Annotated in this window: 203 protein-coding genes, 1 tRNA gene and 1 rRNA gene (1 of these 205 cut by a window edge); 107 read left to right on the plus strand and 98 right to left on the minus strand. The window is 51.4% G+C overall.

Features of this window, described 5'->3' with window-relative positions; all coding sequences use genetic code 11:
• Nucleotides 1–76, plus strand: a 5S ribosomal RNA gene (gene rrf, locus BUB06_RS22500); the annotation flags it as partial.
• Between the two features lie 187 nt (nucleotides 77–263).
• On the opposite strand, the gene mobB is transcribed toward rrf, so the two are convergent.
• Together mobB and mobA are read right to left on the minus strand one after the other, a co-directional pair.
• A complete protein-coding gene (mobB, locus tag BUB06_RS16795) occupies nucleotides 264–785 on the minus strand; it encodes a molybdopterin-guanine dinucleotide biosynthesis protein MobB (RefSeq protein WP_039474349.1) in 522 nt (173 codons plus the stop codon).
• Nucleotides 775–1,353: a molybdenum cofactor guanylyltransferase MobA gene (gene mobA / locus BUB06_RS16800; protein ID WP_039474351.1), complete on the minus strand. Its 579-nt coding sequence runs from the start codon at nucleotides 1,351–1,353 to the stop codon at nucleotides 775–777. Before mobA ends, mobB begins: the two co-directional genes overlap by 11 nt.
• Nucleotides 1,354–1,566: 213 nt before the next feature.
• Here mobA and BUB06_RS16805 point away from each other — a divergent pair, with 213 nt between their 5' ends.
• The 5 genes from BUB06_RS16805 (at nucleotide 1,567) to spfP (ending at nucleotide 6,927) form a co-directional block, all read left to right on the plus strand.
• Nucleotides 1,567–1,836 (plus strand): YihD family protein, encoded by a 270-nt coding sequence (locus BUB06_RS16805; protein ID WP_005968263.1) that lies wholly within the window; start codon nucleotides 1,567–1,569, stop codon nucleotides 1,834–1,836.
• A gap of 78 nt (nucleotides 1,837–1,914) precedes the next feature.
• The gene (locus tag BUB06_RS16810; RefSeq protein ID WP_039474675.1) at nucleotides 1,915–2,901 is read left to right on the plus strand and encodes a serine/threonine protein kinase; all 987 of its coding nucleotides are present in this window, start codon (nucleotides 1,915–1,917) and stop codon (nucleotides 2,899–2,901) included.
• A gap of 24 nt (nucleotides 2,902–2,925) precedes the next feature.
• A complete protein-coding gene (dsbA, locus tag BUB06_RS16815; RefSeq protein ID WP_010298113.1) occupies nucleotides 2,926–3,549 on the plus strand; it encodes a thiol:disulfide interchange protein DsbA in 624 nt (207 codons plus the stop codon).
• A gap of 378 nt (nucleotides 3,550–3,927) precedes the next feature.
• The gene (polA, locus tag BUB06_RS16820) at nucleotides 3,928–6,717 is read left to right on the plus strand and encodes a DNA polymerase I (protein WP_039474353.1); all 2,790 of its coding nucleotides are present in this window, start codon (nucleotides 3,928–3,930) and stop codon (nucleotides 6,715–6,717) included.
• A 162-nt stretch (nucleotides 6,718–6,879) separates the two neighbouring features.
• Nucleotides 6,880–6,927 (plus strand): small protein SpfP, encoded by a 48-nt coding sequence (gene spfP / locus BUB06_RS22505; protein WP_071892919.1) that lies wholly within the window; start codon nucleotides 6,880–6,882, stop codon nucleotides 6,925–6,927.
• 206 nt (nucleotides 6,928–7,133) lie between these two features.
• Here the strand turns inward: spfP and yihA are convergent, their stop codons facing one another.
• Nucleotides 7,134–7,769 carry a ribosome biogenesis GTP-binding protein YihA/YsxC gene (gene yihA / locus BUB06_RS16825; RefSeq protein WP_029367904.1) on the minus strand — a complete coding sequence of 212 codons (636 nt, stop codon included), beginning with the start codon at nucleotides 7,767–7,769 and terminating at the stop codon, nucleotides 7,134–7,136.
• A 203-nt stretch (nucleotides 7,770–7,972) separates the two neighbouring features.
• Between yihA and yihI the strand changes: the two genes are divergently transcribed.
• The 4 genes from yihI to BUB06_RS16845 all read left to right on the plus strand — a co-directional run bounded on the left by yihI (nucleotide 7,973) and on the right by BUB06_RS16845 (nucleotide 10,530).
• Nucleotides 7,973–8,527 carry a Der GTPase-activating protein YihI gene (gene yihI, locus BUB06_RS16835; protein ID WP_039474355.1) on the plus strand — a complete coding sequence of 185 codons (555 nt, stop codon included), beginning with the start codon at nucleotides 7,973–7,975 and terminating at the stop codon, nucleotides 8,525–8,527.
• Between the two features lie 3 nt (nucleotides 8,528–8,530).
• Nucleotides 8,531–8,701 (plus strand): hypothetical protein, encoded by a 171-nt coding sequence (locus tag BUB06_RS22160; RefSeq protein WP_010298124.1) that lies wholly within the window; start codon nucleotides 8,531–8,533, stop codon nucleotides 8,699–8,701.
• Between the two features lie 147 nt (nucleotides 8,702–8,848).
• A complete protein-coding gene (hemN, locus tag BUB06_RS16840) occupies nucleotides 8,849–10,222 on the plus strand; it encodes an oxygen-independent coproporphyrinogen III oxidase (RefSeq protein ID WP_039474357.1) in 1,374 nt (457 codons plus the stop codon).
• 59 nt (nucleotides 10,223–10,281) lie between these two features.
• A complete protein-coding gene (locus BUB06_RS16845) occupies nucleotides 10,282–10,530 on the plus strand; it encodes a hypothetical protein (RefSeq protein WP_039474360.1) in 249 nt (82 codons plus the stop codon).
• Between the two features lie 180 nt (nucleotides 10,531–10,710).
• Here the strand turns inward: BUB06_RS16845 and BUB06_RS21995 are convergent, their stop codons facing one another.
• From BUB06_RS21995 to glnA, 4 genes are all read right to left on the minus strand, one after another.
• On the minus strand, nucleotides 10,711–10,833 hold the full coding sequence (locus BUB06_RS21995) for a YshB family small membrane protein (RefSeq protein WP_010298130.1): 123 nt from the start codon (nucleotides 10,831–10,833) through the stop codon (nucleotides 10,711–10,713).
• A gap of 143 nt (nucleotides 10,834–10,976) precedes the next feature.
• Entirely contained in the window at nucleotides 10,977–12,389 is a 1,413-nt protein-coding gene (gene glnG / locus BUB06_RS16855) for a nitrogen regulation protein NR(I) (protein WP_010298133.1), read from the minus strand.
• A gap of 7 nt (nucleotides 12,390–12,396) precedes the next feature.
• Complete coding sequence (gene glnL / locus BUB06_RS16860) at nucleotides 12,397–13,446, minus strand: nitrogen regulation protein NR(II) (protein ID WP_010298136.1); 1,050 nt, start codon at nucleotides 13,444–13,446, stop codon at nucleotides 12,397–12,399.
• A 292-nt stretch (nucleotides 13,447–13,738) separates the two neighbouring features.
• Entirely contained in the window at nucleotides 13,739–15,148 is a 1,410-nt protein-coding gene (glnA, locus tag BUB06_RS16865) for a glutamate--ammonia ligase (RefSeq protein ID WP_010298142.1), read from the minus strand.
• Nucleotides 15,149–15,517: 369 nt separating this feature from the next.
• On the opposite strand from glnA, the gene typA reads away from it, so the two are divergent.
• The 4 genes from typA to fabY all read left to right on the plus strand — a co-directional run bounded on the left by typA (nucleotide 15,518) and on the right by fabY (nucleotide 19,697).
• The gene (gene typA / locus BUB06_RS16870) at nucleotides 15,518–17,341 is read left to right on the plus strand and encodes a ribosome-dependent GTPase TypA (RefSeq protein WP_010298147.1); all 1,824 of its coding nucleotides are present in this window, start codon (nucleotides 15,518–15,520) and stop codon (nucleotides 17,339–17,341) included.
• Between the two features lie 162 nt (nucleotides 17,342–17,503).
• A complete protein-coding gene (yihX, locus tag BUB06_RS16875; protein WP_039474364.1) occupies nucleotides 17,504–18,115 on the plus strand; it encodes a glucose-1-phosphatase in 612 nt (203 codons plus the stop codon).
• Nucleotides 18,116–18,179: 64 nt separating this feature from the next.
• The gene (gene dtd, locus BUB06_RS16880) at nucleotides 18,180–18,617 is read left to right on the plus strand and encodes a D-aminoacyl-tRNA deacylase (protein ID WP_010281657.1); all 438 of its coding nucleotides are present in this window, start codon (nucleotides 18,180–18,182) and stop codon (nucleotides 18,615–18,617) included.
• A 138-nt stretch (nucleotides 18,618–18,755) separates the two neighbouring features.
• Nucleotides 18,756–19,697: a fatty acid biosynthesis protein FabY gene (fabY, locus tag BUB06_RS16885; protein ID WP_039474366.1), complete on the plus strand. Its 942-nt coding sequence runs from the start codon at nucleotides 18,756–18,758 to the stop codon at nucleotides 19,695–19,697.
• Between the two features lie 195 nt (nucleotides 19,698–19,892).
• Here the strand turns inward: fabY and BUB06_RS16890 are convergent, their stop codons facing one another.
• From BUB06_RS16890 to gmk, 7 genes are all read right to left on the minus strand, one after another.
• On the minus strand, nucleotides 19,893–21,584 hold the full coding sequence (locus BUB06_RS16890) for an AsmA family protein (RefSeq protein ID WP_039474369.1): 1,692 nt from the start codon (nucleotides 21,582–21,584) through the stop codon (nucleotides 19,893–19,895).
• A 157-nt stretch (nucleotides 21,585–21,741) separates the two neighbouring features.
• A complete protein-coding gene (locus BUB06_RS16895; protein ID WP_039474372.1) occupies nucleotides 21,742–23,130 on the minus strand; it encodes a nucleobase:cation symporter-2 family protein in 1,389 nt (462 codons plus the stop codon).
• 165 nt (nucleotides 23,131–23,295) lie between these two features.
• On the minus strand, nucleotides 23,296–25,377 hold the full coding sequence (gene recG / locus BUB06_RS16900) for an ATP-dependent DNA helicase RecG (protein ID WP_039474375.1): 2,082 nt from the start codon (nucleotides 25,375–25,377) through the stop codon (nucleotides 23,296–23,298).
• Complete coding sequence (trmH, locus tag BUB06_RS16905; protein WP_010298173.1) at nucleotides 25,377–26,069, minus strand: tRNA (guanosine(18)-2'-O)-methyltransferase TrmH; 693 nt, start codon at nucleotides 26,067–26,069, stop codon at nucleotides 25,377–25,379. Before trmH ends, recG begins: the two co-directional genes overlap by 1 nt.
• 5 nt (nucleotides 26,070–26,074) lie before the next feature.
• Nucleotides 26,075–28,174: a bifunctional GTP diphosphokinase/guanosine-3',5'-bis pyrophosphate 3'-pyrophosphohydrolase gene (gene spoT / locus BUB06_RS16910; RefSeq protein WP_010281663.1), complete on the minus strand. Its 2,100-nt coding sequence runs from the start codon at nucleotides 28,172–28,174 to the stop codon at nucleotides 26,075–26,077.
• A gap of 18 nt (nucleotides 28,175–28,192) precedes the next feature.
• Nucleotides 28,193–28,468: a DNA-directed RNA polymerase subunit omega gene (rpoZ, locus tag BUB06_RS16915; protein ID WP_005968230.1), complete on the minus strand. Its 276-nt coding sequence runs from the start codon at nucleotides 28,466–28,468 to the stop codon at nucleotides 28,193–28,195.
• Between the two features lie 53 nt (nucleotides 28,469–28,521).
• Complete coding sequence (gmk, locus tag BUB06_RS16920) at nucleotides 28,522–29,145, minus strand: guanylate kinase (protein ID WP_039474377.1); 624 nt, start codon at nucleotides 29,143–29,145, stop codon at nucleotides 28,522–28,524.
• Nucleotides 29,146–29,466: 321 nt separating this feature from the next.
• Here gmk and ligB point away from each other — a divergent pair, with 321 nt between their 5' ends.
• From ligB to BUB06_RS16940, 4 genes are all read left to right on the plus strand, one after another.
• A complete protein-coding gene (ligB, locus tag BUB06_RS16925) occupies nucleotides 29,467–31,158 on the plus strand; it encodes an NAD-dependent DNA ligase LigB (protein WP_039474380.1) in 1,692 nt (563 codons plus the stop codon).
• 255 nt (nucleotides 31,159–31,413) lie between these two features.
• Nucleotides 31,414–33,093, plus strand: a complete 1,680-nt coding sequence (gene eptB / locus BUB06_RS16930; protein ID WP_039474383.1) for a kdo(2)-lipid A phosphoethanolamine 7''-transferase — start codon at nucleotides 31,414–31,416, stop codon at nucleotides 33,091–33,093.
• Nucleotides 33,094–33,224: 131 nt separating this feature from the next.
• Nucleotides 33,225–33,301: transfer RNA gene (locus tag BUB06_RS16935), tRNA-Pro, on the plus strand.
• A 435-nt stretch (nucleotides 33,302–33,736) separates the two neighbouring features.
• Nucleotides 33,737–34,267 (plus strand): Ail/Lom family outer membrane beta-barrel protein, encoded by a 531-nt coding sequence (locus BUB06_RS16940; RefSeq protein ID WP_039474384.1) that lies wholly within the window; start codon nucleotides 33,737–33,739, stop codon nucleotides 34,265–34,267.
• Nucleotides 34,268–34,310: 43 nt separating this feature from the next.
• Here the strand turns inward: BUB06_RS16940 and BUB06_RS16945 are convergent, their stop codons facing one another.
• From BUB06_RS16945 to BUB06_RS16955, 3 genes are all read right to left on the minus strand, one after another.
• Nucleotides 34,311–35,915 carry an EAL domain-containing protein gene (locus BUB06_RS16945; protein WP_051982110.1) on the minus strand — a complete coding sequence of 535 codons (1,605 nt, stop codon included), beginning with the start codon at nucleotides 35,913–35,915 and terminating at the stop codon, nucleotides 34,311–34,313.
• A 181-nt stretch (nucleotides 35,916–36,096) separates the two neighbouring features.
• Nucleotides 36,097–37,053 carry an AraC family transcriptional regulator gene (locus BUB06_RS16950; protein WP_080726797.1) on the minus strand — a complete coding sequence of 319 codons (957 nt, stop codon included), beginning with the start codon at nucleotides 37,051–37,053 and terminating at the stop codon, nucleotides 36,097–36,099.
• 221 nt (nucleotides 37,054–37,274) lie between these two features.
• Nucleotides 37,275–38,477, minus strand: a complete 1,203-nt coding sequence (locus BUB06_RS16955) for a BaiN/RdsA family NAD(P)/FAD-dependent oxidoreductase (RefSeq protein WP_039474390.1) — start codon at nucleotides 38,475–38,477, stop codon at nucleotides 37,275–37,277.
• Between the two features lie 277 nt (nucleotides 38,478–38,754).
• Between BUB06_RS16955 and pitA the strand changes: the two genes are divergently transcribed.
• Complete coding sequence (gene pitA, locus BUB06_RS16960) at nucleotides 38,755–40,260, plus strand: inorganic phosphate transporter PitA (RefSeq protein ID WP_010298192.1); 1,506 nt, start codon at nucleotides 38,755–38,757, stop codon at nucleotides 40,258–40,260.
• Nucleotides 40,261–40,388: 128 nt separating this feature from the next.
• Here pitA and uspB read toward each other — a convergent pair whose 3' ends face one another.
• On the minus strand, nucleotides 40,389–40,724 hold the full coding sequence (gene uspB, locus BUB06_RS16965; protein WP_010281678.1) for a universal stress protein UspB: 336 nt from the start codon (nucleotides 40,722–40,724) through the stop codon (nucleotides 40,389–40,391).
• A gap of 553 nt (nucleotides 40,725–41,277) precedes the next feature.
• Between uspB and uspA the strand changes: the two genes are divergently transcribed.
• From uspA to BUB06_RS16980, 3 genes are all read left to right on the plus strand, one after another.
• Nucleotides 41,278–41,715: a universal stress protein UspA gene (gene uspA, locus BUB06_RS16970; RefSeq protein ID WP_039474394.1), complete on the plus strand. Its 438-nt coding sequence runs from the start codon at nucleotides 41,278–41,280 to the stop codon at nucleotides 41,713–41,715.
• A 291-nt stretch (nucleotides 41,716–42,006) separates the two neighbouring features.
• Complete coding sequence (gdhA, locus tag BUB06_RS16975) at nucleotides 42,007–43,350, plus strand: NADP-specific glutamate dehydrogenase (RefSeq protein ID WP_039474396.1); 1,344 nt, start codon at nucleotides 42,007–42,009, stop codon at nucleotides 43,348–43,350.
• 174 nt (nucleotides 43,351–43,524) lie between these two features.
• Complete coding sequence (locus BUB06_RS16980) at nucleotides 43,525–44,838, plus strand: NAD(P)/FAD-dependent oxidoreductase (RefSeq protein ID WP_010298204.1); 1,314 nt, start codon at nucleotides 43,525–43,527, stop codon at nucleotides 44,836–44,838.
• Nucleotides 44,839–44,844: 6 nt separating this feature from the next.
• Here BUB06_RS16980 and BUB06_RS16985 read toward each other — a convergent pair whose 3' ends face one another.
• The 3 genes from BUB06_RS16985 to prlC form a co-directional block, all read right to left on the minus strand.
• Nucleotides 44,845–46,740: a bifunctional metallophosphatase/5'-nucleotidase gene (locus tag BUB06_RS16985; RefSeq protein WP_039474398.1), complete on the minus strand. Its 1,896-nt coding sequence runs from the start codon at nucleotides 46,738–46,740 to the stop codon at nucleotides 44,845–44,847.
• A 152-nt stretch (nucleotides 46,741–46,892) separates the two neighbouring features.
• Nucleotides 46,893–47,639: a 16S rRNA (guanine(1516)-N(2))-methyltransferase RsmJ gene (gene rsmJ / locus BUB06_RS16990; protein ID WP_010296507.1), complete on the minus strand. Its 747-nt coding sequence runs from the start codon at nucleotides 47,637–47,639 to the stop codon at nucleotides 46,893–46,895.
• A complete protein-coding gene (gene prlC, locus BUB06_RS16995; RefSeq protein ID WP_039474401.1) occupies nucleotides 47,636–49,678 on the minus strand; it encodes an oligopeptidase A in 2,043 nt (680 codons plus the stop codon). The genes rsmJ and prlC overlap by 4 nt, the downstream gene beginning before the upstream one ends.
• Before the next feature lie 323 nt (nucleotides 49,679–50,001).
• On the opposite strand from prlC, the gene BUB06_RS17000 reads away from it, so the two are divergent.
• The 4 genes from BUB06_RS17000 to BUB06_RS17015 all read left to right on the plus strand — a co-directional run bounded on the left by BUB06_RS17000 (nucleotide 50,002) and on the right by BUB06_RS17015 (nucleotide 55,256).
• Complete coding sequence (locus BUB06_RS17000) at nucleotides 50,002–52,551, plus strand: TonB-dependent hemoglobin/transferrin/lactoferrin family receptor (protein WP_039474403.1); 2,550 nt, start codon at nucleotides 50,002–50,004, stop codon at nucleotides 52,549–52,551.
• Nucleotides 52,552–52,732: 181 nt separating this feature from the next.
• Complete coding sequence (locus BUB06_RS17005) at nucleotides 52,733–53,245, plus strand: sigma-70 family RNA polymerase sigma factor (RefSeq protein ID WP_010296516.1); 513 nt, start codon at nucleotides 52,733–52,735, stop codon at nucleotides 53,243–53,245.
• Complete coding sequence (locus tag BUB06_RS17010; RefSeq protein WP_039474406.1) at nucleotides 53,242–54,231, plus strand: FecR domain-containing protein; 990 nt, start codon at nucleotides 53,242–53,244, stop codon at nucleotides 54,229–54,231. Before BUB06_RS17005 ends, BUB06_RS17010 begins: the two co-directional genes overlap by 4 nt.
• Nucleotides 54,232–54,434: 203 nt before the next feature.
• Nucleotides 54,435–55,256, plus strand: a complete 822-nt coding sequence (locus BUB06_RS17015) for an energy transducer TonB family protein (protein WP_039474409.1) — start codon at nucleotides 54,435–54,437, stop codon at nucleotides 55,254–55,256.
• A 10-nt stretch (nucleotides 55,257–55,266) separates the two neighbouring features.
• Here the strand turns inward: BUB06_RS17015 and BUB06_RS17020 are convergent, their stop codons facing one another.
• Nucleotides 55,267–55,560 (minus strand): DUF2623 domain-containing protein, encoded by a 294-nt coding sequence (locus BUB06_RS17020; protein ID WP_005968196.1) that lies wholly within the window; start codon nucleotides 55,558–55,560, stop codon nucleotides 55,267–55,269.
• A gap of 219 nt (nucleotides 55,561–55,779) precedes the next feature.
• Between BUB06_RS17020 and BUB06_RS17025 the strand changes: the two genes are divergently transcribed.
• On the plus strand, nucleotides 55,780–57,471 hold the full coding sequence (locus BUB06_RS17025; protein ID WP_039474412.1) for a molecular chaperone HscC: 1,692 nt from the start codon (nucleotides 55,780–55,782) through the stop codon (nucleotides 57,469–57,471).
• Between the two features lie 44 nt (nucleotides 57,472–57,515).
• On the opposite strand, the gene BUB06_RS17030 is transcribed toward BUB06_RS17025, so the two are convergent.
• On the minus strand, nucleotides 57,516–60,245 hold the full coding sequence (locus BUB06_RS17030; protein WP_039474414.1) for a J domain-containing protein: 2,730 nt from the start codon (nucleotides 60,243–60,245) through the stop codon (nucleotides 57,516–57,518).
• Complete coding sequence (locus BUB06_RS17035) at nucleotides 60,245–60,973, minus strand: DUF1266 domain-containing protein (protein WP_039474417.1); 729 nt, start codon at nucleotides 60,971–60,973, stop codon at nucleotides 60,245–60,247. The genes BUB06_RS17030 and BUB06_RS17035 overlap by 1 nt, the downstream gene beginning before the upstream one ends.
• Before the next feature lie 383 nt (nucleotides 60,974–61,356).
• Here BUB06_RS17035 and BUB06_RS17040 point away from each other — a divergent pair, with 383 nt between their 5' ends.
• The 4 genes from BUB06_RS17040 (at nucleotide 61,357) to gorA (ending at nucleotide 65,822) form a co-directional block, all read left to right on the plus strand.
• The gene (locus BUB06_RS17040; RefSeq protein WP_139294548.1) at nucleotides 61,357–62,712 is read left to right on the plus strand and encodes an alkyl/aryl-sulfatase; all 1,356 of its coding nucleotides are present in this window, start codon (nucleotides 61,357–61,359) and stop codon (nucleotides 62,710–62,712) included.
• 122 nt (nucleotides 62,713–62,834) lie between these two features.
• Nucleotides 62,835–63,218, plus strand: a complete 384-nt coding sequence (locus BUB06_RS17045) for a TfoX/Sxy family protein (RefSeq protein ID WP_039474423.1) — start codon at nucleotides 62,835–62,837, stop codon at nucleotides 63,216–63,218.
• A gap of 280 nt (nucleotides 63,219–63,498) precedes the next feature.
• A complete protein-coding gene (locus tag BUB06_RS17050) occupies nucleotides 63,499–64,341 on the plus strand; it encodes a 23S rRNA (adenine(2030)-N(6))-methyltransferase RlmJ (protein ID WP_039474426.1) in 843 nt (280 codons plus the stop codon).
• A gap of 128 nt (nucleotides 64,342–64,469) precedes the next feature.
• The gene (gorA, locus tag BUB06_RS17055; RefSeq protein ID WP_039474428.1) at nucleotides 64,470–65,822 is read left to right on the plus strand and encodes a glutathione-disulfide reductase; all 1,353 of its coding nucleotides are present in this window, start codon (nucleotides 64,470–64,472) and stop codon (nucleotides 65,820–65,822) included.
• Between the two features lie 95 nt (nucleotides 65,823–65,917).
• On the opposite strand, the gene BUB06_RS17060 is transcribed toward gorA, so the two are convergent.
• Together BUB06_RS17060 and BUB06_RS17065 are read right to left on the minus strand one after the other, a co-directional pair.
• Nucleotides 65,918–66,205 carry a type II toxin-antitoxin system RelE family toxin gene (locus tag BUB06_RS17060; RefSeq protein ID WP_039474431.1) on the minus strand — a complete coding sequence of 96 codons (288 nt, stop codon included), beginning with the start codon at nucleotides 66,203–66,205 and terminating at the stop codon, nucleotides 65,918–65,920.
• Nucleotides 66,202–66,453 carry a type II toxin-antitoxin system Phd/YefM family antitoxin gene (locus BUB06_RS17065; RefSeq protein ID WP_010281712.1) on the minus strand — a complete coding sequence of 84 codons (252 nt, stop codon included), beginning with the start codon at nucleotides 66,451–66,453 and terminating at the stop codon, nucleotides 66,202–66,204. The genes BUB06_RS17060 and BUB06_RS17065 overlap by 4 nt, the downstream gene beginning before the upstream one ends.
• Before the next feature lie 257 nt (nucleotides 66,454–66,710).
• On the opposite strand from BUB06_RS17065, the gene BUB06_RS17070 reads away from it, so the two are divergent.
• Nucleotides 66,711–67,616: a siderophore-interacting protein gene (locus BUB06_RS17070; protein WP_039474433.1), complete on the plus strand. Its 906-nt coding sequence runs from the start codon at nucleotides 66,711–66,713 to the stop codon at nucleotides 67,614–67,616.
• 34 nt (nucleotides 67,617–67,650) lie between these two features.
• On the opposite strand, the gene dsbG is transcribed toward BUB06_RS17070, so the two are convergent.
• Nucleotides 67,651–68,406, minus strand: a complete 756-nt coding sequence (gene dsbG / locus BUB06_RS17075) for a thiol:disulfide interchange protein DsbG (protein ID WP_039474436.1) — start codon at nucleotides 68,404–68,406, stop codon at nucleotides 67,651–67,653.
• Between the two features lie 278 nt (nucleotides 68,407–68,684).
• Here dsbG and BUB06_RS17080 point away from each other — a divergent pair, with 278 nt between their 5' ends.
• On the plus strand, nucleotides 68,685–69,308 hold the full coding sequence (locus BUB06_RS17080; RefSeq protein ID WP_039474438.1) for a LysE family translocator: 624 nt from the start codon (nucleotides 68,685–68,687) through the stop codon (nucleotides 69,306–69,308).
• Nucleotides 69,309–69,368: 60 nt separating this feature from the next.
• Here BUB06_RS17080 and BUB06_RS17085 read toward each other — a convergent pair whose 3' ends face one another.
• The 10 genes from BUB06_RS17085 to ghrB form a co-directional block, all read right to left on the minus strand.
• Complete coding sequence (locus BUB06_RS17085; RefSeq protein ID WP_039474441.1) at nucleotides 69,369–70,409, minus strand: type II toxin-antitoxin system HipA family toxin; 1,041 nt, start codon at nucleotides 70,407–70,409, stop codon at nucleotides 69,369–69,371.
• Nucleotides 70,406–70,720, minus strand: coding sequence for a HipA N-terminal domain-containing protein (locus tag BUB06_RS17090; RefSeq protein WP_039474444.1), 315 nt, complete (start codon nucleotides 70,718–70,720; stop codon nucleotides 70,406–70,408). The genes BUB06_RS17085 and BUB06_RS17090 overlap by 4 nt, the downstream gene beginning before the upstream one ends.
• Nucleotides 70,705–71,031, minus strand: coding sequence for a helix-turn-helix domain-containing protein (locus BUB06_RS17095; RefSeq protein WP_039474447.1), 327 nt, complete (start codon nucleotides 71,029–71,031; stop codon nucleotides 70,705–70,707). Before BUB06_RS17095 ends, BUB06_RS17090 begins: the two co-directional genes overlap by 16 nt.
• Nucleotides 71,032–71,218: 187 nt before the next feature.
• Nucleotides 71,219–72,352, minus strand: coding sequence for an alkylhydroperoxidase domain protein (locus BUB06_RS17100; protein WP_039474449.1), 1,134 nt, complete (start codon nucleotides 72,350–72,352; stop codon nucleotides 71,219–71,221).
• The gene (locus BUB06_RS17105) at nucleotides 72,349–73,383 is read right to left on the minus strand and encodes a putative FMN-dependent luciferase-like monooxygenase (protein WP_039474452.1); all 1,035 of its coding nucleotides are present in this window, start codon (nucleotides 73,381–73,383) and stop codon (nucleotides 72,349–72,351) included. Before BUB06_RS17105 ends, BUB06_RS17100 begins: the two co-directional genes overlap by 4 nt.
• 1 nt (nucleotide 73,384) lies before the next feature.
• Nucleotides 73,385–75,088 carry a dipeptide ABC transporter ATP-binding protein gene (locus BUB06_RS17110; protein WP_039474455.1) on the minus strand — a complete coding sequence of 568 codons (1,704 nt, stop codon included), beginning with the start codon at nucleotides 75,086–75,088 and terminating at the stop codon, nucleotides 73,385–73,387.
• Nucleotides 75,085–75,945: an ABC transporter permease gene (locus BUB06_RS17115; RefSeq protein ID WP_039474457.1), complete on the minus strand. Its 861-nt coding sequence runs from the start codon at nucleotides 75,943–75,945 to the stop codon at nucleotides 75,085–75,087. The genes BUB06_RS17110 and BUB06_RS17115 overlap by 4 nt, the downstream gene beginning before the upstream one ends.
• Entirely contained in the window at nucleotides 75,942–76,886 is a 945-nt protein-coding gene (locus tag BUB06_RS17120; RefSeq protein ID WP_039474460.1) for an ABC transporter permease, read from the minus strand. Before BUB06_RS17120 ends, BUB06_RS17115 begins: the two co-directional genes overlap by 4 nt.
• 27 nt (nucleotides 76,887–76,913) lie before the next feature.
• Nucleotides 76,914–78,551 carry a TIGR04028 family ABC transporter substrate-binding protein gene (locus BUB06_RS17125; RefSeq protein ID WP_010296560.1) on the minus strand — a complete coding sequence of 546 codons (1,638 nt, stop codon included), beginning with the start codon at nucleotides 78,549–78,551 and terminating at the stop codon, nucleotides 76,914–76,916.
• A gap of 303 nt (nucleotides 78,552–78,854) precedes the next feature.
• A complete protein-coding gene (ghrB, locus tag BUB06_RS17130; protein ID WP_010296561.1) occupies nucleotides 78,855–79,817 on the minus strand; it encodes a glyoxylate/hydroxypyruvate reductase GhrB in 963 nt (320 codons plus the stop codon).
• A 359-nt stretch (nucleotides 79,818–80,176) separates the two neighbouring features.
• Between ghrB and BUB06_RS17135 the strand changes: the two genes are divergently transcribed.
• Nucleotides 80,177–82,138, plus strand: coding sequence for a methyl-accepting chemotaxis protein (locus BUB06_RS17135; RefSeq protein ID WP_039474462.1), 1,962 nt, complete (start codon nucleotides 80,177–80,179; stop codon nucleotides 82,136–82,138).
• 67 nt (nucleotides 82,139–82,205) lie between these two features.
• Here BUB06_RS17135 and BUB06_RS17140 read toward each other — a convergent pair whose 3' ends face one another.
• Nucleotides 82,206–82,634, minus strand: a complete 429-nt coding sequence (locus tag BUB06_RS17140; protein ID WP_010296570.1) for an N-acetyltransferase — start codon at nucleotides 82,632–82,634, stop codon at nucleotides 82,206–82,208.
• The gene (locus BUB06_RS17145; RefSeq protein ID WP_010296571.1) at nucleotides 82,631–83,194 is read right to left on the minus strand and encodes a DNA-3-methyladenine glycosylase I; all 564 of its coding nucleotides are present in this window, start codon (nucleotides 83,192–83,194) and stop codon (nucleotides 82,631–82,633) included. The genes BUB06_RS17140 and BUB06_RS17145 overlap by 4 nt, the downstream gene beginning before the upstream one ends.
• A 296-nt stretch (nucleotides 83,195–83,490) precedes the next feature.
• Here BUB06_RS17145 and BUB06_RS17150 point away from each other — a divergent pair, with 296 nt between their 5' ends.
• From BUB06_RS17150 to glyS, 3 genes are all read left to right on the plus strand, one after another.
• On the plus strand, nucleotides 83,491–84,297 hold the full coding sequence (locus BUB06_RS17150) for a sulfite exporter TauE/SafE family protein (protein WP_039474467.1): 807 nt from the start codon (nucleotides 83,491–83,493) through the stop codon (nucleotides 84,295–84,297).
• A gap of 127 nt (nucleotides 84,298–84,424) precedes the next feature.
• Entirely contained in the window at nucleotides 84,425–85,339 is a 915-nt protein-coding gene (gene glyQ, locus BUB06_RS17155) for a glycine--tRNA ligase subunit alpha (protein ID WP_010296573.1), read from the plus strand.
• A 9-nt stretch (nucleotides 85,340–85,348) separates the two neighbouring features.
• Complete coding sequence (gene glyS / locus BUB06_RS17160; RefSeq protein WP_039474470.1) at nucleotides 85,349–87,418, plus strand: glycine--tRNA ligase subunit beta; 2,070 nt, start codon at nucleotides 85,349–85,351, stop codon at nucleotides 87,416–87,418.
• A gap of 58 nt (nucleotides 87,419–87,476) precedes the next feature.
• Here the strand turns inward: glyS and BUB06_RS17165 are convergent, their stop codons facing one another.
• From BUB06_RS17165 to BUB06_RS17175, 3 genes are all read right to left on the minus strand, one after another.
• Nucleotides 87,477–88,280: a hypothetical protein gene (locus BUB06_RS17165; protein ID WP_139294549.1), complete on the minus strand. Its 804-nt coding sequence runs from the start codon at nucleotides 88,278–88,280 to the stop codon at nucleotides 87,477–87,479.
• Nucleotides 88,281–88,351: 71 nt separating this feature from the next.
• A complete protein-coding gene (locus tag BUB06_RS17170) occupies nucleotides 88,352–89,086 on the minus strand; it encodes an OmpA/MotB family protein (protein WP_039463480.1) in 735 nt (244 codons plus the stop codon).
• Between the two features lie 3 nt (nucleotides 89,087–89,089).
• Entirely contained in the window at nucleotides 89,090–90,469 is a 1,380-nt protein-coding gene (locus BUB06_RS17175) for a hypothetical protein (protein ID WP_039474474.1), read from the minus strand.
• A gap of 414 nt (nucleotides 90,470–90,883) precedes the next feature.
• Here BUB06_RS17175 and BUB06_RS17180 point away from each other — a divergent pair, with 414 nt between their 5' ends.
• The 5 genes from BUB06_RS17180 (at nucleotide 90,884) to BUB06_RS17200 (ending at nucleotide 96,315) form a co-directional block, all read left to right on the plus strand.
• On the plus strand, nucleotides 90,884–91,588 hold the full coding sequence (locus BUB06_RS17180; protein ID WP_080726798.1) for a DUF3053 domain-containing protein: 705 nt from the start codon (nucleotides 90,884–90,886) through the stop codon (nucleotides 91,586–91,588).
• 436 nt (nucleotides 91,589–92,024) lie between these two features.
• Nucleotides 92,025–93,932 carry a PTS mannitol transporter subunit IICBA gene (locus BUB06_RS17185; RefSeq protein WP_039474479.1) on the plus strand — a complete coding sequence of 636 codons (1,908 nt, stop codon included), beginning with the start codon at nucleotides 92,025–92,027 and terminating at the stop codon, nucleotides 93,930–93,932.
• Between the two features lie 61 nt (nucleotides 93,933–93,993).
• A complete protein-coding gene (locus BUB06_RS17190) occupies nucleotides 93,994–95,142 on the plus strand; it encodes a mannitol-1-phosphate 5-dehydrogenase (protein ID WP_039474482.1) in 1,149 nt (382 codons plus the stop codon).
• A 99-nt stretch (nucleotides 95,143–95,241) separates the two neighbouring features.
• Nucleotides 95,242–95,826 carry an MltR family transcriptional regulator gene (locus BUB06_RS17195; protein WP_164498048.1) on the plus strand — a complete coding sequence of 195 codons (585 nt, stop codon included), beginning with the start codon at nucleotides 95,242–95,244 and terminating at the stop codon, nucleotides 95,824–95,826.
• A gap of 126 nt (nucleotides 95,827–95,952) precedes the next feature.
• Complete coding sequence (locus BUB06_RS17200; RefSeq protein ID WP_010296588.1) at nucleotides 95,953–96,315, plus strand: YibL family ribosome-associated protein; 363 nt, start codon at nucleotides 95,953–95,955, stop codon at nucleotides 96,313–96,315.
• Between the two features lie 99 nt (nucleotides 96,316–96,414).
• Here the strand turns inward: BUB06_RS17200 and BUB06_RS17205 are convergent, their stop codons facing one another.
• From BUB06_RS17205 to fdhD, 3 genes are all read right to left on the minus strand, one after another.
• Nucleotides 96,415–98,307, minus strand: a complete 1,893-nt coding sequence (locus BUB06_RS17205) for a methyl-accepting chemotaxis protein (protein WP_039474489.1) — start codon at nucleotides 98,305–98,307, stop codon at nucleotides 96,415–96,417.
• Nucleotides 98,308–98,606: 299 nt separating this feature from the next.
• Complete coding sequence (sodA, locus tag BUB06_RS17210; protein ID WP_010284182.1) at nucleotides 98,607–99,233, minus strand: superoxide dismutase [Mn]; 627 nt, start codon at nucleotides 99,231–99,233, stop codon at nucleotides 98,607–98,609.
• 235 nt (nucleotides 99,234–99,468) lie between these two features.
• Nucleotides 99,469–100,302 (minus strand): formate dehydrogenase accessory sulfurtransferase FdhD, encoded by an 834-nt coding sequence (gene fdhD / locus BUB06_RS17215; RefSeq protein WP_039474491.1) that lies wholly within the window; start codon nucleotides 100,300–100,302, stop codon nucleotides 99,469–99,471.
• Between the two features lie 220 nt (nucleotides 100,303–100,522).
• Here fdhD and exaC point away from each other — a divergent pair, with 220 nt between their 5' ends.
• Both exaC and BUB06_RS17225 read left to right on the plus strand, forming a co-directional pair.
• Nucleotides 100,523–102,058 carry an acetaldehyde dehydrogenase ExaC gene (gene exaC, locus BUB06_RS17220; protein ID WP_010296591.1) on the plus strand — a complete coding sequence of 512 codons (1,536 nt, stop codon included), beginning with the start codon at nucleotides 100,523–100,525 and terminating at the stop codon, nucleotides 102,056–102,058.
• Nucleotides 102,059–102,270: 212 nt separating this feature from the next.
• The gene (locus tag BUB06_RS17225) at nucleotides 102,271–103,263 is read left to right on the plus strand and encodes an acyltransferase (RefSeq protein ID WP_010296592.1); all 993 of its coding nucleotides are present in this window, start codon (nucleotides 102,271–102,273) and stop codon (nucleotides 103,261–103,263) included.
• 14 nt (nucleotides 103,264–103,277) lie between these two features.
• On the opposite strand, the gene xylB is transcribed toward BUB06_RS17225, so the two are convergent.
• Both xylB and xylA read right to left on the minus strand, forming a co-directional pair.
• Nucleotides 103,278–104,735 (minus strand): xylulokinase, encoded by a 1,458-nt coding sequence (xylB, locus tag BUB06_RS17230; RefSeq protein WP_039474493.1) that lies wholly within the window; start codon nucleotides 104,733–104,735, stop codon nucleotides 103,278–103,280.
• Nucleotides 104,736–104,807: 72 nt separating this feature from the next.
• Nucleotides 104,808–106,127 (minus strand): xylose isomerase, encoded by a 1,320-nt coding sequence (xylA, locus tag BUB06_RS17235; protein WP_039474499.1) that lies wholly within the window; start codon nucleotides 106,125–106,127, stop codon nucleotides 104,808–104,810.
• A 474-nt stretch (nucleotides 106,128–106,601) separates the two neighbouring features.
• Here xylA and xylF point away from each other — a divergent pair, with 474 nt between their 5' ends.
• From xylF to xylR, 4 genes are all read left to right on the plus strand, one after another.
• Nucleotides 106,602–107,597, plus strand: coding sequence for a D-xylose ABC transporter substrate-binding protein (gene xylF, locus BUB06_RS17240; RefSeq protein WP_010284189.1), 996 nt, complete (start codon nucleotides 106,602–106,604; stop codon nucleotides 107,595–107,597).
• A 116-nt stretch (nucleotides 107,598–107,713) separates the two neighbouring features.
• Nucleotides 107,714–109,255, plus strand: a complete 1,542-nt coding sequence (locus tag BUB06_RS17245) for a xylose ABC transporter ATP-binding protein (RefSeq protein WP_039474501.1) — start codon at nucleotides 107,714–107,716, stop codon at nucleotides 109,253–109,255.
• 28 nt (nucleotides 109,256–109,283) lie between these two features.
• Complete coding sequence (gene xylH / locus BUB06_RS17250; protein ID WP_236689846.1) at nucleotides 109,284–110,414, plus strand: xylose ABC transporter permease XylH; 1,131 nt, start codon at nucleotides 109,284–109,286, stop codon at nucleotides 110,412–110,414.
• Between the two features lie 136 nt (nucleotides 110,415–110,550).
• Entirely contained in the window at nucleotides 110,551–111,729 is a 1,179-nt protein-coding gene (gene xylR, locus BUB06_RS17255; RefSeq protein ID WP_039474506.1) for a D-xylose utilization transcriptional activator XylR, read from the plus strand.
• A gap of 66 nt (nucleotides 111,730–111,795) precedes the next feature.
• Here xylR and BUB06_RS17260 read toward each other — a convergent pair whose 3' ends face one another.
• Complete coding sequence (locus BUB06_RS17260) at nucleotides 111,796–112,371, minus strand: DJ-1/PfpI family protein (protein WP_010300597.1); 576 nt, start codon at nucleotides 112,369–112,371, stop codon at nucleotides 111,796–111,798.
• Nucleotides 112,372–112,783: 412 nt separating this feature from the next.
• Here BUB06_RS17260 and argG point away from each other — a divergent pair, with 412 nt between their 5' ends.
• Both argG and carI read left to right on the plus strand, forming a co-directional pair.
• A complete protein-coding gene (gene argG, locus BUB06_RS17265; RefSeq protein ID WP_005968056.1) occupies nucleotides 112,784–114,130 on the plus strand; it encodes an argininosuccinate synthase in 1,347 nt (448 codons plus the stop codon).
• A 269-nt stretch (nucleotides 114,131–114,399) separates the two neighbouring features.
• Complete coding sequence (gene carI, locus BUB06_RS17270; protein WP_010300609.1) at nucleotides 114,400–115,050, plus strand: acyl-homoserine-lactone synthase CarI; 651 nt, start codon at nucleotides 114,400–114,402, stop codon at nucleotides 115,048–115,050.
• Here carI and BUB06_RS17275 read toward each other — a convergent pair.
• The 3 genes from BUB06_RS17275 to ftrA all read right to left on the minus strand — a co-directional run bounded on the left by BUB06_RS17275 (nucleotide 115,034) and on the right by ftrA (nucleotide 118,314).
• The gene (locus BUB06_RS17275; RefSeq protein ID WP_039474510.1) at nucleotides 115,034–115,762 is read right to left on the minus strand and encodes a helix-turn-helix transcriptional regulator; all 729 of its coding nucleotides are present in this window, start codon (nucleotides 115,760–115,762) and stop codon (nucleotides 115,034–115,036) included. The genes carI and BUB06_RS17275 overlap by 17 nt on opposite strands.
• A gap of 349 nt (nucleotides 115,763–116,111) precedes the next feature.
• Entirely contained in the window at nucleotides 116,112–117,314 is a 1,203-nt protein-coding gene (gene pemB / locus BUB06_RS17280; RefSeq protein ID WP_039474512.1) for a pectinesterase PemB, read from the minus strand.
• 4 nt (nucleotides 117,315–117,318) lie between these two features.
• The gene (ftrA, locus tag BUB06_RS17285; protein WP_039474515.1) at nucleotides 117,319–118,314 is read right to left on the minus strand and encodes a transcriptional regulator FtrA; all 996 of its coding nucleotides are present in this window, start codon (nucleotides 118,312–118,314) and stop codon (nucleotides 117,319–117,321) included.
• A gap of 119 nt (nucleotides 118,315–118,433) precedes the next feature.
• On the opposite strand from ftrA, the gene BUB06_RS17290 reads away from it, so the two are divergent.
• A complete protein-coding gene (locus BUB06_RS17290) occupies nucleotides 118,434–118,823 on the plus strand; it encodes a rhodanese-like domain-containing protein (RefSeq protein WP_039474519.1) in 390 nt (129 codons plus the stop codon).
• A gap of 44 nt (nucleotides 118,824–118,867) precedes the next feature.
• Here BUB06_RS17290 and BUB06_RS17295 read toward each other — a convergent pair whose 3' ends face one another.
• Nucleotides 118,868–119,209: a GlpM family protein gene (locus BUB06_RS17295; protein WP_010300624.1), complete on the minus strand. Its 342-nt coding sequence runs from the start codon at nucleotides 119,207–119,209 to the stop codon at nucleotides 118,868–118,870.
• A gap of 463 nt (nucleotides 119,210–119,672) precedes the next feature.
• Here BUB06_RS17295 and BUB06_RS17300 point away from each other — a divergent pair, with 463 nt between their 5' ends.
• The 12 genes from BUB06_RS17300 to BUB06_RS17355 all read left to right on the plus strand — a co-directional run bounded on the left by BUB06_RS17300 (nucleotide 119,673) and on the right by BUB06_RS17355 (nucleotide 133,233).
• Nucleotides 119,673–120,689 carry a 3-oxoacyl-[acyl-carrier-protein] synthase III C-terminal domain-containing protein gene (locus BUB06_RS17300; RefSeq protein WP_048329102.1) on the plus strand — a complete coding sequence of 339 codons (1,017 nt, stop codon included), beginning with the start codon at nucleotides 119,673–119,675 and terminating at the stop codon, nucleotides 120,687–120,689.
• A complete protein-coding gene (locus tag BUB06_RS17305) occupies nucleotides 120,686–121,714 on the plus strand; it encodes an NAD-dependent epimerase/dehydratase family protein (protein ID WP_039474523.1) in 1,029 nt (342 codons plus the stop codon). Before BUB06_RS17300 ends, BUB06_RS17305 begins: the two co-directional genes overlap by 4 nt.
• A complete protein-coding gene (locus BUB06_RS17310; RefSeq protein WP_039474525.1) occupies nucleotides 121,707–122,513 on the plus strand; it encodes an MBL fold metallo-hydrolase in 807 nt (268 codons plus the stop codon). The genes BUB06_RS17305 and BUB06_RS17310 overlap by 8 nt, the downstream gene beginning before the upstream one ends.
• Nucleotides 122,510–123,796 (plus strand): F390 synthetase-related protein, encoded by a 1,287-nt coding sequence (locus tag BUB06_RS17315; protein ID WP_039474528.1) that lies wholly within the window; start codon nucleotides 122,510–122,512, stop codon nucleotides 123,794–123,796. The genes BUB06_RS17310 and BUB06_RS17315 overlap by 4 nt, the downstream gene beginning before the upstream one ends.
• Nucleotides 123,796–124,449, plus strand: coding sequence for a phosphatase PAP2 family protein (locus tag BUB06_RS17320; RefSeq protein ID WP_039474686.1), 654 nt, complete (start codon nucleotides 123,796–123,798; stop codon nucleotides 124,447–124,449). Before BUB06_RS17315 ends, BUB06_RS17320 begins: the two co-directional genes overlap by 1 nt.
• Before the next feature lie 4 nt (nucleotides 124,450–124,453).
• Nucleotides 124,454–125,578: a sterol desaturase family protein gene (locus tag BUB06_RS17325; RefSeq protein WP_039474531.1), complete on the plus strand. Its 1,125-nt coding sequence runs from the start codon at nucleotides 124,454–124,456 to the stop codon at nucleotides 125,576–125,578.
• The gene (locus BUB06_RS17330; protein ID WP_039474534.1) at nucleotides 125,571–126,698 is read left to right on the plus strand and encodes a fatty acid desaturase family protein; all 1,128 of its coding nucleotides are present in this window, start codon (nucleotides 125,571–125,573) and stop codon (nucleotides 126,696–126,698) included. The genes BUB06_RS17325 and BUB06_RS17330 overlap by 8 nt, the downstream gene beginning before the upstream one ends.
• The gene (locus BUB06_RS17335) at nucleotides 126,698–127,795 is read left to right on the plus strand and encodes an acyl-CoA desaturase (RefSeq protein WP_039474536.1); all 1,098 of its coding nucleotides are present in this window, start codon (nucleotides 126,698–126,700) and stop codon (nucleotides 127,793–127,795) included. The genes BUB06_RS17330 and BUB06_RS17335 overlap by 1 nt, the downstream gene beginning before the upstream one ends.
• A gap of 60 nt (nucleotides 127,796–127,855) precedes the next feature.
• Nucleotides 127,856–128,785 (plus strand): lysozyme inhibitor LprI family protein, encoded by a 930-nt coding sequence (locus BUB06_RS17340; RefSeq protein WP_039474538.1) that lies wholly within the window; start codon nucleotides 127,856–127,858, stop codon nucleotides 128,783–128,785.
• A 289-nt stretch (nucleotides 128,786–129,074) separates the two neighbouring features.
• On the plus strand, nucleotides 129,075–130,514 hold the full coding sequence (gene aldA, locus BUB06_RS17345) for an aldehyde dehydrogenase (RefSeq protein WP_010300658.1): 1,440 nt from the start codon (nucleotides 129,075–129,077) through the stop codon (nucleotides 130,512–130,514).
• 199 nt (nucleotides 130,515–130,713) lie between these two features.
• Entirely contained in the window at nucleotides 130,714–131,874 is a 1,161-nt protein-coding gene (lldD, locus tag BUB06_RS17350; protein WP_039474539.1) for an FMN-dependent L-lactate dehydrogenase LldD, read from the plus strand.
• 144 nt (nucleotides 131,875–132,018) lie between these two features.
• Nucleotides 132,019–133,233: an AI-2E family transporter gene (locus BUB06_RS17355; protein WP_039474541.1), complete on the plus strand. Its 1,215-nt coding sequence runs from the start codon at nucleotides 132,019–132,021 to the stop codon at nucleotides 133,231–133,233.
• Nucleotides 133,234–133,243: 10 nt separating this feature from the next.
• On the opposite strand, the gene BUB06_RS17360 is transcribed toward BUB06_RS17355, so the two are convergent.
• Together BUB06_RS17360 and BUB06_RS17365 are read right to left on the minus strand one after the other, a co-directional pair.
• On the minus strand, nucleotides 133,244–133,606 hold the full coding sequence (locus BUB06_RS17360) for a DUF596 domain-containing protein (protein ID WP_039474547.1): 363 nt from the start codon (nucleotides 133,604–133,606) through the stop codon (nucleotides 133,244–133,246).
• A 41-nt stretch (nucleotides 133,607–133,647) separates the two neighbouring features.
• Entirely contained in the window at nucleotides 133,648–134,034 is a 387-nt protein-coding gene (locus tag BUB06_RS17365; protein ID WP_174435958.1) for a hypothetical protein, read from the minus strand.
• Nucleotides 134,035–134,147: 113 nt separating this feature from the next.
• Here BUB06_RS17365 and BUB06_RS17370 point away from each other — a divergent pair, with 113 nt between their 5' ends.
• Entirely contained in the window at nucleotides 134,148–134,693 is a 546-nt protein-coding gene (locus tag BUB06_RS17370) for a hypothetical protein (protein WP_175552174.1), read from the plus strand.
• Nucleotides 134,694–134,740: 47 nt separating this feature from the next.
• Here the strand turns inward: BUB06_RS17370 and BUB06_RS17375 are convergent, their stop codons facing one another.
• Complete coding sequence (locus BUB06_RS17375; protein WP_010300674.1) at nucleotides 134,741–135,298, minus strand: hypothetical protein; 558 nt, start codon at nucleotides 135,296–135,298, stop codon at nucleotides 134,741–134,743.
• 318 nt (nucleotides 135,299–135,616) lie between these two features.
• Between BUB06_RS17375 and BUB06_RS17380 the strand changes: the two genes are divergently transcribed.
• Nucleotides 135,617–135,925 (plus strand): hypothetical protein, encoded by a 309-nt coding sequence (locus BUB06_RS17380; protein WP_039474553.1) that lies wholly within the window; start codon nucleotides 135,617–135,619, stop codon nucleotides 135,923–135,925.
• On the plus strand, nucleotides 135,922–137,172 hold the full coding sequence (locus tag BUB06_RS17385; protein ID WP_039474555.1) for a type II toxin-antitoxin system HipA family toxin: 1,251 nt from the start codon (nucleotides 135,922–135,924) through the stop codon (nucleotides 137,170–137,172). The genes BUB06_RS17380 and BUB06_RS17385 overlap by 4 nt, the downstream gene beginning before the upstream one ends.
• Before the next feature lie 142 nt (nucleotides 137,173–137,314).
• Here the strand turns inward: BUB06_RS17385 and BUB06_RS17390 are convergent, their stop codons facing one another.
• Complete coding sequence (locus tag BUB06_RS17390; RefSeq protein WP_039474557.1) at nucleotides 137,315–137,617, minus strand: hypothetical protein; 303 nt, start codon at nucleotides 137,615–137,617, stop codon at nucleotides 137,315–137,317.
• A 332-nt stretch (nucleotides 137,618–137,949) separates the two neighbouring features.
• Here BUB06_RS17390 and BUB06_RS17395 point away from each other — a divergent pair, with 332 nt between their 5' ends.
• From BUB06_RS17395 to BUB06_RS17410, 4 genes are all read left to right on the plus strand, one after another.
• Nucleotides 137,950–139,794: an MrcB family domain-containing protein gene (locus BUB06_RS17395; RefSeq protein WP_039474559.1), complete on the plus strand. Its 1,845-nt coding sequence runs from the start codon at nucleotides 137,950–137,952 to the stop codon at nucleotides 139,792–139,794.
• Nucleotides 139,795–139,812: 18 nt separating this feature from the next.
• Entirely contained in the window at nucleotides 139,813–142,293 is a 2,481-nt protein-coding gene (locus BUB06_RS17400) for a restriction endonuclease-like protein (RefSeq protein WP_048329104.1), read from the plus strand.
• Nucleotides 142,294–142,612: 319 nt separating this feature from the next.
• Complete coding sequence (gene abiEi / locus BUB06_RS17405; RefSeq protein WP_039474562.1) at nucleotides 142,613–143,137, plus strand: type IV toxin-antitoxin system AbiEi family antitoxin; 525 nt, start codon at nucleotides 142,613–142,615, stop codon at nucleotides 143,135–143,137.
• A 29-nt stretch (nucleotides 143,138–143,166) separates the two neighbouring features.
• Nucleotides 143,167–144,054: a nucleotidyl transferase AbiEii/AbiGii toxin family protein gene (locus BUB06_RS17410; protein WP_039474564.1), complete on the plus strand. Its 888-nt coding sequence runs from the start codon at nucleotides 143,167–143,169 to the stop codon at nucleotides 144,052–144,054.
• Nucleotides 144,055–144,147: 93 nt separating this feature from the next.
• Here BUB06_RS17410 and BUB06_RS17415 read toward each other — a convergent pair whose 3' ends face one another.
• From BUB06_RS17415 to ycjG, 10 genes are all read right to left on the minus strand, one after another.
• Nucleotides 144,148–145,011, minus strand: a complete 864-nt coding sequence (locus tag BUB06_RS17415; RefSeq protein ID WP_039474565.1) for a YicC/YloC family endoribonuclease — start codon at nucleotides 145,009–145,011, stop codon at nucleotides 144,148–144,150.
• Nucleotides 145,012–145,109: 98 nt separating this feature from the next.
• Nucleotides 145,110–146,018 carry a LysR family transcriptional regulator gene (locus BUB06_RS17420; protein ID WP_039474568.1) on the minus strand — a complete coding sequence of 303 codons (909 nt, stop codon included), beginning with the start codon at nucleotides 146,016–146,018 and terminating at the stop codon, nucleotides 145,110–145,112.
• A 396-nt stretch (nucleotides 146,019–146,414) separates the two neighbouring features.
• A complete protein-coding gene (locus BUB06_RS17425) occupies nucleotides 146,415–147,362 on the minus strand; it encodes an isoaspartyl peptidase/L-asparaginase family protein (protein WP_039474570.1) in 948 nt (315 codons plus the stop codon).
• Between the two features lie 60 nt (nucleotides 147,363–147,422).
• Nucleotides 147,423–148,244 (minus strand): M55 family metallopeptidase, encoded by an 822-nt coding sequence (locus BUB06_RS17430; RefSeq protein ID WP_039474571.1) that lies wholly within the window; start codon nucleotides 148,242–148,244, stop codon nucleotides 147,423–147,425.
• Nucleotides 148,245–148,270: 26 nt separating this feature from the next.
• Nucleotides 148,271–149,347: a DmpA family aminopeptidase gene (locus BUB06_RS17435; protein ID WP_370529545.1), complete on the minus strand. Its 1,077-nt coding sequence runs from the start codon at nucleotides 149,345–149,347 to the stop codon at nucleotides 148,271–148,273.
• An 8-nt stretch (nucleotides 149,348–149,355) separates the two neighbouring features.
• Nucleotides 149,356–150,255: an ABC transporter permease subunit gene (locus BUB06_RS17440; protein ID WP_010300708.1), complete on the minus strand. Its 900-nt coding sequence runs from the start codon at nucleotides 150,253–150,255 to the stop codon at nucleotides 149,356–149,358.
• A gap of 8 nt (nucleotides 150,256–150,263) precedes the next feature.
• On the minus strand, nucleotides 150,264–151,184 hold the full coding sequence (locus BUB06_RS17445) for an ABC transporter permease (protein ID WP_014913740.1): 921 nt from the start codon (nucleotides 151,182–151,184) through the stop codon (nucleotides 150,264–150,266).
• Between the two features lie 18 nt (nucleotides 151,185–151,202).
• Entirely contained in the window at nucleotides 151,203–152,744 is a 1,542-nt protein-coding gene (locus tag BUB06_RS17450; RefSeq protein ID WP_039474573.1) for a glutathione ABC transporter substrate-binding protein, read from the minus strand.
• 88 nt (nucleotides 152,745–152,832) lie between these two features.
• Entirely contained in the window at nucleotides 152,833–154,704 is a 1,872-nt protein-coding gene (locus tag BUB06_RS17455) for an ABC transporter ATP-binding protein (protein WP_039474696.1), read from the minus strand.
• 44 nt (nucleotides 154,705–154,748) lie between these two features.
• The gene (gene ycjG, locus BUB06_RS17460; RefSeq protein WP_010300724.1) at nucleotides 154,749–155,714 is read right to left on the minus strand and encodes an L-Ala-D/L-Glu epimerase; all 966 of its coding nucleotides are present in this window, start codon (nucleotides 155,712–155,714) and stop codon (nucleotides 154,749–154,751) included.
• A gap of 204 nt (nucleotides 155,715–155,918) precedes the next feature.
• Between ycjG and rph the strand changes: the two genes are divergently transcribed.
• Complete coding sequence (gene rph, locus BUB06_RS17465; RefSeq protein WP_039364080.1) at nucleotides 155,919–156,635, plus strand: ribonuclease PH; 717 nt, start codon at nucleotides 155,919–155,921, stop codon at nucleotides 156,633–156,635.
• 57 nt (nucleotides 156,636–156,692) lie between these two features.
• Nucleotides 156,693–157,334 (plus strand): orotate phosphoribosyltransferase, encoded by a 642-nt coding sequence (gene pyrE, locus BUB06_RS17470; RefSeq protein WP_039474577.1) that lies wholly within the window; start codon nucleotides 156,693–156,695, stop codon nucleotides 157,332–157,334.
• Nucleotides 157,335–157,397: 63 nt separating this feature from the next.
• Here pyrE and slmA read toward each other — a convergent pair whose 3' ends face one another.
• From slmA to coaBC, 3 genes are all read right to left on the minus strand, one after another.
• The gene (gene slmA, locus BUB06_RS17475; protein WP_005967978.1) at nucleotides 157,398–157,994 is read right to left on the minus strand and encodes a nucleoid occlusion factor SlmA; all 597 of its coding nucleotides are present in this window, start codon (nucleotides 157,992–157,994) and stop codon (nucleotides 157,398–157,400) included.
• 128 nt (nucleotides 157,995–158,122) lie between these two features.
• Entirely contained in the window at nucleotides 158,123–158,581 is a 459-nt protein-coding gene (dut, locus tag BUB06_RS17480) for a dUTP diphosphatase (protein WP_010285710.1), read from the minus strand.
• The gene (gene coaBC, locus BUB06_RS17485; RefSeq protein WP_010300739.1) at nucleotides 158,559–159,836 is read right to left on the minus strand and encodes a bifunctional phosphopantothenoylcysteine decarboxylase/phosphopantothenate--cysteine ligase CoaBC; all 1,278 of its coding nucleotides are present in this window, start codon (nucleotides 159,834–159,836) and stop codon (nucleotides 158,559–158,561) included. The genes dut and coaBC overlap by 23 nt, the downstream gene beginning before the upstream one ends.
• A 153-nt stretch (nucleotides 159,837–159,989) precedes the next feature.
• On the opposite strand from coaBC, the gene radC reads away from it, so the two are divergent.
• From radC to BUB06_RS17510, 5 genes are all read left to right on the plus strand, one after another.
• On the plus strand, nucleotides 159,990–160,655 hold the full coding sequence (gene radC / locus BUB06_RS17490) for a RadC family protein (RefSeq protein WP_039474579.1): 666 nt from the start codon (nucleotides 159,990–159,992) through the stop codon (nucleotides 160,653–160,655).
• A 237-nt stretch (nucleotides 160,656–160,892) separates the two neighbouring features.
• Nucleotides 160,893–161,129: a 50S ribosomal protein L28 gene (gene rpmB / locus BUB06_RS17495; RefSeq protein WP_005967968.1), complete on the plus strand. Its 237-nt coding sequence runs from the start codon at nucleotides 160,893–160,895 to the stop codon at nucleotides 161,127–161,129.
• A gap of 11 nt (nucleotides 161,130–161,140) precedes the next feature.
• Complete coding sequence (gene rpmG / locus BUB06_RS17500; protein WP_002208990.1) at nucleotides 161,141–161,308, plus strand: 50S ribosomal protein L33; 168 nt, start codon at nucleotides 161,141–161,143, stop codon at nucleotides 161,306–161,308.
• A gap of 233 nt (nucleotides 161,309–161,541) precedes the next feature.
• Entirely contained in the window at nucleotides 161,542–162,351 is an 810-nt protein-coding gene (mutM, locus tag BUB06_RS17505; RefSeq protein WP_039474581.1) for a bifunctional DNA-formamidopyrimidine glycosylase/DNA-(apurinic or apyrimidinic site) lyase, read from the plus strand.
• A 57-nt stretch (nucleotides 162,352–162,408) separates the two neighbouring features.
• On the plus strand, nucleotides 162,409–163,398 hold the full coding sequence (locus BUB06_RS17510; protein ID WP_039474583.1) for a glycosyltransferase: 990 nt from the start codon (nucleotides 162,409–162,411) through the stop codon (nucleotides 163,396–163,398).
• A gap of 5 nt (nucleotides 163,399–163,403) precedes the next feature.
• Here the strand turns inward: BUB06_RS17510 and coaD are convergent, their stop codons facing one another.
• From coaD to BUB06_RS17530, 4 genes are all read right to left on the minus strand, one after another.
• Entirely contained in the window at nucleotides 163,404–163,892 is a 489-nt protein-coding gene (gene coaD / locus BUB06_RS17515; RefSeq protein ID WP_039474584.1) for a pantetheine-phosphate adenylyltransferase, read from the minus strand.
• 38 nt (nucleotides 163,893–163,930) lie between these two features.
• Nucleotides 163,931–165,208 carry a lipid IV(A) 3-deoxy-D-manno-octulosonic acid transferase gene (waaA, locus tag BUB06_RS17520; protein WP_014913749.1) on the minus strand — a complete coding sequence of 426 codons (1,278 nt, stop codon included), beginning with the start codon at nucleotides 165,206–165,208 and terminating at the stop codon, nucleotides 163,931–163,933.
• Nucleotides 165,209–165,434: 226 nt separating this feature from the next.
• Nucleotides 165,435–166,295, minus strand: coding sequence for a glycosyltransferase family 32 protein (locus BUB06_RS17525; protein WP_039474586.1), 861 nt, complete (start codon nucleotides 166,293–166,295; stop codon nucleotides 165,435–165,437).
• A 159-nt stretch (nucleotides 166,296–166,454) separates the two neighbouring features.
• Nucleotides 166,455–167,129, minus strand: coding sequence for a DUF1919 domain-containing protein (locus BUB06_RS17530; protein ID WP_053075355.1), 675 nt, complete (start codon nucleotides 167,127–167,129; stop codon nucleotides 166,455–166,457).
• A 148-nt stretch (nucleotides 167,130–167,277) separates the two neighbouring features.
• Here BUB06_RS17530 and BUB06_RS22485 point away from each other — a divergent pair, with 148 nt between their 5' ends.
• Nucleotides 167,278–167,424 (plus strand): IS1-like element transposase, encoded by a 147-nt coding sequence (locus BUB06_RS22485; RefSeq protein WP_080726799.1) that lies wholly within the window; start codon nucleotides 167,278–167,280, stop codon nucleotides 167,422–167,424.
• A 217-nt stretch (nucleotides 167,425–167,641) separates the two neighbouring features.
• Here BUB06_RS22485 and BUB06_RS17540 read toward each other — a convergent pair whose 3' ends face one another.
• The 14 genes from BUB06_RS17540 to rfaD all read right to left on the minus strand — a co-directional run bounded on the left by BUB06_RS17540 (nucleotide 167,642) and on the right by rfaD (nucleotide 182,633).
• On the minus strand, nucleotides 167,642–168,754 hold the full coding sequence (locus BUB06_RS17540) for a DegT/DnrJ/EryC1/StrS family aminotransferase (RefSeq protein ID WP_039474588.1): 1,113 nt from the start codon (nucleotides 168,752–168,754) through the stop codon (nucleotides 167,642–167,644).
• A 33-nt stretch (nucleotides 168,755–168,787) separates the two neighbouring features.
• On the minus strand, nucleotides 168,788–169,318 hold the full coding sequence (locus BUB06_RS17545) for a GNAT family N-acetyltransferase (protein ID WP_039474589.1): 531 nt from the start codon (nucleotides 169,316–169,318) through the stop codon (nucleotides 168,788–168,790).
• Nucleotides 169,311–169,718, minus strand: coding sequence for a sugar 3,4-ketoisomerase (locus BUB06_RS17550; protein WP_039474591.1), 408 nt, complete (start codon nucleotides 169,716–169,718; stop codon nucleotides 169,311–169,313). Before BUB06_RS17550 ends, BUB06_RS17545 begins: the two co-directional genes overlap by 8 nt.
• 50 nt (nucleotides 169,719–169,768) lie before the next feature.
• Nucleotides 169,769–171,241 (minus strand): hypothetical protein, encoded by a 1,473-nt coding sequence (locus BUB06_RS17555; RefSeq protein WP_039474592.1) that lies wholly within the window; start codon nucleotides 171,239–171,241, stop codon nucleotides 169,769–169,771.
• A gap of 654 nt (nucleotides 171,242–171,895) precedes the next feature.
• Nucleotides 171,896–172,798, minus strand: a complete 903-nt coding sequence (locus tag BUB06_RS17560) for a glycosyltransferase family protein (protein ID WP_039474594.1) — start codon at nucleotides 172,796–172,798, stop codon at nucleotides 171,896–171,898.
• Nucleotides 172,799–172,883: 85 nt separating this feature from the next.
• Nucleotides 172,884–173,675: a glycosyltransferase family 2 protein gene (locus BUB06_RS17565; protein ID WP_161797660.1), complete on the minus strand. Its 792-nt coding sequence runs from the start codon at nucleotides 173,673–173,675 to the stop codon at nucleotides 172,884–172,886.
• 100 nt (nucleotides 173,676–173,775) lie between these two features.
• The gene (locus BUB06_RS17570; RefSeq protein ID WP_039474597.1) at nucleotides 173,776–174,798 is read right to left on the minus strand and encodes a glycosyltransferase family 8 protein; all 1,023 of its coding nucleotides are present in this window, start codon (nucleotides 174,796–174,798) and stop codon (nucleotides 173,776–173,778) included.
• 52 nt (nucleotides 174,799–174,850) lie between these two features.
• Nucleotides 174,851–175,861 carry a lipopolysaccharide 3-alpha-galactosyltransferase gene (gene waaO / locus BUB06_RS17575; RefSeq protein WP_039474599.1) on the minus strand — a complete coding sequence of 337 codons (1,011 nt, stop codon included), beginning with the start codon at nucleotides 175,859–175,861 and terminating at the stop codon, nucleotides 174,851–174,853.
• A 77-nt stretch (nucleotides 175,862–175,938) separates the two neighbouring features.
• Nucleotides 175,939–177,054, minus strand: coding sequence for a glycosyltransferase family 4 protein (locus BUB06_RS17580; RefSeq protein ID WP_039474601.1), 1,116 nt, complete (start codon nucleotides 177,052–177,054; stop codon nucleotides 175,939–175,941).
• Nucleotides 177,051–178,121, minus strand: a complete 1,071-nt coding sequence (gene rfaQ / locus BUB06_RS17585; RefSeq protein WP_039474603.1) for a lipopolysaccharide core heptosyltransferase RfaQ — start codon at nucleotides 178,119–178,121, stop codon at nucleotides 177,051–177,053. The genes BUB06_RS17580 and rfaQ overlap by 4 nt, the downstream gene beginning before the upstream one ends.
• Nucleotides 178,122–178,313: 192 nt before the next feature.
• Entirely contained in the window at nucleotides 178,314–179,567 is a 1,254-nt protein-coding gene (locus BUB06_RS17590; RefSeq protein ID WP_214648972.1) for an O-antigen ligase family protein, read from the minus strand.
• A 26-nt stretch (nucleotides 179,568–179,593) separates the two neighbouring features.
• Nucleotides 179,594–180,577: a lipopolysaccharide heptosyltransferase RfaC gene (gene rfaC, locus BUB06_RS17595; protein WP_039474606.1), complete on the minus strand. Its 984-nt coding sequence runs from the start codon at nucleotides 180,575–180,577 to the stop codon at nucleotides 179,594–179,596.
• A complete protein-coding gene (gene rfaF, locus BUB06_RS17600; RefSeq protein WP_039474608.1) occupies nucleotides 180,574–181,677 on the minus strand; it encodes an ADP-heptose--LPS heptosyltransferase RfaF in 1,104 nt (367 codons plus the stop codon). The genes rfaC and rfaF overlap by 4 nt, the downstream gene beginning before the upstream one ends.
• A 23-nt stretch (nucleotides 181,678–181,700) precedes the next feature.
• On the minus strand, nucleotides 181,701–182,633 hold the full coding sequence (rfaD, locus tag BUB06_RS17605) for an ADP-glyceromanno-heptose 6-epimerase (RefSeq protein WP_039474610.1): 933 nt from the start codon (nucleotides 182,631–182,633) through the stop codon (nucleotides 181,701–181,703).
• Nucleotides 182,634–182,875: 242 nt separating this feature from the next.
• On the opposite strand from rfaD, the gene BUB06_RS17610 reads away from it, so the two are divergent.
• Entirely contained in the window at nucleotides 182,876–184,072 is a 1,197-nt protein-coding gene (locus BUB06_RS17610) for a glycine C-acetyltransferase (RefSeq protein WP_039474611.1), read from the plus strand.
• Nucleotides 184,073–184,082: 10 nt separating this feature from the next.
• Nucleotides 184,083–185,114: an L-threonine 3-dehydrogenase gene (gene tdh, locus BUB06_RS17615; protein ID WP_039474613.1), complete on the plus strand. Its 1,032-nt coding sequence runs from the start codon at nucleotides 184,083–184,085 to the stop codon at nucleotides 185,112–185,114.
• A 51-nt stretch (nucleotides 185,115–185,165) separates the two neighbouring features.
• On the opposite strand, the gene BUB06_RS17620 is transcribed toward tdh, so the two are convergent.
• Nucleotides 185,166–186,113, minus strand: a complete 948-nt coding sequence (locus tag BUB06_RS17620; RefSeq protein ID WP_039474616.1) for a divergent polysaccharide deacetylase family protein — start codon at nucleotides 186,111–186,113, stop codon at nucleotides 185,166–185,168.
• A gap of 2 nt (nucleotides 186,114–186,115) precedes the next feature.
• The gene (envC, locus tag BUB06_RS17625; protein WP_039474619.1) at nucleotides 186,116–187,417 is read right to left on the minus strand and encodes a murein hydrolase activator EnvC; all 1,302 of its coding nucleotides are present in this window, start codon (nucleotides 187,415–187,417) and stop codon (nucleotides 186,116–186,118) included.
• Between the two features lie 245 nt (nucleotides 187,418–187,662).
• On the opposite strand from envC, the gene BUB06_RS17630 reads away from it, so the two are divergent.
• The 6 genes from BUB06_RS17630 (at nucleotide 187,663) to BUB06_RS17655 (ending at nucleotide 192,875) form a co-directional block, all read left to right on the plus strand.
• A complete protein-coding gene (locus BUB06_RS17630) occupies nucleotides 187,663–188,094 on the plus strand; it encodes a rhodanese-like domain-containing protein (protein WP_010300789.1) in 432 nt (143 codons plus the stop codon).
• Nucleotides 188,095–188,313: 219 nt separating this feature from the next.
• Nucleotides 188,314–188,784, plus strand: a complete 471-nt coding sequence (secB, locus tag BUB06_RS17635) for a protein-export chaperone SecB (protein ID WP_010283737.1) — start codon at nucleotides 188,314–188,316, stop codon at nucleotides 188,782–188,784.
• Nucleotides 188,784–189,803 carry an NAD(P)H-dependent glycerol-3-phosphate dehydrogenase gene (gene gpsA / locus BUB06_RS17640; RefSeq protein WP_010300792.1) on the plus strand — a complete coding sequence of 340 codons (1,020 nt, stop codon included), beginning with the start codon at nucleotides 188,784–188,786 and terminating at the stop codon, nucleotides 189,801–189,803. The genes secB and gpsA overlap by 1 nt, the downstream gene beginning before the upstream one ends.
• Nucleotides 189,804–189,945: 142 nt before the next feature.
• Complete coding sequence (gene cysE, locus BUB06_RS17645; protein ID WP_010283739.1) at nucleotides 189,946–190,767, plus strand: serine O-acetyltransferase; 822 nt, start codon at nucleotides 189,946–189,948, stop codon at nucleotides 190,765–190,767.
• Nucleotides 190,768–191,073: 306 nt separating this feature from the next.
• On the plus strand, nucleotides 191,074–191,727 hold the full coding sequence (pagP, locus tag BUB06_RS17650; protein WP_039474622.1) for a lipid IV(A) palmitoyltransferase PagP: 654 nt from the start codon (nucleotides 191,074–191,076) through the stop codon (nucleotides 191,725–191,727).
• Between the two features lie 248 nt (nucleotides 191,728–191,975).
• The gene (locus BUB06_RS17655) at nucleotides 191,976–192,875 is read left to right on the plus strand and encodes a carboxylate/amino acid/amine transporter (protein ID WP_039474625.1); all 900 of its coding nucleotides are present in this window, start codon (nucleotides 191,976–191,978) and stop codon (nucleotides 192,873–192,875) included.
• Here the strand turns inward: BUB06_RS17655 and metR are convergent.
• Nucleotides 192,781–193,716, minus strand: a complete 936-nt coding sequence (gene metR, locus BUB06_RS17660) for an HTH-type transcriptional regulator MetR (RefSeq protein ID WP_039474627.1) — start codon at nucleotides 193,714–193,716, stop codon at nucleotides 192,781–192,783. The two genes, BUB06_RS17655 and metR, sit on opposite strands and share 95 nt — an antisense overlap.
• A 104-nt stretch (nucleotides 193,717–193,820) precedes the next feature.
• Here metR and metE point away from each other — a divergent pair, with 104 nt between their 5' ends.
• The 3 genes from metE (at nucleotide 193,821) to BUB06_RS17675 (ending at nucleotide 200,858) form a co-directional block, all read left to right on the plus strand.
• Nucleotides 193,821–196,085: a 5-methyltetrahydropteroyltriglutamate--homocysteine S-methyltransferase gene (gene metE, locus BUB06_RS17665; RefSeq protein WP_039474630.1), complete on the plus strand. Its 2,265-nt coding sequence runs from the start codon at nucleotides 193,821–193,823 to the stop codon at nucleotides 196,083–196,085.
• A gap of 801 nt (nucleotides 196,086–196,886) precedes the next feature.
• Nucleotides 196,887–198,509, plus strand: coding sequence for a methyl-accepting chemotaxis protein (locus BUB06_RS17670; protein ID WP_010298616.1), 1,623 nt, complete (start codon nucleotides 196,887–196,889; stop codon nucleotides 198,507–198,509).
• A gap of 687 nt (nucleotides 198,510–199,196) precedes the next feature.
• Nucleotides 199,197–200,858, plus strand: coding sequence for a methyl-accepting chemotaxis protein (locus tag BUB06_RS17675; RefSeq protein WP_039474634.1), 1,662 nt, complete (start codon nucleotides 199,197–199,199; stop codon nucleotides 200,856–200,858).
• Nucleotides 200,859–200,960: 102 nt separating this feature from the next.
• Here BUB06_RS17675 and BUB06_RS17680 read toward each other — a convergent pair whose 3' ends face one another.
• Nucleotides 200,961–201,788: a dienelactone hydrolase family protein gene (locus BUB06_RS17680; RefSeq protein ID WP_039474637.1), complete on the minus strand. Its 828-nt coding sequence runs from the start codon at nucleotides 201,786–201,788 to the stop codon at nucleotides 200,961–200,963.
• Between the two features lie 331 nt (nucleotides 201,789–202,119).
• Between BUB06_RS17680 and udp the strand changes: the two genes are divergently transcribed.
• A complete protein-coding gene (gene udp, locus BUB06_RS17685; RefSeq protein ID WP_010283777.1) occupies nucleotides 202,120–202,890 on the plus strand; it encodes a uridine phosphorylase in 771 nt (256 codons plus the stop codon).
• Between the two features lie 149 nt (nucleotides 202,891–203,039).
• Nucleotides 203,040–203,822, plus strand: coding sequence for a tyrosine-protein phosphatase (locus tag BUB06_RS17690; RefSeq protein WP_010298623.1), 783 nt, complete (start codon nucleotides 203,040–203,042; stop codon nucleotides 203,820–203,822).
• 141 nt (nucleotides 203,823–203,963) lie between these two features.
• Here BUB06_RS17690 and ppc read toward each other — a convergent pair whose 3' ends face one another.
• Complete coding sequence (gene ppc, locus BUB06_RS17695) at nucleotides 203,964–206,603, minus strand: phosphoenolpyruvate carboxylase (RefSeq protein WP_039474639.1); 2,640 nt, start codon at nucleotides 206,601–206,603, stop codon at nucleotides 203,964–203,966.
• Between the two features lie 243 nt (nucleotides 206,604–206,846).
• Nucleotides 206,847–208,235, minus strand: coding sequence for a PTS transporter subunit EIIC (locus BUB06_RS17700; protein WP_010298627.1), 1,389 nt, complete (start codon nucleotides 208,233–208,235; stop codon nucleotides 206,847–206,849).
• A 321-nt stretch (nucleotides 208,236–208,556) separates the two neighbouring features.
• On the opposite strand from BUB06_RS17700, the gene BUB06_RS17705 reads away from it, so the two are divergent.
• Nucleotides 208,557–209,756, plus strand: coding sequence for a starvation-sensing protein RspA (locus BUB06_RS17705; protein WP_039474640.1), 1,200 nt, complete (start codon nucleotides 208,557–208,559; stop codon nucleotides 209,754–209,756).
• 8 nt (nucleotides 209,757–209,764) lie between these two features.
• Here the strand turns inward: BUB06_RS17705 and BUB06_RS17710 are convergent, their stop codons facing one another.
• Together BUB06_RS17710 and argE are read right to left on the minus strand one after the other, a co-directional pair.
• Entirely contained in the window at nucleotides 209,765–210,478 is a 714-nt protein-coding gene (locus tag BUB06_RS17710) for a GntR family transcriptional regulator (protein WP_039474643.1), read from the minus strand.
• Between the two features lie 54 nt (nucleotides 210,479–210,532).
• Nucleotides 210,533–211,684 (minus strand): acetylornithine deacetylase, encoded by a 1,152-nt coding sequence (gene argE / locus BUB06_RS17715; protein WP_029367983.1) that lies wholly within the window; start codon nucleotides 211,682–211,684, stop codon nucleotides 210,533–210,535.
• A 202-nt stretch (nucleotides 211,685–211,886) separates the two neighbouring features.
• On the opposite strand from argE, the gene argC reads away from it, so the two are divergent.
• The 12 genes from argC to hemB all read left to right on the plus strand — a co-directional run bounded on the left by argC (nucleotide 211,887) and on the right by hemB (nucleotide 223,882).
• Nucleotides 211,887–212,891, plus strand: a complete 1,005-nt coding sequence (gene argC, locus BUB06_RS17720; RefSeq protein ID WP_039474645.1) for an N-acetyl-gamma-glutamyl-phosphate reductase — start codon at nucleotides 211,887–211,889, stop codon at nucleotides 212,889–212,891.
• A 37-nt stretch (nucleotides 212,892–212,928) separates the two neighbouring features.
• Nucleotides 212,929–213,702, plus strand: a complete 774-nt coding sequence (gene argB / locus BUB06_RS17725) for an acetylglutamate kinase (RefSeq protein WP_005973420.1) — start codon at nucleotides 212,929–212,931, stop codon at nucleotides 213,700–213,702.
• 62 nt (nucleotides 213,703–213,764) lie between these two features.
• Nucleotides 213,765–215,138, plus strand: coding sequence for an argininosuccinate lyase (argH, locus tag BUB06_RS17730; RefSeq protein ID WP_039474646.1), 1,374 nt, complete (start codon nucleotides 213,765–213,767; stop codon nucleotides 215,136–215,138).
• 221 nt (nucleotides 215,139–215,359) lie between these two features.
• Complete coding sequence (gene rmuC, locus BUB06_RS17735) at nucleotides 215,360–216,919, plus strand: DNA recombination protein RmuC (protein WP_039474648.1); 1,560 nt, start codon at nucleotides 215,360–215,362, stop codon at nucleotides 216,917–216,919.
• Nucleotides 216,920–217,238: 319 nt separating this feature from the next.
• Entirely contained in the window at nucleotides 217,239–217,994 is a 756-nt protein-coding gene (gene ubiE / locus BUB06_RS17740; RefSeq protein ID WP_010298645.1) for a bifunctional demethylmenaquinone methyltransferase/2-methoxy-6-polyprenyl-1,4-benzoquinol methylase UbiE, read from the plus strand.
• A gap of 12 nt (nucleotides 217,995–218,006) precedes the next feature.
• Nucleotides 218,007–218,630 (plus strand): ubiquinone biosynthesis protein UbiJ, encoded by a 624-nt coding sequence (gene ubiJ / locus BUB06_RS17745; RefSeq protein ID WP_039474649.1) that lies wholly within the window; start codon nucleotides 218,007–218,009, stop codon nucleotides 218,628–218,630.
• Entirely contained in the window at nucleotides 218,627–220,267 is a 1,641-nt protein-coding gene (ubiB, locus tag BUB06_RS17750) for a ubiquinone biosynthesis regulatory protein kinase UbiB (RefSeq protein WP_010298649.1), read from the plus strand. Before ubiJ ends, ubiB begins: the two co-directional genes overlap by 4 nt.
• 82 nt (nucleotides 220,268–220,349) lie before the next feature.
• On the plus strand, nucleotides 220,350–220,610 hold the full coding sequence (tatA, locus tag BUB06_RS17755) for a Sec-independent protein translocase subunit TatA (RefSeq protein WP_010298651.1): 261 nt from the start codon (nucleotides 220,350–220,352) through the stop codon (nucleotides 220,608–220,610).
• A gap of 3 nt (nucleotides 220,611–220,613) precedes the next feature.
• Nucleotides 220,614–221,225: a Sec-independent protein translocase protein TatB gene (tatB, locus tag BUB06_RS17760; protein ID WP_010298653.1), complete on the plus strand. Its 612-nt coding sequence runs from the start codon at nucleotides 220,614–220,616 to the stop codon at nucleotides 221,223–221,225.
• 3 nt (nucleotides 221,226–221,228) lie between these two features.
• Entirely contained in the window at nucleotides 221,229–221,981 is a 753-nt protein-coding gene (tatC, locus tag BUB06_RS17765; protein ID WP_010298656.1) for a Sec-independent protein translocase subunit TatC, read from the plus strand.
• A gap of 78 nt (nucleotides 221,982–222,059) precedes the next feature.
• The gene (tatD, locus tag BUB06_RS17770) at nucleotides 222,060–222,842 is read left to right on the plus strand and encodes a 3'-5' ssDNA/RNA exonuclease TatD (RefSeq protein WP_039474651.1); all 783 of its coding nucleotides are present in this window, start codon (nucleotides 222,060–222,062) and stop codon (nucleotides 222,840–222,842) included.
• Nucleotides 222,843–222,859: 17 nt separating this feature from the next.
• Nucleotides 222,860–223,882: a porphobilinogen synthase gene (hemB, locus tag BUB06_RS17775; protein WP_010298659.1), complete on the plus strand. Its 1,023-nt coding sequence runs from the start codon at nucleotides 222,860–222,862 to the stop codon at nucleotides 223,880–223,882.
• A 111-nt stretch (nucleotides 223,883–223,993) separates the two neighbouring features.
• Here hemB and rfaH read toward each other — a convergent pair whose 3' ends face one another.
• Entirely contained in the window at nucleotides 223,994–224,482 is a 489-nt protein-coding gene (rfaH, locus tag BUB06_RS17780; RefSeq protein WP_039474653.1) for a transcription/translation regulatory transformer protein RfaH, read from the minus strand.
• A gap of 200 nt (nucleotides 224,483–224,682) precedes the next feature.
• On the opposite strand from rfaH, the gene ubiD reads away from it, so the two are divergent.
• Together ubiD and fre are read left to right on the plus strand one after the other, a co-directional pair.
• Nucleotides 224,683–226,179 (plus strand): 4-hydroxy-3-polyprenylbenzoate decarboxylase, encoded by a 1,497-nt coding sequence (gene ubiD, locus BUB06_RS17785; RefSeq protein WP_039474657.1) that lies wholly within the window; start codon nucleotides 224,683–224,685, stop codon nucleotides 226,177–226,179.
• A 52-nt stretch (nucleotides 226,180–226,231) separates the two neighbouring features.
• The gene (fre, locus tag BUB06_RS17790; RefSeq protein ID WP_039474660.1) at nucleotides 226,232–226,933 is read left to right on the plus strand and encodes an NAD(P)H-flavin reductase; all 702 of its coding nucleotides are present in this window, start codon (nucleotides 226,232–226,234) and stop codon (nucleotides 226,931–226,933) included.
• A gap of 90 nt (nucleotides 226,934–227,023) precedes the next feature.
• Here fre and fadA read toward each other — a convergent pair whose 3' ends face one another.
• Together fadA and fadB are read right to left on the minus strand one after the other, a co-directional pair.
• Complete coding sequence (gene fadA, locus BUB06_RS17795; RefSeq protein WP_039474662.1) at nucleotides 227,024–228,187, minus strand: acetyl-CoA C-acyltransferase FadA; 1,164 nt, start codon at nucleotides 228,185–228,187, stop codon at nucleotides 227,024–227,026.
• A gap of 11 nt (nucleotides 228,188–228,198) precedes the next feature.
• Nucleotides 228,199–230,388, minus strand: coding sequence for a fatty acid oxidation complex subunit alpha FadB (gene fadB / locus BUB06_RS17800; protein ID WP_039474665.1), 2,190 nt, complete (start codon nucleotides 230,386–230,388; stop codon nucleotides 228,199–228,201).
• Nucleotides 230,389–230,573: 185 nt separating this feature from the next.
• Here fadB and pepQ point away from each other — a divergent pair, with 185 nt between their 5' ends.
• Nucleotides 230,574–230,686, plus strand: the 5' end (the start) of a protein-coding gene (pepQ, locus tag BUB06_RS17805; protein WP_039474668.1) for a Xaa-Pro dipeptidase. The gene runs 1,219 nt beyond the window's last position; 113 of the gene's 1,332 nt are visible here — the first part of the coding sequence; its start codon is at nucleotides 230,574–230,576; the stop codon falls past the right edge of the window.

Here is a 230,686-nt window from a genome sequence, read left to right on the forward strand (position 1 = left end):
CGAACTCAGAAGTGAAACGCCGTAGCGCCGATGGTAGTGTGGGGCTTCCCCATGTGAGAGTAGGGAACTGCCAGGCATCAACTACGTGGAAAGCCTCTGTCGAAAGACAGGGGCTTTTTGCTATGGAAAATTAGGTGGATTTACAAAAACCTGCAGATAACATGCTGGATACAGCGCATGGGAGGGTTTGGTTTTTTGGGTTCAGAAGCCCATTTTCTGCCAGACATTACCCAATTCCAGTGTTAACGGTTGTCTATTCTGCACTACAGATTATTATTTTTGAGCCATTGTCGGATAAAAGCAGCAACCTGTTCTGGTTGATTGATATCAAGCACCGGAAGTCGGGTGTTTATATCAATATCCGCTGCAATCGCGATGACATATTCATCGATCAAATCACTTAATTCCTTATCCAATGATTGGCGAAATAAGGCTATTTTAGCGATCTTCTCGTGTTTAAAACCCTCAACCAGTACTAGATCGAGAGTTGATGCATCCATTTTCCCAGCTAGATCGTAAATATTTGGTTCTTCCTGATCAGGGGTCTCCGTCATCAGCGCCCATCTTTGGCTGCTGGCAACAATGGTTTGTGCTGCGCCTGCCTTACGTAGCTCATAGCTATCTTTACCTGGCGTATCAATATCCATTTGATGATGTGTATGTTTAATAAGTCCGACTCGAACACCATGATGAGTCAGCAGCGGGATGACGTGTTTAAGTAATGTCGTTTTACCTGTACCGCTATAAGCAGTAATAGCGAGCAAGGGGACACGATTAGAATTCACGGTGTTGCTCCTGCCAATTGGATAAATCTTCAGGCGAATTCATATTGCGAAAAGCTTCAGGCTGATCGCTAAATGAAACGGCGTTTGCTCCAACCTGTTCCATAAATAACATCAGCTTACGGTTTCCGAGATGCAGATAGGTCTCGAGTGATTCAATAAGGTTTTTATTGATTAAGAGTAATGTGGGATGTGGCTGTTCTCCATCAGTGGCATAAGCCGCATTGGCTTCCCCACGTGCTTCCCACAATCGGTGAACCAGATCGAGGGGGAGAGCAGGGACATCGCAAGGGACGAATGCGACCCATTCGGATGAAGAGGCATGTAATCCACTCAGAATACCCGCCAACGGGCCTGGAAAGCTTGTATCAACGTCACTAATAATGCGGCAGCCACTTTGTGCATACACGGCCTGATTGCGATTAGCGCTGATCATGACTTCATTGACCTGTGCCTTAAGCCGAGACAGAACATGCAGATATAGCGGCACACCGTTCAGTGCTATCAGACCTTTATCGTGCCCGCCCATACGTGTTGCCCGTCCGCCTGCGAGAATAACGCCTGTAATCATTTCACTTTCCAATTATTGATGCCCACTTTCCTCTGTATCGAAAGTTTGTGGGGGATAAACCATGCGTTATTCTCTGAAAACTTTCGTAGAAGACCAAGTTCTTTCCTCATGTGCGCAAGGCTGTTATTTTTATCGCTATATACTCAATATCGCTCAAGTCGCTTCCTGCATATTGAAATTTATTGAGTACAAATCGTTTTTAAGGAGAAAAAAATGAAATGTCATCGCGTTAATGAGCTTATTGAACTGTTGCACCCAGCCTGGCAAAAAGAACCCGATTTAAATCTGGTGCAATTTTTACAAAACCTTGCACAGGAGGCGGGGTTCGAGGGGCAGTTAAATGAACTGACTGATGATATCCTTATTTACCATCTAAAAATGCGTGATGCAGATAAAGAACAAGTCATCCCCGGTTTGAAGAAGGACTACGAAGAAGATTTTAAGACAGCTTTGCTTCGTGCCCGGGGAGTTATTAAAGACTAGTGGAAAGGATTAACACGTTCATGATGCTAACTATTGCACGCATATCTCTTACATCGCCTCTAACCATTTGTGGCCGTGATGAATAGTTCGATATTTAATTTTCAGACGCTATTCCCAGATCTGATCGTGGATGCTTTGCTGGATGTTGGGCTGCGCGTTGATTCTGGTTTAACGGCATTAAACAGTTATGAGAATCGGGTGTACCAGTTTGCGGATGAAGATCGTAAACGATTCGTGGTGAAATTTTATCGCCCGGAACGGTGGAGCACTGCGCAGATTCAGGAAGAGCATATTTTTGCCCAGCAATTGGCACAAGATGAAGTTCCTATTGTTGCTCCCATCTTGCTTAATGGGCAAACGCTGAATGTCTACGAAGGATTTCAGTTTGCCGTATTCCCCAGCGTGGGCGGGCGGCAGTATGAAATGGATAATGAAGACCAGCTAGAGTGGGTCGGTCGTTTTCTCGGCCGGATTCACCAGACGGGACAGAAATCGTTATTCACCGAGCGTCCGACGATTGGGGTAAATGAATATCTGCATGAACCTTATCGGCTGTTGGAGACATGTCCGCTAATACCGAAAATACATCGACATGATTTTTTACAGGCGACCCGTCAACTGATTGATACAGTTGAAACTTATTGGCATAACGACTGGCGGCCACTGCGTCTGCATGGGGATTGTCATCCAGGCAATATTTTGTGGCGTGATGGCCCGCTATTTGTGGATTTGGATGATGCCCGCAATGGTCCGGCAATACAGGATTTATGGATGCTGTTGCATGGCGACCGTCGTGAACAACGTATTCAACTGGATATCTTGTTAGAAGCCTATAGCGAATTTGCGGAATTTCAGGAGAAAGAGCTCGCGCTGATTGAGCCTCTTCGTGCGATGCGGCAGGTTTATTATCTGGCCTGGGTTGCCCGTCGCTGGGAAGACCCTGCTTTTCCGAAAAATTTCCCCTGGATGACGGATGCTGATTTCTGGTTGAAGCAAACGGCAATATTTATTGGGCAAACTCAGCTGTTGCAGGAACCTCCTCTACAGCTAATGCCAATGTACTGAAATTAAATGGAGAGAGTGAAATTTATGAAAAAATTATGGTTTGCGCTGATTGGCGTTGTTCTGGCATTTAGTGCTTCTGCTGCAGAGTTTTCCGACGGCAAGCAATATGTAGAATTAGATAAACCTGCAACCCAAGAGCCTCAGGTTCTAGAGTTCTTCTCATTCTATTGCCCGCACTGCTATCAATTTGAACAGGTTTACCACGTTCCAGATGCAGTAAAAAAAGCGTTGCCAGAGGGTACGAAGATGACACGTTATCACGTGGACTTCTTGGGCCCATTGGGTAAAAACCTGACGCAGGCATGGGCTGTCGCTATGGCGCTGGGCGTCGAAGATAAAATTACCCCGCTGATGTTTGATGCGGTTCAGAAAACACAGACTGTACAAAAACCGGAAGATATTCGCGAAGTCTTTGTGAAAGCTGGAGTGAGTGCGGAAGAATTTGATGGTGCTCTGAATAGCTTTGTTGTGAAATCTCTGGTTGCCCAGCAGGAAAAAGCGGCTGCCGATTTACAATTACGCGGCGTTCCAGCCATGTTCGTTAACGGTAAATATATGATCAAGAATGATGGTCTTGATACCAGTTCAATGGATGGGTATGTAAAACAGTACGCTGACGTGGTGAAGTTCCTCATTACCAAGAAGTAATTATTTAATAAGTCATGCGGGTAAAACCGCATGACCTTATACCTTCCCACGATTCATCTTCTTATCTTTTATATCTCATCAGCTCGCAATATCTATTTATCTTTTTGTTTATATCCACAAATTGGATGACGGTTTATTACGCCTTAAAAATAATCAGACTATATTATAACTTCATGAAATTAATGGGTATAAAAAAATAACTTAAGATAATATGGGAAATTAGCAATTAAGCGGATAAAACTATTCACAAAGTTATCCACAGGAAAATCTTGCGAGGATCCATGCAAAATCAGCCAATATCTCACGTTAAGGATCGTCTCTTTCCCTGACCTATGGCATGCTTAGCGCTATGACAGACCACAACGATCATGGCAGGCTATGGCTCAGATTGCAGAAAATCCTTTAATACTGGTAGACGGTTCATCCTATTTGTATCGTGCTTATCACGCTTTCCCACCGTTAACAAACAGCGCGGGAGAAGCCACCGGTGCAATGTATGGCGTACTGAATATGCTACGCAGTTTGCTGTTGCAATATCAGCCCAGCCACGTTGCCGTCGTTTTTGATGCGAAAGGGAAAACGTTTCGCGATGAACTGTTCGAAAATTATAAGGCTCACCGCCCACCGATGCCGGAGGATCTACGCGAGCAAATAGAGCCTCTGCATAAGATGGTGAAAGCGATGGGGCTGCCGCTTCTGGCGGTATCCGGCGTAGAAGCGGACGATGTGATTGGTACGCTCGCCGTTCAGGCGGAAAAAGCGGGTAAGTCGGTGCTGATTAGTACTGGCGATAAAGATATGGCGCAGCTGGTGACGCCGAGTGTGACGCTCATCAATACCATGAATAACTCGATTCTTGGCCCACAGGAAGTGTGTGATAAGTACGGTATCCCTCCTGAGCTGATTATCGATTTCCTCGCGCTGATGGGCGATGCATCGGATAACATTCCTGGTGTACCTGGCGTGGGTGAAAAAACGGCTCAGGCACTATTGCAAGGGCTCGGTGGGCTGGACTCGCTGTATGCCAATCTTGATAAAATTGCCGGGCTTTCCTTCCGTGGTGCGAAAACCATGGCGCCGAAGCTGGAACAGCACAAAGAAGTGGCCTACCTCTCTTATCAGCTGGCCACCATTAAAACGGATGTCGAGCTGGAGCTCAGTTGCGATCAGCTCACCGTTAACGAGCTGGATGTGGATGAGCTACATCGTCTTTTTTCCCGTTATGAATTTAAACGCTGGTTATCAGATGTTGAATCAGGCACTTGGATGCAAGGTAAAAAAAGCAGCCAGCCAGTTCAGGCGGTGAGTAACGCGGTGGTTGAGCAAGTTGTTGAAGAAGATAACGCGCCCACGCTTTCTGCCGACGGTTATGTCACGATTCTTGATGAGAAAACGCTGCTCGATTGGGTTGAACGTTTAAAACAGGCTGAGGTTTTCGCTTTTGATACGGAAACCGACGGGCTGGATACGCTCACCGCCAATCTGATTGGTCTGTCATTTGCGATTAAGCCAGGTGAAGCGGCTTATTTGCCGCTGGCGCATGACTATCTGGATGCGCCAGAACAGTTGGATCGTACCAAGGTGTTGGCCTTGTTCAAACCGCTGCTGGAAGATGAGAAGCTGTTTAAGATTGGTCAGAATCTCAAATTTGATAAAGGCGTGATGCAGCGGTATGACATCGATTTACGCGGCATCGCGTTTGATACCATGCTGGAATCTTATGTGCTCGACAGCGTGGCGGGCCGCCACGATATGGATAGCCTGGCCGAACGCTATCTGAGCCACAAAACCATTACTTTTGAAGAGATCGCGGGTAAGGGAAAAAATCAGCTGACGTTTAATCAGATTGCACTGGAACAGGCTGGGCCTTATGCGGCCGAGGATGCGGACGTTACGCTGCATCTGCACCAGAAGCTCTGGGGGAAACTCCAGCCGCATACCGATCTGTGCCAGGTTTTCCAGACTATTGATATGCCGCTGGTACCGGTTTTATCCCGCATCGAGCGTACGGGCGTGCTGATCGATCCCGCTATTCTGGCAGAACACTCAAAAGAGCTCACAATTCGTTTGGCGGAGCTGGAAACACAAGCGTATGAGCTGGCGGGTGAAGAGTTCAATCTCTCATCGACCAAGCAGCTACAGGGCATTCTGTATGAAAAGCAAAAGCTGCCGATTCTGAAGAAAACGCCAAAAGGCGCGCCGTCAACCAATGAAGAAGTGTTGGCTGAACTGGCGCTGGATTACCCTCTGCCGAAGCTGATCCTGGAATATCGTGGTTTGGCCAAGCTGAAATCTACTTACACCGATAAGCTGCCGCTGATGATCAATCCGGCGACGAAGCGTGTGCATACGTCTTATCATCAGGCGGTTACTGCGACCGGGCGTTTGTCTTCCAGCGATCCGAACCTGCAAAACATCCCGGTGCGTAATGACGAAGGACGCCGTATTCGTCAGGCGTTCATTGCGCCTAAGGGCTACAGCATTGTTGCGGCGGACTACTCGCAGATCGAACTGCGTATCATGGCACACTTATCGGGTGATAAAGGGCTGTTGAACGCGTTTGCGAACGGGTTGGATATCCACCGGGCAACGGCGTCAGAAGTGTTTGGCATTGCACTCGATAAGGTGACATCGGAACAGCGTCGTAGTGCGAAAGCGATCAACTTCGGTCTGATCTACGGCATGAGCGCGTTTGGCTTGTCGCGTCAGTTGAATATTCCCCGTAGCGAATCGCAGAAATACATGAACCTGTATTTTGAGCGTTATCCCGGTGTGCAGGATTACATGGAGCGTACACGCCAACAGGCCGCGGAACATGGCTATGTGTCCACGCTTGACGGTCGCCGTCTCTATCTGCCTGATATCCATTCTCGTAATGCGATGGCGCGTAAAGGAGCAGAACGTGCGGCAATTAACGCCCCAATGCAGGGCACCGCTGCTGATATTATTAAGAAAGCGATGATCGCGATTGACGATTGGCTACAGAAAGACACGCCGAAGGTGAAGATGATCATGCAGGTTCACGATGAATTGGTTTTCGAGATTCATGATTCGGTTATTGAAGAATCTATTAGTAAAATCAAAGTATTAATGGAAGGTTGTATGCAATTGAATGTTCCATTACAGGTAGACATCGGTACGGGCATTAACTGGGATGAAGCACATTAATGGCCGATTCTTGCGCTATTTCTGTAATTAAATAACAGTATTGTGTGACCTGGTTTAACTTTGTGTAATCGATAACCATTTTCTATGAAAGTAAACAACAAAAAAGCCTTTGTTCCCGTGAAAAAATAGGGTAGAGTTAAAGACGTAGGGTACAGAGGTAAGATGTTCTATCTTTCAGACCTTTTACTTCACGTAATCGGATTTGGCTGAATATTAGCCGCCCCGCTCAGTTTTGAGCGGGGCGTTTTTTATGGGCTTTATCCAGGATTTTTTGCCCTCACAACGCCAGTAACTGCCTGATAGGCTGCTGCGGGTTAGCACGGTTTTGCGTGTGAAAAGAACATCTCGGGTGGGCGATCGTTGCGGGAAAGTGGGGGCGTGATGCGAGTGATGATACTCTGCACCACGCGAAAGGATTACTCTGCTTCTTGTTCTTCTTCAGCGTGTTCCAGCGTGCTGAACCAGTTATCCAGTTTCTGTCGTAGTTTATCGACACCGAGCTTTTTCAGTGACGAAAATGCTTCGACCTGAATATCACCCATAAATGGCAAGACAGCCTCGCGAACCATGTTCAACTGTGTCTTACGTGCGCCTGAAGCCAACTTATCGGCTTTGGTCAGCAGCACTAAGACTGGAAGCTGGACATCAACAGCCCACTGAATCATTTGCTGATCGAGATCTTTCAGCGGATGGCGAATATCCATCAGTACAACCAGCCCCTTAAGGCTGTTACGCTTTTGCAGGTATTCACCGAGCGCACGTTGCCATTTGATCTTCATTTGCTCCGGCACTTCGGCATAACCATAGCCGGGAAGGTCGACCAAACGCACGCCGTCTACCACCTGGAACAGGTTAATCAACTGAGTACGGCCCGGCGTTTTACTGGTTCGTGCCAGATTTTTCTGGTTGGTCAGCGTGTTAAGCGCGCTGGATTTTCCGGCATTAGAGCGCCCAGCAAAGGCCACTTCAATACCGCTATCTGTTGCCAGATGGCGAATATCCGGGGCGCTGATGATAAAACGCGTCATGTGGTAGTTATATTGCTGGGTCACGATGGTTATCTCTATCTGGATCTCTGTCTGGTTGGGGATTATACCTGTAACTGACAATAAAGGCGGTTTTATCTGTCTCGAAATGCAGCAGACTGATGCGAAAAGAAAAGCCCAGCTGTCTGATGTGGACGCTTTTTTATTATCGGGCTTTCTGCTAGATTCCGCCGCACTTCCCTTATATCTGTGTACCTGAGAACAATATTATGAACCGACCTGTCAAAGGGGCTGCCGATAAGGCAGGGAAACCCAAAGTAAAAAGAAAGACCCGCGAAGAATTAGAGCGCGAAGCGCGTGAGCGGAAAAAAGATAAAAAGCATCGTGGCAACGCGTCGGGTAGCCGAACTCAGGAAAAAGCGTCTACCGATCAGCGTTCTGGTCAGCGTAAAGTCGCCGATCCGCGTATTGGCAGCAAAAAGCCTGTACAGCTTGGCGTGTTAGACAGCGCTGTGTCTAAACCGAAACCTAAGTTGAAGCCTTCTGAGCCTGTGGAGAAAGCCGTTGTTGCCAAGCCGACAATGTCACCGGAAGAAGAGCTGGAAATGTTAGAAAACGATGCGCGTCTGGATGCCTTGTTGGATCGTCTGGATAGCGGCGAGACGCTGAGTGCCAAAGATCAGTCATGGGTTGATGAAACGCTGGATCGTATCGATATCCTGATGGAAGAGCTTGGAATCGAGCTGGGTGATGATGACGAAGAAGAGCAGCAGGAAGATATGTTGCAGCTTTTGAAGCGTAATAACCCGAAAGACACGTTCTAATCAATGAAATGGCTGTTTCTGTTCCTGATATTGCTGGTTGCGTTTTATCTGCTCTGTCTGTTCAGTAAACTATGGCTATTGTCGAAGCGTAAGCATCGGTTGCATCGCGCCCTGTTTAACGGGCGCATGAATCAGGTGCGACGCCCAAGACAAAAACGCCGGGAGCGTTTTTGAACGTCACAGCGTGACGGCCCTTTAGGGCGAGTCTCAGGGATGAGACGAGTAGCAAAACGCCGGGAGCGTTTTTGAACGCCATTTTTTGGTGATCTGAAGGAGGGGAAGGATAACCCACCGAGTAAAAACTGGAAGGAGTGAGCGAATATGTCGATACCGTCCGTTGACTGGGATCTGGCCCTGATTCAAAAATATAACTATTCTGGGCCGCGTTATACGTCTTATCCCACAGCGTTAGAATTCAGTGAAGCTTACGATGAGCCGGCGTTTCAGCAGGCCATCGCCCGTTATCCGCAGCGACCGCTGTCGTTGTATATCCACATCCCTTTTTGCCATCGGCTGTGCTATTTCTGCGGCTGTAATAAGCTGGTTACGCGTCAGCAGCATAAAGCGGATGAATACCTTGATGTGTTGGAGCTGGAAATTCGCCAGCGTGCGCCGCTATTCGTCGGACGAACAGTGACGCAATTGCATTGGGGCGGCGGTACACCAACCTACCTGAATAAAGTACAAATCAGCCGACTGATGTCGCTGCTGCGTGAGCTGTTCTCTTTTTCCGATCAGGCTGAGCTATCGCTTGAAGTTGATCCGCGAGAAATTGAGCTGGACGTCCTCGATCATCTGCGTGCCGAAGGGTTTAACCGCCTGAGTATGGGCGTGCAGGATTTTAATAAAGACGTTCAGAAGCTGGTCAATCGCGAGCAGGATGAAGACTTTATTTTTGCCCTTATTGAGCGGGCAAAGGCGCTTGGCTTCACCTCAACCAATATCGATTTGATTTACGGCCTGCCGAAACAAACGCCGGAAAGCTTCGCTTTTACGCTACAGCGCGTTGCGGAATTAAACCCGCACCGGCTTAGCGTCTTTAACTATGCGCATTTACCCAGCCTGTTCGCCGCGCAGCGTAAGATTAAAGAAGCGGATTTACCGAGCGCGGAGCAAAAGCTGGATATTCTGCAACAGACGATTGGGTCGCTGACGGAATCGGGCTATCAGTTTATCGGTATGGATCACTTTGCTCGTCCAGATGATGAGCTGGCGGTGGCGCAGCGCGAAGGGAAGCTGCATCGCAATTTCCAGGGCTATACGACGCAGGGCGATAGCGATCTTCTCGGTATGGGCGTTTCGGCGATTAGTATGATCGGTGATAGCTATGCTCAGAACCAGAAAGAGCTGAAGCAGTATTATGCGCAGGTCAAAGATAAAGGAAATGGTTTGTGGCGTGGGTTACAGCTGACGCGTGATGACTGTCTCCGCCGCGATGTGATTAAGACGCTCATTTGTAATTTCCAGCTTAGCTATGCACCCATTGAAGCGGAATATGCTATCGATTTTAAAACCTACTTTGAGCAGGATTTAGCGCTGCTGGCTCCGCTGGTGGCCGATGGGTTGGTTGATAGTCAGGAAGACGGGCTGGTGGTGACGCCGAAAGGGCGTTTGCTGATTCGCAATATCTGTATGTGCTTTGATGTCTATCTACGTAACAAGCTCAGAACACAGCAATTTTCCCGCGTGATTTAACTGCTCGGAGAAGGTGGCTACCCTGAGAGGAGAAAAGACTTTAATGACAAGGAGAGCCCATGTTTTCAGATAAAGAGATTGCCAGAGAATATCGGGATAAGGCACTTAACCTCGTGAACCTCATGTACAACGAGGTAAAAACATTACAGGGGAAAGTGCCTGAAGACGAGCACAAGAAATTTCGTGGAGTTGTTGGGAATGGCATTGTGGACGTATTCGATAAGCTGATTAAAGAGATTGAAGCGATGCATCCTGACCTGAAAGTGGCTGACATGCCGGCCTATGCGGACGCTGAAAAACGTAAATAAAAAAACAGCCAGTCGATGTTAGTACCGACTGGCTGTTCTCAAACGTTTTATACCCGTCATACTTCAAGTTGCAGGTGTGTTGGCTGCGTTCACTCACCCGAATCACTTACCTGAGTAAGCTCATCGGGATTCCTTCTCTTGCCGCCTTCCTGAAACTCGAATTATTTAGGGTATATTGGATTAACTAAAGAAGTTAATCAGTGCGGCACACAAAACGGCGGCAATAGCAGCCTGCGGCGAATGGCTTGCCGCAGAGCCAATTTCAGCGCCGTGTGTAGCAGCGGAAATTAATGAGTCCAGCATGGTGTTCCTCCCGAATCAGCGACACGATCATACTGCTGACCCGAGGCAAGTAAAGTACAAATTAATGACAATTTCGTGCGCCAGATTGTATTTTTTATCACCAATTTGTTTGTTAACAATTGAGCAATAAAAAAGCAATCTTGCTACTCCATTCCCAGCTCTTTTAATTTACGCGTCAGGGTATTTCTGCCCCATCCCAGCAATCTTGCTGCTTCCTGTTTATGCCCCTGCGTATGCCGTAATGCTGTCGTAAGCAGCGTTCTTTCCATTTCCGGCTGTGCTTCCGCTAGCAGATTTTGATGACCGGAACGCAGCGCGCGATCGGCCCATTGTGCCAACAGCGTGGCCCAACTGTCCGGCAGAATATGCACGGTGGAATCCGGTGCGGTGGTCTCGAACAGTTCAGGAGGCAGATCCTGAATGAGTACTTCCTGACCTGCGGCCATCACGGTCAACCAGCGACAGGTGTTTTCCAATTGGCGCACGTTGCCAGGCCACGGTAAACGAGTTAGCGCGGTTTCCGCTTCTGGATGCAGATTCTTCGGTTCAACGCCCAGCTCTTTGGCCGTAGCCTGCAAGAAATAACGCGCCAGGCGGGGGATATCTTCCCGACGTTCGCGCAGCGGCGGCAGATGAACGCGGATCACATTCAGGCGGTGGAACAGATCCTCACGGAACTTGCCTTCCTGCACGCGTTGTTCAAGATTTTGGTGCGTTGCCGCGATGATGCGGACATCCACTTTCACTGCGGCATAGCCACCAACGCGATAAAACTGCCCGTCTGCCAATACGCGCAATAGACGTGTTTGTACGTCTAGCGGCATATCGCCGATTTCATCCAGAAACAGCGTACCGCCATCGGCTTGCTCAAAGCGGCCCTGACGAATCTGGTTTGCCCCCGTAAACGCGCCTTTTTCATGGCCGAACAGTTCTGATTCGATCAGATCCTTGGGAATGGCAGCCATATTCAGCGCGATAAAAGGGGCTTTAGTTCGCGGACTGTGGCGATGCAGAGCGTGCGCTACCAGCTCTTTACCCGTCCCTGATTCGCCATTAATCAGCACGCTGATCGACGAGCGAGACAGGCGGCCGATGATGCGGAAGACATCCTGCATCGCGGGGGCTTCGCCGATAATGTCCGTTGTCGGACCGTTGATCGGTTGGTTACGTACCGGCTGCTGCTGTTCCAGATAATGGCTGATCGCGCGCTCAACCAGCGCAACGGCTTCATCAATATCGAATGGCTTCGGCAAATAGTCGAACGCACCCTGTTGATAAGCGCTAACGGCGGCATCCAAATCGGAATGTGCCGTCATAATGATGACCGGGAGCATCGGGTGGCGCTGTTTGATTTGCTGTAAGAGCGCTAATCCATCCATCCCTGGCATACGGATGTCGGACAGCAGAACGTCGGGCGTTTGTGTCGCCAGCGCATGCAGTACCTGATTTCCGTTCTCAAACGTTGCACAGGTTAAACCCGCACCAGCAAGCGCGCGCTCAAGCACCCAACGGATGGAGCTATCGTCATCGACAATCCAGACTATCCCTCGTTGCATTGTAACCTCACTGGCGAATAGGCAGATAAACCGAGAATTCGGTGTGTCCTGGCCAACTGTTAAATTCAATTTTACCGGAGTGCTGGTCGATAAGACTGCGGGCGATGGAAAGCCCTAAACCGGTGCCTCCTTCGCGTCCGCTCACCATCGGGTAAAACAGTGTGTCCTGTAGTTGAGCGGGTACGCCGGGGCCGTCATCTTCCACGTCAATACGAGCGGCGAGACGATAGCGCACACCGTGTAGCGTGAGCTGAAAAGCCGTGCGGGTACGTATCGTAATCGTCCCGCCTTCCTCGCCCAGCGCCTGTAGCGCATTGCGGGTAATATTCAGCAGTACCTGTTCAATCTGATCGGGGTCGTGCGTCAGTTCCGGCAGGCTGGGGTCATAGTCTTTCACCAGCGTCACGTTATCGGGCTTTTCCAGAGAGACAAGCTGGCAAACGCGTTCAGCAACCTGATGGATGCTTTGGGTGACGTGCAGGCCGGGCTGCTGTGGCCCGAGCAGGCGATCAACCAGATTACGCAGGCGATCCGCCTGTTCGATAATGACCTTGGTGTATTCCGTCAACGCCGGATCGGGCAATGCTTTGGCAAGCAACTGTGCGGCACCGCGCAATCCGCCAAGCGGATTTTTTATCTCATGCGCCAGGCCTCGGACCAAATCACGTGCGGCCTGCTGCTGCGCATGTTGAAGCTGTTCCTGACTGAGACGGCGCTGGTTATCCATCGGCGCCATTTCCAGTAGGATAAAATCGTTTTGTACCCGCTGAGCGGTGAGCGACATGATGTGCGCTTTGCCATCTACGACGATGGTGACTTCGTTATCCGTAAAACCTTGTCCTGAATCCAGACTTTCACGCAGTAAATCGATATTCAGAGAAAAGTATCCCAGCAAATCGGGCAGCGGCGTGCCGGATAATTTACGCGAACTTTGTGCCAGTAATTGCTGTGCTGCCGGGTTGGAATAGTGAATCGCCAGATCGTTATCCAGCAATAAGATGCTGTTTATCAGGGAATTTAGGATCTGCCCAGCATCGGGCAGCGTGCCTGTTGCCATAACGCAGACTCCCGCACCGTCGTGGTGCATTGTAGTGTGGATGATGGATGTTACGTCGCAACGGCCAATGCCGGTGGTGAAAAAAGCCCATCCGAAGATGGGCTGAAGCGTTTCCACGGCAACAAAAAATTTTCAGGAAAAATTTTTGACGTCGCTCTGCGACGGCCCCTACAGGGGTGATGGGCATGGATAGCCCATCACAAAAAAACTTCTTAGTATTCTGTTGTTTACCGGTCATGGTCGGGCATCAGCACACCCAACCACGCCGAGGTAGAAATTAGACGCTTAGTTATTAGACGCTGTAGTACAGTTCGAACTCAACTGGGTGCGGCGTCATACGAACGCGGTCAATCTCAGGCTTACGCAGTTCGATGTACGCGTCGATAGCGTCGTCGGTGAACACGCCACCACGAGTCAGGAACTCGCGGTCTTCGTTCAGTGCAGCCAGGGCCTCATCCAGAGAACCTGCAACTTTTGGAATCTCTGCTTCTTCTTCTGGCGGCAGGTCGTACAGATTTTTGTCCATCGCATCGCCAGGGTGGATTTTGTTGATGATGCCGTCGAGGCCAGCCATCAGCAGTGCAGCGAAGCACAGGTATGGGTTAGCTGCTGGATCCGGGAAGCGTGCTTCGATACGACGTGCTTTCGGGCTAGCAACCACTGGGATACGGATTGAAGCAGAACGGTTACGGGCAGAGTAAGCCAGCATAACAGGTGCTTCGTAGCCAGGAACCAGACGCTTGTATGAGTTGGTGGTCGGGTTCGCCAGGGCATTGATGGCTTTAGCGTGCTTGATAACACCGCCGATGTAGAACAGCGCCAATTCAGACAGGCCGCCGTATTTGTCGCCAGCGAACAGGTTAGTGCCGTCTTTAGACAGAGACATGTGGCAGTGCATACCTGAACCGTTATCACCGAACATGGGTTTTGGCATGAAGGTCGCGGTTTTACCGTAGGCGTGAGCCACGTTATGCACGACATATTTGTAGATCTGAATTTCGTCAGCTTTTTTGGTCATGGTGTTGAAGCGGGTAGCCACTTCGTTCTGACCAGCGGTAGCCACTTCGTGGTGGTGAGCTTCAACAACCAGACCCATTTGCTCCATGGTCAGACACATAGCAGAACGGATGTCCTGTGATGAATCGACTGGTGGAACTGGGAAGTAGCCGCCTTTCAGACCTGGACGGTGACCTTTGTTACCGCCTTCGTATGCTTTACCGGAGTTCCAGTAAGCTTCGATGTCGTCGATAGCAACGTGAGAACCGGACGTGCTGCTGCCGAAACGGATGTCATCGAACAGGAAGAATTCTGGCTCTGGCCCGAACAGTACGGTATCGGCAATGCCGGAAGAACGCAGGAAATCTTCCGCACGTTTCGCGATAGAACGCGGGTCGCGGTCATAGCCTTGCATCGTGCCTGGCTCAAGGATGTCACAACGAATGATCAGTGTAGAATCTTCGAAGAACGGATCGATCATCGCCGTGCTGGCATCGGGCATCAGAACCATGTCTGACTCGTTAATACCTTTCCAGCCGCCAATCGAAGAACCATCAAACATTTTACCTTCTTCGAAGAAGTCGGCATTGACTTGATGAGCCGGAATGGTGACGTGCTGCTCTTTACCTTTAGTATCAGTGAAGCGTAAATCAACAAACTTCACTTCGTGCTCATTCAGCATCGTCAAAACATGTTCTGCGGACATACTTGGTTCTCCCGATTGGTCATTTATCGTCGTGGAACGAATATCGTTGTGGATTGATGTTGTTGCCGTGAGTAGACTAAAGCTAAAAGTGTGCCAACTTTTTAAATGTGTGCAATGTGTTGCTCCTTGGGGCTTTCTCACGGAAATCCACTGCACCATTATAGTCTAAAGCACCAAAATGGTGCTCCATATGTGAATTATTGCACTTATTTAGTGCATTCATGTTCGCTTGTAGCGCTTTTGCACCGTGAAAGGGATCACAAAGCAGGCAGCTCTAGGTTGTTTATCATAGATGCTTGTGATCTTGTTTAGTCCCTCGATTAATACGTGTACAATAGCGCGCTATTTCTAAATGCCTGAGGCAAAGCTGTGATCGAAAATTTGCGTAACATCGCCATTATTGCGCACGTTGACCATGGGAAAACCACCCTGGTTGACAAGCTGTTGCAACAATCCGGAACGTTCGGTGAACGTGTCGAAGCAACCGAGCGTGTAATGGACTCCAACGATTTGGAGAAAGAGCGTGGAATTACCATCCTCGCAAAAAATACCGCCATTAATTGGAAAGACTACCGTATTAACATCGTAGATACCCCGGGACACGCCGACTTCGGCGGCGAGGTTGAGCGTGTAATGTCGATGGTTGACTCGGTACTGCTGGTTGTTGATGCGATGGATGGCCCGATGCCGCAAACGCGTTTCGTGACCAAAAAAGCATTTGCCAACGGTCTGAAGCCAATTGTGGTTATCAACAAAGTTGACCGTCCTGGTGCGCGTCCTGACTGGGTTGTCGATCAGGTATTCGACCTGTTCGTGAACCTGGATGCGACTGACGAGCAGCTGGATTTCCCGATCATTTATGCTTCTGCGCTGAATGGTATCGCGGGTCTTGACCATACCGACATGGCGGAAGATATGACTCCGCTGTATCAGGCGATTGTCGATCACGTTTCTCCGCCTCAGGTTGAGATGGATGCGCCGTTCCAGATGCAGATCTCTCAGCTGGACTACAACAACTATGTTGGCGTTATCGGTATCGGCCGTATCAAGCGCGGTAAAGTTAAGCCTAACCAACAAGTCACTATTGTTGATAGCGAAGGCAAAACCCGTAACGGTAAAGTCGGTAAAGTTCTGACTCACCTGGGTCTGGAGCGTATCGACGCGACTGAAGCGGAAGCGGGCGATATCATCGCGATCACTGGTCTGGGCGAGCTGAACATTTCCGACACCATCTGCGATCCGCAGAATGTCGAAGCGCTGCCAGCACTGAGCGTCGATGAACCTACCGTTACCATGTTCTTCAACGTCAATACTTCACCATTCTGCGGTAAAGAAGGTAAGTATGTCACGTCGCGCCAGATTCTGGAGCGTCTGAACAAAGAGCTGGTGCACAACGTTGCCCTGCGCGTTGACGAAACCGAAGACGCTGATGCGTTCCGCGTTTCTGGCCGTGGTGAATTGCACCTGTCAGTTCTGATCGAAAACATGCGTCGTGAAGGTTTTGAACTGGCCGTATCACGTCCGAAAGTTATCAACCGCGTTATCGACGGTCGTAACCAAGAGCCGTTTGAAAACGTGACGCTGGACATCGAAGAACAGCACCAGGGTTCTGTCATGCAAGCCATGGGTGAACGTAAAGGTGATGTGAAAGACATGATCCCAGATGGCAAAGGTCGTATCCGTCTGGATTACCTGATCCCAGCTCGCGGTCTGATCGGTTTCCGTACCGAATTCATGACCATGACGTCTGGTACTGGTCTGCTGTACTCCACGTTCAGCCACTACGATGACGTGCGTCCAGGTGAAATCGGCCAGCGTCAGAACGGCGTACTGATCTCTAACGGTCAGGGTAAAGCCGTCGCGTTTGCACTGTTCAGCCTGCAAGATCGCGGTAAGCTGTTCCTCGGACACGGCGCAGAAGTGTATGAAGGCCAGATCATCGGTATTCACTCACGTTCTAACGATCTGACAGTAAACTGTCTGACCGGTAAGAAACTGACCAACATGCGTGCATCGGGTACCGATGAAGCAACTACGCTGGTTCCGGCGATCAAAATGTCTCTGGAACAAGCGCTGGAGTTCATCGATGACGACGAACTGGTTGAAGTTACGCCGCAGTCTATCCGTATTCGTAAGCGTCACCTGACCGAAAACGATCGTAAACGCGCCAGCCGCGGCAGCAAAGACGTCTAATTTCAGACGGATTTGTCTTGTTACGCAACAGGGCACCTTCGGGTGCCCTGAATTTTATGCGCTTTCTTCCACTTTAACCTTTCCTTTAGATTTCCTCCCTGTTCAGTTTCTTCATTTCCCGCTACAGTGAAAATCCTACGATTACGTCAGGAGGTCACTGCCATGCTGTATATCTTTGATTTAGGTAATGTCGTCATAGATATTGATTTCAATAGAGTATTGGGTGTCTGGAGTAATCTGAGCAGCGCGCCGCTCGCAACGTTGCAAGAGCGTTTTGTCATGGGCGAAGCGTTTGAACAGCATGAGCGGGGTGAGATCAGCGACGAGGAGTTTGCCACCAGACTGTGCCAGGAAATGGGCATCGCCCTGAGCTTCGAACAATTCACCGCTGGCTGGCAGGCTATTTTTGTCGCGTTGCGTCCCGAAGTTATCGACATCATGCAGCGTCTGCGTCAGGAAGGGCATCGTGTGGTGATTCTGTCGAATACCAATCGCCTCCACTGTTCACACTGGCCTGCGCTATTCCCAGAAGTGGCGACGGCAGCCGACAGGATCTATCTGTCGCAAGATATTGGATTACGTAAGCCGGAATTGGCGATTTATCAATATGTCCTGACAGAGGAAGGCGTTCCTCCTGCGCAAGCCGTCTTTCTTGACGATAATGCCGCGAATGTCGATGCTGCACAAAGTCTGGGTATTCACAGCATTCTGGTGACCGATCGTCAGGTGGTGCCGGATTTTTTCGCCATGCAGGCGACGATGACCAAAGCATGATTTATATCGCAGGGGCGGACACAGCCCCTATTGGGAATGATAACATCAGGAGTAGTTGGGTTTTATGATTGCGCTAATTCAGCGAGTCTCCAGCGCCAGCGTTACGGTAGAAGGTAGTGTGGTTGGGGAAATCGATAAAGGTTTACTGATCTTGCTGGGCGTTGAGCAAGGCGATGACGAACAAAAAGCCACGCGACTCTGCGAACGCGTATTGGGTTACCGCATATTCGGTGACGATGACGGGAAAATGAATCTCAATGTTCGCCAGGCTGGCGGCAATGTGCTGGTGGTTTCGCAGTTTACGCTGGTGGCTGATACGCAGCGTGGCATGCGCCCAGGGTTTTCTCGCGGTGCGCATCCCTCAGAGGCCGATCGCCTCTACCAATATTTTGTCGGACAGTGCCGTGAGCAAGGCGTTCACACGGAAACGGGGCAGTTTGCGGCGGATATGAAAGTGGCATTGGTGAATGACGGCCCGGTGACGTTCTGGCTACAGACATAGGGCTGTAACGTCATAGCGCTGCGATGTCATGGTGTTGTAACGTGCTATTACCGTTGCCGTTTCGCGTATAAATTTGCTTCAACAGTCTGATTTCATGAACCCTGATGCAATGAGGCATCTCGGTATAGAGGAAGCGTTATGTATCATTTGAGAGTACCTGAAAGCGCGGAAGAACTGGATGCGTACTATCAATTTCGCTGGGAAATGCTGCGTAAACCTCTACGCCAGCCGCTGGGCTCCGAGCGTGATGCCTATGATGCTCTGGCACATCACCAAACTGTGGTGGATGAACAGGGAAGGCTGGTTGCGATTGGGCGTCTTTCTATCAATGCGGATAATGAAGCGGCAATCCGTTTTTTAGCTGTTCACCCCGACGTCCGAGGGAAAGGGTTAGGTACGCTGCTTGCGATTACTCTGGAGTCAGTCGCGCGTCAGGAAAGCGTCAAGCGCGTGGTCTGTAGCGCCCGAGAAGACGCAATGGATTTCTTCTCCAAACTGGGCTTTGTTAATCAGGGAGAGATCACTGCGCCACAAACCACACCCGTGCGGCACTTCCTGATGATTAAACCGGTGGCGACACTGGATGACATTTTGCATCGTCCTGACTGGTGCGGACAGTTGCAGCAGGCGTGGTATGAGCACATTCCCCTGAGTGAAAAAATGGGTGTGCGGATAAGCCAGTACACCGGAAAGCAATTTATTACCACCATGCCTGAAACAGGCAACCAGAACCCGCATCACACGCTTTTTGCTGGCAGCATGTTTTCTCTCGCTACGCTCACCGGGTGGGGATTAATCTGGCTGTTGCTGCGTGAACGACACCTCGGTGGAACGATCATTCTGGCGGATGCGCACATTCGTTACAGTGCGCCAGTAAGTGGCCGACCGAACGCTATTGCTGATTTAGGGTCGCTGAGTGGCGATCTGGATCGCCTTGCGCGCGGTCGCAAGGCGCGTGTGCAGCTCAATGTTGAACTTTTCGGTGATGACAATAAAGGGGCGTTGTTCGAAGGGGTTTATATCGTGCTGCCTGCTCAACCGGATGCGCCACTGGAAGAGGGCGGGTCAGTCGTGGATTAACCCGAAGCCAAGCATTATCACAGCCAAGTGTTATGACGTTCTTCCCATTAGTACATTACGCTAGCCAGCAGTATCTCGTAATAGCAAACCCCCATGACAGTCATACCCCGTGATTTTCACGGGGTTCACCCGGTTGTTTCAGCATGCGACGACGTTGCAGATGTTTTGAACGTCCGTATTTTGAAAACGTAATAATTACGGCGTTTCTGTCACGGTTCCCTGATGCATTTGCTGTCTGATTGGGTGGTCGTTACTATCCACACCTTGCAGCGTACCGCTTAGCGTCGGCTTAAGTGGTGTATCAGCGGCAAGTCGCCCATTCAACTGCAGTTGCAGATTCGTGTTGCCTGTCGGTGCGGTTGCCGGTTCTGGCCATCCCCAACGCGTCAGAACATCCAGCGGTACGGCGCGTCCTGTCAGCGACAGGGAGAAATTACGTGCCGGTTGCTGGTGGATCATTGCCTTGGCATCCAGCATGCCATTTTGCGTAAATGCGCTGAGTTCGTTAATGGCGATCTGATTATCGTCGGCTACCAGTGCCATTGAAGGACGGCGCACATCGACTTTATTGAACGTCGCATCGCTGGCATTAATATTCAACGAACCTGTCCACATTCCCCACTGGTGGTTGCGAGCCAGCAGCAAATCGCTGCCGTAGCCATCCAATGCGGTTAGCTGGAAGGGGAAATCCGGGTTGATATCGATCAGCAGATTGCGGTTCGCCGTGAATTTTCGCACATTCACTTCTGCCAGCCATGATGGCAATGTTGCTTGCCAGCGCTGACGCCAGTCGCCGGGGAGCGTGTATTCCATTCCTGCGACAACAAACTCATTCAGCTGTAAACGGTGGTTACTACGCTGCCAGTTGCCGTTGGTTCGCAGCAGACCCCCTTCCCAGCGCGTAGAAAACTGCTTGATGTTAACACCCGCCGGTGACAAATCCAGATTCACGATAGGGTCGATAAGGTGCATGTTTCCGTTCACAATGTCGGTCGCATTGAATGACAGTGTTCCCCCTTCGCTCTGCCAGTCATTCTGCTTAAACGTGACATTTTGCAGGGCAACATCAAGGTCAATAAACGCCCATCCCGGCCCTTCAATACGGGCATCAATCAGATCAAAGCGGTCAACCGTAACAGAAGGCAGTTCAGTAACGGGTTGCCAGAAGGCCTCCGGCGTTCTCTGCGTTTGCAAACGAACATTACTGAGCCGTAGGCTACCGATCTGCCAGCTGCCGTCTTCTGCGCGGCTGGCGTTACCCGTTAGCTGCCCTTGAGCGACATCCGCGCCGAAGTTGCTCAGAATCAGCTGATTGTGGTTGATTTCGCCCTGAACCAAGACCTGACTGGCAGGGATATCGTTGAGTTCGAGTGAGCGGGCGCTGAGCTGGAACTGCCCCTGTTTACCCAGCAGATAGCCTGCCTCGGGTTGCCACGGCATTATTCCGCCGTTGATCTGTTGACCATTCAGACGCCAATCGCCGTCCTTTGCCTGCAACGCCATCGCACGCAGCTGTAGCACATCGGCTTCGATAGGGAGTGTGGCGGCCTGTGAGGAAAGGTTTAGCGTACCGCCTTCTAGTTCCAGACTGGCGAAGTGGCGCGGATCGGTAATTTGACGGGCGCTAAACCCGGCTGAAACCTGCTTTGCAGTGAGTGTCGGCGGCTGATTTTTCTGGCCAAAACTGACATCGGTGAGTTGGATATGATCGGCTGTTGACCAGTCATGATTAATTTTGCCCAGTGACAACTGGTAGTCGGTATTCTGGTTTACCCAATTACTTACCCAGCCTGCTGCCCAACTGGTTTGCAGTAATACATATACGACTACCAGCGCTAAAAAGGCCAGCAGCAGTAGGGTCAGCAATAATTTCCCGATAAATTTCATCGTGTCAGTCCATGCCAATCGTCAGGGAGAACTGTTCTTATGCCGCAATTTCCCTGAAGGCTCAATAGGTAATGCTGTTACAGACAGTAAAAAGCGAGCGGTGTTGCATCACCGCTCGCTTTTACATGAACTGAACTGAAATTATTGCGGGCTGGCGCTATTTTTCTTCGTGTGGGAAGACGATATTCAGCACGATTGCCGTAATCCCGCCAGCGGCGATACCAGAAGACAGTAATGTTTTAATCCAATCCGGCGCGAACTGCAGAATCAGCGGCTGCTGCGATACGCCAAGACCAACAGCCAGCGACAGCGCAATAATCATGATCGCACGACGATTCAGCGGCTCACGGGACACAATGCGCACACCGGAGGCTGCGATCGTACCGAACATCACGATAGTGGCACCGCCGAGAACGGGCTCTGGAATATGCTGCACAAATCCGCTAACGGCAGGGAACAGCCCCAGCGCGATCAGCATCAGTGAAACCACGAAGCCCACATAGCGGCTGGCAACACCGGTAAGCTGGATGACGCCGTTATTCTGGCCGAAGCAAGAGTTAGGGAAGGTATTGAATACGGCAGAAAGACAGGAGTTCAAGCCGTTTGCCAGCACGCCGCCTTTTAAGCGTTTCATGTACAGCGGGCCTCTGACCGGCTGCTCCGAAACGTCGGAGGTCGCGGTGATGTCACCGATGGTTTCTAACGAGGTCACCATGAAGACCAGCATCAGCGGAATCAACAGGTTCCAGTCAAAGCCTAGACCGTAATGCAGCGGGGTGGGCACCATAATGACCGTGTCGTTTTGAGCAGGCGTATTTTCCGGCAGCATTCCCATCAACCAGGCACTCAGATAACCCACCGCCATGGCAATCACCAGCGAGGCGACGCGCAGGTAAGGGTTACGCTGGCGGTTAAGTAGAATAATAACCAGCAACACCACACCCGCTAATAGTAAGTTCTTGGGTGCGCCGAAGGTGTTATTACCCATTGCGGCATAGCCGCCGCCGATAGAGGTCAGGCCGACTTGAATCAGCGACAGCCCAATGATCATCACCACAATGCCGGAAACCAGCGGTGTAATGATGCGGCGGGTTAAATGCAGGAAGCGTGAAAGAATGATTTCGGTGAAGGAAGCGACCATCAGCGTACCGAACAGTGCTGCCATCATGGTGGGAACATCTGCTCCGCCGTTTTTCAGCGCCAGCCCACCCATAATCAGCGGCGTCACGAAGTTAAAGCTGGTGCCCTGAATCGACAGCAGACCAGAACCGACAGGACCCCAGGTTTTAATTTGTAGAATAGAGGCCAGACCGGAAGCGAAAAGCGACATGCTGATGATGCGCTGCGTATCCTCAGCGGGTAAACCTAATGCCTGACAGATCAGTAGCGCAGGGGTAATCACCGCAACAAACATGGCAAGCAGGTGCTGACTGGCGGCGAACAGCGTTTGCGGCAGCGGTGGCCGGTCTTCAAGATGATAGATGAGTTCACTGCGCTGAGGTGCGGCAGCGGCTTCTGTTTGGGACGTTTCCGTGGTGGTAGTCATGATGTAAGTTGGCGTTCCTGAAACGACAAAGAGCGCATTTTAATGATCTCTTTGCTGAAAGCAAACGTTTGCTAACTCATCTTTTCGATATGAATTTTGTCTGACAAGCAAGGCCTTATTATTTAAGGGGATACTTTTAAGAAAAATGAAGAAGCGCTGCTGCGATTAGGCGTTGGTGTAGCGTGCGCGCTCTGGTAGCCAGCGTTCGATTAGCGCGATGGCATGCTCGGGGTAGTGCTCATGAAGATGGCGCGCAACGCGCTGTACCTGTGGGATCAGTTCCTGATCGCGCAGGAGGTCAGCGACTTTAAACTCGGCATTGCCCGTCTGGCGCGTACCGAGTAATTCACCCGGCCCGCGAATTTCCAGATCGCGCTGCGCGATGACAAAACCATCGTTGCTATCGCGTAGAACCTGAAGCCGTTTTTGTGCGGTCTTGCTCATCGGCGTTTTGTAGAGCAGCACGCAGTGAGATGCCACCGCGCCGCGTCCCACACGCCCGCGCAACTGATGCAACTGCGCCAGACCCAGACGCTCCGGGTTCTCAATGATCATCAGGCTGGCATTCGGTACATCCACACCCACCTCTATGACGGTGGTCGCTACCAGCAGTTGCAGTTCGCCCTGTTTGAAGGCTTGCATCACCGCCTGCTTTTCCTGCGCTTTCATGCGGCCGTGAACCAATCCAACCTTGAGATTTGGCAGAGCAGCCTTCAACTCTTCGCTGGTGGCTTCAGCTGCCTGTGCTTCCAGTAGGTCGGATTCTTCGATCAGCGTACATACCCAATAGGCCTGCCGCCCTTCCTGCTGACAGGCATTATTCACGCGCTCGATGATGTCGCTGCGGCGTGAATCCGGTATAGCGACTGTGGTGACGGGGGTTCTGCCCGGCGGCAGTTCATCAATGACGGATGTATCCAGATCGGCATAGGCTGTCATCGCCAGCGTACGAGGAATCGGTGTGGCGGTCATAATCAATTGATGGGCATGAAAGCCCTGTTCTTCGCCTTTTTCCCACAGCGCAAGGCGTTGATGCACGCCAAAGCGGTGCTGTTCGTCAATGATGACCAATGCCAGCCCGTTGAATTTTACCTGCTGCTGAAAAATAGCGTGCGTCCCGACAACCATGGAAACCTGACCGTTGGCGATGGCATCCTGCTGCGCCTGGCGCGCTTTCCCTTTTTGTTTGCCAGCTAGCCAGCCCACTTCAAGCCCTAGCGGTTCAAACCACTGACGGAAATTATGGGCGTGCTGTTCTGCCAATAGCTCTGTTGGTGCCATCAACGCAACCTGTTTGCCGTTGGCAATGGCGCGTAATGCGGCCAGTGCGGCGACCAGCGTTTTCCCTGAACCGACATCGCCCTGCACCAGACGCATCATCGGGAAGTCTTTCGCCATATCCGTTTCAATTTCGGCTACGACACGTTCTTGCGCCTGTGTGGGTTTGAACGGCAGGGCAGCGAGCAGCCGTTGCTTCAAACCGTCTTGCGCCTGTAGCGGCGAAGCTTTATGCCGCTGCTCCCCCGCTCGTACCGCGAGCATACTCAAATTATGCGCCAGCAGTTCTTCCATAATCAGCCGCTGCTGTGCCGGGTGTTTCCCGTGCTCAAGCTCGCTGAGCTGCATATCCGGCGGTGGGCGATGTAACGTGCGCAGCGCGTCCGGCAGGCTAATGAGCGATCGGCTCAGGGATTCAGGCAGCAACTCATCGATGGGGTTTGCATCGAGCAATGCCAATGCCTGATCGGTAAGTTTGCGGAGCGTGGCCTGACGAACGCCCTCTGTGGAGGGGTAAACCGGCGTGAGTGATTCTTGTAACTCGACCTGCGTACTCTCCCCCTGAACACGATATTCAGGATGGATGATCTCCGCACCGATTTTACCGCGCTTGATTTCGCCATAAGCGGTAACGCGCTGTCCCGGTGCGAGGCTGTTTTTCATCGCGGCGCTGAAATTGAAGAAGCGCATGGTCAGCATGCCGCTGCCGTCGCTGATCTGGCAGGTCAACATGCGACGGCTGCCAAAGGTGATGTCGTTGCGTAGGATTTCACCTTCCACGGTGGCATACATACCGGGAAGGAGGTCGCCAATAGGATAAAGATGCGTACGGTCTTCGTAGCGCAGAGGTAAGTGCAGCAGGAGATCCTGCACGGTTTCCAGCCCGAGTCGCGCGAGCTTCGCTGCCTGACTTGCACCCACGCCTGTAAGTGTACTCAGCGGTTGGGTGTTCAGCAGGCGGCCTTTCATCAGCACTCCGACGATTGCATCGCGGCCCACCACGGGGTATCCGCGACAATCTGACCCTGATGGTCGATATGGGGGCGAGGTAGCCCTTTGCGTTTTGCGACGCGTGCCAGTACCGGGTAGCCCCCTTCAAAAAGCAGACGCTGCTGCTCTTCTTCATCCAACGGACTGTCTTCACGCTGATACATACCGGCGATCTGGCGTTGGCGCTGGGCTTCATACAGGATCAATGCCGAGGCTACGGACACATTCAGCGACTGCACCATGCCGGTCATCGGAATGATGATATCCCGATCTGCCAGTTTGAGCGCTTCGGCAGTAATACCGGTTTTTTCTTGCCCGAGCAGAATACAGGTAGGGCGGGTGTAATCAATTTCCCGAAAATCGACGGCGTGTTCAGACAAATTGGTCGCTAAAACCTGCATGCCTTCTGCCTTCAGGTGACCAACCGCATCACCTATGTTGCGATGGGTTTTAACCTGCACCCAGCTATTGCTACCTGCGGCGGAGGAGACCAGTGTTTTCATCCGACTGGTGGGCCAAATCGCATGGATCTCATGCACACCGACAGCATCCGCAGTACGGATAACAGCAGAAACGTTATGAGGTTTATGCACCTGCTCCATGCAAATCGTCAGATCGGGCTGACGACAGTTGAGCATTTCTTTTATACGTGCATAACGTTGAGGGGTCATGACGATTAATTTCGGTTACGGTTAACTTTGATAACATCCGGCATCACGCGAATTTTACGCATAATATTGGCCAGATGAACGCGATCGAGAGTCGTGAGACGGATAAAGGCGCTGTATACGCGGCCATCCTTCTCTTCCGTGTTGATGCTCTGAATATTGGAGTTCGCGGCGTTGATCGCTGCCGTCAGGTTCGCCAGCGCGCCCTGATGGTTGAACATATCCACTTTGATTTCGGCGATGAACTCTTGTTCCGTCACCTTATCCCACTCTACCGCCATGAATTTTTCAGGTTCTTTCTGATAGCCGCGAATGTTGCGACAGGATTCATGGTGAATAACCAACCCTTTACCGGGGCTGACGTGGGCAATAATCGGGTCGCCGGGGATGGGGCGGCAGCATTTGGCAAATGAGATCATGACGCCATCTGCGCCTTTGATCGGCAACTTGCGCAGCCCGGTGGTTCCCAGCTCAGACTGTTCGTTCAGCAGATTTTTCGCCACAACGACGCTCATGGCATTACCCATACCAATCTCCGCCATCAGATCGTCCAGCGTAGCGAGCTTCATGCGCTCAAGCTCAAGCTGAATCGACTTTTCAGGGATGTCGGAGAGTTTGCGGCCGTTGCCCAATGCGTGGTTCAGCAAACGGCGACCGAGACTCACGGAATCATCACGTTTGAGGTTTTTCAGCATCTGGCGGATTTTGGAACGCGCTCTGGAGCTGACCACGAAGTTAAGCCACGCGGCATTCGGTCTGGCACCCGGCGCGGTAATGATTTCAACGGTTTGTCCGCTGGTGAGCGACTGTGACAGCGGGTAAGGCTGGCGGTCGACGCGGGCGCCGACGCAGGCATGCCCAATATCGGTGTGTACCGCGTAGGCGAAATCGACGGGCGTCGCGCCTGCGGGGAGTTCCACAATACGGCCTTCCGGCGTAAAGACGTACATCTCGTCAGGGAAGAGATCGGACTTCACGCTTTCGATAAATTCGAATGAGCTACCGGCACTTTGCTGGAGTTCCAGCAGGCTTTGCATCCAGCGTTGGGCGCGTACCTGCGCAGTAGTGCTGCTCTCGCCTTCTTTATAAGCCCAGTGCGCAGCGACACCCATTTCCGCCATTTGATCCATGTCGTCAGTGCGAATTTGTACTTCGACCGGTACGCCGTGCGGGCCAATCAGAGACGTGTGCAGCGACTGATAGCCGTTGGCTTTGGGAATGGCGATGTAGTCTTTTACCCGGCCTGGGCGCGGCTTATACAGGCTGTGAACCTGGCCGAGCACGCGATAGCAGGTGTCCAGCTCTTTCACGATGACCCGAAACGCGTAAATATCCATGATGGAATGAAAACGCTGCTCTTTCAGGTGCATTTTGCAGTAGATGGAATACAGGTGTTTTTCGCGACCGCTGACGCGGCAGGCAATTCCGGCCTCAGTCAAACGCCCTTCGATTTCCGATAGGATTTTCTGAATCATTTCCTTGCGGTTACCGCGTGCGGCCTTGACGACCTCTTTAATGACGCGATAACGGTTCGGATACAGCGCCTCAAAACCCAGCTCTTCCAGCTCGGTTTTGAGGTGATGGATACCCAGTCGATGTGCCAGCGGGCTGTATATTTCCAGCGTTTCGCGGGCAATACGGCGGCGCTTGTCCGGGCGCAATGAGCCCAGCGTGCGCATGTTATGGGTACGGTCTGCGAGTTTGATCAGGATGACGCGAATGTCTTGCACCATCGCCATGATCATTTTGCGAAAGTTTTCAGCCTGCGCTTCTTTCTTATCGCGGAACTTCAGTTTGTCCAGCTTGGACACGCCCTCTACCAGTTCAGCAACGCTTTTACCGAAAAGCTGTTCCATGTCCTGATAGGTGGCGGGGGTGTCTTCTATGACATCATGCAGCAGTGCTGCCATGAGCGTTTCGTAATCGAGACGCATCTCCGCCAGAATACAGGCGACGGCAACAGGGTGTGTGATGTAGGGTTCACCGCTGGAGCGAGTCTGCCCCTCGTGAGCATCACGTGCAACTAAGTAAGCCTGCTGTAAACGTTTGATCTGATCTTCTGGCAGATAACGTTGAATCAGCAGATTAAGGCTTTCAAAAATGTACAAGGGCGACTCGTGGTGTGATTAACGACGGCCTTCAGCAATCGCGGTAACCGCCTGAATCTCTGCGGCTTCCTGCTCTTGCTGTTCCTGACGGTCACGAACATCCAGAATCTGGTTGTTGATCAGACCTTCTTCGATTTCACGCAGTGCGATCACGGTGTACTTATCGTTTTCTTCAGGAACCAGCGGATCTTTGCCGCCAGTCTGGATTTGACGGGCGCGACGAGCAGCGACCAACACCAGGTCAAAACGGTTACCAATTTTCTCTACAGCGTCTTGAACAGTTACGCGTGCCATAATGTGCTACTCCACAGGAAATAAAATGACTGCGCATCATACTGAAAGAGGCGTCAGTCTGCCAATAGTTTGGTGATTAATGCATCATGCCGAACCTGTTGTCTGCTCAAACGCAGACGTTCGGCACGAATAATGGTTTTTAGATCGAGCAGCGCCAGATCGAAATCATCATTCACAATCAGGTAATCATACTCGCCGTAGTGCGTCATTTCAGCCACTGCCTGAGACATACGACGGGCAATCACTTCATCGCTGTCTTGTCCACGCCCACGCAGGCGGCGAGCCAACTCTTCTTTTGACGGCGGCAGGATGAAAATACTGCGCGCGTGCGTCATTTGGGCGCGGATTTGCTTGGCTCCTTGCCAGTCGATATCCAGAAAAACATCAACGCCAGTCGCTAATACCTGCTCAATTGCCGGTCGGGATGTACCGTAGTAATTGCCAAAGACTTCAGCGTGTTCCAGAAACTCGTTATCCTGAATCATACGCTTAAATTCATCGACTTCGACGAAGAAATAGTGTTCGCCGTGGTTTTCTCCCGGTCGTTTCGCTCGCGTGGTATGCGAAATCGATACCTGAGTGTCGTAAAGCGGCTGAGTTTTTAATAACGCCTGAATCAGGCTGGATTTCCCAGCTCCACTGGGAGCAGAAACGATATATAACGTGCCTTGAGCCATAATGAAGTTTTATTAACGGTTACGATGGTGAATGGTGATATGCAGCAGAAAAATGCGCATTTCTCCGTATTATACACGCCTATATGTCATCAGTCGCGCTGCGATAAATTCTCCGCTGACTGTTTTTTCGTTATGCCATCAGGAAAACTTCTTTCCAACGTTTCTTTTTTAGATTGCGAAGCACGTTCCCATCTTTTTTATCGGTGCTGCAAACGATGAATCATCTTGCGGCGTGTTTGGCATTTCTCCTTTTTTCGCCTCGTATTTTCCTCCGCGTTGCTATGTACTGCGGCCATTCGCTAATGGATGGCAGGAGGTTCTATGTGGCTCAGGATCCGCACATTTTTTTTCATCATCGTCATGGGGGGTATCAGCAATTTCCCTGCCGTGGCTGCAGTGTGCCCCGATTGGGATAGCACGCGTTCCGGTAAAGAAATTGATGCATTGCGTCACCAGTTAGAACAGTGGGATGACGTGTATTACACCGAAGGGAAAAGCCCGATAGAAGATGATGTTTATGATCAGCTTCGGGAACAGTTAAACCAGTGGTTAGGGTGTTTTCAGCCCCAAAACCCTATTCCCGTCCGGTTACCCGATAATGGCAAGCAGCCTCACCCTGTTGCCCATACGGGACTGAAAAAATTGTCCGATCGTAGACAGTTGATGCAATGGATCGCACAGCGTGAGGATTTATGGATTCAGCCAAAAGTTGATGGTGTGGCTGTTACGCTGGTCTACCAGCACGGTAAGCTCGTGTCTGCGGTTAGCCGAGGCAACGGTCTGCAAGGCGAAGACTGGACTGAAAAAGCCCGCTTGATTCCGGGAATACCTCATCTATTAACCGATGCGCCTCCCTCATTGGTACTACAAGGGGAGCTTTTCCTGAAGATGACCGATCATCGACAGCGTACTCAGGGCGGTGTTAATGCACGCTCGGTCGTGGCTGGTGAAATGCGTCGGCATCAGCCATCTCCTGTGTTGTCGCAGATGGGTCTGTTTGTCTGGGAATGGCCGGATGGCCCAAAGACGATGCCCGAACGTCTGGAGAAATTGAAGGAAATGGGATTTGCCATGACGGCGGACTATACCCACGCTATTAGGTCATTCACCGACGCGGAGAAATGGCGTCATGACTGGTATCACGGTCCGCTGCCTTTTGTGACGGATGGCGTAGTTATCCGCCAGACTAAAGAGCCGCAGGGGCGCTATTGGCGTAATACATCGGCCGACTGGGCGATCGCATGGAAATACCCGCCTGTTCATCAGGTTGCGGAAGTGGTTGATGTGGTGTTTTCTGTCGGGCGGACGGGTAAGATCGCCGTGGTGTTAAAACTCAATCCTCTTAAATTGGATGACAAATCGGTCAGTCGGGTGAATGTGGGATCGCTATCGCGTTGGAAACAGTGGGACGTGTTGCCCGGCGATCGGGTGAGCATCAGTCTGGCGGGGCAGGGGATTCCACGTCTGGATAATGTGGTATGGCGTGGTACTGAGCGGCCTGCCATTGTTTCCCCTAATGAACATGATTTCCATGCTTTTAGCTGTTTTCGGTATAGCGCGGTTTGCCAGCAGCAATTCCTGGCGCGCTTAGTCTGGTTGAGTGGAGATCACGGTTTAAAGCTAGCGGGAGTGCGTGAAGGGATGTGGCTGCGCCTGATACAACATGATTTACTGGAGGATGTGCTGTCATGGCTATCTCTGACGGAGGCACAGCTTAATGCGGTCAATGGCATGGGCGATAAACGGGCGCGAGATATCTATGAAAGCTTGCAGTCGGCGCGACAGATGCCGCTATCCCGCTGGCTACTTGCCTTGGGTATTCCTGTTCCTCGTTCTGCAATGAGCGCATTAGATAATGTGAATTGGCTGGCGTTACAGCAGTGGACGGCGCAACAGTGGCGACAGTTCTCCGGTATTGGGGAGAGACGTGCAGAAGAGATTATGGCGTTCCTGAAGCACCCTATCGTAGTAGAATTAATTGCTCGATTAGCTCGCGAAGGTATACATAGATAAGCGGTGGTGATTTTTCATAACAGATTGGGATCGTCCATTTTATTTTTTCGTGGATGCATTCACACAAAAGGACAATTTTTTTCTGTTCTCTCTACTTAATCATAAGTAAATTTTACGAGTTAAAGATCTGAGCCTATTTGCTGTTTTGCGATAGAGAAATGCCTGATAGCCTGATTATTTCCGTTGAACTCAGGCATACGGATGTTGTCGTATAGCTTCAGATAATAAGAAAGGTTTGTTGGAGCACTTGTCATAATGAAGTTTGTAGCATCTTTTTCGCAACCCAAATTATCGTTTGTACTGGCAATCTATATTGGTCTTTTTCTCAATATCTCAGTGTATTATCGCCGATTTGATTACTTCTCACTCTCTGCTGGTAGCCATGTTTCAACGTTTGTTCCCGCTCTTGTTGAATTGACCGCGAGTATCTTATTTACCTTTTTCCTAATGAGGATTATTTCACTCGGGGGACGTCGTTTTTATCGGATTCTCGCGTCTCTTTTGGTGTTGATTTCCGTTGCAGCCAGCTATTACATGACATTTTTTAATGTCGTGATTGGCTATGGCATTATTGCGGCGGTCATGACCACGGATATTGATCTTTCTAAAGAAGTTATTGGTTTTCGTTTTTTCCTGTGGATGCTGGCGGTGAGTGCGCTGCCGCTGTTTTTGATCTGGAAGAACTCGCTACGTCATACGTTGATCGAGCAGCTTAAATCACCAGGAAAGCGTCTGGTTCCGCTTCTGGTTCTTGTCGCTGTTGTTGCGCTGGTTTGGATGCCGCTTCGCTATATGGACAACGTTCAGTCAGTGTCCGAGCTAGAATCCAATGTGGATTTACCCAGCTATGGCGGCGTAGTGGCTCACTCGTATCTTCCTTCTAACTGGTTGTCTGCATTAGGATTATTTGCGTATACCAAGTATGACGAGAACCAGGATTCCTCCAATCTTTTCGATCCGGCTCAGCATTTTACCTATGTCCCGCCGAAAGGCATTGACGATACCTACGTGGTTTTCATTATCGGTGAAACAACCCGCTGGGATCATATGGGGCTGTTAGGCTACGAGCGAGACACGACGCCAAAGCTATCAAAAGAAAAAAACCTGGTCGCATTCCGTGGTCAGTCGTGTGATACCTCAACCAAGCTTTCCATGCGCTGTATGTTTGTGCGAGAAGGCGGTACGGAAGACAACCCGCAGCGAACGCTGAAAGAGCGGAACATCTTTGCTGTAATGAAAGAGTTGGGCTTTACCTCTGAGCTGTTTGCTATGCAAAGTGAGGTGTGGTTTTACAATAGCATTGAGGCGAATAACTATTCCTTCCGCGAAATGATTGCGTCAGAGAAACACAATGACGGTAAATCGGTGCAGGATATGTTGCTGGTCGATGAGGTCAAGGAGTCGCTGGCACGTTACCCCAAAGGTAAGCATCTGATTGTGCTGCATACCAAAGGCTCTCACTACCTGTATTCCATGCGATATCCCCGCAGCTATGCGCGCTATCAACCAGAGTGCATGGGCGTTGATGCCTCCTGTACCCGTGAGCAGTTGATTAATGCGTTTGATAATAGCGTGCTCTATACCGATAGCTTTATCGATAGCGTGATCGATCAGGTTCGGGATAAGAAAGCGATCGTGTTTTATGCCTCCGATCACGGTGAATCCATTGATGATAACTACCATTTGCACGGCACGCCGCGTGAGATGGCACCACCCGAGCAGTTCCGTTCACCGATGATGGTCTGGACTTCAGATAAATTCCTAGCTGACGCCGATAATCAGCATGCGTTCGAGCAGTTGAAGGCTCAGCAGCGCGTTGGCAAAACACATCGCCATGAAGAGTTGTTTGATACGATTCTTGGATGTGTGGGATACACGTCGCCTGATGGTGGTATTAACCCTAAAAATAACTGGTGTCAGAAACCCGCTAATTGATATGAATCACGGACAGGGACGTCGGTTTCAGGCTGTAAATACAAGAGATGGATACTTTAACGGCAGCTGAAGTCCTTTTGCTAAAAAGGTATTGACGCTCTAATAAGGTAGCAGTAATATGCGCCCGCATTCGGCGAGTAGCGCAGCTTGGTAGCGCAACTGGTTTGGGACCAGTGGGTCGGAGGTTCGAATCCTCTCTCGCCGACCAACACACTTCCTCAGTAAGTCATTCTTAGTTTTTTCTCCCGTTTCAATCACCGTCTATGCACATTATTTGTTTAAAAATAGTCTCATTTTAAGAGCGTTTTCGTTTAAAAAATAGTCGATTGTGAACGTTATCCTTTATAAATACAGGGTTTTATCTCCGTGTTCTTTATCGTCGGAAATTTCCATATGCCCTCTATTTTCAGTTAAGAATGTTCCCAAAAATAGCGTGAAAAACCGCACCTTAATTATTATAAATAATACCTATCTTTTTGTTTTTTAATGGTTTAAATAAAAACAATTCCAGTTATTTAAGAATAATACTGACTTTACCTATCCGTATTTAAATGTAAGTTTATGTGCGGGCAACATTCGCGATACTTATATATTTGCTTTGTTGAAGCCGTCTTTTTATTCAAATATGGAAGATGTTTCGATCATGAAAAAAACAACACTGCTACTCTCCACTTTGATTGCTTGTGCCATGGGAATGTCTGCTGCTCAGGCGACACAAACGGTGTCTTTGGGTTATGCTCAGGCGAAAGTCGATGACTTTAAAGATCCAAAAGGGATTACGGCCAAATACCATTATCAGGGTGATTCTGCGCTTGGTATTATCGGTTCTTTCACTTATCTGGGAGCAAAAGAAGATTATTATGATCGTGACTTCAACTCCAATGATACGACTAAAATTAAATACTACTCCTTGATGGCTGGGCCATCTTACCGTTTTAATGATGTCGTTAGTGTTTATGGCCTTGCGGGCATTGGTCACGGCAAAGTGGATTGGAAATACGATTACGGTGCTTTTGCTGATTCTGGTAGTGAGAAGGAAACGCGCTTTGCTTACGGTGCCGGTATTCAAATCACACCCGTAGCAAACTGGGCGATCGATATTGGCTATGAAGGCACGAAAATTTATGAAACGCGCATAGATAGCTTTAATATTGGCGTCGGTTACCGTTTCTGATTTACCGATTATTGAATACCGGCGGACAAGCTTCTGCCGGTTATTACTGTTTTTCCCCTTCTTTGTTTTTATTCATAAAACTCTCGATCGATTTATTGCCATTATAGTGAAGCCAGACCAGCAGCGATTCATTGTCCATCGGCTTAGCGTAAAGGAATCCTTGTATATATTTGACGCCGTGCCGTTGTAAATACAAGAGCTGTTGTTCGGTTTCCACGCCTTCTGCTACGGATTGAAGCTTGATGCGATGGCTCAAATTAATAATGGCATCAAGAATAGGGGCCTCCTCATCCGGAGATGAGATCGCACTGACGAATCCCTGATCTATTTTCAGGCAATCCAGCGGAAAGTTTTGCAGATAAGAGAGTGAGCAGTGGCCAGTGCCGAAGTCATCAATGGCAATCATAAAGCCATCTTCACGCAACTGATGCAGGCGCTGTATGATTTCAGGGCCGTTGCTGATGAGGTTACGCTCCGTCAGCTCTAGTGTAATGCTCAATGAATGAGAGGCGACTTTCTCTGCGAAGCGGTGTACGTCTGAGACGAAACTTGGGTGATGCAAATGCTCTGCTGCAACGTTGAGCCCCAGATGGAACCCCGGTTTTACCTGCCAACTGGCGATATCTGACGCCACCAGATCAAATAAATGCCGGGTGATGGGAATGATCATACTTTCTGCTTCGGCGGCCGAGATAAATATATCGGGTCTAATCCACAGTCCATTGCTGCGTCGCCAGCGCAGTAACGTCTCTACTCCGGTGCAGGTTTGCGATTCCACGTCATAGATGGGCTGGTAATAGACGGAAAATTCACCGTTAGCGATGCCCTTACGGATTTCTTCGCGGAAGAATAACTTACGTTTTTGCCAGTACCACATCGCCGTAGTGAAAAGCAGAGAGAGAATAATAGCCAGTGGCAGAAACGTGAAAAATGCCTGCTTCCAGTTGGTGATTTCTTGGGAAGCGGGGGCGGTAATATTGAGGGTAATCGGAAAGCGGCTCGATTTGATTTCAAGCGCAGAGGTAGAAAATAGGCTCCTGTGCGGAGTAATGGTCGGGCCCGTTTGAATCGGGTGACCGTTATCCATTTGCAGGATAAGTTGATAGCCGCGAATCTTGCTAATTGCAGTCATGAGATCGATCAGATATTGCGCATCGACCATCGCGTAAGCGCCGTAACCTGTGAGGGGCATCTGGACGAAGATCAGCGCCGGGCGTCCTTTTACATTATCTGAACCTGCAATTGACAGGCTCCAGCGCTCAGAATAGGTCTCCGGTAGCGGTTGTTGAATAACGCGGCTTAGTGGCTTCAGCGTGCTACCAAACGTTGAAGAGCAATAGACGTCAGTATTATGGGTAACACCGATAGCGCGGAAGTAAGAAAAGACTGAACCAAGACGTTGCAGTTCATCGCCGATGACGTCGCAGGGCTGGCCATGAAAGCGTTGGAGGCGATCCACCATCTGCCATGCCTGTGTCGAAATATTCTCGGCATGATTCATTGCGATTTGCGCGGTGGATTCCAAATCGCGCTTTACCATTAATCTGGACTCAACAAACGTGAACAATAATCCAAGCAGCAGTGGCAGCATGCCTGCAACCAATAACTGCAATATGTTGATTTTATGTTCACTACGTCTGGGGCTCATCCACATCTCCTTTCTGGCAGCAGAGGCCTATGTAGAGACGTCCTTTTCTCCGTAAATTAAAGGAGAGTGCTGAATAGAGGTTATTATAGTCCTATTTGCTGAAAGAGATTTGGCGGAAATAAAGTTTGTAACCTGGATCAGTCCGTATTGTTCTGCTGTTCACACGGTGAGCCAATCTACGTTATGACCGTATGCCTGATGAGGGAATCTGCGCGCGCAGGGCGGTAATATCTTTCTTGGCCGGAACGCCGAATAAACGCCGATATTCGCGGCTGAATTGCGAAGGGCTTTCATAACCCACCTTGAATGCAGCGCTCGAAACATCCAGATGTTCATTCAGCATCAGGCGTCTGGCTTCGTTCAAACGAATCCACTTTTGATACTGTAGCGGGCTCATCGAGGTCAGCTTTCTGAAGTGCTGGTTAAACGTTGGTGTGCTCATCTGGACGCGGGTAGCCAGATCTTCCACACGCAGTGGTGCGGCGTAGTGCAGTTTTAACCAACCTATGGCCCTTGCGATTCGGTGACCCTGACTGTCAATCGACGCAATGTGTCGTAATCTGGTCGCCTGATCGCTCATCAGCAAACGGAAGTGGATCTCGCGTTGAAGTAACGGAGCCAGAACGGGAATGGCCTCTGGTTCTTCCAACAGTTCTAGCAGGCGTCCGAAAGGTCGCAGTATGGCGGATGTCGCGCTCCCTATCCCCGCGCTTGAACTATTACCGCGATCGCGACGCGGTGGCAAACATCCTTGTGCGATCAGTTCAGCCACAATCCGTAAATCAAGTTTTAGCGTCAAGCCGAGGCAGGGCTCCTGACGGCTTGCGGTTATGACTTCAGAACTAGCGGGCAAATCCAGAGAGGTGAGTAAAAAGTGGGATGTGTCATAGCGATACGCTTCTCCACCGATCCAGATTTTCTTTTCACCCTGAGCAACAAGAACAACGCTTGGCTCAATCATACACGTGACGGGATCTGTGGGCGCTTCGCGTCGGAAGAACGTCAGCCCGTCAATCGACGTATCAACATCGCCGCTCCCCTGCGTCCGGGCATCAATGGCACGCACAAACTCGGCCAGCTGTGTCTCGTTTTCCTGGCTGATAACGCTGTTTGGGGTGGTAAGTGGTGTCGCTGTCATATGGCTCAATCCTCCAGTCTCTACTGTATCCCCGCCCTCTGAACGAAAACCACGGAATACATTGCTTCTCATCGGATTGGGCAAGAAAACAGGAGGATCATGCTAATTTTTGCGGTGAGGAAACATGAAAAGTCAGCATAGAAGAAAGAATGAATACCGTTGAGGCGAGCAAGGTACAGTGAACCGTTTACCCTGATCGCCTTACATCAATTCTATATCCATCAGCCTTCTACAAAAGGTAGCGCCTGCGCACAGGCCCATGCTGAGCTCCATGCCCATTGGAAGTTATAGCCGCCGAGCCAGCCGGTTACATCGACCACTTCACCGATGAAATACAACCCCGGCACTGTGCTGGCTTCCATGGTTTTGGAGGACAGAGTGCGGGTGTCAACGCCACCGATGGTCACTTCGGCTGTGCGATAACCTTCCGTACCGTTTGGCTGCACGCGCCACTCTTGCAGGCTCTGTTCAATCTGCGTTTGCTGTGCGCTGTTGAGCTGTTTCAACGTGACGTCCGGCAGTTGCCCTAACGTTTGCAGGCATTCAACCAGACGTTTAGGCAACCACTGTGCCAGCGTGTTTTTCAGGCTTTGGTTCGGGTGAGCGGTGCGCTCGTCATTAATGAGCTGGGTGAGATCGCGGTCGGGCAGCAGATTGATGGTGACGAATTCACCGGCCTGCCAGTAGCTGGAAATCTGCAAAATAGCGGGGCCAGATAGCCCACGGTGCGTAAACAGGATGTTTTCACGGAACGTCACGCCGTTTTCTGCGGTGACGACGGTCGGCACGGAGACGCCGGAGAGCGTTTGTAGCTGTTCGAGCAGCGGCTTGTGCAGCGTAAAGGGCACCAGTGCAGCGCGAGTTGGCAGCACGTTGATACCGAACTGTGCGGCAAGCTGGTAGCCAAACGGCGTCGCGCCCAGGCCGGGCATCGACAGGCCGCCGCAGGCAACGACCAACGATGCACTTTGGAATGCTGTGCCGTTGCTTAGCTGGACGGTGAACCGATCGTCTGATTTCTCCACCGAGGTCACTTCACTGCGCAAGCGGAGGGTGACGTTCGCCTGCTCACATTCTGTTACCAGCATGTCCACGATTTGCTGCGCGGAATCATCGCAGAATAACTGGCCGAGCGTTTTCTCGTGATAAGCGATGCGGTGGCTGTTGACCAGACTGATGAAATCCCACTGGGTATAACGCGCCAGTGCCGATTTACAAAAGTGGGGATTGTGAGACAGATAGGCCGCTGGCTCTGCATACATATTGGTAAAGTTGCAGCGTCCGCCGCCGGACATCAATATTTTCCGGCCAGCTTTCTTGCCGTTATCGAGCAGTAGAACACGCAGTCCGCGTTGTCCTGCCTGTGCCGCGCAAAACATGCCTGCTGCACCGGCACCGATGATGACAGCGTCAAACTGTTCCACAATGCATTTCTCCGATGAGTGATTTTATCTTCTTGGATTGCCACAGGCTGAAAGCCGTAGGGCGGCAAATTGTAGTGTTGGTTTTTGTTCGACACCAGCGTAACAATTTGCATATTTTAGTAAAAATATATAATTATTTGATTTTTATTGATTAAGTGGTTTATCCACCGATCGTCGTCACATATTAAGTCAAAAAAATGTCATATTTCGCTTTTCCCGACCCCTGCTTGTCGCCGATAATGCGCCGCGTTCATGACCACTAAATGGCCTAACGTTTATGCTACATTTATTTGCCGGTTTGGATTACTACACCGGCCTGATGTTGATACTGGCTTTGTTGTTTGTACTAATGTATGAAGCCATTAACGGTTTTCACGATACTGCGAATGCCGTTGCCACTGTTATTTATACCCGAGCCATGCGCGCCGAGTTTGCCGTTGTTATGGCGGGTGTCTTTAATTTCTTTGGTGTGTTGCTGGGCGGCCTGAGCGTGGCCTATGCAATTGTTCACCTTCTCCCCACGGATTTATTGCTGAACGTGAGTTCGGCGCACGGTCTGGCAATGGTCTTTTCCATGCTGCTGGCTGCCATTATCTGGAACCTGGGTACCTGGTACTTCGGTATTCCTGCCTCTAGTTCTCATACGCTGATCGGCTCCATTATCGGTATTGGTTTGACCAACGCGCTGTTGACGGATACTTCCGTCGTGGATGCGTTGAACGTGCCGAAAATGATTAGCATTTTCCTGTCTCTGCTGCTCTCGCCGATTGTGGGGATGGTGGTGGCAGGCCTGTTGGTGCTGGTGCTGCGTCGGTTCTGGAACGACAGTAAAAAACGCAAGCGCGTGCATCTGACGCCTGTCGATCGTGAAAAGCAGGACGGCAAACGTAAGCCGCCGTTCTGGACGCGTACCGCGCTGATTTTATCGGCGATTGGCGTGAGCTTCTCTCACGGTGCAAACGACGGTCAGAAAGGTATCGGCTTGATTATGCTGGTGCTGATTGGCGTCGCGCCAGCCGGGTTTATTGTCAACATGAACGCGTCTGGCTATGACATCAGCCGTACCCGTGATGCCGTTGTCAATTTGCAGGAATACTACAAGCAGCACGGCGACGCGTTGGCGCATATGATTGACCTGTCTCCGCCTGTGATTCCTGCGCCAGAAAACACGATTCCCGGCAACGGTCAGAAAGAGTTCCACTGTGACAGCTCACGCGTGATGATTGCGATTGAACGTACACAGGGCCTGCTGAGTAACCTGAAAAGTTACGATCAGTTGAACCCTGACGATCGCAGCAGAGTGCGTCGTTTGCTGATGTGTATCTCTGACACGATGGATCAGGTGATCAAGCTGCCAGAAACGTCTGGCGAAGATAAGCGCTACCTGAGCAACCTGCGTAAAGACATGCTGCAGACCATTGAGTATGCACCTCTTTGGATCATCGTCGCTGTTGCATTGGCGCTGTCTCTGGGCACGATGGTGGGCTGGAAACGCGTTGCAGTGACCATCGGTGAGAAGATTGGTAAGAAAGGCATGACCTACGCACAGGGCGTTTCGGCGCAGGTGACGGCGGCGCTGTCGATTGGCGTTGCCAGTTACACCGGTATGCCGGTTTCCACCACGCACGTATTGTCCTCGGCGGTTGCTGGGACGATGATTGCGGACGGTGGAGGCGTACAGGGCAAAACGATAAGAAGTATTCTGCTTGCCTGGGTGTTGACGCTGCCTGTCTCGATGCTGATGTCCGGTACGCTGTACTGGCTGGCGTTGAAGCTGATCTAATTACCGCGATTCACCATGCATAAAAAAAGGCGATTCTGTGGGGAATCGCCTTTTTACTTTTTATCGACGTTCATGGTTGTCATACCAATGATGGTGTTGATACCAGAGAATTGTGTAAGTACCCGCGTTTAATACCATATTGTCATTGCAAACAGACTGATGACGATAAGGCCACACAGGGCGGTCGTAAGCAGAAACTGTCCCCGCACTCGCTCGCAACGGCGAATAAACTCAGGGTCGTGATGATCAAGATAGCGTTGCGCGTAGATATAGCGTACCAGCCGGATTTGTTTACTTGGCTGGCCGTGCGATGTAAAGAAGCCACCCCCGTCAACGTATTGGTAAAGCAGCGGGTCACAGTCACGCAAAATCAGCAGTAACACGCGTAATGAAGAGTAGTACCTCGCCATATTGATGATGCAGACGATACATAAAGCCCAGAAAAGCGCAAATGTACTAATCATGCTTCCCTCCCGGTCGTTCTATTCGTCAGATTCGATGGTCATACATTCCCGTTGTCCACCTGTCACCGATGACAAGCGTTACTATTTACCCGCGACGCTTATCTACGACGTTTATCTGTGACATTTTTCTACGAATAGTTATGCCACGCGCTTGCGCACGATTTTATTGTCATTTTGGATAGCCAACGGCATCACGGCTAGCCCCATTCTCGTTTTCCATCCCAGGGTGCAGCGGACAGGCTCACCGCTCCCTATTTCTAGTGTAGAAGAAGAATGTTCGTTTGTGCCAGAGAGGCAGGCGCAATCGGCATGAAGGACGATTTTCGACGAGATAATGCCCTTTCTGAAAGGAGAAGCTACGCGATCTAACTGTGAAAAGGAGCGGTTTCTACTACACTTATCAATAGAATTAACAGGTTTGAAAACGGGTTGTGATCGACTGAACAGTCCGATAGCACGGACGAGTGCTATCCTATAATCCGCTGTTAAGTATTAGAGCGGCAGGAGAAATATCTGCTAACCCTTAATTAGTCTTTACGGAAGGAGTCTTATTATGGCTTACAAACACATCCTTATTGCTGTTGACCTTTCTCCAGAAAGCAAAGTGTTAGTGGAAAAAGCGGTTTCAATGGCAAGACCGTACAATGCGAAAGTGTCGTTAATCCACGTCGATGTGAACTACTCTGATCTTTACACAGGGCTGATTGACGTCAATCTGGGTGACATGCAACAGCGTATCTCCGAAGAAACCCAAAACGCGTTGACTGAGCTGTCCCAGAACGCAGGTTACCCTATCAGCGAGACGCTGAGCGGCAGCGGCGATTTAGGGCAGGTTCTGGTTGATGCGATTAAGAAATACGACGTCGACCTCGTGCTGTGCGGTCACCATCAGGACTTCTGGAGCAAACTGATGTCGTCGGCACGCCAGCTGATTAATACCGTACATGTCGACATGCTCATCGTGCCGCTGCGTGATGATGAAGACGAATAAAAATTAGCTTTTTTTGCATTTTTTTTCAGTGACGAAAGGCACGGCTTTTTAGCTGTGCCTTTTGTTATATAACAAAAACTTATGGCAAATTTCCCTTCCCAAATCGCCGAAAAACCCTTCCTATCTCATTGGATTCTAACGTTTATCTGAAAAGAAAACGCTTGCTTAAATATCCATCGCCAGTGTTATAGTCCAGAGGACACAACATCATTTTCACCGATCCCACAAGCTTCTGCGTGTCTAAAAATAAAGAAGCAGACGGGAGATTATTCGTTCAATCAGGAGCTGTTCATGGCACAAATCGTATCTCTGGCAAGTTTTCTTGATTCTGTTCAACAACGCGATCCGCATCAGCCTGAGTTTCTACAGGCCGTTAATGAAGTCCTTTCCACTCTGTGGCCTTTTTTGGAGCAGAACCCTCACTATGCGGATTACAGCCTGCTGGAACGATTGGTAGAACCGGAACGCGTGATTCAGTTCCGCGTCGCATGGACGGACGACAAAGGTCAGGTACAGGTGAACCGCGCCTGGCGTGTCCAGTTCAGCTCCGCGATCGGCCCGTACAAAGGCGGCATGCGTTTCCACCCGTCCGTTAACCTGTCGATTCTGAAATTCCTCGGATTCGAGCAGACGTTCAAAAATGCGCTGACGACGCTGCCAATGGGCGGCGGTAAAGGTGGTTCGGACTTTAACCCGAAAGGGAAAAGCCAGGGTGAAGTCATGCGCTTCTGTCAGGCGCTGATGACGGAACTGTATCGTCATCTGGGGGCGGATACGGACGTTCCGGCGGGTGACATCGGCGTGGGTGGCCGCGAAGTCGGATTCATGACCGGCATGATGAAGAAGTTGACCAACAACACCGCGTGCGTCTTCACCGGTAAAGGATTGTCGTTCGGCGGCAGTCTGATCCGTCCTGAAGCGACGGGCTACGGCCTGATCTACTTCACGGAAGCGATGCTGAAACGCCACGGTCTGGGCTTTGAAGGCATGCGTGTCGCGGTATCCGGCTCCGGTAATGTGGCGCAGTACGCGATTGAAAAAGCAATGGAATTGGGTGCGCGCGTGGTCACGGCATCGGATTCCAACGGCACGGTAGTGGATGAGAACGGGTTTACCCCAGAGAAACTGGCGCTACTGGAAGAGATTAAAAACAAACGCTATGGCCGCGTGGAAGATTACGCGCGCGAAGCGAAACTGACCTACCTCGCAGGCAAAACGCCGTGGGAAGTACCGGTAGACATCGCGCTGCCGTGTGCGACGCAGAATGAACTGGATCTGCCAGCGGCGCAGACGCTGATTGCTAACGGCGTGAAAGCTGTGGCAGAAGGTGCCAACATGCCAACCACGATCCCTGCGACCGACGCGTTCCTGGATGCTGGCGTGCTGTTTGCGCCGGGCAAAGCGGCCAACGCTGGCGGCGTGGCGACATCTGGGCTGGAAATGGCGCAGAACGCGGCACGTTTAGGATGGAAAGCAGAGAAGGTGGATGCGCGTCTGCACCACATCATGCTGGATATTCACAATGCCTGCGTGCAGTACGGCGGTGAAGACAGCCAGACTAACTACGTGCGCGGCGCCAATGTGGCGGGCTTTGTAAAAGTGGCCGACGCGATGCTGGCGCAGGGCGTCGTGTAACACCTGCTTTACTTAAAGCGCCTGTATTCGCAGGCGCTTTGACTTTTCACTTATTTCTCTAAGTTTTAGCGACATTTCTTGCTGGACACCGCTTCCTGCCTTTCTTTATCTTAATCAGCATTGCGTATCGTCAGTCTTCTGGTACAACCCGTTCTCTTCAAGGCTTACACCATTGTGAAAATCAAACATCTTCCTTTCGATCAGAATCGTAATGGCTGGTCGGCAGATCTTGTCGATAAACCGAATTACCCGCAGCAGCGTGGAAAAACAACGGCCGACTGGCTGGTGATCGGCGCTGGCTATGCGGGGATCGCCTTTGCACAGCGTTTGGCTGAACAGCGCCCGGATAAACATATTATCCTGCTGGATGCGGGCGAGATTGGCGACAATGCCTCCGGGCGTAACTCCGGTTTCGTCATCGATTTACCGCACAACATCGGCAGCTCGACCGCCGAGCTGGAAAAAGCGGCGGCTTATCGTCGCCTGTTGCAGTCTGGCGTGGCGCATCTGAAGGAGAAGGTGGATCGCCATGCTATTGCGTGTGACTGGAGCGTGGCGGGGAAATATCACTGTGCTGTGAGTTCAACGTTTAACGGCCTGATCGATACCTATGTCCGTGAGTTAAACGATCTTGGTGAACCCTATCAGGTGGTGGAAAAAGACGAACTTGCGCGCCGCTTAGGCACATCTTTCTATCATCGTGCCGTGTATACGCCCAATTGTATTCTGCTAAACCCAGCGGCGCTGGTGGTCGGGCTGGTGGCGAATCTGCCGAAGAACGTCACGGTTTACGCCCATTCACCCGCGCTGAATATCGAGACTGGATCGCGCATTCGCGTGGAAACGCCGTACGGCGAGATTCAGGCGGATAAGCTGATGATGGCGATTAACGGCGCGGCGCGCGGCCTGCCGCTGTTCAATGGTCGGGTGTTTGCCGTGGCAACCTTTGCGACGCTGACCGAGCCGCTGAACGCGGAGCAGATAGCACGCATGGGTGACATGCCGGACTGGGGGCTAACGCCGGTCAATGCGCTGGCCAGTGCGACGTTGCGCTATACGCGCGACCATCGCTTCCTGATTCGGGAGCATGTGAAATTTACCCCGGGACTGGTCAATAGCGCGGTAGAAACTGGACGCCACGCGCGTCGCCATGCTGCTATTTTTGCCCGGATGTTCCCGCAGTTGAGCGACGTGAAGATGGCGCATACCTGGTCAGGGCTGATTAGCGTAACGCGTAACGGCGCGCCAATTTGGGGGCAGCTAAGCGACAATGTGTATGCGTCCGCAGGCTGTAACGGGGCGGGACTGTCGAAGCAAACCGCTGCCGGACATATTCTGGCGGATTTGGCGCTGGGTGAAGACAACCCGCTGATCGGCGATATGCAGTCGCTCGGACAGGCAAATTACTTGCCGCCACGCCCTTTCCTGGATGTGGGCGTGAACGGCTACCTGACGAGCGAGCGCTGGAAAGCCCGCAGCGAGAGATAATGTCGGTTAGTTAATCGCCGCGATAATCGTTAGCTGATCGTTCAGACGTTGTTTGGTTAACGCGTTGGTGGCGCTGTCGCGCTGTTGCGTCAGTTCCGCTACGCGTTTCTCCCGCTGCGTGGCATCCGGCAGCAGTAACGATTTCACGTTGATGGATTGTACGTTGCTGTAGCGGCCATCGTCTGACGTCGGCACGCTGATTTTTCCGCTGTTTAGCAGCGATTCGACGATGTGGCGTTCGCGCTCATAGCCCTGCAATCCCGCCAGCTTCCAGCGCTGCGGCACCGTACCTTCGTATTGGCCTTTTTTCACCTCGGTCAGATAACGGATGGTTAGGTTACGAATCGTGCCTGCTTCTTCGCCATATTTCGCTTTGGTATCCGACAGCACCGGGAACTGCATGCCTTCCAGTACGCCGCCTTTCTGCGTCAGGTGGCCCATGCGGTAGCTGTTCATACCCAGACGAATCGGCATCTTGTCGGTAACCCGCATCCCGTTATTCAGTTTCAGGTCGGTGATGCGCTGCCCGGCGGGTTTCGTCAGATCGATGGTGTACGTCACGCCGTCGAAGAAATCATTGGTGGAATACTTGGACGCGCGACGCTGCGGATTGAAGCTGTAAGTCACATCGCCGTCCTGCAACTGGTTGAAGTAACCCGCTGACCATTCCATGTATTTCTTCAGTTCTTTTCCGGTGAGCTGATAAACCGTGATCTCGCCGCCAGCATATTGATAGTTAAAGGCAATGTCCTTCGCGGCGATGGTGCCGACATTCAGCTTGGGCTTGTCGTTATCAATTTGCAGCGCGATGACCTGCGCTTTAGGGGCGTAATGACGGCTGGCTTCCTGGAACAGGGCGCTGATGCCGGTGTCCTGTACATGTACCTGAGGAATACCTTTCACGGCATCTTGCGGTACCAGATCGTGCCCGAGGAGCTGCGCGATCGGACGGTTAGCGTTGGCGCGCAGGGTATTGTGATAAGGCTCGTAGATGTCTTCCATCTTGCGGTCAGAATCCACGTCCTTAATCGAATAGGTGTAGCTGTCTTTGTTGATCAGCACGTACTTGCCGTTCTGCTGCTCAAACTGCAAATCGATGCGTGACAGTGCGCGGCCATATCTGTCCGGTTCGGTGACGATCACGCCATTAATCACTTCTTTATCCACTTTTACGTGCATATGACCTGCGACGATGGCGGCTAGTTCAGGGTTCGCACGGGCAATATCGCCGACGCCAGTACCCGGTCGCTGATTCTCGTTATCGATTCCCATATGGGCGACCAGCACGATGGCATCCACTTTGCCGTGGATTTGCTGGATAACGGTTTTTACCGCCCCGACAGGATCGGTAAAGTTCAGCCCTTTCACGCGGTCGGTGCCCTTGGCGAATTCCGCGGTCATCGGCGTATCCATACCGATGATGCCAATCTTCACGCCCTGCCGTTCGACAATCTTATAGGCGGGTAAGTAAGGTTTACCGCTTTCCCAAAAAATGTTGCCCGCTAGCGCGGTGCCTTTGAACTGGTCAAGCGAGGTGGAAAGTACGTTCAGGCCGAAATCGAACTCGTGGTTACCCATGACCCAGACGTCATAATTCATGGCGTTAAAACCAAGAATCATCGGGCTGGTTTTGTCATTTTTGAAGGTTTCGACAAAGTTGCCCTGAATGGTGTCGCCCGCATCAACCAGAATCACATTCGGCTGCTGCGCACGGACTTTATGCACCTGTGTGGCGATCTGACTCAGGCTGCCAGCCATGTTGGCGGTGTCGGTGGCGTAATCCCAGGGAACAAAGGTGCCATGCAGGTCGGATGTCCCCAGAATCGTAATATTGACGGGTTCTTGAGCGGCCATAGCAGAAGTACTCAAACAAAGCAGAAGTGACAGAAGCGTTTTTTTCATTATGTCATCTTAGTGTCATAAAAGGTGATAGCGCGGAATTATGCGAGTTGCTTCTCATTAGTGCCACAGACTTTGCAAAAGCAGCGTAGGAAATGCGAAGCAGGGTAAGTTTTTAGTCGCCGATACGCTTAGCGTCGCGGCGATGAGATTTATCAGACAGGAAGATAGAAATCGAAGCGATGGCTTTTGGTTTCCAGCATGGACTGTGCCGGCACGCCAGCTAGCGGCGGTGCATAGTCTGGTCGCTTCACCACGACGCGTTTTTTCGCCAGTGCGCGTGCGGGTTCCAGCAGCGCATCGGCGTCGTCATCCGCACCCACCAGCGACTGAAACACCCGCATCTCTTTCTTCACCAGTGCGCTCTTTTGTTTGTGTGGAAACATCGGGTCGAGATAAACCACATCCGGTGGCGGCGTGATATCGCGCAGTGCGGTCATACTCGACGCGTGCAGCAGTGTCAGCCGCTCCCGTAGCCACGGGCCAATCTCTGCGTCCTGATAACCACGTTGCAATCCGTCGTCCAGCAGGGCTGCAACCACCGGATTGCGCTCCACCATGCGTACGTGGCAGCCTAATGCTGCCAGCACAAAGGCATCGCGTCCCAGTCCGGCCGTCGCATCCACGACATCCGGCAGGTAATCTTTTTTGATACCGACGGCTTTAGCGACAGCCTCGCCGCGTCCGCCACCAAAGCGACGGCGATGTGCCATCGTCCCGGCAACGAAATCGACGAAGATAGCGCCGAGCTTCGGTTCATCCTGCTTGCGCAATTCCAGACGTTCCGCTGTCAGCACCAGCGCCATGACCGCATCGGGATCGGAAACCAGCCCCCAGCGTGCGGCCAGAGAAGATAAGGCGCCACTATCGGCGCCTTCTTCTGCGATTAAGCAGATGCTCATCCTTTGATGCCGTAATGCGCAAGCATGGCATCCAACTGCGGTTCACGGCCACGGAAGCGTTTGAACAGCTCCATCGGCTCTTCGGAACCGCCGCGGGTCAGGATGTTATCCAGGAATGACTGACCGGTTTCACGGTTGAAGATACCTTCTTGCTCGAAGCGGGAGTAAGCATCCGCTGCCAGCACGTCGGCCCACAGATAGCTGTAGTAGCCTGCGGCATAACCGCCTGCGAAGATGTGGCTGAAGGCGTGTGGGAAGCGGCCCCAGCTTGGGCTTGGCACCACGGCCACCTGCGCTTTGATTTCAGCCAGCGTCGGCAGAATCTGCGCGCCTTTCGCAGGATCAAACTCGGCATGCAGGCGGAAATCGAACAGGCCGAATTCCAGTTGGCGCAGAATGAACAGTGCAGCCTGATAGTTCTTCGCCGCCAGCATCTTCTCCAGCAGTTCCTGTGGCAGCGGCTCACCGGTTTCGTGGTGGCCGGAGATAAAGGCCAGTGCTTCAGGTTCCCAGCACCAGTTTTCCATGAACTGGCTCGGCAGTTCGACCGCATCCCACGGTACGCCGTTGATGCCCGCGACACCGGCGGTATCGATCTGGGTCAACATGTGGTGCAAGCCGTGACCGAATTCGTGGAACAGCGTGGTGACTTCGTCGTGGGTGAACAGCGCGGGTTTGCCGTTGACCGGACGGTTGAAGTTACAGACCAGATAGGCGACCGGTTTTTGCAGTTCGCCGTTGCCTTTGCGTAGTTTACCCGCGCAGTCGTCCATCCAGGCTCCGCCGCGTTTGTGTTCACGAGCGTATAAATCGAGGTAGAAGCTGCCGCGCAGTTCACCGCTTTCATCGAACAGATCGAAGAAGCGAACGTCCGGGTGCCAGACATCGACGTCTTTACGCTCTTTGGCGGTGATGCCATAGATGCGTTTAACCACTTCGAACAGGCCGTTCACCGCGCGTTCTTCCGGGAAGTACGGACGAAGCTGCTCATCGCTGATGGAATACCGATGCTGTTTCTGCTGTTCGCTGTAGTAGGTGATATCCCAGGCCTGCAATTCATCTACGCCGTAGTGTTCTTTGGCGAAGGCACGCAGCTGCGCGAGTTCTTCTTCAGCCTGTGGACGGGCGCGTTTCGCCAGATCGGTCAGGAAATCGAGTACCTGCTGCGGGTTTTCCGCCATTTTGGTCGCCAGTGACTTGTGCGCATAGCTATCGAAGCCCAGCAGCTGTGCCAGCTCGTGACGCAGTGCCAGCTTTTCCGCCATCACATCACTGTTGTCCCACTTGCCCGCGTTTGGCCCCTGATCGGATGCGCGCGTGCCGTAGGCGCGGTACATCTCTTCGCGCAGCGCCTGATTGGTGCAGTAAGTCATCACCGGCAGATAGCTTGGGATATCCAGCGTCAGCAGCCAGCCCTCTTGCTCTTTCGCTTCTGCCTGCGCTTTGGCCGCTGCCAGTGCGCTTTCCGGCATGCCATCCAGCTCGGCGACATCGGTAATCAGCTTGTTCCAGCCCATGGTGGCATCCAGCACGTTGTTGCTGTATTGCGAACCGAGTTCGGACAGACGAGCAGAGATTTCACCGTAGCGTTTCTGTTTTTCCGGCGACAGGCCGATACCGGACAGCTCAAAATCGCGCAGCGCGTTATCAACGGATTTCTTCTGCGCCACGCTCAGTGCGGTGTACTGTTCGCCGTCACGCAGGCTGCGGTAAGCCTGATACAGCCCGGCATGTTGGCCGACCCAGGTGCTGTGCTCGGACAGCAGCGGCAGACATTCTTCATAAACAGCACGCAGCTCTGGGCTGTTCTTCACCGCGTTCAGATGGCTGATGGGTGAGAAGATGCGGCCAAGACGATCGTCGCTGTCAGCCAGCGGTTGGCACAGATTATCCCATGTAAACGGCCCCGCTTGCGCCACCACGCGTTCTACCGTCTCGCGGCATTCATCCAGCGCGGATTTCACCGCAGGGACAATATCTTCCGTTTTGATACTGGAGAACGGGGGCAGGGTAAATGAGGTCAGTAATGGATTCGTCATGGTGCCGTCCTGATAATTGTGGGTGATCTCGTTGCCGGTAAGTGAAATCCGTTGCAGAGAGAAACCGGCAAGGCGGATATCTATTGCGGATTAATCACTAAGATGAGGTCAAGCGCTATGAAAATCAATGGTGGAGGGTGTACCGCTCGTGACCAAAGGTGCATTTTGCCGCCATAAATAAGCGCCATGCGTTACCTGAACATCATCGCTAACGCCGTGTTAAATGCTTTCCCCCGAAAATTTTTGCTATTTTTCTGCCCGATTTTGTTTTTCGCGTGACCTACCTGATGTGTCTTTTTTTTCAATATTTCAGGGGAATGACAATGGCGATAAATAATCATAATGGCGGGCGCATCGCGCATAAACCCGCCTTCACGGTGGCGCGGGCAGTGCATCTGGCACTGTCTGGCGTGTTGATATTGAGTGCTGGAGCAGCCAGCCCGGCGTTGGCGGCGGAAACTGCCGCTGCGACTACGGCACCGACAATAACGTTTTCCATTCCGGCGGGGTCGCTAGGGACCACGTTGCAGGCCATCGCCAGCCGCGCCAATGTCATTCTCACGTTTTCTCCCGATCAAACACAGAATAAAACCAGCGGGAGTCTGCAGGGAACCTACACCGTTCAGGCCGCTTTTGCGGCTGCGCTGGCCGGGACGGGACTGAGTGCGGTACAGACCGCCACGGGCTATCGGCTGGAGTCCGCGCTTGCCGCTGAGGGAAGCGACGGCAGCCTGATGATCCCGACGCTCTCGGTGGTTGGCGGCACATCGGACAGCGCCGCCGCCGGACGTTCTGTGCTGCGTCAGGCCGATGTGGACCGCGCGCAGGCTGATAATATTGCCAGCCTGCTCGATAAACTCCCCGGCGTGTCGATGGCGGGTTCTCCCCGACCGGGTGGGCAGAGCCTGAATATCTGGGGTATGGGCGATATGGAAGACGTCAAAGTCGTACTCGACGGCGCGCCAAAAGGCTTTGAGAAATACCGTCAGGGCTCGGTATTTATTGAGCCTGAGCTGATTAAGCGGATCGATGTCGATAAAGGGCCGCATGATATTCGTAGCGGTAACGGCGGCTTCGGCGGCACCATTCACGTTGATACCAAAGACGCCAGCGATCTGCTGCTGCCGGGAGAAAATTTCGGCGGGATGGTCAAATACAGTTATCACACCAACGATCGGCAAAATATCTACAGCGGCGCGCTGTATGGCCGCACGGAAGAGGGGATGGCTGACGGCCTGCTCTATATGAGCAAGCGTGATGGCGACAACATCGAACGTCCTGATGGTACGCGCTTTGTCTACTCCACCAGCGATATGGCGTCTTACCTGATGAAGACCAACATCTACCTGACGGATGCTCAGACGCTGACGCTCTCCGCGATGCGCTCCGAATCTGACGGCTGGCAGCCGTTTGCCGCTAAGCGCGACGATATGGCGGCACCGACACAGGCGGAAATCACTCGCTACGGTTGGGAAGAAGCCTGGCGGCGTAAGCTGGTCTACCGCGATCAGGTCGATAAAAACTACTCGCTGAAATGGAATATTGCACCGGAGGATCAGCCGTGGCTGAATCTGACGGCGTCATTTGCCACCTCGAAAACCGAACAGCATGACCGACGCCCTGATTCAGCTTCGCAGAGTAGCTATCTGGGCACGCTGGGGAATGAAAGCTGGGTAAGCTATAAAGATCAGCTCGCGGAAGTCAGTAACGAAAGCCAGTTCACGACGGGGCCATTCGACCATAAACTGCTGGTGGGGATGCGTTGGCATCAGCATAAGCGTGACACGCTGATTTACTATCCGTCCGGCAAGAACAACGCCGAGTATAACTATGGCTATTTCCAGCCTTACTACATGCCGGCTGGTGAGCAGGAAACGCGTAGTTTGTATGTGCAGGACGCTGTGACGCTGGGTAGCGTAACGATCACGCCGGGCGTGCGCTATGACCATGTGACGAATACGGGGAAACCTAATGCTGCGCCACGTTATAACAGCAGCATTCTGGCCGCGGGACATGACTACAGCAGCGTGACCTATACAGGCTGGTCACCGCGTATTGGTGCGTTATGGAAAGCGACGGATAATCTGTCTCTGTTTGCCGATGCCAGCCGAACCTGGCGCGCACCTGTCGTTGATGAACAGTATGAAGTGCAATCTGCGGCATCCAGCGTGCCGGGAACCAGCCGTAATCTGGAAGTGGAAAGCATTAAAGCATTTCGTCTGGGCGCGATTCTAGACTTCAATAACCTGATGCTGGAAGAAGACAGCCTGCAAATTCGTACCACGCTGTTCCGTAACCGCGGTAAAAACGAAATTTTCTACCGTCGCGGTATCCTGTGTGAAGCGCAGACGCAGAGTGGCACGTCATCATCTTGCGGGCAACCGCTCTCTAACTACCGCAATATGCCGGGCTATACCATTGAAGGGGTCGAGATTGAATCCTTCTACGACAGCCGCTGGCTGTTTGGCAGCCTGTCCTTCTCTTCCATTCGCGGCGAGCGCGATGCATCACCGCGTAACCCGTGGGGCAATAAAACCTGGATTGCTGAAATCCCACCGACAACAGCACACGCCACGCTGGGCACCAAGATCCCACGTTTGGATATGGCGGTAGGCTGGACGGGGGACTTTGTACGCAAGCAAGATCGTTCACCTGCTGATGGCGATCCACAGGCCGATATCTGGGCGTTACCGAAGAGCAAGGGATACGTGCTGCATGGTTTGTTCGCCAGCTGGCAGCCGCAGACGATAAAAGGATTTGAGGCGCGTGTGACGGTCGATAACCTGCTGAATACCGATTATTACCCGTATCTGGGAGAATCTGTATCCGGCGTAGGACGTAACGTAAAAATCAGCGTGTTACAGCGTTTCTGATCGCGGTGCTCGGGGCGGATAGTCTTGCCGCCCCGTTAGCGAGGGGATGTTGCATGGGCGTAATGCAAATTCAGCAAATTTGAATAATTTTCGTTTAGGAACTTGACAGTCAGAGGGAAAAAACATAAATAAGAACGATTATCATTCTTATTGTTTAAATAGCGCTCTGGGGTAAAGTTCGATGGTGAGGAAAGCGACGGCCAGCGTTAATGACTTTGCCCAACAGCTCTATTTCGATCATCACCGCTGGCTGTGTAACTGGCTGCGCCATAAACTGGACTGCGCCCAGCATGCGGAAGATCTTGCTCAAGATACGTTCCTTAGCGTGCTGATGAACCCGGAACTGCTCACGATTCGCCAGCCGCGCCCGTTTCTGGCTACCGTGGCCCGCCGTTTGGTCGCCAATCATTATCGTCGTAAAAAGATTGAAGATGCCTATCTGGATGTCTTGAGCACGCAGCCGGATGCCTGTATGCCATCTCCAGAAACACGTCTGCTTACCCTCGAAATTCTTGAACAGCTTGATGCCGCATTGGATGGCCTGCCAGCACCGGTCAGAGAAGCGTTTTTGCTGGCGCACCTCCACGGCATGCGCTACAGCGATATCGCCGAACGTTTGCGGGTTTCCAGCAGTTCAGTGAAACAGTATCTGCAACGCGCCAACCTCCAGTGTTTCTTTGCACTGCCGCTATGAACGATCGCACGTTTTATCGTGACAGACAGGGTCAGCCGATTCAGCCAGACAGCGCGCGTGAAGCGGTGGCATGGCTGACGCAGCTGATGTCCGACAGCGTCACGGAACAGGATCGCCGCGAGTGGCAGCGTTGGCGAGAAGCCTCGCCGGATAACGAACAGGCGTGGCAGCATATTGAATCTGTGTGTGCCAATCTGGGTCAGCTTAACGCACGGGCAGCACACCAAAGTCTGTCGACGCTTAACGGTATGCAGCGCCGCAGCGTACTCAAAGCGCTGGCGATACTCTGCCTGACCGGGGGCGCTGGCGTGGCCGGATCGCGCACCGACCTGTGGCAGTCGTTGACGGCGGATTACCAGACGCAGGTGGGCGAACAGCGCCATGCGGTATTGGAGGATGGCACGACGCTGCTGCTGAATACGCAGACAGCGCTGAATGTGGCCTACGGTGACGATCTACGCCAGCTCACGCTGATTCGTGGTGAAGTGATGATCGAAACCGGTCAGGCGGAGAAGGCCGCGTTGTATCCGCGGCCTTTCATTGTGACGACGGCGCAGGGAAAAGTGCAGGCGCTGGGTACGCGCTTCAGCCTGCGAGTGCAGGATGAACACACGCAGGTGGCGGTGTATGACGGCGCGGTAAGGCTTCATCCGCAGCAGAACGGTCAGGATGTTCAGGTGGTGAAAAGCGGACAGACGGCGACGTTCACCACGCAGCGCTGCGGCCAGATAGAGACGGCGAAGGCTGAGCCTGCCTGGGTGAAAGGACAGCTGCTGGCTGATAATCAGCGTCTGGTGGATTTTGTTGATGAACTGAGCCGTTATCGCAGCGGTGTCATTCGTTGCCAGCCGGAGGTGGAAAGCCTGCGGTTTTCCGGCGTATTCCCGCTGTCTGATACCGATAATATTTTAGCGGCGCTGGTGGAGGCGCTTCCTGTACAGGTACGTTATTTCTCTCGCTACTGGGTTCAGATTGCTGCGCGATAAAATATCCTGCCAAAACGTAATAACATTACTTTTTATGCTGTTTTCACTTTTTTTCTGCCCGATCCCCGTAGCTGAACGACCTACTATTATCTCGGTTGATTGTTTTATACCTAACGATGTGATGAAGAACGCATGATGACCTCCTCGGAACCCCATTCATTGGGCGTGCTGCCCCTGTCTCCACGGCGAGGGGGTGTAGGCTAATGGCTGCACAGACGCTGAAATACAATACGGTTCAGCCCGCAACGACGGTTCGTTGGGGGAGCGGCTGGCTGCTGGCATTGGCACTACACGCAGGGCTGATTATCTGGGTTAGCTACCATGCGCTTGATTCCTCCATTGAAGCGCCGCCGCCCGCCATGATGTTAATGGTGGCGGATAGCGTGCAATCGACGCCTAGTCCTCAGGATGCGCCTGTCGGCCCGCAGCAGACGCTGTCCACACCGCAAGAAGCGGCGGCTCAACCGGAAAAAATGACGCAAGACGTGCCGTTGCTTGCGCCCGCGCCGAATCCAGTGATGGCGGCAGCGCAAAAGGAAAAGCCGCAGCCGCAGAAAAAAGTGCAGAAAAAAATGGAAAAACCGGTGCAGGAGACGACGCCACAGGAAGAAGTGGCACCATCGGAAAAACCGCCCGCACCCGTCACCAGCGCACCGCTGCCGGGCAGCAGCCAGCAAGTCGCTGCGCCCTATAACAGCGATGCCGCGCAGATGCGCAAAGGGGTTGCGGACTGGAGCAGCCAGCTGCTGGCGCACCTGAGCCGCTATAAACGTTATCCGGCGCAGGCGGCGCGGCAGCGATTGCAGGGAGTCGCCCAGATTCGCGTGACGTTGGATCGGGCGGGGAACGTGCTGGCCGTCTCGTTAGCCAGCAGCAGCGGTGTGGTGCCGCTGGATAAGGAGTCTGTCGCTTTGCCGCAGCGTGCTCAGCCACTTCCGGCTCCACCAGCAGAGGTGATTGGGGATAACGCGCAGCTCACCATCACTATCCCCATTAGCTTCGATTTACGGGAAGTGCGCCGCTAGCGGGTATCCACTAACGTGGCGTGTGTGCGTCATAGCCTGCATAAAAAAATCGAATCGCGTAAGGGTTGCCTTGTTCAGTAAAGAACTCCGCGACTCGCTCCCGCTCCAGCCCGTAGCGGCGTGATAACAACCCTGCCTCGAAGGCCGCCTGCTGGCGGTCGCCTTTGGTTTCAGCCAGATTATGAGCATAGCCACAGATATAGCCGCGCCGATAGTCGTAGCAGTAGGGATTAATGTCGTTGGTGGATTTTGGATTGGCGGATCTCAACCCCGCGAGGACGCCCCGCTCAAAATGGTTTCCCATGGTAATGCTCCGTAAATGATCGTTATATATTAAATAATATAACGCTTATTTATCACTCACCAGATCTGTTGAAAAATATTCCTGAATCCGTCGTGTGCGGTCTTTTCCTGAGCAAGATGTATATACTATTGCCCTGCTCGCCGAGCGGGCTATTGATCTGCGCCTGATGGGCACTCTGGGAATAGGTAGTGTACGGAATGGTTAATAAGGAATAACAGCATGACGCACCCGCAAGACGCTTCTCTGGCGATTGGTATCGATCTGGGCACGACGAACAGCCTGATTAGCGTTTGGCAAAATGGCGAGGCCCGCCTGATACCGAATGCGCTGAATGATAACTTCACTCCCTCGGCCGTCAGTATTGATGAAGACGGCAGTATTCTGGTCGGCAAACCTGCAATTTCTCGTTTGACGACGCACCCACAGGTGTCGGCGTCGCTCTTTAAGCGCTACATGGGGAGCAAGAAAACCTTCCGGCTCGGGGATAAAACGTTCTCCCCCGCTGAGCTGTCGGCCATGGTGTTGAAATCACTCAAAGCCGATGCGGAAAGTTACCTTGGGCACCCCATCAAGGACGTGGTGATCTCCGTGCCAGCCTATTTCAGCGATGAACAGCGTAAGCAGACGCGTTTTGCAGCAGAACTGGCAGAGCTGAATGCGGTTCGCTTAATCAATGAACCCACCGCAGCCTCGATGGCCTATGGCTTACACACGCAGGAATTGGGACGTACGCTGGTCTTCGACTTAGGCGGCGGCACTTTCGACGTCAGTGTGCTGGAATATGCGTTTCCGCTGATCGAAGTGCATAGCTCGGCGGGCGACAACTATCTGGGGGGAGAAGATTTCACGCAGGCGATGGTGAAAACCTGTCTGAAAGCGTGGAAACTTGAGGATTCGGCGATTCCCGCAACGGATCTGGCACGTCTTTACAGCCATGCGGAAGCGCTGAAATGTCAGCCCGGCTTTCCTTCTCAATCGAATGAACTGGTATGGCACTGGCGCGAGGAAGAGTGGCGCATCGTACTGGATAATGAAGAAATCGAAGCGGCCTGGCTGCCGTTGATGAACCGCATTCGCGCGCCGATAGAACAGGCGCTGCACGATGCCCGCCTGAAACCGGAGCAGCTAGACCACGTGGTGCTAGTCGGTGGGGCATCAAAGATGTCGATTATCCAGAAGCTGGTGGTCAGGCTGTTCGGCAAATTACCTTATCAGCATCTGGATGCGGATACCGTTGTCGCCAAGGGCGCGGCGGTGCAGGCCGCCTGTCGGCTGCGTGAGCAGGATATCGAAGAAGTGATCCTGACGGACGTTTGCCCGTATACCCTCGGGATTAAGACCGCCAACGATAAGCAAAATGGCCTGTTTTCCCCGATACTGGAGCGCAATACGGTGGTGCCGACCTCGCGGGTCGAGACGTTTTCCACTGGCTCTGCCGGGCAGGACAACATCTGTATCGCGATCTATCAGGGGGAGAGCCCTTACGTCGATAACAACGTGTTTATCGATGAATTCACCATGCCGATAAAAGCGAAATCTTATAAGCAATCCATCGAGGTGCGTTTCAGCTATGACATCAATGGGCTACTGGAAGTGGATGTTAACCTGCCGGACAGCGGCGATACCTTCACGAAAGTGATCGATCGCAGCCCGACGGGGCTGAGTGCCGAGCAACAGCAGAAAAGCCACCAGAAACTGCAAGCGCTGAAGATTCACCCTAGAGATAACCTGATGAACCGCAACCTGTTGGCGCGGCTGGAAAAAGCCTGGGCGCAGACGCGTCTGGAAGAGAGGGAGCAGATCGGTTTCTGGCTACGGGATTTTGAACAGGCGCTGGCAGGGCAATATGCACCGGCAATTGACGAAGCGCGGCAGCGTATTGAGCGGTATCTGGATGAGGTATTTCGGTGATGTTTGGGCGGCGTGTCATTGCTACGCCGCCCGATTCGCTGTTGTCAGCTAGGTATGGTGTCCGTTTCGGTTTTCTTGCCAGTTGGCGGCGGCCCGAATTGGTTCCAGCGGTTAAGGCTCGGTGTCAGCAAGGGGAGCAGCAGAAACAGCGGTATGAGTAGGGTGAAGAAACTCATCACCCACGGCATATTGGAGCCGATATCGTTATAGCGTCGACGCGTCGCACTCAGCAGATTGAGCACGATGAGCACCATCAGTAGCCCTTCAATAGACGCCGGTGGCGACCCGATCCAGTCACTCGCGCGATAGAGAAAATAGCTTCCCAACCCGGCCTGCATCAGAAAACCGAGACGGCCGATGCGAGCGTTCGTGCGCCAGAGCTGCCACCAGTAGCTCTTTTTAGCCTGTGATGCCTGGAACTGACGTTCACGCCGATCGGCACATTGCAGCAGCACTTTCGACACCAATCTCAGCGTAACGTCTTCGTGCGGATAGGACAGATGCTCAGTTAAAAATCCCTGATCGCTGTTATCGAATAAGGACGTGTCATCCTTCGCACAGTTCTGAATAAGCTTGCCGATGAGCGTGACCCGTTTGTCGTCGGAGAGCTGTTTTAGCTGTTTCTCCAGTTCATCCGACCCTTCGGTAAAGGCGGTACGGATCGCCTCTTCCTGTTCCGTTTCTACAGGAATAGCGGCAAGCCGCTCAAGGTGTTGCTCGGCCTGTCCTTCCTCTCCCACAAGGGCATAAAACGCGTGGAAAAAGATCTGGTAGATGATGGGCGATTTCGCCAGCTCCGCCTGCCAATGCTCATCGGTAAGATAAAAATGGCTTGCAGCGGATTCGCTGTAAGTTTCCCTGCTGCCGAGATATTCCTCAATAGAAGCGGGGAAGTTCATCCAGCAGTGATAGTGCAGCGGATCGGTAAGTTCCAGCTGTTTTTTCAACGGCGTCACCGCATCACCAACGTGGCATTCCGCCTTGCGGAAGCGTTGAGAGAGCGAATGTGCAGGGTGGGTTAAGGCCAGTTCGGGCAGCACCGATTGACGCGGTAAACCCAGACAAGAGGCTGGATCGGTCATCATTAATGCGATCAGAATAGCCTGCCTCAGTTCCTCTTTAGCGCTGAGATCCTGCGGTTTCTCCACCCCTTGCGGCACCAGAGACGCATCGCACCGGTAGCGTGCGGACAGCTCGACCAGACAATCGTTGATCGGGTCGATTTCCTCTGTATGTATGCCGCTGTTGTACAGCTTGTTCAACTGATTCAGCGACAGCGGACGCCATTGTCGCAGCCAGGTTTGCGCTTGTAGCCAGGCGGACGATTTCTGGTTAGTGAACACGTTGGGCAACGCATCTTCTGACGGCGAATACAGCCATTCCGTGAAGGCGTGAATCGCACCGGAGGTGTCTAGCCAGGATAAGCGTTGTGCCGCCTGAAACTGCAATCCCTGTAAGATCAACGCATACAGCGGTTCGTCGGGCAACGGTTGCGCCAGAATGTCCTGCAACAGGCGTTCATTACCCACGGTTAACATGCTGGCGTGCCAATACAGGCGATCCTGAATTGCGTCCCCGCTGTGTAGTAGCAGGTGTCGGTAGATGTCCTTCAGCTCCTGTTTACCCAACTTCCATCTGGCGTAGCTTGCTGGCATGGACGACAGCGGCAGTTTCAGCGCTTCTCCCCAGCGTATCAGCATCTGGGTGTTGTGCTGAGAAATGAAGAAACGCTGGCGTGGATCGTCCAGCGCTAACCCTGTCAGATCTGGCGCTGGCGTAGAGTTGAACGACTGAATCAGTAAGGGAAGGGCATCCGGTTGATGCTGTTTACACCAGTTAATCAGCCATTGTTCCGCCTGCGCATGGTGGGTTTGTTGATAAAGCGTCAGCCACAGCGTGAAGGCCTGCTCGTTCTCTCCGGTAAGCGAACAGAGGCTGGCGCTGAGTTCGAGCCATTCCGCATCGTTCTGGGCCGCATCCAACTGTTGCAGACAGTAATCGCGCAGGGTGGCGTTGGGAACACCGGCGTGGCTGTGCCAGCGCGCGAGCTTTTGCATCAGCGCCGGGCTGTCGGGCCAATAAATCGCGGTCGGAGTGCGCAGCAACGTGCCCAATATAAACGCTGGTCGATTCCAGTACGTCCCATTCGCCTGCTGGAAGTAGAAGATGGTTTCCAACTGTGCGGGCAGGTTTAGGTGCGATAGCAGGGAAAAATCAAACAGATCCTCATAGCCGAGCGAGTCGAGGAAGTGGCGGACATCTTCCACTCCGTCGCCGGACAGCTCCCCTTGCCGCTGCTGCCAGCGCAGGCGTTCGGCCAGCACGCGGACACAGAGGATTGAGATGCAAGACTCGCGCATCAGTCGCTGAAGCAGCGGCCAGCGAATACGATCGATTACCTCAAAAGCCTGCTGATTCAGCAATTGAACGTAGCGTTCCCAATACAGTGGAACGAAGCGCTCTTCTGGATTGTTTAACAGCAGCTCAAACGCGTTAACCAGCACTTCTATCTGGGGATCGGCCTGCTCGGCAGAGTCACTCTCGGTTGCCGATGAGGCATTTTGTGATTCGGCAGGGGTCTGCTCTTCTTCATCCAACAGTACGGGATTTTTCGCCAGCTTACAGGCGGTATCGTACGCCTCGCGCAGCTGTTTAAAGCCCTCGGGGTCGGTTTCCGGGTGAAACTGCGGCACTTTTTGACGATAAGCCTGACGGATAACATCCAGATCCTGAGTCGGCTCAATGCCTAGCCGCTGCCAGCACAGTGTGTCCATTATATTTCCGCTTCTGGTAAGGACTCGGGCTTATCCATTTCTATCGGATCAACATCCCAGTCGAGGTCATGAATCGGGCAGTCCGGGTGGGTATAGAGCGTGCCGATCTGGTCAATGTAGTCAGGAATCTGGCTACAGTTGCTGAAAATGTAGCGCTGGCATTCTGGATCTTCCTCATCCGAGCCGAGCCAGTAGGTGCGGCCGATCAGGAACGCGGCGTAATAATTTTCCCAACTGCGGTAATAGTAACGCGCCCTGTCGGCTAGCCGGGTGTGAATCCACAGGTTCTCTTTTTCGCTAATCCAGCCGTTGAGTAATCCGATGCGGCTCAGGAAACTCATGCGACCCAGATCCCAGGCGCGGATCCCGCCTTCACCGCATAGCGCAGCCGTTTCGCTCACCAGTGCGAGTGCACCCTGTACGTCTTCAGATTGATTGGCGCAGTGCTGCTGCCATTCGGATGCCGTCAGGTGGTGCCAAAGATGATAGTAATACGCCAGACGCTCGGCGTGGCCGCCGTCTGTCATATCGTTAATCATTGAGATCAGTCCTTCGCGGGACGTAATACCCCAACTGTTGCTCAGGCTGATGGTTTCACCGGGCTCATAAAAGGTCGGATCGCAGAAGCGGGCGTCGTACTTGATATTGAGTGCGACCATCGGGGCGGAAAGCGCCATCAGCCAGCGCTGATATTCAGGTTCCATCAGAATAACGTCCAATTCCATCATGGTTAGCGTGCGATCGTACTGTATGTAGCCCGTCTGGAAAACGAAAAATATCCCACGCTAAAGTGGTTTTTTATACAGATTGGATTTTTATACAAGTTGGAATCAGCCGTGCAATGGGCACGTTTTCCAGACACCAGAGTAAGGTGATTACGCCTGTCAGGTGAAGACTCGAAACTGAACGCTCCTTTTACTACGCCCCTCTCACTTATGAGAAGTGGACTGTCATTTATGACTATACCTTTTTGGCTCTGCTGCTTTTATGCTGCGAGGATTACGGAATCCTGCCACTTCACTAGGTTTTGCGCTGGTTTTGTTCCTGTCCTTCCCGTTTTTGATACATGAATCAGAAAGGGGACTCAGAGTCGTGAATTGACGGAGAAAAGATGACACAGTATTTCGACGGAAAACTGAGGAAAGCGACATTGTTGCTCACAACAGTTATGGCACTGACGGCGGCAGGCTACGCAGGTGCGCATGAAGAAACTGCGGGCGAAAAAACGCTGCTCGCACATAATGCAGATTTTCAGAAGCAGATAGTGGAAGTCGCAAAAGGCGTTTATGTGGCTGTTGGGTATTCGGCTGCAAACGTGGCCCTGATTCAGGGAAGAGATGGCGCGATTATCGTGGATACGTCGGCGAATCCTGTGGATGCAAAAGCGATCATTGAAGCATTCGGCAGCCGTATGGCTCGGCCTGTGCAAGCTATCATTTACACACATAACCATCCCGATCACTCCGGCGGCGCGACGGTTTTTGCCGGTAATGACAAGCCAGAAATTATCAGCCACCGTCTTTTGGTTACAGCAAAACCGGATACCGGTCGTGGCAAGCGTGAGGGCGGTGATGCCTTCGGGACTTCCTTGCCTGATGACCAGTTTATCAATGCGGGCACGCAGCTTGAATATGGTCGTAAAACGCCACACACCCGTGAAGGTTTTCTGCCACCGACCCAAACATTTGACGGTGACAGCAAGACCCTGACCCTTTCAGGCGTAAAAATGGAACTTCTCCATACGCCGGGTGAGTCTGACGAAAACACAGCGGTCTGGCTGCCTGAGCAGAAGGTCTTGCTGGCGGGTGATAATTTTCTGAAAACCTTTCCGAACATCGCCCCGCTACGTGGTCTGCCAACTCGTAAGATTGATGAATGGATTGCCAGTCTGGACAAAATAATTGCACTGAACGCAGAGCACCTCATTCCTGGGCACATGCAGCCAGTCGGCGGTGCTGCCGACGTCAAGGCCGCGCTGACCGCTTACCGAGACGGTATCAAAAGCGTCTGGGATCAGACGATGGCTGGTATCGCCAAAGGAATGACGCCGGATGAACTGGTACAGACGGTGAAACTGCCCCCAGAGTTGGCAAAAAATCCTTATCTACAGGAATATTACGGCAGCGTCGCGTTTACTGTACGCGGTATTTACGTGCAGCAGGCGGGCTGGTTTGACGGCAATGCCACGCACATCTATCCGCTGACTGAGAAGGATAGAGCCACACGGTTACTGGCTATGACCGGAGGTCAGGCGACGATGCTTAAAAGCGCGGAGAAAGCCCTGTCGTCCGGCGATTTCCAGTGGGCTGCTGAACAGGCAGATTACGTGCTGGCCGTTGAACCCTATAATTCAGAAGCCAGAAAGATTAAAGCAGACGCGCTGACCGAACTGGGCGAACGTCAGGATAACGCCACTGCGCGTAATTATTACCTGACTGCGGCGCAGTATCTGAAGAAAAATCCCTAACCTGCTACCCTTGCTTTAATGCCCTTCTCGAATGCCGGATTTATCCGGCATTCTGCTTTTATCAACGTCTGTTTAGGTGCCTGTAAAACCTGCCCAGCGTACCGCGTAAAAAGGAGACTGATATGAATATTTCCGGAGAGTTGACCGCGTTCATCATGGATCAGCTCTCACCACTCGGTCGTTTTGTTCCGCGTAAGATGTTTGGCTGTCTGGCGATTTTTCACGATGGTTTAATGGTTTTACTTATCAACAATCAGGGTGAAGTTTTCGTTAAAACAGACGACCGGAATCGCAGCCTTTTTGATAAGGTTGGGTGCCCGCCGTTCACCTACACCCGCCGTGGGGAGGATGGCAAGCTCAAAACCATTTGTCTGTCTTTCTCACAGTTGCCGGATGACGCGATGGAAGAGCAGGAAACGTTTGTCCGTTGGGTGGCATCGGGTATTGAGGCCGCACGAGGCACTGCGCTCCCGAAAGGTAAATCTACCAACGCGCCAGCTCCGTGAATTATTTTAGCTGTCCATAAGAGGTTACCGAGCAAAACGCAGCCCTGGCGTGGTTGATTTTCCGAATGCTACGTTGCCCCCTTTATCTGCCTGAATCTCGGTAGCTTTCAATCGAATGAGAAACGGCCATGTTTCACAATTTACTGATTTAAGACGATAAAAATGGCTGGTTTGCGGGGCGGTTCGCAGGGTGAAGTGTTTGACGGGATATTTTCCGTCGCAGACGGTTATACTGTCGGTTAATCGACGTTATTTATAAAAACTTCACCGGAAAGCAAGCATGCTAAGTTACCGCCACAGTTTCCATGCCGGCAATCATGCCGACGTGCTGAAACACACCGTTCAGAGCCTGATCATCACTGCCCTGAAAGAGAAAGAAAAACCTTTCCTGTATCTGGATACCCATGCGGGTGCTGGTCGCTATCAGCTCAGCGGCGAACACGCCGAGCGCACGGGGGAGTATCTGGATGGCATCGCGAAAATCTGGCAGCGTGACGATATTCCGGCTGAACTCGAACCTTACATGCAGGCCGTACGCACCTATAACCACAACGGCCAACTGCGCTATTACCCGGGTTCTCCGCTGATTGCGCGCCAGTTGCTGCGCGAGCAGGACAAGCTCCACCTGACCGAGCTGCATCCCAGCGATTTCCCGCTGCTGCGCAATGAATTTCAGAAAGATTCGCGTACCAAAGTGCTGCGTGACGATGGCTATCAGCAGTTGAAATCACAGCTTCCGCCGCTTTCCCGTCGCGGTTTCATGTTGATCGACCCGCCGTATGAGCTGAAAACGGACTATCAGGCCGTGGTGAAAGGTATTCAGGAAGGGCATAAACGCTTTGGCACAGGCGTATTTGCGCTGTGGTATCCGGTGGTGCTACGTCAGCACATCAAACGCATGCTGAAAGAGCTGGAAGCCACGGGCATTCGCAACATTCTGCAAATTGAACTGGCAGTGCGGCCGGACAGCGATCGCTACGGTATGACGGCGTCTGGCATGATTGTGATTAACCCGCCGTGGAAGCTGGCATCTCAGATGAAGAGTGTGCTGCCGTGGTTGCATAGCGTGCTGGTACCGGAAGGCACCGGACATACGCTGGTGGAGCAAATCGTACCGGAGTAATACACGCGATTGCGGTGGGCGACGCGGTCGGTTTTTCCTATCGCAACCATAGGCATAACCTTTATTCGGCGTATGGCTCTGGCGTTACACTCTAGGCAAATTTTATTCACTTAAGCATGGATACACTGATGACCAAACACTATGACTACCTTGCTATTGGCGGCGGCAGCGGCGGTATCGCGTCTATCAACCGCGCGGCGATGTATGGACAAAAATGTGCGTTGATCGAAGCAAAATATCTGGGCGGCACCTGCGTCAACGTCGGCTGTGTGCCGAAGAAAGTGATGTGGCATGCGGCGCAGATAGCCGAAGCGATCCATCAGTACGGGCCGGATTACGGGTTCGATACCACGGTAAACCAGTTTAACTGGGGCACGCTGGTTAAGAACCGTAGCGCCTACATCGATCGCATCCACCAGTCGTACGACAACGTGCTGGGTAAGAATAAGGTCGATGTTATCCACGGTTTTGCCCGCTTTGTCGATGCGCACACGGTGGAAGTGAACGGCGAGAAAATTACGGCTGACCATATCCTGATTGCGACGGGCGGTCGTCCGGTTCACCCTGACATTCCCGGTGCGGAATACGGCATTGATTCCGACGGTTTCTTTGAGCTGGATGCGCTGCCGAAGCGCACCGCGATTGTCGGTGCTGGTTATATCGCGGTGGAGATTGCTGGGGTGCTGAATGGGTTGGGCTCTGAAACCCACCTGTTTGTGCGTAAACACGCACCGCTGCGCAGCTTTGATCCGCTGATTGTCGATACGCTGGTGGAAGTGATGAACACCGAAGGGCCGACGCTGCATACCGAATCGATCCCGAAAGCGATTGTGAAGAATGCCGATGGCAGCCTGACGCTGGAGCTGGAAAACGGTCAGTCACAGACTGTTGACTGCCTGATTTGGGCGATTGGTCGTGAACCCGCGACAGACAACCTGAACCTGAGCGTCACTGGTGTTGAGTTGAACGACAAAGGCTACATCAACGTCGATAAATTCCAGAACACCAACGTTCCTGGCATTTATGCGGTGGGCGATAACACTGGCGCTGTTGAGCTAACGCCGGTTGCCGTCGCGGCGGGGCGTCGTTTGTCCGAACGCCTGTTTAACAACAAGCCGGACGAGCATCTGGATTACAGCAACATCCCGACCGTCGTCTTCAGCCATCCGCCGATTGGCACGGTCGGATTGACCGAGCCGCAGGCGCGTGAGCAGTACGGCGACGATCAGGTGAAAGTGTATAAATCTGCCTTCACCGCGATGTACACCGCCGTCACGCAACACCGCCAGCCGTGCCGCATGAAGCTGGTCTGCGTGGGCAAAGAAGAAAAAATCGTCGGCATCCACGGCATCGGTTTTGGTATGGATGAGATGCTGCAAGGCTTCGCGGTCGCCGTCAAAATGGGCGCAACCAAGAAAGACTTCGACAACACCGTCGCTATTCACCCGACTGCGTCAGAAGAGTTTGTGACGATGCGGTAAGGAAGGTTGGTCTTACTGCTTTTCTGGAAAACGAAAATAGGCTGGTTGAATAGTGAGCTATTTGACCAGCATTTTTTATATCCACCCTAACGCGCCTACCTCATTCGCTCACTCGCCAGATGATAAACACCGCTGCGCTCACGTTTGCCTACCGCCACCATGGCGATAATCAATACGTCGTCAATAACCTCGTAAACCAAACGAAAGCCTGACGTTCGGAGCTTTATTTTGTAGCAATCCTTCATCCCCCGTAACTTTGCCGCAGGAATATGGGGATTTTCGCAGCTTTTTTTTAGTTTTTTGGCGAATTGTTGTTGGATAGCTTTATCGAGTTTTAGCCATTCTTTTAGCGCATCTTCCCTGAATTTGACGCGATAACTCATAGGAAACTATCCAAATCCACGTCAACCAGCGGCTGGTTTTTTCGTTCACCGATCAGTTTCACCAGTTCTTGATCGTCCAGCGCATCCAGCATTTTTTCGTAGAGATCCGCAGGAATGCAATAAAACGCAGGTTGGTTGCGGTTCAAGATAGCGACGGGCAGGCCATCACCAGCATTGACCGTCGCCATCGGGTTCTTTTTCAGTTCACTGACGCTAGCACTGGTATCACTCAATATAATATTTGGCATGATAGACCTTTAATGACCGGTTAATAGGTCTTTAAAATAAGTAATCAAAGACCTGTTAACAAGTCTTTTGAGGGTTTTTTATGCCTGCTCCGAATGGCTTCCTGCCAACGAGATGAAGAAAATGCCGCTTTTATCACGACATTCATCTGAAGAGTGATAATGATTATCGTTAGTGTTTTGTTTATGGTAAGTTGCGGTGAATGGGTTTTATCCCGATTAATGACTTTTCCCTTACAAAACATACCGGTTTTCTCACTATGTCTTTAGCTACCCGTACAACGTCTTCAGCCTATCGGCTGTTCAATTTACGTTTAGAGAGCAAGACGCTGCTCTCGCCTTCATTGGCTCGCTGTGTGTTCACTGGCCCGGAAGTGCGCCAGATGAAACTGGACGCGCCGGATCAGCGCATCAAACTGCTGTTCGCCAGCGAAAGCGGTGAGCTGACTCCAATGGCTGTGAGCGACACCTGGTATCAGGACTATCTGGCGCTGCCGCGCGAGCGTCGTCCGATTTTGCGCACCTATACGCTGCGTTCCGTCTCACGCGAGTCACAGCAGGCAACGGTCGATTTTGTGCTGCACGGCGATACCGGACCTGCTTCAAGCTGGGCAAATCATGCTAAGCCGGGCGATGCGCTACAGATCGTCGCCCCCAATGCTGAGGCCGATGGTGACAGCGGCGGCTATGAGTGGGCACCACATGAGGGTGTTGAGCAAGTGCTGTTGATTGCGGATGAAACGGCGCTGCCAGCGGCCATGGGAATTCTTGAACAGCTGGCGACTCAGCCTTCTCCACCGTCGTTGCAGGCTTTTTTTGAAGTACCAAAAGCGGCTGACTGCGTGACGCCAGGTGATTTCCCGTTTGCGCAGATTCACTGGTTGCCGCGTGAGGAAACGGGCAGCACAGTATGGGGCGAACGCCTGCTGGCTGCGGTGCAACAGGACGTGAAGATTCCCGCCAGTGCTTGTACAAATCGTGATGAGATCGCACAGGAAACGCCGGAAGACGAGCTACTATGGGAACGGGCAACGGCGCATCGCCCGTTTTACGCGTGGGCGGCGGGAGAGTCTTCCGCAATCAAACGGCTGCGCCGCTATCTGCTCGACGAGCGGCATCTCGATAAAGAGACGATCAACTTTATGGCGTATTGGTCGCATCGCTAAGAGACAACGTCAGGAGGGACATTCCCTCCTGTGTCTATTTCCCCATCATCTCCGATAACTGCTGTTCATCCGGCAGCCCGACGACCTGCTGTAGTTCATTCTTATCATTCAGGTAATAGATGGCAGGCGTGACGTTCGCGCCTAATTCATCCATTAACCGCTGATTATGCTGAATGTTATTCCAGATATCGCGGGATGATGCTTCGGGGAACGGAGGCACCGTTTTACCGTTCGATATCTCATACTCATGCCAGGCTTTGGCCGGATCGCTGGCGGCAAGAATCGCGGCGGCATAACGCCCACTTTCCGGTTTAATGACGCCGACCAGTAGCGTTTGCAGTTGGACTTTTCCTGCTTTAACCCACGGCTGTGCCTGCTGCCAGAACTGTTTGCAGTACGGGCAGAATGGGTCGGCAAAGACGATGATTTTACGCGGCGCGTCTTTCTCTCCTTCGGAGATAAACGGCGCCTGTTGTAATTTCTGCCACATCTCCCGACCAGCAGGCACATACACTTCCTGCTGAATCAGCGTTTCACTCAAGTTGTTGCCGTGTTCATCATACATATAGCCCGAAATAGCATGCTTACCATCCGGCGTTAAGTAGATGGTCACCCCTACGCCCTGATAGCTGCCCAGCCAGCCTTGCACGCCGCCGGGTGCAGTGAAGGGTTTGATGATCGTAATGCCCTGTTTTTCGATACTCTTCACTGCGTCTGGCAGGGCATCTTGCGCCAGTGACGATGCGGAAAGCGTCAATAAAGCGAGCGTGAGGAAGAAGCGTTTTATCATGGTGTTGCGCCTGTATCGTGGATCATGCTTGCTGGATAGCCTAGTGGAGAGGTGCCAATAAGGGGAGTTTATTTACGCTTCCTGAATCAGGATCGGATTGTGGACTGTCGTTATGCGATCTGCCGTGGCGTGACCGAAGAGAGGTGTTGGATAGGATCAGACTCTGCACAGTGCGTAATTAGGATTGATTTCGCCTGAGTGTGACGTTCCATCTTGCGCCATTCTCGTGGAAAATAGTGTGCTTATGCTGCATTTCCCTGCTGGAGTGATGAATTACCGTGACCTTGACCGAATCGCTGATTGCTTTTACGTTTGCTGCGACGCTGCTAACTCTGACGCCAGGTCTGGATACCGCGCTGATTTTACGCACCGCTACTGTTGAAGGTAGTAAAAAGGCTTTTCATGCCGCGTTTGGTATTAACGTTGGTTGCCTGATTTGGGGCGCGATGGTGGCGTTTGGCCTAGGAACGCTGATTGCTGCATCGGAGCTGGCCTATAACATCCTGAAATGGTGCGGTGCGGCTTATCTCTGTTGGTTGGGTCTGCAAATGATCCTGAAACCCAGAACTGAACTGGTGATGGCCGCGCCACAAGGTGCACCGAAGCAGCAGAACTGGTTTCTCCGTGGCATGCTGGGCAACGTATTAAATCCAAAAATCGGCGTGTTCTACGTTTCATTCCTGCCGCAGTTTATCCCTGCCGGACATTCAGTGGTGCTGTGGACTTATCTGCTGGTTCTTATTCATGTCTTTATCGGCACGCTGTGGTCGTCCACGCTGATTGCGGCGACGCGTCCGCTGTCGCGTTTTTTGCGTCGCGGTTCTGTAGTGAAGTGGATGGACCGTACGACAGGCGTTATCTTTTTGGCATTCGCCGCGCGTCTGGTTTTGTCTCGGCGGTAAGTTAGCGCCACTGCACTGATTATCCGCAGTGGTGCGGTGTGAAAACTTGATTATGAATCACTAAATCCGTTCTGCATCGAGAATGCTCATAAGATTCAGGCGGTGTCGATAGCACCGCAGCGTCGTATCAATCGCCTCCGCAGGCATAAAGGAATCCCGATAGGTTGATTCAACGCATTCAGCTTCTTTGAGGAAGTCTGCCAGTAGCTTTTTGGTCAGGTTTTCACTCAGCCCGATACGCTGTCCGAACAGAATGAAATCCATACCCAGATACTCTCCGTACGCGGTTTCAAAGCCGGGTGCGAGCGCTTCATCGCCCTCTTCTTGAATCAGCAGCGGTAGCGCCATGAAGCAGGAAGAAAAATAGGTGGGATAGGGGGCGACGGAAACAAAGTCATAAATAGGGGCCAGCATTAATTGGCCTGAGCGTGAATGTACCAGCCCAAAATTACGCAGGTGCATGTCGTTGTTACCCAGCATGTAGGCGTAAGCGATGCGGCGAAACAGATCTATTTTGAAGACGATATTGTCATTAACGTGTTTGCTAAGGAATAAAGCCAACCGCTCATAACTGACGTATTGCCTGCCATCTGTTCGTATTTTACCGAATTTTTCACCGGCCCCCATCGCACCGTCCAACTGTTCCTGATGGATAGGGTGACCCGTTTTTTCGTCGCGGTCGAAGCGCTTAATAACGAAAGCAAACTCAGGTTCGTCATCAGCCTGCTCCGGTTTAAAACGGAGTAACCCGTGTGGTGGAACGGCAAACCCCAGGCGTGCCATTAGCGTCATCGTGGCGTGTTCGTTTTCTGCCAAATGGGGAAATTCAATCGGAGAAGGCTTGAGGATGTACAGCCCTTGATGATCAACGACGGTAAACGCCCGTTCTTCTAATACCATCTGAATTTTGGGCTGATAGCCAGAGATGCTCATGCCTTTCTGTGCTTGTGGCAAGTCGTGCATAAATTGCTGTCGGGTGAAACGTAAGGCCGGGGAAGCGTGCATTGATCCCGTCAGATGCTTCAACCCTTTACGGCTATAACCTGTGGCACTTTCTTCTTCGTGTGTCAGCGGTGTCAGCAAAATTCGACATCTTGTCATGACTTATCCTCCGCGATCAGTTGCACGGCACCGATCAGGTTCTTACCGTTTTGAATGAGGATGCCAAATAAATCCTTCTCATCCAGATGCTGAAGCTGGCTGTACTGTCGCCGGAGCCAGCCTTCGGGAGCTAATGAGGCAAAATAAGGCGGTAATGTCTGGCTGCGAAATGTTCCGGCCTGTATCGGTAGGCTCAAGGATAATGGCGGGCCGATGTAGGACTTTTTATATTCAAACAAATAGCCTTTATCGTCCTGACTTAACTGGCCGATGTGGACACCGTAAAGATAGACCTTTACTTGACGGCGCATAGCTTTATCCCTAACGCGGAACAGACGCTATAAACCGTGGAAAACTTCACCTGAGCGGGATCTTTGAATAAACGTTTTAACGTGGATAGTGATACGCCAGTCTGTAGCTCTAGCGTAGTGAGTTCGATGCCCAACGCTTTACGTCGCGTATTTAGCTGAACGCCAAAGGTATCCAGAGAATGAATGTGATCTTCCAGAATGGTTCCTTTACTGGAGGAATCGTTACGCGCGAGTTCGTGCCGGAGTTCGTCGATAGCTTCGCTAATGGCGTCGAGCTTTAGTAATGTTGGTGCAGTGGCAGGAGTGTTCATAAATGGACTCTACTTTTGAATCTAACCCGTTAATGGGTTAAGTATAGTCCGTAAATTTTCTTAATGTCCATGTGTAATACTTCCTTGTTGGTTTTTACTTAATTTGGCTCATTTATGACACTAAAAATAAATAACATCAGGCGGCGCAGATATCATGTCGCCTGATTTGCTATCGTGCAACGCTGGATTAATGCTCCGGCCAGAACGGCTCACCTAGCGTGAGCATCAGTCGGTTGGCCCACGAGAAGAAGGCGGCTGACTGCACTACATCGACAATCTCCAGCGTATCCAACCCCTGCTCTTGCAGCAGTTTCAGGTCGTTGGCATTGACCTGCGCGGGCGTGGCGGAAAGGCGTGCCGAGAAATCGATAATCGCCTGCCAGCGCGGGCTTTGGCCGATGCTCAAATCGCCGCCGGGGACGACGTCCAGCAGTCGCTGCACGTCACTGTCCTGCTTGGAGAGCTGGCTGGCTTTACGTGCATGTACCGAGGCGCAGTAGATACAGCCGTTAACCTTGCTGGTGACGGCGGCGATCAGTTCGCGCTCTTTACGCGGCAGGCCGCCAGCGGTATAGAAAATCCCTTTATCCGTCAGCGTGCGCTGTTCCAGCACCGGCAGGTTGCGGCCTAGCAGACGAAAATAGTCGGAATCGGTGTGGCCGAAACGCGCCAGAATCGCCTGCTCATCCGCATTAAATTCGGCCAGCGGTTTGGGCGCGATCCACGGTTCCCAATCCAGTTCCGCCTGAGTGAATGCCTGCGGCGCAGACTTACCGCTGTGCGTCTGTGCTTGGGTATGCCACTGGCCTGCAACGGCGGCCTGCGAATGCGGCTGGCTAACGCGATGACCGGCAATCAGGCGATAGCCGCGCAGTAGTCGGCTTTGAAAATTCACAAACGCAATGAGCTGCGACAGCGTCACGATGTCATCTACCGACCAGCCCGCCTGCTCCAGCGCATTGACGTGGGACGCCGAGGCTTGCACGGGCGTTTTCGTCAGGCGTTCGGCATGATCCAGCGCCAGCTGTAGCGCGGGTGTCAGCGAGGGTTCAGGGAAGTCCGCTAGCCGCTCGGCATAAAAATGCTGTAGCTGCTCATCCTGCTGCCAGCCGCTGATTTTTGTCGCAAACCAGAAGCGTAGCGATAGCGGTAATGTCGCATTGTCTGCGGCGTCGGCGTTAAACAGCGCGTCGTAGCTGCCTTGGGTGTGGCGAGTTGCCGCATCGCGGGTTTTTCTGGCGGCGGCGAGTGCCGAATCCGGGCTGATTTCAGCCAGCGCATCCAGTACGTCATGGGTGTGTAACGTGTTAGCGTGCGTCATGCAATCTCCTGCCCGATCGGGCTTTTCTGTTTGACGGCGGGCTTCCAGCCCAAAGCGGGGGCGACCTGAGTCGCTATTAGTTCAAGCGAGCGAAGGATCAGCGCATGCGGCGGATCGATGGAATGCACCTGGAATGTCACATCGGTCGCGCGCTCCAGCGAGCTGTCTGCCCGCAGTGACGCAATCACATCTTGCGCGGTGCCGACATGGCTATCGAAGGAGGCGATCAGTGCCTCCACCGAGTCGTGAGGGATCGGGCGGAACGTGCCGGAACGGGCGGCGGAACGATTAAGTCCTTTCTCTGCCAGACTCAGTGCTAATTGACGATCGTCAGCCACGAAAACGCTGCGTGAGCTGAGGATGCGCGGTGCGACACCAGCGGGCAGTGCGGCCAAATAGGCGTCGATCATTGGGTTTTGTAGATCGGCGAGCGTGGCGTCCGGGAAATGTTCCGGGCGCAGCTGGGTACGGGAAAGCATCAGGCCATCGCCTGCTTTACCGGCACGCTCGGCACCTTCGATGGAAAACGTCGCTTGCCAGACGCGCTTATCTAAATGTGGTGCAGCAGGATAGAGCTGATTGCCGTCTTCGCTCAAGGCTTCACCTCGCCACGCGGCGCGCAGTTTTTCCAGATAGCGCCCGAGGATCTGTCCGCGCTGTGCGCTGTCGTGACCAAATGCGGCGAATGAGGACGGTGTACCGCCAGAACCCACGCCGACTTCCAGCCGGCCGTTGCTGAGTAAATCGAGCACGGCGGTGTCTTCCGCTACGCGCAGCGGCTCTTCCATCGGCAGCGTAATCACGCCAGTGCCGAGCTGGATGCGTTGGGTGCGTGCGGCGACCAGCGCCAGAAAGACCAGCGGTGAAGGCAATCCGCCTTCATCCGCGTGAAAGTGGTGCTGTGCGACCCAGGCGCTGTCGAAGCCTAATTGTTCGGCTTTGACGATCTGTTCCGTCGCCAGCCGATAGCGCTGCTGGGCGGAGACGTCATCCAGTAATCGCGTGAAAAATCCCAGACGTTTCGTTGCCATTCTACAGTCCTTGGTTTAGTGCGAATGTGGGTTCAGTGTGAATATGGGGAGGGTGGAAACGGGCAAAAGCCGGGTGTTGCTGTCCGGGGATGGCCTCGATGAGTTCACGGGTATAGCGATGTTCGGGCTGGGCGAAGATCTGTTCCACCGGGCCGGATTCAAGCTGCTTGCCGTGGTACAGCACGGAAACGGTGTCGGCGATCTGGCGTACTACCGCCAAATCGTGCGAAATGAACAGGTACGTCAGCCCCAGTGATTCCTGTAGCTCGGTCAGTAAACGCAGAATCTGCGCCTGCACGGTGACATCCAGTGCCGAAACCGCTTCGTCCAGCACTAGTACCTGTGGTTCCAGCACCAGTGCCCGGGCGATGGCGACACGTTGGCGCTGTCCGCCGGACAGTTCACGTGGCTTGCGTGATAGCAGCGCTACCGGCAGGGCAACGCGCTCGAACATCTCATGAATTTTTCGCTCCCGCTGCGCGGCGGTATGGCGATTAAAATTGCGCAGCGGCTCCTCGACGATGTCATATAACCGCTGTGACGGATCGAGTGAGCCAAAAGGGTTTTGATAGACCAACTGAATTTTCTGCCGGAACTGGCGCAGCGCTTCACCTTTCAGGTGAGTGATGTCGGTGCCGTCGATCAGAATGCGCCCGGCGCTGGGATGATGGAATCCGAGCAGACTGCGCGCCGTGGTGGTTTTACCAGAACCGGATTCGCCCACAATGGCGTGCGTTGTGCCGCGTGCCACGCTGAAAGAGACGTCATCCACCGCCCGAAAATGTTCCCCTTTACGACCCGACAGGGGAAAGGTCTGCACCAAATTTTCGACCGAGACAATAATGTCAGATTCAGATGTAGGGGCACATTGTGGACGCGGGCTTGGGTTTAGCGACGGAACATTCGCCAGCAGCGTGTGGGCATAGTGGCTTGACGGCGCACGTAATACCTCAAGCGTTGGGCCTTGCTCCTGAATGTAGCCGTTCTGGAAAACCAGCAGGCGATCGGCACGTTCGGCGGCGACGCCCAGATCGTGAGTCACGAACAGCACCGCTGTGCCATTTTCGCGCCGCAGTTCATCAAGCAGATCGAGAATACGTTTCTGCACCGTGACATCCAGCGCACTGGTAGGTTCGTCAGCAATAATCAGTGCGGGCTTCAACGCAATCGCAATGGCGATCAGGACGCGCTGTTTCATACCGCCGGACAGCTCGTGCGGATACTGTTTCGCCCGCAGTTCCGGCTGGTTTAGCCCCACGCGCTCCAGCAGCGCCAGCGTTTTCTGGCGGGTAGTCTGACGATCTTCCCGCTGATGAATCCGCAGAATCTCATCCACCTGCTCGCCGATGGTTTGCACCGGATTCAGTGAACTGGTGGGATCCTGCGGGATCAGGCTGATCTGCGCACCGCGCACGCTATCCAATCGTTTTTGCGACCAGCCGCTGATATCCACGCCGTTTAGCCGAATGGCGCCGCGCGTTAGCCTGCCGTTCTCGGCGAGTAAACCGATGACAGCCTGCGCAGTGGTCGTCTTCCCCGAACCGGATTCCCCTACCAGCGCCACCACTTCACCGGGCTGAATATGGAAAGAGACGCCTTCGACCACCGTCTGTTCGCGATCGTCACTGCGATAGGCAATTGTAACGTTCTCCAGAGCCAACACAGGCACGGCTGCGCTGGTTTGTAAGCTGGCTGACAGGCTCATCGTTCCGTCCTCCTGATCGACTGGCTGATACGGTTAGCGGACAGCACAACTAACACGACAATCAGGCCGGGGAAGGTGGTTAGCCACCAGGCGGTTGCGATGTAGTTGCGGCCTTCGGCAATCAGCAGCCCCCATTCCGGCGTGGGCGGTGGTGCGCCATAGCCGAGGAAGCTCAGTGTGGAGATGGCCAGAATCGCGCTGCCGAATTGCAGAGCGGCAAAGGCGAAAACGGTAGTCAGTGAGTTCGGCAGAATGTGCCGCCACAGCACGCTGAAAAAGGTGCCGCCGCTGCCATAGGCGGCTTCGACGTAGTCGCTGTGGCGCACGCGCAGCACTTCTGAACGCACGAGTCGGGTGAAGCTGGCAACGGAGGTGACGCCCACGGCAATCGCGGCGTTAACCGTGCCGAAACCCAACAGAATGATGACGCTCAGCGCCAGCAGCAGGCCGGGAATGGCCAGCAAGACATCGATACTGCGCATCACGACGCTATCCAGCCAGCCGCCGACTGCACCTGCCAACAGGCCGAACAGGCTGCCGAGCACCAGACCTAGCCCGACGGCGATAAATGCGCCGGAAAGTGAGTGCACCGCGCCATAAACAATGCGCGCATAGAGATCGCGCCCCAGTTGGTCGGTGCCGAGCCAGTAGTCGGCGTCAGGTGCCAGCCGCTGTGCGCCTGCGATACCTTCCGTCGGGCTATAGTTGGTAAACCAGCCGGGAAACAGCGCCCAGAGTGCGACGGTCAGCATAACCAGCCAGGCCAGCGCCAGTCCCGGTTGAAAGGCGTAGCGACGCAGAAGCGGTCGCTTGCGCAGAAGAGGAAACGTGATTTTTTCCAGTTGTACGGTAGTCATAGCGTGGCTCCTGGCGTTCTTTTCAGGCGCGGATCGAGAAGGGGATAAAGCAGGTCGACGACCAAATTGACGACGACAAAGGCGGCGGCGGAAATCAGCACGATGGCCTGTAACACGCTGCTGTCCTGATAGTTCACGGCTTCTTGCGTCAACTGACCGAGCCCGTTACGTCCAAACACGGTTTCGGTAATCAGCGCCCCCGCAATCAGCTCGCCCAGCAGCAAACCGGCGATGGTCAGCGTGGGCAGCATCGCGTTACGGGCGATATGTCGCCAGAGCACGCCGCTGCGGCTGGCTCCTTTCGCACGGGCTACCGCAACAAACGGCTGGGTTTGTACCTGATCGATGCTGCGCATCAGCACCTGAGCGAGCGGGGCGGAGATCGGCAGCGCCAGCGTCAGAACAGGCAAAATCAGCCCTTCCCATTCGCCGGGGTTAATGACGGGAATCAGCCCCAGACGAAAAGAAAAGATCTGAATTAACACAATGCCAAGCCAGAAGGTCGGCACGGAAATAAACAGTGATGGCAGCGATTGCAGTGCGGTTCGCAGCCACTGAAACGGCGTCAGTGTTGATAAGAACGCGAGGGCGAACGCCAACAGCCCGGCGGCGATGAAACCCAGCACCGCGAGCAGTAGCGTGGGTGGCAGATTTGCGGCAATCAGTTCGGTGACCGGCACGCCAGCCTGAAGAGAGAGACCTAGATCGCCACGCAGTATCTGGGCTATCGCATGGAAATATTGCGTGAGCACCGGCGTATCGGCACCGTAGGATAAACGCAGCTGCGCGATCTGCTCGGCGCTCAGGCCGAGCTCTGGGTTTTGAAACTTGATCAGTACGGCATCACCCGGCATCGCCTGAAGCAGGATAAAAGACAGGGTGAATGCCGCCCACAGGACCAGCAGTGCATGACCGATGCGCAGTGCCAGATATCGGTTCATGATGATCTCCTCCCTCTTTCTTCTGTGTTACTTATCCAGCCAGGTGTTGTAAAAGCTGGGGCGACCAACGGCTTCAAACGCGATGCCTTTTGTGGTGGGCGCGCCCGCAAACACCTGCGGCTCTTCAAAAATAGGAATGACGTAGGCCTGATCGATCAGGTAGCTCTGCACCTCTCCGACCAGCGCCAGTCGCTTGCTGCGGTCGGTTTCAGCGGCGATGCCATCCAGCAGCGTATTTAGGTGCGTATCGACAAAGGTGTTCACCTTGTCGCTGGAACCGCCTTTTTGCAGCAGGACGTTGCGTACCGTTGGGTAATACTGGCTTTTCAGCACATCCGGGTCGGCACGGCCTACCATCGCTGGAGCAACGCCCGTTTTCAGCGGATCGAGGCTATCGACGGTCTTGCTGCCTGCGTCACCCGCCAGTACGTTCAGCTTCACGCCGACTTTTGCCCACTGCTGAGAAACCAGCTGTAAGGTTTCTTTGTTCTGCGGCTGCGGCAGGGATTCATAGGCGGTTAGCTCCAGCGTTTTGCCGTCTTTTTGCCGCAACCCCTGTGAACCAGTTTTCCAGCCTGCTTCATCTAACAGTTTGTTGGCCTGCGCGGGATCGAACGTGAGTTTGCTGGAGAGATCGACATAGCCTGCGGCGGTTTTAGCCAGCGGTGACGTGGCCTGTGGGTAGTTGTCCGAGAACAGCGTATCAATGATCTCTTTGGTGTTGGTGGCGTGCAGCAGTGCTTTACGTACGCGAATATCGGCGACCAGTGGGTTATCCGGGCGGAATACGACGCTGTTATTGACGCCGCGTGTCGGTGGGGCATAAAGATTGAAGCCCTGACTCTGCACCCGCTTCTCATCATAGGCTTGGATCTGACGAATGAAGTCCGCCTGACCCGATACCAGCGCGCCAATACGCACGCTGTCTTCCGGGGTCACCAGATAGGTAATGCCGTCCAGATAGGCACGCCCCTGATGCTTCGATTTAACCGGAGCCCAGTTGTAATCCTTGCGGGCGGTCAGTTTCAGTTCGCGTCCCAGTTTCTCGCTGCTCACTACGAACGGGCCGGAGCCAATAATGTTTTTGGCATTGCCTAACTGATTGAAATTGCGCTCCAGCGTACTGAGGGACACCAGACCGGAACCGATGGTCGCAGTACCTTGCAGAAAGCCCGGAGACGGCTTCTTAAAGTAAAACTTCACCGTGAGCGGATCGATGACTTCACTGCGCAGGTAGTTATTGATGACCTCAGAAATCGGCTGATTGAGCGCCGTATTCCCCAAGCCGTAGGTATCGAAGTTTTTCGCTACTGCGTTGGCATCCAGCGGGGTGCCGTCAGAGAAGCTGACGCCGGGACGAATCTTGAACGTGTATTCAGTGTTATCCGCGTTAATGGTCCAGGATTCCGCAATCCACGGTTCGACCTCCAGCGTTTCTGGGTTCTGGTACGTCAGTTTATCGGTGATCTGGTTGAGGATGCCGCCGTTCGGATAAAACCCGCCTGCTGGCGTATAGAGATTGGTATGCGCCTGCTGCTCCAGATAAATCAGCGTGCCGCCGATTTTCGGCGCGTCGTTCGCGGCCTGTGCGCCCAGCGCACCACCCAGAAGGAGCAATGAGGCAAAAATAGTGAGTTTCTGATGAGGATGCAAAAAAGTCGCCACGATGGTTTTCCCTACATGTGATGGTTTTTATTAAATTTGTTTTTTATCAGGTGAATATGCGTATCGATTACGTCCTGAAACGGGGAATACAGCAGAAGACGTTAACCGCTCGTTACAGCCGATACTTCCATAGGCGATAGGAAACAGCAAAGAACAATACTGGTATTGGTTATCCAGTTTTTAGTTAGGAAAAAGCGTGGTTTTTGCGAGAAATCGCAGCGTTTCGCGTGTGATGATGGGCTTGGTGAGCGGGGAAAAGCAGCGCTGCGAAAGCGTCGTCGCAGCGCTAAGGTCGACTTAAGGCTATTTCAAAACCTGCGGATTCACGCAGTTTTCTTTGACCTGACCGCTCAGGGCGGCAATCAGGTTGTCAACGGCGCAGGCAGCCATGTCGTAACGGGTTTCGTGCGTGGCAGAACCGATGTGCGGCAGCGCCACCACGTTAGGTAAATCCAGCAGCGGAGAATCGACGGGCAGCGGTTCTTTGACAAAAACATCCAGACCCGCGCCCTGAATTGTCCCTTTCACCAGGGCTTCCGTTAGCGCGTCTTCATCCACGACGGCACCACGACCGATATTAATCAAAATGGCGCTGGGTTTCATTTTTGCCAGCTGTTCGCGGCCAATGAGATGGTGCGTTTCTGCCGTTAGCGGCAGCGTGATACAGAGGAAATCAGACTCGGCTAATAGCGTATTGAGATCGCAGTGACGGGCATTAAAACGCTGCTCCGCTTCGGCGTGATGGCGGCGCGCGTTGTACAGAACCGGCATGCTGAAACCAAAGTGGGCGCGTTGCGCGACGGCCAGACCAATGCGGCCCATCCCCAGAATACCGATAGTTTTATGGTGAACGTCAGTGCCAAACCAGTCGCTGCCGACGCCCCCTTTCCATTCACCCGCCTTAACCCGCTCAGCCACTTCCACGACCCGGCGTGCGCTGGCGAGCATCAGTGCCAGAACCGTATCCGCTACGGTTTCCGTCAGCACGGTTGGGGTGTGCATGAGAATCACCCCTTTTTCATTCAGCGCGTCGACGTTAAAGGTGTCGTAACCAACAGAAATGGTGGAAGCCGCGCGTAAACGCGGTGCGTGTTGCAGGAAGTCTTTATCGACTTTACCACCGGAACCAATGATGCCTTCGGCCGTTGCCAGTGCGGGATGATCGAGTGAGGGAAAGGCGTCAAGTTCAGTGACGGTGAAGTGTTGGTCTAAACGAGCGCGTAGATCGTCAGCCACTTTTTTATACAGGATAACGCTAGGTTTCATCACAAACTCCAGCAGATTAAGGAAGTTAACGTAGAAATAGCTCATCGAATAATCGCGTAGCTGGCGAGAGACTGCAAGCGATACCGCCCCCGCATCTGCCCAAGGTTAACCGCAATTAATGGGGGATTTGCACGATGGGTATGATGAACGATCGCATATAGACGCATCACCGCCGCATACAGGGTGCTCCACGATAGTCATGAAATCCCTTTGTGGTTAATTGATTAATATATTTCCTTTGTGATTACTATCACTCATTTTCAGGTAAAGCATTACCGTTAAAAACCGATAACCCTATCTACCGGGATGTTTTAGGCATGGCGATTTTTAGACATGGTTTGTTAATGAGGGGGACGGAAATGCATTTTTTTACCAGGATTATGAGTAACCTCAAGGTTTCTCATAAGCTGTATGGCGGTTTCGGGATTGTCCTGTTGTTGGTCATGATCGCGTCTGGCGTTGGCGCTGTACGATTTTTTATCATCCACGATCTGTATGTTAAAACGACAATTTTGAATGAAATGAATCACTATCTCGATCAGTCAAAAATGGCGAGGGTCAAATATTCATTCACTTTTGCAGATGACAATATCAAGAATCTCAATACCTACATTAGCCAGGCAAGCCAGCAAAAAGAAAAAGCGAAAGCACTCACGTGGGAAGAGGGATATCTGTCTGATTTTAAAAAACTTGATCAAGATTTTGCAGATTATGATACCGATCTGAATACCATGAAAACCGCTGCAAATGCGGTGGTCGAGACGGCAAAGAAAATCAGCCAGATGAATGCCTCTGATGCGTTAACGGCATTTATGACTACTCTCTCTGTCGGCGCGGATGAAAATGCGTTGTCTACGCAGAAGGACGCTCTCTCGCTGCTGTTCCTGAAACTGGTCAACAGCACCTACACCTTACAACGAGAGAATAGCGAAGCCGCGTTTAACGCGCAGAAGCAAGTCTACGCTGAATCTAAGGTAGCCTACGATGCATTGGCATCGTCGGTCAGCGGCGATCGCCGTCACGTAGTAGACAAATTTTGGCAAGCATTTGAAAACTATCATCAAACGGCAGAGCAGTATTACGCGCGGCTGGGGCAGTTAAAAACCACAGATGTTAAATTCCGGGCAACCGGAGACAGAATGACGAGCGATATCGGCAGTATTCTGCAAAAGCTCGGCGCGAAGAATGATGACATTATCAATAGCTCCGTACTGCAAACGCTGATTCTAGGGGCGATTGCCATCGTATTCGGTTTACTGATCGCATGGTCTGTTACTCGACAAATTACCCGACCTATTATCACCAACCTGAAGCTGGCGGAACGGATTGCTGGTGGCGATCTTTCAGCGACTGTCGCGGTTGAACGGCATGATGAGCTGGGACAATTAACGACGGCCATGATGGTGATGACGGAGAAATTACGTCATTTAATGACTGATATTCGTCAAAGCGTGTACAGCGTTGAGAGCGCTTCTTCTGACATCGCATCGGGCAATAATGATTTGTCATCGCGTACTGAGCAGCAATCAGCGGCGATTGTAGAAACGGCAGCCAGCATGGAAGAATTAACGGCTACCGTGAAGAACAACGCCGATAATGCCCGACATGCCAGCCAGATTGCCGGAGAAGCCTCAACCAATGCCAATCGCGGCGGGGATATTATTAACCGCGTGATTAGCACCATGAGCGATATTTCAGGGAGTTCGAAGAAGATCTCTGATATCACGACGGTGATTAATAGCATCGCGTTCCAAACCAATATTCTGGCATTGAACGCCGCGGTGGAGGCAGCCCGAGCCGGCGAACAAGGGCGAGGCTTCGCGGTGGTCGCCAGTGAAGTTCGTAGTCTTGCGCAGCGCAGTTCACAGGCGGCAAAAGAGATCGAAAGCCTGATCTCAGAATCGGTTTCGCGCGTAGATACCGGAACTGCGCTGGTTTCTCAGGCGGGAACGACGATGGATGACATTGTGGCTTCTGTAAGCCGTGTGAATGACATCATGGGAGAAATTTCCTCAGCATCGGATGAGCAGAGCCGCGGTATTGCGCAAATCGGCAGTGCCGTGGCTGAAATGGATACCACCATCCAGCAGAATGCCTCTATGGTGAGCGAATCCTCTGCCGCGGCGAATTCGTTGCAGGAACAGGCCTCGAAGTTGGCAAAACTGATGTCGGTTTTCCGCATCTCTGATTCGGATGTTGCGGGTCTGCCAAGGCTGCAAAGGTCGAACTCCGGTAACGGAAATTCGGGCAACAAGGCCGCGCCTCGCCTGCCGACGCTCGCATCGCGGGATAACGGGAGCGATAACTGGACAACGTTCTGATATCCCGTTGAGCGATGACTCAGAGGTGATCTATTGAACTGGAGGGAGTGGCGTTGGCTGCTGCTCCCTATTTCGTCCACTGCATGATCAGCGCTGTGGCCTGTGTATCCTGATTGAGGTTTTCCTCAACAACGACAAACCCCTGCTTATGGTAGAACCGGCAGGCGCGCGTATTCTGCTGATACACTTCCAGACTGAGTAAGGAGTACTGTGCCTGAACATGCTGGATCAGCGCTGTACCAATCTGCTTGCCATAATAGGCTTGCTCCACAAACAGCGCGCCAATGAACCGTTCCTCCAGCACGCTGATAAAGCCGATGAGGCTTCCTTGCTCTTCATAAACCCAGGTTTGCGACTCGGGAATATAGATCTCACGCACCGCGCTGGCGCTTTCTCGCCAGTAATCTTCACGAATAAACGGATGCGCCAGTGTGGTGCTCTTTAGCCAAAGCTGCATCAGCGGTGCAAGATCGAGGTCGCGGTAAGGGCGAATCATGACGTGCTTTCCTGATGACAAAAGCACTCAGTCACATGGTCGTTGACCAATCCACCCGCCTGCATGAAGGCATAACAGATGGTTGAACCGATAAATTTGAAGCCGCGTTTCTTAAGGGCTTTTGACATGGCATCTGAAACGTCCGTTTTGGCGGGAACCTCGGCGAGTGAAGCGGGGTGATTGAGACGCGGTTGGTGCTCGACAAAAGACCAAATGAAGTGCGAGAAGCTCTCTCCCTGACTTTCCATCTCCACCCATGCTTTTGCATTGGTGATAATCGCCTCGATTTTCCCGCGATGGCGGATAATGCCGCTGTCCTGCACCAACCGATCCACGTCATCTTGCGTCATCTGCGCCACTTGCTCAGGATCGAACTGGTGGAAGCAACGACGATAGCCTTCGCGTTTTTTCAGGACGGTGATCCAGGAAAGACCGGCCTGCTGGCCCTCCAGACACAGTAACTCAAACAGCTTCTGGCTGTCGGTGCAGGGCTTCCCCCACTCGTTATCGTGGTAATCCTGATATAAGGTGTCTTGTGTCACCCAGCCGCAGCGTTGCATACCTTTCTCCTGATGATGGTGAGCTTTTCATTGTAAGGCAGTCTGTTACAAATAGGCTTCGATCATGGCATTTACGGTGCTGTATATGCAACCAGTGTTTTGCGGGCGTGCTCGCAGATATGAAAAGTCGTTTACGGATGGGGCGGAAAGTCGTCGCGGAATCGTGAATAATGCTTTGCCAACAGCTTAGGGTTATTTATTCGCTCAAGGCTGTTTATTAGCTCAGGGCTGTTTATTAGTTCAAAGCTGTTCAATCGATCATAAGAAAAGCATAGACAGAGACAGGGGTACAGGGAATGGCAGTAGAGTGGATAGCAGCCTATCTGGCATTAGGCGCGGTAGTAGGTTTTATGGCGGGGTTATTGGGCATTGGCGGCGGCGGCATTATGGTGCCAGTGCTAACGGCGCTGTTTGCTGCACAGGGCGTGGAGAATACGCATCTGGTTCATCTGGCGTTGGGAACGTCAATGGCGGCCATCGTCGTCACGGCAATTTCCAGTCTGCGTACGCATCATCAGCATCAGGCGGTGCTTTGGCCTGTGGTGGTGCGGATTACGCCTGCCATCCTGATCGGGACATTCGCGGCCACCTGGCTGGCGACGCTGTTACCGACGCGGGCGCTGGCGATCTTTTTTTCCTGCTTTATGGCCTACGTTTCGCTGCAAATGGTGCTGAATATCAAGCCAAAGCCACAGCGCCAGTTGCCCGGTACGGCAGGCGTTTCGCTGGCGGGATTGGTGATTGGCAGCATTTCGGCGCTGGTGGCTATCGGCGGCGGGTCGCTCACCGTGCCATTCCTGACGTGGTGTAACGTCCGTATTCAGCAGGCGATTGGCACCTCCGCAGCAGTAGGGCTACCCATTGCCCTTTCCGGCGCGCTGGGCTACATGATTAACGGCTGGTCGACGACGGGATTACCTGACTACAGCGTCGGCTATGTGTCTCTGCCCGCCGTTCTCCTGATTTCTGCCGTCAGCTTCTTCACCGCGCCCGTTGGTGCTCGTCTGGCGCACCGTCTGCCCGTGGCGACGCTGAAGAAGGCCTTTGCCGCGCTGCTGTTGCTGCTGAGCCTGAAGATGTTGCAGACCGTTTTTTCAGGCTGATCCTGAAATTTGAAAGATGATGACGGGGGATTTGCACTTGTTGCCGCATTCTGGCTGTATATCTTGCGGTCAGAGGGTATACTGGCGCATTCCTTATAAATCCACTTGTATCGCGCGCGAATCCAACATGCAAAAGTTTGATACCAAGACCTTCCAGGGCCTGATCCTGACGTTACAGGATTATTGGGCTCGCCAGGGCTGCACCATTGTTCAACCATTGGACATGGAAGTCGGCGCAGGCACTTCACATCCAATGACCTGCCTGCGGGCTCTGGGGCCAGAACCGATGGCCGCTGCCTATGTGCAGCCTTCTCGTCGTCCGACCGATGGGCGCTACGGCGAAAACCCGAACCGCTTACAGCACTATTACCAGTTTCAGGTCGTCATTAAGCCATCACCGGAAAATATTCAGGAGCTCTATCTCGGTTCTCTGAAAGAGCTGGGCATGGATCCGACCATTCACGATATCCGCTTCGTGGAAGACAACTGGGAAAACCCAACGCTGGGCGCATGGGGCCTAGGCTGGGAAGTCTGGTTGAACGGTATGGAAGTCACGCAGTTTACCTACTTCCAGCAGGTTGGCGGTTTGGAATGTAAACCCGTGACCGGCGAGATCACCTACGGTCTGGAACGTCTGGCGATGTACATTCAGGGCGTCGATAGCGTTTACGATCTGGTCTGGAGCGATGGCCCGTTAGGGAAAACCACCTACGGCGACGTGTTCCATCAAAACGAAGTCGAGCAATCGACCTACAACTTCGAACACGCTGATGTCGATTTCCTGTTCAGCTGCTTCGAACAATATGAGAAAGAAGCGCAGCATCTGCTGGCGCTGGAAAAACCGCTGCCTTTACCGGCTTACGAACGCATTCTGAAAGCGGCGCACAGCTTTAACTTGCTGGATGCGCGTAAAGCGATCTCGGTTACCGAACGCCAACGCTACATTCTGCGTATTCGTACCCTGACCAAAGCGGTTGCGGAAGCCTATTATGCCTCGCGTGAGGCGCTGGGTTTCCCGATGTGTAATAAGAAAGAGAGCTAAGAGGCAGCGATGACTGACAAGACTTTTCTGGTGGAAATTGGCACGGAAGAGCTGCCGCCGAAGGCTCTCCGTAATCTGGCAGAATCCTTTGCCGCGAATTTCACGGCGGAGCTGGATGCCGCCAATCTGGCACACGGTGATGTAAGCTGGTTTGCCGCGCCGCGCCGTTTGGCGCTGAAAGTGGCACGCTTAAGCGCGTCTCAGCCCGATCGTGAAGTAGAAAAACGTGGTCCGGCGATTTCACAAGCGTTTGATGCAGAAGGCAAACCGACCAAAGCAGCAGAAGGCTGGGCGCGTGGCTGTGGCATCACCGTGGAGCAAGCTGAACGTTTGACGACCGACAAAGGCGAGTGGCTGCTGTATCGCGCCCACGCGAAAGGCGAGCAGGCGCAGGCGCTGCTGGCTGGCATGGTAAGCACCGCATTATCGAAGTTGCCGATTCCAAAATTGATGCGCTGGAGCGACAAAGAAACGCAGTTTGTGCGTCCGGTGCACACTGTAACCATGCTGCTGGGTGAAGAACTGATCCCCGGCCAGGTATTGGGTATCGACTCAGCCCGTACTATTCGCGGCCACCGCTTTATGGGTGAAGCTGAATTTACGATCGATAATGCCGAACAGTATCCGCAGATTCTGCTGGAGCGCGGTAAAGTCGTTGCCGACTACGATGCGCGTAAAGCGAAAATCAAAGCCGATGCAGAAGAAGCTGCACGTAAGATTGGTGGTAATGCCGATCTGAGCGACAGCCTGCTGGAAGAAGTCACCTCGCTGGTGGAATGGCCAGTGGTGCTGACCGCGAAATTTGAAGAAAAATTCCTCGCTGTGCCGTCCGAAGCGCTGGTTTACACCATGAAAGGTGACCAGAAGTATTTCCCGGTTTACGACAACAGCGGCAATCTGCTGCCTAACTTCATCTTTGTTGCCAATATCGAATCCAAAGATCCACAGCAGATTATTTCTGGTAACGAAAAAGTGGTGCGCCCGCGTCTGGCTGACGCCGAATTCTTCTTCAATACCGACCGTAAGAAGCGTTTGGAAGATCACCTGCCGCGTCTGGAAACCGTCTTGTTCCAGCAGCAGTTAGGTTCATTGCGCGACAAAACCGACCGTATTCAGGCGTTGGCTGGCTGGGTTGCTGGCCAGATTGGTGCCGATGTGGATCACGCAAAGCGTGCTGGTCTGCTGTCGAAGTGTGACCTGATGACCAACATGGTGTTCGAATTCACCGACACGCAGGGCGTGATGGGGATGCACTATGCGCGTCATGATGGCGAAACGGAAGATGTTGCCGTTGCGTTGAATGAGCAATATCAGCCGCGCTTTGCGGGTGACGAACTGCCGTCTTCTGCGGTGGCCTGTGCGCTGGCAATTGCCGACAAGATGGATTCGCTGGCAGGGATTTTTGGCATCGGCCAACACCCGAAAGGCGACAAAGATCCATTTGCGCTACGTCGTGCCGCCCTCGGTGTGCTGCGCATCATCGTCGAAAAACGTCTGCCGCTCGATTTGCAGACGCTGACCGAAGAAGCAGTGCGTTTGTATGGTGATAAGCTGTCTAACGCCAAAGTTGTGGATGACGTGATTGAGTTCATGCTCGGCCGCTTCCGCGCCTGGTATCAGGAAGAAGGCCACAGCGTGGATACCATTCAGGCGGTATTGGCGCGTCGTCCTACCCGTCCGGCTGATTTCGATGCCCGCGTCAAAGCCGTCAGCCACTTCCGTTCGCTGGATGCCGCAGCGGCGCTGGCAGCGGCTAACAAGCGCGTTTCCAACATTCTGGCGAAGTCTACCGATACGCTGAATGAGAGTGTCAATGCTGCCGTATTGAAAGACGCGGCGGAAATTACGCTGGCAACGCACCTTGTCGTGCTGCGCGACAAACTGACGCCGCTGTTCGCTGAAGGTCGCTATCAGGAAGCGTTGGTTGAGCTGGCCTCACTGCGTGAGCCTGTCGATGCGTTCTTCGATCAGGTAATGGTCATGGCGGAAGATGAGCAGGTTCGAGTGAACCGCCTGACGCTGCTGAGCCAACTGCGTGAACTGTTCCTGCAGGTTGCGGATATTTCTGTTCTGCAATAACGACAATAGCGTTACGTAATCTTTCCCCGGGTTGGAAATGAGCTCGGGGAAAGATCGTTTAGCTTGCAGCGAAGGTCATGTCACCTTTTATTTGAATGAATGATGTTAGTTGGGGATTATTTTTCATATGGCCGTGATTGTCTTGATTTGAATGACATTCAATGCAAAGTGCTTGTAAATTGTTTCTGTTATTATTATTTTTTTGTCCATCGCGGTGGTGGACATGTAAAAATTTATTTAAATCTTTACGTTCAAGAATTATTTTGCAAATTGCACATTGCCAATTAACTGACTCTCGATATTGTTTTGATATTATCTGGAAATCTTTGGAGTAATCATTAATCGGAGCGGTAACGTCATTATGCTCGGTATTGTACGTCGTTGCTGAATTTGGATAAATGCTAAAAAATTCTCTTAGATCAAAAGTAGAAAAAATATTTTCTCTATCCTGATATTTTCTAGAGTAGTTTTTCCAATTTAATGTTTCGAGACAGAATTTACATACATCTAAACTTTCCTCTCTAGTGATCCACTCTGTTTTTTCAGTATTCTGTGATTTTATTGTAAAAAGACCATCACTGCGGGTGGCTGCAACGTATCTTCCACTTTTATTATTTTCCCACATTCTTTGTAATGTTTTACAGTTTGCCAAGTGATATTTTGGCAAACTCATACTCCCACCATAACATGCAACATCTCTTATATGAAGAATAACGCGTTTATCTTTATAATTAATCGTGTTGTCACTATTAATTTCTATTTCTAATATATCAATGTCTTTTCCTGTTGTTGAAAGTATTTTATCAAGAACAAGTGCGTCCATTTTTATATCAGCGATTGGTGGGATAATCTCCGCTTTCATTTCCTTGCGTAGCTTATTGAAAATTGACGATTCAAGAAAATTGGGAAGTTGAGAGACGAGAAACGAATCCATTATATTTTACTCCCTTTTTCTACAATATTGGCTACCTGGCGTTCAACATTCGTCCTGACACGAAATTCTACTCGTTGAGAACGCGCACTATCTTCAACCTGCTCTGGGGATGTGATCGTTTTCCCTTCTTTATCAATGGGCTTTGCTGAAGAAAACCCAATGGCGCGAACGTGATTTTTAAACCAACTTAAGGTACTTTTAGAGTCTGAAACTGCGGGCATATTCATAATATATGACAGAGTTGTCCGAGTTCTTGACTGAGACAGTTCCATGTTATGAAAATAAGCATCATTTTCACTTACACCAGTTCGCCACATCGTTGATGTATGTCCCTCAATGCGTATTTCCTCAATATTATTGATATATTTTTTATCAGTCATAATACTAAGGTAGCGAGGAATAAATTCATCTAAGATACTTTTAAATTCCGGCTTTAGCTCAGAGGAACTGGTCGTAAATAAAATATTTGGCTCTTGGAATCGTACTGTTAGATCTTCGTCGATTGTTGCATGCCAGCGTTTTAGATCGTCCTTGAATTCGTGCTGTAAGGCTTGACCAAGCCCCTGTAAGGTATTTCTATATACAGATGGGATCTTAACCATCTCCTGTACTTTTATCATATAGACAACGGAAATAAGTAAAAAGATCATCATTAGAGAGGTCATTAAATCACTCAGACTGATCCAAAAATCCTCTTTATCTGCTTTTTGGCGAGTCAGTAATGGATTATTCATCTTCTATCCCCTTAAATTCTCGGATAGGCGTACTACGTCTCTTAGCTTTTCTGTTAACGGATCGTAATCCTGTACAAATTTAGAAGACAGCGCCCCTAATTGTTGGCCGAGACTATCGAGAGATTTCTTCAACGCAGCCGCTAGAGCTGCATCTAATGTTTGAACCTGTTGCTCTGTTTTTTTATTCAGCTCGACAATATTATTCGTTACATCTTCATTGTGTCGCTGTATGTATTTAGTGAGATCTTGAGAAAGGCGTGTTATCTGCTCTTGTAGCTCTGTCCCTGTTTGCTGAACAGATTTTTGCATTTCCTGATTTTGATTTTTTATAGCATCGGACATAGCTTTCGAACTACCTATCATCTGACTGGTAAAGTCGGCCGCTGAGGATTCCAATGTTTGCGTTACAGTATAAATACTATCTCCAATGACTGTGGCAGAGGCTGTAGCTCCGTTTCTCACATCCTCTATAATGGCCATAATTCCTTTTTCTATTTCGGGGATGCCTGTTTTTGATGATTCAATTAATTCAGCGAGTTGTTTCAGATTTTCTTCTATGCCTTTTTCTAAACTAGAGGCCGTACCAATCGTTTGATGAATGTCTTTTGCAACTTGAGTAAATGATTCTGATTGTGTCATTATTTCAGAAAAGGATTGGGTCGCTTGTTGCATATTTTCTGTTGTTTGAGTTTGTTGCTCAATCATCTCTCGTATTTGCAGGCTGTATTGCTGCTGCCACTCATTTATTTTACCGACAGCTTCATTTAACTGTTTGAAATTGTCGCCAAATTGTTCACCAATTTTTTCATTAAAATCATGAATAACTTCTTTTAATGCTTCAATTAATGCTTTTGAGTTATTTTCAGTTTGATTTCTCGAGAATTCAGTAAATGCATTATGAATATTGGTTAGTTTATCGTTTTGATCACCGTGCATTAATTTTAACTGTGTGAGTAAAGAAGCATCTTCGTTTCCTGCCATAGCATAATGCAATCGGCCAATCGATTCTGTAGAGAGCTGTAAGTGGTGAACAATATCATCAATTGTTGAATTCGTGGGTATCGGTTGGTTGTTTTTTGTCCTTACACCACGAAACGCATAGCGCCATTTTATAATTAATGCGCAAGCAACACCTACAACAGAGGCCCAAAATGCAGTTTTTATGCCATTAATCAGCGTAGGTAAGCTATTTTCCACATCATTCATATCGAATGATGCCAAACCTAACGCAATTCCAAGGAAGGTTGCCAATATTCCTATAGTAATGAGGATCCCTGGCGACTCATGGGCTTTCTTCTCGGTAAAATTCCAGTTGCTATAAATGAAGTAGGCAAGGATTACAGCAATAAAAATCCATGTTTCAAGTGGTAATATACTAAGCATAGAGTAGTCAAATTGTCCGTTTTTTAAAAATAAAGCTATCGTGATAAAAGAATCACTTTTTATTTATTTAAGGTAGTAAATTGCATATTCGTTACCTTGTTAATAGTTTCATCTGTAATCTATTTTTTCATATTGTCGAGTAACCTCATATTTTTGGCGATTTTTATTATTCGGATGAAAAATGCGAGATGAAACGCAATTTTAATAATATGTTTATGATTAAACAATAACCATACTGGTTTTTATTTCTCTTGAATGTCAGATCTGACCTTTCCTGCACAGCCAGCCTGATTCGACTATGCTTATGTCGTAGAAAATCTTGTCATGGAAAATCCGTCGTCAGCGTGTTTTGGTTTGAAAAAAGCACGATTGGCGGGGCAGTAAGCATAACGGGAGTAGGGAATGAGAAGGCTAATGACGTACCGTTCACGCTGGCTGCTGCCAGTTCTGGTTATTCTGGCGGCATTGCAGCTGGCTGCCTGTGGTGACAGCGAAGCCGATCAGCGGAAGGCATTCGTTGCGTTCCTGCAAAGCGTGCAGTCGCAGCAGGATGGGAAGCTTCCGACATTGACGGAAGAGCAGAAGAAGAATTTTGGCAATTTCACCAACGATTACGCGATTTTAACTACTTTTTCTCAGCAGTTTAATCAGGCGGTATCCGGCAGTTTAACGCCGATGCTGGGGCAAATTTCCCGAATTCGTGTTCCTAAAGACTATCTGACGCAGCGTGATGACCTTCGCCAATCCATCGGGGCAATGAACCTGTTGAGCCAGCATGTGCAGGCGGCGAAAGTGCAGGCGGACAACGCCCATCGGCTGCTAAAACAGCCTGAGGAAGTGCAAATACCCTATGAGCGGTTGTATGCACGCACGGTAATACAGCCCACCAATGCGCTGTTACCCGCCATTCCGAATGCGATTGCCTTCGCACAGAGCTTGATCCAGATCGGCGATTTCCTTCAGGCTCAGGGCGATCAGGCTGTGTTTAATGGCTCGTCTGTGCAATTCCGTACGCCGCAACAGGTGACGCAATATAACAGCCTGGTGGCAGCGCTACCTCTACAGCAGCAGAATTTAATGAATGCGCTCAGAGGAATAACTGGCGTGAATTATCCCTAACCGCGTCGTGCCCCGACGCTTTAGCGATGCGATAGGGCAGAGAGGTATTCTGGATAAGGTGTGTGTGGCTGGTGAGAGGGTAAAAATAAATTGTGATTAACATCACATAAATAAAACAAATACAGGTCTGTAAAATGTGATTCAAGTCACATATAAGGCGCGGTGTTTGTCTAAAAGTCTGTTTAGTTTTTCATTTTTAACGGTTTTTTGTGAAGTAAATCACCTATTTGTATCGTTGATGTAGGGTGGTTGTGTGATTTTTGTCACGTTACCGCCATGGAGTTGCGGTATGAAAACAGCGTGTTAGAGTCCGCGCTGCATACAGTAATAATGACGGAAGTAGTCTTGTGGTAATCGGTGTTTTTATTGCCACGCCGTCTCACGATAATTACCACGCGCTCTTATTGTCAGCGCGTTTCAATAGGGGTGTGTTTTTATGCTTTCACCAGATATTAAGATCAAAGTGCAAAACTTTGGTCGCTTCCTCAGCAATATGGTGATGCCCAATATTGGCGCATTTATCGCCTGGGGTATTATTACCGCGCTGTTTATCCCTACCGGCTGGTTCCCCAATGAAACATTGGCGAAGCTCGTCGGTCCGATGATTACCTATTTGCTGCCATTGCTGATTGGTTATACCGGTGGACGTCTGGTATTCGGTGAGCGTGGTGGTGTCGTGGGTGCCATTACGACGATGGGTGTGATCGTCGGGACTGATATCCCGATGTTCCTCGGCGCCATGATTGTGGGCCCGTTGGGCGGCTGGGCGATCAAGCGTTTTGACCACATGGTCGACGGTAAAATCAAAAGCGGCTTTGAAATGCTGGTCAACAACTTCTCTGCCGGTATCATCGGTATGTTGTTGGCAATCCTGTCGTTTTTGGCAATTGGTCCGCTGGTTGAAGTCTTCTCTCAGGTACTGGCTTCCGGCGTTAACCTGATGGTACAGAACAACCTGCTGCCGTTTACGTCTATCTTCGTTGAACCGGCGAAAATTCTGTTCCTGAACAACGCCATTAACCACGGTATCTTCTCACCGCTGGGCATTCAACAGGCGACGGAAACCGGCAAATCTATTTTCTTCCTGATCGAAGCGAACCCAGGCCCGGGTATGGGCGTGCTGATGGCGTACATGTTCTTCGGTCGTGGTAACGCGAAAGAGTCAGCGCCAGGTGCGGCGATTATCCACTTCCTGGGCGGGATTCACGAAATCTACTTCCCTTACGTGCTGATGAATCCGCGTCTGATTATCGCGGTGATTCTGGGCGGGATGACTGGTGTGTTTACGCTGAGCGTACTGGGCGGCGGTTTGGTTTCTCCTGCGTCTCCAGGCTCCATTCTGGCGGTGTTGGCGATGACGCCAAAAGGCGCTTACTTCGCTAACCTTGCGGCCATTGCAGCGGCTTTCGCGGTGTCTTTCATCGTGTCGGCGATTTTGCTGAAAAGCACCAAGCAAAAAGAAGAAGACCTGAGCGACGCAACGCGCCGCATGCAGGAAATGAAAGCGTCTTCTAAAGGCACGGCGACTCACGCTGGTATCAGCGGTGATATGAGTACCGTGCGTAAAATCATCGTAGCGTGTGACGCCGGTATGGGTTCCAGTGCGATGGGTGCGGGTGTGCTGCGCAAGAAAGTTCAGGATGCTGGGCTGACCAGCATTTCGGTGACTAACAGCGCGATCAATAGTCTGCCGGACGATGTCGATCTGGTGATTACGCACCGTGACCTGACCGAACGTGCGATGCGTCATGCGCCGCAGGCACAGCACATTTCGCTGACCAACTTCCTTGATAGCGGTCTGTATAGCGATCTGGTGGCACGTCTTACCGTAGCACAGGGTGCCGTGAAGTCTGAAGCCGTCGCGACGCCAGCACCTGCTGTCGCCGACGCACAGACTAACCTGTTCCAACTGGGCGCAGGCAATGTGTTCCTGAATCAGCATGCGACAGACAAAGAGCAGGCAATCCGTTTCGCCGGTGAACAACTGGTGAAAGGCGGCTATGTCGAGCCTGCGTATGTTGAAGCGATGCTGGAACGTGAAAAGCTGACTTCTACCTATCTGGGCGAATCGATTGCCGTGCCGCACGGTACGATTGAAGCGAAAGACCGCGTGCTGAAAACGGGCGTTGTCTTCTGCCAATATCCTGAAGGCGTTCGCTTTGGCGATGAAGAAGATGAAGTTGCGCGTCTGGTTATCGGTATTGCCGCTCGCAACAACGAACATATTCAGGTCATCACCAGTCTGACCAACGCGCTGGATGATGATGCCGTCATTGAACGTCTGGCACAGACCCAGGATGTTCAGGAAGTACTCGACTTACTATCCGGTAAAAAGAGTGCCTAATTGATGTGGCTAGGGCCGCCTGCGGGCGGCCTCTTTTTATGTTTTTTTAAGGTTATGTCTCATGAAAGCATTACACTTTGGCGCGGGTAATATTGGCCGTGGGTTTATTGGGAAATTGTTGGCCGATGCCAACGTCGAACTGACATTCGCTGACGTCAATCAGCCGCTGTTGGATGCTCTGAACAGCCGTACAAGCTATACGGTGCGGATTGTCGGTGATAACACGCAGGTTGATACCGTCAGCAACGTGAGTGCCGTTCACAGCGGCAGCCAGGATGCCGTCGCGCTCATTGCCGTGGCCGATCTGGTGACGACCGCTGTGGGGCCGCAGATTCTGGAAAAAATCGCCGGAACTATCGCTCAGGGGCTGGTTAAGCGTCATAACGACGGCAATACCCGGCCGTTGAACATTATTGCCTGTGAAAATATGGTGCGCGGCACCAGCCAGTTAAAACAGCATGTGTTGAAACTGCTGCCGGAAGGCCATCAGGAATGGGTTGTCGAGCATGTGGGATTCGTGGATTCCGCCGTGGATCGCATTGTTCCCCCTTCCGAAGCTGGTAGCGACGATGTGCTGGCGGTGACGGTAGAAACCTTCAGCGAATGGATTGTCGATAAAACCCAGTTCTGCGGTGAGCCGCCAGCGATTCCCGGTATGGAACTGACCGACAATCTGATGGCGTTTGTTGAGCGTAAGCTCTTCACGCTGAACACCGGTCACGCGATTACGGCCTACCTCGGCCAGCAGGCGCGCCATCAAACGATTCGTGATGCGATTCTCGATCCGAAAGTCAGAGCCGTGGTCAAAGGCGCAATGGAAGAGAGCGGTGCAGTACTCATCAAGCGCTACGGTTTTGATGCGGAGAAGCACGCCGCCTACATCAACAAGATTCTCAGCCGCTTTGAAAACCCGCATCTACACGATGATGTAGAGCGCGTTGGCCGTCAGCCGCTGCGCAAGCTGAGCGCAGGCGACCGTTTGATCAAGCCGCTGCTCGGCACGCTGGAATACCAGTTGCCGCATGACAACCTGATTACCGGTATTGCCGCCGCGATGCATTATCGCAGTGAACAGGATCCGCAGGCGCTGGAACTGGCTGAGTTAATCCGCACTCAGGGGCCGCAGGCGGCGCTGGTGCAGATTTCTGGTCTGGGTGCTGACAGCGAGGTTGTCGCGCAAGCAGTGAATGTGTATAACGCCATGCAGTAATCGGCGTCTCTCGTCATCAGGCAGGTGTGGTCTTTTCGACACGGTGTAAGGTATACGGGCGACGTCGGGGATAGGATGTCGCCACACCTGCCGGTAAGCATGCTGCCGAGATGGGGTAGGCTGTGGGCGGGGTTAAAGGGTCGAGAAGTGACGATGGAAGAAACACAGGCGTTTGAAAACCGGGTTCTGGAAGCGCTGAACTCAGGGAAGACCGTGCGCGACTTTATGCTCTGCGCCGTTGAGTTGTTGGCGGAAGCGGTCAGTATCCTGATGTTGCAGGTTTTCCGTAAAGACGACTACGCAGTGAAATATGCCGTTGAACCCCTGATGACGGGAACGGGCCCGCTGGGCGATCTTTCCGTGCGCCTGAAACTGATTTATGGGCTGGGAATGATCAGCCGTAAAGAGTACGAAGATGCGGAACTGTTAATGGCGCTGGGCGAAGAGCTGGCACATGACGATCGGCATTACCGTTTTACCGATGATGAAATTCTGGGGCCGATCGGCGAGCTGCACTGCGTGGCGGCGTTGCCTACAGAACCCGCTTTGCCGCCGGGGGCAGACGCCGCCGATCCGCTTCTGGTGAGTATGCAGCGGCAGCGTTATCAGCAGATGGTGCGTTCCACGCTGGTGCTATCCCTGACCACATTGATTGCGCAAATCAGTCTGAAAAAGGCGTTTTAATCCCATTCCGCTTTATTACGCCACTGCGTCATGTCAGGCGGTTCCCGCTTTCACGCAACTCGAATTATTTAGCGTATAGTGTATGCTGTGCCCCGCATTATTCTCCCGTTATATAGGTTATCTTTTATGAAAGAGCAGGAAAAAGCAGAGATCAAACGCCTTAGCGACCAATTGGATAAGCTGACGCGTAAGCAGACCACGCTGCTGGAACAAGGTGATGCTGAAGCAATCACCCTCAATCTGGAGGCCTGCGAGAAGCTAACGGCTGAAATCGAGCGCCTGCGTAACGTGAGAGAACAGAAGCTCAGCAAAGAAGCGCAGAAACTGGCGAACCTGCCTTTCAAACGTGCGATTACTAAAAAAGAGCAAGCTGATATGGGGACGTTGAAGAAAAGCGTTCGCGGTTTGGTGGTGGTGCACCCGATGACGGCTCTGGGGCGCGAGATGGATTTAAAAGAGATGACAGGTTTTGCGCCGAAACCGTTCTGAGGTTTCTTCTCTGCGCAGACCGATGCTGGTGATAGATTCGTTGATGAAGCCCCTGTTTAACAGGGGCTTTGTCGTTTTTGGTACGTTGCGGTATTGATATTAGCGTGGTGCGTGCAGACGATGCGTTTGGTCGGCAAACGCGATACCCGCTGGGGTGTCATCATGCTGTGCGTTTGCCAGACGGAAGACGGACACCGCCTGCTTCAGCAGTCTCGCCTGTTCTTCCAGCGAGTCGGCAGCGGCAGAGGATTGTTCCACCAGTGCGGCGTTCTGCTGCGTGGTGCTGTCCATCTCAACAATCGCCTGGCTAACCTGGCTAATTCCCCGGCTTTGCTCATCCGATGCGGTGGCAATTTCACCCATGATGTCATGCACCTGCGTGATAGAGGTGACGATATCATTCATCGTCTTACCGGCATTGCCAACCAGCGTCGCCCCGCGTGATACCTGAGTAACCGATTCAGAGATCAGTCCTTCGATTTCCTTCGCGGCCTGAGAGCTGCGCTGGGCAAGGCTACGAACTTCGCTGGCGACCACGGCAAATCCACGGCCTTGTTCACCGGCGCGGGCAGCTTCCACCGCGGCGTTCAATGCCAGAATGTTGGTCTGGAAGGCGATGCTGTTGATGACGGACGTGATTTCCGCGATACGCTTAGAACTGCTCTCAATCGCCGTCATGGTTTGCACCACGTTATTCACCTGCTCACCGCCTTGTTTTGCGGTTTGAGATGCGCTGATTGCCAGCTTGTTCGCGTGGTGTGCGTTATCTGCGTTTTGCTTAACCGTCGCGGTGAGCTGTTCCATGCTGGCGGCGGTTTGCTCAACGGCAGCGGCCTGCTGCTCGGTACGTGACGACAGGTCCGTGTTGCCCGCGACGATCTCGCTGGATGCGTTAGAAATCTGGCTGACGCCGACGCGAATGTCATCGATCATATTGTGCAGGTTGTCATTCATTTTCGACATCGCACTCATCAACTGACCCAGCTCATCCTTACGCGTTGTGTTGATGGACATGGTGAGATCGCCTGTCGCGATTTTCTCAGCCATGTTCAATGTGTTGCCAAGTGGTGTGGTGATCTGACGTGAAATGAACCAGGAAATCAGCAGACCAAGCAGCAGCGTAATCAGCGCGGCGATGCTCATTTGCAGCGTGGCACTGCGAATATCTTCCTGTGAAGCGGCCAGCTGATCGCTGAGCAGGGATTTAACTACGTCGTTTAACTGTCCGGCGACAACCTGCATTTGCCCCGCTTGCGCCATTTCCTCTTCATAGGCCGGCATATAGGCCAGAACCTGCTCTTCATAGTTGTTCATTATTGTTAGAACGGGCGTCAGTGTTTCACGCTGTTCGGCAGACAGGCTCTGATACAGGAAGGTCAACGATGTTTGTGCTGCGTTGATGGCATCCGTCAGCTTTTCTTCGGATTCTTTATTGGTAGACAGTAATAACCCACGAACGTGGTAGCGGACGGCAATCAGTTTTTGGTTCAGGTCAGAAAGTAATAATTGAAGGTTAGCGCTGTTGTTGTCTGTTTTTAATTGATCGTTGAGCTGTTCTAGCGGTTTTTCTGTTGTTGAAATATTCCAGCTTTTTCTGACCGCATCCTTTTTGCCTACTGCATTAATATAATTATTTTGTTTTTCCTGATAGCTGGTAATTAATGTTGGGATACTGGCTATTTTCTTGGCGTCGCTTTCCGGCCAGTTAAATTCTTTTGCTTTTTCAGCGAGTTTACTGACGTTGGCAATGTGTTCAACGTTCTTTTTTATATCATCAGGATTATAGGTGGTGCCGTATAATGCGCGGTAATATTTAGCCTGGTTAATTTCATCATTGATATTGTTGCTTAAATTCACTTTATCAATACTGTCTTTCAGCGAGCCAATATGCATAATGCCCGCACCGGCAATCACCATGGTCATCAGCAGAATCAGGAAAAAGCCTAATCCTAATTTTTTACCGACTTTTAGATTATCAAAATTCATAGCCATCACATCCCACCACTATATCGTATTGAGTCGAATTCACTATCCTGATGCACACTTGCTTAGCGGTGTTAGCATCTCGGATTACCGCTTACCAAGCTTATCCCTGCAAAACAACATGATAAAAACCCGCAGTAGATATCGGCACTTTACTCTGAAACTTTATGCGGCAGTGAGCGAAGATAGCCAGCGGACATACGGTTACGAGGTAAGGTGGGGATAATAAAAAACTGGAATAACAGGCTGTTATTCCAGTTTATATTCAAACGCGGAAGAGGCCTGATGGTATCAGGCACTCAGCGGTTTTATTTTTTCGCGCTAGCGAAACGCGCGGCGGCTTCGTCCCAGTTCAGTACGTTCCAGAATGCTTTAGCATAAGCTGGACGAAGGTTCTGATATTTCAGGTAGTAAGCGTGTTCCCATACGTCCAGACCGACGATTGGGTAGCCAGATGCGCCAGAAACGGCTTCACCCATCAGCGGGCTGTCTTGGTTTGCAGTAGACACTACGGCCAGTTTGCCGTCGTCTTTCAGAACCAGCCACGCCCAGCCAGAACCAAAGCGGGTTGCTGCTGCTTGCTCAAATTTCTCTTTAAACGCATCAACGCTGCCGAAATCACGCTCGATGGCGGCTTTCAGATCGCCAGTCAGCGTCGTGCCTACTTTCAGGCCTTTCCAGAACAGGCTGTGGTTAACGTGGCCGCCAGCGTTGTTACGCAGTGCAGTTCTTTTCTCCGCAGGAACTTTATCCAGTTGAGCGATCAGCTCTTCAGCAGACAATTTAGCCAGTTCAGGCAGAGATTCCAGCGCGGCGTTAGCATTATTGACGTAAGCCTGATGGTGTTTGGAATGGTGAATTTCCATCGTTTCTTTGTCGAAATGCGGTTCCAGTGCGTCATAAGCATAAGGCAGCGATGGCAGTGAATAACTCATGTTTAGCATCTCCATGGTAAAAAAAATGTTACGGCACTGTGTTGTTAGTACCGCGTAAGCAATACCTTCATTATAGTTAATTAAATGATATTGAAAATGATTATTCTCGAATGGGTAGCATGAATCAGATTGCTTTACTTCATGATAACAAACGCTTATGTCGTTATTGCACTATGTAAAAACAAATTAATCTATGCCCGTCGCCTGCAAAACGCCGCGACTCTGGTGGTGTCTCTTACGCGCTCAAACGCTGTGGATGCGTGTAGATAGTCGCATGTCCCGGCCGACAAAAACCGACCAGCGTCAGGTTGCAGCGCTGTGCGACCTCCACAGCTAGCGAGGTGGCCGCTGAGACAGCAAACAGGATTTCCACGCCGCACATGGCGGATTTTTGGACCATCTCATAGCTGGCCCGGCTGGAAACCAGAGCAGCACCTTGTTGCCACCCTTGTTTCGCTCGGGTGCCCAGCAGTTTATCCAGTGCAACATGGCGGCCGACGTCTTCACTCCCTCCAGACAGCGTGCCGTCTGGCGCGACCCAGCTTGCGGCGTGAGTGCAACCCGTCACTTGACCGATCTTCTGCACATCGCGCAGCCGCACCAGCGCGTTTTCAAGTTTGCTAAGGGAAAATGTCTGTGTGAAGGGCAGCGGTGCGAGCGGTTTGCCGATTTCCGCGAGCTGCTCTACGCCACATACGCCGCAGCCTGTGCGACCATCCATCGCCCGGCGGCGTTCTTTTAGCCCAGCGAAGCGTCGGCTCGAAAGCTCAATCTGTACTTCGATGCCGTTACAGGCGGCCTGTACATCAATGCCGTAGATATCAGCCGGTGATTGAATAATGCCTTCAGACAAGGAAAACCCGAGAGCGAACTGTTCCAGTTCCTTCGGTGAGGCCATCATGACGACATGCGATATGCCGTTATAAACCAACGCGACGGGTACCTCTTCCGCTAGCCAGTCAGACTGTGACTGTTGCAGCGAATCGGGATGATAGACTGAATGTTGCGTTGCGCCTTCAAGGGCGGCATCCGCTGGTAAATGAACCCCTTCCACCTGAAATACCTGCATGTTAGTAACCCTGGAAATTAAAAGTATTATTTCACCGCGCCTGAAGGGATGCGACTTTTTCTCGCAAGAAACTGTGCGTCAACTCGAAGAGTTGCCTTCTTCTCTGGCCGAATCCTGTCGCTAACCCCATACCCCGTATAGGCTTAATTTAACTGCTTACTGTTTGCCTCTTTTTTCACTGCGGCATGGCCGCTCACCCGGAAATGAAAAGGAGACTGAAATGGCGCACGATAATCTCGAAGGCCGATCCGCGTCTGGCGAATACGGCGCTCTCAATCTGAAAAAACGCTATGACAATTTTATCGGCGGAGCTTGGGTACCACCTGACGCTGGTCAGTATTTTGTCAATTTGACGCCAGTAACGGGCCAACCGCTGTGTGAAGTGGCCAGTTCGTCAACGCGAGACATTGACCACGCGCTGGATGCTGCTCACAAGGCAAAAGCGGAATGGGGTGGTCTGTCGGTGCAGGAGCGTGCGTTAGTGCTTAACCGAATCGCTGACCGGATGGAGCAGAATCTTGAGCTGCTGGCGCAAGTGGAAACCTGGGATAACGGTAAACCGATACGCGAAACCAGCGGGGCGGATGTGCCGCTGGCGATTGACCATTTCCGCTATTTCGCGGCCTGTATCCGCGCGCAAGAAGGAGGGATTAGCGAAATTGACGGCGATACTGTGGCCTATCATTTTCATGAGCCTCTCGGCGTTGTCGGGCAAATTATTCCCTGGAATTTCCCGCTGCTGATGGCCTGTTGGAAGATGGCACCGGCGCTGGCCGCTGGTAACTGTATTGTACTGAAACCCGCCAAACTGACGCCGATGTCAGTATTGATTTTGATGGAACTGATTCAGGATCTGCTGCCGCCAGGCGTCATCAATGTTGTTAATGGGTCGGGCAGCGAAATTGGTGAATATCTGGCAACGTCGAAACGCGTTGCAAAAGTGGCATTCACCGGCTCGACCGAGGTGGGTCAGCAGATCATGAGCTATGCGGCGCAGAACGTGACGCCGGTAACGCTGGAGCTGGGTGGCAAATCACCGAACATCTTCTTTGCCGATGTGATGGATAAGGAAGACAGCTTCTTTGACAAGGTGCTCGAAGGTTTCACGCTGTTTGCCTTCAATCAGGGGGAGGTCTGTACCTGTCCGAGCCGCGCGCTGGTGCAGGAATCTATCTACGATCGCTTTATGGAACGGGCAATCAAGCGCGTTGAGGCGATCCGCATTGGCAACCCGCTGGATAGCAAAACCATGATGGGCGCGCAGGTGTCCGCAGGCCAGCTCGACACCATCCTTAACTACATTGATATCGGTAAGAAAGAGGGCGCACGCGTGCTCACGGGCGGTCAGCGCAAGGCGATGCCGAGTGGGCTGGCGGAAGGCTACTATCTGGAGCCGACGATATTGTTTGGTAAAAACAGTATGCGCGTCTTCCAGGAGGAGATTTTCGGTCCAGTGCTGGCGGTGACGACCTTCAAAACGATGGATGACGCACTGGAGATTGCCAACGATACGGAATACGGCCTGGGAGCTGGCGTGTGGAGCCGTAACGGTAACATCGCTTACCGGATGGGGCGCGGTATTCAGGCTGGACGCGTCTGGACCAACTGTTATCACGCCTATCCGGCGCATGCGGCGTTTGGGGGCTACAAGCAGTCTGGCATTGGGCGTGAAAACCATAAAATGATGCTGGAACACTATCAGCAAACCAAGTGCCTATTGGTGAGCTACTCTGATAAGCCGATGGGGCTGTTCTAGCACCATACTTCCTTTAGGCTCTGCGCGCTTGCCACCGGGGTGAGCGCGTAAAATGATGCAGGTTTCCCGTATGAATCCGTCCTTATCACTCAGATTTGCCCGATTGTTGACCGCGGGTTGTGGATAGTTGCTGGTTGTTAATAATCGATTGTGTCAGCGCTTAACAACGGCTACGCTGTTTTGAATAGCGCTTTGCTTTCAAGAGGTTGTGCATGACGGATAAGATCGGCTGGATTGATAACCTGCGGGCGCTGGCCTGCATGATGGTCGTTCTGATTCATAGCACAACGTACTATATTACCGCGGGTGGCACGCCGGGCGACGGGCACTGGGATGTAGCAAATATCCTGAACTCTGCCTCGCGCGTCTGCGTTCCGCTGTTTTTCATGATCTCGGGTTACCTATTCTTTGGTGAGCGCAGTGCGGGAAAGAAACATTTCCTGCGTATCGGCTTATGCCTGCTTTTCTACAGTACGGTCGCGCTGATCTATATTGCGACGCTCACGCCAATTAATGGCCTGAATTCATTACATCATGCGCTGCAAAAACCGATCTTTTATCACCTATGGTTTTTCTACGCCATTATCGTGATTTATCTGCTTTCTCCACTTATTACCATCAAGCCGGTATCGGGAAAATATGTAGCCGTCTTGATTATCTTGCTGGCCGTTGTCGCCAATCCCAATACGGGGCGGGTGGAATTTGAAGGGTTTAAATTACTGCCCGTGAATCTCTATATTTACGGCGATACGTTTTACTATGTGCTGTATGCCGCGCTGGGGCGCGCGCTGGGCATGCTGGACGTACCAAAGAAAGTCGTGCTAGCCGCTATCCCCTTTTTCATTGCGTGTGTCGCGTTGATTGCGATGGGAACGAAGCACCACACATTATTGAACGATACGTTCACCCAGACATTTTACATCTACTGTGGCCCGCTGGTGTTTCTGGCTGCGGTCAGCCTTCTGGTGGTGTTTAAGCATTACGGTAGCCAGCGGATTTTACCGGGCTTTGCCACCATTTCGCGCCATTCGCTGGCGATTTACGGTTTCCACGCGTTGATCATTCACTATCTGCGTACGCATGACGTGATGCTGCCCACTCATCCGGTTCTCGACATCTTCTCTGTTTTCGCCATCGCGCTGGGGGCCAGCCTGCTGCTTTCGATGGCGCTACAGAAAATCGATGTGCGTCGCTGGGTGAGCTGACTACGGATTAATTTTTACATCAACGGCTTAAGCTGTTGGTAGAGAGCCTTAAATGTACGCCTCCGCTCGGCATAGTCGGCGTGACGCTGGGGGGCCGGTTGATGAACCTGTTCCAGCGGCAGCGGCGGTAGGAGCTCTGCCAGTGGCGTATGCGGATGCATGGCGATTTGCGCCAGACGGGCAGCACCGAGCGCAGGGCCGACATCTCCTCCCGTGCGGTATTCCAGCGTTTGACCACTGATATCTGCCAGCATTTGCCGCCAGTAGGCGCTACGTGCACCACCGCCAATCAGCGTAATACTATCGGGCTTGAGCCCTGTCATATGCAGCGCGTCCATGCCGTCGGCAAGTGCAAAGCCCACACCTTCCAGTACCGCTTTTGCCAGTTCAGCACGGCCGTGCTGATGGGTGAGCCCCCAGAATGCACCTTTGGCATCGGGATTATTGTGCGGCGTGCGCTCGCCGGAAAGATAGGGCAAGAACCACACTGACGTTATCGTGTCGTTGGCTGGCGTCGAAGCAATTTCCTGCAACAGCGCGGGTACGCTCTCCGCGTGCGTCAGGCGGGCGACCCAGTCGAGGCAGGACGCGGCGCTTAACATCACAGACATCAGGTGCCAGGTATTCGGCAGCGCGTGGCAGAAGCTGTGGACGGCATGTTGCGGATTGCTGAGAAAACCGCCACTGACGGCGAAGTAAACGCCGGATGTGCCGAGAGACAGCATCGCCTGACCCGTTTGATACAGCCCGACGCCAATCGCGCCTGCTGCGTTATCTCCACCGCCAGCAATGACGGGGACGGGGTCCATACCCCAGCGGCTGGCGATGTCAGGTCGCAGATAACTGGTAATTTGACTGCCTTCATACAGCGTGGGCATGTGCTTGCGGCTCAGCGCACAGGCTTCCAGCAAAGTGTCGCTCCAGTCTCGTTTGGCGACGTCCAGCCAAAGCGTTCCCGCCGCATCGGACATATCGCTGGCAAATTCTCCCGTCAGACGCCAGCGGAGATAGTCTTTCGGCAACAGGACCTTGTCGATTTGGCGGAAGATATCGCTTTCGTTTTCCTGCACCCATTTCAGCTTGGGCGCGGTAAAGCCCGGCATCATCAGGTTGCCGGTAATCTGACGCGATGTAGGCACCTGTTGCTCCAGCATTCGGCATTGAGCCGCGCTGCGTCCGTCATTCCAGAGAATCGCGGGTCGCAGCACGTTCTGGCGAGCATCCAGCAACGTGGCGCCGTGCATTTGCCCGGTCAGCCCCAGTGCTTTCACTGCGCGAAGATTGTGCGTGGCTGCCAACGCCTGTAGCGCCTTCTCGGTTGCCTGCCACCAGTCTTCAGGCGCCTGTTCCGACCAGAGCGGGTGCGGACGAGAAATGCTCAGCGCAGCGCTATGGCTGGCAACCACCTCGCCAGCTTCATCCAGCAGGATGGCTTTAACACCCGAAGTACCCAGATCAATACCGATATACATAGTGGCTCCTGATAAGCCTCTGCGACAGGGTTTAGTCTATCGCAGTAGGTGTGACGTAGTGAGCGTATCGTTTTAGCCAAATAGGTGGCGGTTAACCAGATTTTCCAGCAATTCCTGCTGGCCACTCTGGTGCTGTGGTGCCAGTTGATGGCTTTCCGCATAGCGGGCAAGCGATTCCAGCGAGGCGTTACCTTGCAGGATTTGCTGACCCAGTTCTCCGTTCCAGCCCGCATAGCGTTTAGCGACTAGCTGATTGAGCTTATCATCTTCAATCATTCTGGCGGCGGCCTTGAGCGCCAGTGCCATCGTATCCATCGCGCCGATATGCGCATGGAAAAGGTCATAGCGATCGGTGCTCTGGCGGCGGACTTTGGCATCAAAGTTCAGGCCGCCCGTTGTGAAGCCGCCCGCTTTGAGAATTTCGTACATGATCAACGCGTTCTCTTCCACGCTGTTAGGGAACTGATCGGTGTCCCAGCCGAGCTGCGGATCGCCGCGGTTTGCATCGACAGATCCGAAAATGCCCAGCGCGACAGCGGTGGCGATTTCATGATGGAAGGAATGGCCTGCCAGCGTAGCGTGATTGGCTTCCACGTTGACTTTAATCTCTTTTTCCAGCCCAAACTGTTTCAGGAAGCCATAAACGGTGGCGACATCATAATCGTATTGATGTTTGGTCGGTTCCTGCGGCTTCGGTTCAATGAGCAGCGTGCCCTGAAAACCGATTTTGTGTTTATGCTCGACAACCATCTGCATGAAGCGGCCGATTTGTTCACGCTCCTGACGCAGGTCGGTATTGAGCAGGGTTTCATATCCCTCACGCCCGCCCCACAGCACATAGTTTTCGCCACCCAGTTTTTGGGTCGCGTTCATGGCCGTGAACACCTGCGTGGCTGCCCAGGCAAAGACGTCTGGGTCAGGACTGGTGGCCGCGCCTGCGCCATAACGGGGATGGGTAAAGCAGTTCGCGGTGCCCCACAGTAGCTGCACGCCGCTATCCTGCTGCTTTTCCGCCAGCACATCGGTAATGACCGCAAAGTTATGCAGATACTCTTTCAGTGAATTCCCTTCTGGCGCGACATCGACATCATGAAAGCAGTAGTAAGGCACGCTGAGCTTTTGAAAGAATTCGAATGCAATATCCGCTTTGCGCTTTGCCAACTCCAGTGCATCGCCTGACTGCTGCCACGGGCGGGCAAAGGAGCCGACGCCAAACATATCCGCGCCGTTCCAGCAGAACGTGTGCCAATACGCGACGGCAAAACGCAAATGGTCCGCCATACGTTTACCGAGTATTTCCTGATCGGGATTGTAGTGACGAAAGGCAAAGGGGTTGTTGCTTTGGCTACCTTCATAACGGACTTTTTCGATCTGTTCAAAATAGGCTTGCATCGTTAACTCCTTAGAAACCACCCAGACGGAAGAGACGGGAATGTGATTAATTTTCGGAGTGGATGAGTGTTTCCTCAATTACGTTATTTCACACTGAAATTCAGAGAATTATTAAATGTGCGCTGTGTCGCAAAAATAACGGCGTTTTACTCTGAATACGCTTCGCAATAGGTAACAAAATGAAAATGTGACTCGACAATAAAATATGACCCGTATCAAAAAATGGAAATTAAACCAAAAAACATAATTGGAGGATAAAAATCTGTAATTGATGGGGGGATGTTTAGCGACAATACTCATCTGGCTATTGGAGTCTTACCCGTCATACTTCAAGTTACATGTGCGTTGGCAGCGTTCAGTCACCCGAATCACTTACTTGTGTAAGCTCATCGGGATTCCCTCTCTTGCCGCCTTCCTGTAACTCGAATTATTTAGGGTATCGCCCTGCATCTTAAATAAAAAAGGTACGCTATGATGAAAGTTAACCATTTTTTACTCTCAGCTTGTGCCGTATTCACTTTAGCTTGTCAGCCCGGATTCGCGAAGGACGTTAAAATAGGCATGGCGATTGATGACTTGCGTCTTGAACGCTGGCAGAAAGATCGCGATCTTTTTGTTGAGCAAGCCAAAAAGCAGGGTGCTGATGTTTTTGTTCAATCAGCAAACGGCAATGAAGCGACGCAAATTTCTCAAATAGAAAACATGATCAATCGCGGTGTCGATGTATTAGTGATTATTCCTTATAACGGTCAGGTACTTGGTAATGTTATTGCGGAAGCAAAACGTGAGGGAATAAAAGTGCTTGCTTACGATCGCATGATTAATAATGCGGACGTGGATTTTTATATTTCATTTGATAATGAAAAGGTTGGAGAACTACAGGCGAAATATCTCGTCGATAAGGTGCCTGGCGGGAATTATTTCTTAATGGGTGGCTCACCGGTCGATAATAATGCGAAGCTGTTTCGTCAGGGGCAAATGAAAGTGCTCACGCCGTTGATCGAGAGTGGGAAAATAAAAGTGGTCGGCGATCAGTGGGTTGATGCCTGGCTACCAGAGAACGCGCTGAAAATTATGGAAAATGCGCTAACGGCAAACAGTAATAAGATCGATGCTGTTGTGGCGTCGAACGATGCCACGGCGGGCGGGGCGATTCAGGCGCTGGCCGCACAGGGATTAGCAGGGAAAGTCGCGATTTCCGGTCAGGATGCCGATCTGGCGGCTATCAAACGGATTGTAGCAGGCACGCAAACGATGACCGTCTACAAACCGATCAGCAAGCTGGCGAAAGATGCCGCAGATATCGCCGTGGCGCTCGGCTCTGATAAAGCTCCGGAATCTAACGCTAAATTAAACAATGGCTTGAAAGATATACCTTCCTTCTTACTGACTCCGATTCCCGTCGATAAATCCAATATCGATTCCACCGTCATTGCCGATGGCTTCCACAAAAAAGCGGATGTGTATTAACGCACGTCGCAGCCAATAGATTTCAGGATGTAGGAAATTTACCGAGCCACGATATGCCGTTGTGGCTCGCCACTGTCGCTGACGAGGTCTGAGACACCTGAATCACGGGGGCCACGATGCCGCATCTGTTGGAAATGAAAAACATCACCAAGGCGTTTGGCACGGTGAAAGCCGTAGATAACGTTAGCCTGATGCTGGAGGCAGGTCAGGTCTTGTCGCTGTGTGGCGAGAATGGCTCTGGCAAATCCACCTTAATGAAGGTGCTGTGTGGCATTTACCCTCATGGCAGCTATGACGGACAGATCGTGTTCTCGGGTGACGAGTTACGCGCCAACCATATTCGCGATACGGAGCAAAAAGGCATCGCGATCATTCATCAGGAACTGGCGCTGGTGAAAGAGATGACGGTGCTGGAGAACCTCTTTTTGGGCAACGAGTGGACGCGTTTTGGTGTGATGGATTACGACAATATGTATCTACGCTGCCAGCGCATGCTGGAGCAGGTCAAGCTGGCCGTCGACCCGAATACCAAAGTGGGGGAACTTGGATTAGGTCAGCAGCAACTGGTGGAAATCGCCAAAGCGCTGAACAAGCAGGTGCGTCTGCTGGTGCTGGATGAGCCAACGGCCTCACTGACCGAGCGGGAAACCGCTATCCTGCTTGAGATCATTCAGGATCTGCGCGATCACGGTATCGCCTGCATCTATATCTCGCACAAGCTCAACGAAGTTAAAGCCATTTCCGATGTGATTTGCGTGATTCGCGACGGGAAGCCGATTGGCACGCGTCCGGCGGCCGAGCTGAGCGAGGACCAGATCATTGCCATGATGGTGGGGCGAGAGCTGACGGAGCTTTATCCCAATGAACCGCATGTCATTGGTGAAGAAGTGTTACGCGTAGAACACCTGACCGCCTGGCATCCCGTCAATCGCCATATTCGCAGGGTGGATGATGTCTCGTTTGCTCTACACCGAGGCGAAATTCTCGGCATTGCCGGGCTGGTTGGGTCGGGGCGTACGGAGACGGTGCAGTGCCTGTTTGGTTCCTATCACGGCCATTGGCAGGGCGACATCTTTATTGATGGTAAGCCAGTGACCATCAGCAATTGCCAACAGGCTATGGCACAGGGCATTGCGATGGTGCCGGAGGATCGTAAGAAGGACGGCATCGTCCCGGTGATGAGCGTGGCGCAGAACATGACGCTGGCGGCACTCGACCAATTCTCGGGGGCGTTTTCCATGCTGGATGATGCCCGTGAGCAGGACATCATCCGGCAGTCGCTGGCGAACCTGAAGGTGAAAACGTCCAGCCCAGAACTGGCGATTGCCCGGTTAAGCGGCGGTAACCAGCAAAAAGCGGTGCTGGCGAAATGCCTGCTGTTGAATCCCCGCATTCTGATTCTCGATGAACCCACGCGCGGCATCGATATCGGTGCCAAATACGAAATCTATAAGCTGATTAATGCGCTGGTAAAGCAGCACATTGCCGTCATTGTCATTTCTTCTGAATTGCCCGAAGTGCTGGGGTTGAGCGATCGGGTATTGGTGATGCATCAGGGGCAGATCAAAGCGGATTTGATCAATCGTGATTTAACCCAGGAACAGGTTATGGAAGCTGCATTGAGGAGTGAACATCGTGCTGAAAACATCGCAGTCTGAACAACAACATGTCGCGGGCTCTGCCTCGATGCTGCAACGGTTGAAAGGCATCAATCTTCAGGTCTACGTGATGATTGCCGCCATCATCGCCATCATGCTTTTTTTCACCTACATGACCGACGGGGCGTATCTCAGCGCGCGTAATCTTTCTAACCTGCTGAGGCAAACGGCGATCACTGGCATTCTGGCGGTCGGCATGGTGTTTGTCATTATCTCCGCTGAGATCGATCTGTCGGTCGGGTCGATGATGGGGTTATTGGGCGGTGCGGCGGCTATTTTTGATGTCTGGTTTGGCTGGCCCCTGCCGTTGACCATCGTTGTGACGCTCGCGCTGGGATTATTGCTGGGCGCGTGGAATGGCTGGTGGGTCGCCTACCGGAAAGTCCCTTCGTTTATCGTGACGCTGGCGGGGATGCTGGCTTTTCGCGGCATTCTGATCGGCATCACTAACGGGACCACGGTTTCCCCGACCAGCGAGGCGATGTCGCAGATTGGGCAAAGCTATCTGCCTTCCGGTATGGGTTTTATGTTCGGTGCCATCGGACTAATGGTGTTTATTGCCTGGCAGTGGCGTCGGCGCAGCAGTCGCGCCCGATTAGGGTTACCGGTAAACCCACCCGCAGGTGATATTGGCCGTCAGACCGTGACGGCACTGGTGGTGCTGGGTGCGATTTATCTGCTGAATGACTATCGCGGTGTGCCAACGCCAGTGCTGGTGCTGACGCTGTTGATGCTGGGCGGTATTTTTCTGGCGACGCGAACCGCATTTGGCCGCCGCATCTATGCCGTGGGGGGGAATATCGATGCCGCTCGCCTATCGGGCGTGAATGTCGAGCGCACCAAAATGGCGGTATTCGCGATTAACGGCCTGATGGTCGCGGTCGCCGGGCTGATTCTCAGTTCACGCTTGGGGGCAGGCTCGCCATCCGCCGGGAATATTGCCGAGCTGGATGCGATTGCCGCCTGCGTGATTGGTGGCACCAGTCTGGCTGGCGGGATTGGCAGCGTAGCGGGTGCGGTGATGGGGGCATTTATCATGGCGTCGCTGGATAACGGGATGAGCATGCTCGATGTGCCGACGTTCTGGCAATACGTCGTAAAAGGCGGAATCCTGCTATTGGCGGTGTGGATGGATACCGCAACAAAGCGGCGTGTATGACGTGATGCAGGGTCTGCGGAGGAAATACGCGGCGGCTCGCAATAATCAGCAAATTATTGTGGCCTCTGGGGGCGCTGTGCTATTCAAGGAAGAAGACTTTATTCAAGGAACTTGCGATTAATGAGCGCCAACTGCCATGTTTGAAAAACGTTATCGCATCACGCTGCTGTTCAACGCCAACAAAGTGTATGACCGTCAGGTGGTTGAAGGGGTTGGCGAATATTTACAGGCTTCCCAGTGCGACTGGGACATCTTCATTGAAGAGGATTTCCGTTGCCGCATTGATAACATCAAAGAATGGCTTGGCGACGGCGTGATTGCCGATTTTGACGATGGTGAGATTAAACGGCTACTCCAGGATGTGAATGTTCCGCTGGTGGGGGTGGGCGGTTCTTACCATCAGCCCGAGGATTATCCGCCCGTGCATTATATCGCGACAGATAATTATGCACTGGTGGAAAGCGCGTTTATGCACCTCAAAGAGAAAGGGCTGAACCGCTTTGCTTTCTATGGTTTGCCCGCATCAGGCGGGAAAGGGTGGGCGCAGGAACGGGAGCACGCTTTCCGACAGCTGGTTGCGGCAGAAAAATATCAGGGCGTGGTGTATCAGGGAATGGAAACGTCGCCAGATAACTGGCAATACGCGCAAAATCGGCTGGCTGACTGGGTGCAGGGATTACCGCCTCAGACGGGGATTATCGCGGTGACAGATTCCCGCGCACGCCATCTGTTGCAGGTCTGCGAACACCTGAATATTGCCGTACCGGAAAAGCTGTGCGTCATCGGGATCGATAACGAAGATCTGATTCGCTACCTTTCACGCGTCGCGCTCTCGTCGGTGGCGCAGGGTACGCGCCAAATGGGATATCGTGCAGCGAAACTGCTGCACCAGCTGCTGTTGAATCAGGTTAATGTACCGCTGCAACGTATTTTGGTGCCGCCGGTTCGGGTGGTTGAACGTCGCTCAACGGATTATCGCTCCGTGCACGATCCTGCTGTGATTCAGGCGATGCACTTTATTCGCTATCACGCCTGCAAAGGGATTAAGGTTGAGCAGGTGCTGGATGCGGTAGGGATTTCCCGCTCGAACTTGGAAAAACGCTTCAAAGACGAAGTCGGCCAGACCATTCACGGCATGATTCATGAGGAAAAGCTGGATCGGGCGCGTAACTTGCTGATATCGACCTCGCTCTCGATTAGCGAGATCTCGCTGATGTGCGGCTATCCTTCACTGCCCTATTTTTATGCCGTCTTTAAGAAAGGGTATGACATCACGCCGAAAGAGTACCGCGAGCGTTATGGGGAAGGCTATTAAGGTTATTGATACGGGAAAGGCAGGAAGGCGCGAGGGTGCGCGCCTTATCATTAGGTTGGTGAACGGTTACGCTGGCACGCGCCAGTAATCGTAATCGATGTGCTCAACCTGGAAGTTGGCGTTTTCTTTGTCACCGGTCAGGCGGTTGGCGAGGGTAAAGGCAAAATCGAATGTCACGCCCAGACCTTTGCCGCTGATCAGATTGCCGTCTTCCACGACTTTCTCGTCAACATAAATGCCATCGGTCACGTCCTGCCATAAATTCCCGGAGCAAACGTAGCGGCGGCCTTTCAGCAGGTTGTTACCACCCAGCACGCGCGCGGCTGCGGAGCACAGCGGGCAAATCAGTTTTCCCGCGTCATCGTGGCGACGGATAAACTCGACGACCATCGGGTTTGCTGCCAGATTGACCGTCCCCTGTGGGCCGCCGGGAATGACCACGGCATCAAACAGCGTGTCCTGATTTCTTTCCAGCAGAGCATCGGCAAACATGCGAATATTATGATAACTGTGCAGCTCCAGTCTGTCATAGCATGACAGCATGGTGACTTCTATCTTCATACGGTGCAGAACATCAATCACCATAATCGCTTCTGCTTCTTCAAACCCAGGAGCCAGCAGAACGGCGACTTTCTTAGACATAGCATCTCCAGCAATATGCAAGGGAAGGTGTTAACCGCAAGAGGATAGCAAAGAAATATCGACAAAATGAAACGATGTTTTATTAATGTCGAGTGGGTCGCGTAAACGATTTTTGCTGCTTAGCCTGAAGAGAAGATAGCGCTATACTTGCTAACTTGGTCGTGAATTGGCCGCGAATTTTTTTGCATGAAAGTATGACTCTTCTCTTCCTGTCCTGCCAAAAAGATGTTTAAATTATCACTCACTTATTTTGCATAAATATGCATTTGTGAGTGTGTCGATGTTGGTCATCGGCCAGCCCGCTTGATGCAGGATGTGCACAGGGTGCGAACACTCACGAATGTATGGCGTAACATAATGGTGTGGGCGACTGAGCTTATATCCAGAGATCTTTCGAGCAGGGATTACATTTATGACAACGATTCTCAAGCATCTTCCGGTTGGTCAGCGTATTGGTATTGCGTTCTCGGGTGGTCTGGATACCAGCGCTGCGCTGCTTTGGATGCGTCAAAAAGGCGCGGTTCCTTATGCGTATACCGCAAATCTGGGGCAGCCAGACGAGGATGACTACGAGGAAATCCCACGTCGGGCGATGGAATACGGCGCCGAAAATGCGCGCCTTATCGATTGCCGTAAGCAATTAGTCGCTGAAGGTATCGCTGCGATTCAATGTGGCGCATTCCACAACACGACAGCGGGCGTAACCTATTTCAATACCACGCCGCTGGGCCGTGCGGTTACCGGTACGATGCTGGTTGCCGCAATGAAAGAAGACGGCGTAAACATCTGGGGCGACGGCAGCACCTATAAAGGCAACGATATTGAGCGCTTCTATCGTTACGGCCTGCTGACCAATGCTGAACTGAAGATTTACAAGCCGTGGCTGGATACCGATTTCATTGACGAGCTGGGCGGCCGTCAGGAGATGTCCGAGTTTATGTCACAGGCAGGGTTCGGCTATAAAATGTCGGCCGAGAAAGCCTATTCCACCGATTCCAATATTCTGGGTGCGACGCATGAAGCGAAGGATCTGGAATTCCTGAATTCCAGCGTCAAAATCGTTAATCCGATTATGGGCGTGAAGTTCTGGGACGAGAACGTCAAAGTGCCAGCAGAAGAAGTGACCATCCGTTTTGAACGCGGTCACCCGGTTGCGCTGAACGGCAAGACCTTTACCGATGACGTTGAACTGATGCTGGAAGCGAATCGCATCGGTGGCCGTCACGGTCTGGGCATGAGCGATCAGATTGAAAACCGTATCATTGAGGCGAAAAGCCGCGGCATTTATGAAGCGCCGGGAATGGCACTGCTGCACATTGCTTATGAGCGTCTGGTTACCGGTATCCACAACGAAGACACTATCGAGCAATACCACGCCAATGGTCGTCAGCTGGGTCGTTTCCTGTATCAGGGACGCTGGTTTGATTCTCAGGCGCTGATGCTGCGTGATTCTTCTCAGCGTTGGATCGCCAGCGCCATCACCGGCGAAGTGACGCTGGAGCTGCGCCGTGGCAATGATTACTCCATCATGAATACCGTGTCTGACAATCTGACCTATAAGCCAGAGCGCTTGACCATGGAGAAAGGCGACTCGGTCTTCTCGCCGGATGACCGTATTGGCCAGCTGACCATGCGCAATCTGGATATCACCGATACGCGTGAAAAACTGTTTAACTATGCTGAAACGGGCTTGCTCTCTTCCTCCGCCAGCACGGGTCTGCCGCAGGTTGGGCAACTGCAGGATAAAACAGAGAAATAACGCACAGATTGAGTAATATAAAAATCCGGAATCGTCTCGCGCTTCCGGATTTTTTTTATCTGTTTATCATATGTTTATATTGGGTTTTCTCGCGTTGTCTTTTTGTGTGTGAACTCTTGCTGACAATGCAGGTTGCATCTGTACAACCGCCGTGGAAAGGGACAGAATATCTATAAATAATCAGCCAAGATAATAATCTGAAGGCGAAGGATCTGTGGGATGGCGTATCGTTTTTTGAGGTTATGTATTAACTTTTCAATGGAGGAAAAATGTTAGAGATATTTGATGTAAATCACACCTTGTTGTCAGAAACGAAATCAGAAGAGCTATTTACCCTCAGAAAAGAGACGTTTAAAGATCGACTGAATTGGGCCGTACAATGTACTGATGGAATGGAATTTGATCAGTATGATAATAATAACACGACTTATCTTTTTGGCATCAAAGATAACACCGTTATCTGTAGTTTGAGATTTATTGAAACAAAATACCCTAACATGATTACCGGGACGTTTTTTCCTTACTTCAAGGAGATAAATATTCCTGAAGGTAATTATCTGGAATCGAGTCGGTTCTTTGTTGATAAATCACGAGCGAAAGATATTCTCGGCAATGAATACCCAATTAGTTCGATGTTGTTTCTTTCGATGATTAATTATTCAAGGGACAAAGGCTATGATGGAATATATACGATAGTGAGTCACCCTATGCTGACGATATTAAAACGCTCTGGCTGGGGAATTCGCGTGGTCGAACAAGGTTTGTCAGAAAAGGAAGAAAGAGTCTATTTGGTTTTTCTTCCCGTTGATGATGAGAATCAGGAAGCGTTGGCTCGTCGTATTAACCGTAGCGGGACATTTATGAGCAATGAATTGAAGCAGTGGCCTCTACGGGTACCTGCCGCTATTGCACAGGCTTGATGAGCTGTAACTCGACGCCGAGCCTGATGGCATGCTTGGCATTCAGGACGCCAAGTTTTTTCACAACGTTGCCGATATGAAATTTTACCGTGCTGGTTTTGATACCGAGAATAATCGCAACTTCCAGATAGGTTTTACCCATACTGGCCCAGTAAAGGATTTCATTTTCTCGCTGAGAGAATATTTCTTTATTACTTAATTGTTTTTTACTTTCAATCATCTCTCTGCAAAGGGAGATGATTTTTTCATATGCATCAATTAATAGCATCTGAAAGGTGTCTTTTTTCTCTTCAATGAATGTATCAACATCATCTGGATATGAGCTGTCCACGATAATCGATAGCATAGCCAGATTGTCGCCATGATCGTGAAGTACAAAAGTATATCCGTTGATAATATTATATTTTTTAGAGAGATCGAATATCTTGGCAAGCTGTAGTCGCGTGTTAATAACCAGACTTTTCTCCCAAGAGAAAGGCGATATTTTATTAAATGAGGCAAGAACAACAGGATCAATATGCTGGTATTTGTTTTCTTTGTAGAGGTTAACCCATTCATCGGGATAACTGGAAATAATGATCATTTCAGAGGGATTTTTCTTATTCAAAACCATAAATGAGAATTTGATGCCATCGTAGTGATCCAGGTTTTCATTAAAATGGCCTTTGATTACCCTGCTTATTATTTCGCTACTGGAGAATAATGGCGACATCTCATGACCTCAGTCTGAAGAATCAACATCCTTGTAACGGAAAAGTATATACCTACACCTGTACCTAAGTCTAATTGTTATGGGGGAGTGAAAAAACATACAATCGAACGACAATGCTAAGGGCGTAAAGTAAAAGAAATAAATAACGCTCTGGATAAGCGTGATGACTGGCTAACATCAGGGAATGCTAATTAAGCGAGATTTATCAGTAATATAATAAAACTCTTCTTACTTTTCTATGGCCTGTATTGCTTACAGGCCGCCAGATGCTCAGGTGAATTAATTCCATCAGTGCGACTCTTTCTCGAATAACCCTCGCCTTTCATATTGTTATCCCTTTCGTTGTACCTCACGCCTCGTCGATATTGTGGTATTCCCACAGCCGATTGAAATGCACATCGTCGAGATTGCGGGCTGAATCCGCGTTACCTGCAAAGGGCCGTGCGGTCGTTGCCGCAGCTCCCCAGGGCTGTTCTCTGTCATAGCTGGCGTCAATCGTGCTGTCGCGAATCACTAACTGGCCGTTTGCCGTCTTGCCCGGCTGATATCCCGTCTGCCTTGCCCCCTGATCCCAGGCGCGCCCCAGTTTGGCCCTTCTTTCTCCTCTGAAGCCTTCGTCTCCCGTAAAACGACACGCCACTGCCAGAAAGCCGTACTGCACCCACGGCATGCTATCAGGAGCGAAGACGTGAATATCTTTCGCCCCACGGCTGGAAACGGTATGAAAGTGGACACGCTCGAATACCGCGGTTGCGCGTCCAAAAACGTAATCGACATCGCCCTCAATGTAGCTGTCTTTAATGTAGACCCGGCTATAGCGGTCCGTGACGTACTCATTCTGGAGGTTGCTGGTATTGACGAAAAACGTATCCTGACGACCGATGAGGCGAACCTGTTCAAGCTGTATCTTGTCGCCGTCGGTGCGCAGCGCGACGGCCTGATGCGCGCGACCATCCACTGAATCCAGCAAGGTATTCACTACCGTCAGATTCTTCATCTGGAAATTGTCGCTTTGCGACCAGACCACGGCGGCACAAATGGTATCAATCGTCGCGTTCTGCTTTGACGCACAGAGATCGTACAGGTACCAGGCAGGGTCACCGGGCTGGTATTCGCCGTGTGAGTTCACGGTTTCCCGGTAGGTTGCCGGTGAAAACATCGAATCAAGCGCGAGTTGGATCACTACGTCATCCGGTTGTTCTCCCACCCCACATAGCGTGAGCGGTGGCGCATCGGCAGGGATGTAGACCGTGCCGGTATAGGTGCCCGGCAGCAATGTAATCTCAATGCGCCCCCGATCCTGCTGCGCCCGCAGCGCGGCGTTCACCGCCTGTTGAATATGGGTATGTGTTGCACCATCCACCCCTACCTGCGGTCCGACAACCCACGGCGTTGCCGGATCGACCTCAATCGGTGCGGGTAGCCAGACATCAGCCTCCGTCCGGCCATCGTTCCCACGCAGCGTGAAATAGTGCGGGAGCGTGAAGCGTTCTGCTTCCTGTGCGGAGAGAATGGGGCGATAAACGGTGCCGGGGTATGTCGTTTTTTTCATGATCTCATCCTCTCTTCGCTGCCAGATTCTCGGCGGTTTCAAAGGTTCTCTGCCCGAAGCGCAACCGATAGGTTGAGGGCGTGAGATGTAGCTGCTGGCGAAAATGGTGGCGTAACGAGGCTGCGGTACCGAACCCCACCGTTTCGGCGATTTTCTCGATCGATAAGCGCGTGTTTTCCAGTAAATCGCGTGCGGTATTCAGCCGTTCGGCCAGTAACCAGCGTGCTGGCGTCGTACCCGTAGCGGCAGAGAAACGGCGAAGGAACGTGCGTGGACTCATACAAGAAATTGCTGCCAGTTTCGTAACGGAATACTCTTCCGCGAGGTTGGCTCGGACATGATCGATAAGCGGTCCGAGGCGTGAGCGTTCATAGTCTACCGGTACTGCTTTTTCAATATACTGCGCTTGCCCACCATCACGATGCGGTGCGACCACCAATCGGCGAGCCACTTGATTGGCCGCTTTGCTGCCGTAATCCCGACGGATGAGGTGCAGCCCAAGATCGATACCCGCGGCACTCCCGGCTGACGTAAGAATCGTTCCTTCATCAATATAAAGAACGTCTGGCTCGATGTTGATATCAGGATATTGCATTTTCAACGTGTCGCTGTAGCGCCAATGTGTCGTGGCACGTCGCCCGGAAAGCAGGCCAGTTGCCGCGAGGACAAAAACGCCAGAACAGATAGAGAGCAGCCTGGTACCTTGCTGATGTGCCTGACGTAATGCATCGATCAGATGTGTGGGGACGGGCACATCGCTGCCTTTCCAGCCGGGAATGATAATCGTCCCCGCCTGTGTTAACAGTTCAAGGCCACCATCGGCAACAACATGGATGCCACCGGTTGCCCGCATCGCGCCACTGTCTAAACCCGCAACGGCAAACTGATACCAGTCTTCTCCCATTTCGGGGCGAGGAAGGCCGAAGACTTCAACTGCGATACCAAATTCGAATGTACACAAGCCATCATAAGCAAGTACGACAACAAGCGGGTTGAACATCGATTTCCTCACTTCAATAACTTGTCATGATATTGACGATATATGGCAATAATGCCATCTGCCAGCCTTTGTGTATCCGTTTTATAGTCGAGCCTCATTCCAATCAGTGAGAAAAATCGATGAGTTACGTGACTGACTATCCCTTTGCTGCTTCTGATATCGCGCTATCCCATTTTTCACGTCGTCTGTCTGTTGAAACAGACTGCGCGGATGTGGCGGGATCGCTCTCTGAGACTCAGCAGGACTTTGTGTTATTGCATGTGGTGGGATCGACGAATCACTTTACCGCGCGTCATATACCGGGGGCGATTCACCTTCCACACCGTGAAATTACACCTGAGCGTATGGCCGAGTGGCCTGATGACACGCGGTTTGTTGTCTATTGCGCGGGACCACACTGTAATGGCGCAGATCAGGCGGCATTAAAGCTGGCACAACTCGGTCGCCCGGTAAAAATTATGATCGGGGGAATCACGGGATGGGAAGATGAAGGTTTTGCCTTCGCCTAATCTCACTTGCCTATGGCAGAGGGAGCCGTCCCTTCTGCCAACACCTAATTCCCCTGATACCACGTCCAGATTTTGACCAACAATGCCGCTGAGACACTCCAACACACGACCGCTGCGAGCAGTGCCTGTGGCAATTTCATCCATGCGGTAAAGTAATAAAGTGAAATGAGATAAACCAGATAAGGAATAACGGACCAGATGCCAAACAGGATGGTGACGCGCAGCGCTTCTAGTCCGCGTTCGGTGCCAACGATGTAATGTGCGATCAGCGCGAACGTGGGAAATAACGGCACCAGCCCGGCAATATAATAGTTTCGGCTTTTCGCCAGTACGCTGATGAGCAATACGATCAACGCGCCAATAACCGACTTTATAAACAATGACATAAGTATAACTTCTGGCTTAATTCAGCATCGCGAATGAACAGAGAATAGCGAAAAAATGTCGGGATAGAATAGTGCGATCGCACAGCTTAAGATTTCAATTCGTGGTGATTTCGTTATTCTTAGCAGCAGAATGAATAAATACCGTACGTGATACCCGTCATACTTCGAGCTGCTTGTGCGTTGGCCGCCCTTACTCACCCCAGTCACTTACTTGTGTAAGCTCCTGGGGATGACATGAGAGACATCCTGTCTCTCACCGGAGGCCAGCCTTTGGCTGGTCAAATTCGTTCCCGACGAATTTGTCGCGCGGTTGCCGCGTTACAAGGCCATAAATGGGCCTCGCCCTAGCGGGCCAACGCTTTGCGTTGTTCAAAACGATAACGTTTTGTCACGCAACTCGAATTATTTAGGGTATATGGCACCGTAGGTGCAGCTAAAACGATAATGAATCTGAAAAGGATTGATGTTGAAGACGCAAAGTCATGCATTTACTCAGGGATTGGTTCCACTCAAGATTATTTCTACCGGCAGCGCGCTTCCTGCGCAGCGGGTGACGTCGGCTGAATTAGATGTGCGGCTCAATAAGCCCGCCGGTTATGTCGAAAGCCGTTCAGGCATTATCTATCGTCACCATGCCGATAATCATGCCAGCCAGGCCGAGCTCGGTGTGGCGGCGTTAAATGACGCGCTGGCGCGGGGAATTATTCCGCCCGCGTCAATCGATCTGCTGCTGTTTGCTTCTGCCATTCCGATTCAGGCACTGCCTTATAGCGCCAGCCATTTATTAAAAGCGTCGTCTCTACCAAAAGGGACGGCCTGTTTTGATATTAACAGCAGCTGCGTCAGCTTTATTTCCGCGCTTCAGGTGGCAGCTGGTTTGCTGAATACCGGCGCTTATCGGCGCATTGCCATTGTCTCTACCGAACTGGCCTCACGCGGCATTGACTGGGATGACGAAGAGTCGTCGCTGATTTTTGGCGATGGTGCCGCGTGCGCCATTGTTGAACGCGGCGATGGGCGCAGCGGTATTGCGGCGTGTTTGCTGGAAACTTATCCGAAGGGCAGCGAACTGTGTCAAATCCGCGCAGGCGGCACCTTGCGCAACCCGCGTGCGGGGATGGAGCTACATGATTTTCTGTTCCACATGCAGGGAAAACGGCTGTTCAGGCAGGCTTCTGCCTTGATTGAAGGCTATCTGCAACGTCTGCTGGATGCCAGCGGCTATTCGCTGGATCAGATGGCGGCGGTGGTTCCGCATCAGGCCAGCCACCTGTCGCTGGAACATATGCGCAAGCGGCTGGCGATTCCGACGGAAAGGCTGATTGATATTTATCGCTATCACGGTAATCAGGTGGCGGCCTCGATTCCGACGGCGCTGCATCATGCCATCGTGACGCAGCGTCTGCCTGAGGGTGAACCCGCGATGCTGGTCGGTACGGCCGCCGGGTTGACGCTGGGCGGGATGGTACTGATCCCATGAGAGTCTTCGTCACGGGCGCAACCAGCGGGCTGGGGCGTAACGCGGTGGAATGGCTGCTCCAGGCCGGGCATCAGGTGTTGGCCTGCGGGCGCGATCGCATGGTGGGGCAACAGCTTGAAGTGCAGGGTGCGCAGTTCGCCCGCATTGATTTGGTGGAAACGTCGGTAGAGCAGTTTCGAACGCTGATGGCGGGCTGTGACGTGGTCTGGCACTGTGCCGCAAAATCCTCACCGTGGGGTCAATATGATGATTTTCACCAGAATAATACCGAGGTAACGGCGCGACTGGCTGAGGCCGCGGGTCAGTTGGGGATCCCGCGTTTTGTGCACATCTCCACGCCCGCGATTTACTTTGATTATCAGCACCACCTGAATATTGATGAAAGCTACCGTGCGGTGCGTTTTGCCAATCACTATGCACAGACCAAATTTCTGGCGGAAGAACGGCTTCAGGCACTGACGTCACGCTACCCGCAAACCACCTATGTCATCCTGCGCCCGCGTGGCCTGTTTGGCCCGCATGACCGTGTGATTCTGCCGCGTGTTCTGGAGCAGATCGCGGTGGGTGGCGGCGTGCTGCGTCTCCCGCGCGGTGGCGAAGCGCTGCTGGATCTGACGTTTGTCGGCAACGTGGTAGAGGCGATGGCGCTTGCCAGCCAGCGCACGGGGTTAGTTTCAGGTTCGGCGTACAACATTACCAATCATGAGCCCGCACGCCTTGCAGACATGCTCCAGCAACTGCTGGTCGGTCAGTTGGGCATGAGTTATCGCGTTAAGGCCGTGCCGTATCCGTTACTGCACGCGGTGGCCGGTGGTATGGAACTGTTCTCGTGGTTTAGCCGAAAAGAGCCGCTGCTGACGCGCTATAGCGCGGGGGCGGTGAATTTTGATATGACGCTCAGCGCGGAGAAAGCGCAGCAAGAGCTGGGCTATCAGCCGCGTTTTTCCCTCCAGCAGGGTATCGAGTTAACCGGTAGCTGGTTCAAAACACACCTTGCGCAGCGGAGCACTGACGGACATGACTAATATTTCGACGTTTGAAGTAGGGTACTGCCTGCATCCGGGTTGTATGGCGCTGCGTGGTGCGGGATGGAAAGTGTGCCGTTTTCCGGCGCGGGTCTGGATGCTGGAAAGTCAGGGTAAGCGCTGGCTGTGGGATACCGGCTATGCTCAGCATTTTACCGATGCCACGCGTTCCGGCCTGTTTCAACTGTACCGCAGAATGACGCCGGTGCATTTTGAAACGAAAGACGCGCTGATTCACCAACTACACGCGCAGGGCATTCAGCCTGCCGATATCGACGGCCTGATCATCTCCCATTTCCACGGCGATCATATCGCGGGGCTGCGGGACTTCCCCTCCGTGCCGTTTATCTGTTCGGCGCTGGGCTGGCAGCAGACGCGGAACCTGCGCGGTTTCGCCGCGTTGAAACGGGCATTTGTCCCCGCGCTGATTCCTGAACATTTCGAGCAAGCGCTCCAGTTTGTTGAGAGCTTCCCGCTCACCGATCTGCCAGCCGAGCTGGCACCGTTTACGCAAGGCTATGCGTTGCCCGGTAGCGACAAAGAGATCGTGCTGGTGCCGTTGCCCGGCCATGCCGCCGGACACCTTGGCGTGTTTGTGCTGACCGAAAACGGCTGGGTGCTGCTGGCAAGTGATGCCGCCTGGTCGCCGCACAGCTATCGTGAAGGTCGCGGGCCGTCGCGGTTGGCGAATCTGGTGATGGACGATCCAAAAGCCTATTACCACACGCTGGACCAACTGCATCAGCTGCACCTGAACGGACAGGTCGAGATTCGTCTGTGCCACGAGGGTGACCTATGATTCCGCTGATGACGATCTGGCACTATTTCCGCGCCAGACGCCTGAGTTTTACTACCCGTCAGGCGCTTGAACGCCATCAGCAGAATCAGCTCGCCCGCTTCGCGCGACGGGTGCTGGCGCGTAGTCCCTATTTTCGTCCTTACTGCCAGCTTCCTATTACGTCGTGGCCGACGATGGATAAAGCCGTAATGATGGCCGAATTCGATCGCATGAACACCGCCGGGCTTAAGAAAGATGACCTGCTTGCCTGCGCGCGCCGCAGCGAAGCGGATCGCGACTTCACGCCGAATGTGAACGGGTTTAGCGTCGGGCTGTCGTCCGGTACGTCTGGCCAGCGCGGTCTGTTTGTTGTCAGCCCGCGCGAACAGCAGATTTGGGCTGGAGGCATGCTGGCGAAAATGCTGCCGGACGGTTTACGCGCCGGTGAACGGGTGGCGCTGTTTCTGCGGGCGGATAACAACCTGTATCACAGCGTCGATAACCGCTGGCTCAGCCTGTCGTTTTACGATCTCTTTGCGCCATTTCCCGGCCATTTTGCGCGGCTGGAAGCGTGGTCACCGTCGATTATCGTTGCCCCCACACAGGTGCTGCGCGAGCTGGCGCTGGCGGTACAGCGCGGCGAACTGCGGCTAGCGGTCAAAAAGGTGATTTCCGTGGCCGAGGTACTGGAGCCGCAGGATAAGCAACTGTTGCAGCAGGTCTTCGGGCAAGTAGGGGAAGTGTATCAGGCAACGGAAGGCTTTCTGGCATCGACCTGTGAACATGGCACGCTGCATCTTAACGAAGAATTTATTCACATTGAGCCGCAGTGGCTGGATGACGAACGCTTTACGCCCATCATTACCGATTTCACCCGCAGCACGCAGCCGATTGTGCGCTATCGGCTGGATGATGTGCTGGTCAAACAGCGGGAACCCTGTGCGTGTGGCCGCGTGACGATGGCGATTGCCCGTATTGAAGGGCGCAGTGATGACAGCCTGAGATTGCCGAACCACAGCGGTGAGCCTCAGACCGTGTTTGCGGATCTCTGTAGCCGGATTATCGCTAACGCGCTGCCGCTGCATGCCGACTATCGGCTGGTGCAGCAGGGCGACGCGACGCTGCATTTATCCGCCGCGTGTAGCCTGCCGGAGCTGGAAGCCTGTCAGGACAGTCTGGTGCAGCAGTTTGCGTTGCAGGGCATTGATGCATCGCGGCTGCTGTGGCATCTCACCGCCGGGGAGATCGCGCCGGAATTTACGCAAAAGCGCAGACGGATTACCCGTTTGAAGGGGGAAGCATGATGCGATTTCCTCAACACACGCTGCTATTACGGCTGAAAGCGCTGCTCTTCGGCTGGGGAACGGTCGGCGTGGTGTATCAACTGAGCGCGCAGTTTCAGGGGCAGGGAACAGTGCTGCCGACGTCGCTGGTTGATGAGTGGATTCCCTTTAGCGCTTCGGCTATCTGGCTGTATCTCTCCTTTTTCATCATCGTGCCGCTGTCCTATTTATCCTGCCCAATGTCGCGTCTGGCAGGGTTGCGGCGGGCAACGCAGCTCACCGCGTTGATTGCGGGCGCGGTGTACCTGATTTTTCCGACTACGATGGTGTATCCGCAGGTCGTCGGGGACGATTTTTCCACGCGTGTGCTACAGCTTTTGCTGTTTATCGACTCGCCACAGAATTGCCTGCCGTCGCTGCATATTGCGCTAACGGTGCTGGCGGTGTGGGCGATGAGCGATGGCCAGCAGAAGGTGAAAACCGGCTTTTATCTTCTCTGGGGCATCGCGATTGCCTTTTCCATCCTGCAACTGCGCCGCCACCTGTTCATCGATCTGGTGACTGGCGCGATGCTGGCGGGGATCGCGGGATGGGTCTTTCTGCGTAGCCGAGAGGCGGTGAAGGCCATTTCCCCAGCGGCTCCGCTGCCTAACGACAAGCAGCATCAGGAATGACATCATGATCGATTTGGCACTACCCATTGTCTTCATGCTGGTTGTGGTGATTGGCGAAGCGCTGGTTTTACAGTGGATGCAGCGTGAAACGGTGAACTGGCATGACGTGGTTTTCAACCTGAATTCAGGGCATATCATGCTGTGGCTCTTTCGCAGCGTGGAAATTTTTTGCTATGGCTATGTCGCGGCGCATTTCAGTTTTGGCTGGGTGGAAACCTGGCCGCCGGTGCTGATGTGGCTGTTCGCGATACTCGCCTGGGATTTCGGTTTCTATTGGCTACACCGCCTGCACCACACCTTCGGCGTGCTGTGGGCGGTGCATGTGGTTCATCATCAGGGCGAGCATTTCAATCTGTCGCTGGGCGTGCGTAACTCCTGGTATTCCTCGCTGACTTCGATTCCGTTCTTCCTGATTCTGGCGCTGCTCGGCGTTCCGCTATACGTGTTCGTCACCGTTTCCATCCTGCATTACAGCGTTCAACTGTTTAACCATAATGCCATGACGCCCAAACTGGGCTGGCTGGAGAAGGTGCTGGTGACACCGGCACACCATCGCGTACACCACGTGAACGACCGGGCGTACGCCGATAAGAACTTCGGCGGTACCTTTATTTTTTGGGACAAGCTGTTCGGCAGCTTTTGTCCGCAGCTGCCTGACACGCCTTTCCGATACGGCGCGGGTCGGGAAATACCCTCGAAAAACCCGTTTTGGGCCAGTAATCTGCCTTTTCTGTCGTACCTGAAACTGTCGGTGCGCCGTACGCGTCAGGCGACGTTTCACTGTACGCCGATGGCGTTGATTGCTGGTGCAATGCTGCTGTTTGCGCTGGTGGTGGGCTACGTCTACCTGTATGGCTACGGCTATGATTCCGCCGATCTGTCGCAGGCGGCGCTCTTCCTATTGCTGGTGGCGGGGGCGGTTGCGCTGGGCGGCATTTCCGAAGGACGACGCTGGGGTATTTACGTTTGGCTGCTGGTGGGGCTGCTATTCCCTGCCGTGTTTCTTGTCTATCTGGGCTGGGAAGCGCTCTACTGGAAGATGGCGATGCTGATGCTGGCGCTGCACGGGCTGGCGATGGCGGTCGGCTGGGGCCGACGCCCCCTGATTGAGGAGCATGAAAATGTCTAGTGTGCTTCCCGCCAAACTGTATCCTGCGAAGGGCGAACAGGCTTTCCATCGGGCATTGCAGCGGGAAACGTCGGCCTATCTCCGCGCTAATCACGATCATCGCTTTGCCGATAGCGGGCAGTTTATTAAGGCCGGATTACTCTTTTTATGCTGCATCACCTGTTATGCCCTTTGTTTAGTGCAGCAGGCGGCATGGGCGTTCTTCCTGAGCTATTTTTCTTTCATCATGCTGTCGATGTTATTGAATATCATCGTTAATCATGACGCCTCCCATAATACCTTTTTCCGCAGTCCGACACTGAACCGCGTGGTCGGGCGCATCGTCACGTTGCCATTAGGCATCGATCCCGATTACTGGCGTTTGCGTCACGTGGACTTCCACCATCTTTATCCGAATGTGGAACATTACGATCTGGATACGGAAGAGAATGGGGTTTTCCGCCAAACGCCTTTTCAGCGCCACCGTTCCTACATGCGTTATCAGCATCTTTACTGGCCGCTGGTGGCCGCGTTCTCGCTCCCTTATATCGCCTGGATTTTTGATTGGGCCGATCGCTTGGGTAAAACCCCCGTTAATGCTCGTTCAGTACAGTTAGGCTACCGTGGATGGATGATTTTTATCGGCAGTAAAATCGGCCATGTCCTGCTGTTATTGGTTGTTCCCATCATGGTGGGGGCGGCACACGGCATTAGCCCGGGCATCGTGCTGTTAAGCTATTTGCTGGGTCAAATGTTGGCCTCGTTGCTGGTGGTGTTTTTACTGCTGGGTACGCACTGGGCTGAAGCTGAGTTTTATGCCGTTGCCGATACAGAGGCGATGCCTCAAGGCTGGTATCAGCACAACTTTGCGACCGCCTGTGACTGGCAGCCGACGCCGCGCTGGCTTGAGCACTGGACGGGAGGGTTAAACCTGCACCTGACACACCATCTTTTCCCTGGCTGGCATCATCGCCATTACCCCGCGCTAGCTGGTATCTTACGGCGCGTGGCCGCCGAGCATGGCATGAACTATCGCTGCATTACCTATCGTGAGCTACTGGCTAGCCAGCGACGGTTTTTAAAATCGATGGGTGAGGGGAACGATCGGCGTACCGTGCAACATGGCTCAGAGGAAGAATGATGCTCGCACCGCTGAAGCCGCTACGTTATGAACAAGGTCGCGATCTGGCATTGCATCGGGCGCTGATGAAAGCCGCGAATGACTATCTGGCAGCAGCGGGCGACCACCGTTTTGCCAACGCTGGGTTTATCGGCAAGATGCTGTTTCTGGTGGCGCTGTGTCTGACGTTTTATGGTTTCAGCCTCTGGCAGACGACGCTGTGGGGTTTTGCTGGTTGCTACTTTGGTTTTATTTTTACCGCCATGTTTCTGGCGGTGAACGTGGTGCATGACGCCTCGCATAACGTCTTTTTCCGGCGGCCGTGGGCGAATCGTCTGCTCAATATTGTGGTGAGCATTCCGCTCGGCATGGATTCCGACTGCTGGCGAGTGCGGCATGTGATTTTTCATCATGCGCACGTCAACGTACAGCACTACGATCTGGATATCGAAGAGAATGGCGTTTTGCGGCAATCGCCCTATCATCGGTTTCGCTTTTTTATGCGCGCCCAGCGCTACTACTGGCCGATGGTGGCGTCGCTGACATTCCCCTGCATCATCTGGTTTTTTGACTGGCTCGATCGTGCGGGGAAAACGCAGGTGACACGCAATATGACGCTTCAAGGTGGTAAGGGCTGGGGTATTTTCCTGTTATCAAAAGCGCTGCATGCTCTGCTGGCATTGGCGATCCCCTATTGGCTGTTGTCGCCGACACCCGTCAGCGCCGGTGCGCTGTTGCTGGTTTATCTGCTGAGCCAAATGCTGTCATCGCTGATTTTTGTCGTACTGATTCTGGGGTCGCATTGGGCAAAGGGAACGTTCTATCAGGCACCGGAAGATGGCTTATTCAGGCATGGTCGCTATCAGCACGTTTTTTCCACCACGGTGGACTGGACGACTCGGCCCGTCTGGCTTGGCTACTGGCTGGGGCAGCTCAATATGCACCTGACCCACCATATTTTCCCCAACTGGAATCATCGGCATTATCCCGCGCTGTCGAAAATTATTGCGGAGGTTGCTCCGCGTTACGGCATTGATTATCAATGCATTACGTTGAAAGCGATTTTAGTTGAACAACAGCGCTTTCTTAAAAAGATGGGAAATGGCAGCAAGAAATAGCCCGTTATCTATTTTTATTAATAAGTTAGGTTTTCATCTGTATTCAAGGAGCGAGACTTCATGCGTTATTTATCTCTGGCCGTTTCATCCCTGCTGTTTTTCTTCACCTCGTCCGTCTGGGCGATGGATTGCAGCAAGGCCAGTACAGACACCGAAAAAATGATTTGTGCCAGCAGCCGTTTGCAGCAGCTTGATGCGGTATTAAACAAGGCCTATCAGGGTTATGTGAAAAAGGCAGACAAAGCGCAAGCGCGTCAGGAGCAGCGCACGTGGCTGGCCGAGCGTGACCGCTGTAAGGATGACGTTTGTCTGGGGAATGAGATGGTTTCCCGTATTCAGGCGCTTTCCGGCAGTGAAAATATTTCCCTGATTACTCAGGCATCAGGCCAGTGGGACTTCGTTCTCAGCGTGGCGACGTGCAATCTCGACTCTTCTTACTCAACCTGCGAAGGCCCCGGTACGCTGGATATCTTTAAGAAAGGGCGTGGTGACCTGTTCCAGCGTATCAACATGGAAAATATGTTCATCGAGCTGAACAATAAGGGCGAAGTCACCGCGAATCTGGTTGAGGTCTACGGTGAGAACAACAGCGGGCTGGTGATTGATGACGCTAACTTCGATCACCACGCGGATATCATGCTGCGTAATGGTAATAACGGCGCTTACGGCGGGCCGTCTTACGACGTCTACCTGTTTGATGTGGAAAAGCAGCAGTTTACCCAGAATGCGCCGCTGACCGAGTTAGCCAGCTCCAACCTCGGCCTGTTCGAGATTGATGAGAAAAGTAAGACCATCACGACGTTTACCAAAAGCGGCTGCTGCTGGCACCAATGGTCTACCTACCAGATAGCCAATAATAAGCCTGTCCTGATTGTCGAAACCACGGAAGCCTACTCCGAAGAGAAACAGGCGATGGTCGCCACCACCCGCGAGCTGGTGGGCGGCAAGTGGAAGGTGAAGGAAGAGATAGTAAAAGTCGACGAACAGTAATATTTCCCTGCTTCACAGACAGACGCCGTAGTGGAATGCGGCGTCTGTCACCGCCCCGCTCATTCCCACTCTGCCGTTATTCCCCTGCATTCTCCGATACTTTGCAAAAGTGTTACGTCAGACGTTCTCTGTATGACTTTTTTGCCACTTGCCAGATCGAGATGGCAGCCATGAAAAGGTAAATGCAGTGCAGATCGCGCAGCATGGCAAAACTTCACAAAAAAGACGTGTTTTATTAACAACTCGTTTATGCGTTGTATTCTCTAACCCTACTTTGGAGATGCCTGACATGAGCACCACCCAAAAACGTATGTACATCAACGGTGAGTTTGTTGAAAACAGAAGCGGGAAGTGGATTGATGTGGTGAACCCAGCCACAGAGCAGGTTATTTCACAGATCCCGGAAGGCTCCGCTGACGACGCAAAGAGAGCGATAGAGGCGGCAGAAGCTGCGCAGCCGGGCTGGGAAGCGCTGCCTGCGGTTGAGCGAGGCGTCTGGCTGCACAAGATTGCCGATGGTATTCGCGAACGCGAAGCCGAACTGACCGACACTATCATCGCAGAAGGCGGTAAAACGCACGGCCTGGCGCAGACGGAAGTGCTGTTCACCGCTGACTATCTCGACTACATGGCAGAGTGGGCGCGCCGTTATGAAGGCGAAATCATTCAGAGCGACCGCCCGAATGAAAATATCTTCGTCTTCCGCAAAGCGATTGGCGTCACGACCGGCATTCTGCCGTGGAACTTCCCCTTCTTCCTGATCGCGCGTAAAGCGGCTCCGGCGCTGATCACTGGCAATACCATCGTCATCAAACCGAGCGAGATTACACCGAATAATGCGGTGATTTTCGCCGAAATCATTCACAAAATTGGTCTGCCGAAAGGCGTCATCAATTTCGTTACCGGCTATGGCCCAACGGTAGGGCAAGAGCTGGCTGCTAACCCGAAAGTCGGCATGGTCAGCCTGACTGGCAGCGTGGCGGCGGGGATTGCCACCATGACGGCGGCGGCGCAGAACGTCACGAAGGTGTCGCTGGAACTGGGCGGCAAAGCGCCCGCTATCGTGATGGACGATGCCGATCTCGATCTGGCTGTGAAAGCGATTGTCAGCTCTCGCGTGATCAACAGCGGGCAGGTGTGTAACTGCGCCGAGCGCGTTTACGTGCAGAAAGGCATTTACGACGAGTTTATCTCCCGTATTAAAACTGCGATGGAGCAGGTGACCTTCGGCAACACGGCGGAGAAAAAAGCGCTGGATATGGGGCCGTTGATCAGCGCAGCGGCGCGACAGCGTGTAGAAGACAAAGTGGCGAAAGCGGTATCACAGGGCGCGAAAGTGCTGCTCGGCGGCCAGCGCGAAAGTGGTACGGGCTATTTCTACCCGCCAACGCTGCTGGTGGATGTGAAACAAGACATGCCGATCATGCACGAAGAAGTGTTTGGCCCGGTGCTGCCCGTCGCGACTTTCGACACGCTGGAAGAGGCGATTACGATGGCGAACGACAGCGAATATGGCCTGACGTCGTCGATCTATACTCAGAATATCAATACCGCGATGAAGGCGTTGAAAGGGCTGAAATTCGGCGAAACCTACATCAACCGTGAGAACTTCGAGGCGATGCAGGGCTTCCATGCTGGCTGGCGTAAATCCGGTGTGGGTGGAGCGGACGGCAAGCATGGCTTGCAGGAATATCTGCAAACGCATGTCGCGTACCTTCAATTTCACTAAAAGCAATTTCACCAAAGGTAATGATGCTTGCCTAAGTGTGGATTGAGGGGGAAACACGGTGATGAGGTTCCCGCAGGGATACCTCGCACCGTGGTAGCCCCCGGTATCTCGATCTTTAAACGATCGGCATGAGTTTTATCCACGGTCATGCTACTTACCATAACAGTGGCACAAACAAGAAGAAGGATGGGAAAGGACGATGATCATCTCTGCTTCAACGGATTACCGGGCGGCGGCGCAGCGTAAGCTGCCGCCGTTTCTTTTCCACTACGCCGATGGCGGTGCGTATGGTGAGCACACGCTCAGGCGTAATACCGCCGATCTGGCGGATATCGCGCTGCGTCAGCGTATCTTGAAAAATGTCTCCGACCTGAGTCTGGAAACCCAACTGTTCGGCGAAAAACTGGCGATGCCGGTGGTGCTGGCACCCGTTGGCCTGACCGGCATGTACGCCCGACGCGGCGAGGTTCAGGCTGCCCGTGCGGCGGCGCAGAAGGGTATTCCCTTTACGCTGTCTACCGTTTCTGTCTGCCCGATTGAGGAAGTCGCACCCACTATCGATCGGCCGCTGTGGTTTCAGCTCTACGTGTTAAAAGATCGCGGCTTTATGCGCAACGTGTTGGAACGTGCGCAGGCGGCGGGGATCAAGACGCTGGTCTTTACCGTGGATATGCCGACGCCGGGTGCGCGCTATCGTGATGCCCATTCCGGTATGAGCGGACCGAATGCGGCGATACGTCGCGTTTTGCAGGCGATGGTGCATCCACAGTGGGCATGGGACGTTGGCCTGAACGGTAAGCCGCACGATTTGGGGAATGTTTCCGCCTATCGCGGTACGCCGACGACGCTGGAGAATTATATCGGCTGGCTGGCAGAGAATTTCGATTCCTCTATTTCGTGGCAGGATTTGGCGTGGATCCGCGAGATGTGGAAAGGGCCGATGATCATCAAAGGTATCCTCGACCCGGAAGATGCCAAAGAGGCGGTGAGGTTTGGCGCAGACGGCATCGTGGTTTCCAACCACGGCGGTCGTCAACTGGACGGCGTGCTCTCGACGGCACATGCGCTGCCCGCTATCGCCGATGCGGTGAAAGGTGAGATCACCATTCTGGCGGATTCCGGTATTCGTACCGGGCTGGACGTGGTGCGCATGATAGCGCTGGGGGCGGACAGTGTGATGCTCGGGCGCGCGTTTGTCTACGCGCTGGCCGCCGCGGGCGAAGCGGGCGTGGTTAACCTGCTGAACCTGATCGAAAAAGAGATGCGTGTAGCGATGACGCTCACGGGGGCTAAATCCATTGCCGACATCACCACGGATTCACTGGTGCAAGCGACCCAGCGGCGACTGGATGGCCTGTAAGCACGGATGACGCGGTGAGAGCATTTACCGTCTCCTCGCCGCGCTTTCTGATGGCTTTTCACCGGACGACGGCTTTTTCCTGTATTGCAAACGCCCCACTTCGTTCTATATTTCGAGAGCAGATTGAACGAAGGGGAAATCGTTGTGAATATTAAAGGGCTTACGAAGGGATTCTTCATCCTTATCTTATTTATCGTCACGCTGGCGTTTTTTGACATCTTGGCACCGTATTATTCCGCCATCTTATGGGCGGCGGTGCTGGCCATTATCTTCCATCCGCTGAAAAGCAAAATTCGGCAAAAATTAAACGATCGCAACGGTGTTGCCTCGTTGCTAACCGTCCTGATCATCTTCCTGCTCGTCTTCATTCCGTTGGGCGTGATTGTTTCCTCGCTGGTGGTTGAAATTAACGGGGTTTACACCCGATTGCAGGACAGTAATACGCAATTCCCGGTAGTGCTGGCGGAGCTAATTCAGCATCTGCCGAAGTGGGCGCGACATTTCCTCGCGGAACACAATCTGGATAACGCCGCCAAAATACAGCAAGAGCTGTCTCAGGTTGTGCTGAAAGGTGGGCAATATCTTGCGGGAAGCGTGCTGCTGATCGGCAAAGGGACATTCACCTTCTTCATTGGTTTTGGGGTGATGCTCTACCTGCTTTTCTTCCTCCTGAAAGACGGTGCCTATCTAGTCAACCTGATTTTGGAATCACTACCGCTTTCTACCCATGTTAAGCATCATCTGCTGGTGAAGTTTGCTGCTGTATCTCGGGCGACCGTGAAAGGCACCGTGGTTGTGGCGATTGTGCAGGGGACATTGGGCGGGATTGCATTCTCCATCGCAGGAATAGAAGGCAGACTGCTGTGGGGCTCGCTGATGGCGTTCCTGTCGCTAATCCCCGCCGTGGGCTCGGCGATTATCTGGGTGCCTGCTGCCGTCTTCCTGTTCGCGACGGATATGCTCTGGCAAGCCATCTTCATTGTCGCTTTCTTCGTGCTGGTAATTGGGCTAGTGGATAACATTCTGCGTCCGCTGCTGGTGGGGAAAGACACCAAAATGCCGGATTACCTGATTCTGATTGCTACGCTGGGCGGCATGGAAATCTACGGCATCAACGGTTTTGTGATCGGCCCGCTGATTGCGGCGCTGTTCATCGCCTGCTGGAACATCCTCTCCGGTCGCGACAATCAGGAAAATATTGAAGGCATTGACGAAGATTTTATCGAGGAAGGTCGTCTGTACGCGAGTTCGGTCAATCCCGAAGAGGCCGATACGGCGGTGAGTCAATCTGCGGATAGCAAGACGGCAACTGAGCAAACGGTGGAAAGCCAAGGCGCGGAGAATAAGAAGGTAGAATGAGTCGCTTGTGTTAAGTCCAAATCTCTTGCCCCTCGGGCGTGATCCACACGACGCCTGCGGGGGCTTTGGCTAAGAACCAGAGGCCAAATTCGTCGACATCATCAAATTCATCATCGGATATTTCAGGTGGAAAGGCGTTGCGGAGCCGTTCGACCTGATGTTTCGGGTCACCTGGCAGAGTGTCTCCCTGACTGGCAAGCTTGATTCTGCCTTCTGCGATGAGCCGTTCCAGCAGTGTAAAAAATAGAACCTGACGTTGGGCGTAGGTTCTGGGATTGCTCCGACACTCCACCGCAATATGTTGCCATATCGCGCCCATCGACAGCCCGTATGCGCTGGTTGCGACAGCATCGTAAATGTCGTTGTCGTCCATCTCTCCCTCCCTGTTTCCTGTTTTTTCAGAGGCACACGTTTCTAACGCGCAGGGTCATAGGCATTGACCTCATGGCTCCAGGGAATAGCACGATCGTCGACCGTGACGTGCCATTCACAGTGTGTCAAAACGCCGCGTATTTCGGATAAACACTGGCACCAGTGCTGTACGCCAACCCAAGTGGCTTCTTCACCGTTGTCGGGAAGTTTGGTTGAACCGGAGAGCACAATCCCCTTCCTGAATACGTTACCGATTTTCACGTTAAGGGTGAAATCAAATGATTCCCAATTCAGGCCTTCACCGGTCGTCAGATATTTCTCAATTTGGTCATTAACGGAATGGCGTTGGACGATCTCCTTCACGGCAGATATCTCTGTCTGGCTCAGGGATTTTTTACGTCGAGCGGTGTAATAGAGAGAAATTGCCATGTTGCCTCGTTTATTAATAGTGTTTAAGGTGAGGTAATAGAGCATAAATTTTCGAATAAAAAACGGCATAAAATAATCAGGAAGTTCTGATTTTATAAAGGTAAGGGATGGTTATGTTTGGGAAAATTATTCTCATTGGGATAAGTGTGGCATTACTCAGCGGATGCTCGGTCGCGACCTATAGTCATAAACTGGAGGATTATCAGAGCGCTGACCGTGTGGGTATCACGTTCGATAATCGTAACCTCGACTATATTCGCGTTTATCCGACTACCGAACGATGTATTAATATTGATGCACCAGAAAATGGCTACACCAATAATGCATTTGGGTTCCAAACTAAACTCAATAATAAAGAACTCGGCTTCCCGGCTATTCCCGAAACGCCAACGATGATTCGGGAATTCTGGGTCAGTGCGCAAAATAATATTGCAGTTAGAATGATTGCGGCGAATGGCGGATTTAGCACCGTAACGTTTAAACCCGTAGTGGGGAATTACTATTATGTCACTGGCAAGTTTGATGGGCCTTATTCGCCCCGACGCATTGAAGTCTACGAAGTGTTCAAGACAGAGAAAGGCTACTACGACCGCCGCCCCGTTAAAGATTTGATGCTGAAAAACTGCGGCCAGTTTACTTCCAGAATGCAGAAATTCTAATGCCGCTCTCGGCCAGACGTGACCTGTCTGGCCACCTCAACTGAGTTTTACGTCAGCTGTTTCCCGGTAAACGTACCGGCATACCAGGCATCCATCACCGACAGCAGGTTTTCCACTTCCTCGACGGTCAAGCCATAAGAATCAGCCGTTTGATGAGGTTTAACAACGAGCAGCGGAACATCGGCACGCGTATGCAGGTAATCGAACTGATATTCCACTTCGCTATTGTAAAACAGGCTTCCGCCAACATTTCCGGCTTTGCGTAGCTGTTTGATCTGTTTATCTTGCGCGGCCGGATCCTGTGCCCAAATCAGGAAATCACGCAGCGGCTGCGTCTGACGGGCAAAGTCATCACGCGTGAAGCCGAAATAGGCATAGCGTTTTCCTACCACTAACGCAATTTTGCTTTTATCGTCCGTAATTCTGACGTTAAAAGAACGCTTTTCTACGGTACAGTCGCGAAACTGCGGCTTGTACTCACAGGCGGAAAGGTTCTTAGCTTCATACACTTCGTAAAGACGCAGCGTGGCGTATTTATCGAAGGTGGTAACAGCCTGACAGCCAGTTAAGGCAAGAAGAATGACCGGGAGGACGAGGTAACGCATGACGGTTGTGTTTCCCTGTTTTCACTGATGTGGATTTCTCAAGATTGTGCTCAATGGCGGTTTATATGACCGAGCCTACTGATGGTGAAAAAATTGGTCAATCATCTGACGGATGAAAACGTGGGATGATTTTGTCGTCATTTACATGAGATAGAATAGGTAATAGGACTATATTCCCATAATGTCGCCAAAAATGGGAATACAGTCCCATGTTGTTTGATTTTTGCTCTTCGCTACATTGATTACCTGACAATGTGGGACTATATTCCCATTAATAAATCAATACTGGGAATATAGTCCTATTTTTATGTGAGGTAGATGATGGCCAAGCGAGACATGTACAGGGTGCTTTTTCCAAAGCAACGTAGGACACTGACCGCGTTTGGTGAGGATTTACTGCTTGCCGTCAAACGTCGTGGATTTACCAAAAAAATAATCTGCGACCGTACGGGATTTGATCACAAAACCGTTAATAAAATCTTCGCTGGCGATCCGGGCGTGGCGATAGGGGCTTACTTAAAGGTCATGGCCGTACTGGGCATGGAAGATAACTTTGCCAAACTTGCTGCTTACGATGAAGTCGGCATGAAGTTACAGAATATCAAGCTGTTGGAGGGCACGAAATGAGCCGATCCATCGTTGAGGTGTATGCGTCCTGGATGCCGATTGATACGCCTTTGTTGGTGGGACATTTGACGTTTGCAGAAACCAGCCGTTGCGGTGTGTTCAGCTTCGCTTATGACAAACACTTTTTGACATCCAGCTATCGTTTGCAGATCGATCCCTTGTTGGCGTTGCACAGTGGGGAGCTTTATAACGATTTGGCAGATAAAAATTTCCGTGCCTTTCTGGACTCCTCTCCCGATCGCTGGGGACGCATTTTGATGCAGCGCCGTGCTGCAATTGAATATCGAAAAGGCCTGCGAGCGACCACGAAACTGACGGAGTTGGATTATCTTCTGGGTGTTCACGATTCCTATCGAATGGGCGGTATTCGCTTTAAGATGGCGGAATCGCAAGATTTTTTAGACAATAACACCGAATTTTCCGCTCCACCGATGGCGTCGCTACGTGAGTTGGAACATGCGGCCATGAATATTGAGCGGGATGACAACATCGACAGCGATGATTATTACCGCTGGCTCAAAATGCTGATTTCTCCGGGATCATCACTGGGTGGTGCCAGACCCAAAGCGTGTGTGACCGATGCAGACGGTCATCTGTGGATTGCCAAATTCCCCAATCAGAACGACACATTTGATGTAGGTGCCTGGGAAATGGTGTGTTACCAGCTTGCGCTGGCTGCGGGTGTCGATATGTTTCCGAGTGAAATACGCAAATTTTCTTCTGAATATCACACTTTCCTGACTAAACGTTTTGACCGCGTAGGTGATAAACGGATTCATTTCTCATCGGCCATGACGCAACTACAATATTATGACGGTGAGCAATCCGACGGTGCCAGCTATCTGGAAATCGCAGAATTTTTAAGTAATAGCGGTGCGCAAACCAAAGCCGACCTTGCCCAGCTATGGCGAAGAATCGTGTTTAATATTGCGGTATCCAACACGGACGACCACCTCAGAAATCATGGTTTTTTGCTCACTGATAAAGGCTGGAAGTTATCTCCGGCATATGATTTAAACCCGATAGTGGGTAAGCATGGCTTGCATCTCAATATTACCGATACCGCTAATGAACTCGACTATGCACTGGCCTTCGAGGTGATCGATTTCTTCCGCTTAAGCCGCGAGGACGCAACTCGTATCTATGACGAGGTACTTGGCGCAGTGAAAGGTTGGCAAACTGTCGCAAACCAGCTAGGTATCAACCGCAGGGAGCAACTTGCCAAACAAGAGGCGTTTAATGTGTAGGGCTGGTCGGTTTATTGGCGTGTGTTTATAAGGACAGAATAGCGATAAGTGTCTCTATATTTAGGAGGAATAAGGACAAAACGCCAGCCAATAAGGACAGTCTGTAGGAAAGTTGTCCTTATTGGGCTCTGATAGGGACAATTTAGGTGAGGTCTGCCGTGTGAGCTGATGTGGCTTTTTCACTGATTACCAGCAATGCCGGAATCAAATGTGCGCAGGTGTTGAAATAGGCGCTGAGGTGTTGCAACTGTTCCGTGGTGGTTTCTGTGACCAGCGATTCGCTTACATACTGTAAACCGTGGCACAGCCCTTCAACTGACTCTGTGGCGATTGCGCTGAGATCGTCACGTTGAGCATGGCTAAGGTGATCAACGGGTAGCGAAGCGATCAGATCTCGGAAAACACTAATGGAACTCTCGGTAGCGGCAGCATTTATGGTGGTCATTGGCGATCCTCCTTGAAAGTCAGTACCGCCAATTGTCGATGCTTTTTACGGGTTCAGATACTACGAGTTTCGTAGTCATGTAATCGAAATTGATGGTTTAAATCACTTTCGATTACATGGGGTGAAGAATACAATACTTGCCTAAGTATCATCAGATAATAATATGAATGTTCATGTATAAATACACAGTTATATATTGCGGGCTGAGTGTCAATGCCAACAGATTTTTATAAAACCATGGCAGAGGTTGATGGCCGAAAACGCTGCGTTGTTAACATGATGGCTGTTGTGGCGAGATATCATAAATTTATTGTCTTAATTTAGGAGCTAGGATGAGCCTGCAAGAAAAATTTCAGATAATAACTAAAGGCTGGATTGCGGCCACAAAAGAGGGATTTACTAATAACCCAATTGCGAATTTATTGAGAAAAGAGTTAAAAAAAGAAATAGAGAATATAGTTATTCAGTTTGATTTTAATTATGAAGTAGAGGCTAGTGCTGGGGCAGGGAATTGGGCAAATGTTCCTTGGGTATCTATTCTTAATCCAAAAATTACAAATACCACTCAAGAAGGAATCTATCCAGTATACCTTTTTAAAGCTGATGGCTCAGGGTTTTATTTGTCCCTTAATCAAGGTACAACAAGCCCAGCTAAGAAATGGGGAAAGAAAGTTGCCGAAGAACGCGCTGAATATATAAAGAAACAGCTATTAAAAAAAATCCCTGATTTAGAACGCTGGGGCGTTAAGGATATAAATTTAAAAGCAGGCACACCTCTTGGTAAATCGTATGAAAAACCAAGTGTTATCGCAAGATATTATTCTGCTGACAGTATTCCTTCTGATGAAATTCTCAAAAGTGATTTGTATTCATTACTAAAATTCTATAAAGAAATAGAGGGGATGGAATTTGAAATGCAAGAAATATCAATATCTACCAAAGAAAAAATGATTGAAACAGATAGTGACATTACTCCCCTCCCTAAACCGTTCTTCCTCCTAGCCGGCATTTCCGGCACAGGGAAATCACGTTTTGTTCGTGAACAGGCGAAAGCGACAGGGCACATTGACGAAACGTATTGCTTAGTTTCTGTCCGGCCAGATTGGCATGAACCCAGTGATTTATTGGGCTATTCCTCCCGCTTAAATGGCAACGTCGAATATGTGATTACTGACGTGCTGACATTTATCGTTAAAGCGTGGAAGGCGATTGCTGAGTCAGGTGTGCAAATTACTGGGAAAATCACCTCAGGGAACCGTAATGATTTGCAGGCAATACCGCCGTATTGGTTATGCCTGGATGAAATGAATCTTGCCCCTGTCGAGCAGTATTTTGCGGATTATTTATCTATACTGGAAACCCGCGAATGGGAATGGGAAGATGATGCGTTTACCTACCAGTGCGATCCGCTATTAAAATCCTCGGTGATTCAGTCACTTTCCCCTGTTAAGCAGAATGAATTGTGCGAGCGTTTAGAGTTAGACCCGACTTCTGCGTTATGGCTTGAATTTTCTGAGAATGGTATCGGCATTCCCTTTAACTTACTGGTGGCTGGCACCGTGAATATGGATGAGACCACGCACGGTTTTTCCCGTAAGGTGATTGATCGCGCGCTGAGTTTTGATTTTGGTGACTTCTTCCCTAATGATTTTGACGATTATTTTTCGCCAACAGTCGCCTCTAAAAAACTGTCCTATCCAATTTATTCAAGTGCGGTGAAGAATCAAGCACGCTTGCCTGCGATTGATGCGGATGGCAAAAAGAGTATTGAATTTCTGCATGCGATTAATAGCGTTTTGGATAACACGTCCTTTAAATTAGCCTATCGCGCCTTAAATGAATTGCTGCTGAGTGTGATAAGCCTACAGCCAGAAAACGACGAAGCACTACAAGCCGTTTGGGATGATTTTTTAATGTGTAAAGTGTTGCCGCGTATTGAAGGCGACAGCGATAAATTAGCACAATATGATATTGAACAGTCATTACTCATAAAGTTATCTGATACGTTAAAAGAAAGCCTGTCTGCTATTTGGGATAAAAATAACGCAAGACCAGATTTTTACCGTGAAAAGCAACAGGATGGCGAGACAATAATGATTGCTTGCCGCAGTCGCGCTAAAATTGAGTGGATGCAAAATAAGCTTGCTCAATCCGGCTTCACCAGTTTCTGGCCATAACCCACAAGGCGGTACGAAATGCCCGAATTATTGCGACTACAAACTGAGCATTTTGAACTGTCGATTTGGTGCAATGATATCGCTAAACGGCAACAGGTTTATCGTAATACGTTGGCTAAACGAACCCAGTACGCTGACGCGAATAATCCTTCTATGGTGGGGTCGACGGTGCGTTTTTCCCCTGCGATGGATTTACAAGAAGTGGCGGTTTTGGATGAAACGCTGATCTCTGACACGTTGGGTAATGCCCCTAGTGTGCAGAGTGAGTCGATCAATTTGCGGGAACCTTTGTTTTTTGAAAATGCGCAATATCAGTTTGAGTGGGTATTTTTTAATGAGGTGGAGAAAGCCGGCTTGACCCACCGCGTAAGGCTGGTGAATGAAGGTTTTCGCTTTGCTGCAAAGAAACGTGATATTCCCGCTCGCTTAACGGGCACCATCAACACCGGTAATGATGTCGGTTGGATGCGCCTGCCGCTTAGCTATCGCCTTGCAGGTCAGGATTATCGGTTTACCCTTGCTTTTGAAGTGTTGCCGACCAAAATGGATTTGCACCGTGATTTGTCGCAGATGTATCAGCTACTCGACAATCATTACCCGCTATGGCGTTTTAGCCTGGCGGAGAAAACGGAGCAAGATGCAGAACAGAGTAAACAGCGTGGTGATTTTCCATTACTTTGGTTGGCTAATTTCACTACGCTGAGACAACGCTTGGCGCAAAGTTTAAAAATTATCAGCCAGGCTCCTCATCGCCGTTTACAGCCCAACATTTCCTTTGTACGCGCGGATCGTTTAAAAGGGCGATTACCTCAGCGCTTAGCCGAAAATGTCATTAACGATCTGAAGAATGGTCGATCTGATAGACGCTATCGCGTTGAAAAAAAATACTTGAGTGTCGATACGCCAGAGAATCGTTTTATCAAAATGGTGGTCACCCAGTGCAAAAATCGATTAGCTGAGTTTGAACGTAGGCTGCGAAAAAATAATCAAGCCCCAGAGAATCAACGCCTTTCCGATGCGTTCCTCAACGAAATTGGCAGTTGGCAAAAACCATTAAGCAAAATGCTGAATCACAGTTTTTTACGTGACGTTGGTGTATTTAATGGCTTGGCTAAGTCATCTCTTGTGCTGCAACAAAAAACAGGATACAGCGCGGTATACCGTATTTGGCAGGAACTTAAATGCTACTTGGATGTTTTTGCCAATCAAACCAGTATCTCGATGAAGTCGGTTGCCGAAATCTATGAGGTGTGGTGTTTTCTAGCATTGCGCAACATTTTAGTCGACGACCTTGGCTTTAAGGATGTCACGCCGAATCGCCAAACCTTAGTATTAAAAAATGACTTTGAATATCAATTAAAGAATGGTTTTGCGGGCGCTTTTGTTTTTGAACGCGATGATGGTTTAGTAGCGAGATTAGCACACGAACCTATTTTTACCCCAAACAGCAAGGAGATTCGTTCTTACTTCGTCTCTCATTGTCCTGATATTGTCTTGAAGGTCGAATTCCCTACGCCGAGCGACAAACGCTTTATTTGGCTGTTCGATGCAAAGTACCGTATTCAAACCAAACCGAGTCAAGTGGATGGTAGCGATGCGCATAAATACGATATTGATAAAACCGATTTGGTGCCGGACGATGCCATTAACCAAATGCACCGTTACCGCGATGCGTTGATCCGTATTACGCAAGATAAATCGTCCGCTATGGGCCATAAAAGTCGTCCAGTGTTTGGGGCCTTTGCCCTCTATCCCGGATGTTTTAACCAACACGTGGACGACAACCCTTACCTTGATATGATTTCTGAGGTGGGAATTGGCGCATTTGCACTTCTTCCGAACGACAAGGATCACGCAGGGTGCCGCTGGCTGGTTGACTTTTTAATCCGTCAACTTGGCGTAGCGGGAAGTGCTTACAGCACGCAAAAATTGCAAGAACGCTTATATTTGCAAGAACCTGCTCGAATCCCTTATTACGGGATGGCACAAACACTTTATCCTGATTTAGTGATGACAGCCTCCTTGGGCGGGGCTAAAGGGCGAGCCAGTACGTATTTTGATAATTTTGAAAACGGCACATCAGCGTGGTATCACACCAGAGTTGAGACATTTAATCAGGCGATGAAAAATGCCAGAAGCCACCTTGTCGCAGAAATACGCTACCTCGCTATCGCTTCAACGAGTGACCTTGATCACCACTGGAAATCAATTAAGAAAATATGGCCGGTTAAAAGCCAGAAAATCGTTAAAAGGAATGAATTAACGGTGGAGCACTCAGGGAAACTCAGTACCGATGCATACGAGTGTATTTTGTTTGAATTAGGTAAACCGCTGGTGTTAAACACACCGATTGAAAACGCTCCTCATCGGCCGATCCGTAATTCGATGAAGTTAACAACGCTGAGTGCGCTGGAGGAAGTTCAGCAATTTAATATGGTGAAAGAGGTCTATGAGGAAGCCTTGACGGTATCACATGCAGGAGAGGGTGAAGGGAAATAACGCGACAAAAACGCTCTGAGCGTTGTATCTAATACTGGGCACTTATCAAGCAAGGTGTGAGCCACCTTACGCTCTTCAAAATAAGTATCCAACAGAATGCCTTGCCCATTCAAAATGGGTATCACCGTGTCCAAATTCTATAAAAATGCTCAATATGGACATAGTGGTATCGCCTGGCTGGCGATATACAAGAGTCGAGAGCGAAGGTTACTCAGGTTTAATAGGTCTACACTAAGTTACTTATCACGTAACAATCTGTAGACCTTTTTCTTGCGCAGGTCTACACTACATTACTTATTTCGTAATGTAGTGTAGACCTATGGCTAAATCTGATGAGCTATTAAACGCGTTGGCTAAAGCAGTGAACGCTGGCGGTGGCATTCACAGTGTAACAGAGCTGGCTTTTATGCAGGGTGTGCCTTGTGACTCAGCCTTTAGAAAGTTCCTGGCAGATTGCGTAAAGAAGGGGTTGCTAAGACGAGTGGTGAAAGGCTTCTATGAAAGTGTTATTACACCACCTGAGCCTGAGACTGCCATTTATAAAATCATCAAAAAGTTGCGCAGTGGCGTATTGAACTACATCAGCTTAGAAAGTCAGCTCAGTCATACCGGTGATATTTCACAAGTTGTGATGGGTAGGGTCACGGTGGTGACTAAAGGTCGAAGTGGTTGTTTTGATACGCCTTATGGCGTGATCGAGCTTACCCATACTAAAAAGCCAGTCGAGCAAATTGCACCTAATTTGTACTATGACCCTGACATCAAAATGTATCGCGCATACAAGGAACAAGCGATTGCAGATCTAAAGCACTGCCAGCGCAATCTACATATGTTGGAGAGCTAAGTATGGGGGAAGTGTGTGGGAGATAACGTATGCTGAAGCAACAAATTCGCCAAATCATCCAGTCAAACCCTGACTATGCCGCAGTGACACCCGTCATAGAAAAAGAGATCTTGCAGCATGACATTATCGATGTGCTGATCAAACAGGGCGTCATGCAGCGGTTAACGTTTATTGGCGGCACCTCATTACGAATGTGTTACAACAGCAGCAGGCTATCAGAAGATCTTGATTTCAATGGTGGTCATGATTTCCAGCCCTCAGCGTTTGAGGGGCTGGAGTCCGAAATCCAAACCTATATTCAGAACAAGTATGAAACCGAAGTTTGGGTAAACAAACCTTCTGGCGAGCAGCAAGGGGATACCGTTTCTTGGAAAATTAGTATTGTAAAAGACGCTAATCGTCCTGATTTGCCACGGCAAAAAATGCATATTGACGTCTGTGCTATTCCGTCATTTGATATTGAAAAGCGCCCGCTAATCAATCATTACGACATCGTTGTACCGACTGAAGGGATCTTGGTTCCGGTACAGTCGTTACAAGAAACATTGGCCGATAAGTTGATCGCGTTAGCGTATCGGGCAAGACGTATTAAACCTCGTGATATCTGGGATATTGTTTGGATTAAGCAGCGTGGTATTGATTTATCCAAAACACTGGTTGAAAAGAAGCTCACCGCCAGACAGAAGCAAACAGCAGACTTTCGACAGGCGCTGTCTATTCAGTTAGCCAAGCTAATGTCGGAAGATGAAGTCCGTGACGACTTCAATATGGAAATGAGCCGTTTTATCTCTAAGCAAATTAAAGAGAGAACCCTCGATAATCCTGCATATTGGGCTTATGTTCAGGGCGAGGTAAATGCCATCGCGTCTGAGTTATTGAATGACGGAACAACAAAAAATCCATTTGATATGGGTTAGCCCCATGTTTTTCTTCCACTGTCATAAAACAAAAAGGCCAGTATTTACAATGGCCTTTTTGATTGGTGAGACTCTATGAGATCGCGTGAAACGTTACTCAATGTTCTGGATCTGTTCCCGCATTTGCTCGATCAGCACTTTCAGCTCAATGGCTGACGCGGTGACGTCGGCGTTGATGGATTTCGAGGCCAACGTGTTCGATTCGCGGTTGAATTCCTGCATCATGAAGTCGAGGCGGCGGCCGACGGCTTCTTCTTTTTTCAGGATTTTGTAGGTTTCTTTGACGTGAGCATCGAGGCGGTCGAGTTCTTCGGCGACGTCGACGCGCTGCGCCATCAGCACCAGTTCCTGTTCCAGACGGTTATTTTCCAGCTGTACCTGCGCATCTTCCAGCTTGCTTTGCAGGCGCTCGCGCTGCCATAGAAGGATGTTCGGCATCTGGGCGCGCACTTTGACGACTTCGGCGCTGACGCCAGCCAGACGCTGTTCGATCAGCCCTTTCAGCGCATCACCTTCGCTTTCACGGGCGGCGATGAAATCATCCAGCGCGCCTTCCAGTGCTGTCAGCAGTTCGGCGCTGATGGCGTCCAGATCCTGCTCTTCCGCCGACATTACGCCGGGCCAGCGCAGAATATCAACCGGGTTGATTTCCCCTTCGTCGCTCTGCATTTTGACCCAGTTGGCGGCATTGACCAGCTGTTTCGCCAGTTTTTCGTTCAGGATCAGCGCACTTTGCGCACTCGGATCGAGCTCAAAACGCAGGTTGCATTCGATTTTGCCACGGGTCAAACGGGCGCGGATGCGCTCACGCGCCACAGGTTCGAGGCTGCGGAATTGTTCCGGTAAACGAAGATAGGTTTCCAGATAGCGCTGGTTAACGGAACGCAGTTCCCAGGCTGCGCTTCCCCAGTTGCCCTTGATCTCTCGGCGGGCGTAAGCGGTCATGCTGCGAATCATTGGTGCATACCTGTAAAGCAAATGATGAGAAGGATTATAGCGTTGAGTCCCGCGCAGGGGATAGGAAAAACCGTCCGTGGCGTAGCGTCTGTCGTGAATCAGGCGGCGTAAAGCAGCGTCTCGTTCTGTCTGGCGATGTCGCGACAGCGATTTTTCATCATCTGTTTCAGTTGGAGTGTCGCCTGTGACTGTGGGTTGTCGCGGCGGCTGATCAGCGTGACTTCAAAAGGCAGCGGCTGGTCGATAGGGACGATTTTGAGCTGGTCGGCGTAGCGACAGGCGGTAAAGAGATCGACGATGCCCGTACCGCCGCCCGCCAGCACCATGTCGGCAATGACCGAGTAGGTTTTGATGTAGAGCGAAGCGGCTGGCTGTAGCGCTCTGTCGCGCAGCGCACGGTGTAGCACCTGACCGAGCGGATCCTTATGCTGCATCATCAGCAGATTGTTGTTGCACAGCCATTCCAGCGAGACAGGGCCGTTTATCGGGCTGTCTTTCGGCAAGAGGGCAACCATCGTGGACTGGAACAGCGGTTCTGCCAGCAACTCGGACGGCACCTGCTGACCAAAGATCAGCGCGAAATCGAGCTGGTTTTGCAGGATGTTCTGGCACAGCGTGCTGAAGTGTTCGGTGACGAGTTCAACGTTAACCAAGGCCGCCTGCTTATGAAACTCCACCAGCGTTGGGGCCACGATCATTTGCCCGAATGCGTGCGCTGCACCCAGCCGTACGGAGTGGGCCTTGCTGGTTTTGATTTGTTCGGTGAGGGAACTGATGCTTTGCAGATGGCTGAAAAGCTCCTGCACTTTCGGTATCAGGCGCAGCCCTTCTTCGGTGGCGATCATTCCCTGTGTGCGACGTTCAAACAGGGAAAAACCGAGCTGCTGCTCTGCGTGGTTCAGTACCCGGCTGACGTTCGGTTGCGAGACGTTGAGTAAACGGGCGGCGCCGCTGATGGTACCTGCCTGAACAATGGCCTGGAAGATTTCAATATGGCGTAATCGCATGGTTGCAGGCTCCGGCTGACGCTTTCTGATGAGCATCGTATGAGTAATAACCAAAAAGTCTGCAATTATTACGCCAGGTTATATACCCGTCATACTTCGAGTTGCATGTGCGTTGGCTGCGTTCAGTCACCCGAATCACTTACCTGAGTAAGCTCATCGGGACTCCCTCTCTTGCCGCATTACGAGGCTCATAATGAGCCTCGCCCTGGCGGGCCAACGCTTTGCGTTGTTCAAACGTTAACGTTTGTCCTGAAACTCGAATTATTTAGGGTATAAGGCCGTGATGAATGGTCGATAGATAAGCGATGAGAACACTTTCTGCACTATTTTGACGCCCAACAATGGTGCAATGCACCGATATCGGGCGTTTTGGTTCTGTTTCGATGTGTTGGCAAGTTAGCGATAGATATCGGCGACGGGGGCTTCTCCCACGTAGCCATAGCCGCGATACATGCCTTCGCTGTTAAACGGCAGGGCGATGTTGCCGGCTTTGTCGACGGCAATCATCCCGCCGCTGCCGTCCATTTGCACGAGTTTCTCCATGACTACGCGATCGCTGGCCTGCTGTAGCGTGAGTCCAGCGTATTCCATCAGCGCCGAGACATCATAGGCCGCGACGGCGCGCATAAAGACCTCGCCAGTACCGGTGCAGGAAACGGCTACCGTCTGGTTATTGGCGTAGCAGCCAGCACCAATGATGGGGCTATCGCCCACGCGTCCGGCCTGTTTGTTGGTCATGCCGCCCGTCGAGGTTGCCGCCGCGAGGTTACCCGCGCTGTCGAGTGCTACCGCGCCCACGGTGCCGAATTTGCGGTCGGGATCGATCGGGTCGTTCTGACCATCATGATCGAGGATGACGCGGCCTGAGCCTGCCTGTGCGTTATGAAGCTGCTGACGGCGTTCGTCGGTGGAGAAAAACGCAGGTTCGACCATGTCCAGACCGTGCTGTTGTGCAAAGGCTTCCGCACCGTCGGCGGTAAACATCACGTGCGGGCTGGCTTCGAGTACGGTACGTGCCGCCAGAATCGGGTTACGGATATGGCTGACACAGCTCACCGCGCCAGCATCCAGCGACCGTCCGTCCATGATGCTGGCGTCCAGTTCGTGAGTTTCTGCGTGGGTGAAGACCGAACCGTGTCCGGCGTTGAATAACGGGCACTCTTCCAACAGACGGACGGCTTCCGTTACGGCATCCAACGCGCTGCCGTTTTCAGCCAGAATGCGTTGTCCGCTGGCGACAATCTCGGATAGCGCCGCCAGATAGCGTTGCTCTTTTTCAGCGCTCATGGCCGAGCGGGTCAGCGCACCTGCGCCACCGTGGATCACAATCACGGGTTTCGTCATGCTATAAATTCTCTTTTCAAGCGGTTTACGCCCCCTAAATCAGGGGCGGAGAGACCGGAATCAGTTTTGCGTCGTCGCCAGATAGGAAAAGGCCCCCAGCAGGCTGGTGATTTCCCGCATGCTCTGCGCCGTATAACCTACGGTTATGGCATCCAAACGTTCAACGCTTGGCAGCAGACAGAATAGATCGGCCAGTACCGGTTTTGCCACCATCAGTTCGAGACGGTAGGGCGCCTGAATCCGTGAGTTCAGCGTCCGGTGCGCTTTTTCCACCGCCGCTTTGGCTGCATCACGAATCACCTGACGGGCCTGTTCGGTGCTAAGGGACTCCGCCGCATGCTGTGAAATGGCGCGTTTGACGCAGGCGTAGTCGGTGGCGGGGTAGTAGCGAGTGATCCAGCTTTGGAGCGTGTCGTCACCGCTGACCAGCCAGAGTGGCGTCTTCTGTTCCACACCAGCGGCAGCGTAGATGTCGCTCTCGCCCATGATTTCACCGTTGATGTGCACGCGGTAGAACGCCCGACCATTGATGGTATGCGACAGCACGCCAAACTCGCCTGCCGCGCTGTGATAACCGATGAACATCAGGCCGTCGAACTGCTGTTGCTCCAGCCCTTCTACCATCGAATAGCCGCGCGGTTTGCCTTGTACCAGCCGGGCGCGGGCGTCGATGTTCTCCGCACGCAGATTGACCATTGCCGCATGGCTGTCGGCGACCACCACCTCTGTTGCGCCACCCGCGAACGCACCGTCAATCGCGGCGTTCACTTCCTGCTCCATCAGGCCGCGCGCCAGCTGGTATTCCGCGGTGCCGGGGCTGCACTGTTCCGGGCGCATCACGCCAGCGATCCCTTCGATATCAGCAGAGATAAACACTTTCATAGTCAGTTTCCTACGGGAGAATTTGCTTATGGATAAAGAGTTGCAGCCAACCGATCCAACGCCTGTGGCAGCGTCGGGCGATGATGGCCGCGAAAACCGGTCACGGCGTCTGCCTGAAGCATGGCGTCGAGCACCGCGTGTTCGGTCGCGTCGGCGGCGGCGCTTAACAGCGATTCAAGCTGCGCATCCTCCGGCGGTTGCGGCTGTGGGCAGGTGGAAAACGCAACGGCGATATCGCCGGAACCGTGTCCCCAGTAGCTGCCTAGCCGACCTAATCCTGCACCAGCACGCTTGGCGATGCGCTTGAGCTGGCGCGCATCGAGCGGGGCATCCGTCGCCATGATAATGATGATCGATCCGGCGTCCTGCTGCGGTGCGAGCCCCGGCAGGATAGGGGCGATGGCGTCGCCCATCTGCACGCCGTCCAGCGTCAGCGAAGAAAGCGTGCCGAAGTTTGCCAGCACCAGCACGCCGAGCGTGGCGTTCAATTCGGGAATCAGGCGCGATGCAGTGCCGATGCCGCCTTTCAGGCTAAAACAGCTCATACCACGCCCAGCCCCGACGCTGCCGCGTGCAAAGGTGTCCGTTGCGTCGTCCAGCGCTTGCCGTGCCATAGGTTCCGTCACCGCCAGCGCCTGAATGTCGTTCAGCCAGCCGTCATTGCACTCCAGCGCCAGCGGGTTAACCGTCGGCAGCGTGCGGCCCAGTTCTGGATTACGGGAAATGGCATCGCGCACCAGCGCGGTAAACAGCGTGCCGGTTGCCAGCGTGTTGCTGAGTAAAATGGGTGTTTGCAACAATCCCAATTCCTCAATCTGTACCAGCCCAACGGGTTTAGCGAAACCGTTCAACACGGCCGCGCCACAGGGCAGGGGCTGGGTGAACAGGTTCTCACCGGGCGGCACAATCGCCGTGACGCCGGTTTGTACTTCACCCGCTGCCAGCGTGCAGTGGCCGACGCGCACGCCCGCTACGTCGCTGAGGCGGTTATGCGGCCCGCTGGCCGAGCGCGGCGTACCCAACTGCCGCGTCGTTTTCCAGCGTTGTAGCAACAGCGCCTGCTGCTGCTGGCGATAGTCGTTCATCTGGTGATCGCCGTGCATCGCCTTCCTCAGCTTTTCAGTTTGGGATCGAGCGTATCACGCAGCGCATCCCCGAGCAGGTTAAACGCCAGCACGGTGAAGAAAATCGCCAGACCGGGGAACACGCTGACGTGCCAGGCGCCTGCCATCATCAGGCTGCGGCTCATGGCGAGAATGTTGCCCCATTCCGGTACGTCCGGCTCCGGGCCAAGGCCGATGAAGCTCAGGCCTGCCGCGGTCAGGATGCTGGTGCCGATACGCATGGTGAAATAGACGATCACATTAGGCAGCGTGCCGGGCAGGATGTGGCGCATCAGCACAATGCGATCCGGTGCGCCTGCGCAGCGTACCGCTTCCACATAGGCCGCCTGTTTCAGCGACAGCGTAGAAGCACGCACGATGCGGGCGAAGACCGGTACGCTGAAGACCGCGACGGCGATAATCACGTTATTCAGGCCGGGGCCGAGGATCGCGACGACCGCAATCGCCAGCAGCATGCCGGGGAAGGCGAACAGCACGTCGGAACCGCGCATGATCAGCGTATCCACCCAACGGCCGTAGTATCCCGCCAGCAGGCCGAGCACGATGCCGACCAGCATGCCCAGCGTGACGGAAAAGATGCCGATATATAACGAGATGCGTGCGCCGTAGATGATGCGGCTCATCACATCGCGTCCGAGATCGTCGGTACCCATCCAGTGCGCTGCTGAAGGCGGTGAAGCCAGCGATGCCCAGTCAGGCTCCATGGGGTTCCACGGTGCCAGCCAGGGGGCGAAAATGGCGACCAGTACCAGCAGCAGGACGAAGCCGCTGGAAACCAGCGCCATCGGATTACGGATAAAGACCTGAACGAAGTCGCGCCACGGCGAACGTATCGTCTCTTCATCAAGCGTGGCAACAGCCACGACGGGTTCTGGAGGAAGGTTCATCGTGTCTCCTAACGTAGGCGAATCGCCGGATTGACCACCGCGTACAGCAGGTCCACCAACAGATTAATGACAATAAATTCAAACACGAACAGCATCACCAGCGCCTGAATGACTGGCTGATCCTGCGTCTTGATCGATTCAATCAGCAGCCAGCCCAGACCTGGCCAGCTAAACACGCTTTCAACCACGATGGATCCACCGAGCAGGAAGCCGAATTGCAGCCCGAGCATGGTGATGACCGGGATTAGCGCATTACGCATCACGTGCTTCCAGGTGACTAGCCGATTGCGCAGCCCCTTGGAGCGCGCGGTGCGGACGTAGTCTTCCTGTGCAACTTCCAGAAACGCGGAGCGGGTAAAGCGTGCCATAACGGCAGCTACCGATGCCCCGAGCGTCAGCGCGGGCAGAATGATATCGCTGGGCTGATTAAAGCCGCTGACGGAAAAGACGCCGAACGGCATGGCGACAAACTGAATCAGCAACAGGCCGAGCCAGAACGGCGGCATGGAAATCCCGCCGACTGCAAAGCTCATCAGCGTCCAGTCTTGCCATTTCCCCCGCTTGAGTGCGGACACCACGCCAATCAGCAGGCCAAGCAACACCGACCAGACAAAGCCTGCCAGCGCCAGCCACATGGTGGGCATAAAGCTCTTGCTGATGACGTCGATGACGGGTTGCTGGGTGCGGTACGTCACACCCAGATCGCCGCTGAACAGGCCGCCGAGCCAGTGGACATACTGCTGCGGCAGCGGGTCGTTCAATCCTAACTGCTGACGGGCGGCTTCCACCGCCTCAATGGTCGCGTCAGCACCTGCGTAAATACGTGCCGGGTCACCCGGCAACAGTTTTATAAAACCGAACACTAACAGGGAGACCACCAGCAGAACCGGGATCATTTCCAGCAAACGTCGGACGATATAAGCAAACATGGCGTTCTCCCTGACCGATTACTTAAATTCAGCCTGATCGAAGATCAGCGAGCCATCCGCCAGCATGTACACGCCGTCGAGGTTCTTGGTTTTGCCGACAACGTTGTCCGGCGAGCCCAGGAAGACCACAGGCGCATCCTGCCAAATCTGACGTTGTGCATCAGCGTAAGCCGCGGCACGTTTGTCTGCATCGGCAGTTGCCAACCCAGCGGTAATCGCTTTATCCGTTACCGGATTGCTGTAGTAGGAAACGTTATACGCAACCGGAACCCAGGATTCTGTCGCGAACAGCGGACGCAGTGCCCAGTCAGCATCACCAGTAGACGGAGACCAGCCGTTGTAGAACAGGTCAAATTCGGCGTCTTTCGGATCTTTTACGCCAAACAGCTTGGCGTTACGCATCCCTGAATCCATCGGGGTGACGGTGACCTTGATGCCGACCTGCTCTAACTGCTGTTTGAAGAACTGTGCGCTACGGATGTAGTCGGTGCGGTTCGTCGTCCACAGTTTTAGGCTCAGGCCGTTGGCGTAGCCTGCTTCTTTCAGCAGCGCCTTGGCTTTTTCCGGGTTATAGGTGTAGTTCGGTGAGCTTTGGCGTGCGAAGAACTGCACGTCTGGTGCCATCGCAGAAGAGGCAGGAACACCCATGCCAGCAAAGCCGACTTTCAGCCAGATGTCGCGGTTGATGGCGTAGTTAAGCGCCTGACGTACGCGGATATCGTTAAGCGGCGGACGCAGGTTGTTCATCGCCAGCCAGAATTGATAAATACTCGGGTCGCGCTGAATCGCCAGCTTGCTGTCGTTTTGTACGGTGCCGATCAGGTCGGAAGGCAGCGGATACACTGCATCAACCTGGCCGGATTTCAGTGACGCCACGCGGGTGGAATCTTCCGGCGTCGGGTAGAAGGTCACGCTGTCGACTTTCGGCCAGCCTTTCTGCCAGTAGTTGTCGAATTTCACCAGCTTCACGTCTTTACCCTGCTGCCATTCGGTGAATTTGAATGGGCCAGTACCGACTGGGTTCACGCGCAGCTGTGCTTCGTCTGGGTATTTCTTCAGCGCTTCCGGGCTGTGCATAACGGCAGACGGGTGCGCCAGCGTGTTGACAAAGGCACCGAAGGATTTGTTCAGCTCGATTTTAACCTGCGTGGGCGACAGAACCGTGACGGTTTGTACCATGTTAAACAGGCTGTTGCGCTTTAAGCCTTTGCTCTGGTCGGCCAGACGGTCGAGGTTAGCTTTAACGGCGTCGGCGTTGAAGGGGGCGCCATCCTGGAAGGTGATGCCTTCGCGCAGCGTAACGACGAACTCGGTGGCGGTGTCATTACTGGTGTAGCCCGTCGCCAGACGCGGCACCAGCTTCATTTTGTTATCGAACTGGAACAGACGCTCGAAGATGCCGCTCTGAATGGAGTAGCTCAGCGTATCCGAGGTGTCGTGCGGGTCGAGCCCGGTGATATCGGCATAGATGGAAATACGAAGGTCTTGCGCCTGGGCAACAGCCGCCAGACACAGTGAGAGCCCGAGGGCAACGGCAGAGCGACGAACGAATGGCTTCATGGTTTCTCTCCTGGTCAGTATTGAACGTGTGTTGTTTTTTATAAATACGTTGTGTTTTATGGCTATTTTCTTGTCATGACGTCGTGTTTCAGGCTGCCGATTCGTTGTCGGCGACCCAGTGCTGCGGTGCGACCTCTCGGTAGCGCGTTTTGGCGACGGCCTCGCCTGCTTTACGCAAGGGTGAGGGGATTTCGCTGTCGTCAAACTGGCGTGCGCCGCGACGGGTTGGATCGGCAATCGGAACCGAGGCCAACAGGCGGCGGGTATACGGGTGCTGCGGGTCGTTAAACACCGACTGGCGCGGGCCGATTTCCACAATCTGACCGAGGTACATCACCGCGACGCGGTTGGCGATGCGCTCGACAACGGCCATATCGTGCGAGATGAAAATCCACGACACGCCGGTTTTTTTCTGGAGATCCATCATCAGGTTGACGACCTGCGCCTGAATCGACACATCGAGCGCCGAAACGGCTTCGTCAGCAATGATGACCTGCGGCTGTAGCGCCATCGCGCGGGCAATCGCGATACGCTGACGCTGTCCGCCGGAAAACTCATGCGGATAACGACGCGCGTGCTCAGGCAGCAGGCCGACGCTTTTTAACAGCGCCTGCACCTGTGGTGTCGCTTCTTCCAGCGATTTCACTAGCCCGTGCAGCAACAGCGGTTCCGCAATGGTGAAGCCGACCGTCAGGCGCGGGTTGAGCGAAGCATACGGGTCTTGAAACACCATCTGCATTTCCCGACGCAACGGCTGGAAATCACGCTCTTTCATCTGGGAAATTTCGTTACCCTGAAAATGAATGCTTTCGGCTTGGCTCTGTACCAGACGCAGCAGGGCGCGTCCGGTGGTGGACTTGCCGCAGCCGCTTTCCCCGACGATAGCCAGCGTTTCGCCCGGCCAGACGTTGAAATCGATCTGTTCTACCGCGTGAACGTGGTGGGTGATAGTGGATAAAATCCCACTACGCATGGGGTAATACACGCTCAGTCCGCGAATATCCAACAGCGGCTCAGCGTCATAGCGGGCGGTGACCTGCTCACTATTTTCTGGATCGGCAGCCTGTCCCAGTAAAGGAAAGCGCTTCGGCCAGAGGCTATCGCGCATGTCGCCCAGCTTCGGTACAGCGGCCAGCAGCGACTGGGTATAAGGGTGTTGTGGTGCGGCAAAAATCTGTTCGACGGTGCCTTGCTCCACGATCTCGCCGCGATACATCACGACCACGCGATCGGCGATTTCCGCCACCACGCCCATGTCGTGCGTGATAAACAGCACCGACATGTCACTCTGCTGTTGCAGGTCGCGCAGGATTTGCAGAATGCGTGCCTGCACGGTGACGTCCAGCGCGGTGGTCGGTTCATCGGCAATCAACAGCTGCGGATCGCAGGCCAGCGCCTGTGCAATCATCACACGCTGACGCATCCCGCCGGACAGCGAGTGCGGGTAGCTTTTCATCACGCGATCAACGTCTGCGATGCGCACCTTGTGCAGCAGCTCACGGGCTTTTTTGTCCGCGCTGGCGGCATCGCAGATTTTGTGGTCAAGCAGGGCTTCGGTGAGCTGATCGCCGACTTTCAGCACCGGGTTAAGCGAGGTCATCGGCTCCTGGAAAATCATCGCGAGATCGCAGCCGCGCAGCTTACGACGCGCTTCTGCTTTCATGCTCAGCAGGTCATGCTGTTTGCCGTCGCGTGCGGTGAAACGGAGTGCGCCGCGTTCGATGTTGGCAGAATCCGCCAGCAGCCCCATCACGGCGAGTGACGTCACGGACTTGCCTGAACCACTTTCGCCGACCACGGCGACCACTTCCCCTTTATTCACGGTAAAGGAAATGCCTTTTAGCGCCTGATGCGTGCCGGAACGGCCGCTAAAGCTGACGCTCAGGTCATCGATTTCCAGTACAGGTCTGGGGGCGTTACCGGGTGCTGTGGCGGCACCCGCGTGCATGATATCCGTCATGGTCACTCCGGTTGATGGTTTCATGGTTGCTTCGGTTGATTGCGTCATAGCCAAATTCGGCCGAGGTTATAGGTCAGATAAGGCGAACTGTCGGCGGCTAGCCAAATAGGGCCATCGAGATCGACGTGCTCGGCATCTGCGGCGACGGGCAGAGCGGCTTCCATCGCCATTGACGAGCCCAGCGTGCAGCCGACCATAATGCGCAGGCCGTGAAAGTGGGCTTCGCGCACCATCGCCAGCGCTTCGGTCAGCCCGCCACACTTGTCCAGCTTGATGTTGATCATGTCGTAACGACGACGCAGCCCGACGATGTCACCGCTGTGGCGGCAGCTTTCGTCCGCGCAGATCGGAATCGGGTGAGAAAACCGCTGTAAATCCTCGTCTTTACCGACAGGAAGCGGTTGCTCAATCATGGCGACCTGATAAGGCAGCAGGGCCGTGGACAGGCTATGTAAATCGAGTCCGCTCCAGCTTGCTCTTGCGTCGATAATCAATCTGGCGTTAGGCGCGGCGGCACGAATGGCGGCGACCTTCTCCAGAATCAGCTCGCGATCCAGTTTGATTTTCAGCAGCAGGGCGCCGTGGGAAACAGCATTGGATGCGGCGGCGGCCATTTTCTCCACGCTGTCGAGCGCCAACGTTTGCGCACAGACCACGGACGTGGGGGGATGAATGCCGATACGCTGCCACAGCGTCTGTTTTTCCAATGCGGTGTTGAGCCGCCACAGGGCGCAATCCAGTGCATTTCTGGCCGCACCCGGCGATAAGTCTTTCTGGAGCTGTTCGATGGTCAGGCCGTGTTCTATTGCCTCACGGACCGCAGAGAGCTGGCGACATACACTGTCGGCGGACTCGCCATAATGGGCGACTGGCGTACATTCGCCTTGTCCAATAAATCCTTTTTCTTCCAACGCGACGCGGATAACGGTAACCGCGCGACGCGTCCCGTTATCAACCGCCATAGGACGGGCTAGGGGCAGATTGACCGTTTCAATTTGCATATGCCGCATCATGATTTTTTCTCATCAACGCTCAAGGGATAAACGGACTATTTCATGATGCATCATCACTGACGAATACTTGTTCATCAGTAGGGTATAACCTCAGGTTATACCCTAAGTTCAAGGTATGGCTTTCTGATGCCGCTTTCCCGCAACGCGAAGGATTTCGTGTATAATACGCGCCAGTTTTCATTGACCCACCGGAGATGAGCCATGCGCCCAACAGGCCGAAGTGCACAGCAAGTACGTCCCCTCAAATTGACCCGTCATTACACAAAACACGCCGAAGGTTCTGTTTTAGTCGAATTTGGCGATACCAAAGTGTTATGCAATGCCACGGTAGAAGAGGGTGTTCCGCGCTTTCTGAAAGGTCAGGGGCAAGGATGGGTCACCGCCGAATACGGGATGCTGCCGCGTGCGACGCACAGCCGTAACGCGCGTGAAGCCGCCAAAGGCAAGCAGGGCGGGCGGACGCTGGAGATTCAGCGCCTGATTGCACGTTCCCTGCGTGCGGCTATCGATCTGAAAGTGCTCGGCGAATACACCATTACGCTCGACTGCGATGTCTTGCAGGCGGACGGCGGCACGCGTACGGCGTCCATCACCGGTGCCTGCGTAGCGCTGGCCGATGCACTGAACCAGATGGTTGCCAAGGGTAAGCTGAAAAAGAACCCGATGAAAGGCATGGTCGCGGCAGTTTCCGTCGGCATCGTGAACGGCGAAGCGCTGTGCGATCTGGAATACGTGGAAGATTCTGCCGCGGAAACTGACATGAATGTGGTCATGACCGAAGACGGCCGCATGATTGAAGTGCAAGGGACGGCCGAAGGCGAGCCGTTCAGCCATGAAGAATTACTCACCCTGCTGGCGCTAGCCCGAGGGGGAATTGATACCATCGTTCAGGCGCAGAAAGCGGCCTTAATCGATTGATTTTATAAGCGACCAATTGGTCGCTTTTTTTATATCTGAAGACGAGGAGATGCAGTAATGAAAGCCTACCAGCGCCAGTTTATTGAGTTTGCACTCAGCAAGCAGGTATTGAAGTTCGGCGAGTTCACCCTGAAATCCGGGCGTATCAGTCCCTATTTCTTCAACGCCGGGCTGTTTAATACCGGGCGCGATCTGGCCTTACTGGGGCGTTTTTATGCGGAAGCCTTGGTTGATTCCGGCGTAGCGTTTGATTTGCTGTTCGGACCGGCTTACAAAGGCATTCCTATAGCTACCACCGCTGCGGTGGCGCTGGCAGAACACCACGATCGCGACCTGCCGTACTGCTTCAACCGCAAAGAAGCTAAAGATCACGGTGAAGGCGGCAGCCTGGTCGGTAGCCCGTTACAGGGCCGCGTGATGCTGGTGGATGACGTGATTACTGCGGGTACGGCGATTCGCGAATCGATGGAGATCATCGGTGCGCACGGCGCGACACTGGCGGGTGTGATGATTGCGCTGGATCGTCAGGAACGTGGCCGCGCCGATCTGTCCGCGATTCAGGAAGTGGAACGCGACTACCAGTGCACGGTGATTTCGATTATTACGCTAACGGATTTGATTGCTTATCTGGCGGAAAAACCAGAGATGGCAGCGCATCTGGATGCGGTGAAAGCCTATCGTGAGCAGTACGGGATTTAACGTGTGAGTCAGAAACCCGCCAGAAGAGAATATCTGGCGGGTTTTAATCTCTAAGGGCGGCGTTTAGTTCAACTGTGCCGCTAACAGCGGCCAGCGGGTGTCGAATTCCTGCGTCGGACGATAGCGGAATTCAGAGCGAATGAAGCGCGACAGCATCCCTTCGCAAAACGCTAACAGCTGGCTAGCCAACAGCGTTTCATCATGCTGGAAACCTTTGCCATCGCGTAGCTTGTGCTCGCGCAACACCTGACGCAGCTGCGATTCAATACGCTCAAACAGCTGGTTAATACGCCCCTGCAAGCGATCCTGTTCAAACATCAGTGCGTGGCCGGTCATGATGCGGGTCAGACCCGGATTTCGTTCCGCAAACCCTAAAATAAGCAGCAAAATCAGACGAAGACGATTAAACGTTTCTTTTTCGTCTTGCAGAATCAGGTTAATGCGAGTGGTCAGGCTATCCTCAATAAATTCAATCAGGCTATCAAACATCCGCGTTTTACTGGGGAAATGCCGGTAGAGTGCCGCTTCGGACACGCCGACGTTCGCAGCCAGTTTTGCCGTGGTGATGCGTTGACTACCGTCGCTGGATTCCAGCATCTGTGCCAGCGCCTGCAAAATTTCCTCGCGGCGATTCCTTTTCGTATTTTCTTTTTCTGCCATGTCTGAAAAGACCCTTGCTAAATATTTGACTGACAAGCACCCGTTAGCGCCACAGTAGCCATTTCTTTTTGGATAGATAGGCGCTGTGGCTTATAGGAATTTTTTACACTATGGGTGGCTGGAGCGCGTTAGCTACGGCCGGAGTGGCCGAAGCCGCCTTCTCCACGTTCGCTGCCGACAAAATCTTCGACCAGATTGAATTCGGCCTGAACGACGGGCACAAAAACCATCTGTGCGATGCGCTCGCCCGGTTCAACCGTAAACGTTTGTTGACCACGGTTCCAGACGGAAACCATCAACTGTCCCTGATAGTCCGAATCAATCAGCCCCACCAGATTCCCCAGCACCACGCCGTGCTTATGGCCCAGCCCGGAGCGGGGCAGGATAACCGCCGCCAGCCCGGTATCGGCAATGTGAATCGCCAGCCCGGTTGGGATCAGGGTTGTTTCGCCTGCTTTGAGTTCAATTGCCTGATCCAGACAGGCACGCAGATCGAGCCCAGCAGAACCCGGAGTGGCATAGGTTGGTAACGGAAATTGCTGTCCAACGCGTGGGTCAACAATCTTAACGTCGATTTTTTTCATCATAACGGCTGATAATCTCGTCGATTAATTTTTGGCCAAGCAGACGCTTGTCGCACTGCGGCAACGGCGTGTCACCACCTTGCCAAAAAAGGTGTAACGCATTGGTTTCACTGTTAAAACCATGCCCGGAAAGAGAGACGTTGTTCGCGCAAATCAGATCCAGCTTTTTACGCGCCAATTTTTGTCGGGCGTATTCTTCCACATTCTGGGTTTCGGCAGCAAACCCGACAACATAAGGACGATTTTTCGTCATGGCTGCGACACCGGCGATAATATCTGGATTTTTGACCAGAGTGAGAGTCATTTCATCGCCCTGCTGATTCTGTTTTTTAATCTTCTCATCAGCGATGTGTTTGGCGCGGTAGTCGGCAACCGCCGCACAGCCGATCACGATGTGCTGCTGAGCCGCATGTTCCATCACCGCGTGTTCCATCTCCAACGCGCTGCCGACGTCAATGCGTGTGACACCCTGCGGGGTGGCGAGCGAAACCGGGCCGCTTACCAGTGTGACGTTAGCACCACGGGCAGCAGCGGCCTGTGCGATAGCAAAGCCCATTTTCCCGGAGCTGTGGTTGGTGATAAAGCGAACGGGGTCCAGCGCTTCTCTCGTCGGCCCGGCAGTGACCAGAATGTTCAGATGTTGCAGATCGTTGATGGCAGAAAAATGACGCTGCGCCAGCCCGACAATCTCCATTGGGTCGATCATGCGACCCGGCCCAACGTCGCCACACGCCTGACTGCCGCTATCCGGCCCCCAGATCGGTAAACCGCGTGCGGCCAGCGTGCGCAGGTTGTCCTGTGTGGGCTCTGCGCGATACATCTGCTGATTCATCGCAGGGACAACGGCGATAGGGGCGGATGTCGCCAGACAGATTGTAGTCAGCAGGTCATTCGCCATGCCAGCAGCGACTCGTGCGATCAGATCGGCAGTCGCTGGCGCGAGAATGACTAAATCAGCCCATTTCCCCAACTCGATGTGACCCATTGAGGCTTCCGCCGCAGGGTCAAGCAGGTCGTCTGATACTGGGTAGCCGGAGACGGCTTGCAGCGTCAGCGGAGTGATAAAAGCTTTAGCGGCAGAGGTCATGACAACTCGTACGTCAGCTCCGCCATCGCGCAGGCGTCGCACCAGTTCCGGGCACTTATACGCGGCAATGCCGCCGCTGATACCCAGCACGATTCGTTTGCCGGAGAGTGCATTCAGGCTGGAAAATTCCGTCATCATCATGGTCCGATTGAAAGTCAGAAGATGCGCCATTTTACCATAACCTTGCGGGCAGATAGGAATCTTAAGGTCGTTGTCTTGGTTTCCCTAAGAAGATTGCGAAGCGCTTCGCAGCCTTTTATCACCGGTGTCGTCCTGTTTTTACGGGCGTGACATGATGCCGCCGAGCGGTATAGGGAGAAGGTGATGGGCTGGGAAAAGGGATTGGCACCGCGTGAAAAACTGGTGCGTTTAGGGGCTGAATCACTGACAGATGTTGAATTGCTGGCGATTTTTTTGCGCACAGGGTTGCCGGGCGTGCATGTGATGCAGCTGGCAGAGGATTTACTGGCGCATTTTGGCTCGCTCTATCAACTGATGGCGGCCGATCAGTCAGCGTTTCATCACGCCAGAGGCGTGGGGATATCAAAATATACGCAGCTCAAGGCGATCGCCGAGCTGTCGCGGCGGCTATTTTTCTCTCGCCTGGCGAAAGAGGACGCTATGCTGAACCCGGAAGCGACCGGTCAATATTTGCAGCTGCTGTTGTCCCGGCGTGAGCGTGAAGTTTTTTTAGTTCTATTTTTGGACAATCAGCACCACGTTATTCGCCATCAGGAGATGTTTGTTGGTACGATTAACAGCGTGGAAGTACACCCGCGTGAAATTGTGCGTGAAGCGCTAAAGGCAAATGCTGCCGCGCTGATTCTGGCGCATAATCATCCGTCGGGAAAAGCGGAGCCGAGTCAGGCTGACCGTGCGATAACCGAACAGATTGTCAAAGCCTGTCTGTTAATGGAGATCCGCGTGCTCGATCATTTAGTCATTGGGCATGGCGAATACGTTTCTTTTGCTGAGCGCGGCTGGATTTAACAGATATTTCCGCGATCCAATGGGATCTTTAGCTGTTCGGGACTTGAGCACTTACGCTTCAGAGCGTATACTACGCCACCTTTGAGAATCTTGGGTGTGGCGTTAAGAGCCTATCTCAGCAGGTTTATCCTGATGACAGAGTCTTTTCAGTGAAGTTGCTGAGATGGGCTCTAAAGCCTGACGAGGCGGCCAAACCCTATACGAAGCTCGAGCTGATTTGATTTTTGGAGAATAGACATGTCCCGAGTCTGCCAAGTTACTGGCAAGCGTCCGGTGGCCGGGAACAACCGTTCCCACGCACTGAATGCGACCAAACGCCGTTTTCTGCCGAACCTGCATTCACACCGTTTTTGGGTTGAAGGCGAGAAGCGCTTTGTAACACTGCGTGTATCTGCTAAAGGTATGCGTGTTATTGATAAGAAGGGTATTGAGACGGTTCTGGCCGATCTGCGTGCCCGTGGTGAAAAGTATTAAGGAACTGAATCATGGCTAAGGGTGTTCGCGAGAAGATCAAGCTGGTTTCTTCTGCTGGTACTGGTCACTTCTATACCACTACGAAGAACAAGCGTACTAAGCCGGAAAAATTGGAACTGAAGAAATTCGATCCAGTTGTCCGTCAGCACGTACTCTACAAAGAAGCTAAAATTAAGTAATTTCTGCTTCTTGATGAAAACCCGGCCTTGGTCGGGTTTTTTTTCGTCACATGCCAGCCAGCATGTCGGTTTGATTTAACGGTTTTGTGTTAAATACTGTGGGTAAAATACGCCAGCAGTGACCCTGTTTCTCATCGTATCCCCTGTCTTGCGTGATGTCACAGAGGGTATCCTGTTGTTTATGAAAACGTTGTTTATGCTAACGTAGCCACCTTTATTATCAGGAGACGCACATGCCTGAATTACCTGAGGTTGAAACCAGTCGTCGGGGAATTTCACCGTATCTTGTCGATCACACCATCCTTTATGCTGAAGTGAGGAACTCGCGCCTGCGCTGGCCGGTATCGGCTGAGATTCTCTCGCTGAGCGATGAACCCGTTCTCAGCGTGCGTCGGCGGGCAAAATATCTGCTGATTGAGCTGACTCGCGGCTGGATTATTGTGCATCTCGGCATGTCTGGCAGCCTGCGGGTGTTGCCGGAATATAGCGAGCCGGAGAAACACGATCATGTTGATTTGGTGATGGATAGCGGTAAGGTGCTGCGTTATACCGATCCTCGGCGCTTTGGTGCCTGGCTGTGGACGGATAATCTGGAAACCAGCTCGGTATTGGCGCATCTCGGGCCAGAACCGTTAGAGGCGGAATTCTCTGCAGATTATCTTTATCAGGCTTCGCGCGGTAAAAAGACGGCCATTAAACAGTGGATTATGGATAACAAAGTCGTCGTCGGCGTAGGCAATATCTACGCGAGCGAATCGCTGTTTGCTGCGGGTATCCATCCTGACAGAACGGCTGGATCGTTAAATGAAAACGATGCAGCCATATTGGTGAGCGTGATTAAACAGGTGCTACAGCTTTCGATTGAGCAGGGGGGCACGACGCTGCGTGACTTTTTGCAATCAGATGGCAAACCCGGTTATTTCGCGCAGGAGCTGCGAGTCTATGGCCGCAACGGTGAACCTTGTCGGACATGCGGAACGCCGATAGAAATCGCGAAGCATGGGCAGCGCAGCACATTTTTCTGTCGCCGCTGCCAGAAGTAATCCTATTTTTCTTTTTCAGTTTTTATAGCCTAAATATAAAAATTTTCAGAGGGCATTATGAGTCGTGTGGATATTAGCGTCATTGTTCCGATATATAACTGCGAAGAGTACATCGATCCTCTTTTTTCGTCATTGCTTGCTCAGGATAATGTCTCTTTTGAAATTATTGCGGTCAATGATGGTTCCACCGATAGCAGCCTTGTGAAATTGAATGAGATAGGAAAATCGGCTACGAATTTGATTATCGTAAGTCAGGAAAATAAAGGGTTATCTGAAGCAAGAAATACAGGGATTCGGCACGCGGATGGAAAGTGGATTGCATTTGTTGATGGTGATGACTGGTTGGAAAAAGATACGCTATCGACATGGCTTGGAAAAGTTGAGGAACAACGCCTCGATCTCTTGATAGGTAATGGTTTCCAGTTTAATGAAAACCCAGGACAAGAAATAAAAGAACCTATTCAGACTAAACAACCATGGGGTGAGGTAATCAGCGGCGATGAATGGATTATTCGTAGTGTAAAACATAACGAATGGCGCCACTTTGCCTGGTTGCAGCTCATACGTCGCGATATTATCTCAGTGAACAATTTAAGCTTTATTCCAAATATGATGCATGAAGATATTCTATGGACGGCGAATTTAGCGCTGGTAGCCAAGCGAGTCGGTTTTTGTGAAAAGATGAGTTATGGTTACCGCGTTGGTAATACGCATTCGATCACAAAGTCATCATCAGTTGAGAAAATAGCACGCAGAGCAAACAGCTATATTGATATCATGCAGGGCCTGATTTCTCTCGCGGCTCGGAACAAAGATAAAGTTACTTTAAATAAAGCGTTAACTCGTCATGCCAATCGAGAGAGTCGTCATTTCTTTGGGCTTTTGCGTAAAAAAATATCGTCGCCTGCTATCCGGCAACAGCTAGCTGAAAAATTTATCTCTACGGGTATTGGTGGAAATTTATTCAAGGGAATGGCGTCATTTAATGATTTTTGGTATGCCGTGCGTTTTTATTTTACGGTTTACCAATATTCAAAGAAAAAATAATTCCTCTACATCTTCTTTGATAGTTTGTCCAGTAAGGCACTAACGATGGCATCGGGTAAGAAATGTGATACGTCACCACCGTGGCGAGCCACTTCTTTGACCAGAGAGGATGAAATAAAAGACCACTCTTCCGATGGCATAAGGAAAACGCTTTCGAGCCTAGGCATCAAGTGGTGGTTCATCTTTGCGAGCTGGAGTTCATATTCGAAATCGGCAACAGCTCGCAAACCACGCACAAGAATATTGGCTTTTTGCTGTTGTGCGAAGTGCACCATAAGATCGCTGAAACCGACTACTTCGACGTTCGATAAATGCTGTGTCGCACCTTTTGCCAGCCCCACGCGTTCATCCAGAGTGAAGAGCGTATGCTTGCTCGGGCTGGCAGCGATGGCCAGCACCACATGGTCGAACAGTCGTGATGCACGCGTCAGCAGATCCAAATGACCATTGGTTAATGGATCGAACGTTCCAGGATAAATCGCTTTGGTTGTCATCACGTCAGCCCTTCATTCATTATCTCGGTAGCGCTGTTTTACTGTGTCCGCTGGGGTAAATAAGGTTCCAGTAGCGTAAGCAGCATCTGTAGTGCACCTTGGTTTTGATGTAACACTTCCACGGCATGTCGACCATAGTAAAGACGATAGTCTTCGTCAGCGAGCAGTTTCCCGACTTCTTTTCCAAGTGAGTCTGCATCGGTCACGGTGATCAGTCCGTCGGCCTGATCGAGTTTGTTGCAGATGTCTTTGAAATTGAACGTGTGTGGCCCCATCAATACCGGGATAGCATGCGCTGCCGCTTCTAGCGGATTATGTCCGCCTCGTTCAACCAAGCTTCCACCGACAAAAGCCAGATCGGCGATGCCGTATAACAGCATCAGCTCGCCCATGGTGTCCCCAATGACGACCTGCGTGTTTGCAGGAGGCTGTTCGCCACTGCTGCGCAGCGTGTAGGTGAATCCCAGATTCTCTGTCAGCGCCTGCGTGGTGGAGAAACGTTCTGGGTGGCGAGGCACAAGAATGAGTAGTAAGTCAGGGTAGGTGGCAAGCAGCTGTCGGTGAGCGGCCAGAACGATCGCTTCTTCACCTTCGTGCGTACTGGTGGCTATCCATACCGGGCGGTGTGGCGCCCATTGTCGACGTAATGTAATGGCTCGTGCCGCCAGTTCCGGCGTCACGGAGATATCAAACTTGAGGCTGCCGGTCACTTTCAGGCTGGAGCGCTTCAGGCCAAGATCGATAAATCGATTCCCGTCTTCCTGATTCTGCGCAGCGACGAGGGTAATGCGCCGCAAGATATGGCGCATGAGCTTCCCGATCTTTTTATAACCCGCAGCAGAGCGTTCTGACAGTCGGGCATTCGCAATAACCAACGGAATGTCGCGTTTATGCAGCTCCGCGATCAGATTTGGCCACAGCTCGGTTTCCATAATAATGACGATTTTCGGACGAACCTGGTCAAAAAAGCGCTTCAGGGCACAGGGTAAATCATAAGGCAGGTAAACGTGATAGACCGTGTCGCCAAACGCTGAACGCACGCGCTCGGAACCGGTTGGCGTCATGGTTGTTACCGTGATCGGCAGATTGGGATAACGATGGCGCAGCGCTCTCACTAAGGGAATGGCGGCCAGCGTTTCACCCACCGACACCGAATGCAGCATGATGCCATCTGGCTTGACCTTCTCTGCACAAAAACCGTAGCGTTCACCCCAGCGCCGACGATAGGCAGGCGCTTTGCGGCCACGAAGCCACAGGCGAAGCCAAATCAACGGTTGGATGAGGTACAGGATAATGGTGTAGAGAGTTTGTAGCATAAGGTTTACTGTTATCAGTTATCGCTGGGGTGATTTTATAGGGTTCGTGAGGATAAGGCTATTTGTAAAACGGATGTCGTTTATTCCTCAGCCAGTTTTCCTAAAAATCGCAGGCGGATGTGCACATGGCCGCAATCGTTGAATTTGGTACTGGATAAACAGACAACTGAACGAACAAGAAGATCCAACTATATCCACACGTACCTTACTTATGAGACGTTTGTATCTATTTTGAGTTTTTAAGGAAGATACGTTTCATTTTTCTTATGACACCTTTGCTTTCATTAATAATATTTTTCTTTAGCCGCTGCAGAGGGTAAATAAAAAGCAACCATAATCGATAATATAACTTATCTTTTCCTTCTAGAATAACAATAGAGTCTTTGAGCTTACTGTAGTGATTTCTGTTAAGCTCTCTTAGCGTCTCTTCGGCAACATTGCGGTATTTTAACCCTATATTACGATGGTTTTCTTCATGATGAAAAAATTCAGTTTTATTGATTTTTTCAATACCAACAGAAAATGGTACTGGGCCTGTAGTATTTAATACACCTTTCATCCCTACACCATAAACCCAAGGTTTGTAGCGTTTTAATCTATGCACAACTTCGTCTATAGATGACTTAATGTAAGGAGATTCTGGTACTGAAATTAGGTTCCATTGTTGGTATTCTCCACACTTTAAGAAACCTAGCTCTTTGTGCAATCCCATGTTTCGATCACAACCACATTCTTTATTATCCCAACTGCATAGCAATATTTCACAATCTTCTTTAATGACCTCGTTGAGCGGAATCAAACATGAACTTTTAATATCCAGATAAACGCCGCCCTCGATGTAAATCAACAGATAACGAAATAAATCAGCCCTGGCTGCACCATACTTTGGATCTATACTTAAATAGATACTCAGCATCTCTTTTCCGTAATGCTTATCTATATATTCAATTATGTTCTTTTCATCGTAGAAATAATAACCCCACCCCGGATTCATCTCTTTTAGTTTTCCGATGGATTCTAAAATTTCTTTAGGCAGATTATGTATGCCTTTAGTATATATCTGATGGATTTTCTTAGGTACTTTCATCACCGCGTCGTCCTTGGTGAAAATTAATTCACCGATTTTATGTTTTTTATAAATTAATTTTTAATGGCTTATCTCGATAATTTATTTTAAATAATCACTCCATGTCTATGTATAGTCGGAAATGAGTTCTATTCCCACTTTTTGGTAGAGATATCAGCCTTATGTAATTCTATTCTTTTTTAAAGAAGGGAGGTTGGAAAACAATTTTAAGTAGTCTTTGTAATATAAAATTCGACCTTTAAAAAAGTCTGGGCCATTAAGGTTTCTTTCGCCATCATTAAGTATCTTATTTTCCCTTCCCGTAGTGAAGAAAATCTTCCTCTCAAATGGTAACGCATTAAACTCAGCCTCATTTTTTGCCGCATCATGTTTTTCACAATATGTATCGCAAAGTTTGAATATTAAGGAATTTACTCCATTATCTTTAATGTAATTAATAAGTCTTATCCTTCGACGATTCCATTTTTCTATGGCTTCATTTTTGTCTTTGTAATGAAGGAAATGAATAGTGCATCCTTCAATATTAGCTATGGGATATGCTTGACTAAATGTATTGAAGTGGTTTTCTGTTATTTCTATACTGATATTATGTTCTATGTTTTTTATGAATTTGATATAATCGCCTGATTGTAAAAAGAGACCAACAAAAGGAGTATTATATTCTCTATTTACTATTTCGTATAATTTATTTCCCCAGCAGTTGTTTGAAATAATGCATAATTCCTTCTTATGCAATATGATAAAATCAAGTCTCTTTGCTAAAGAACCGGATGTTTTTATTACGGATTTTTTTAGGTTTATCATTTTTTTAGATGCTTTTTCTTTGGCTTCCATTAAAAATTAGCGCGATTAATGTTAATTCGGTAGCGACTCTGATTGATTGAATATAATGTTTAATGAATGCAATTTATTTAGATTTTTCTGTTGCCATTCACCCCGTATATCGCAATGCTCAGAATCCTAAAGGGCAGGCGCGGCTGTTGTGAGTACTTCTGCGTATTCATCTTTACCTACCACCCACACTTATCAGGCTAGAAAGCAAATCATTGATATGGTCTGCTACGGCGCAGGTGTTCGAGATACCGTAAGAACACTAAAAGTTGATATCAACGCCGGCATCAGCGAATAACACCCTCGCTCGTTGCTGATGTAGCATTCCTCTGCAAGTCAATGCAACAATGGAACTGTGTTAGCAGTAAAGTCTAACAGCACTGGCTCTGGATGATATTGATCCGAATTTTAAGATCGGCGTTTGCTAATTTTTGAAAGAGCAGCAGAAGCGAATTGATCTTGGCAATGGCAAAACTACATCCTATTTTTTCAGTGCCCCAAGAGAAGAGTAATTCCTATCCCTGATAATCATTTAGCGCCGTGATGACAGTTTGAACTTCCATATCAGATAATGTTGGTCCCATAGGCAAACTTAATACTTTATTATGAATAGATTCAGTAACAGGTAAAGTACCTTCTTGTAGGCCTAACTCACGATAAGCTTGCTGGAGATGTGGCGGAGTGGGGTAATGAATTAGCGTCTGAATTCCCTTGTCAGCAAGGAATTTTTGCAGTTTATCTCGACTATCACATTGGATAACAAAAAGGTGCCATACATGCTCACTTGAAAATTTAGGGAGGTGGGGCAGCGAAATTAATTCATTCACAATTCCAGAAGAATACTTCTTCGCTATTTGCTGTCTTCTGCTGTTGCTCCCATCTAAATATTTTAATTTTACAGTCAAGAACAATGCTTGAATCTCATCAAGTCGGCTATTTACACCTTGATAGAGGTTTTCATATTTTTTATGTGAGCCGTAGTTTCTCAGTGCTTTTAACGTATCCGCCAATTCATCATCATTGGTAGTAATTGCGCCAGCATCGCCCAATGCACCAAGGTTCTTACCAGGATAAAAGCTGAAACCTGCGGCATCTCCCCATGATCCTGCTTTCTTATCATTGAGCACTGCACCATGAGCCTGAGCACAATCTTCAAGAACAAGAAGATTATGTTTTTTGGCAATATGTATAATTTCATCCATAGGACTAATTTGACCATAGAGGTGCACTGGTAAAATAGCTTTGGTCTTTGACGTGATTGCTTTTCTTATAGTATCAGGCGATAAATTATACGTTTTTGGATTTGGTTCGACCAAAATTGGAGTTAGATTATTTTCAGTTATAGCGAGAATAGATGCTATATATGTATTTGCCTGTACAATAACCTCGTCCCCATCCTTTAGCTTACCTAATTCTTTCCATGCCCTGAGTGTAAGTATAAGAGCATCTAATCCGTTAGCGACACCAATTGTATGTTTAACACCACAATAGTCTGAAAATTTCCTTTCAAATTCATAAAGCTCATTTCCGGTGATATACCACCCTGATGTTAATACTTTATAAAAGCTATCTTTTAACTCATCTTCACACTGAGCATTTATCTTTTTAATATCAAGAAAGTTAATCAATTTATTTCCTCACGGCCCTATTCGATGAAATTTTTAAAGGAATTTCTTGTATTTTTCTTTTAGCGAATGATATATATTAGGATTATAGTTAAAAAAAATATTGATATCATCTTCATCTATGATTTTTGCACCTGATTTTTTATGGAAATCAATAACCAACGAGTTTTTCTTGTCAACAAAAAAATGGGAAGATGAAAATTTCAAATGTTCAAAACCAATTTTATATACCAGAAGTGCACTTTCTATAGCTGAAGATGGTGTTTTATTTTCATTTATAATCCAACTACCCCAACAAAAAGAGTTATCCTTCTCTATAAAGTCATATAATCTGACAGTTCCTATAGGAATCCCATTGTCTTTACGACTGATTATATAATAAAACTCCTTTCCCTTAAGTTCTCTTTTCTTGTAGTCTTCTAGCCATTTTCTCTGGTCTTCGACTTTACCAGAGAAGGTCGATATATATTTATTCAGTTTTTCATTAACGCGTAAACTAAAAATAAACTCAGAGTCCGATAAAGTTGCTAGTGAAAAACTTATTGTTTTACCTTGTATATTAGACATCACCTTTTCTTACTCCGGATTTGAATTTGTTATATTCTCTAATATAGTCCGCTTCATCATAAGGCTGGTCAGCTAATACCATCAGAACGCAATCCTCGGAGAAATCATACATTTCATGCCAGAAGTGTGGCTCAATAACAATTCCTTGAGCTGGATTATCCAATATTAATTCAACTTTCTCATTACCATCATCTAATAAAAATCGGCATGATCCACGAACTGAAATAGCAACCTGCCTTAAGGTTTTATGAGCATGAAAGCCTCTGCGGACACCTTCTTTAGTTTTAAATAAATAATATACACGTTTAATGTCAAATGGGATGTTTTTACCTTGCTCTAGAGCAACTAACGCGCCACGCTCGTCACCGTGCGTTTGTAACTGTATAATTTTTACTTGCATAAATATACTCCATTACTCTTTTATGATTATGGAAATATGGAAACTATTCATTAATTCTTTAAGTGGTCATGAATGAAGTATTTCTTCAATACTGTTGCCAGTATTTTTTTTGTTTTTATCTTGATTAGACTAGTAATAAAATTCACAACGCCTAGGTTAGTTAAACAGATTATTTTCATTCGATCAAATTTCTTAAATGATTTTGGTATGGTCTTTATCCTCTTTTCCTCTAGGAAATGGATATCCCCCGACCAAGGTATATATTTAGCACAAAGATTTTCGGCGTATATATTGTTGTAAATTGCATCATTAAATCTTTTCTTCACAGTGGCTATTGAGTGTATTTCCTGTGCCATTGAATCTATTTTTTGAATTTCTTCTTTTGTTTTTTTTATGGAAAAAATATTATCAATGTTTTTCTCTTTAAATAATTCAATTGGAGAATATCCTTGTATAGGACTTACAACCCCAGCGCATATCTTATGGGAAAAGTATTGTTCGGAAAAGGCTGTCCCGCCAGGAAGCGGGTGACTATCTATATATACTGATGCACCTTTTGTTATTTTTAGATAGTTTTCATATGAGACATTTTCAATTAATTTTATATTCCCCCTATGTTTTATTTTTTCTATTATCCACCAAGGATCTTTTTTAATGTCACAACCGATGATATAAAATTTGGATGTTGGATAATTTTTTATAATTTTATGAATAAGTGGTTTAAATGATTCTTCTTTTACTTTGTTATATTTGTATGATGCGGCTGACGTGAAAAAAATGTCTCCATCTTTGATATTCCGATATGCATTATGCTGTCCTGAATATGATGAAACGCTCTCGATAGGTATACCTAAAAAGGATTTCTTAGCTGTTAACCTTCGTAATGAATCTACTCTTCTTCCGAATTCACTAATTTCAAACCAAATATCAGCTATACTCGATCCATAACTGAAAGTGTGGTCGGCATGATTGACAAAAAAGAACTTAATTCCACTATTAACTTTTTTTACTAGTGAACATGCGATTACTGCATGTATGTCATCTGGGTGTATATTTAAAATAACGTTTTTATAGCGAATTATTTTTTTCGCTAATTCAAAAATTCTATTTGTATCATCAGGGAATAATATTTCAGAACACAAAAAAACCTCATCAAAAAAGCCATTCATTCTAATAATTATGTCATCATTTACATTTCTAGTTACTAATAAGTCTGGTTTTTTTTCTAAAAATGAAGATAGCCGTTCCATCAAGCGTGTATGCCCCCCCGTAAAATAAGGTTGAGATACAATAAATAGCTCACCTTCTTGATCGGTTATAGACAGTTGATCAATTTCTTTAGAGCACATACTTTGTATATATTTTTCAGACAATGATTCTTCAAAGTCATATAATTCATATACACCGACGTTATTATCCCATAATAAATTACCAAGACGTTGTGATTTTTGTAACGAGATATTCAATGATTTGCTTTTAGTAATATCATTGATTATTTTTTTTATAAAATTATTTTTTCTCATTAGGATCCTTTCGGGAATCATCTGTAATCAGGAATAACCGTAATGTGCTCATTCATTTTTCTACTGGCCTATCCTCGGGAAAATAAAAACACACTAAGTGAGTTTCTTTTTTTCAAATTACTTCAGGTGAGATAACCGTAGGTACAGTGACGGCGCTAGCCGGATATTATCCAGTACCAGACTGGTGTAGTAATGGTGCTGATATGCATGATTTTTATCGTGGGATTGCTGAATGCATTTACATACCAGCAATCTTTCTTCAACAGCGAATAATGCTATTATTGACATAGCTTATGTCTAAATAGCTTTGCATAATATCGCTACATTTGTTGAAGGAGGCACGCCCCCTGCTCTGGCCTCGTCAGATGAGAAGTGAAGCATCAATGTGCGAAGTTATTTAGTTAGTGGACTAATAGTTGATAATAATGCATAATTTGAGTGAAATCCCTTGGTTTTATTCTGACAATGATTTTTTTTTGCTATTCCTCGGTCAGCCCATCATTATTAATGATAAAATATAATCATCCTAATGCAGATTTCAGTTATTTCCCCTTTTTAAAATAGATAATACGATAACTATTCTTATCTTAGGTTATTCTATCGCTATTTTATTATTTTAATCATGTACCACGTATAGATATGGCTAAGAGTTTTTTATGTTCTGTGTGTTGGAGTGATATCTTTATTTATTGTTATTCTTGATCTCGGATGAGTATTATCCATTGAAAATAATATCAAATTTTTTGCAGTAGAGAAATCAATTTTTGTTCGTAAAAAATCTCTTAAATAGATATAAATTGTGCTTGCTTTTGCTTTTTTTTGATATTCATTTCTTATAAAAGATTGAAAATAAAACATTTCCATTACTCTGAACTTGCTTTTATTTTCTTCTGAATTAAACATTGCAAATGAATGATGGATCTTGTTTGTACAATAAATTTCTAGATGGTGTCCATTTTCTTTCATAATATTGATTGTTCTGAATAGATCGCTATCTATACCATAAAAGGCTAACCTCTCTTCAAATACATAGCGTCTATAATTCTTTATTTTATTTATTCCTTTTCGTGATATAGCGAGACCCGACATAACTGAATCTATTTTCATGTTCACTTTTCCCTCAGGAATCATGACATTTACATCACCATAAAAATGTGGGTCTGTTTGGGCTAGAATGCCATTTTTTTCTGCAATAATAATAGGGGTAATAATATCCTCATTTATATGAGGAGATATTTTTGTATAATAATCTGCTGGTAGCATTGAGTCCTGATCTAACAGAGTGATAAAATCGAAATCCTCATTATCAATGAAAAAGTTATAGATTTTTGATAAGGCAATATTTCTTATATCTTGATATATTTTTGCATTTATCCCTTTTTCTTTACAAGAGGACAGAAATATTTTTATGTCCTCTTCATCCAAAAATTCCGGACCATTGTTCCATACTAAGATAGTTATATCTATTTGCTCTTTTTGGCATGCTAATAAGGAGGTTAACGTATCTGATTTTATTAGTGTCGAGTTATAGATTACGACAACAGAGGAAATTTTCATTACATTTTCCGAAAACATTATCTCTATATAATGTTTATATATTTCAAGAAAGAATTATCTTCCACTAAATAGTGAATTATGTGAGTTACTTAGGTGTTTTTACATCATCGTTTACTTCTTTATATGACCATAACTCAGCATACTTATTAAAGGTATACTGAGCGTTGACTATAGCGAGCAATAATCCTTGTTTTCCATCTAAAAATCCGGCTTTTAGTATTAATGTTTTAATAAAGGAGAACATTGTATGAGAAAAAATAGAAACATAGCTGCAATGCTTCCCCTTGGCGTGACGCTCTTTCGCCCAGTCAGATGCATAACGCAATTGTTTTTTTTGAAACTCTGAAAAATCACGACAGGTTAAATGTAATAGATCACCCATTAATGATTTAACAGCAGCGTTGCCATAGATTAATGATTCATGAACTTGATTATCATTATAATGATAATGATGGTTAGCATAGAAGCGGAGGACTTTATCTGGATACCAACCGCTATGCTTCATAAAACGACCGAGGAAAAGGTTTCGTCTTGCACATGCATAAACAGTATCGGTAATTATATCTGGCTTTTTTAGTATTGTTTCAACGGAAGAGCGTAATTCTTTTGTCATTCTTTCATCGGCATCAATGAAGAAAATATAATCACCGCTGGCATGGGTCTGAGCTCTTTGTCTTTGTTTGCCATACCCTAGCCAGTTATCGTAGTGATAAATTTTTGCTCCATATTTTTGTGCAATTTCAATTGTATTATCGCTACTGCCAGAGTCGACAATTATTATTTCATCTGCCCATGAAATAGATTCTAAACATTCTTGAATGAGTTCTTCTTCATTTTTTGTTATAATGAGAACCGATAACGTTTTTCGCATACCTATTTCCCCGCTCAGTTTCTACTGAATTATATGTGTCAGGTTGAATTCGAAAGTAATGCCCTATATTTATTTTAGGGAACAGGATGTGAAAATTTTTTCAGAATTAATTTTTTTGGGGGGAAGAGGTTAAATATTTTTTTATACTGTATTTTAAGGCACAGATTAATCCAGAGATATACTTCCCTTTTTTCAACAAATGCTTATATTTTTTCTTCATTTCTACGAATGTGTCAGCATCTTTCAGATCCCTAACTGACCAGGGTGACTCTTGCTGAGCGTGTTGAAAGTATGATGTTGATGGATAGTTTGCCCATTTGTGCCAAGGCTTAGTTACACCAGTATAGTGTATGAGAATAGTAGTGTTCTTTATGATTTCTTTATATTTTTGATGACTTGGATCTTTCAATTCATTTTTTATAGAATAAATAGTATTATATTCTCTGGGAAGGAAGGTTACGTTATCATGCAACAATATATTCATGACATCTTGATCTGGATATTGAATTGATTCCTCACCACTTCTTAATTTATCAAATATCTTTTGTGTTAAATCCAATTCATTCCAGATAGTTAAATTTACGAATAAAACGCCAGAGTTAAAATATTTCCCTTCTAAGGCGGGCATCTTTAATCGATTTGCTGATTTTTTTTGTGTTTCAGGTAAATCACGAATTACGGCCGCAACATGTGGTGCTATATTCAGTTTGTGAAGCTGTGCTAAAGAACCTTTACACATCACATCGGCATCAAGATAGAGGAGATTTAATGTTTTGTCTGAAAGGTGGGAAAAGGCTAATAACCTGAAATACATAGCATGTGACCAAATATCAGTACAAGGCAATGTTTTTAACATTTCAGAATTTATTTTATATAAGACTATTTTAGTTCTAAATTTTTCCGAAAGAATATTTAATTTTTTAATAAACTCATCATCAAAATCATCAGAAAAAACATGGAATGTAAAAGCGATGTCATTATTGATTAGAATTGATGCTATTGATATTCCACAACCAATAGCATAATTTTTATCTATACCATAAGCAACGTTTAGCGTGTCATTATCGGCGATTGGCTGATGTCTATTTTCGAAAACTGAAAGAACATCAATATGCGATGAAAAGATCATTACATCACCTTAAAAGAAGAAAAATTTAGTGTTTGGACTTTAGAGTTCGTTTTTAAAATGCTTTTTTATAAAAATATTTTAAGTAGCTAATTGTGCCAGAAATAAATTGGCTGTTATGAAACTGATGTTTAGCACAGTATCGCATATTACTTGCTGTCACAGCGTCTAAGAGAGGCTCATTTCTCCATGGCGAATTGTCTTTGGCTTTTAAAAAATATTTTGTACAAGTGTAATTGGCCGCCCATTTATGCCATGGCTTAGTTGGGCCGATATAATGAATAAAAACAGTCTCTGTGGAGATAGGCGTTGGTGCAGATTCACCGTTACTATATTTTAATTCATAATTAATACTAAACTGGGTGTTGTATTTATTGTTAAGTTGGTGAAAATTTCCTGCCAAAAGTATATTTAAAACATCCTGATCAGGATGGGTAATGACTTTCTTCATCTCTGGATCGATCAAAAAACGCATGCTGTTTTCTGTTACAGATGCCTGATGCCAATTATTGATTTCGATTAACAAAACGCCGGAATTAAAGTAGCCATTGCTGAGTTCAGGATGTTGAAGTTTTTGTGCACGGTTTTCCCACCAACTGCTATCACCATCTAAAACAGCAGCGGCAATATGGCTACTAATATCTAATTTTATTAATTCTTGCAATGAGCCATTACATATAATGTCCGCATCAAGGTAGAGAACTCTATCGAGTATCTGATAGAAATAGTCGGCAATAATAAAGCGGAAATAAATGGCATAGCTCCAGAGTTTTGTTTCTGGTAACGTTTTTAACCAAGTGCAATCAACGATATAAATGTTAATAGTTGTATTGTATTGCTCTGCCATCTCTTGAAATCTGGCTTTATCACCATCACTGAGTTTGTCGGTAAACACGTGAAAGGATAAACCGTAATCCGGATTTTTTAATAAAATAGATGCGATAGCGATGGCGCAGCCATAAATGAATTTTTCATCCGTGCCAAAGGCTATGTCTAACTCGGCATCTTTTTTAGAATAGGAGAATGAGTGTACAGTTTTTATGACTTTTTCTTTGTCAAAGTACATGTGCTTACCGTGTTGGATAAATAGCGGAAAGAATAACGTGTTGTAAGAAACAGGTCAGAATATGTCTTTATTTATCATTATGATTCGATAATCAACTGTGCCGCCTTTTCTGGCAGACTATAAATATCTTCTGTGTCGGCAAAATGGCGGGCATTTTCTGCCCACTGTTTCAGCGTTTCTGGCTGACTGAGTGCGTGTGACAACGCGTGGTTCAGTGTTGTCTGACTAAAAGGCTCTGGGATGACCTGCCCGGCCTGCGAGCGCTCAATGTAAAAAGCATAACCGCACGCATCGGTAACGAGTATTGGCAGTCCAGCCGCGATAGCCTCAAGTAAAACGATGCCTGCGGCTTCCTGATGAGCCGGATGAAGTAACAAGTCTGCGGCGGCCATGAAGTCAGGAATGTCGTCTCGGCCAGAGAAGAAGCGTATTTGTTTACCGATGCCGAGCTGCTCTGCCTGTTGTTGAAACGGTTTTGGATCGTCCTGGCCGACAACCAACAGCGTTACGTGCTGACGCAGTTCCTGTGGCAGGCTGGCGATAGCGGTCAGACTACGGCCAACACCTTTACGTTTGAAGTCGGAACCGACCTGTAATAGAACAAATCCGTTTTCATCCAGATGATGCTGCTGACAGAACTGTGAACGCGTATCTGGAGAACGCGTGCTGTACTTTCTATCCAGTGAAATACCCGGCGGTAGCATAAAAAAGCGTTCATCTTGTGTACCGTAATGCTTCTGGAAATGGGCGATTTGCCGCGGCGTCAGCATCAGCATGCGCGTGTGGCTATCTTTATCGAACACGTCTCGTTCAAGTGCTGCATATCCACGGTAGCGAGGTGTGAGTCGATAAAAGAAACCTTTTTCCTGAACGGCCTTTTCTGCCGTACATCCTTCTGCGGCATAGTAGAAGTCTAGCCCTGGCATTTTGCTAAACCCGACAACGCGATCGACAGGGTGCTGTTGTAAATGGCGTTGTATCCAGTCGGAAAAATGGCGATGGCGCGTATGATTACCCAGTCCAGAGATGGGCACGAGAACGATGTCGAACCCTTCAGGTTTGTCGCCTTGCCATTCGCTGGTATAAACGCGAATATCGTGACCTTGTTCCTGGCAGACTTTTGCAATGCTCAGAAAATCTCGCTGTAGCCCGCCGAAAGGGAAGTATTTATAGACGCAGAATGCGATTTTCATTTGGTGTTCTCTTCCTGCGCCTCTTGCAGCATGTCTTCTGATGCCTGGATGACCGCTTGTGCAGGAATGCAGGACAAATATTTGACCGTCTGATCGTAATTCTGTTGGGCTGGCATTTGTTGATATTCACCTGCCCAAATCTGTTTATAGTGTTTGCACCATGGACGCCATAATTTATAGTCCGTTGGGCCGAACAGACACACTAGTGGCGTATTCAATGCGGCAGCCATATGCATTGGGGCGGAATCCACGCCGATATACAACACGGCGTTATCAATTAGCGCAGCCAGTTCCAGAAAACTCGTTTTACCCGCAAAGGTCATATCGGGTTTATGTGTGCACTGTGAGTGAATATCGCGCACCACGTTTAAATCGTCTTCTGAAGGACCACAGGTCAAAACGACTTCTAGATTTTTGGCTTTAAGATAGTCAATGACCTGAGCGAACTTGTCGTTGTCCCAGTATTTGTAGTATTGGCGAGTCGTGGGTTGGATGACGACGTAGCGTTGCGTTAAAAGTGTAGGGTGTTGATCAGCGATACTTTGGGCGTCTTCCTGACGATAATGCAGTGATAATGTCGAGCATATATTTGACGCTGGCAGGTTGAGCGGGGTCAGGAGATGAAGATTTTGCTCAACAATATGTGCGCCCATTGGCGGAACGCAGGCGCTGAAAAATGAACGCCAAATCTTTCCTTTCAGATTATCGCCCCGATCGAGAGCAATGCTGTGACATCCCAATGATTTTACTAATAGGGCAATGGGCCACTGGTCAGCTAAATTGACGATCAGGTCGTAATTGTTGTGCTTAAGCTCTCGCCTGACTTCTTGGAAATTACGGATCTTTTCCAAAAGCGTGCCCGTTTTTCTTTTGAGCCCATAAAGCTGATGTATCTCTGGATTGGCGGAAAGAATTGGCATCGTATCCTGGTACAGCAATACGTCGATTTTGGCATCAGGATAGTTGGCTTTCAGCGTACTGATGAGCGGAGTGGTCAGCAGCATATCGCCATGATATCTGAGCTTCACCACGAGAATCCGGTGATAAGAGATGATGCGTTGACTCACTCGTTTTCCTTCATGTAATCAAAGGTTATTATTTTACAGGCACGCTACCGCCTTTGGCTCAACAGCTACCAAAAGACTGATCTTATCCATGTGGCGCGACAGCATGGATAGCTAATTTTCCCGCTATGGTACTAAAACCCACACCCCTCTCACAGAGGTAAATGCTACTGCCACACGCTAATTATAACAGGGCTAATTCTTTAGCCATTTTCCGGTCAGCGTTGTGCCGAGGCAAAATGCCATAAGCCACGCGATAAGCATGTCTCGTGAATAGAGAATGACATCGCTAAGTCCATACATCAGCAGGGCAAAAAGCAATGCGGCCGAGAGGTGGCTGCGTAGAACAAAAAATGAAAAATAAAACAAAGAGGCATAGAGCAACACAAGCAATATTGCTCCCGGCAACCCCTTAAGGGAAAAGGCATCAATCACTTCGTTATGCAGATGGATATCCAAATATCCTACTGCACCAGATAGTTCAGACTCTTGTTTTGCTTGTGCAATAATATGTTCCGCACGCTGTTCAGCCGATTGCCCCAATAACGCTTCTTCCCCAGCTTCTATACCTGATTGGTACATCGCAATGCGCGCACCCACCGATGTCATGCTGTTGTTCATGCTATAGCTGTGTATATCGTTAATCAGGTCGCTGATACGTTGGTGAAGCGTATCCTGGAAAAGGAATAAACACAGGAGAATAGTGGCCGATGAACCGATAAATGCCTTGATAAATAAACGCTTATTGTGTCTGACTTCTGACAATAAAATGGTCGCGCCAACAATAGGATAGACGAATATAGCCGCTCGAGTTTCTGTCAGGAAAATAGCGATGGTGACTAACAGAAAATGTCCCAGATAGAGATAATACTTATAGGCTGAATCGAGCTTAAGCAGTGCTTGCGCGCTTAACGCACCAATAAAGGTAAGAAAATAGGCTGCACTGGTTGCGGTGCCAAATACCAACGCAATACGGTGCATTCCACTGAACAATGACTGATAAAACGCATAGCTCAGCGTTAACACACAAATTGCGATGATGTAGAAGAGTGGCTGTTGCCGATTTTTTTGCGAGATATGCAGGACCGTCAGCAGGATGAATGCCCCCAGAATACCGGCATGCGCGGATGTCCTGTAGGCGTTATACACATAAGGGAAAAGGCTATCGGGTTGATAATAGTGGTGATACCAAATGAGATTGGTTAAGCCGATAGCCAGCAGGCAAAGTGGAATCAGTAACAGCCGCTTAGCCACGATTACTGTTCTTAAGTGTGTCGCCACATAAAAAACAGATAGCGAGCCCGTGAGATAAAAAAGCCACCCGGCAATAATGCTACTAAATGGCATAATGGCTAATGTGAGTAAACAGCCGGGGAAAACCGCTTTAAGCGCGACAGCCGAACTTATACTGGGCGTTTTTCCCAGTTCGTACCTTAATTCATTGAGCATGTATTTGTTCACAGTCGGGAGCGATATCACTCGCCTGATGCAGGTAATTCTATCAGCTTCTCTAATTTCTGATGGATGAGACTAGCGGGAATAGTCTCCATTTTCTGGCTTTCAGACATTTCCACTACTTGGTTCATCCCGTAGCCGCCAATCAGCCCTGGGTCGGTTGGTCCGTATAGGGTGATATTCGGACGATCCAGCGCTGCTGTCAGGTGGCTAAGCCCGGTATCGACGGAGACAACGGCGCTGGCACCCGCGAGTACCTCGGCAACCTGTTGCAGCGTAAGGCGTGGTAAGACTTCAACGTGTGGAAAGCCTTCGGCCAGCCGTAATGCACGCTGGTGCTCATGCTCCGCTCCCCAGGGGAGTTTGATGTGTAGTCCACTCGGTGCTAATAGGGTAATCAGCTCACGCCAGTGCGTTTCCGGCCAGTGTTTTTCATCACGCGTCGTGGCGTGGAGAAACACCAGATAGTGGTTGGTGTCTGCGGGCGACTGGGAGAGAAAACGCGAGGCAATCGCATAATCGCCACGCTCGGTGGGTTTCCGATAGTTCAGGCTGGCGGCAAACAGCTCCCGCACGCGCTCGACAGCATGTTGTCGGCGGCTTATCGGGTGGCGATAGTTATAAAACCAGCTTGCCAGCGGCTCGCGCGCGCTTTTGCAATCCAAGCCGTGTTTCTTTCCGTTGGCGAGTCGCGTAACCAGCAACGCGCTTTTAATCAGCCCTTGTGCATCAATAACTGCATCGTAGCGGTGCTGGCGTAGCTGGCGCATAAATTCTGCACGTTCCTGACGTATCGGGGCACTGAACCAACTTTTGCGCCAGCGGCGTATCGCGACTGGAATCACGCGAGAAACCGCCGGATGCCAGCTGGGCACTTGCGCGAAACCTTCTTCAACCACCCAATCGAATTGGATACCAGGAATCGCCTGCATCGCGTCGGTTAAGGCTGGCAAGGTGTGCAGCACATCGCCCATTGACGACGTTTTCACGATCAGCACTCTCATGCATCTGCTCCCGGTTCCAGATTTTCTCCTGGAGTGGGACTTTCTTTTGGAACGAGGCTTTCTCTTGGAACAATATAGTTATCCAGTGCGCTGAGCACGCGCTCGGGCTGAATGTCGATCAAACTCTGGTGATAACCCTGTTCGGCGTCCCCTTTACGCACCCGGTGATAGCCGGTAATCAGGCGAATCACCTCGGCCTGATGGGATAGCGGCGGGGTAAAATCAGGGCTGCTTGGACCGTAAAGTGCGACCAGCGGACGATGAAGTGCCGCAGCAACGTGCATGAGCCCAGAGTCGTTGCTGACGACGGCGTGACAGGCGGCAATGAGCACTACCGCTTGTTCCAGCGAGGTTTTCCCCGCCAGATTAGCGCAATGCTGTCGTGCGTCTTCCGTCAATCCTTGAAGGATGTCGTCGCAGGCCGAACGGTCATTGGCCGAACCGAACAGCGCTATCTGGTAGCCGCGTTCAATCAGTGATTGTGCCAGCGCCGCATAGTGATAATGCGGCCAGCGTTTGGCAGGGCCGAATTCGGCACCGGGGCAAAAACCGATGATGGGGCGCGCATCGCTGAGGTTAAACGCCTGCGTCATGTCCGCAATTTCGGTCTGATTGACCTGTAACTGCGGCCACAGTAACGGCTGCGGCAGATCCTCAGCACGGTGGATGCGGCTACGATCGTAGGCTAACGCGGTATAGCGCTGCACCATCAGCGGAAATGCGGTTTTATCCAGCACGCGTACGTCGTTCAGCAGCCCGTAACGCATTTCGCCACGCCAGCCTGTACGCTGCGGAATATTAGCAAAGAAAGGGACCAGCGCGGATTTAAAGGAGTTGGGCAGCACGTAAGCGCGGTCATAGCCCGCATCGCGCAGCGATACGCCAAGACGGCGACGTTCGCCCAGCTCAAGTGCGCCGTGACCTAGCGGCATGGCTAACGCCTGATTGACTTCCGGCATCCGTGCCAGCAGCGGACGGCACCAGGCTGGCGCCATCACGTCAATGACCGCTTCCGGGTGTTCAGCCTTCAACGTGCGATAAAGGCTGTGCGACATCATCATATCGCCGACCCAGGAAGGGCCGATGACCAAAATTTTCATACCGCTTATGAATCCTTATCCGATTAAACGGTACGGTTCAGCCAGGCCATATATTCCGCCACGCCTTCGGCGACGGTTTTGAACGGCTTGTCATAGCCTGCGGCACGCAAATTGGTGAGATCGGCTTGTGTATAAGCCTGATAGCGGCCTTTCAGTTTCTCAGGAAACTCGATGTATTCCACGCTGCCTTTCTGATGGAAGGCGAGAGTGGCATCGGCGACAGCCTGGAAGGATTCTGCGCGACCGGTACCGCAGTTGAAGATGCCGGAAACACCGTTTTGCCAGAACCACAGGTTGACGGCTGCGACATCACCGACGTAGATAAAGTCACGTTGGAAGTTCTCGCTACCGGAGAACAGCTTCGGATTTTCGCCCTGATTAATCTGGTTGTTCAGGTGGAATGCGACGCTCGCCATGCTGCCTTTGTGGCCTTCGCGTGGTCCGTAGACGTTGAAATAGCGGAAGCCGCAGATCTGCGATTCAGCTTCTGGGAGAATTTCACGCACGTACTGATCGAACAGGAACTTGGAGTAACCATAGACGTTCAGCGGCTGCTCGTATTGACGCTCTTCGATAAAGTTATCGTTACGACCGCCGTAGGTTGCGGCAGAAGAGGCATACAGGAACGGAATGTTGCGATCGAGGCAATAATGCAGCACGTCTTTAGAATACTGATAGTTGTTATCCATCATGTATTTGCCATCCCACTCGGTGGTGGAAGAGCAAGCGCCTTCATGGAATACGGCGTCGATATCGCCCAGATCGTCACCTGCAACGATGCTGGCGATGAAATCTTCTTTATCCACGTAATCTGCGATGTCCAGATCGACCAGATTGGCGAATTTGGTGCCGTCTTTCAGGTTATCGACAACCAGAATGTCCCGGTAGCCGATGTCATTCAGAGATTTTACGATATTGCTGCCGATAAAACCGGCACCGCCAGTAACGATAATCATGGGCGCGACCTTTATTAATCTTGCTGGTGAGGCACCGCGCCCCACACTGTTTATGACCGCTATAATAGCATTTCATTTTACCGCAAGCAGCCAGAGCTTAATTTATCCCGTGTTGCTCCGGCATTTTTAAGATGATTCAGGCCGTGACGAAGCCAGCATTTTCAGACTGTTTACCCCGCATTTCTGCCCACATCCGCTAGCTTAAAAACCATAAAGCGATCTTTTTATGGGAGAGTCACGCTATGCCTGCCGCGTTTTATCAACAACTTACTACACAAATCATGGCCGCACGGACCGAGGGCGTGTTCAAGGAGGAACGCATCATCACCTCTGCGCAGCAGGCTGAAATCGAGGTGATGGACAGCGACCGCCTGCTCAATTTCTGTGCCAATAATTATCTTGGTCTGGCGGATAGCCCCGAGCTGATTGCTGCTGCAAAAGCCGGCTTGGACAGCCACGGTTTTGGCATGGCATCGGTGCGTTTCATCTGTGGAACGCAGGATATCCACAAACAGCTGGAGCGTAAGCTGGCGGATTTTCTGGGAATGGGCGACGCGATTCTCTATTCCTCCTGTTTTGATGCCAACGGTGGGCTGTTTGAAACACTGATGGGACCGGAGGATGCCATTATTTCCGATGCGCTCAATCATGCTTCGATCATCGACGGTATTCGGCTATCGAAGGCGCGACGCTATCGCTATGCCAATAATGATATGAGCCAGTTGGAAGCACAGCTGCAACTGGCAAGAGCGGAAGGGGCAAGACACGTGATGATCGCCACCGACGGCGTTTTCTCGATGGATGGTGTGATTGCCGATTTGCAGGGAATTTGCGATCTGGCGGATCGTTATGATGCGCTAGTGATGGTGGATGATTCGCATGCGGTGGGGTTTGTCGGTGAACAAGGGCGCGGAACGCACGAATGCTGCGGGGTGATGAATCGCGTTGACATCATCACAGGGACGTTAGGCAAGGCGTTAGGGGGCGCGTCGGGCGGTTATACGGCGGGCAAGCATGAAGTGATCGACTGGCTGCGCCAACGTTCTCGACCCTATCTTTTTTCCAACTCGCTAGCACCAGCCATTGTCACCGCGTCGCTCAGGGTTCTTGACCTGCTGGAACAGGGCGGAGAGCGGCGTGAACGTCTGTGGGCAAATGCCCGTCTATTCCGTGAAAAGATGACGGCCGCAGGGTTCACGCTGGCGGGGGCCGACCACGCCATTATTCCCGTCATGTTGGGGGAGGCGCAGTTGGCACAAGACTTTGCGCAGGCGCTACAGCGGGAAGGCGTTTATGTCGCAGGCTTTTTTTATCCCGTTGTCCCCCTCGGTCAGGCGCGTATTCGTACTCAAATGTCAGCCGCCCATACGCCGCAGCAAATCGAATTCGCCGTTGAGGCTTTTATCCGCGTGGGCAAACGTCTGGGTGTAATCATCTGAGGAAACCATCATGAAAGCATTGGCAAAACTGCGGCCGGAAGAGGGCATCTGGATGGTGGACTCGCCTACGCCGGAGCTCGGGCATAACGACATCATGATTAAAATCCGCAAAAGCGCGATCTGCGGAACGGATGTGCATATCTATAACTGGGACGAATGGTCGCAGAAGACGATTCCCGTTCCGATGGTCGTCGGGCATGAGTACGTTGGCGAAATTGTCGCTATCGGTCAAGAGGTTAACGGTTTTCATATTGGCGATCGTGTCTCTGGCGAAGGGCATATTACCTGCGGCTACTGCCGCAACTGTCGTGCCGGACGGCGTCATTTATGCCGCAATGCCATTGGCGTCGGGGTAAACCGTCCCGGTTCGTTCGCGGAGTATCTGGTGATTCCTGCCTACAACGCGTTCCGCATTCCCGACAATATTTCTGACGAACTGGCCGCCATTTTCGATCCCTTCGGTAACGCGGTGCACACCGCACTGTCCTTCGATTTAGTGGGAGAAGATGTCTTGATTGCCGGAGCGGGGCCGATAGGCATGATGGCAGCGGCGGTGTGCCGTCACGTGGGGGCAAGGAATGTCGTGATTACCGATGTGAATGCGTACCGTCTGGATCTTGCCAGTAAAATGGGGGCAACGCGCGCCGTCAATGTGGCGCAGGAAAATCTGGCGGACGTGATGATAGATCTGGGCATGACCGAGGGGTTTGATATTGGGCTGGAGATGTCGGGCGCGCCATCAGCCTTTCGCGCCATGCTGAAAGCGATGAATCACGGTGGACGCATCGCCATGCTGGGCATTCCGCATGAGCCGATGTCGATTGACTGGGGAGAGGTGATCTTTAAAGGGCTGTTTATCAAAGGTATCTATGGACGTGAAATGTTCGAAACCTGGTACAAAATGTCGGCGCTGATTCAGTCTGGATTGGATTTGTCACCGATTATCACCCACCGCTTTCACATTGATGAGTTCCAGAAAGGGTTCGATGCCATGCGTTCGGGTCAGTCGGGCAAGGTTATTCTCAATTGGGATGAGTCATAACCCTGCGATGACGAGTTCGTGCGATGTCAAAAGGGAAATGCACGCTCGGTATTAAGGCTTCGCGTGCGTTTCGGTCTCGGCTGGCTCAATCCAGGTCTGCCAGCGGTGTTTGATAAACATTACCGGCGCGCTTTCCCGAATACTGCTACTCACCAGCTTGAAGAATACATCGTTCTTCACCGGTTCCGGCGGCTGTTTGACCTGACACTGCTGTATACCGCGGAACGGATTACGCGGTTTGACTGGCGGCTGCGGTTGAGGCTCATACTGCCGCGTCGGCTCATTAAGCAACTGGCTGGGACGGACTAAGACAATATCGGCATCCAGCGTGGGCAACATCTGCTGTAAGACGCGGATGGTTGAAGGGTGTGGGTGCCCGATAGCGATGGCGGAACCGCTGCGGCGGGCGATTTGCACCGCGCGGGTAAACTGTTTGCGAATCTCGGCTTCGTTTTGCGAATCATCCAGAAAGACTTTGCGTTTGATGACTTTGACGTTCGTTCCTGCCGCGGCCTGGCTCGATTGGCTGCTGCCAATGGTCATGCTATCGAGGAAATAGAGCTGGTAGGCGCTCAGTGCCTGCATGACTTTTTGCATGCCGGGCAGACTGGCGGTCATCGCGCTGCCCATATGGTTGTTCAACCCCACGGCGTAAGGCACGTTATTGACGGATTGGCGAATAATGTGCTGAATTTCGTCGCTGCTCATGTCCGGGCGTAACGTATCGCGCTCCAGCGGCTGCTTGCTCATCGGTGCCATCGGCAGGTGGATCAGCACTTCTCGCCCTTGCTGGTGGGCTTTGGTTGCCATTTCACGAGCGTACGGCGCGTTGGGTAATACCGCGACGGAAATTGCTGTTGGCATCGCCAGAATCTGGTTCTCGTTATGTGGACGATAGCCGAAATCATCGATGACGATGGAGAGTTTTCCGGCCAGCGCCAAAGGAGACAGGGCAAGCAGACTCAACGCCAATAACGGTGTTTTGGTTAAATAAGACAAGACTATCTTCCCAGCCAAGGTTGTGGATTGACCGCCTGACCCTGACGACGGATTTCAAAATACAGTCCGGGCTGACTCTGCCCGCCGCTGGTGCCGACCAGCGCAATAGATTGTCCGGCCTTGACCTGAGCGCCAACGGAAACCAAGGCGCTCTGGTTATAGCCGTACAGGCTCATATCGCCTTTACCATGCTGCACAACAACGACCAACCCGTAGCCCTGTAGCCAATCGGCCATCAGTACGGTTCCGTCGGCGATAGCTTTCACTTCCGTCCCTTCTGGTGCGGTAATCACCATGCCCTTCCAGCGTAATTCGCCCTGTAACGGTTCACCGAAGCGATGCTCGATGCGGCCGTTAACCGGCCAGATGGCTTGGCCAGAAGGCCGCCCTAAACCGCCGGTTCGGGCCATGAGTGAGCGTTCACCTTCAGTCGGTTTGTAACTGCTGCCGCTGCGTTTGGCCTGTTCTTCTTTAGCGCGAACTTTGGCGGCCTCGCGTGCTTCCCGTTCGGCGCGGGCTTTCGCTTCTCGCTCAGCGCGGGCGATCTGATCGCGCAACCGGGTTTCATTCTGGCGCAGTTCCGTCAACTGCTGCTGATCTTTTTCCAGCGAGCTTTCCAGCGTCGATAGCGTTTTCTTTCGATCGGACTGTGCCTGCTCTAGCGTCTGCTGTTGTTGCTGTTGATCGCCCAGCAGCGTTTTTTGCTGTGCCTGTTTTTGTTCCAACTGGCGTTTTTGGTCAGCCAGCTCCACACGCGTTTGCTGCAATTCATTGATAGATTTCTGCCGCGCTTCATTCAGGTAGCCGAAATAGGCGAGGATGCGCTCGTTGCGCTGGCTTTCTTCTCCGCTCAGCATTAATTGCAGTGCGCTGTGCTGACCTTGCCGGAAGGCGGCGTCAAGCTGACGGGAAAGCAGCGTTTGTTGCTTATCCTGCTGAGATTGCAGTTTTGCGATAGAGGCGCTGAGGCTGGTTAATTCTTTATTGAGCGTAGACAGCGTATTGCGCGTTTCATGCAGTTGACGACTGGCCTGAGAGATGGACTGCTCCTGCTTTTTCAACTGCTGGACTAAGGCACTACGCTGCTTTTGTTGTTCTTGAACGCTTTTTTCTTTCGCGGCGATATCTTGTTGCAGGGTCTTAAGCTGTGCCTGATTATCTTCAGCCTGGCTGAGCGCGGGCAACAGCAAAACGCCAACGCAGAGTGCGCTGACGCAGCGGGTGAGTAGCCTTTGTAATGCGGATAAATGGCGATCGGCGCTACATGCCACTCGACTCTGTACAAATAACGCGTTTTTACTCATAGCGGTGAATTATTCCACGATGAACAGCGGCTTACCAGTTGTCTCTTGTCTGATTTCTATTTCCAGACGTGACAAGCATGGCACAAAGGCGGGCGTCTGGGCGCATCAATAGATAGATAAATGGAAAGCTCGCCGCAGATTCGATACGCTATATTGGCTTACTGGCTGTAATTGCCGTATCGCGCAGGTATACTCAGGAACCTTATATTTTTGTTGCTTAACTGATCCGGGAGTCGTTACACCCCATGCAAGAGATTATGCCATTCATTAGCAAGCACCCTATTTTGAGCATTTCTTGGGTTGCACTGTTGGTTGCGGTCATTGTGCTTACAGTGAAGAGTAAACTGTCGAACGTAAAAGAAGTGGTTCGCGGTGAAGCGATCCGACTGATTAATAAAGAAGATGCTGTCGTCGTTGATATCCGTAACCGTGACGACTATCGCCGTGGCCATATTGCCAGCGCATTTAACCTGTTGCCGAACGACATTAAAAACGGCAGCGTAGGTGAACTTGAAAAACATAAGTCGCAGCCGATTATCGTGGTATGCGCCAACGGCCTCTCTTCACGCGAAGCGGCCGAGAACTTGCATAAAGCTGGTTTTGAGCGTGTGCAGGTACTGAAAGACGGTCTGGCTGGCTGGAGCGGTGAGAATCTGCCTTTAGTCCGCGGCAAATAAAACAGTTTGTGGTAAAACTATCCGCATCGTGCCAAGTGTATCAATCATACACAGCGAAAATGGCGGCGATTTTGCAGGATAACCGACAGGCTGATTGCAGTACTACCGTTATTGCAACTACAGTGATTGCAGTATGACAATGACAGAAATGTGCTGACGTCCGCCCACTTATGACGACGGAAGACGTCAAGAAAATCTAACAAAAGGGTATTACTTAACATGTCTGAACAAAACAACACAGAAATGGCTTTCCAAATCCAGCGTATCTACACCAAAGATATCTCTTTTGAAGCGCCGAATGCGCCTCAGGTGTTCCAGCAGGAATGGCAGCCGGAAGTAAAACTGGATCTGGATACGGCCTCTAGCCAACTGGCTGATGACATCTATGAAGTCGTACTGCGTGTGACTGTAACGGCTTCTCTGGGTGAAGAAACTGCATTTCTGTGTGAAGTTCAGCAAGGTGGTATCTTTACCGTTGGCGGTATCGAAGGAACTCAGCTGGCGCACTGCCTGGGTGCATACTGCCCGAACATTCTGTTCCCTTATGCGCGTGAGTGCATCACTAGCCTGGTTTCTCGCGGTACCTTCCCGCAATTGAATCTGGCGCCAGTGAACTTTGATGCGCTGTTCATGAATTACCTGCAGCAGCAGACCGAAGGTGAAGGTGCTGCGCAGCCTCAGGATGCCTGATGAACGCGTCTGACGCTTCAATGACTGTCATCGGTGCTGGTTCGTACGGCACCGCGTTGGCCATTACGCTGGCGCGTAATGGCCATCGAGTCGTGCTGTGGGGCCACAACCCTACGCACATTCAGGCGTTACAGGCCGCTCGCTGTAATCAGGCATTCCTGCCTGATGTGCCTTTCCCCGATTCGCTACAGCTGGAAACCAACCTCGCGCAGGCGCTTGCTGCCAGCAGAAACGTGCTGGTCGTTGTGCCGAGCCATGTGTTCGGCGATGTTTTGCGTCAATTGAAACCTCACTTGCGTGCTGATGCGCGTATCGTATGGGCGACCAAAGGGCTGGAAGCGGAAACGGGACGCTTGTTGCAAGATGTCGCACGCGAAGCGTTGGGCGAAACTATCCCGCTTGCGGTGGTATCCGGCCCGACATTTGCCAAAGAATTAGCGGCAGGCATGCCGACGGCGATTGCGCTGGCATCAACGGACAGTGAATTTGCTGACGACTTGCAACGGCTGCTGCACTGTGGGAAGAGCTTCCGTGTTTACAGCAACCCCGATTTTATCGGCGTGCAGTTGGGCGGCGCGGTGAAAAACGTCATTGCTATCGGTGCCGGGATGTCTGACGGCATTGGGTTTGGCGCTAATGCGCGTACTGCGTTGATCACCCGCGGACTGGCGGAAATGACTCGTCTTGGCGCAGCGCTGGGCGCGGATCCTACCACCTTTATGGGCATGGCAGGGCTTGGCGATCTGGTGCTGACCTGTACTGATAATCAGTCCCGTAACCGACGCTTTGGCATGATGCTGGGGCAGGGGATGGACGTGCAGAGCGCGCAGGATAGCATTGGTCAGGTTGTTGAAGGGTATCGCAATACGAAAGAGGTGCTGGCATTAGCGCAGCGCTACGGCGTTGAAATGCCGATTACTGAGCAACTCTGGCAGGTACTGTATTGTGGGAAAGACGCCCGAGAGGCGGCGCTGAGCCTATTAGGGCGCACGCGTAAAGACGAAACTGCCAAGTTATAAAACACGTCGTTCTATGCTGGGCTTCCTAATCTGGGAGGCTCATAGTATCTTCATTTTCTTGTATACGAGCGGTGGTGCCGATAAGCCTGTCGCTTGAGAACAGATATACGTTGTGGTGTGTGGTATCTCGGAGAGTAAGGCAATGTCGACAGAAGAACTGGAACTGGTCTGGACCAATATCAAGGCAGAAGCGCGCAGTCTCGCGGACTGCGAACCGATGCTGGCCAGCTTTTTTCATGCCACATTGCTGAAACACGAGAATCTAGGTAGCGCGCTGAGCTACATGCTGGCGAACAAGTTGGCGAATGCGATCATGCCCGCGATCGCTATTCGTGAAGTCGTGGAAGAAGCCTACCGCGCCGATCCACAGATGATCGTTTCTGCCGCGCGCGATATTCAGGCCGTCTGCCTGCGTGACCCGGCGGTGGATAAATATTCAACGCCGCTGCTCTACCTGAAAGGGTTTCATGCATTACAGGCTTACCGCATTGGTCACTGGCTTTGGTCGCAGGATCGTAAAGCGCTGGCGGTCTATTTCCAGAACCAGATCTCGGTTTCTTTCGGTGTCGATATTCACCCTGCGGCGAGAATCGGCTGCGGGATCATGCTCGATCACGCAACAGGCATTGTGATCGGCGAAACGGCTGTCGTTGAAAACGATGTCTCTATTCTGCAATCCGTGACGCTCGGCGGTACGGGTAAAACGAGCGGCGATCGCCACCCTAAAATTCGTGAAGGCGTGATGATTGGAGCGGGCGCTAAAATTTTGGGGAACATTGAGGTTGGCTGTGGCGCGAAAATTGGCGCTGGGTCTGTCGTGCTGCAATCGGTTCCTCCACACACGACGGCGGCAGGGGTTCCGGCTCGTATCGTTGGCCGTCCGGAAAGTGACAAACCTGCGATGGATATGGATCAGTATTTCAACGGGATCAATCGTGGCTTCGAATATGGCGATGGTATCTAATCCCACTGCATAGGCGATTCATCGTTCTTGCTATCTCTCTGAAACGGGTTCCAACCAGAATATAAACCACCGATAAATAAGGTGGTTTTTTGTTATTTCAGCTAGGAAACGTCTGAAAGCAGCACGGAATTCACTATCTATTTAAGCAAAGTTGCTGTTTATCCCTTCATAATAGGCTGCTTTGGTTTCCCGCCTATATGGGCAGATTACGTAAACTGAACTATATATTTTGGTAACAACCAAAATAGTTTTGTTTGGATCACCTTTGTTTGAATGGAATCGTGACGCTGTTACAGAGAACCTTATATGTATTTGAAGCGAATTTTAATCACGCTAAGTTTGATTACACTATCCGTTGTCCCTTTTTTGAGCTACGCAGCAGAAAGCATAAATAATGTGGGGACAAATAACACGAGCAGCACGGCAAATCTCGCGCCCGCTACGGCTGATTCCAATGATTCGGCGTCGGATAAGCAGGATGAAAGCTGGTGGCAGAGAAGTAAAAATAATCTGTCTACGACCTGGAATTCGCCGCAGAGCCACGATATTTATATCCCGACGATTACCTGGCATAACCGCTGGACGTACGATAAAGAAAAGACCGACAAATATAATGAAAGGCCGTGGGGCGCGGGCTACGGTGTTTCCCGTCTGGATAAGGATGGGGACTGGCACGGGCTTTATATCATGGCATTCAAAGACTCCTATAACAAATGGGAGCCTATCGGTGGCTATGGATATGAAAAGCGCTGGCGGCCAACCAGCGATCAGGATTTCCAACTGGGTCTGGGCTTTACGGCGGGCTTCACGATGCGTGATAACTGGAACTATATTCCAATTCCCGTCTTATTACCTTTGGCATCAATAAGCTACAGCAAGCTCTCTTTCCAGGCGACTTACATTCCCGGAACATACAATAACGGTAATGTTTTCTTTGCCTGGTTTAGATGGCAGATTTAATTCCTCGGTCACAGGGCCTCTTTATTTTATAAATAGAGGCCCTATTTTTTGATAAAAGAGTAGCACTGATTAAATATATTTAATGACGTGGATGCTACCTGATAAAGGTTATTTAACGCCGTCTCTCTCCGTTGTTAAGCTTATTTTCTGTTTGTTCGTTATTCACCCTGATGTAAACCATATTGACTGAAATTCATTCAGTCATCTCCGTTACAATGGCGATACTTTTTTCCTAAGCGGATGTTGTTGTGCCATTACTTACTATCACCACTATTTTGTGGGCATTTTCATTCAGCCTGATTGGCGAGTATCTGGCGGGTCAGGTTGATAGCTGGTTTTCTGCGATGTTCCGTTTGACGGCCGCAGCCGTGGTGTTTTTGCCGTTCTTACGCCTGCGGGGTTATACGCCGCGCGTCATTTTCTTGTACATGTTAGTGGGTGCTTGCCAACTGGGTATCATGTACCTGTTCGTATTCCAGGCTTACCTGTACCTGACCGTACCTGAATTTTTACTCTTTACGGTGATGACGCCGCTGTACGTTACGCTGATTTACGATCTACTTTCCCGACAGCGCCTGCGCTGGGGATACGTGATGAGCGCTCTGCTGGCAGTATTCGGGGCGGCGGTGATCCACTATCACGGCGTGAGTGAACATTTCTGGTGGGGATTCCTGCTGGTTCAGGCGGCGAACGTGTGTTTTGCCGCAGGTCAGGTGGGCTATAAGCGCCTGATGGAACTCTATCCCGTACCGCAGCACTGTGCGTTTTCCTGGTTTTATCTGGGCGCGGCGATCGTGACGATAACCGCGTGGCTGCTCTTCGGTAATCTGGATAAACTACCGACCACAACCTTGCAGTGGGGTGTGCTGGCTTGGTTGGGGATTGGCGCTTCTGGCTTGGGTTATTTTATGTGGAACTACGGCGCAACTCAGGTGGATGCCGGAACGCTTAGCGTAATGAATAACTTTCACGTGCCGGCTGGTCTACTGGTCAACTTCGCTATCTGGCATAAAACGCCAGACTGGCTGAGCTTTATCGTGGGGACGATAATTATCACGTCCTCACTGTGGGTACACCAGCGCTGGGTCGTGAAGCGTCCTTCACAAACGGTAAGTGCTCACAAGCGTGCTGACGCGCCGAACGAATAAACGCATCAATCACCGATTGGCGCTGCTCTCCGTCACGGACGGCAGCGTACAACCGGCTCCAAAGTCCATCCCCCAGCGATTTGGTCACAATCAGCCCCTGACGCTCGAAGCTTTCCACCACCCAGTGCGGTAGTGCGGCGATGCCCATGCGGGCGGCGACCATCTGAATCAGCAGCAGCGTATTGTCCACGCTTTTCAGCGTAGGACTGACGCCTGCGGGTTGTAAAAAGTGACGCCAGACGTCCAACCGTTGCCGCTGTACCGGATAAATCATCAGGGTCTCGGCGGTGAAATCCTCCGGTTCGATTTTCTCTTTTCCTGCCAGCGGATGGTCGGGAGCCAGCACCAGTCTGACTTCAAAATCAAACAGAGGCGAATAGTGCAGGCCACTGCGCGGCATGATGTCGGAGGTCATAACCAGATCCAGTTCGCCTTGTTGAAGTGCTGGCTGAGGATCGAACGTCACGCCCGATTTAAAGTCCATCACAACCTGCGGCCAGTGCTGATGGAACTCGTCTAGCGCAGGCGTCAGCCACTGAATACAGCTATGGCACTCAATTGCCAGGCGCAGCGTGGTTTGGTGCGGCTCATGGCACGACTGCAACGCCTGCTGGATTTGCGGTAACACCTGCTCTGCCAACTGCAACAGAATTTCTCCCTGAGGCGTAAAGCGCAGCGGCTGGCTTTTACGCACGAATAACCTGAACCCAAGGCGCTGTTCCAGATCGCTGAACTGGTGGGATAACGCCGATTGAGTTTGGTGAAGTGCAGCGGCAGCGGCGGCTAACGATCCGGTATTGCGCAGTGCTTGCAGCGTTCGCAGGTGTTTAAATTCGATCATGAGAGTCCTTCACAGTGACAGTGAATAAATTGCGCTTGTGATTACTACAGTACCTGCGGATTATGGATGTGTAAACATCTGGACGGCTAAATGAGGAATTAACGATGGCGATTGTGAATCATACACTGGGTTTTCCGCGCGTTGGACTACGCCGTGAACTGAAAAAAGCGCAGGAAAACTACTGGGCAGGTAACGCGACACAGGAAGAGTTGCTGACCGTTGGACGTGAGCTGCGTGCGCGTCATTGGCAACAACAGAAGGATGCTGGCGTTGATCTGCTGCCAGTGGGTGATTTCGCCTGGTACGACCATGTGCTGACCACGAGTCTGCTGTTGGGTAACGTGCCTGCGCGCCATCAGAATGAAGACGGCTCGGTCGATCTGGATACGCTGTTCCGTATTGGTCGTGGACGCGCGCCAACCGGTCAACCTGCTGCTGCGGCAGAAATGACCAAGTGGTTTAACACGAACTATCACTATATGGTGCCGGAATTCACCAAAGGGCAGCAGTTCAAACTGACCTGGACACAGCTGCTGGATGAAGTCGATGAAGCGCTGGCGCTGGACCATAACGTGAAGCCTGTTCTGTTAGGTCCGGTTACCTACCTGTGGCTGGGCAAAGTGAAGGGTGAGCAGTTTGACCGTCTGTCGCTGCTGCAGGACATTCTACCCGTTTACCAGCAGGTGCTGGCTGAGTTGGCGAAGCGCGGCATTGAGTGGGTGCAGATTGATGAACCTGCACTGGCGCTGGAACTGCCGCAAGAATGGCTGGCCGCGTTTAAACCGGCTTACGATGCACTGCAAGGTCAGGTGAAACTGCTGCTGACGACCTATTTCGATAGTGTTAGCCAGAATCTGGAAACGATCAAAACGCTGCCGGTTCAGGGGCTGCATATCGATCTGGTTCACGGTAAGGATGATGCCGCTACGCTGAGCGCCCAACTGCCTGCTAACTGGGTCCTGTCTCTGGGTGTGATTAACGGTCGTAACGTCTGGCGTGCTGACCTGAGCAGCTGGTTCGAGCGTCTGCAACCGCTGGTGGGAACGCGCGATCTGTGGCTGGGAAACTCATGTTCACTGCTGCATAGCCCTATCGATCTGAGCGTGGAAGTGCGTCTGGATGATGAAGTGAAGAGCTGGTTTGCCTTTGCGATTCAGAAATGTGCGGAGCTGTCACTGCTGTCTCAGGCACTGAACAGCGGCAACGGGCAGGTACTGGAAGCCTATAGTGCACCGATTCGTGCTCGCCGTACCTCAACGCGTGTGAATAACGCGGCCGTTACACAGCGTCTTGCTGCTATCACCGCACAGGATAGCCAGCGTCAGAACGTCTATTCAGTTCGTGCTGATGCCCAGCGTGAGCGCTTTAATCTGCCAGCATGGCCGACCACCACGATTGGTTCTTTCCCACAAACCACCGAAATTCGCGGCCTGCGTCTGGATTTCAAACAGGGTCGTCTGGATGGCAATAACTACCGTACTGGCATTTCCGAGCACATCAAGCAGGCCGTGGCTGAGCAAGAGCGTCTGGGTCTGGACGTACTGGTGCACGGTGAAGCCGAGCGCAACGACATGGTGGAATACTTCGGTGAGCATCTGGATGGGTTTATCTTTACCCAGAACGGCTGGGTGCAGAGCTATGGTTCTCGCTGTGTGAAACCGCCAGTCATCATTGGTGATGTGAGCCGTCCAGAAGCGATCACCGTTGAGTGGGCGAAATACGCACAGTCTCTGACCGACAAGCCGATGAAAGGCATGCTGACAGGTCCGGTGACGATCCTGTGCTGGTCTTTCCCGCGTGAAGACGTTACGCGTGAAACCATCGCTAAGCAGATTGCGCTGGCGCTGCGTGATGAAGTGGCAGATTTGGAAGCCGCAGGCATTGGTATCATCCAGATTGACGAACCGGCACTGCGTGAAGGTCTGCCGCTGCACCGCTCTGACTGGGATGCTTATCTGGAATGGGCGGTGGATGCCTTCCGTCTGAATGCCGCGGTGGCGAAAGATGATACGCAAATCCATACCCACATGTGTTATTGCGAGTTCAACGACATCATGGATTCTATCGCCGCGCTGGATGCAGACGTGATCACGATTGAAACCTCTCGTTCCGATATGGAATTGCTGGAGTCGTTTGAAGAGTTCGAGTACCCGAATGAAATCGGCCCAGGCGTTTATGATATCCACTCCCCGAACGTACCGAGCGTGGAATGGATGGAAGATCTGCTGAAGAAAGCGGCGCAGCGTATCCCAGCGGAACGCCTGTGGGTGAACCCGGATTGCGGTCTGAAAACCCGTGGCTGGCCGGAAACGCGTCAGGCGCTGGCGAATATGGTGCAGGCAGCACAACGTCTGCGTGAAACCCAGTAATAGTTAATGGCTGATGACATCAGGGAGGCTATGGCCTCCCTGATTTTTTACACCTATATACCCGTCATACTTCAAGTTGCATGTGCGTTGGCTGCGTTCATTCACCCGAATCACTTACCTGAGTAAGCTCATCGGGATGAAATGAGAGACATCCTGTCTCTCACCGAAGGCCAGCCGTTGGCTGGTCAAATTCGTTCCCGACGAATTTGTCCTTCTCTTGCCGCGTTACGATGCTCATTTCTGAGCATCGCCCTAAAGGGCTAACGCTTCGCGTTGTTCAAAACGTTAACGTTTTGTCCTGAAACTCGAATTATTTAGGGTATAAAATACGCACTATTTCCCCAACTTCCGATTGTTTATTATTTCCTCCTGCAAGTTTTTCTTCCTTCCCGAAAATTAACTATATTGTCTTTCCTTTAATAAAATCGCCGCGCTATCCCTCTTGTTTTTCTGCATCGACTGGTAGGTTATTTCTCGAAAAGGATTATTTATCCGCTATCAAAATATTTATTCTTCGGCGTGGTTAATCGACGCTGTCATAAAGCTAAGGAATATTGTGCCGATAAGGTAGACGGCATGGAAGCGGCTCTGGATGTACCAATAGAGCGAGGTTGTTTGTATTTTTTAACGTTTTAATTATGTTGAAAGTGCACCTGCAATTACTCTCTTATGGGTATATTTAAAATACCCATAAAGCATATTTATTTTCCCGAAAAAAAGATTATTTCCCACTCTGCGGCGTTATTAGACGATAGCTGTGCGCAGTAGTCATTATTATGTATTACCTAAAAGGAGTGAGACATGAGTTTAGCGAATTGGCGTATCGGCTATCGATTAGGAGGCGGGTTTGCCATCTTGATTCTGATGTTGTTTACCGTGAGTATTTTTTCTTTGTCTAAACTGTCATCCTTTCAGGATGGTGCCAGAGGTATCGTCAAAGAGGTTTATCCGCAAACGGTAGATGCTAATGACCTCATCGATAACGTGAATGGGCATTTTGTCGCTTATTTACAGATGATGCTGGTATCCGGTCAGGAACAGCGTCAGGGATATGTCGATCGGATTATGGCGTACCGCAAGGAAATTAGTCGTCTGCTCGACAATCTGGAAAACAATGCCTCAGGGGAGCTTGCCCGCAAGCAAGTGGGGGTTGTCCGCGGGTTTCGTGCCGAATTCATCAAGTCTGGCGATAAAATTATTAGTGATGCGCTGGCGGGTAATAACGACGTCGCCGTCGCCGAATTCAACAACACCCTGAACGTAATTCAGCGCAATTACCGTGACTCGGTGAAGCAGTTGGTGAATTACCAAAATGATGCAATGGATAATTCTGTCGAGACCATGGCAGAGGTATACAACAATACTCGCATGATTTTGCTGCTTATTTTGGCGCTAGGTGCCGTATTTGGGGCGCTGATTGCCTGGGCTATCACGCGCAGCGTAACCCGCCCAATAGAGCAGGCTTTGCAAGTAGCAGACAGAGTGGCGCAGGGCGATCTGACCTCACGTATTACGGTGACCAGCAAGGATGAAACTGGGTTGCTGCTGCAATCGTTGGATCGCATGAACACCAGCCTGAGCACGATTGTCGGGCAGGTGCGTGATGGCGCGGAAACGATCTCGACAGCGGCATCACAAATCACGGCAGGTAACCAGGATCTGTCATCGCGTACTGAAGAGCAGGCCAGTTCGCTGGAAGAAACCGCTGCCTCAATGGAGCAGTTGGCATCCACCATTAAAAACACCGCGGAAAACACCCAACAGGCGACGGAGATTGCCAATAAGGCGACCGGTGCGGCGAAACAAAGCGGTGATGTCATGCTTTCCGTGACGCAAAAAATGCGCGGCATTCGTGATTCATCCCAGCGTATGGCGGAGATCATCGGCGTGATTGATGGTATCGCTTTCCAGACCAATATTCTGGCGCTGAACGCCGCGGTTGAAGCCGCGCGTGCAGGCGAGCAAGGGCGTGGTTTTGCCGTGGTAGCGGGAGAAGTCCGTTCGCTGGCACAGCGCAGTGCGACCGCCGCACGGGAGATTAAGGATTTGATCGACGATTCCGTGAGCAAAATTCGTGAAGGTATGGAACTGGTTGATACCGCTGAAGAAACGATGGGCGGATTAACGGCTCACGTGAAGGACGTACACGGCATTATCAGCGAGATTTCGCAGGCCAGTCGTGAACAGAGTGACGGGATTAACCAGATGAATCTGGCGATTGGACAGATTGATACCACGACCCAGCAGAATGCGGCTCTGGTTGAAGAATCTGCCTCTGCGGCGCTGTCTCTACAATCACAGGCTTCCGTTTTGGCAGAAGCAGTGAGTGCGTTTAAAATACAGTCGTACAGTAGTCACGCTGGGTCTTATGCGCCGATGTCGATGAGCACGCCCACGCTGTCTCTGGCGCTGGCAAAGAAATAGTAAACTGACTGCCATCATTTAGCGGCGTTGTGTAACGCAACACTATCCCACAGGGAGGCAACAGCCTCCCTGATTCTTTTCATGTACGATATAGAGTAAATGCGTTTTTTCCCCTTCCTGTTCAGTTCGTTATTCTTTACTAAGAAATATTATCACCTCTTTATTTTTAATATCGAATATGTCTGACTATCCTTTTATGTAATTGAGGCGTTATTTCTGTTAATGGCTCGTAGATTAATGTGTGTTTTTTCCGATCGAAATTGATTCTTTGATAGTCATTGGCTATTTATTATTTACTTTTGAATGATTTAAACGATCAAATGATAAAGATCATGGGTGGCGTGCCGATAAAATGGATAACACAGGAGCGGCCATGTCCGCATGAGTTCGGAGAGGGAAGACCATTATTACCACCTCAATAACGTCTCTGCGGTCTTATCAGTTGTATTTGTAGCATTGTTAGATTTATTTCCACTTTTGCACCTCAACACCCGAGGGAAACTATTTGATTTTTGATAGCGCCTCTCATGCTGAGAGCGTGCGTAAAATGCCTGCCTCAAGGTATCTCTGGCGTGTCAGAAGGTTTGTTCTCCTTCGAATCGCCAACCATTCTCCGCCCTGTGGTTCCATCAAGTTGCGACATGTGCGCAATTGACATTGCTATGCATTACCTAAAAGGAGTGAGACATGAATTTAGCGAATTGGCGTATTGGCTATCGACTGGGGGCTGGGTTTGCCGTCCTGATTTTGATGTTGTTTATCGTGAGTATCTTTTCCCTGTCTAAGCTATCCGGTTTCCAGGATGGTGCCAGAGACATTGTGAAAGAGGTTTACCCACAGACGGTGGATGCCAATAGCCTCATTGATAATGTAAACAGCATCCTGGTGGCCTATCAGCGGCTGATGCTGGTATCGGGTGAGGATAAAATCAAGGAAAACGTCGACCGTGTGAATGGGTTCCGTCAGGAGATTGGCCGCCTGCTGGATAAGCTGGAAAGCCAAACTGTTGAAGAGCATTCGGTCACCCAGTTACGTGCTATCCGCGCAATCCGTACTGAATTTTTGAAATCCGGTGACAAAATTATCAGCGAAGTGGTGGCAGGCAATCGGGAAGCGGCGATTGAGGAGTTCAACAACAACTTGAATGTCACCCAACGTCAGTACCGCGATGCGGTAAGACAATTGGTGAATTATCAAGATGATGCAATGGATACCTCCATTGAAGCGATGGCGGAGGTATACAGCAACACCCGCATGATTTTGTTGCTTATTTTAGCGCTGGGTGCCGTATTTGGCGCACTGATTGCCTGGTCAATTACGCGCAGCGTAACCCGACCGATACAGCAGGCTTTGCAAGTGGCAGACAGAGTGGCACAGGGCGACCTGACCTCACGTATCACTGTTACCAGCAAAGATGAAACCGGATTGCTGCTGCAATCGTTGGATCACATGAACACCAGCCTGAGCACGATTGTCGGGCAGGTACGTGACGGGGCGGAAACGATCTCGACAGCGGCCTCGCAAATCGCCGCAGGTAATCAGGATTTGTCATCGCGCACCGAAGAGCAGGCCAGCTCGCTGGAAGAAACGGCGGCGTCGATGGAACAGCTGACGTCTACCATTAAGAACACGGCGGAAAATACCCAGCAGGCAACAGACATTGCGAATAAAGCCTCTGGTGCGGCGAAGCAAAGCGGTGACGTTATGGTTTCCGTGACGCAGAAAATGCGCGGCATTCGCGATTCATCCCAGCGTATGGCGGAAATCATCGGCGTGATTGACGGCATTGCGTTCCAGACCAACATTCTGGCGTTGAACGCCGCGGTTGAAGCCGCGCGTGCGGGCGAGCAAGGGCGTGGCTTTGCGGTGGTGGCGGGGGAAGTACGTTCTCTGGCACAGCGCAGTGCGACCGCCGCACGGGAGATCAAGGATTTGATCGACGACTCCGTGAGCAAAATTCAGGAAGGTATGTTGCTGGTGGATACCGCCGAAGAAACGATGAGTGGATTAACGGGCTATGTGCGGGATGTGAATGAGATCATCAGTGAAATCTCGCAGGCCAGTCGTGAGCAGAGCGATGGGATTAACCAGATGAATCTGGCGGTTGGGCAGATTGATACCACGACCCAGCAGAATGCGGCTCTGGTTGAAGAATCGGCCTCTGCGGCGCTGTCTCTACAATCACAGGCCTCTGTTTTGGCGGAAGCGGTAAGCGCGTTTAAATTGCAGTCATATGGCAGCGGCAAAACCGCTTCTTATGCACCCGCACCAACGCGCACGCCAACGCTGTCTTTAGCGCCAGCGGCAGCGAAAGACAAGGGAAATAACGGCGACTGGACGACGTTCTAAGGCTGTCTTTCTCTGTAAAACAGTAAAAAGGTAAAACACCAACGCCACCGTTTTTCGGTGGCGTTTTAGATCGTGGATAAGAACGAAAATGGTGTGACGGCGTTACGCTACGCCGTTTTTCTGGAACCATGCCAGCATACGTTGCCAGCCGTCGCGTGCGGATTCTTCATGATAGCTGGGGCGGTAATCGGCATGGAAAGCGTGCCCGGCATCGGGGTAGACGATGATGTCTGCCACCGCGTTGGCCGCACGCAGCGCCTGCCGCATGGTATCAACCTGTTCCAACGGAATGCCTTCATCTTTTGCGCCGTACAACCCCAGCACGGGGGCTTCCAATTCCGTGGCGATATCAACCGGATGCTTGGGGCTATTCAGCGTTTTCTCACCCGTACACTTGCCGTACCAGGCAACGGCCGCCTTGAGCTGTGGGTTGTGCGCGGCGTAGAGCCAGGTGATGCGTCCGCCCCAACAGAAACCCGTTATCGCCAGCTTACTGGCGTCGCCGCCCTGTTTAATCGCCCAGTTGGCGGCGCGATCGAGATCGGACAGCACCTGCGTATCAGGCACCTTGTAAACCAGCTCGGTCAGGATTTGCTGAATGTCGTTATAGTGGCTGGGGTCGCCCTGACGAAAATACAGTTCTGGCGCAATGGCCATGTAGCCCTGCTTGGCCAGCCTGCGGCAAACATCCTGAATGTGTTGATGAACGCCGAAAATCTCCTGCACCACCAGAACGATAGGGTACGGCCCGTCGTGGTTTGCCGGTCTGGCGATATACGCGGGTAGCTGCTCACCCTGAGAAGGAATGGTGGTTTCACTGGCAACAATACCGGCAGAATCTGTCGTAATGATGGAGGAGGTCTGCGGTTCCACCGCTGGGGATAACCCTTGGGGAAGATGTGTGAAGGTCGTCTGTTCATCAGTCTTCATTACGCGATCTCCTGTTATCGGCCGATTTTCATGGAAAGAGGGATTTCAGAATATCCATGATAAATACTATCAATGATTAAAGAATCTACACTAGAAGACAATTAATCGGCAAAAATGACGTCCTTATCTAACAATTAGTGATTTTTGTCACATTTTTTATGTATGTTGATGTTTGTTTCTTTTTCATCGGTGACTGCCGTCACTTAAAAAAACGTAATGATGCGCTAGAGTCTTTTTATTGAACGGACGCTGACTGGCTGCGAAAGGCAGCATAGATGAGGCGTCCGGCGCGATTTCTCTCAATACCCAATTGATTGCCCGGGAGGCAGTTATGTCTACATCTGATGTGTTCCATCTTGGTCTGGTCAAGAACGATTTACAGGGCGCGACGCTGGCTATCGTCCCCGGCGATCCTGAGCGTGTTGAAAAAATTGCTCGCCTGATGGATAACCCGGTACATCTGGCATCACACCGTGAATTTACGTCCTGGCGTGCAGAGTTGGATGGCAAGGCGGTGATTGTTTGCTCGACCGGTATCGGCGGCCCGTCAACATCAATCGCGGTAGAAGAATTGGCACAGCTCGGCATCCGGACTTTCCTGCGCGTCGGCACGACGGGGGCGATTCAGTCCGGCATCAACGTCGGAGATGTGTTAGTGACCACCGCCGCTGTTCGCCTTGACGGCGCGAGCCTGCACTTCGCACCAATGGAATTCCCAGCCGTTGCTGATTTCGGCTGTACCACCGCGCTGGTGGAAGCGGCGAAGGCCTCGGGTGCGGCGCTGCACGTGGGCATCACCGCGTCTTCCGATACGTTCTACCCCGGTCAGGAACGCTATGACACCTTCTCTGGACGCGTTGTACGCCGCTTCCGCGGCTCGATGGAAGAATGGCAGAGCATGGGCGTGCTGAACTATGAAATGGAATCCGCTACGCTGTTGACCATGTGCGCCAGCCAGGGGCTGAAAGCGGGCATGATCGCGGGCGTGATCGTGAACCGTACCCAGCAGGAAATCCCGGATGCGGCGACCATGAAACTGGCCGAAACCACCGTCATCAAGGTGTTGCTGGACGCGACTCGCCGCTTGTTAGCTGCTGAATAAGCACAAAAATTGATGGTATTTTGGGCTGGCTATCATCGATGCCAGCCCGTATCCTGATAGCCTCTTCAGGTTCATCGGGTTAACCTGCACCGTGCTTAGCGCGTGTAATACGGTTGCCTTGCTCGCCTTTCAACCTCGCAAGGAGATGTATGACCGAACCAACGTTGCTCCATCCCTCTTTATTACCGCTGGACGGCGGAATCAATTTCCGCGATTTAGGCGGCAACCGCGCTGCTGATGGGCGGCTTATCCGACACGGTAAACTTTTTCGCTCCGGCTCGCTGGATCTGCTGAGTCAGGCTGACTGCGAACACCTTGCTGGCGTACCTATTTCTCACGTGGTGGACTATCGGGATGCTGATGAAATTGCGCAGAAGCCTGACATATTGTGGACGGGGGCTAATTATCACGCTTATCCGGCCAACCCATTACGCCACGAAGTGACGGCCAATCTGGATTCACTGGGGTCTGATGTGCTGGCGGCGTTTGATTCCCGGGCATTCATGTTGGAGCTCTACCGCCGTTTGCCTTTCAATAACTCGGCCTATACACAGTTGGTGTCGCTGTTATTACGGCCGGATGAGGGCGGGCTAGTGCAGCACTGCGCCGTGGGCAAAGATCGTACGGGTATCGGTTCGGCGCTGGTGATGTTTGCGCTGGGTGCGGATGAACAGACGGTGATGGAGGATTACCTGCTCACCGAGACGACGCTGACGCCCTTCCGCCAGCAGCTACTGACACATCTGTCGGCAACGCTGAATGAGAAAGCGCTGGGACAGTTCTCTTATGTGCTGTCGGTGCAGGAAGAGTTCATTGTGACGGCGTTGAAGGCCATCTACGAACGACACGGTTCGATCGATAGCTGGCTTGAAGTGGAATACGGTCTGGATAATCGTGCGCGGAATTATTTGCAGGATAAGTATCTGGCGTAAGGTCTTCTTCATCTTATTGGCGAATCTCTTCATTATCACCGCGTAACTGATTTTTCCGCAAAAAAGGCCGGTCAAATGACCGGCCCCTATTTTTACTTACTACAAGTTTTGCTGTCTGTTTAGCTTTTGCTGCCTGCGCAATTAACCTGTATTACGCATGCCCGCTGCGACACCAGCGATCGTCACCATCAGCGCCAGTTCCAGATCGGCATCTGGCTGTTCCTGCTGGCGTGAACGATGTAGCAACTCAGCCTGCAGCACGTTCAGGGGATCGGTATAGACGTTACGCAGTGCGATCGACTCGGCGATCCACGGCAGATCCGCCATCAGGTGATCGTCGTTGGAGATCGCCAGCACGACGTTAATATCGGCGGCTAACTGATCGCGCAGCTGTTTCCCTAACGGCCACAGTTTCTCTTCTACCAGACGCTGATCGTAATACTCCGCCAGCCACAGGTCGGCTTTGGCGAACACCATCTCCAGCATGCCGATACGCGTCGAGAAGAACGGCCAGTCGCGGCACATGGCTTCCAACTGTTCCTGCTTGCCGTCATCCACCACTTTCTGCAATGCGGCACCCGCACCCAGCCACGCTGGCAGCATCAGACGGTTCTGCGTCCAGGCAAAAATCCACGGGATAGCGCGCAGGCTTTCCACACCGCCGTTCGGACGACGTTTGGCCGGACGTGACCCCAGCGGCAGTTTGCCCAGCTCCAATTCCGGCGTCGCTGCGCGGAAGTAAGGGACGAAATCCGGGTTCTCACGCACGTAGCCACGGTACATCTCGCAGGACACGCGAGAAAGATCGTCCATCACCTCGTGCCATTCCTGTTTTGGTTCCGGCGGTGGCAGCAGGTTCGCTTCCAGAATCGCACCGGTATACAGCGCAAGGCTGCTGATGGTGACTTCCGGCAGGCCGTATTTAAAGCGGATCATCTCGCCCTGTTCCGTCACGCGCAGGCCACCTTTCAGGCTACCCGGCGGTTGTGACAATAGCGCTGCGTGAGCCGGTGCGCCACCGCGACCGATAGAACCACCGCGTCCGTGGAACAGCGTCAGTGCGATACCTGCTTTCTCACAGGTTTTGATCAGCGCGTCCTGTGCACGGTACTGCGCCCAAGAGGCAGCCATCACGCCCGCGTCTTTCGCAGAGTCGGAATAGCCGATCATGACCATCTGCTTGCCCTGAATAAAGCCGCGATACCAGTCGATGCTCAGCAATTGCGTCATGACATCATCAGCGTTGTTCAGGTCGTCCAGCGTTTCAAACAGCGGCGCGACCGGTAGGGCGAACGGGCAACCGGCTTCTTTGAGCAGCAGGTGAACGGCCAGCACATCGGAAGGCGTGCGTGCCATTGAAATGACATAGGCTGCGACTGAACCGATGGGCGCTTTGGCGACGACACGACAGGTATCCAGCACTTCTTTGGTATCCGCGCTCGGCTCCCAGTAGCGCGGCAGGAGCGGGCGCTTAGAGCTGAGTTCACGGATCAGGAAGGCCTGCTTATCGGACTCTGACCAGCTTTCGTAGTCGCCCAGACCCAGATAGCGGGTAATCTCGGCCAGCGCTTCGGTGTGGCGGGTGCTTTCCTGACGGACATCGATGCGTACCAAAGGCACACCGAAGCAACGTACGCGACGCAGCGTATCCAGCAGGCGACCATCGGCGATGATGCCCATGCCGCAGGTTTTCAGCGATTGGTAGCAGGCGTGGAGCGGTTCCCACAGCTGTTCGTTGGTAATCAGCAGATCTTTAGGCGGCAGACGCTCTTCACCTGTCAGGCGCGCTTCCAGATAGCTCAGCGTACTGCTCAACTGAGAACGCAGTGACTTCATGATGGCGCGGTACGGTTCTTGTACCTCGCTACCACCAGCAAGTTCCAGCAGCTCCGGTGTACACTCGGACATCGACAGCTCGGAAACCAGCACCTGAATATCACGCAGGAACAGATCGGCGGCTTTCCAGCGGCTGAGTAACAGCACGTGGCGAGTAACTTCCGCCGTGACGTTCGGGTTACCGTCGCGGTCGCCACCCATCCAGGACGTAAAGCGCACCGGAACCGCATCAACGGGCAGACGATAGCCGAAAGCCTGTTCCAGCTGTTCATCCAGTTCGCGTAAGAATGCAGGTACGCCTTCCCACAGGCTGTTTTCCACCACGGCGAAGCCCCATTTGGCTTCATCTACCGGGGTAGGACGAATTTTACGGATTTCATCGGTATGCCAGGACTGCGCAATCAGCTGGCGCAGGCGGCGCATGATCTGATTGCGTTCATAATCAGCCAGATCGTTGTGGTCGAGCTGCTTGAGGCAGGTATTCACTTCTACCAGCTTGTGGATCAGCGTCCGACGGGTAATTTCGGTCGGGTGTGCGGTCAGCACCAGCTCGATCGACAAGGATTCTACGGCGTCACGGATATCGCGTTCGGTCAGATCTTTGCTTTCCTTCAGGCGCTCAAAGGCGTTGGAAAGCAGTGCCGGGTTACTCGCGGCTTCACCGTGCGGTGAAATCGTATGATATTGCTCAGCGGTATTGGTCAGGTTAAGGAACTGGCTGAATGCGCGGGCAACGGGCAACAGTTCATCGTTAGACAGGTTTTGCAGCGTAGTCAGCAACTCCTGACGATGTTTTTCATTACCTGCGCGGGAAGACTTTGACAACTTGCGGATTGTTTCGACTTTATCAAGGATGTTTTCACCCAGTGCTTCCTTGATGGTATCGCCGAGCAGCTTGCCGAGCATACTGACGTTACTGCGCATTGCGGAATATTGTTCGTTCATAGTTACCCTGACCCATCCCTACCATTTTTGTAAGTTTATTTCACTTGACATATTTTGACGCACTGCCTCCATCTAGCCACGATAAGGCGGGTTCGTCAATTGACGATTCTTTCTTCTCCTTATTCTTTGTACTTGCATTGAGGCGGGCTTGGCAATTTGTGAAATTTAATTACAGAGGCGCGGATATTAGAGGGACTTATTAGCAGGGGAACGTCGCGGGGCGCAGCGGCCCCGCGAGCGCGGTTACGACTGTTTGGACGCTCTGACGACCAGAATATAAGTCAGAGTAAAAGAAAGCACGATGGCGATAGCCATGCCGGAGACCGCGTAGCTAAAGTACGGGCCGATATAGGCTGGCAGGCTGAAAATACTCGACAAGATGTAGCCATACAGCCGGACACCGAAGTACGCGATAAAGGCCGAGGCGATGGAGCTGGCAATAGTTGCGGAGATAAACGCTTTTTTATACTTCGTCAGTACGCCGAAGAGTGCAGGTTCGGTAATACCGAGCAGCGCAGAAACACCAGCAGACAGCACGACGGATTTATCCTGACGGGTTTTGGCATGGAAGTAGATGGCAAACGTGGAACCCGCAATCGCCATATTAGCCATACACATCATTGGCATCAGCATATCAAAGCCCTGATTGCTGAAATTTTGCAGCGCAATGGGCGTCATCGCGTGATGCATGCCAGTCAGGATAGCGACAGGCCGAATCGCACCGACCACGAAACCAGCAAAGATAGACGACACATCGAACAGGCTCTGAATAAACAGTGCCAGCAGTTTACCGAGGTAGATCCCGAATGGCCCGATAATGGTGAGCGACACCAGTGCGGCGATAAACAACGTCAGCGTTGGGGTAAACACGGTTTTCAGCACCGAAGGCATGATGCGGTCGACCCAGCGGTGGATATAGCTCAGTGCCAACACAGAGAAAATCACTGGGATGACGCTGGCGGCATAGTTGAACACTGGAATGGGCAGCGCACCCATGAAGTAAAAGGCGCTGACCGCATTAGGGCTATTGCTGGCTAGTGCCTTCGCCGCTTCTATCAACGACGGGTACATCAGGCAGGCTGCAACAGCCGCTGCCAGATATTCGCTTGTTTTAAAGATCCTGGCTGCGGAGATGGCGAGGAAGAAAGGTAAGAAATAGAACACACCGCTGGCGATCAGGTCGAGGACGATCACGGTATCGGTTTTGGCAGAGACCACTTTCAAGGCGATCAGCCCTGCCAGCAGCCCTTTGATCATCCCGGCACCCGCGATAGCAGGGACGATCGGACCAAATACGCCGGAAACGGTATCCATGAACAGCGAAATCAGCCCCTTCTTCTGCTTCTGCACGTCTGGCTGCGATGTCGCTGTAGGCGAAAGCGTTGTGGAGGAAAGCTGGGCGTTCAGCAGTTCGTAATACTCATTGACCTGCGGCCCGATAATAATCTGAAACTGTTCACTCTGGTGTTGCGCACCTAATATACCGGGCAGATTTTTGATCGCCTCGGTTTGCACTTTACTTTCATCAATTAAATCAAACCGAAGCCGCGTCATGCAGTGCCAGGCTTTATTAATATTTTCGCTTCCGCCAACCAGTTTAATGATTGACTGAATAACGTCATTTTTTCCCATGAAATAAACTCCCCGCATAGCCTTATGTTATTTTTGGCCGAATTATTTCCACCGATAGTAAAAACTTAAAGAAGAAAAAACAAACCAATAAAACATGAAGTTCGTCACATGGTTAGTCTATAAGGGGTTTTTGTTGCCATTATTCGATAATTGGTCTGGTTTTTTAATCAATTAGATGGCTTTTTCAAACCAAAATAAATCTTTTAAATAAGAGGTTTACAATAAAAGAAAAAATAAGTAGAAAACAAAAAAAGAAACTGATTTTAGACTGTGTTTTTGCCGGGTATAGCTATTCCGGTAAATGCTCTGGAGGATATTTTTGTGTTGCCGACAATCATTACTGACATTGAATGTCTTGTTACCCGCCCCGACCGCCATAATTTAGTGACGGTGGTGGTTTACACGGATAAAGGCGTGACGGGTTATGGATGTGCGACCTTCCAGCAGCGCCCGCTGGCCGTTAAAGCGATGGTGGACGAGTACCTCAAACCGCTGCTGCTAGGACGAGATGCTAACCACATTGAAGATCTGTGGCACATGATGATGGTCAACGCTTATTGGCGTAACGGTCCGGTTATCAACAATGCGGTGGCGGGCGTCGATATGGCGCTGTGGGATATCAAAGGCAAGCTGGCGGATATGCCGCTTTATCACCTGTTTGGTGGGAAATCCCGCGATGCTATTGCCGCTTACAGCCATGCTGCCAGCGATACGCTGGACGGGCTGTATCAGGAAGTGGATCGGCTGTATGCGCAGGGCTATCGTCATATCCGCTGCCAGCTAGGATTCTATGGCGGGAATCCCGATGCGCTGCACAGCACGCGGCAGCCAACGGAGGGAGCCTATTACGATCAGGATCAGTACATGGCCAACACGCTCGCCATGTTCCGTGCGCTGCGCGAGAAATACGGCGATCGTTTCCACATCCTGCATGATGTCCATGAGCGTCTGTTCCCGAATCAGGCCGTGCAGTTCGCCAAAGCGGTAGAAGTGTATCGTCCCTATTTCATCGAAGACATTTTGCCGCCTGCGCAAAATGAGTGGCTGGCGCAGATCCGCAGCCAGAGCGCAGTGCCGCTGGCGACCGGAGAGCTGTTTAATAACCCCGCCGAGTGGCAGAATCTGGTGATTAATCGTCAGGTTGATTTCATCCGCTGCCATGTCTCACAGATTGGCGGGATTACGCCAGCGCTGAAACTGGGCGCGTTCTGTCAGAACTTTGGCGTTCGTCTCGCGTGGCATTGCCCGCCGGATATGACGCCTATCGGTGCGGCGGTTAACATTCACCTGAATATCCACCTGCATAATGCCGCGATTCAGGAATTTGTCGCTTACCCGGAAAATACCCGCAAGGTCTTCCCGCAGGCGGTGGAACCAGAGAAGGGCTATCTGTATCCGATTGAGCGCCCAGGTATTGGCGTGGGTATCGATCTGGACGCGGCGCGGCAGTTCCCCGTCGTCTATCGTCCGCACGAATGGACGCAGAGCCGCCTGCCGGATGGCACGATGCATACGCCCTGAGTGAGCTATTAAGGCGACTGGCGGAAATTCAGGTTATCGCGGTTGAAGGGGATGACGTAGGTGCAGGCGTAGTTGATATCAATGATATCGCTCGATTCGTACACGCGACCACCCTGTAAAATGCCGCGATTAAGAATGTGCATCGCCGCCGTGCCTTTCTTGCAGCCCAGTAGCTCAGCCTGTGCTTTAGTGACGTTAACCGCCTGATAATGCGTCAGGTAGTGTGAAATCGCGTAGCCCTTGCTGAGCACATACTGCTGAATAGAGCTTTCAATAATCTTCTGACTCATATCTGGGAAATCCGCGGCGGGCATCTTCGATATCTCAATCTGCACCTTGCGGTTATCGACATAACGTAACCGGCTAAATTCCCATATGAACGTATTTTCGCTGATCGCAAAAACCTGCTGTTCTTCACGATTCGGCAATCGCTTATGCAGGCTAAGCAAGCGGAATGAAATCTGATTAAATTTCTTTTCGGTAATCGAGTTATACACCAGCGGGTTGCTGCGTACGCCCTGATTGATGAAGTTACCGGAGCCTTGCACCATATGGATCGCGCCGATGCTGGCGAGCTTTTCCAGCGCCTGACGGATGGTAAAACGCGACACGCCGTATTCTTCCGCTAGTTGGCGTTCCGGCGGCAGCTTTTCCGGCAGCGGATCGGTGTGCTGATAGATTTTGCTAAGTAGATCCTGTGCGATGAAATCTTTCTTTTTCATTCTCTGTCTCAAAATGACCCTGCCAGCATGGCTGGCAAGGCCGCTTTCGTTGGATCAGTGGTGGCAGAAGTGATGAATCACCTGCGAGATCAGATCCCGCGTTGGTTTAATAAACTTGGTATCAATATATTCATCCGGCTGGTGCGCCTGCTCGATTGATCCCGGCCCCAGAACCAGCGTCGGGCACAGCGTCTGAATAAACGGTGCTTCGGTGCAGTAGTTCACGATTTCCGTTTTCGTCCCCAGCAGATTCTCCACGACGGACACCAAACGGTGGTCTGGTGGGCATTCATAGCCAGGAATCGGCGGATGCAGTTCGCTGATGGTTAACCTGCCCGGCCAGCGCTGGCTGACAGGCTCAAGCGCTTCTGACAGCAACCCATCCAGATCGTTAAGCGTAATACCCGGCAGCGGGCGAATATCCATATGCAGTTCACAGCAGCCGCAGATACGGTTAGCTGCGTCGCCGCCGTGAATGTGTCCGAGGTTCATAGTCGGGTGAGGAATGTGGAAAATCGGATTGTGATAGCGTTCCTGTAGCGTGTTACGCAATACCAGCAGATGAGAAATGGCTTCGTGCATCAGCTCGATCGCGTTCACGCCGCGCGACGGATCGCTGGAGTGGCCAGACTGCCCCTGAATGCGGATCGCGTTGGACATATGGCCCTTGTGGGCACGCACCGGCTGCAGTGAGGTCGGTTCGCCGATGATGGCGCAGTCCGGGCGAATCTGCGTAGATTCGGAGAAATACTTGGCGCCGGCCATCGTTGTCTCTTCATCCGCCGTTGCCAGCACGTAGAGCGGTTTCGTCAGCTTGGTCGGATCGATATCGCGCAACGCATCCAGAATAAAGGCAAAGAAGCCTTTCATATCCGCCGTACCCAAGCCGTAAAGTTTGTTGTCGTGTTCGGTCAGCGTGAACGGGTCACGCGTCCAGCGGCCGTCGTCGAACGGGACGGTGTCGGTGTGGCCTGCCAACAATAAGCCACCTTTTCCTTCACCAATCCGCGCCAGCATATTAAATTTATTGAGGGTGCCGGGAACCGGTTGGACTTCCACATGGAAGCCGAGATCGCCGAACCAGCCTGCCAGCAGGTTGATTAAGGTATGATTACTTTGATCGAGCGCGCTGTCGGTGGCACTGATGGACGGTGTGGCGATCAATGCCCGATATAGCTCAATAAAAGGGGGTAAATTCATCTTCACTGTTGACAGCCTCTGGTTAGGATAGTATCAATATTCATGCATTTATTTTGAATAAAAATACAATAATGCTCGGCGAAAGGAAACCCAAAGGTACGGCGATGGCGATTCGTCACTTTCACTGAGTTTCGCGGGTGAACAGCGTACCGACGCTGGTGAGCCCTGTTACCTGTTCCATAGATAAGTAAGAAGGTATACGGATCCCATGCTGAATACGCTGATTGTTGGTGCAAGTGGTTATACCGGCGCTGAGCTTGCGCTCTACCTGAACCGTCACCCACAGATGAACATAACCGCTTTGATGGTTTCTGCGCAAAGTGTCGATGCAGGAAAATTGATTTCTGATTTACATCCGCAGCTCAAAGGCATCATCGATGTTCCGGTAAAACCGCTGACCGATGCGGAAGAAGCGGCGAAAGGCGTGGATGTCGTTTTTCTGGCGACCGACCACAAAGTCAGCCACGATCTGGCCCCTGTTTTTCTGGCGTCAGGCTGCACCGTTTTTGATTTGTCCGGCGCGTTCCGCGTACAGGATGCCGAATTTTATCGTCGTTACTATGGCTTTGAGCATCAGCACCCTGACTGGCTGGCAAAAGCGGTTTATGGGCTGGCCGAATGGCGTGCGGAAAGCGTAAAACAGGCGCAGCTGGTTGCCGTGCCAGGCTGTTATCCAACGGCTGCGCAGCTGGCGCTGAAGCCGCTGCTGGATGCCCAACTGCTGAACCCGGCTCAGTGGCCGGTGATTAATGCCGTGAGCGGCGTGAGTGGGGCGGGGCGTAAAGCGTCGCTGACCAGCAGCTTCTGTGAAGTCAGCCTGCAACCGTACGGCATTTTCAACCACCGCCATGAACCTGAAATTTCAACGCACCTCGGTACGCCAGTGATCTTCACACCGCATTTGGGCAACTTTGCTCGCGGTATTCTGGAAACTATCACCTGTCGCCTGCAACCGGGCGTAACCCAGCAGGATATCGCTGAGGCTTATCACAACGCTTATCACGATAAGCCGCTGGTTCGCCTGTACGATAAGGGCGTTCCGGCGCTGAAATCCGTTGTCGGCCTGCCGTTCTGCGATATCGGTTTCTCTGTCGATGGTGAACACCTGATCGTGGTGGCAACCGAAGATAACCTGCTGAAAGGCGCGGCGGCACAGGCTGTGCAATGCATGAACATTCGTTTTGGTTTCCCTGAAACCCAATCGTTAATTTAATGACTACTGGTCCCGACATTTCGAGGCGCGAAGCATAATGAATCCGTTAATTATCAAATTAGGTGGCGTTTTACTGGATAGCGAAGAAGCGCTGGAACGTCTGTTCACTGCGCTGGTAGCTTACCGTCAGGAACATCAGCGTCCGCTGGTGATTGTGCACGGTGGCGGCTGTCTGGTAGATGACCTGATGAAGAAACTGTCGCTGCCCGTCGTGAAGAAAAACGGCCTGCGCGTCACGCCTGCCGATCAGATCGATATCATCACCGGTGCGCTGGCGGGTTCCGCCAACAAGACGCTGCTGTCATGGGCGAAGAAGCATGACATCAACGCGGTCGGCTTGTGTCTGGGCGATGGCGGCAGCACGACGGTCACGCAGTTAGATGAGTCTTTGGGCTTTGTGGGTAAGGCAGAAGCGGGATCGCCTGCGCTGCTGAACACGCTGCTGTCTGCGGGCTATCTGCCTGTTGTTAGCTCCATCGGTATTACAGCACAGGGCGACCTGATGAACGTCAACGCCGATCAGGCAGCGACGGCACTGGCGCAAACGCTGGGCGCGGATTTAATCCTGCTGTCTGACGTGAGCGGCATTCTGGACGGTAAAGGCCAGCGTATCGCCGAAATGACGGCGGAGAAAGCTGAGCAGTTGATTGCTCAGGGCATCATCACCGACGGCATGATTGTTAAGGTCAACGCCGCGCTGGATGCCGCTCGTGCGCTGGGTCGTCCGGTTGATATTGCCAGCTGGCGTCATGCTGAGCAGCTACCTGCGCTGTTCAACGGCGTAGCGATTGGCACACGTATTCTGGCGTAAGTCGTTTCTGGGTATGGCATGATGCGATACCAACGTGAATTATATTTTTGGGAGTAAGGGTTATGGCTTTGTGGGGCGGTCGGTTTAGTCAGGCAGCAGATCAGCGTTTTAAACAATTTAATGACTCACTGCGGTTTGATTACCGTCTGGCGGAACAGGACATCGTTGGCTCGATCGGCTGGTCGAAAGCACTGGTGACGGTCAATGTGCTCAGCGAGCAGGAGCAGCAGCAGCTGGAACAGGCGCTGAATGCGCTGCTGGTTGAGGTACAGGCCGATCCTGAGATGATCCTGCAAAGCGATGCAGAAGACATTCACAGCTGGGTTGAACTGCGTCTGATTGAGAAAGTCGGCGATTTAGGTAAAAAGCTGCATACCGGTCGTAGCCGTAACGATCAGGTCGCGACGGATCTGAAACTGTGGTGCAAGGCGCAGATTGCCGAGCTGCTGCTGTCGGTACGCCAGCTGCGTCAGGCGCTGGTTACGACGGCGGAAGCCAATCAGGATGCGGTGATGCCGGGTTACACCCACCTACAGCGCGCACAGCCGGTGACGTTTGCGCACTGGTGTCTGGCCTACCACGAGATGCTGGCACGCGATGAAAGCCGTCTGGAAGATACGCTGAAGCGTCTGGATGTCAGCCCACTGGGCTGCGGTGCGCTGGCAGGAACGGCTTATCCTATCGACCGTGAGCAACTGGCGGGCTGGCTGGGATTTGCCTCGGCCACGCGTAACAGTCTGGATACGGTTTCCGATCGCGATCATGTACTGGAGCTGCTGTCTGATGCTTCGATCGGCATGATCCACCTGTCGCGCTTTGCCGAAGATCTGATCTTCTTCAACAGCGGTGAAGCAGCGTTCGTTGAGCTGTCTGACCGTGTGACATCCGGTTCTTCCCTGATGCCACAGAAGAAAAACCCAGATGCGCTGGAGCTGATTCGCGGTAAATGCGGTCGCGTACAGGGGGCGTTGACCGGCATGATGATGACGCTTAAAGGCCTGCCGTTGGCGTATAACAAAGACATGCAGGAAGACAAAGAAGGGCTGTTTGACGCGCTGGATACCTGGCACGACTGCCTGATGATGGCGGGTCTGGTGCTGGAAGGCATTCAGGTTAAACGTCCGCGCTGTAAAGAAGCGGCCGAGCAAGGCTACGCGAACTCGACAGAGCTGGCGGATTATCTGGTCGCGAAAGGCGTTCCGTTCCGTGAAGCGCACCATATCGTGGGCGAAGCGGTAGTTGAAGCCATTCGTCAGGGCAAAGCATTGGAAGCGTTGCCGCTGGCCGATCTGCAAAAATTCAGCGCCGTGATTGGCGAGGATGTGTACCCGATTCTGGCGTTGCAATCCTGCCTGGATAAGCGTGCGGCACAAGGTGGCGTGTCACCACAGCAGGTTGCTAAAGCGATTAGTGATGCGAAGCAGCGCTTAGCCTAAGTTGCCCTCTTCTGTTTCAGTTCCCCCCAACGTGGTGTTTCGCGTTGGGGGGATTTCTGCGTTACCGATCTGATTCTTCTGCAAATTATCATCTATCCATTTTCATATGGAATGCGGCTCGCATTTTTCTGCTCAACGTCTTCCCCACCGGAATTGTTTCTGGACATCCATACAGTATCATTTTACCTTGACCGACAGCGTGAAAGGCCTGCGGAGGCAAAGTGGATATCAGCATATTTTATGGTTTGGGCGGTAGTGCAGTGGGTCTGTTGGTCGGGTGGTTAATTGCCAGCCTGATTCATCAGCAGAAGCTGTCGCAGCATGACACCGAACAGCGGTTGCTGGCGCAGACATTGCAGCAGGCTCAACAGTCGCTCAGCGAACAGCAGCAGGTAAAGCAGCAGGACGAACAGCGGCTGCGGCAAAACGAGCTGGAACTGCGCACGGTTCACGCTCAGCTCTCTGCCAGCCATGAAAAGCTGCAACAGCTTACTGAACTCCGTGAAGAGTGCGTGCAGTTAAATCAGGAACTGCGAACGCTGCGTGAAATCAACAGCGCGCAGGAAGCGGAGCTGCGGGAAGTCACCATTCGGCTAGAAGAAACCCGTATGGCGGCGGAAGAGAAGCAACGACTGCTGGCGAACAGTGAACAGCGGTTGACGGCGCAGTTTGAGAATCTGGCGAACCGGATTTTTGAACATAGCGGCCGCAAAGTGGATGAACAAAATAAACAGAGTCTGGATAAGCTGCTGATGCCGCTGCGTGAGCAGCTTGATGGGTTCCGCCGTCAGGTGCAGGACAGCTTTGGTGCGGAAGCGCGTGAGCGTCACACGTTGGCGCATGAAATCCGCAATCTGCAACAGCTGAACGCGCAGATGGCACATGAAGCCATCAATCTGACGAAAGCCCTGAAGGGCGACAATAAGACGCAGGGTAACTGGGGGGAAGTGGTGTTAAGCCGCGTGCTCGAAGCCTCCGGCCTGCGCGAAGGCTACGAGTATCAAACTCAGGTCAGCGTGCAAACAGGCACAAATAGCCGCCTGCAACCTGATGTCATCGTGCGTTTACCGCAGGGCAAAGATGTCGTGATCGATGCCAAGATGTCGCTGGTGGCCTACGAGCGCTATTTCAATAGTGACGATGACGCAGAGCGGAGTGTGGCGTTGAACGAACATTTGCTCTCGGTTCGCAGCCATATTCGGCAGTTGAGCAGCAAAGATTATCAGCAGCTTCCGGGTCTGCGTTCGCTAGACTATGTGCTCATGTTTATTCCGGTCGAACCTGCTTTTCTGGTTGCTATCGATCGCCAGCCCGAATTGATCAACGAGGCGTTAAAGCACAATATTATGCTGGTCAGCCCGACCACGCTGCTGGTGGCATTACGCACTATCAATAATTTATGGCGCTATGAACAACAGAGCCGCAATGCACAGCAGATCGCTGAAAAAGCGTCGCGGCTGTACGATAAGCTGCGGTTGTTCGTAGACGACATGGAAGCGCTGGGGCAGAGCCTGGATAAAGCGCAGGGCACTTATCGTCAGGCGATGAATAAACTTTCCTCTGGGCGTGGTAACCTTATTGGCCAGGCTGAGGGGTTCCGTGCGCTGGGCGTAGAAATTAAACGCACGATCAGCCCGTCATTAGCAGAAAAAGCAACGGCCCATGAGCACGCTGAACGCGATGAATTACCGGATTCCGTAGCCCCCGACGCTGTTTCACCAACCGTGAAAACGGAGGGCGAGGAAGGGGAAACCCCCTTCGCTACCCGTAACCTATCCTAAATAATTCGAGTTGCGTGACAAAACGTTAGCGTTTTGAACAACGCAAGGCGTTGGCCCGTTAGGGCGAGGCTCATTTATGCGCCTCGTAGCGCGGCAAGCGCACGAGTCCTCAGGAGCTTACTCAAGTAAGTGACTGAGGTGAGTAAGTGAAGCCAACGCACAAGCAGCTTGAAGTATGACGGATATAAATAGGTATGGATTTCGCGGGCTTGGCACCAGGCTATGTGAAATTAGTGCAGTGGGGTTTTTATACGGGTCTGGTACACTCTCACCATAAATGGGTAGACCCGAAATTTGACTGAAATAGTAGGCGGATAAGATGGCAAGTGAGCAGGAGAAAACGGCCGACTTTGGTTTTCGGACTGTCGCCAGGGATGAAAAAGAAGTCATGGTGGCTGAGGTTTTTCATTCTGTAGCAGCAAAGTATGACTTGATGAATGACCTGATGTCCTTTGGTATCCACCGTGTCTGGAAGCGTTTCACTATCGAATGCAGTGGGGTAAGACGTAACCAGCGTGTTCTGGATCTTGCCGGAGGAACAGGGGATCTGACTGCCAAATTCTCCCGTATGGTTGGCGAAGGTGGTGAAGTCATTCTGGCGGACATCAACGCATCAATGCTGAAAGTGGGCCGCGAAAAACTGCGTAATAAAGGCATTATCGACAACATCAACTACGTGCAGGCCAATGCTGAAGCGCTGCCGTTCCCTGATGACTTCTTCGACTGCATTACTATCTCCTTTGGTCTGCGCAACGTGACGGACAAAAACAAAGCGCTGCGCTCAATGTACCGCGTGCTGAAGCCGGGGGGGCGGTTGCTGGTGCTGGAGTTTTCCAAGCCGATCATTAAACAGCTGAGCACCGTTTATGATGCTTATTCATTCCATATCCTGCCGAGGATTGGCGAAGCCGTGGCGAGTGATGCTGGGAGCTACCGCTATCTGGCGGAATCTATCCGCATGCACCCCGATCAGGAAACGCTGAAAGGGATGATGGTCGATGCCGGTTTTGACAGTGTTAACTATTTCAACCTCACCGGTGGAATCGTTGCGCTGCATCGTGGGTTTAAATTCTGATTGGAAACGCCAATGCTGATAACGTCTTTTCTGACCGCTACGCTGGAAACCGCGCTGAATCAGCTGCTTTTTCACGATACAGTTTCTTGCGATCGCAGCATGAAGTCTGCACGCCAGCGCTTGCAGGGGAAAACACTTCAGATCGAGTTGGCTGAACTGGATGTGCCCTTGGTGCTGGTGTTTAACGAACAGCGGCTGGACGTGATCAGCCAATGGGGCGAGCCTGCGGATTGCTGCCTGAAAACACGCGTGCCGGTTCTGATGAAATTACGCGATCGTCAACAGCTGTCGTCGCTGATGCGCAGCGGCGAGCTGGTGATAGAAGGCGATATTCAAGTCGTTCAACAGTTCATCGTGCTGTTTGATCTGGCAGAGTTCGATCCGGCGGAGTGGTTGTCCCCTTATCTGGGCGATATTGTTGCTCAGGGGCTTACCCAAACGGCACAGAAAACCTTGAGTTTCCTGAGACGGTCATTACATCAGCAGCAACATTTCTTGTCTGAGACGCTAACGGAAGAGTGGCGACTGGCTCCGGGAAAACTGGAAAACGCCTGGTTCCATGAGGAAATTGTTGCACTGGATAAATCCGCCGATACGTTGTCCGAACGGCTGGCGAAGCTGGAGGCTTTACGATGACGCCCAGTGAATTACGCCGCCTTTACAGCATTGTGCGTGTGCTGTTGAGCTATGGTCTGGACGAGCTTATTCCTAAAATGCGACTGACGCTTCCGCTACGTGCGGGTCGTCGTCTGCTGTTCTGGTTACCCAATCGTCACCGCAGTAAGCCTTTAGGGGAACGTCTGCGTTTGGCGCTTCAGGAATTGGGGCCGGTGTGGATTAAGTTCGGACAAATGATGTCTACACGCCGCGATCTGTTCCCGCCCGCTATCGCCGATCAGTTAGCGATGTTGCAGGATAAGGTTGAGCCGTTTGATGGCAAACTGGCGCGCGAACAGATTGAGCTGTCGATGGGCGGAATCCCTCTTGAAGAGTGGTTTGACGATTTTGACATTAAACCGCTGGCCTCTGCCTCGATTGCACAGGTGCATACCGCATGCCTGAAAAGCACGGGAAAAGAGATCGTTATCAAGGTCATCCGCCCGGATATTTTGCCCGTCATCAAGGCGGATATGCGCCTGATGAAACGTCTGGCGGGGTGGTTGCCCCACCTGTTACCGGATGGTCGTCGCCTGCGTCCGCGCGAAGTGGTACTGGAATATGAAAAAACGCTGCTTGATGAGCTGAACTTGCTGCGAGAAGCGGCAAACGCTATCCAGCTGCGGCGTAATTTTGAAAACAGCCCGATGCTGTATGTGCCGGAAGTTTATTCGGATTATTGCAGCGAAAGCATGTTGGTGATGGAGCGAATCTACGGTATTCCTGTTTCTGATGTCGACGCGCTGACAGCCAATGGCACGGATATGAAGCTACTGGCAGAACGCGGCGTTCAGGTCTTCTTCACGCAGGTGTTCCGCGACAGCTTCTTCCACGCAGATATGCATCCCGGCAATATCTTTATCAGCTACGAGCACCCGGAAGATCCGCAATATATTGGTATTGATTGCGGTATCGTCGGCTCGTTGAATAAGGAAGATAAGCGCTATCTGGCTGAGAATTTCATTGCCTTCTTCAACCGTGATTATCGCAAAGTTGCCGAACTGCATGTGGATTCGGGCTGGGTACCTCCAGACACCAATGTTGCAGATTTTGAGTTTGCTATTCGTACGGTCTGTGAGCCGATCTTCGAGAAGCCGTTGGCGGAAATTTCGTTCGGTCATGTATTATTGAATTTGTTTAATACGGCGCGTCGCTTCAATATGGAAGTCCAGCCGCAGTTAGTGCTGCTGCAAAAAACGCTGCTGTATGTTGAAGGCGTGGGTCGGCAGCTTTATCCGCAGCTCGATCTGTGGAAAACCGCCAAGCCGTTTCTGGAAAACTGGCTGAAACAACAGGTCGGTTTGCCTGCGGTTTTCCGTGCGCTCAAAGAAAAGGCGCCGTTCTGGGCTGAAAAATTGCCGGAAGTCCCTGAATTATTTTATGACGGGTTACGTCAGCATAAGATGTTAAAGCAAAGCGTCGATCAGCTGGCCTATGAGTTGAAGACGCAGCAGTCTCGTCAAGGACAGTCACGATATCTTTTGGGTATTGGCGCAACGCTGCTAATCAGTGGTACGTTGTTACTGATCAGCCGTGTTGAAGCCGATATGATTCCTTCGGGGTTGATGGCAGCAGGAATCGTCGCCTGGATTATCGGTTGGCGTCGAACTCGTTGAAGCAGATCATGATGCACGCCAGAATTACCCGATATAATAACGAGAATTCTGTCGTTCCCCTTTTTGAAAAGAGGTAAATGTTATGGGTGGTATTAGTCTCTGGAACCTGTTGATTATCGCAGTCATCGTCATCTTACTGTTCGGAACCAACAAGCTGAGAACGCTGGGTTCGGATCTGGGAGCCTCCATCAAAGGTTTTAAGAAAGCGATGGGTGACGATCAGCCGTCTACTGGTGCAGACAAAACGCAGCCAGATGCCGATTTCTCTACCAAGTCTATCGCTGACAACCAATCAGACGCCAAGCCGGGCGAAACGAAGAGCCAGCATAAAGAGCAGGTGTAATCTGTGTTCGATATCGGTTTTGGTGAATTGCTATTAGTGATGGTTCTCGGCCTGATTGTCCTCGGGCCGGAGCGTTTGCCTGTGGCAGTCAGAACGGTTGCAAGCTGGATCAGGACGCTGCGTTCGCTGGCGTCTACGGTTCAGAATGAGCTGTCGCAGGAGCTGAAACTCCAGGAGTTTCAGGAAAGCCTGAAGAAAGTCGAAAAAGCCAGTTTGCAGAATCTGTCGCCGGAATTGAAAGCCTCAATGGATGAACTCAAAGAGGCGGCAGAAGCGATGAAACGTGGCTATACCGAGCCATTGTCACCGCAGAAATCAGATGATCACCAAAAGTCAGATGATCATAGCGCGTCAGATGGTCATAGTGCGACGGTGGAACCGCAGCGCAACACCCCGCTAAACGATCCGGAAGCGGCCTACGATGGGGTGATCGAAGCGGAAACCGCAGTACGTCCGGCAGTCAGTCAGCCTAAACCTGAAAGCGCTACTGTGGCTGAACATCACCATGATGGCCGCAATGCCACAAGTGATGCTGCTGTCGGTAACGATAATGTCAAACCTGAGCAGTCCCAGTCTTCTGCTGTTTCTGCCCGCCAACCGAGCGATAGTCGTTAGTTTATGGCCGATGAAGATACTCAACCGCTAATTAGCCACCTGATTGAGCTACGCAAGCGGCTATTGAACAGCATCATCTGTGTGCTGGCGGTATTTGTTGTGCTGGTGTACTTTGCCAATGACATTTACCAAGTAGTTTCTGCGCCGCTCATCAAGCAATTGCCTGCGGGTGCCAGCATGATCGCGACTGATGTCGCCTCGCCTTTCTTTACACCGATAAAGCTGACGATGATTGTCTCAGTGTTTGTCGCTGCGCCACTGGTGCTGTATCAGGTGTGGGCGTTTGTGGCTCCTGCTTTGTATAAGCACGAACGTCGCTTAATGATGCCGTTGCTAGTATCCAGCAGCCTGCTGTTTTATTCGGGCATGGCGTTTGCGTACTTTGTGGTGTTCCCGCTGGCGTTTGGTTTTTTTGCGAAAACCGCGCCCGTTGGCGTGTTGATTGCGACAGACATCAATAACTACCTCGATTTTGTTATGGCGCTGTTCATGGCGTTCGGCGTATCGTTTGAGGTGCCCGTTGCCATCGTGCTGCTCTGCTGGAGTGGTGTGGTGACGCCAGAAGATCTGAAGAAAAAACGCCCTTATATTTTGGTGGGCGCATTCGTTGTCGGGATGCTGCTGACGCCGCCGGACGTTTTCTCACAGACGCTACTGGCGATTCCGATGTATCTGCTGTTTGAAATCGGTGTATTCTTCGCGCGGTTTTATGTTGGCAAAGGCCGACGTGCTGAAACGGAAGAGCCATCGCAGTAACGAACGGTTCCCTGCGGCAGGACGGTAAAATGACCTCTCTTTGAGAGGTCTTATTTTTTATTCGCCAGAGTGAGAGTCATGTTTGATATCGGTGTCAATCTAACCAGTTCTCAGTTTGAAAAAGACCGGGAGCAGGTCGTCATCCGGGCAAAGCAAGCGGGTGTCAGTGGCATCTTGATCACCGGAACCAACGCCCAGGAAAGCCATCAGGCCATGTTACTGGCGCAAGCCTATCCCGATTACTGTTGGTCAACGGCGGGTGTTCATCCGCATGATGCCAGCCAATGGAATGACGCCACCGCTGAACAGGTTCATCACATGGCAAGCGCCGCCTGCGTGGTTGCTATTGGCGAATGCGGGTTGGATTTCAACCGTAACTTTTCGACGCCAGAAGAGCAGGAACGGGCATTCAGTGCGCAGCTAGCGATAGCGGCCGAACGATCCATGCCCGTTTTCCTTCATTGCCGTGATGCCCATTCCCGCTTTATCTCTCTGCTGACGCCGTGGTTGAGTCAGTTACCTGCCGCCGTGGTTCACTGCTTTACTGGCAATCGTCATGAGTTGGATGAGTGTCTGGCAGCGGGGCTGATGGTCGGCATTACCGGCTGGGTTTGCGATGAGCGTCGCGGAATTGAGCTGCGTGCCTTATTGCCGCATATTCCTGCCGATCGGCTGTTGGTGGAAACCGATGCACCTTATCTGTTACCCCGGGATTTACGCCCTAAACCGGCCTCCCGCCGTAACGAACCCTGTTATCTGCCTCATATTATTCGCCAGATTGCGGAGTGGCGTGGAGAAGATGCCACATGGTTGGGACAGACAACAGATGAAAATGCCCGCCGGGTTTTCCGGCTGGCCTGATTCAGGAGAATAATGACATGAGCACTGCTTTTCCCGGCACTTTCCCTGGCCGACGTATGCGCCGCATTCGCCGCCATGATTTCAGCCGTCGCCTGGTTGCTGAAAATCAACTGACGGTGAATGATTTGATTTATCCCGTTTTCGTGATGGAAGGGACAAATCATCGTCAGGAAGTTCCCTCCATGCCGGGGGTATACCGGATGACTATCGACGTTCTTCTGAAAGAAGCCGAAGAGATCGCTAAGCTCGGCGTTCCGGTTCTGTCGCTGTTCCCCGTCATTGAAGCGGATAAAAAATCACTCTATGCCGAAGAAGCCTATAACCCGGATGGTCTGGTTCCTCGCACGATCCGCGCGCTGAAAGACGCCGTCCCTGAGCTGGGTTTGCTGACGGATGTGGCGCTCGATCCCTACACCACACACGGGCAGGACGGGATTATCGATGCGGATGGTTATGTGATTAACGACGTCACCAAGGAGATTTTGGTACGTCAGGCGCTGTCCCATGCAGAAGCCGGCGCAGAAATTATTGCGCCTAGCGACATGATGGACGGCCGTATCGGCGCTATTCGTGACACCCTTGAAGCACAAAACCTGATCAATACCCAGATCATGGCGTATTCAGCTAAATATGCATCGTGCTATTACGGGCCTTTCCGTGACGCCGTGGGCTCAGCGGGCAACCTGAAAGGTGGCAACAAGAAAACCTACCAGATGGACCCGGCTAACAGCGATGAAGCTTTGCAAGAAATCGCGCAGGACTTGCAGGAGGGGGCGGATATGGTGATGGTTAAACCGGGTATGCCTTATCTGGACGTGGTGCGTCGCGTCAAAGAGTCGTTCGGCGTGCCGACGTTTGCTTATCAGGTATCTGGCGAATATGCGATGCACATGGCGGCGATTCAGAACGGCTGGTTGCAAGAACAACCGGTAGTGATGGAGTCTCTGCTGTGCTTTAAACGCGCGGGTGCGGATGGTGTGCTGACCTATTTTGCCAAGCGTGTCGCACAGTGGCTGCACGATCAGAATATGCAACGCTAAGTCTGTTCTTATCCGGCGCGGGATAAACGCGCCGGGTAGGGCAAAGAGGCAAGGAGCGTCGGGCTATTTTTTCAAAGGGCTATTTTTTCAAAGGGCTATGTTTTCAAAGGATTAGGCTTTGCGAAACTCGCGGTTATCAATGCTCTGTCTGACCTGTTTGTTCAGCATATTCAGCAACAGCATTGAGCGAGCTTCGCCGTCAGGCTCGGTGTAAATAGCCTGAAGACCAGAGAAAATACCGTCGGTAATGACGACGCTATCGCCAGGCTGTGGCGTCAGTGGGTCAATGATTCCCTGAATCGGGCGAAGTGACAATTCATCGATAACCTGCTGCGGAATGGTCGCGGGCAGCGCACCGAATCGCACAAAGTTACTCACCCCACGCGTCGCGCTGATGGTGGTGGTGTGGATGCGTTCGGGATCGAACTCCACAAACAGGTAGTTCGGGAACAGCGGCTCACACACTTCGGTCCGTTTACCACGAACGATCTTATCCAGCGTGATCATCGGGCTCACGCAGTTGACATCCTGACGTTCCAGATGCTCTTTCGCTCGCAGTAGTTGACCACGTTTACAATACAGTAAGTACCAGGCTTCCATAATTTCGCAGACTTATGATTCCGACGAGCAAGCATAACAAAAGCGAGCACGGATAAAAAATTTTCGGCAGATATTTTTGTTACCACATTTTGGCGTTCGGGTTCTTGATAGTGAGCAGATTCTTACCATAAATAGGCGCTTCGGGAAGCGACAGGTTGGCGAAGAGACTTTATAATAGCCAGAACGATAGACTGCCCCCGATGAATAGCATGAAATACCGTGACTTACGCGAGTTCCTCTCGCTGCTGGAAGAGAGAGGGGAGTTAAAACGCATTACCCAGCCCATCGATCCCTACCTTGAAATGACGGAAATTGCTGACCGAACGCTGCGTGCGGAAGGCCCTGCTCTCCTGTTTGAGAACCCCAAAGGCTATGACATGCCGGTGCTGTGCAATTTATTTGGCACGCCGAAACGTGTTGCGTTGGGCATGGGACAGGAAGAGGTCAGCGCACTGCGCGAGGTGGGCAAGCTGTTGGCGTTTCTGAAAGAGCCGGAACCACCCAAAGGGTTCCGCGATCTGGTGGATAAAATGCCGAAGTTCCGTCAGGTATTGAATATGCCGACGAAGCGTCTGTCTTCTGCGCCGTGTCAGGAACAGATTTGGCAGGGGGATGACGTTGACCTGCGCCGGATTCCGGTGATGCAGTGCTGGCCGGAAGATGCCGCGCCGCTGATTACCTGGGGGCTTACCGTGACGCGCGGGCCGCTTAAAGAGCGGCAGAATCTGGGGATCTATCGTCAGCAGGTGCTGGGTAAAAACAAGCTGATCATGCGCTGGTTATCTCATCGCGGCGGCGCGCTGGATTTTCAGGAATGGTGTCAGGAAAATCCAGGGCAGAGTTTTCCGGTGTCTGTCGCATTGGGCGCTGACCCTGCGACGATCCTCGGTGCGGTGACGCCCGTGCCTGATACGCTATCGGAATATGCCTTTGCGGGGTTGCTGCGTGGGCATAAGACTGAAGTGGTGAAGTGCCTGTCGAACGATTTGGAAGTGCCCGCCAGTGCGGAAATTGTTCTGGAAGGCTATATTGAACCGGGAGAAATGGCGGCGGAAGGGCCGTATGGCGACCATACCGGCTATTACAATGAAGTCGATCACTTCCCGGTTTTCACCGTTACGCATATTACTCAGCGCCAGAATGCCATTTATCACTCGACTTACACCGGCCGGCCACCGGATGAACCTGCTGTTTTGGGCGTGGCGTTGAACGAAGTTTTCGTGCCGATCCTGCAAAAGCAGTTTCCTGAGATTGTCGATTTTTATTTGCCACCGGAGGGTTGCTCTTACCGTCTGGCGGTCGTTACCATGAAGAAACAGTACGCGGGCCATGCTAAACGCGTCATGATGGGTGTGTGGTCTTTTTTACGCCAGTTCATGTATACGAAATTTGTCATTGTCTGCGATGATGACGTTAATGCGCGTGACTGGAACGACGTGATATGGGCGATTACGACGCGTATGGATCCGGCGCGCGATACGGTATTAGTAGAAAATACGCCGATAGATTACCTTGATTTTGCCTCGCCAGTTTCTGGCCTTGGCTCCAAAATGGGTCTGGACGCCACCAATAAATGGCCTGGCGAGACGCAGCGCGAGTGGGGTCACCCCATCAAGAAAGACCCACAGGTTTGTGCCCGCATTGATGAAATATGGGACGAATTGGCCATTTTTAGTGACAGAGAGCCCCGGCGTTAACGGCTGCTGCCCTGTTCTCAGTTTTGCTTTTATGACCCTATAGAGGGAATGCATGACAACATTGAGCTGTAAAGTGACTTCGGTCGAAGCCATAACCGATACGGTTTATCGCGTTCGTTTGTTACCTGAAGCGCCGTTTTCCTTTCGGGCTGGCCAGTATTTGATGGTAGTGATGGGCGATCGAGATAAACGTCCTTTTTCACTGGCATCGACCCCGATGGATAAAAACTTTATTGAATTGCACATTGGGGCGTCCGAACTGAATCTTTACGCGATGGCGGTGATGGAACGCATTCACAAGGAAAAAACCCTGACGGTCGATATCCCGCATGGCGAAGCCTGGCTGCGAGAAGAGAGTACGCGTCCGCTGGTGTTGATTGCGGGTGGAACCGGATTTTCGTATGTGCGTTCTATCCTGCTGACCGCGCTGGCGCAGCAACCTGAGCGCGATATCGCTATTTACTGGGGTGGACGTGAATCCCAGCATTTGTATGACTTAATCGAGCTTGAAGGCTTTGCGGCTAAGCACCCCAATCTGCGGGTGGTGCCAGTCGTCGAACAGCCAGAAGAGGGATGGGATGGCAGAACGGGCACCGTTCTGAGCGCGGTATTGCAGGACTACGGCTCACTGGCAGAGCAGGATATCTATATTGCTGGTCGCTTTGAAATGGCGAAAATTGCCCGTGAACGTTTTTGTAACGAGCGCGGTGCGCTGACAGCGCATATGTTCAGCGACGCATTTTCGTTTATTTAAAGCAGTTAAGGCATAAGCAAGTAAAAATGAAAATCCCACGGCTGTGGGATTTTTGGTTTCTGGCTGTTCTCTGACAGAGCTTTCCTGTGTTTAGACGCGCTCAAACACGGTCGCAATACCCTGTCCCAGCCCGATGCACATCGTCGCCACGCCAAACTGAGCATTGCGACTTTCCATCAGATTAATCAACGTGGTAGAGATGCGTGCGCCTGAGCAGCCGAGCGGGTGACCTAGCGCAATCGCGCCGCCATTGAGATTGACCTTTTCATCCAACTGTTCCAGCAGCCCCAGATCTTTAATGCAGGGTAGCGTCTGAGCGGCGAATGCTTCATTCAGTTCAAAGATGCCGATATCGGCCAGACTGAGCCCTGCTCGTTTCAACGCCAATTTAGTCGCGGGGACGGGGCCGTAACCCATAATCGAAGGATCGCAGCCAACCACGGCCATTGCCCGAATGCGGGCTCGTATCGGTAAACCTAATGATGCCGCGCGGGATTCGCTCATGATCAACATGGCTGCTGCGCCATCGGACAGCGCCGAGGATGACGCGGCTGTCACCGTACCGTTAACGGGATCGAATGCCGGTTTGAGTGCGGCAAGGCTATCGACGGTGGTGTCTGGGCGAATGACCTCATCATAATCGAAGCGTTGCAGCACGCCGTCTGCATCATGGCCCGCCGTGGGGATAATTTCACGACGAAACGCTCCTGACTGGGTGGCGCTGTGGGCGCGCTGGTGCGAACGTGCGGCGAACTGATCCTGCATCTCACGGCTAATATTGTGCATACGCCCCAGCATCTCGGCCGTGAGCCCCATCATACCCGCCGCTTTAGCTATGGTGCGGCTCAGCCCCGGATGAAAATCGACGCCATGATTCATCGGCACATGTCCCATATGCTCGACGCCGCCAATTAAGCAGACATTCGCGTCGCCAACCATAATGGCACGGGCCGCATCGTGGAGCGCCTGCATGGAGGAGCCGCACAGTCGGTTAACCGTGGTCGCGGGGACATTCATCGGGATTTCTGCCAGCAAAGCAGCATTGCGGGCGACGTTGAAGCCTTGCTCCAGCGTCTGTTGCACACATCCCCAATAGATATCGTCGATCTCACGGGCATCCAGCGCTGCGTTACGGCTCAATAGGCTACGCATCAGGTGTGCGGACAGGTCTTCGGCTCTCACTTGGCGGAAAGCGCCGCCTTTGGAGCGACCCATCGGCGTGCGTACGGCATCAACAATCACTACCTTTTCCATATTTCCTGCCCTCATGCCGGTTGGCCGTAAGAAACGCCCGCGTGTGGCGCGACCGATGGGTAATAGCCTTCATCACTTTTGGCTTTTTGCTGCAAGCCGTCAGGCACCTGATAGATTGCACCGAGGTGCGCCAATTGTTGCGCCATCTCGACGTAGTGTTCGCTGCCCAATGTATCCAGATAGCGGCAAGCGCCACCGTGGAAGGGAGGGAAACCTAACCCGTATACCAGCGCCATGTCCGCTTCGGCGGGGCTGGCGACGATACCTTCTTCCAGACAGCGCGCGACTTCATTAATCATCGGGATCATCATGCGAGCGATAATCTCTTCTGCACTGAACGCTTTTTTCGGCTGGCTGATGTCCTTAAGCAGTGTTTCGACAGCCTCATCCTGTTCTTTACGCAACTTCCCCTTGCCATCGGTTTGATAACGGTAGAAGCCGTGACCATTCTTCTGTCCGAAGCGCTGGTGTTCAAACAGCACATCAATCGCATCGCGATAATCTTTCGCCATGCGCTGTGGGAAGCCTTCAGCCATCACTGCCTGAGCATGGTGAGCGGTATCAATACCGACAACGTCCAGCAGATAGGCTGGGCCCATCGGCCAACCGAATTTTTTCTCCATGACGTTATCGATCTCACGGAAATCGGCACCGTCTCTGAGCAATAAGCTGAATGCAGCAAAGTAAGGGAATAGCACCCGATTCACGAAGAACCCAGGGCAGTCGTTCACGACAATCGGCGTTTTACCCATCTTGCTGGCGTAAGCGACCACGCTAGCGATGGTGCTGTCGCTGGTTTTGGGGCCGCGAATAATTTCGACCAGTGGCATGCGGTGTACCGGGTTGAAGAAGTGCATCCCGCAGAAGTTTTGTGGCCGTTTTAGCGACGCGGCCAGTGAAGCAATCGGGATGGTTGAGGTATTCGAAGCCAGAATCGTCTTCTCGCTCACGTGCGATTCGGTTTCTGCCAACACGCTGGCTTTTATTTTCGGGTTCTCAACCACGGCTTCAACGACGATGTCGGTGCGCTCGAACCCAGCATAATCCAGCGTTGGATGAATGCTCGCCAGAATCGTTGCCATTTTCATTCCGTCCAGCTTGCCGCGCTCCATCTGCTTATTCAGCAGCTTGGCTGCCTCATTCATCCCCAGCGCGAGCGGCTTCTCATTGATATCTTTCATGCGAATCGGCACGCCTTTGAACGCGGATTGATAGGCAATGCCGCCACCCATAATGCCTGCGCCTAGCACGGCGGCCTGCTGCGGCACGGATGTCTCGCCAATCAGTTTCTTTGCCTTGCCTTTAACATACTGATCGTTGAGGAAAATGCCGACGAGTGCGCGAGCTTCATTTGAACGCGCCAGTTGAACGAAATGCTGCGTTTCGAGCTGCAATGCGTCATCGCGCGTCATAGTTGCGGCGGCTTCGATGGTTTTTACCGCTAGCATCGGTGCGGGATAGTGTTTGCCAGCGGTTTGCAGCACCATCGCTTTGGCGGTGGTAAAGCTCATCATGGCTTCAATCTTATTTAGCTTCAGCGGGTCAAGTTTCGGACGTCGGTAAGCCTGCCAGTCCAGTGAGCCGTTAATCGCCTGTTTTAACATCTTGATGGCAGCGGGAACCAGCTTGTCATTGGCGACAACGGCCTGCACGAGTCCCACTTTTAAGGCATCGGCTGCGCTGATATCTTTACCTGCGGCGATGATCTCCAGTGCGCTGTCGGCGCCCAACAGGCGTGGTAGCCTAACCGTGCCGCCAAAGCCTGGCATAATCCCCAGTTTGGTCTCAGGCAGCCCGATGCGTGCATCCGCCGTCGCTAAACGAAAATCGGTCGCCAGCACACATTCACACCCGCCGCCCAACGCATAGCTATTGATTGCGGACAGTGTGGGAACGGGTAAATCTTCAAGGCGGCTGAAAATGCGGTTGGCGAAGACAAGCCATTCATGCAGCTTTTCTGCTGGCGCGGCAAAAAGAGAAAGGAATTCCGTGATATCGGCACCGACAATAAATGCAGGTTTGTCAGAACGTAGCAGTAAGCCCTTCAAATTCGGCTGTTCCGCCAGAACGTCCAGCGCCTTACCCAGGCTGGCAACCGTGCGGGTATCTAGCTTGTTTACGGAGCCAGGGGCAGAAAATACCAGCTCGACAATGCCGTCCTCAAGCCAGTTAAGGTAGAGGGATTCACCTTGATAAAGCATGTTCATCTCCGCTGTTTGTGTGAGTGATCTGGTATGACCAGATAATCGAATTGTGGTTTTAATGTTAATTTTTTGCAAACGAGAGATTAATTTTTTGCCGAATCGATCACAAAGCACCGGACGCTGCCCTTGGAGAATGCCTGTGTTAAAATGGAGGGATCATGTCGTGACGTACAAGGATACTCATGGAAAAGCTGGCTTCTTTATATCATCACCATCTGGCTACGCTGCAAACGCGTGCTCAGGCGGTTTTAGCGCGCCATCAGCTTGACGCATTACTGATTCACTCTGGTGAACT

Origin of the sequence: Pectobacterium carotovorum (assembly GCF_900129615.1) — a bacterium.
GTDB classification, from domain to species: domain Bacteria; phylum Pseudomonadota; class Gammaproteobacteria; order Enterobacterales; family Enterobacteriaceae; genus Pectobacterium; species Pectobacterium carotovorum.

Coding starts and splice junctions, on each gene's coding strand:
- mobA (WP_039474351.1), bottom strand. CDS start 1,353: ATGATTACAGGCGTTATTCTCGCAGGCGGACGGGCAACACGTATGGGC.
- BUB06_RS16805 (WP_005968263.1), top strand. CDS start 1,567: ATGAAATGTCATCGCGTTAATGAGCTTATTGAACTGTTGCACCCAGCC.
- BUB06_RS16810 (WP_039474675.1), top strand. CDS start 1,915: ATGAATAGTTCGATATTTAATTTTCAGACGCTATTCCCAGATCTGATC.
- dsbA (WP_010298113.1), top strand. CDS start 2,926: ATGAAAAAATTATGGTTTGCGCTGATTGGCGTTGTTCTGGCATTTAGT.
- polA (WP_039474353.1), top strand. CDS start 3,928: ATGGCTCAGATTGCAGAAAATCCTTTAATACTGGTAGACGGTTCATCC.
- yihI (WP_039474355.1), top strand. CDS start 7,973: ATGAACCGACCTGTCAAAGGGGCTGCCGATAAGGCAGGGAAACCCAAA.
- BUB06_RS22160 (WP_010298124.1), top strand. CDS start 8,531: ATGAAATGGCTGTTTCTGTTCCTGATATTGCTGGTTGCGTTTTATCTG.
- hemN (WP_039474357.1), top strand. CDS start 8,849: ATGTCGATACCGTCCGTTGACTGGGATCTGGCCCTGATTCAAAAATAT.
- BUB06_RS16845 (WP_039474360.1), top strand. CDS start 10,282: ATGTTTTCAGATAAAGAGATTGCCAGAGAATATCGGGATAAGGCACTT.
- BUB06_RS21995 (WP_010298130.1), bottom strand. CDS start 10,833: ATGCTGGACTCATTAATTTCCGCTGCTACACACGGCGCTGAAATTGGC.
- glnG (WP_010298133.1), bottom strand. CDS start 12,389: ATGCAACGAGGGATAGTCTGGATTGTCGATGACGATAGCTCCATCCGT.
- glnL (WP_010298136.1), bottom strand. CDS start 13,446: ATGGCAACAGGCACGCTGCCCGATGCTGGGCAGATCCTAAATTCCCTG.
- glnA (WP_010298142.1), bottom strand. CDS start 15,148: ATGTCCGCAGAACATGTTTTGACGATGCTGAATGAGCACGAAGTGAAG.
- yihX (WP_039474364.1), top strand. CDS start 17,504: ATGCTGTATATCTTTGATTTAGGTAATGTCGTCATAGATATTGATTTC.
- dtd (WP_010281657.1), top strand. CDS start 18,180: ATGATTGCGCTAATTCAGCGAGTCTCCAGCGCCAGCGTTACGGTAGAA.
- fabY (WP_039474366.1), top strand. CDS start 18,756: ATGTATCATTTGAGAGTACCTGAAAGCGCGGAAGAACTGGATGCGTAC.
- BUB06_RS16890 (WP_039474369.1), bottom strand. CDS start 21,584: ATGAAATTTATCGGGAAATTATTGCTGACCCTACTGCTGCTGGCCTTT.
- BUB06_RS16895 (WP_039474372.1), bottom strand. CDS start 23,130: ATGACTACCACCACGGAAACGTCCCAAACAGAAGCCGCTGCCGCACCT.
- recG (WP_039474375.1), bottom strand. CDS start 25,377: ATGAAAGGCCGCCTGCTGAACACCCAACCGCTGAGTACACTTACAGGC.
- trmH (WP_010298173.1), bottom strand. CDS start 26,069: ATGACCCCTCAACGTTATGCACGTATAAAAGAAATGCTCAACTGTCGT.
- rpoZ (WP_005968230.1), bottom strand. CDS start 28,468: ATGGCACGCGTAACTGTTCAAGACGCTGTAGAGAAAATTGGTAACCGT.
- gmk (WP_039474377.1), bottom strand. CDS start 29,145: ATGGCTCAAGGCACGTTATATATCGTTTCTGCTCCCAGTGGAGCTGGG.
- ligB (WP_039474380.1), top strand. CDS start 29,467: ATGTGGCTCAGGATCCGCACATTTTTTTTCATCATCGTCATGGGGGGT.
- eptB (WP_039474383.1), top strand. CDS start 31,414: ATGAAGTTTGTAGCATCTTTTTCGCAACCCAAATTATCGTTTGTACTG.
- BUB06_RS16940 (WP_039474384.1), top strand. CDS start 33,737: ATGAAAAAAACAACACTGCTACTCTCCACTTTGATTGCTTGTGCCATG.
- BUB06_RS16945 (WP_051982110.1), bottom strand. CDS start 35,915: ATGAGCCCCAGACGTAGTGAACATAAAATCAACATATTGCAGTTATTG.
- BUB06_RS16950 (WP_080726797.1), bottom strand. CDS start 37,053: ATGACAGCGACACCACTTACCACCCCAAACAGCGTTATCAGCCAGGAA.
- pitA (WP_010298192.1), top strand. CDS start 38,755: ATGCTACATTTATTTGCCGGTTTGGATTACTACACCGGCCTGATGTTG.
- uspB (WP_010281678.1), bottom strand. CDS start 40,724: ATGATTAGTACATTTGCGCTTTTCTGGGCTTTATGTATCGTCTGCATC.
- uspA (WP_039474394.1), top strand. CDS start 41,278: ATGGCTTACAAACACATCCTTATTGCTGTTGACCTTTCTCCAGAAAGC.
- gdhA (WP_039474396.1), top strand. CDS start 42,007: ATGGCACAAATCGTATCTCTGGCAAGTTTTCTTGATTCTGTTCAACAA.
- BUB06_RS16985 (WP_039474398.1), bottom strand. CDS start 46,740: ATGAAAAAAACGCTTCTGTCACTTCTGCTTTGTTTGAGTACTTCTGCT.
- rsmJ (WP_010296507.1), bottom strand. CDS start 47,639: ATGAGCATCTGCTTAATCGCAGAAGAAGGCGCCGATAGTGGCGCCTTA.
- prlC (WP_039474401.1), bottom strand. CDS start 49,678: ATGACGAATCCATTACTGACCTCATTTACCCTGCCCCCGTTCTCCAGT.
- BUB06_RS17000 (WP_039474403.1), top strand. CDS start 50,002: ATGGCGATAAATAATCATAATGGCGGGCGCATCGCGCATAAACCCGCC.
- BUB06_RS17005 (WP_010296516.1), top strand. CDS start 52,733: ATGGTGAGGAAAGCGACGGCCAGCGTTAATGACTTTGCCCAACAGCTC.
- BUB06_RS17010 (WP_039474406.1), top strand. CDS start 53,242: ATGAACGATCGCACGTTTTATCGTGACAGACAGGGTCAGCCGATTCAG.
- BUB06_RS17015 (WP_039474409.1), top strand. CDS start 54,435: ATGGCTGCACAGACGCTGAAATACAATACGGTTCAGCCCGCAACGACG.
- BUB06_RS17020 (WP_005968196.1), bottom strand. CDS start 55,560: ATGGGAAACCATTTTGAGCGGGGCGTCCTCGCGGGGTTGAGATCCGCC.
- BUB06_RS17025 (WP_039474412.1), top strand. CDS start 55,780: ATGACGCACCCGCAAGACGCTTCTCTGGCGATTGGTATCGATCTGGGC.
- BUB06_RS17030 (WP_039474414.1), bottom strand. CDS start 60,245: ATGGACACACTGTGCTGGCAGCGGCTAGGCATTGAGCCGACTCAGGAT.
- BUB06_RS17035 (WP_039474417.1), bottom strand. CDS start 60,973: ATGATGGAATTGGACGTTATTCTGATGGAACCTGAATATCAGCGCTGG.
- BUB06_RS17040 (WP_139294548.1), top strand. CDS start 61,357: ATGACACAGTATTTCGACGGAAAACTGAGGAAAGCGACATTGTTGCTC.
- BUB06_RS17045 (WP_039474423.1), top strand. CDS start 62,835: ATGAATATTTCCGGAGAGTTGACCGCGTTCATCATGGATCAGCTCTCA.
- BUB06_RS17050 (WP_039474426.1), top strand. CDS start 63,499: ATGCTAAGTTACCGCCACAGTTTCCATGCCGGCAATCATGCCGACGTG.
- gorA (WP_039474428.1), top strand. CDS start 64,470: ATGACCAAACACTATGACTACCTTGCTATTGGCGGCGGCAGCGGCGGT.
- BUB06_RS17060 (WP_039474431.1), bottom strand. CDS start 66,205: ATGAGTTATCGCGTCAAATTCAGGGAAGATGCGCTAAAAGAATGGCTA.
- BUB06_RS17065 (WP_010281712.1), bottom strand. CDS start 66,453: ATGCCAAATATTATATTGAGTGATACCAGTGCTAGCGTCAGTGAACTG.
- BUB06_RS17070 (WP_039474433.1), top strand. CDS start 66,711: ATGTCTTTAGCTACCCGTACAACGTCTTCAGCCTATCGGCTGTTCAAT.
- dsbG (WP_039474436.1), bottom strand. CDS start 68,406: ATGATAAAACGCTTCTTCCTCACGCTCGCTTTATTGACGCTTTCCGCA.
- BUB06_RS17085 (WP_039474441.1), bottom strand. CDS start 70,409: ATGACAAGATGTCGAATTTTGCTGACACCGCTGACACACGAAGAAGAA.
- BUB06_RS17090 (WP_039474444.1), bottom strand. CDS start 70,720: ATGCGCCGTCAAGTAAAGGTCTATCTTTACGGTGTCCACATCGGCCAG.
- BUB06_RS17095 (WP_039474447.1), bottom strand. CDS start 71,031: ATGAACACTCCTGCCACTGCACCAACATTACTAAAGCTCGACGCCATT.
- BUB06_RS17100 (WP_039474449.1), bottom strand. CDS start 72,352: ATGACGCACGCTAACACGTTACACACCCATGACGTACTGGATGCGCTG.
- BUB06_RS17105 (WP_039474452.1), bottom strand. CDS start 73,383: ATGGCAACGAAACGTCTGGGATTTTTCACGCGATTACTGGATGACGTC.
- BUB06_RS17110 (WP_039474455.1), bottom strand. CDS start 75,088: ATGAGCCTGTCAGCCAGCTTACAAACCAGCGCAGCCGTGCCTGTGTTG.
- BUB06_RS17115 (WP_039474457.1), bottom strand. CDS start 75,945: ATGACTACCGTACAACTGGAAAAAATCACGTTTCCTCTTCTGCGCAAG.
- BUB06_RS17120 (WP_039474460.1), bottom strand. CDS start 76,886: ATGAACCGATATCTGGCACTGCGCATCGGTCATGCACTGCTGGTCCTG.
- ghrB (WP_010296561.1), bottom strand. CDS start 79,817: ATGAAACCTAGCGTTATCCTGTATAAAAAAGTGGCTGACGATCTACGC.
- BUB06_RS17135 (WP_039474462.1), top strand. CDS start 80,177: ATGCATTTTTTTACCAGGATTATGAGTAACCTCAAGGTTTCTCATAAG.
- BUB06_RS17140 (WP_010296570.1), bottom strand. CDS start 82,634: ATGATTCGCCCTTACCGCGACCTCGATCTTGCACCGCTGATGCAGCTT.
- BUB06_RS17145 (WP_010296571.1), bottom strand. CDS start 83,194: ATGCAACGCTGCGGCTGGGTGACACAAGACACCTTATATCAGGATTAC.
- BUB06_RS17150 (WP_039474467.1), top strand. CDS start 83,491: ATGGCAGTAGAGTGGATAGCAGCCTATCTGGCATTAGGCGCGGTAGTA.
- glyQ (WP_010296573.1), top strand. CDS start 84,425: ATGCAAAAGTTTGATACCAAGACCTTCCAGGGCCTGATCCTGACGTTA.
- glyS (WP_039474470.1), top strand. CDS start 85,349: ATGACTGACAAGACTTTTCTGGTGGAAATTGGCACGGAAGAGCTGCCG.
- BUB06_RS17165 (WP_139294549.1), bottom strand. CDS start 88,280: ATGAAAGCGGAGATTATCCCACCAATCGCTGATATAAAAATGGACGCA.
- BUB06_RS17170 (WP_039463480.1), bottom strand. CDS start 89,086: ATGAATAATCCATTACTGACTCGCCAAAAAGCAGATAAAGAGGATTTT.
- BUB06_RS17175 (WP_039474474.1), bottom strand. CDS start 90,469: ATGCTTAGTATATTACCACTTGAAACATGGATTTTTATTGCTGTAATC.
- BUB06_RS17180 (WP_080726798.1), top strand. CDS start 90,884: ATGACGTACCGTTCACGCTGGCTGCTGCCAGTTCTGGTTATTCTGGCG.
- BUB06_RS17185 (WP_039474479.1), top strand. CDS start 92,025: ATGCTTTCACCAGATATTAAGATCAAAGTGCAAAACTTTGGTCGCTTC.
- BUB06_RS17190 (WP_039474482.1), top strand. CDS start 93,994: ATGAAAGCATTACACTTTGGCGCGGGTAATATTGGCCGTGGGTTTATT.
- BUB06_RS17195 (WP_164498048.1), top strand. CDS start 95,242: ATGCTGCCGAGATGGGGTAGGCTGTGGGCGGGGTTAAAGGGTCGAGAA.
- BUB06_RS17200 (WP_010296588.1), top strand. CDS start 95,953: ATGAAAGAGCAGGAAAAAGCAGAGATCAAACGCCTTAGCGACCAATTG.
- BUB06_RS17205 (WP_039474489.1), bottom strand. CDS start 98,307: ATGGCTATGAATTTTGATAATCTAAAAGTCGGTAAAAAATTAGGATTA.
- sodA (WP_010284182.1), bottom strand. CDS start 99,233: ATGAGTTATTCACTGCCATCGCTGCCTTATGCTTATGACGCACTGGAA.
- fdhD (WP_039474491.1), bottom strand. CDS start 100,302: ATGCAGGTATTTCAGGTGGAAGGGGTTCATTTACCAGCGGATGCCGCC.
- exaC (WP_010296591.1), top strand. CDS start 100,523: ATGGCGCACGATAATCTCGAAGGCCGATCCGCGTCTGGCGAATACGGC.
- BUB06_RS17225 (WP_010296592.1), top strand. CDS start 102,271: ATGACGGATAAGATCGGCTGGATTGATAACCTGCGGGCGCTGGCCTGC.
- xylB (WP_039474493.1), bottom strand. CDS start 104,735: ATGTATATCGGTATTGATCTGGGTACTTCGGGTGTTAAAGCCATCCTG.
- xylA (WP_039474499.1), bottom strand. CDS start 106,127: ATGCAAGCCTATTTTGAACAGATCGAAAAAGTCCGTTATGAAGGTAGC.
- xylF (WP_010284189.1), top strand. CDS start 106,602: ATGAAAGTTAACCATTTTTTACTCTCAGCTTGTGCCGTATTCACTTTA.
- BUB06_RS17245 (WP_039474501.1), top strand. CDS start 107,714: ATGCCGCATCTGTTGGAAATGAAAAACATCACCAAGGCGTTTGGCACG.
- xylH (WP_236689846.1), top strand. CDS start 109,284: ATGCTGCAACGGTTGAAAGGCATCAATCTTCAGGTCTACGTGATGATT.
- xylR (WP_039474506.1), top strand. CDS start 110,551: ATGTTTGAAAAACGTTATCGCATCACGCTGCTGTTCAACGCCAACAAA.
- BUB06_RS17260 (WP_010300597.1), bottom strand. CDS start 112,371: ATGTCTAAGAAAGTCGCCGTTCTGCTGGCTCCTGGGTTTGAAGAAGCA.
- argG (WP_005968056.1), top strand. CDS start 112,784: ATGACAACGATTCTCAAGCATCTTCCGGTTGGTCAGCGTATTGGTATT.
- carI (WP_010300609.1), top strand. CDS start 114,400: ATGTTAGAGATATTTGATGTAAATCACACCTTGTTGTCAGAAACGAAA.
- BUB06_RS17275 (WP_039474510.1), bottom strand. CDS start 115,762: ATGTCGCCATTATTCTCCAGTAGCGAAATAATAAGCAGGGTAATCAAA.
- pemB (WP_039474512.1), bottom strand. CDS start 117,314: ATGAAAAAAACGACATACCCCGGCACCGTTTATCGCCCCATTCTCTCC.
- ftrA (WP_039474515.1), bottom strand. CDS start 118,314: ATGTTCAACCCGCTTGTTGTCGTACTTGCTTATGATGGCTTGTGTACA.
- BUB06_RS17290 (WP_039474519.1), top strand. CDS start 118,434: ATGAGTTACGTGACTGACTATCCCTTTGCTGCTTCTGATATCGCGCTA.
- BUB06_RS17295 (WP_010300624.1), bottom strand. CDS start 119,209: ATGTCATTGTTTATAAAGTCGGTTATTGGCGCGTTGATCGTATTGCTC.
- BUB06_RS17300 (WP_048329102.1), top strand. CDS start 119,673: ATGTTGAAGACGCAAAGTCATGCATTTACTCAGGGATTGGTTCCACTC.
- BUB06_RS17305 (WP_039474523.1), top strand. CDS start 120,686: ATGAGAGTCTTCGTCACGGGCGCAACCAGCGGGCTGGGGCGTAACGCG.
- BUB06_RS17310 (WP_039474525.1), top strand. CDS start 121,707: ATGACTAATATTTCGACGTTTGAAGTAGGGTACTGCCTGCATCCGGGT.
- BUB06_RS17315 (WP_039474528.1), top strand. CDS start 122,510: ATGATTCCGCTGATGACGATCTGGCACTATTTCCGCGCCAGACGCCTG.
- BUB06_RS17320 (WP_039474686.1), top strand. CDS start 123,796: ATGCGATTTCCTCAACACACGCTGCTATTACGGCTGAAAGCGCTGCTC.
- BUB06_RS17325 (WP_039474531.1), top strand. CDS start 124,454: ATGATCGATTTGGCACTACCCATTGTCTTCATGCTGGTTGTGGTGATT.
- BUB06_RS17330 (WP_039474534.1), top strand. CDS start 125,571: ATGTCTAGTGTGCTTCCCGCCAAACTGTATCCTGCGAAGGGCGAACAG.
- BUB06_RS17335 (WP_039474536.1), top strand. CDS start 126,698: ATGCTCGCACCGCTGAAGCCGCTACGTTATGAACAAGGTCGCGATCTG.
- BUB06_RS17340 (WP_039474538.1), top strand. CDS start 127,856: ATGCGTTATTTATCTCTGGCCGTTTCATCCCTGCTGTTTTTCTTCACC.
- aldA (WP_010300658.1), top strand. CDS start 129,075: ATGAGCACCACCCAAAAACGTATGTACATCAACGGTGAGTTTGTTGAA.
- lldD (WP_039474539.1), top strand. CDS start 130,714: ATGATCATCTCTGCTTCAACGGATTACCGGGCGGCGGCGCAGCGTAAG.
- BUB06_RS17360 (WP_039474547.1), bottom strand. CDS start 133,606: ATGGACGACAACGACATTTACGATGCTGTCGCAACCAGCGCATACGGG.
- BUB06_RS17365 (WP_174435958.1), bottom strand. CDS start 134,034: ATGGCAATTTCTCTCTATTACACCGCTCGACGTAAAAAATCCCTGAGC.
- BUB06_RS17370 (WP_175552174.1), top strand. CDS start 134,148: ATGTTTGGGAAAATTATTCTCATTGGGATAAGTGTGGCATTACTCAGC.
- BUB06_RS17375 (WP_010300674.1), bottom strand. CDS start 135,298: ATGCGTTACCTCGTCCTCCCGGTCATTCTTCTTGCCTTAACTGGCTGT.
- BUB06_RS17380 (WP_039474553.1), top strand. CDS start 135,617: ATGATGGCCAAGCGAGACATGTACAGGGTGCTTTTTCCAAAGCAACGT.
- BUB06_RS17385 (WP_039474555.1), top strand. CDS start 135,922: ATGAGCCGATCCATCGTTGAGGTGTATGCGTCCTGGATGCCGATTGAT.
- BUB06_RS17390 (WP_039474557.1), bottom strand. CDS start 137,617: ATGACCACCATAAATGCTGCCGCTACCGAGAGTTCCATTAGTGTTTTC.
- BUB06_RS17395 (WP_039474559.1), top strand. CDS start 137,950: ATGAGCCTGCAAGAAAAATTTCAGATAATAACTAAAGGCTGGATTGCG.
- BUB06_RS17400 (WP_048329104.1), top strand. CDS start 139,813: ATGCCCGAATTATTGCGACTACAAACTGAGCATTTTGAACTGTCGATT.
- abiEi (WP_039474562.1), top strand. CDS start 142,613: ATGGCTAAATCTGATGAGCTATTAAACGCGTTGGCTAAAGCAGTGAAC.
- BUB06_RS17410 (WP_039474564.1), top strand. CDS start 143,167: ATGCTGAAGCAACAAATTCGCCAAATCATCCAGTCAAACCCTGACTAT.
- BUB06_RS17415 (WP_039474565.1), bottom strand. CDS start 145,011: ATGATTCGCAGCATGACCGCTTACGCCCGCCGAGAGATCAAGGGCAAC.
- BUB06_RS17420 (WP_039474568.1), bottom strand. CDS start 146,018: ATGCGATTACGCCATATTGAAATCTTCCAGGCCATTGTTCAGGCAGGT.
- BUB06_RS17425 (WP_039474570.1), bottom strand. CDS start 147,362: ATGACGAAACCCGTGATTGTGATCCACGGTGGCGCAGGTGCGCTGACC.
- BUB06_RS17430 (WP_039474571.1), bottom strand. CDS start 148,244: ATGAAAGTGTTTATCTCTGCTGATATCGAAGGGATCGCTGGCGTGATG.
- BUB06_RS17435 (WP_370529545.1), bottom strand. CDS start 149,347: ATGCACGGCGATCACCAGATGAACGACTATCGCCAGCAGCAGCAGGCG.
- BUB06_RS17440 (WP_010300708.1), bottom strand. CDS start 150,255: ATGAACCTTCCTCCAGAACCCGTCGTGGCTGTTGCCACGCTTGATGAA.
- BUB06_RS17445 (WP_014913740.1), bottom strand. CDS start 151,184: ATGTTTGCTTATATCGTCCGACGTTTGCTGGAAATGATCCCGGTTCTG.
- BUB06_RS17450 (WP_039474573.1), bottom strand. CDS start 152,744: ATGAAGCCATTCGTTCGTCGCTCTGCCGTTGCCCTCGGGCTCTCACTG.
- BUB06_RS17455 (WP_039474696.1), bottom strand. CDS start 154,704: ATGACGGATATCATGCACGCGGGTGCCGCCACAGCACCCGGTAACGCC.
- ycjG (WP_010300724.1), bottom strand. CDS start 155,714: ATGCGGCATATGCAAATTGAAACGGTCAATCTGCCCCTAGCCCGTCCT.
- rph (WP_039364080.1), top strand. CDS start 155,919: ATGCGCCCAACAGGCCGAAGTGCACAGCAAGTACGTCCCCTCAAATTG.
- pyrE (WP_039474577.1), top strand. CDS start 156,693: ATGAAAGCCTACCAGCGCCAGTTTATTGAGTTTGCACTCAGCAAGCAG.
- slmA (WP_005967978.1), bottom strand. CDS start 157,994: ATGGCAGAAAAAGAAAATACGAAAAGGAATCGCCGCGAGGAAATTTTG.
- dut (WP_010285710.1), bottom strand. CDS start 158,581: ATGATGAAAAAAATCGACGTTAAGATTGTTGACCCACGCGTTGGACAG.
- coaBC (WP_010300739.1), bottom strand. CDS start 159,836: ATGGCGCATCTTCTGACTTTCAATCGGACCATGATGATGACGGAATTT.
- radC (WP_039474579.1), top strand. CDS start 159,990: ATGGGCTGGGAAAAGGGATTGGCACCGCGTGAAAAACTGGTGCGTTTA.
- rpmB (WP_005967968.1), top strand. CDS start 160,893: ATGTCCCGAGTCTGCCAAGTTACTGGCAAGCGTCCGGTGGCCGGGAAC.
- rpmG (WP_002208990.1), top strand. CDS start 161,141: ATGGCTAAGGGTGTTCGCGAGAAGATCAAGCTGGTTTCTTCTGCTGGT.
- mutM (WP_039474581.1), top strand. CDS start 161,542: ATGCCTGAATTACCTGAGGTTGAAACCAGTCGTCGGGGAATTTCACCG.
- BUB06_RS17510 (WP_039474583.1), top strand. CDS start 162,409: ATGAGTCGTGTGGATATTAGCGTCATTGTTCCGATATATAACTGCGAA.
- coaD (WP_039474584.1), bottom strand. CDS start 163,892: ATGACAACCAAAGCGATTTATCCTGGAACGTTCGATCCATTAACCAAT.
- waaA (WP_014913749.1), bottom strand. CDS start 165,208: ATGCTACAAACTCTCTACACCATTATCCTGTACCTCATCCAACCGTTG.
- BUB06_RS17525 (WP_039474586.1), bottom strand. CDS start 166,295: ATGAAAGTACCTAAGAAAATCCATCAGATATATACTAAAGGCATACAT.
- BUB06_RS17530 (WP_053075355.1), bottom strand. CDS start 167,129: ATGGAAGCCAAAGAAAAAGCATCTAAAAAAATGATAAACCTAAAAAAA.
- BUB06_RS17545 (WP_039474589.1), bottom strand. CDS start 169,318: ATGTCTAATATACAAGGTAAAACAATAAGTTTTTCACTAGCAACTTTA.
- BUB06_RS17550 (WP_039474591.1), bottom strand. CDS start 169,718: ATGCAAGTAAAAATTATACAGTTACAAACGCACGGTGACGAGCGTGGC.
- BUB06_RS17555 (WP_039474592.1), bottom strand. CDS start 171,241: ATGAGAAAAAATAATTTTATAAAAAAAATAATCAATGATATTACTAAA.
- BUB06_RS17560 (WP_039474594.1), bottom strand. CDS start 172,798: ATGAAAATTTCCTCTGTTGTCGTAATCTATAACTCGACACTAATAAAA.
- BUB06_RS17570 (WP_039474597.1), bottom strand. CDS start 174,798: ATGATCTTTTCATCGCATATTGATGTTCTTTCAGTTTTCGAAAATAGA.
- waaO (WP_039474599.1), bottom strand. CDS start 175,861: ATGTACTTTGACAAAGAAAAAGTCATAAAAACTGTACACTCATTCTCC.
- BUB06_RS17580 (WP_039474601.1), bottom strand. CDS start 177,054: ATGAAAATCGCATTCTGCGTCTATAAATACTTCCCTTTCGGCGGGCTA.
- BUB06_RS17590 (WP_214648972.1), bottom strand. CDS start 179,567: ATGCTCAATGAATTAAGGTACGAACTGGGAAAAACGCCCAGTATAAGT.
- rfaC (WP_039474606.1), bottom strand. CDS start 180,577: ATGAGAGTGCTGATCGTGAAAACGTCGTCAATGGGCGATGTGCTGCAC.
- rfaF (WP_039474608.1), bottom strand. CDS start 181,677: ATGAAAATTTTGGTCATCGGCCCTTCCTGGGTCGGCGATATGATGATG.
- rfaD (WP_039474610.1), bottom strand. CDS start 182,633: ATGATTATCGTTACTGGCGGTGCCGGTTTTATCGGCAGCAATATCGTA.
- BUB06_RS17610 (WP_039474611.1), top strand. CDS start 182,876: ATGCCTGCCGCGTTTTATCAACAACTTACTACACAAATCATGGCCGCA.
- tdh (WP_039474613.1), top strand. CDS start 184,083: ATGAAAGCATTGGCAAAACTGCGGCCGGAAGAGGGCATCTGGATGGTG.
- envC (WP_039474619.1), bottom strand. CDS start 187,417: ATGAGTAAAAACGCGTTATTTGTACAGAGTCGAGTGGCATGTAGCGCC.
- BUB06_RS17630 (WP_010300789.1), top strand. CDS start 187,663: ATGCAAGAGATTATGCCATTCATTAGCAAGCACCCTATTTTGAGCATT.
- secB (WP_010283737.1), top strand. CDS start 188,314: ATGTCTGAACAAAACAACACAGAAATGGCTTTCCAAATCCAGCGTATC.
- gpsA (WP_010300792.1), top strand. CDS start 188,784: ATGAACGCGTCTGACGCTTCAATGACTGTCATCGGTGCTGGTTCGTAC.
- cysE (WP_010283739.1), top strand. CDS start 189,946: ATGTCGACAGAAGAACTGGAACTGGTCTGGACCAATATCAAGGCAGAA.
- pagP (WP_039474622.1), top strand. CDS start 191,074: ATGTATTTGAAGCGAATTTTAATCACGCTAAGTTTGATTACACTATCC.
- metR (WP_039474627.1), bottom strand. CDS start 193,716: ATGATCGAATTTAAACACCTGCGAACGCTGCAAGCACTGCGCAATACC.
- metE (WP_039474630.1), top strand. CDS start 193,821: ATGGCGATTGTGAATCATACACTGGGTTTTCCGCGCGTTGGACTACGC.
- BUB06_RS17670 (WP_010298616.1), top strand. CDS start 196,887: ATGAGTTTAGCGAATTGGCGTATCGGCTATCGATTAGGAGGCGGGTTT.
- BUB06_RS17675 (WP_039474634.1), top strand. CDS start 199,197: ATGAATTTAGCGAATTGGCGTATTGGCTATCGACTGGGGGCTGGGTTT.
- BUB06_RS17680 (WP_039474637.1), bottom strand. CDS start 201,788: ATGAAGACTGATGAACAGACGACCTTCACACATCTTCCCCAAGGGTTA.
- udp (WP_010283777.1), top strand. CDS start 202,120: ATGTCTACATCTGATGTGTTCCATCTTGGTCTGGTCAAGAACGATTTA.
- BUB06_RS17690 (WP_010298623.1), top strand. CDS start 203,040: ATGACCGAACCAACGTTGCTCCATCCCTCTTTATTACCGCTGGACGGC.
- ppc (WP_039474639.1), bottom strand. CDS start 206,603: ATGAACGAACAATATTCCGCAATGCGCAGTAACGTCAGTATGCTCGGC.
- BUB06_RS17700 (WP_010298627.1), bottom strand. CDS start 208,235: ATGGGAAAAAATGACGTTATTCAGTCAATCATTAAACTGGTTGGCGGA.
- BUB06_RS17710 (WP_039474643.1), bottom strand. CDS start 210,478: ATGAAAAAGAAAGATTTCATCGCACAGGATCTACTTAGCAAAATCTAT.
- argC (WP_039474645.1), top strand. CDS start 211,887: ATGCTGAATACGCTGATTGTTGGTGCAAGTGGTTATACCGGCGCTGAG.
- argB (WP_005973420.1), top strand. CDS start 212,929: ATGAATCCGTTAATTATCAAATTAGGTGGCGTTTTACTGGATAGCGAA.
- argH (WP_039474646.1), top strand. CDS start 213,765: ATGGCTTTGTGGGGCGGTCGGTTTAGTCAGGCAGCAGATCAGCGTTTT.
- ubiE (WP_010298645.1), top strand. CDS start 217,239: ATGGCAAGTGAGCAGGAGAAAACGGCCGACTTTGGTTTTCGGACTGTC.
- ubiJ (WP_039474649.1), top strand. CDS start 218,007: ATGCTGATAACGTCTTTTCTGACCGCTACGCTGGAAACCGCGCTGAAT.
- ubiB (WP_010298649.1), top strand. CDS start 218,627: ATGACGCCCAGTGAATTACGCCGCCTTTACAGCATTGTGCGTGTGCTG.
- tatA (WP_010298651.1), top strand. CDS start 220,350: ATGGGTGGTATTAGTCTCTGGAACCTGTTGATTATCGCAGTCATCGTC.
- tatC (WP_010298656.1), top strand. CDS start 221,229: ATGGCCGATGAAGATACTCAACCGCTAATTAGCCACCTGATTGAGCTA.
- tatD (WP_039474651.1), top strand. CDS start 222,060: ATGTTTGATATCGGTGTCAATCTAACCAGTTCTCAGTTTGAAAAAGAC.
- hemB (WP_010298659.1), top strand. CDS start 222,860: ATGAGCACTGCTTTTCCCGGCACTTTCCCTGGCCGACGTATGCGCCGC.
- rfaH (WP_039474653.1), bottom strand. CDS start 224,482: ATGGAAGCCTGGTACTTACTGTATTGTAAACGTGGTCAACTACTGCGA.
- ubiD (WP_039474657.1), top strand. CDS start 224,683: ATGAATAGCATGAAATACCGTGACTTACGCGAGTTCCTCTCGCTGCTG.
- fre (WP_039474660.1), top strand. CDS start 226,232: ATGACAACATTGAGCTGTAAAGTGACTTCGGTCGAAGCCATAACCGAT.
- fadA (WP_039474662.1), bottom strand. CDS start 228,187: ATGGAAAAGGTAGTGATTGTTGATGCCGTACGCACGCCGATGGGTCGC.
- fadB (WP_039474665.1), bottom strand. CDS start 230,388: ATGCTTTATCAAGGTGAATCCCTCTACCTTAACTGGCTTGAGGACGGC.